226 protein-coding genes, 1 tRNA gene, 1 other RNA gene and 1 pseudogene (1 of these 229 cut by a window edge) are annotated in these 222,265 nt (G+C 63.7%); 111 read left to right on the forward strand and 118 right to left on the reverse strand.

The window, feature by feature from the left end:
* The first annotated feature begins 362 nt into the window (after window positions 1-362).
* On the forward strand, window positions 363-554 hold the full coding sequence (locus EV669_RS08515; protein ID WP_055434161.1) for a hypothetical protein: 192 nt from the start codon (window positions 363-365) through the stop codon (window positions 552-554).
* A gap of 282 nt (window positions 555-836) precedes the next feature.
* On the forward strand, window positions 837-1,751 hold the full coding sequence (locus tag EV669_RS08520) for a DUF808 domain-containing protein (protein ID WP_132098416.1): 915 nt from the start codon (window positions 837-839) through the stop codon (window positions 1,749-1,751).
* An 80-nt stretch (window positions 1,752-1,831) separates the two neighbouring features.
* Here the strand turns inward: EV669_RS08520 and EV669_RS08525 are convergent, their stop codons facing one another.
* Complete coding sequence (locus EV669_RS08525; protein WP_054285847.1) at window positions 1,832-2,047, reverse strand: hypothetical protein; 216 nt, start codon at window positions 2,045-2,047, stop codon at window positions 1,832-1,834.
* A gap of 208 nt (window positions 2,048-2,255) precedes the next feature.
* On the opposite strand from EV669_RS08525, the gene EV669_RS08530 reads away from it, so the two are divergent.
* On the forward strand, window positions 2,256-4,172 hold the full coding sequence (locus tag EV669_RS08530; RefSeq protein ID WP_132098417.1) for a B12-binding domain-containing radical SAM protein: 1,917 nt from the start codon (window positions 2,256-2,258) through the stop codon (window positions 4,170-4,172).
* A gap of 886 nt (window positions 4,173-5,058) precedes the next feature.
* Here EV669_RS08530 and EV669_RS08540 read toward each other — a convergent pair.
* A tRNA-Thr gene (locus EV669_RS08540) sits at window positions 5,059-5,134 on the reverse strand.
* Window positions 5,135-5,155: 21 nt separating this feature from the next.
* Entirely contained in the window at window positions 5,156-5,731 is a 576-nt protein-coding gene (locus tag EV669_RS08545) for a hypothetical protein (protein ID WP_054285846.1), read from the reverse strand.
* Between the two features lie 97 nt (window positions 5,732-5,828).
* On the opposite strand from EV669_RS08545, the gene EV669_RS08550 reads away from it, so the two are divergent.
* The 14 genes from EV669_RS08550 (at window position 5,829) to EV669_RS08615 (ending at window position 19,436) form a co-directional block, all read left to right on the forward strand.
* Complete coding sequence (locus EV669_RS08550; protein WP_054285845.1) at window positions 5,829-6,650, forward strand: basic amino acid ABC transporter substrate-binding protein; 822 nt, start codon at window positions 5,829-5,831, stop codon at window positions 6,648-6,650.
* A 71-nt stretch (window positions 6,651-6,721) separates the two neighbouring features.
* On the forward strand, window positions 6,722-7,465 hold the full coding sequence (locus EV669_RS08555) for an amino acid ABC transporter permease (protein WP_054285844.1): 744 nt from the start codon (window positions 6,722-6,724) through the stop codon (window positions 7,463-7,465).
* A gap of 131 nt (window positions 7,466-7,596) precedes the next feature.
* Window positions 7,597-10,203, forward strand: a complete 2,607-nt coding sequence (gene gyrA / locus EV669_RS08560; RefSeq protein ID WP_132098419.1) for a DNA gyrase subunit A — start codon at window positions 7,597-7,599, stop codon at window positions 10,201-10,203.
* Window positions 10,200-10,667 carry a PaaI family thioesterase gene (locus EV669_RS08565; RefSeq protein WP_055434157.1) on the forward strand — a complete coding sequence of 156 codons (468 nt, stop codon included), beginning with the start codon at window positions 10,200-10,202 and terminating at the stop codon, window positions 10,665-10,667. The genes gyrA and EV669_RS08565 overlap by 4 nt, the downstream gene beginning before the upstream one ends.
* The gene (locus EV669_RS08570) at window positions 10,664-11,107 is read left to right on the forward strand and encodes a PaaI family thioesterase (RefSeq protein ID WP_055434156.1); all 444 of its coding nucleotides are present in this window, start codon (window positions 10,664-10,666) and stop codon (window positions 11,105-11,107) included. Before EV669_RS08565 ends, EV669_RS08570 begins: the two co-directional genes overlap by 4 nt.
* A 17-nt stretch (window positions 11,108-11,124) precedes the next feature.
* A complete protein-coding gene (serC, locus tag EV669_RS08575; RefSeq protein WP_055434155.1) occupies window positions 11,125-12,213 on the forward strand; it encodes a 3-phosphoserine/phosphohydroxythreonine transaminase in 1,089 nt (362 codons plus the stop codon).
* Window positions 12,214-12,332: 119 nt separating this feature from the next.
* Window positions 12,333-13,544 (forward strand): MFS transporter, encoded by a 1,212-nt coding sequence (locus EV669_RS08580; protein ID WP_132098420.1) that lies wholly within the window; start codon window positions 12,333-12,335, stop codon window positions 13,542-13,544.
* Window positions 13,545-13,668: 124 nt separating this feature from the next.
* Window positions 13,669-14,259 (forward strand): O-methyltransferase, encoded by a 591-nt coding sequence (locus tag EV669_RS08585; RefSeq protein ID WP_132098421.1) that lies wholly within the window; start codon window positions 13,669-13,671, stop codon window positions 14,257-14,259.
* 3 nt (window positions 14,260-14,262) lie between these two features.
* Window positions 14,263-15,336: a prephenate dehydratase gene (gene pheA, locus EV669_RS08590; protein ID WP_132098422.1), complete on the forward strand. Its 1,074-nt coding sequence runs from the start codon at window positions 14,263-14,265 to the stop codon at window positions 15,334-15,336.
* A 54-nt stretch (window positions 15,337-15,390) separates the two neighbouring features.
* Window positions 15,391-15,975, forward strand: coding sequence for an LOG family protein (locus EV669_RS08595; RefSeq protein ID WP_083460539.1), 585 nt, complete (start codon window positions 15,391-15,393; stop codon window positions 15,973-15,975).
* Window positions 15,976-16,000: 25 nt separating this feature from the next.
* Entirely contained in the window at window positions 16,001-17,098 is a 1,098-nt protein-coding gene (gene hisC, locus EV669_RS08600; RefSeq protein ID WP_054285837.1) for a histidinol-phosphate transaminase, read from the forward strand.
* A 114-nt stretch (window positions 17,099-17,212) separates the two neighbouring features.
* The gene (gene elbB, locus EV669_RS08605; RefSeq protein WP_132098423.1) at window positions 17,213-17,917 is read left to right on the forward strand and encodes an isoprenoid biosynthesis glyoxalase ElbB; all 705 of its coding nucleotides are present in this window, start codon (window positions 17,213-17,215) and stop codon (window positions 17,915-17,917) included.
* Between the two features lie 39 nt (window positions 17,918-17,956).
* The gene (gene aroF, locus EV669_RS08610) at window positions 17,957-18,973 is read left to right on the forward strand and encodes a 3-deoxy-7-phosphoheptulonate synthase (RefSeq protein WP_054285835.1); all 1,017 of its coding nucleotides are present in this window, start codon (window positions 17,957-17,959) and stop codon (window positions 18,971-18,973) included.
* A gap of 19 nt (window positions 18,974-18,992) precedes the next feature.
* Window positions 18,993-19,436 carry an OsmC family protein gene (locus EV669_RS08615; RefSeq protein WP_055434149.1) on the forward strand — a complete coding sequence of 148 codons (444 nt, stop codon included), beginning with the start codon at window positions 18,993-18,995 and terminating at the stop codon, window positions 19,434-19,436.
* A 40-nt stretch (window positions 19,437-19,476) separates the two neighbouring features.
* Here the strand turns inward: EV669_RS08615 and EV669_RS08620 are convergent, their stop codons facing one another.
* Genes EV669_RS08620 through dapF form a run of 3 tightly spaced genes read right to left on the reverse strand, consistent with a single transcriptional unit; the run spans window position 19,477 to window position 21,549 of the window.
* Window positions 19,477-20,040, reverse strand: coding sequence for a hypothetical protein (locus EV669_RS08620; RefSeq protein WP_054285833.1), 564 nt, complete (start codon window positions 20,038-20,040; stop codon window positions 19,477-19,479).
* Window positions 20,037-20,693 carry a DUF484 family protein gene (locus tag EV669_RS08625; RefSeq protein ID WP_132098424.1) on the reverse strand — a complete coding sequence of 219 codons (657 nt, stop codon included), beginning with the start codon at window positions 20,691-20,693 and terminating at the stop codon, window positions 20,037-20,039. The genes EV669_RS08620 and EV669_RS08625 overlap by 4 nt, the downstream gene beginning before the upstream one ends.
* A gap of 25 nt (window positions 20,694-20,718) precedes the next feature.
* Window positions 20,719-21,549, reverse strand: coding sequence for a diaminopimelate epimerase (dapF, locus tag EV669_RS08630; RefSeq protein WP_054285831.1), 831 nt, complete (start codon window positions 21,547-21,549; stop codon window positions 20,719-20,721).
* A gap of 128 nt (window positions 21,550-21,677) precedes the next feature.
* Here dapF and EV669_RS08635 point away from each other — a divergent pair, with 128 nt between their 5' ends.
* From EV669_RS08635 to EV669_RS08645, 3 genes are read left to right on the forward strand one after another with little or no spacing between them, the layout of a single operon-like run.
* The gene (locus EV669_RS08635) at window positions 21,678-22,259 is read left to right on the forward strand and encodes a TetR/AcrR family transcriptional regulator (RefSeq protein WP_132098425.1); all 582 of its coding nucleotides are present in this window, start codon (window positions 21,678-21,680) and stop codon (window positions 22,257-22,259) included.
* Window positions 22,260-22,287: 28 nt separating this feature from the next.
* Window positions 22,288-22,785, forward strand: a complete 498-nt coding sequence (locus EV669_RS08640; protein ID WP_054285829.1) for a DUF4442 domain-containing protein — start codon at window positions 22,288-22,290, stop codon at window positions 22,783-22,785.
* An 11-nt stretch (window positions 22,786-22,796) separates the two neighbouring features.
* The gene (locus EV669_RS08645; protein WP_132098426.1) at window positions 22,797-23,609 is read left to right on the forward strand and encodes a crotonase/enoyl-CoA hydratase family protein; all 813 of its coding nucleotides are present in this window, start codon (window positions 22,797-22,799) and stop codon (window positions 23,607-23,609) included.
* 62 nt (window positions 23,610-23,671) lie between these two features.
* Here the strand turns inward: EV669_RS08645 and EV669_RS08650 are convergent, their stop codons facing one another.
* The 6 genes from EV669_RS08650 to EV669_RS08675 form a co-directional block, all read right to left on the reverse strand.
* Window positions 23,672-24,880, reverse strand: a complete 1,209-nt coding sequence (locus tag EV669_RS08650) for a branched-chain amino acid ABC transporter substrate-binding protein (protein ID WP_054285827.1) — start codon at window positions 24,878-24,880, stop codon at window positions 23,672-23,674.
* A 354-nt stretch (window positions 24,881-25,234) separates the two neighbouring features.
* A complete protein-coding gene (locus tag EV669_RS08655) occupies window positions 25,235-26,467 on the reverse strand; it encodes a branched-chain amino acid ABC transporter substrate-binding protein (protein WP_054285826.1) in 1,233 nt (410 codons plus the stop codon).
* Between the two features lie 157 nt (window positions 26,468-26,624).
* Window positions 26,625-27,713 (reverse strand): ferrochelatase, encoded by a 1,089-nt coding sequence (gene hemH / locus EV669_RS08660; protein WP_055434144.1) that lies wholly within the window; start codon window positions 27,711-27,713, stop codon window positions 26,625-26,627.
* 63 nt (window positions 27,714-27,776) lie between these two features.
* Window positions 27,777-30,089: a DNA translocase FtsK gene (locus EV669_RS08665; protein ID WP_054285824.1), complete on the reverse strand. Its 2,313-nt coding sequence runs from the start codon at window positions 30,087-30,089 to the stop codon at window positions 27,777-27,779.
* A gap of 129 nt (window positions 30,090-30,218) precedes the next feature.
* Window positions 30,219-31,334, reverse strand: coding sequence for an anhydro-N-acetylmuramic acid kinase (locus tag EV669_RS08670; RefSeq protein ID WP_132098427.1), 1,116 nt, complete (start codon window positions 31,332-31,334; stop codon window positions 30,219-30,221).
* Complete coding sequence (locus tag EV669_RS08675; protein WP_132098428.1) at window positions 31,334-32,665, reverse strand: M23 family metallopeptidase; 1,332 nt, start codon at window positions 32,663-32,665, stop codon at window positions 31,334-31,336. Before EV669_RS08675 ends, EV669_RS08670 begins: the two co-directional genes overlap by 1 nt.
* Window positions 32,666-32,894: 229 nt before the next feature.
* Between EV669_RS08675 and tyrS the strand changes: the two genes are divergently transcribed.
* The 4 genes from tyrS (at window position 32,895) to rmuC (ending at window position 38,519) form a co-directional block, all read left to right on the forward strand.
* Window positions 32,895-34,121: a tyrosine--tRNA ligase gene (tyrS, locus tag EV669_RS08680; protein ID WP_132098429.1), complete on the forward strand. Its 1,227-nt coding sequence runs from the start codon at window positions 32,895-32,897 to the stop codon at window positions 34,119-34,121.
* Window positions 34,122-34,136: 15 nt separating this feature from the next.
* The gene (locus tag EV669_RS08685) at window positions 34,137-35,150 is read left to right on the forward strand and encodes a hypothetical protein (RefSeq protein ID WP_132098430.1); all 1,014 of its coding nucleotides are present in this window, start codon (window positions 34,137-34,139) and stop codon (window positions 35,148-35,150) included.
* An 8-nt stretch (window positions 35,151-35,158) separates the two neighbouring features.
* Entirely contained in the window at window positions 35,159-36,847 is a 1,689-nt protein-coding gene (gene recJ, locus EV669_RS08690; RefSeq protein ID WP_132098431.1) for a single-stranded-DNA-specific exonuclease RecJ, read from the forward strand.
* A gap of 172 nt (window positions 36,848-37,019) precedes the next feature.
* Window positions 37,020-38,519: a DNA recombination protein RmuC gene (rmuC, locus tag EV669_RS08695; RefSeq protein WP_207913821.1), complete on the forward strand. Its 1,500-nt coding sequence runs from the start codon at window positions 37,020-37,022 to the stop codon at window positions 38,517-38,519.
* Between the two features lie 58 nt (window positions 38,520-38,577).
* Here rmuC and EV669_RS08700 read toward each other — a convergent pair whose 3' ends face one another.
* Genes EV669_RS08700 through EV669_RS08710 form a run of 3 tightly spaced genes read right to left on the reverse strand, consistent with a single transcriptional unit; the run spans window position 38,578 to window position 42,663 of the window.
* Entirely contained in the window at window positions 38,578-39,924 is a 1,347-nt protein-coding gene (locus EV669_RS08700; protein WP_132098432.1) for an MFS transporter, read from the reverse strand.
* A 60-nt stretch (window positions 39,925-39,984) separates the two neighbouring features.
* Window positions 39,985-40,194 (reverse strand): cbb3-type cytochrome oxidase assembly protein CcoS, encoded by a 210-nt coding sequence (ccoS, locus tag EV669_RS08705; protein ID WP_132098433.1) that lies wholly within the window; start codon window positions 40,192-40,194, stop codon window positions 39,985-39,987.
* Between the two features lie 12 nt (window positions 40,195-40,206).
* Window positions 40,207-42,663, reverse strand: coding sequence for a heavy metal translocating P-type ATPase (locus tag EV669_RS08710; RefSeq protein ID WP_132098434.1), 2,457 nt, complete (start codon window positions 42,661-42,663; stop codon window positions 40,207-40,209).
* A gap of 52 nt (window positions 42,664-42,715) precedes the next feature.
* On the opposite strand from EV669_RS08710, the gene EV669_RS08715 reads away from it, so the two are divergent.
* Window positions 42,716-43,708: an NAD(P)H-quinone oxidoreductase gene (locus EV669_RS08715; protein WP_054285814.1), complete on the forward strand. Its 993-nt coding sequence runs from the start codon at window positions 42,716-42,718 to the stop codon at window positions 43,706-43,708.
* A gap of 106 nt (window positions 43,709-43,814) precedes the next feature.
* On the opposite strand, the gene EV669_RS08720 is transcribed toward EV669_RS08715, so the two are convergent.
* Complete coding sequence (locus tag EV669_RS08720; RefSeq protein ID WP_054285856.1) at window positions 43,815-44,666, reverse strand: hypothetical protein; 852 nt, start codon at window positions 44,664-44,666, stop codon at window positions 43,815-43,817.
* Between the two features lie 142 nt (window positions 44,667-44,808).
* Here EV669_RS08720 and typA point away from each other — a divergent pair, with 142 nt between their 5' ends.
* Window positions 44,809-46,623 (forward strand): translational GTPase TypA, encoded by a 1,815-nt coding sequence (gene typA, locus EV669_RS08725; protein ID WP_132098435.1) that lies wholly within the window; start codon window positions 44,809-44,811, stop codon window positions 46,621-46,623.
* 125 nt (window positions 46,624-46,748) lie between these two features.
* On the opposite strand, the gene acnA is transcribed toward typA, so the two are convergent.
* Window positions 46,749-49,448 carry an aconitate hydratase AcnA gene (gene acnA / locus EV669_RS08730; RefSeq protein WP_132098436.1) on the reverse strand — a complete coding sequence of 900 codons (2,700 nt, stop codon included), beginning with the start codon at window positions 49,446-49,448 and terminating at the stop codon, window positions 46,749-46,751.
* A gap of 382 nt (window positions 49,449-49,830) precedes the next feature.
* Here acnA and acnB point away from each other — a divergent pair, with 382 nt between their 5' ends.
* Window positions 49,831-52,416, forward strand: a complete 2,586-nt coding sequence (gene acnB / locus EV669_RS08735) for a bifunctional aconitate hydratase 2/2-methylisocitrate dehydratase (protein ID WP_132098437.1) — start codon at window positions 49,831-49,833, stop codon at window positions 52,414-52,416.
* Window positions 52,417-52,812: 396 nt separating this feature from the next.
* Here the strand turns inward: acnB and EV669_RS08740 are convergent, their stop codons facing one another.
* Both EV669_RS08740 and EV669_RS08745 read right to left on the reverse strand, forming a co-directional pair.
* Window positions 52,813-53,772, reverse strand: coding sequence for a cation diffusion facilitator family transporter (locus tag EV669_RS08740; RefSeq protein WP_132098438.1), 960 nt, complete (start codon window positions 53,770-53,772; stop codon window positions 52,813-52,815).
* Window positions 53,772-54,083, reverse strand: a complete 312-nt coding sequence (locus tag EV669_RS08745; protein ID WP_054285809.1) for an ArsR/SmtB family transcription factor — start codon at window positions 54,081-54,083, stop codon at window positions 53,772-53,774. The genes EV669_RS08740 and EV669_RS08745 overlap by 1 nt, the downstream gene beginning before the upstream one ends.
* 115 nt (window positions 54,084-54,198) lie before the next feature.
* Here EV669_RS08745 and EV669_RS08750 point away from each other — a divergent pair, with 115 nt between their 5' ends.
* The 3 genes from EV669_RS08750 to EV669_RS08760 all read left to right on the forward strand — a co-directional run bounded on the left by EV669_RS08750 (window position 54,199) and on the right by EV669_RS08760 (window position 58,292).
* Window positions 54,199-54,939 carry an SOS response-associated peptidase gene (locus tag EV669_RS08750; RefSeq protein WP_318271394.1) on the forward strand — a complete coding sequence of 247 codons (741 nt, stop codon included), beginning with the start codon at window positions 54,199-54,201 and terminating at the stop codon, window positions 54,937-54,939.
* Between the two features lie 184 nt (window positions 54,940-55,123).
* Window positions 55,124-57,961 carry a PAS domain S-box protein gene (locus tag EV669_RS08755; RefSeq protein WP_165922733.1) on the forward strand — a complete coding sequence of 946 codons (2,838 nt, stop codon included), beginning with the start codon at window positions 55,124-55,126 and terminating at the stop codon, window positions 57,959-57,961.
* Window positions 57,954-58,292: a tetratricopeptide repeat protein gene (locus EV669_RS08760; RefSeq protein WP_054285807.1), complete on the forward strand. Its 339-nt coding sequence runs from the start codon at window positions 57,954-57,956 to the stop codon at window positions 58,290-58,292. Before EV669_RS08755 ends, EV669_RS08760 begins: the two co-directional genes overlap by 8 nt.
* Window positions 58,293-58,337: 45 nt before the next feature.
* On the opposite strand, the gene EV669_RS08765 is transcribed toward EV669_RS08760, so the two are convergent.
* A complete protein-coding gene (locus tag EV669_RS08765) occupies window positions 58,338-59,531 on the reverse strand; it encodes a vWA domain-containing protein (RefSeq protein WP_055434131.1) in 1,194 nt (397 codons plus the stop codon).
* Between the two features lie 97 nt (window positions 59,532-59,628).
* Here EV669_RS08765 and EV669_RS08770 point away from each other — a divergent pair, with 97 nt between their 5' ends.
* The 8 genes from EV669_RS08770 to EV669_RS08805 all read left to right on the forward strand — a co-directional run bounded on the left by EV669_RS08770 (window position 59,629) and on the right by EV669_RS08805 (window position 69,855).
* Window positions 59,629-61,065, forward strand: a complete 1,437-nt coding sequence (locus tag EV669_RS08770) for a coniferyl aldehyde dehydrogenase (RefSeq protein ID WP_132098440.1) — start codon at window positions 59,629-59,631, stop codon at window positions 61,063-61,065.
* Entirely contained in the window at window positions 61,062-61,574 is a 513-nt protein-coding gene (locus EV669_RS08775) for a hypothetical protein (protein ID WP_132098441.1), read from the forward strand. Before EV669_RS08770 ends, EV669_RS08775 begins: the two co-directional genes overlap by 4 nt.
* Window positions 61,571-63,178, forward strand: coding sequence for a GMC family oxidoreductase (locus tag EV669_RS08780; protein ID WP_054285803.1), 1,608 nt, complete (start codon window positions 61,571-61,573; stop codon window positions 63,176-63,178). The genes EV669_RS08775 and EV669_RS08780 overlap by 4 nt, the downstream gene beginning before the upstream one ends.
* Before the next feature lie 91 nt (window positions 63,179-63,269).
* Entirely contained in the window at window positions 63,270-64,586 is a 1,317-nt protein-coding gene (locus EV669_RS08785; RefSeq protein ID WP_165922734.1) for a TolC family protein, read from the forward strand.
* Window positions 64,587-64,609: 23 nt separating this feature from the next.
* Window positions 64,610-65,524 carry an HlyD family secretion protein gene (locus EV669_RS08790; protein WP_054285801.1) on the forward strand — a complete coding sequence of 305 codons (915 nt, stop codon included), beginning with the start codon at window positions 64,610-64,612 and terminating at the stop codon, window positions 65,522-65,524.
* Window positions 65,525-65,528: 4 nt separating this feature from the next.
* Complete coding sequence (locus tag EV669_RS08795) at window positions 65,529-67,547, forward strand: ATP-binding cassette domain-containing protein (RefSeq protein WP_132098443.1); 2,019 nt, start codon at window positions 65,529-65,531, stop codon at window positions 67,545-67,547.
* Entirely contained in the window at window positions 67,544-68,698 is a 1,155-nt protein-coding gene (locus tag EV669_RS08800) for an ABC transporter permease (protein ID WP_132098444.1), read from the forward strand. The genes EV669_RS08795 and EV669_RS08800 overlap by 4 nt, the downstream gene beginning before the upstream one ends.
* Complete coding sequence (locus EV669_RS08805; protein WP_132098445.1) at window positions 68,695-69,855, forward strand: ABC transporter permease; 1,161 nt, start codon at window positions 68,695-68,697, stop codon at window positions 69,853-69,855. The genes EV669_RS08800 and EV669_RS08805 overlap by 4 nt, the downstream gene beginning before the upstream one ends.
* A 174-nt stretch (window positions 69,856-70,029) precedes the next feature.
* Here the strand turns inward: EV669_RS08805 and EV669_RS08810 are convergent, their stop codons facing one another.
* The 3 genes from EV669_RS08810 to EV669_RS08820 form a co-directional block, all read right to left on the reverse strand.
* The gene (locus EV669_RS08810; protein WP_054285797.1) at window positions 70,030-70,680 is read right to left on the reverse strand and encodes a TetR/AcrR family transcriptional regulator; all 651 of its coding nucleotides are present in this window, start codon (window positions 70,678-70,680) and stop codon (window positions 70,030-70,032) included.
* 95 nt (window positions 70,681-70,775) lie between these two features.
* A complete protein-coding gene (locus EV669_RS08815; RefSeq protein ID WP_132098446.1) occupies window positions 70,776-71,651 on the reverse strand; it encodes a mechanosensitive ion channel family protein in 876 nt (291 codons plus the stop codon).
* A gap of 8 nt (window positions 71,652-71,659) precedes the next feature.
* The gene (locus tag EV669_RS08820; RefSeq protein ID WP_054285795.1) at window positions 71,660-73,270 is read right to left on the reverse strand and encodes a peptide chain release factor 3; all 1,611 of its coding nucleotides are present in this window, start codon (window positions 73,268-73,270) and stop codon (window positions 71,660-71,662) included.
* Between the two features lie 167 nt (window positions 73,271-73,437).
* Here EV669_RS08820 and EV669_RS08825 point away from each other — a divergent pair, with 167 nt between their 5' ends.
* The 7 genes from EV669_RS08825 (at window position 73,438) to EV669_RS08855 (ending at window position 78,182) form a co-directional block, all read left to right on the forward strand.
* Window positions 73,438-74,058, forward strand: coding sequence for a riboflavin synthase (locus EV669_RS08825; RefSeq protein ID WP_055434170.1), 621 nt, complete (start codon window positions 73,438-73,440; stop codon window positions 74,056-74,058).
* Between the two features lie 58 nt (window positions 74,059-74,116).
* Entirely contained in the window at window positions 74,117-75,229 is a 1,113-nt protein-coding gene (ribBA, locus tag EV669_RS08830) for a bifunctional 3,4-dihydroxy-2-butanone-4-phosphate synthase/GTP cyclohydrolase II (protein WP_055434169.1), read from the forward strand.
* A 42-nt stretch (window positions 75,230-75,271) separates the two neighbouring features.
* On the forward strand, window positions 75,272-75,739 hold the full coding sequence (gene ribH / locus EV669_RS08835) for a 6,7-dimethyl-8-ribityllumazine synthase (protein ID WP_054285794.1): 468 nt from the start codon (window positions 75,272-75,274) through the stop codon (window positions 75,737-75,739).
* Between the two features lie 62 nt (window positions 75,740-75,801).
* Window positions 75,802-76,248 carry a transcription antitermination factor NusB gene (gene nusB / locus EV669_RS08840; RefSeq protein ID WP_054285793.1) on the forward strand — a complete coding sequence of 149 codons (447 nt, stop codon included), beginning with the start codon at window positions 75,802-75,804 and terminating at the stop codon, window positions 76,246-76,248.
* Between the two features lie 55 nt (window positions 76,249-76,303).
* The gene (thiL, locus tag EV669_RS08845; protein ID WP_132098447.1) at window positions 76,304-77,263 is read left to right on the forward strand and encodes a thiamine-phosphate kinase; all 960 of its coding nucleotides are present in this window, start codon (window positions 76,304-76,306) and stop codon (window positions 77,261-77,263) included.
* Window positions 77,241-77,744 carry a phosphatidylglycerophosphatase A family protein gene (locus EV669_RS08850; RefSeq protein WP_055434122.1) on the forward strand — a complete coding sequence of 168 codons (504 nt, stop codon included), beginning with the start codon at window positions 77,241-77,243 and terminating at the stop codon, window positions 77,742-77,744. The genes thiL and EV669_RS08850 overlap by 23 nt, the downstream gene beginning before the upstream one ends.
* A 186-nt stretch (window positions 77,745-77,930) precedes the next feature.
* Complete coding sequence (locus EV669_RS08855; protein WP_235445506.1) at window positions 77,931-78,182, forward strand: hypothetical protein; 252 nt, start codon at window positions 77,931-77,933, stop codon at window positions 78,180-78,182.
* Window positions 78,183-78,197: 15 nt separating this feature from the next.
* Here the strand turns inward: EV669_RS08855 and EV669_RS08860 are convergent, their stop codons facing one another.
* Window positions 78,198-79,358 carry a tyrosine-type recombinase/integrase gene (locus EV669_RS08860; RefSeq protein WP_132098448.1) on the reverse strand — a complete coding sequence of 387 codons (1,161 nt, stop codon included), beginning with the start codon at window positions 79,356-79,358 and terminating at the stop codon, window positions 78,198-78,200.
* Between the two features lie 176 nt (window positions 79,359-79,534).
* On the opposite strand from EV669_RS08860, the gene EV669_RS08865 reads away from it, so the two are divergent.
* A complete protein-coding gene (locus tag EV669_RS08865) occupies window positions 79,535-80,599 on the forward strand; it encodes a DNA-binding protein (protein WP_055434121.1) in 1,065 nt (354 codons plus the stop codon).
* Window positions 80,600-80,660: 61 nt separating this feature from the next.
* Here EV669_RS08865 and EV669_RS08870 read toward each other — a convergent pair whose 3' ends face one another.
* From EV669_RS08870 to EV669_RS08890, 5 genes are all read right to left on the reverse strand, one after another.
* Window positions 80,661-81,149 (reverse strand): GAF domain-containing protein, encoded by a 489-nt coding sequence (locus EV669_RS08870; RefSeq protein ID WP_054285788.1) that lies wholly within the window; start codon window positions 81,147-81,149, stop codon window positions 80,661-80,663.
* Between the two features lie 101 nt (window positions 81,150-81,250).
* Window positions 81,251-81,991, reverse strand: a complete 741-nt coding sequence (gene phbB, locus EV669_RS08875) for a beta-ketoacyl-ACP reductase (RefSeq protein ID WP_132098449.1) — start codon at window positions 81,989-81,991, stop codon at window positions 81,251-81,253.
* A 117-nt stretch (window positions 81,992-82,108) separates the two neighbouring features.
* Complete coding sequence (gene rsgA / locus EV669_RS08880; protein WP_054285786.1) at window positions 82,109-82,981, reverse strand: ribosome small subunit-dependent GTPase A; 873 nt, start codon at window positions 82,979-82,981, stop codon at window positions 82,109-82,111.
* The gene (locus tag EV669_RS08885; protein WP_054285785.1) at window positions 82,978-83,301 is read right to left on the reverse strand and encodes a 4a-hydroxytetrahydrobiopterin dehydratase; all 324 of its coding nucleotides are present in this window, start codon (window positions 83,299-83,301) and stop codon (window positions 82,978-82,980) included. The genes rsgA and EV669_RS08885 overlap by 4 nt, the downstream gene beginning before the upstream one ends.
* Window positions 83,298-84,542 (reverse strand): M48 family metallopeptidase, encoded by a 1,245-nt coding sequence (locus tag EV669_RS08890; RefSeq protein WP_055434118.1) that lies wholly within the window; start codon window positions 84,540-84,542, stop codon window positions 83,298-83,300. Before EV669_RS08890 ends, EV669_RS08885 begins: the two co-directional genes overlap by 4 nt.
* Before the next feature lie 89 nt (window positions 84,543-84,631).
* Between EV669_RS08890 and orn the strand changes: the two genes are divergently transcribed.
* Genes orn through EV669_RS08905 form a run of 3 tightly spaced genes read left to right on the forward strand, consistent with a single transcriptional unit; the run spans window position 84,632 to window position 87,390 of the window.
* Entirely contained in the window at window positions 84,632-85,183 is a 552-nt protein-coding gene (orn, locus tag EV669_RS08895; RefSeq protein WP_054285783.1) for an oligoribonuclease, read from the forward strand.
* 58 nt (window positions 85,184-85,241) lie between these two features.
* A complete protein-coding gene (gene pgi / locus EV669_RS08900; protein ID WP_132098450.1) occupies window positions 85,242-86,897 on the forward strand; it encodes a glucose-6-phosphate isomerase in 1,656 nt (551 codons plus the stop codon).
* Window positions 86,887-87,390: a CinA family protein gene (locus EV669_RS08905; protein ID WP_132098451.1), complete on the forward strand. Its 504-nt coding sequence runs from the start codon at window positions 86,887-86,889 to the stop codon at window positions 87,388-87,390. The genes pgi and EV669_RS08905 overlap by 11 nt, the downstream gene beginning before the upstream one ends.
* Here EV669_RS08905 and EV669_RS08910 read toward each other — a convergent pair.
* Genes EV669_RS08910 through EV669_RS08925 form a run of 4 tightly spaced genes read right to left on the reverse strand, consistent with a single transcriptional unit; the run spans window position 87,387 to window position 90,098 of the window.
* A complete protein-coding gene (locus EV669_RS08910) occupies window positions 87,387-88,316 on the reverse strand; it encodes a tyrosine recombinase XerC (RefSeq protein WP_318271397.1) in 930 nt (309 codons plus the stop codon). The genes EV669_RS08905 and EV669_RS08910 overlap by 4 nt on opposite strands.
* The gene (locus EV669_RS08915) at window positions 88,309-89,163 is read right to left on the reverse strand and encodes an AAA family ATPase (protein WP_054285780.1); all 855 of its coding nucleotides are present in this window, start codon (window positions 89,161-89,163) and stop codon (window positions 88,309-88,311) included. The genes EV669_RS08910 and EV669_RS08915 overlap by 8 nt, the downstream gene beginning before the upstream one ends.
* A 60-nt stretch (window positions 89,164-89,223) precedes the next feature.
* Window positions 89,224-89,640, reverse strand: coding sequence for a TerB family tellurite resistance protein (locus EV669_RS08920; RefSeq protein ID WP_207913825.1), 417 nt, complete (start codon window positions 89,638-89,640; stop codon window positions 89,224-89,226).
* Entirely contained in the window at window positions 89,637-90,098 is a 462-nt protein-coding gene (locus EV669_RS08925; RefSeq protein ID WP_054285779.1) for an acyl-CoA thioesterase, read from the reverse strand. The genes EV669_RS08920 and EV669_RS08925 overlap by 4 nt, the downstream gene beginning before the upstream one ends.
* 119 nt (window positions 90,099-90,217) lie before the next feature.
* Between EV669_RS08925 and EV669_RS08930 the strand changes: the two genes are divergently transcribed.
* Window positions 90,218-90,670, forward strand: coding sequence for a universal stress protein (locus EV669_RS08930; protein ID WP_055434116.1), 453 nt, complete (start codon window positions 90,218-90,220; stop codon window positions 90,668-90,670).
* Window positions 90,671-90,672: 2 nt separating this feature from the next.
* Window positions 90,673-91,506, forward strand: a complete 834-nt coding sequence (locus tag EV669_RS08935) for a radical SAM protein (RefSeq protein ID WP_132098452.1) — start codon at window positions 90,673-90,675, stop codon at window positions 91,504-91,506.
* Between the two features lie 75 nt (window positions 91,507-91,581).
* Here EV669_RS08935 and EV669_RS08940 read toward each other — a convergent pair whose 3' ends face one another.
* Both EV669_RS08940 and ffs read right to left on the reverse strand, forming a co-directional pair.
* On the reverse strand, window positions 91,582-91,911 hold the full coding sequence (locus EV669_RS08940) for a helix-turn-helix domain-containing protein (protein WP_054285776.1): 330 nt from the start codon (window positions 91,909-91,911) through the stop codon (window positions 91,582-91,584).
* A 239-nt stretch (window positions 91,912-92,150) separates the two neighbouring features.
* An RNA gene (ffs, locus tag EV669_RS08945) (signal recognition particle sRNA small type) lies at window positions 92,151-92,249 on the reverse strand.
* Between the two features lie 280 nt (window positions 92,250-92,529).
* On the opposite strand from ffs, the gene argE reads away from it, so the two are divergent.
* Both argE and EV669_RS08955 read left to right on the forward strand, forming a co-directional pair.
* A complete protein-coding gene (gene argE, locus EV669_RS08950; protein WP_132098453.1) occupies window positions 92,530-93,714 on the forward strand; it encodes an acetylornithine deacetylase in 1,185 nt (394 codons plus the stop codon).
* Between the two features lie 122 nt (window positions 93,715-93,836).
* Complete coding sequence (locus tag EV669_RS08955; protein WP_054285774.1) at window positions 93,837-95,222, forward strand: sodium-dependent transporter; 1,386 nt, start codon at window positions 93,837-93,839, stop codon at window positions 95,220-95,222.
* 102 nt (window positions 95,223-95,324) lie between these two features.
* Here EV669_RS08955 and alaS read toward each other — a convergent pair whose 3' ends face one another.
* From alaS to recA, 3 genes are all read right to left on the reverse strand, one after another.
* Window positions 95,325-97,958 carry an alanine--tRNA ligase gene (gene alaS / locus EV669_RS08960; RefSeq protein ID WP_132098454.1) on the reverse strand — a complete coding sequence of 878 codons (2,634 nt, stop codon included), beginning with the start codon at window positions 97,956-97,958 and terminating at the stop codon, window positions 95,325-95,327.
* A gap of 196 nt (window positions 97,959-98,154) precedes the next feature.
* Window positions 98,155-98,610 carry a recombination regulator RecX gene (gene recX, locus EV669_RS08965; protein ID WP_054285772.1) on the reverse strand — a complete coding sequence of 152 codons (456 nt, stop codon included), beginning with the start codon at window positions 98,608-98,610 and terminating at the stop codon, window positions 98,155-98,157.
* A 15-nt stretch (window positions 98,611-98,625) separates the two neighbouring features.
* Window positions 98,626-99,681 (reverse strand): recombinase RecA, encoded by a 1,056-nt coding sequence (recA, locus tag EV669_RS08970; RefSeq protein WP_054285771.1) that lies wholly within the window; start codon window positions 99,679-99,681, stop codon window positions 98,626-98,628.
* A gap of 180 nt (window positions 99,682-99,861) precedes the next feature.
* Here recA and hrcA point away from each other — a divergent pair, with 180 nt between their 5' ends.
* Together hrcA and EV669_RS08980 are read left to right on the forward strand one after the other, a co-directional pair.
* Window positions 99,862-100,884: a heat-inducible transcriptional repressor HrcA gene (hrcA, locus tag EV669_RS08975; protein WP_055434111.1), complete on the forward strand. Its 1,023-nt coding sequence runs from the start codon at window positions 99,862-99,864 to the stop codon at window positions 100,882-100,884.
* Between the two features lie 35 nt (window positions 100,885-100,919).
* Window positions 100,920-101,549: a lytic murein transglycosylase gene (locus EV669_RS08980; RefSeq protein ID WP_132098455.1), complete on the forward strand. Its 630-nt coding sequence runs from the start codon at window positions 100,920-100,922 to the stop codon at window positions 101,547-101,549.
* Here the strand turns inward: EV669_RS08980 and EV669_RS08985 are convergent.
* From EV669_RS08985 to EV669_RS09055, 15 genes are all read right to left on the reverse strand, one after another.
* Window positions 101,542-102,612, reverse strand: coding sequence for a reverse transcriptase/maturase family protein (locus EV669_RS08985; protein ID WP_132098456.1), 1,071 nt, complete (start codon window positions 102,610-102,612; stop codon window positions 101,542-101,544). The genes EV669_RS08980 and EV669_RS08985 overlap by 8 nt on opposite strands.
* Window positions 102,613-102,909: 297 nt before the next feature.
* Window positions 102,910-103,257: a diversity-generating retroelement protein Avd gene (gene avd / locus EV669_RS08990; RefSeq protein WP_207913826.1), complete on the reverse strand. Its 348-nt coding sequence runs from the start codon at window positions 103,255-103,257 to the stop codon at window positions 102,910-102,912.
* Window positions 103,254-103,571 carry a hypothetical protein gene (locus EV669_RS14140; RefSeq protein WP_207913829.1) on the reverse strand — a complete coding sequence of 106 codons (318 nt, stop codon included), beginning with the start codon at window positions 103,569-103,571 and terminating at the stop codon, window positions 103,254-103,256. The genes avd and EV669_RS14140 overlap by 4 nt, the downstream gene beginning before the upstream one ends.
* A gap of 11 nt (window positions 103,572-103,582) precedes the next feature.
* The gene (locus EV669_RS09000; RefSeq protein WP_132098458.1) at window positions 103,583-104,164 is read right to left on the reverse strand and encodes a hypothetical protein; all 582 of its coding nucleotides are present in this window, start codon (window positions 104,162-104,164) and stop codon (window positions 103,583-103,585) included.
* 80 nt (window positions 104,165-104,244) lie between these two features.
* A complete protein-coding gene (locus tag EV669_RS09005; protein WP_132098459.1) occupies window positions 104,245-106,812 on the reverse strand; it encodes a phage tail protein in 2,568 nt (855 codons plus the stop codon).
* 12 nt (window positions 106,813-106,824) lie between these two features.
* Window positions 106,825-107,223 carry a phage tail-collar fiber domain-containing protein gene (locus EV669_RS09010; protein WP_132098460.1) on the reverse strand — a complete coding sequence of 133 codons (399 nt, stop codon included), beginning with the start codon at window positions 107,221-107,223 and terminating at the stop codon, window positions 106,825-106,827.
* Window positions 107,220-108,386 carry a phage tail protein gene (locus tag EV669_RS09015; RefSeq protein ID WP_132098461.1) on the reverse strand — a complete coding sequence of 389 codons (1,167 nt, stop codon included), beginning with the start codon at window positions 108,384-108,386 and terminating at the stop codon, window positions 107,220-107,222. The genes EV669_RS09010 and EV669_RS09015 overlap by 4 nt, the downstream gene beginning before the upstream one ends.
* Window positions 108,379-109,485, reverse strand: coding sequence for a baseplate assembly protein (locus tag EV669_RS09020; RefSeq protein WP_132098462.1), 1,107 nt, complete (start codon window positions 109,483-109,485; stop codon window positions 108,379-108,381). The genes EV669_RS09015 and EV669_RS09020 overlap by 8 nt, the downstream gene beginning before the upstream one ends.
* The gene (locus tag EV669_RS09025; protein WP_132098463.1) at window positions 109,478-109,828 is read right to left on the reverse strand and encodes a GPW/gp25 family protein; all 351 of its coding nucleotides are present in this window, start codon (window positions 109,826-109,828) and stop codon (window positions 109,478-109,480) included. Before EV669_RS09025 ends, EV669_RS09020 begins: the two co-directional genes overlap by 8 nt.
* Before the next feature lie 45 nt (window positions 109,829-109,873).
* A complete protein-coding gene (locus EV669_RS14300; RefSeq protein ID WP_132098464.1) occupies window positions 109,874-110,167 on the reverse strand; it encodes a PAAR domain-containing protein in 294 nt (97 codons plus the stop codon).
* A 1-nt stretch (window position 110,168) separates the two neighbouring features.
* Complete coding sequence (locus EV669_RS09035; protein WP_132098465.1) at window positions 110,169-110,594, reverse strand: phage baseplate assembly protein V; 426 nt, start codon at window positions 110,592-110,594, stop codon at window positions 110,169-110,171.
* Window positions 110,591-111,625 (reverse strand): phage late control D family protein, encoded by a 1,035-nt coding sequence (locus EV669_RS09040; protein WP_132098466.1) that lies wholly within the window; start codon window positions 111,623-111,625, stop codon window positions 110,591-110,593. Before EV669_RS09040 ends, EV669_RS09035 begins: the two co-directional genes overlap by 4 nt.
* Window positions 111,613-111,825 (reverse strand): tail protein X, encoded by a 213-nt coding sequence (locus tag EV669_RS09045; protein ID WP_132098467.1) that lies wholly within the window; start codon window positions 111,823-111,825, stop codon window positions 111,613-111,615. The genes EV669_RS09040 and EV669_RS09045 overlap by 13 nt, the downstream gene beginning before the upstream one ends.
* Entirely contained in the window at window positions 111,822-112,754 is a 933-nt protein-coding gene (locus EV669_RS09050; RefSeq protein ID WP_132098468.1) for a phage tail protein, read from the reverse strand. Before EV669_RS09050 ends, EV669_RS09045 begins: the two co-directional genes overlap by 4 nt.
* A complete protein-coding gene (locus tag EV669_RS09055) occupies window positions 112,751-115,309 on the reverse strand; it encodes a phage tail tape measure protein (protein ID WP_132098469.1) in 2,559 nt (852 codons plus the stop codon). The genes EV669_RS09050 and EV669_RS09055 overlap by 4 nt, the downstream gene beginning before the upstream one ends.
* Before the next feature lie 14 nt (window positions 115,310-115,323).
* Between EV669_RS09055 and EV669_RS09060 the strand changes: the two genes are divergently transcribed.
* Window positions 115,324-115,554: a hypothetical protein gene (locus tag EV669_RS09060; RefSeq protein ID WP_132098470.1), complete on the forward strand. Its 231-nt coding sequence runs from the start codon at window positions 115,324-115,326 to the stop codon at window positions 115,552-115,554.
* On the opposite strand, the gene EV669_RS09065 is transcribed toward EV669_RS09060, so the two are convergent.
* The 12 genes from EV669_RS09065 to EV669_RS09120 all read right to left on the reverse strand — a co-directional run bounded on the left by EV669_RS09065 (window position 115,526) and on the right by EV669_RS09120 (window position 121,862).
* The gene (locus EV669_RS09065) at window positions 115,526-115,702 is read right to left on the reverse strand and encodes a GpE family phage tail protein (RefSeq protein WP_132098471.1); all 177 of its coding nucleotides are present in this window, start codon (window positions 115,700-115,702) and stop codon (window positions 115,526-115,528) included. The genes EV669_RS09060 and EV669_RS09065 overlap by 29 nt on opposite strands.
* Complete coding sequence (locus tag EV669_RS09070) at window positions 115,677-115,922, reverse strand: phage tail assembly protein (protein WP_132098472.1); 246 nt, start codon at window positions 115,920-115,922, stop codon at window positions 115,677-115,679. The genes EV669_RS09065 and EV669_RS09070 overlap by 26 nt, the downstream gene beginning before the upstream one ends.
* Before the next feature lie 3 nt (window positions 115,923-115,925).
* A complete protein-coding gene (locus EV669_RS09075; protein WP_132098473.1) occupies window positions 115,926-116,447 on the reverse strand; it encodes a phage major tail tube protein in 522 nt (173 codons plus the stop codon).
* Window positions 116,448-116,457: 10 nt separating this feature from the next.
* Window positions 116,458-117,894 (reverse strand): phage tail sheath subtilisin-like domain-containing protein, encoded by a 1,437-nt coding sequence (locus tag EV669_RS09080; protein ID WP_132098474.1) that lies wholly within the window; start codon window positions 117,892-117,894, stop codon window positions 116,458-116,460.
* Window positions 117,895-117,897: 3 nt separating this feature from the next.
* A complete protein-coding gene (locus EV669_RS09085) occupies window positions 117,898-118,083 on the reverse strand; it encodes a hypothetical protein (protein ID WP_132098475.1) in 186 nt (61 codons plus the stop codon).
* Window positions 118,080-118,562, reverse strand: coding sequence for a Gp37 family protein (locus EV669_RS09090; protein ID WP_132098476.1), 483 nt, complete (start codon window positions 118,560-118,562; stop codon window positions 118,080-118,082). The genes EV669_RS09085 and EV669_RS09090 overlap by 4 nt, the downstream gene beginning before the upstream one ends.
* Complete coding sequence (locus tag EV669_RS09095; RefSeq protein ID WP_132098477.1) at window positions 118,562-118,972, reverse strand: phage protein Gp36 family protein; 411 nt, start codon at window positions 118,970-118,972, stop codon at window positions 118,562-118,564. The genes EV669_RS09090 and EV669_RS09095 overlap by 1 nt, the downstream gene beginning before the upstream one ends.
* Window positions 118,969-119,175 (reverse strand): hypothetical protein, encoded by a 207-nt coding sequence (locus EV669_RS09100; protein WP_132098478.1) that lies wholly within the window; start codon window positions 119,173-119,175, stop codon window positions 118,969-118,971. The genes EV669_RS09095 and EV669_RS09100 overlap by 4 nt, the downstream gene beginning before the upstream one ends.
* Window positions 119,176-119,187: 12 nt before the next feature.
* Complete coding sequence (locus EV669_RS09105; RefSeq protein WP_132098479.1) at window positions 119,188-120,018, reverse strand: N4-gp56 family major capsid protein; 831 nt, start codon at window positions 120,016-120,018, stop codon at window positions 119,188-119,190.
* An 11-nt stretch (window positions 120,019-120,029) separates the two neighbouring features.
* Window positions 120,030-120,890, reverse strand: a complete 861-nt coding sequence (locus tag EV669_RS09110) for a hypothetical protein (RefSeq protein ID WP_132098480.1) — start codon at window positions 120,888-120,890, stop codon at window positions 120,030-120,032.
* Between the two features lie 210 nt (window positions 120,891-121,100).
* Complete coding sequence (locus tag EV669_RS09115; RefSeq protein ID WP_132098481.1) at window positions 121,101-121,583, reverse strand: phage virion morphogenesis protein; 483 nt, start codon at window positions 121,581-121,583, stop codon at window positions 121,101-121,103.
* Between the two features lie 36 nt (window positions 121,584-121,619).
* On the reverse strand, window positions 121,620-121,862 hold the full coding sequence (locus tag EV669_RS09120) for a hypothetical protein (RefSeq protein ID WP_132098482.1): 243 nt from the start codon (window positions 121,860-121,862) through the stop codon (window positions 121,620-121,622).
* Between EV669_RS09120 and EV669_RS09125 the strand changes: the two genes are divergently transcribed.
* Entirely contained in the window at window positions 121,861-122,277 is a 417-nt protein-coding gene (locus tag EV669_RS09125) for a hypothetical protein (protein WP_132098483.1), read from the forward strand. The two genes, EV669_RS09120 and EV669_RS09125, sit on opposite strands and share 2 nt — an antisense overlap.
* A gap of 91 nt (window positions 122,278-122,368) precedes the next feature.
* Here EV669_RS09125 and EV669_RS09130 read toward each other — a convergent pair whose 3' ends face one another.
* From EV669_RS09130 to EV669_RS09215, 19 genes are all read right to left on the reverse strand, one after another.
* A complete protein-coding gene (locus EV669_RS09130) occupies window positions 122,369-124,558 on the reverse strand; it encodes a phage minor head protein (RefSeq protein ID WP_132098484.1) in 2,190 nt (729 codons plus the stop codon).
* Window positions 124,542-124,748, reverse strand: a complete 207-nt coding sequence (locus tag EV669_RS09135) for a hypothetical protein (RefSeq protein WP_132098485.1) — start codon at window positions 124,746-124,748, stop codon at window positions 124,542-124,544. Before EV669_RS09135 ends, EV669_RS09130 begins: the two co-directional genes overlap by 17 nt.
* Window positions 124,738-126,315: a DUF935 domain-containing protein gene (locus tag EV669_RS09140; RefSeq protein ID WP_132098486.1), complete on the reverse strand. Its 1,578-nt coding sequence runs from the start codon at window positions 126,313-126,315 to the stop codon at window positions 124,738-124,740. Before EV669_RS09140 ends, EV669_RS09135 begins: the two co-directional genes overlap by 11 nt.
* Window positions 126,308-127,624, reverse strand: a complete 1,317-nt coding sequence (locus EV669_RS09145; protein WP_132098487.1) for a phage terminase large subunit family protein — start codon at window positions 127,622-127,624, stop codon at window positions 126,308-126,310. Before EV669_RS09145 ends, EV669_RS09140 begins: the two co-directional genes overlap by 8 nt.
* The gene (locus EV669_RS09150) at window positions 127,621-128,391 is read right to left on the reverse strand and encodes a DNA adenine methylase (RefSeq protein WP_132098488.1); all 771 of its coding nucleotides are present in this window, start codon (window positions 128,389-128,391) and stop codon (window positions 127,621-127,623) included. Before EV669_RS09150 ends, EV669_RS09145 begins: the two co-directional genes overlap by 4 nt.
* Window positions 128,381-128,908: a phage protein Gp27 family protein gene (locus EV669_RS09155; RefSeq protein WP_132098489.1), complete on the reverse strand. Its 528-nt coding sequence runs from the start codon at window positions 128,906-128,908 to the stop codon at window positions 128,381-128,383. Before EV669_RS09155 ends, EV669_RS09150 begins: the two co-directional genes overlap by 11 nt.
* Complete coding sequence (locus tag EV669_RS09160; RefSeq protein WP_132098490.1) at window positions 128,908-129,243, reverse strand: DUF2513 domain-containing protein; 336 nt, start codon at window positions 129,241-129,243, stop codon at window positions 128,908-128,910. The genes EV669_RS09155 and EV669_RS09160 overlap by 1 nt, the downstream gene beginning before the upstream one ends.
* 1 nt (window position 129,244) lies before the next feature.
* Window positions 129,245-129,565: a cytoplasmic protein gene (locus tag EV669_RS09165; RefSeq protein ID WP_132098491.1), complete on the reverse strand. Its 321-nt coding sequence runs from the start codon at window positions 129,563-129,565 to the stop codon at window positions 129,245-129,247.
* On the reverse strand, window positions 129,549-129,857 hold the full coding sequence (locus EV669_RS09170; RefSeq protein ID WP_132098492.1) for a hypothetical protein: 309 nt from the start codon (window positions 129,855-129,857) through the stop codon (window positions 129,549-129,551). Before EV669_RS09170 ends, EV669_RS09165 begins: the two co-directional genes overlap by 17 nt.
* Window positions 129,854-130,342, reverse strand: a complete 489-nt coding sequence (locus tag EV669_RS14060; protein ID WP_165922735.1) for a hypothetical protein — start codon at window positions 130,340-130,342, stop codon at window positions 129,854-129,856. The genes EV669_RS09170 and EV669_RS14060 overlap by 4 nt, the downstream gene beginning before the upstream one ends.
* Window positions 130,339-130,821, reverse strand: a complete 483-nt coding sequence (locus EV669_RS09180; RefSeq protein WP_132098494.1) for a lysozyme — start codon at window positions 130,819-130,821, stop codon at window positions 130,339-130,341. Before EV669_RS09180 ends, EV669_RS14060 begins: the two co-directional genes overlap by 4 nt.
* Window positions 130,822-130,904: 83 nt before the next feature.
* Complete coding sequence (locus tag EV669_RS09185) at window positions 130,905-131,249, reverse strand: Mor transcription activator family protein (RefSeq protein WP_132098495.1); 345 nt, start codon at window positions 131,247-131,249, stop codon at window positions 130,905-130,907.
* A complete protein-coding gene (locus EV669_RS09190; protein WP_207913832.1) occupies window positions 131,236-131,415 on the reverse strand; it encodes a hypothetical protein in 180 nt (59 codons plus the stop codon). Before EV669_RS09190 ends, EV669_RS09185 begins: the two co-directional genes overlap by 14 nt.
* Window positions 131,408-131,830 (reverse strand): hypothetical protein, encoded by a 423-nt coding sequence (locus EV669_RS09195; RefSeq protein WP_132098497.1) that lies wholly within the window; start codon window positions 131,828-131,830, stop codon window positions 131,408-131,410. The genes EV669_RS09190 and EV669_RS09195 overlap by 8 nt, the downstream gene beginning before the upstream one ends.
* Entirely contained in the window at window positions 131,827-132,327 is a 501-nt protein-coding gene (locus tag EV669_RS09200) for a hypothetical protein (RefSeq protein WP_132098498.1), read from the reverse strand. The genes EV669_RS09195 and EV669_RS09200 overlap by 4 nt, the downstream gene beginning before the upstream one ends.
* Window positions 132,324-132,767 carry a regulatory protein GemA gene (locus EV669_RS09205; RefSeq protein WP_165922736.1) on the reverse strand — a complete coding sequence of 148 codons (444 nt, stop codon included), beginning with the start codon at window positions 132,765-132,767 and terminating at the stop codon, window positions 132,324-132,326. The genes EV669_RS09200 and EV669_RS09205 overlap by 4 nt, the downstream gene beginning before the upstream one ends.
* Window positions 132,748-132,972 (reverse strand): hypothetical protein, encoded by a 225-nt coding sequence (locus EV669_RS14065; RefSeq protein WP_165922737.1) that lies wholly within the window; start codon window positions 132,970-132,972, stop codon window positions 132,748-132,750. The genes EV669_RS09205 and EV669_RS14065 overlap by 20 nt, the downstream gene beginning before the upstream one ends.
* Window positions 132,973-133,051: 79 nt before the next feature.
* Complete coding sequence (locus tag EV669_RS09210; RefSeq protein WP_132098500.1) at window positions 133,052-133,501, reverse strand: hypothetical protein; 450 nt, start codon at window positions 133,499-133,501, stop codon at window positions 133,052-133,054.
* Window positions 133,502-133,603: 102 nt separating this feature from the next.
* The gene (locus EV669_RS09215) at window positions 133,604-134,581 is read right to left on the reverse strand and encodes a hypothetical protein (protein WP_132098501.1); all 978 of its coding nucleotides are present in this window, start codon (window positions 134,579-134,581) and stop codon (window positions 133,604-133,606) included.
* Here EV669_RS09215 and EV669_RS09220 point away from each other — a divergent pair.
* Window positions 134,580-135,002: a hypothetical protein gene (locus tag EV669_RS09220; protein ID WP_165922738.1), complete on the forward strand. Its 423-nt coding sequence runs from the start codon at window positions 134,580-134,582 to the stop codon at window positions 135,000-135,002. The genes EV669_RS09215 and EV669_RS09220 overlap by 2 nt on opposite strands.
* Here the strand turns inward: EV669_RS09220 and EV669_RS09225 are convergent.
* The 6 genes from EV669_RS09225 to EV669_RS09250 all read right to left on the reverse strand — a co-directional run bounded on the left by EV669_RS09225 (window position 134,999) and on the right by EV669_RS09250 (window position 139,332).
* Window positions 134,999-135,238 (reverse strand): hypothetical protein, encoded by a 240-nt coding sequence (locus EV669_RS09225; RefSeq protein ID WP_207913835.1) that lies wholly within the window; start codon window positions 135,236-135,238, stop codon window positions 134,999-135,001. The genes EV669_RS09220 and EV669_RS09225 overlap by 4 nt on opposite strands.
* 106 nt (window positions 135,239-135,344) lie before the next feature.
* On the reverse strand, window positions 135,345-135,767 hold the full coding sequence (locus EV669_RS09230; RefSeq protein ID WP_132098503.1) for a hypothetical protein: 423 nt from the start codon (window positions 135,765-135,767) through the stop codon (window positions 135,345-135,347).
* Window position 135,768: 1 nt separating this feature from the next.
* Window positions 135,769-136,488 carry an AAA family ATPase gene (locus EV669_RS09235; protein ID WP_132098504.1) on the reverse strand — a complete coding sequence of 240 codons (720 nt, stop codon included), beginning with the start codon at window positions 136,486-136,488 and terminating at the stop codon, window positions 135,769-135,771.
* A gap of 35 nt (window positions 136,489-136,523) precedes the next feature.
* The gene (locus EV669_RS09240) at window positions 136,524-138,785 is read right to left on the reverse strand and encodes a Mu transposase C-terminal domain-containing protein (RefSeq protein ID WP_132098505.1); all 2,262 of its coding nucleotides are present in this window, start codon (window positions 138,783-138,785) and stop codon (window positions 136,524-136,526) included.
* Window positions 138,782-139,102, reverse strand: coding sequence for a hypothetical protein (locus EV669_RS09245; RefSeq protein ID WP_132098506.1), 321 nt, complete (start codon window positions 139,100-139,102; stop codon window positions 138,782-138,784). Before EV669_RS09245 ends, EV669_RS09240 begins: the two co-directional genes overlap by 4 nt.
* Window positions 139,099-139,332, reverse strand: coding sequence for a hypothetical protein (locus EV669_RS09250; RefSeq protein WP_132098507.1), 234 nt, complete (start codon window positions 139,330-139,332; stop codon window positions 139,099-139,101). Before EV669_RS09250 ends, EV669_RS09245 begins: the two co-directional genes overlap by 4 nt.
* 142 nt (window positions 139,333-139,474) lie before the next feature.
* Between EV669_RS09250 and EV669_RS09255 the strand changes: the two genes are divergently transcribed.
* The 5 genes from EV669_RS09255 (at window position 139,475) to recR (ending at window position 143,778) form a co-directional block, all read left to right on the forward strand.
* Window positions 139,475-140,020, forward strand: coding sequence for a helix-turn-helix domain-containing protein (locus tag EV669_RS09255; RefSeq protein WP_207913838.1), 546 nt, complete (start codon window positions 139,475-139,477; stop codon window positions 140,018-140,020).
* A gap of 216 nt (window positions 140,021-140,236) precedes the next feature.
* Window positions 140,237-140,698 (forward strand): lytic murein transglycosylase, encoded by a 462-nt coding sequence (locus EV669_RS09260; protein WP_318271401.1) that lies wholly within the window; start codon window positions 140,237-140,239, stop codon window positions 140,696-140,698.
* Between the two features lie 102 nt (window positions 140,699-140,800).
* The gene (gene dnaX / locus EV669_RS09265) at window positions 140,801-142,735 is read left to right on the forward strand and encodes a DNA polymerase III subunit gamma/tau (protein WP_132098509.1); all 1,935 of its coding nucleotides are present in this window, start codon (window positions 140,801-140,803) and stop codon (window positions 142,733-142,735) included.
* Between the two features lie 3 nt (window positions 142,736-142,738).
* Entirely contained in the window at window positions 142,739-143,077 is a 339-nt protein-coding gene (locus EV669_RS09270; protein ID WP_054285767.1) for a YbaB/EbfC family nucleoid-associated protein, read from the forward strand.
* Window positions 143,078-143,175: 98 nt separating this feature from the next.
* Entirely contained in the window at window positions 143,176-143,778 is a 603-nt protein-coding gene (gene recR, locus EV669_RS09275; RefSeq protein ID WP_132098510.1) for a recombination mediator RecR, read from the forward strand.
* 30 nt (window positions 143,779-143,808) lie between these two features.
* Here the strand turns inward: recR and EV669_RS09280 are convergent, their stop codons facing one another.
* From EV669_RS09280 to dinG, 5 genes are all read right to left on the reverse strand, one after another.
* Window positions 143,809-145,629, reverse strand: coding sequence for an EAL domain-containing protein (locus EV669_RS09280; RefSeq protein WP_132098511.1), 1,821 nt, complete (start codon window positions 145,627-145,629; stop codon window positions 143,809-143,811).
* Between the two features lie 80 nt (window positions 145,630-145,709).
* Window positions 145,710-146,354 carry a hypothetical protein gene (locus tag EV669_RS09285; protein WP_132098512.1) on the reverse strand — a complete coding sequence of 215 codons (645 nt, stop codon included), beginning with the start codon at window positions 146,352-146,354 and terminating at the stop codon, window positions 145,710-145,712.
* A 148-nt stretch (window positions 146,355-146,502) separates the two neighbouring features.
* Complete coding sequence (locus tag EV669_RS09290) at window positions 146,503-146,706, reverse strand: cold-shock protein (RefSeq protein WP_054286453.1); 204 nt, start codon at window positions 146,704-146,706, stop codon at window positions 146,503-146,505.
* Between the two features lie 286 nt (window positions 146,707-146,992).
* A complete protein-coding gene (locus tag EV669_RS09295; protein ID WP_054286454.1) occupies window positions 146,993-147,307 on the reverse strand; it encodes a DUF3579 domain-containing protein in 315 nt (104 codons plus the stop codon).
* A 113-nt stretch (window positions 147,308-147,420) separates the two neighbouring features.
* Window positions 147,421-149,544 (reverse strand): ATP-dependent DNA helicase DinG, encoded by a 2,124-nt coding sequence (gene dinG, locus EV669_RS09300; protein ID WP_055434165.1) that lies wholly within the window; start codon window positions 149,542-149,544, stop codon window positions 147,421-147,423.
* 142 nt (window positions 149,545-149,686) lie between these two features.
* Here dinG and EV669_RS09305 point away from each other — a divergent pair, with 142 nt between their 5' ends.
* The 4 genes from EV669_RS09305 (at window position 149,687) to EV669_RS09320 (ending at window position 154,339) form a co-directional block, all read left to right on the forward strand.
* Window positions 149,687-151,651 (forward strand): aminotransferase class I/II-fold pyridoxal phosphate-dependent enzyme, encoded by a 1,965-nt coding sequence (locus EV669_RS09305; RefSeq protein ID WP_318271403.1) that lies wholly within the window; start codon window positions 149,687-149,689, stop codon window positions 151,649-151,651.
* Window positions 151,652-151,837: 186 nt separating this feature from the next.
* A complete protein-coding gene (gene argF / locus EV669_RS09310) occupies window positions 151,838-152,761 on the forward strand; it encodes an ornithine carbamoyltransferase (RefSeq protein ID WP_132098513.1) in 924 nt (307 codons plus the stop codon).
* Between the two features lie 42 nt (window positions 152,762-152,803).
* Window positions 152,804-154,033 (forward strand): argininosuccinate synthase, encoded by a 1,230-nt coding sequence (locus tag EV669_RS09315; protein WP_054286456.1) that lies wholly within the window; start codon window positions 152,804-152,806, stop codon window positions 154,031-154,033.
* Window positions 154,034-154,132: 99 nt separating this feature from the next.
* Window positions 154,133-154,339 carry a DUF2788 domain-containing protein gene (locus tag EV669_RS09320; protein ID WP_054286457.1) on the forward strand — a complete coding sequence of 69 codons (207 nt, stop codon included), beginning with the start codon at window positions 154,133-154,135 and terminating at the stop codon, window positions 154,337-154,339.
* Window positions 154,340-154,401: 62 nt separating this feature from the next.
* On the opposite strand, the gene EV669_RS09325 is transcribed toward EV669_RS09320, so the two are convergent.
* The gene (locus EV669_RS09325) at window positions 154,402-155,037 is read right to left on the reverse strand and encodes a LysE family translocator (protein ID WP_132098514.1); all 636 of its coding nucleotides are present in this window, start codon (window positions 155,035-155,037) and stop codon (window positions 154,402-154,404) included.
* Window positions 155,038-155,159: 122 nt separating this feature from the next.
* Here EV669_RS09325 and EV669_RS09330 point away from each other — a divergent pair, with 122 nt between their 5' ends.
* Together EV669_RS09330 and EV669_RS09335 are read left to right on the forward strand one after the other, a co-directional pair.
* Window positions 155,160-155,645, forward strand: coding sequence for a YajQ family cyclic di-GMP-binding protein (locus EV669_RS09330; RefSeq protein WP_132098515.1), 486 nt, complete (start codon window positions 155,160-155,162; stop codon window positions 155,643-155,645).
* Window positions 155,646-155,761: 116 nt separating this feature from the next.
* The gene (locus tag EV669_RS09335; protein ID WP_054286460.1) at window positions 155,762-156,724 is read left to right on the forward strand and encodes a DMT family transporter; all 963 of its coding nucleotides are present in this window, start codon (window positions 155,762-155,764) and stop codon (window positions 156,722-156,724) included.
* A 67-nt stretch (window positions 156,725-156,791) separates the two neighbouring features.
* On the opposite strand, the gene EV669_RS09340 is transcribed toward EV669_RS09335, so the two are convergent.
* Window positions 156,792-158,282, reverse strand: coding sequence for an aldehyde dehydrogenase (locus EV669_RS09340; protein WP_054286461.1), 1,491 nt, complete (start codon window positions 158,280-158,282; stop codon window positions 156,792-156,794).
* A 49-nt stretch (window positions 158,283-158,331) separates the two neighbouring features.
* Window positions 158,332-158,877 (reverse strand): cupin domain-containing protein, encoded by a 546-nt coding sequence (locus EV669_RS09345; protein ID WP_054286462.1) that lies wholly within the window; start codon window positions 158,875-158,877, stop codon window positions 158,332-158,334.
* A 212-nt stretch (window positions 158,878-159,089) separates the two neighbouring features.
* Here EV669_RS09345 and ald point away from each other — a divergent pair, with 212 nt between their 5' ends.
* The 9 genes from ald (at window position 159,090) to EV669_RS09390 (ending at window position 168,618) form a co-directional block, all read left to right on the forward strand.
* Complete coding sequence (gene ald, locus EV669_RS09350) at window positions 159,090-160,214, forward strand: alanine dehydrogenase (RefSeq protein ID WP_054286463.1); 1,125 nt, start codon at window positions 159,090-159,092, stop codon at window positions 160,212-160,214.
* 20 nt (window positions 160,215-160,234) lie between these two features.
* Window positions 160,235-160,990 (forward strand): gamma-glutamyl-gamma-aminobutyrate hydrolase family protein, encoded by a 756-nt coding sequence (locus tag EV669_RS09355; protein WP_054286464.1) that lies wholly within the window; start codon window positions 160,235-160,237, stop codon window positions 160,988-160,990.
* A 56-nt stretch (window positions 160,991-161,046) separates the two neighbouring features.
* A complete protein-coding gene (locus EV669_RS09360; protein WP_054286465.1) occupies window positions 161,047-162,381 on the forward strand; it encodes a glutamine synthetase family protein in 1,335 nt (444 codons plus the stop codon).
* A gap of 84 nt (window positions 162,382-162,465) precedes the next feature.
* Window positions 162,466-163,848 carry an aspartate aminotransferase family protein gene (locus EV669_RS09365; RefSeq protein ID WP_054286466.1) on the forward strand — a complete coding sequence of 461 codons (1,383 nt, stop codon included), beginning with the start codon at window positions 162,466-162,468 and terminating at the stop codon, window positions 163,846-163,848.
* Between the two features lie 133 nt (window positions 163,849-163,981).
* Entirely contained in the window at window positions 163,982-164,842 is an 861-nt protein-coding gene (gene motA, locus EV669_RS09370; RefSeq protein WP_132098516.1) for a flagellar motor stator protein MotA, read from the forward strand.
* A 21-nt stretch (window positions 164,843-164,863) separates the two neighbouring features.
* The gene (motB, locus tag EV669_RS09375; RefSeq protein WP_132098517.1) at window positions 164,864-165,754 is read left to right on the forward strand and encodes a flagellar motor protein MotB; all 891 of its coding nucleotides are present in this window, start codon (window positions 164,864-164,866) and stop codon (window positions 165,752-165,754) included.
* Window positions 165,755-166,498 carry an SAM-dependent methyltransferase gene (locus tag EV669_RS09380; protein ID WP_132098518.1) on the forward strand — a complete coding sequence of 248 codons (744 nt, stop codon included), beginning with the start codon at window positions 165,755-165,757 and terminating at the stop codon, window positions 166,496-166,498.
* Window positions 166,485-167,810 carry an HDOD domain-containing protein gene (locus EV669_RS09385; RefSeq protein WP_132098519.1) on the forward strand — a complete coding sequence of 442 codons (1,326 nt, stop codon included), beginning with the start codon at window positions 166,485-166,487 and terminating at the stop codon, window positions 167,808-167,810. Before EV669_RS09380 ends, EV669_RS09385 begins: the two co-directional genes overlap by 14 nt.
* A 13-nt stretch (window positions 167,811-167,823) precedes the next feature.
* The gene (locus EV669_RS09390; protein ID WP_165922739.1) at window positions 167,824-168,618 is read left to right on the forward strand and encodes a TrmH family RNA methyltransferase; all 795 of its coding nucleotides are present in this window, start codon (window positions 167,824-167,826) and stop codon (window positions 168,616-168,618) included.
* 99 nt (window positions 168,619-168,717) lie between these two features.
* On the opposite strand, the gene EV669_RS09395 is transcribed toward EV669_RS09390, so the two are convergent.
* The 4 genes from EV669_RS09395 to EV669_RS09410 all read right to left on the reverse strand — a co-directional run bounded on the left by EV669_RS09395 (window position 168,718) and on the right by EV669_RS09410 (window position 174,011).
* Window positions 168,718-169,944 carry a multifunctional CCA addition/repair protein gene (locus EV669_RS09395; protein WP_055434100.1) on the reverse strand — a complete coding sequence of 409 codons (1,227 nt, stop codon included), beginning with the start codon at window positions 169,942-169,944 and terminating at the stop codon, window positions 168,718-168,720.
* 1 nt (window position 169,945) lies between these two features.
* Window positions 169,946-170,899 (reverse strand): complex I NDUFA9 subunit family protein, encoded by a 954-nt coding sequence (locus EV669_RS09400; protein WP_054286473.1) that lies wholly within the window; start codon window positions 170,897-170,899, stop codon window positions 169,946-169,948.
* A 97-nt stretch (window positions 170,900-170,996) separates the two neighbouring features.
* Entirely contained in the window at window positions 170,997-172,877 is a 1,881-nt protein-coding gene (locus tag EV669_RS09405; protein ID WP_132098521.1) for a lytic transglycosylase domain-containing protein, read from the reverse strand.
* Window positions 172,878-173,006: 129 nt separating this feature from the next.
* A complete protein-coding gene (locus EV669_RS09410; protein ID WP_054286474.1) occupies window positions 173,007-174,011 on the reverse strand; it encodes a class 1 fructose-bisphosphatase in 1,005 nt (334 codons plus the stop codon).
* Window positions 174,012-174,295: 284 nt separating this feature from the next.
* Here EV669_RS09410 and EV669_RS09415 point away from each other — a divergent pair, with 284 nt between their 5' ends.
* Window positions 174,296-174,532, forward strand: coding sequence for a hypothetical protein (locus EV669_RS09415; protein WP_165922740.1), 237 nt, complete (start codon window positions 174,296-174,298; stop codon window positions 174,530-174,532).
* Window positions 174,533-174,642: 110 nt separating this feature from the next.
* Here the strand turns inward: EV669_RS09415 and EV669_RS09420 are convergent.
* From EV669_RS09420 to EV669_RS09430, 3 genes and pseudogenes are all read right to left on the reverse strand, one after another.
* Window positions 174,643-174,909: pseudogene (locus EV669_RS09420) on the reverse strand (DUF2726 domain-containing protein); the annotation flags it as partial.
* Window positions 174,910-175,607: 698 nt separating this feature from the next.
* Entirely contained in the window at window positions 175,608-177,020 is a 1,413-nt protein-coding gene (locus tag EV669_RS09425) for a dihydrolipoyl dehydrogenase (RefSeq protein ID WP_132098524.1), read from the reverse strand.
* Between the two features lie 190 nt (window positions 177,021-177,210).
* Window positions 177,211-177,939, reverse strand: a complete 729-nt coding sequence (locus EV669_RS09430; RefSeq protein ID WP_132098525.1) for a glutathione peroxidase — start codon at window positions 177,937-177,939, stop codon at window positions 177,211-177,213.
* 261 nt (window positions 177,940-178,200) lie between these two features.
* On the opposite strand from EV669_RS09430, the gene EV669_RS09435 reads away from it, so the two are divergent.
* The 9 genes from EV669_RS09435 (at window position 178,201) to EV669_RS09475 (ending at window position 185,037) form a co-directional block, all read left to right on the forward strand.
* Window positions 178,201-179,076 carry an NAD(P)-dependent oxidoreductase gene (locus tag EV669_RS09435; protein ID WP_132098526.1) on the forward strand — a complete coding sequence of 292 codons (876 nt, stop codon included), beginning with the start codon at window positions 178,201-178,203 and terminating at the stop codon, window positions 179,074-179,076.
* Complete coding sequence (locus EV669_RS09440) at window positions 179,076-179,852, forward strand: hydroxypyruvate isomerase family protein (RefSeq protein WP_207913841.1); 777 nt, start codon at window positions 179,076-179,078, stop codon at window positions 179,850-179,852. The genes EV669_RS09435 and EV669_RS09440 overlap by 1 nt, the downstream gene beginning before the upstream one ends.
* Before the next feature lie 123 nt (window positions 179,853-179,975).
* Window positions 179,976-180,179, forward strand: a complete 204-nt coding sequence (locus tag EV669_RS09445) for a glycine zipper 2TM domain-containing protein (RefSeq protein ID WP_132098527.1) — start codon at window positions 179,976-179,978, stop codon at window positions 180,177-180,179.
* A gap of 87 nt (window positions 180,180-180,266) precedes the next feature.
* Window positions 180,267-180,473 carry a glycine zipper 2TM domain-containing protein gene (locus EV669_RS09450; RefSeq protein ID WP_054286479.1) on the forward strand — a complete coding sequence of 69 codons (207 nt, stop codon included), beginning with the start codon at window positions 180,267-180,269 and terminating at the stop codon, window positions 180,471-180,473.
* A gap of 117 nt (window positions 180,474-180,590) precedes the next feature.
* Window positions 180,591-181,958, forward strand: a complete 1,368-nt coding sequence (locus EV669_RS09455) for a deoxyguanosinetriphosphate triphosphohydrolase (protein WP_200906494.1) — start codon at window positions 180,591-180,593, stop codon at window positions 181,956-181,958.
* Window positions 181,959-182,000: 42 nt separating this feature from the next.
* The gene (locus EV669_RS09460; protein ID WP_054286480.1) at window positions 182,001-182,879 is read left to right on the forward strand and encodes an AEC family transporter; all 879 of its coding nucleotides are present in this window, start codon (window positions 182,001-182,003) and stop codon (window positions 182,877-182,879) included.
* An 11-nt stretch (window positions 182,880-182,890) separates the two neighbouring features.
* Complete coding sequence (locus EV669_RS09465; protein ID WP_132098528.1) at window positions 182,891-183,538, forward strand: histidine phosphatase family protein; 648 nt, start codon at window positions 182,891-182,893, stop codon at window positions 183,536-183,538.
* A 44-nt stretch (window positions 183,539-183,582) separates the two neighbouring features.
* A complete protein-coding gene (gene msrB, locus EV669_RS09470; protein WP_054286515.1) occupies window positions 183,583-183,990 on the forward strand; it encodes a peptide-methionine (R)-S-oxide reductase MsrB in 408 nt (135 codons plus the stop codon).
* Between the two features lie 33 nt (window positions 183,991-184,023).
* Window positions 184,024-185,037, forward strand: coding sequence for an LLM class flavin-dependent oxidoreductase (locus EV669_RS09475; RefSeq protein ID WP_132098529.1), 1,014 nt, complete (start codon window positions 184,024-184,026; stop codon window positions 185,035-185,037).
* Window positions 185,038-185,202: 165 nt separating this feature from the next.
* Here EV669_RS09475 and tldD read toward each other — a convergent pair whose 3' ends face one another.
* The 3 genes from tldD to EV669_RS09490 are packed head-to-tail and all read right to left on the reverse strand — an operon-like array spanning window position 185,203 to window position 191,304.
* Window positions 185,203-186,642, reverse strand: coding sequence for a metalloprotease TldD (tldD, locus tag EV669_RS09480; RefSeq protein ID WP_054286482.1), 1,440 nt, complete (start codon window positions 186,640-186,642; stop codon window positions 185,203-185,205).
* A gap of 10 nt (window positions 186,643-186,652) precedes the next feature.
* Window positions 186,653-187,471, reverse strand: a complete 819-nt coding sequence (locus EV669_RS09485) for a carbon-nitrogen hydrolase family protein (RefSeq protein ID WP_054286483.1) — start codon at window positions 187,469-187,471, stop codon at window positions 186,653-186,655.
* Window positions 187,472-187,485: 14 nt separating this feature from the next.
* Window positions 187,486-191,304: a YhdP family protein gene (locus EV669_RS09490; protein ID WP_165922741.1), complete on the reverse strand. Its 3,819-nt coding sequence runs from the start codon at window positions 191,302-191,304 to the stop codon at window positions 187,486-187,488.
* 18 nt (window positions 191,305-191,322) lie between these two features.
* Here EV669_RS09490 and glnE point away from each other — a divergent pair, with 18 nt between their 5' ends.
* From glnE to EV669_RS09525, 7 genes are all read left to right on the forward strand, one after another.
* Window positions 191,323-194,043 carry a bifunctional [glutamate--ammonia ligase]-adenylyl-L-tyrosine phosphorylase/[glutamate--ammonia-ligase] adenylyltransferase gene (gene glnE, locus EV669_RS09495; protein WP_132098531.1) on the forward strand — a complete coding sequence of 907 codons (2,721 nt, stop codon included), beginning with the start codon at window positions 191,323-191,325 and terminating at the stop codon, window positions 194,041-194,043.
* Between the two features lie 69 nt (window positions 194,044-194,112).
* Entirely contained in the window at window positions 194,113-195,036 is a 924-nt protein-coding gene (locus EV669_RS09500) for a branched-chain amino acid transaminase (RefSeq protein WP_132098532.1), read from the forward strand.
* 43 nt (window positions 195,037-195,079) lie between these two features.
* Window positions 195,080-195,286, forward strand: coding sequence for a zinc-finger domain-containing protein (locus tag EV669_RS09505; protein WP_132098533.1), 207 nt, complete (start codon window positions 195,080-195,082; stop codon window positions 195,284-195,286).
* A gap of 60 nt (window positions 195,287-195,346) precedes the next feature.
* A complete protein-coding gene (gene waaF, locus EV669_RS09510) occupies window positions 195,347-196,393 on the forward strand; it encodes a lipopolysaccharide heptosyltransferase II (RefSeq protein WP_054286488.1) in 1,047 nt (348 codons plus the stop codon).
* A 7-nt stretch (window positions 196,394-196,400) separates the two neighbouring features.
* Window positions 196,401-196,997, forward strand: a complete 597-nt coding sequence (locus EV669_RS09515; RefSeq protein ID WP_132098534.1) for a TetR/AcrR family transcriptional regulator — start codon at window positions 196,401-196,403, stop codon at window positions 196,995-196,997.
* Between the two features lie 79 nt (window positions 196,998-197,076).
* The gene (locus EV669_RS09520; RefSeq protein WP_165922742.1) at window positions 197,077-197,508 is read left to right on the forward strand and encodes a YbaN family protein; all 432 of its coding nucleotides are present in this window, start codon (window positions 197,077-197,079) and stop codon (window positions 197,506-197,508) included.
* Window positions 197,509-197,554: 46 nt separating this feature from the next.
* Entirely contained in the window at window positions 197,555-198,982 is a 1,428-nt protein-coding gene (locus EV669_RS09525) for a hypothetical protein (protein WP_132098535.1), read from the forward strand.
* A gap of 70 nt (window positions 198,983-199,052) precedes the next feature.
* Here EV669_RS09525 and EV669_RS09530 read toward each other — a convergent pair whose 3' ends face one another.
* Entirely contained in the window at window positions 199,053-199,244 is a 192-nt protein-coding gene (locus EV669_RS09530; protein ID WP_054286492.1) for a YjfB family protein, read from the reverse strand.
* A gap of 123 nt (window positions 199,245-199,367) precedes the next feature.
* Between EV669_RS09530 and trxB the strand changes: the two genes are divergently transcribed.
* From trxB to EV669_RS09555, 5 genes are all read left to right on the forward strand, one after another.
* On the forward strand, window positions 199,368-200,324 hold the full coding sequence (gene trxB / locus EV669_RS09535) for a thioredoxin-disulfide reductase (protein WP_055434087.1): 957 nt from the start codon (window positions 199,368-199,370) through the stop codon (window positions 200,322-200,324).
* Between the two features lie 18 nt (window positions 200,325-200,342).
* Window positions 200,343-200,981, forward strand: a complete 639-nt coding sequence (locus EV669_RS09540; RefSeq protein ID WP_072242876.1) for a Smr/MutS family protein — start codon at window positions 200,343-200,345, stop codon at window positions 200,979-200,981.
* A gap of 90 nt (window positions 200,982-201,071) precedes the next feature.
* Entirely contained in the window at window positions 201,072-201,524 is a 453-nt protein-coding gene (locus EV669_RS09545; protein WP_055434085.1) for a peroxiredoxin, read from the forward strand.
* Window positions 201,525-201,563: 39 nt separating this feature from the next.
* On the forward strand, window positions 201,564-202,967 hold the full coding sequence (locus EV669_RS09550; protein WP_055434084.1) for a PhoH family protein: 1,404 nt from the start codon (window positions 201,564-201,566) through the stop codon (window positions 202,965-202,967).
* Window positions 202,967-203,803 (forward strand): alpha/beta hydrolase, encoded by an 837-nt coding sequence (locus EV669_RS09555; RefSeq protein WP_132098536.1) that lies wholly within the window; start codon window positions 202,967-202,969, stop codon window positions 203,801-203,803. Before EV669_RS09550 ends, EV669_RS09555 begins: the two co-directional genes overlap by 1 nt.
* 106 nt (window positions 203,804-203,909) lie before the next feature.
* On the opposite strand, the gene EV669_RS09560 is transcribed toward EV669_RS09555, so the two are convergent.
* The 5 genes from EV669_RS09560 to EV669_RS09580 are packed head-to-tail and all read right to left on the reverse strand — an operon-like array spanning window position 203,910 to window position 208,990.
* Window positions 203,910-204,461, reverse strand: coding sequence for a thermonuclease family protein (locus EV669_RS09560; RefSeq protein ID WP_083460579.1), 552 nt, complete (start codon window positions 204,459-204,461; stop codon window positions 203,910-203,912).
* The gene (locus EV669_RS09565; RefSeq protein WP_132098537.1) at window positions 204,458-205,024 is read right to left on the reverse strand and encodes a cob(I)yrinic acid a,c-diamide adenosyltransferase; all 567 of its coding nucleotides are present in this window, start codon (window positions 205,022-205,024) and stop codon (window positions 204,458-204,460) included. The genes EV669_RS09560 and EV669_RS09565 overlap by 4 nt, the downstream gene beginning before the upstream one ends.
* Window positions 205,025-205,031: 7 nt before the next feature.
* Window positions 205,032-206,999, reverse strand: coding sequence for a hypothetical protein (locus EV669_RS09570; protein ID WP_132098538.1), 1,968 nt, complete (start codon window positions 206,997-206,999; stop codon window positions 205,032-205,034).
* Between the two features lie 4 nt (window positions 207,000-207,003).
* Complete coding sequence (locus tag EV669_RS09575; RefSeq protein WP_132098539.1) at window positions 207,004-207,441, reverse strand: DNA polymerase III subunit chi; 438 nt, start codon at window positions 207,439-207,441, stop codon at window positions 207,004-207,006.
* The gene (locus EV669_RS09580) at window positions 207,428-208,990 is read right to left on the reverse strand and encodes a leucyl aminopeptidase (protein WP_132098540.1); all 1,563 of its coding nucleotides are present in this window, start codon (window positions 208,988-208,990) and stop codon (window positions 207,428-207,430) included. Before EV669_RS09580 ends, EV669_RS09575 begins: the two co-directional genes overlap by 14 nt.
* Before the next feature lie 210 nt (window positions 208,991-209,200).
* Here EV669_RS09580 and lptF point away from each other — a divergent pair, with 210 nt between their 5' ends.
* Genes lptF through EV669_RS09600 form a run of 4 tightly spaced genes read left to right on the forward strand, consistent with a single transcriptional unit; the run spans window position 209,201 to window position 214,431 of the window.
* Window positions 209,201-210,304: an LPS export ABC transporter permease LptF gene (gene lptF / locus EV669_RS09585; RefSeq protein ID WP_132098541.1), complete on the forward strand. Its 1,104-nt coding sequence runs from the start codon at window positions 209,201-209,203 to the stop codon at window positions 210,302-210,304.
* Entirely contained in the window at window positions 210,301-211,377 is a 1,077-nt protein-coding gene (gene lptG, locus EV669_RS09590; RefSeq protein ID WP_054286503.1) for an LPS export ABC transporter permease LptG, read from the forward strand. The genes lptF and lptG overlap by 4 nt, the downstream gene beginning before the upstream one ends.
* Before the next feature lies 1 nt (window position 211,378).
* Window positions 211,379-213,952 (forward strand): [protein-PII] uridylyltransferase, encoded by a 2,574-nt coding sequence (locus EV669_RS09595; RefSeq protein WP_132098542.1) that lies wholly within the window; start codon window positions 211,379-211,381, stop codon window positions 213,950-213,952.
* Between the two features lie 17 nt (window positions 213,953-213,969).
* Window positions 213,970-214,431: a MaoC family dehydratase gene (locus EV669_RS09600; RefSeq protein ID WP_054286505.1), complete on the forward strand. Its 462-nt coding sequence runs from the start codon at window positions 213,970-213,972 to the stop codon at window positions 214,429-214,431.
* A gap of 85 nt (window positions 214,432-214,516) precedes the next feature.
* Here the strand turns inward: EV669_RS09600 and EV669_RS09605 are convergent, their stop codons facing one another.
* Both EV669_RS09605 and EV669_RS09610 read right to left on the reverse strand, forming a co-directional pair.
* Window positions 214,517-215,467 (reverse strand): GMP reductase, encoded by a 951-nt coding sequence (locus EV669_RS09605; RefSeq protein ID WP_054286506.1) that lies wholly within the window; start codon window positions 215,465-215,467, stop codon window positions 214,517-214,519.
* Between the two features lie 177 nt (window positions 215,468-215,644).
* Window positions 215,645-216,289, reverse strand: coding sequence for a ParA family protein (locus tag EV669_RS09610; RefSeq protein WP_054286507.1), 645 nt, complete (start codon window positions 216,287-216,289; stop codon window positions 215,645-215,647).
* An 86-nt stretch (window positions 216,290-216,375) separates the two neighbouring features.
* Here EV669_RS09610 and EV669_RS09615 point away from each other — a divergent pair, with 86 nt between their 5' ends.
* The 6 genes from EV669_RS09615 to EV669_RS09640 all read left to right on the forward strand — a co-directional run bounded on the left by EV669_RS09615 (window position 216,376) and on the right by EV669_RS09640 (window position 219,851).
* Window positions 216,376-217,035 (forward strand): HAD family hydrolase, encoded by a 660-nt coding sequence (locus EV669_RS09615; RefSeq protein ID WP_132098543.1) that lies wholly within the window; start codon window positions 216,376-216,378, stop codon window positions 217,033-217,035.
* A 114-nt stretch (window positions 217,036-217,149) separates the two neighbouring features.
* The gene (locus EV669_RS09620) at window positions 217,150-217,683 is read left to right on the forward strand and encodes a septation protein A (protein WP_054286312.1); all 534 of its coding nucleotides are present in this window, start codon (window positions 217,150-217,152) and stop codon (window positions 217,681-217,683) included.
* Complete coding sequence (locus EV669_RS09625; RefSeq protein ID WP_132098544.1) at window positions 217,683-217,985, forward strand: YciI family protein; 303 nt, start codon at window positions 217,683-217,685, stop codon at window positions 217,983-217,985. Before EV669_RS09620 ends, EV669_RS09625 begins: the two co-directional genes overlap by 1 nt.
* On the forward strand, window positions 217,982-218,251 hold the full coding sequence (locus EV669_RS09630) for a BolA family protein (RefSeq protein ID WP_054286314.1): 270 nt from the start codon (window positions 217,982-217,984) through the stop codon (window positions 218,249-218,251). Before EV669_RS09625 ends, EV669_RS09630 begins: the two co-directional genes overlap by 4 nt.
* 22 nt (window positions 218,252-218,273) lie before the next feature.
* Window positions 218,274-219,068 carry a peptidylprolyl isomerase gene (locus EV669_RS09635; protein ID WP_054286386.1) on the forward strand — a complete coding sequence of 265 codons (795 nt, stop codon included), beginning with the start codon at window positions 218,274-218,276 and terminating at the stop codon, window positions 219,066-219,068.
* Between the two features lie 24 nt (window positions 219,069-219,092).
* The gene (locus EV669_RS09640; RefSeq protein ID WP_054286315.1) at window positions 219,093-219,851 is read left to right on the forward strand and encodes a peptidylprolyl isomerase; all 759 of its coding nucleotides are present in this window, start codon (window positions 219,093-219,095) and stop codon (window positions 219,849-219,851) included.
* Window positions 219,852-219,911: 60 nt separating this feature from the next.
* Here EV669_RS09640 and EV669_RS09645 read toward each other — a convergent pair whose 3' ends face one another.
* On the reverse strand, window positions 219,912-220,697 hold the full coding sequence (locus EV669_RS09645) for an enoyl-CoA hydratase (protein WP_055434076.1): 786 nt from the start codon (window positions 220,695-220,697) through the stop codon (window positions 219,912-219,914).
* Window positions 220,698-220,901: 204 nt separating this feature from the next.
* Between EV669_RS09645 and EV669_RS09650 the strand changes: the two genes are divergently transcribed.
* On the forward strand, window positions 220,902-221,570 hold the full coding sequence (locus EV669_RS09650; RefSeq protein ID WP_054286317.1) for a sulfite exporter TauE/SafE family protein: 669 nt from the start codon (window positions 220,902-220,904) through the stop codon (window positions 221,568-221,570).
* On the opposite strand, the gene EV669_RS09655 is transcribed toward EV669_RS09650, so the two are convergent.
* On the reverse strand, window positions 221,557-222,265 hold the 3' portion of the coding sequence (locus EV669_RS09655; protein ID WP_132098545.1) for a metal ABC transporter substrate-binding protein. It continues 200 nt past the right edge of the window; only the last 709 of its 909 coding nucleotides appear in the window; its start codon lies beyond the right edge, outside the window; its stop codon occupies window positions 221,557-221,559. The genes EV669_RS09650 and EV669_RS09655 overlap by 14 nt on opposite strands.

Genomic DNA, 222,265 nt, shown 5'->3' on the forward strand with positions numbered 1-222,265 from the left:
CTCCCTTGGGAGTGTGAAAGTAGGACACCGCCAGACCCCCATTACAGCGCCCTGACTTCCGTCAGGGCGCTTTGCTTTGTTCACACAAAATCCAACCCCCCACCCCCTTCGGACAACCTCATCCAATCAGATCGGATCCTCGCCAGCCTCTGCTTCCAGGCGGCGGCGTTCAGCACTGAAAAAGCGCTGGAACCCGCACCCCCCATTCTGCACGGGCATTTTAGTGTCTTGGCCTATCTCCTTTAGCCAACCCTCCCATCTAATTGTTTTCTTTTATTTTTAGTGGGATGTCAGAGTGGCTGGATGGTGACGGAAGTGGAGAGATGAGTGGTGTTGCGTGGGCGGAGGGGTTCGTGTAGGGCATGACGCTGCTGAATGAGGACTGGGCATTGCTGTTCGGGGCGGAGGTGGGGCAGGAACTGCTGTATCCGATCCTACTGCTGGGCCTGGAGAAGGAAGCGATGACAGAAGGTCTGCAAGGCGCCAAGGCCACACCGGTACCCCGCCAAGAACTGCTGGGGGCGCTGGAACCGTCGGTGGAGGGGGAGGGGTAGCGGCGACGAGCAGGTCACAGGAGGGACACTCGTGCTTGGCTAGAGGGCCTGCCAGGTAAGCTCATGAAAAGTATTTTCTGCGCAGCGCAGAACCTGGGCTTTCCGTGTGCAGCCGCCTTAAGACAGCTTTGCTTGCCCTTGAGGTAGTGTCTTTCCTTGCCTGCTTGGCCTACCCTGCCATTTCGCATAGCATGACGCCTCCGCGCGTCTGTCCCGATATGATTGGCTGAGCCCACTTCGGTGGCTGTTGACGGCTCATTCCATTGATAAGGAAGGTTTTCTATGGCAGGTAGCAGTCTGTTGGCGCTAATCGACGACATCGCCACGCTTCTTGACGACATAGCCGCTATGAGCAAGGTAGCCGCCAAGAAAACTGCAGGGGTGCTCGGCGATGACTTGGCGCTCAATGCGCAACAGGTGTCCGGGGTCAACGCGGACCGCGAGCTTCCGGTAGTGTGGGCGGTAGCGAAGGGTTCATTGCGCAACAAGCTGATTCTGGTGCCGGCGGCGCTGGCGATCAGTGCGCTACTGCCGCAGGCGGTGACGCCGCTGCTGATGGTGGGGGGCGTCTTTCTCTGTTTCGAAGGCTTCGAAAAGCTGGCGCACAAGTACCTGCATTCCCCCGCTGAGGACGCGGCGCGACATGCTGTAGAGCGGGAGGCTTTGGCGAACCCCGCTATTGATGTTGTCGCGCTGGAAAAAGAAAAGATCGAAGGGGCGATCCGGACGGACTTCATCCTCTCGGCAGAAATCATCGTTATTACGCTGGGGACGGTGAGCGATCAGCCTTTCCTGCAGCAGCTGACTGTGTTGGCGGTGATTGCACTGGTGATGACCATCGGGGTGTATGGTCTGGTGGCAGGGATCGTCAAGCTGGACGATGGCGGTCTGCTGCTGAGCCGCCAGCCGAGCCCTTTGGCCCAGAAGATGGGTCGCGCCATCCTCCGGGCCGCTCCGTGGCTGATGAAGACGCTATCGGTGGCGGGTACGGCTGCCATGTTCTTGGTGGGGGGCGGCATCCTCGTGCATGGGCTGCATCCTTTGGCTGAGACCTTGCATCATATTAGTGTAGCAAGCGGCCTGCAGGGGGTGGCTGAGGGGCTGCTCGATGCAGTGCTCAATGGGGTGACAGGTATCGTGGCAGGGGCCTTGGTGCTGGGGGTGGTAACGCTTTTCAACCGACTGCGCGGTAAGTAGATGCAGGGGCTTCGGCCAACCCTGCAAAAAGAGAAACGCCCGTCAGACGGGCGTTTCCTGCATGAGGAGCAGTCACCGGCTCAATGGCGGCTGATGCGTACCTTGGTAAAGGACAGCGCAGCCAGGCCTGCCTGTTTTAGGTGACGCATCACCTTTTCGGAAAGCTCATCCAGAGCCGGCATGTGATCGAAGCTGAGCGAGAGAAAGCCGGGGGTGCCATCCTTTTCCGAGAACACCTCGATCTGAGCAATGTAGCGGGCGGCGGAAGCGGTACGGAGTGTAGACTGGAGTTGCATGGCTTTATCCTTTTGGGATGACTGCGTGTTGGTAAAGGGTTGGGGCTGTTTTAACCAACCGTTTGCAGTAATTAGAGCAACCGGCGTGCCTGCATGAGCGATAGGCGTGAGAAAAAGCGCAGTCATGGCTTTCTTGAGCGGCTTGGTACTTCGGCGCCGGCGTGGGACAATGCCCGCCTTTGCCCCGGCCCTGCCTGACCAAGACGCCATGTCCGCTCTTACCGCACTGCGTGTGCTGTCGATCATCCCTCCGATGACGCAGTTGAACACACCTTATCCTTCCACCGCTTACCTTACCGGCTTCCTGCGTGCGCAGGGCGTGGCAGCCATGCAGGAAGACCTGGCGCTCGCTCTGGTGCTGGAACTCTTCTCCACCCAGGGCCTGCCTGCCATCCATGTGCGGGCCGAGGCGATGCCGGCCCCCATGCGCAGTCCACAGCTGCAGCATTTCCTCGCATGCTATCCCCAATATCTGGCCACGGTGGACCGGGTGATCGCCTTCTTGCAGGGAAGGGACACCACCTTGGCACATCGCATCGCCAGCCGCGGCTTTCTGCCAGAGGGAGCGCGGTTTGCCGCGCTGGACAATTATGTCGATCCGGACGATCCCTATGGCGGCGACCCTCTAGCGTGGGCCTTCGGCGCGCTGGGAACCTACGACCGGGCCCGCCATCTGGCCACGCTGTATCTCAATGATCTGGCTGATGTGCTGCGCGAGGCTGTGGACCCTCGCTTCGAATTTGTGCGCTATGCCGAGTCGCTGGCCATGGCCCAACCCACATTCGAGCCCTTGGCACAGGCCTTGACTGCCGTGCCCAGCCTGGTTGACGAAACGCTGGCCCGGTTGGTGGAGGCCAGTGTGACTCGCCATCGGCCGGACGTGTTGCTGCTCTCGGTGCCGTTTCCGGGTTCGGTCTATGCCGCCTTCCGGATCGCTCAGACCGTACGCCAGCGTTGGCCGAAGATACGCATCGTGCTCGGAGGCGGTTTCGTCAACACAGAGCTGCGCGAACTCAGGGAACCCAGGGTATTCGACTATTTCGACTTCATCACCCTGGACGACGGCGAGCGGCCGCTGCTCGCCCTGCTGGATCATCTGGACGGCCGGCGAGCCGCCGGCTGCCTGGTCCGTACTTATGTGCGCGAGGAAGGGCAGGTACGCTATTACAACTGGCCCGAACCGGATGTGCCGTTTGCCGAGGTGGGTACTCCCACTTGGGACGGTCTGCCGATTGACCGTTACTTGTCATTACTGGACATGCTCAACCCAATGCACCGGCTATGGAGCGATGGCCGCTGGAACAAGCTTACGGTGGCCCACGGCTGTTACTGGAAGAAGTGCAGCTTCTGTGATGTTTCGCTTGATTACATCTCGCGTTACGAAACGGCATCTGCCGAACTCTTGGTCGACCGTATCGAGGCGGTCATCGCTGAGACTGGCCAGACAGGGTTCCATTTCGTGGACGAGGCCGCGCCGCCCAAGATGCTGAAGGCGTTGGCCGAAGAACTGCTGCGCCGCCGTGTCACCATTTCTTGGTGGGGTAACGTACGTTTCGAGAAATCCTTTACCCCCGAGCTGTGCCGATTGCTGGCTGAATCCGGTTGCATTGCCATCTCCGGCGGGCTGGAGGTGGCTTCAGACCGGCTGCTCAAGCTGATGAAAAAAGGGGTCTCCGTCGATCAGGTGGCCCGCGTCACACACGCCTTCACCGAGGCCGGCATCCTGGTGCATGCCTACCTCATGTACGGTTTTCCGACACAGACGGTGCAGGACACGGTCGATGCCTTGGAGTATGTGCGACAGTTGTTCGAAAACGGCTGTATCCAAAGCGGTTTCTTTCACCGTTTCGTCTGCACCGTACACTCGCCCGTAGGACAGGACCCGGCCGCTTACGGCGTGCAGCTTCGCCCCCTGCCGGACATTACTTTTGCCAAGAATGACGTGGGCTTCATCGACCCCACTGGCACCGACCACGAAGCCATGGGCCGAGCCCTCAACAAAGCGCTCTACAACTACATGCATGGCATCGGTCTGGATCTGGATGTGCGACAGTGGTTCGACGTACGCGTCCCCAAACCACGGGTGGCACGTCAGTTCATTGTTCGTGCTTTACAGGCGCAGTAAGCAGGGGGCAATGGGCGTTGCAGACGCCGCATGGTAAAGCCCCGCCCTCAAGCAAATCAGCTTTCGGAGCGTTACCCGTCACTCTTGCCTCAGGTGGGCCTGTGGGAGTTGTTCCAGCAGATTTTCATCTTCTTTAAGTGTTTAAGCGACGGCTCAGGTAGGCAGGGGCGCCTTTTATCGCCACAGCGCATGGGCCTTGGGCGGCGAGAGTCGGATGTGCATCCACCACGAGCCCTTTCCGTGTTCCGGTAGCATCATTGGTGCGGCCCCCCCCTTGAGTCGACAGCGCTCATCAGCGAGCTACGGTGTTGATGGCCTTCAGCAGTTTCTGCAAGAGCCCGCTGGGAGGCCGATACAGTCTTGTGTACCTAGCCGAAAGAGCGTTTCCGTCGAACACGGTTGGTCTATTGGCAATTAGCCGTCAACGAACTGCGTCCCCATCTTGCCGTGATGCTCTTGGAAACACGGTTATTGTCCAACGTGCTGTCCGAAAAGCAGGTCAGGGCCCATGCGTCTGCGAGCTTCCCGGATTCGATCGCTGCTTGGTTTCATGAAGCGACTGCAGCTTCACGCCGGGTTGGAGAAGCTGGATGGGTAAGTAAGGCGCGGAGCTTTCAGATGGGCAGCGTCAGCGTGTGGCAATTGCCCGTGTTCCCTTCAAGCGGTAAGCGGCCGAAAACGCCAATCTTAGAAGAAGCGCTCCACAATCGGGATCAGCAATCCGCCAAATGTTTGGCCCTGTATACCACCCGGCTTGAGGTGAAGAGGAAAAGAGTCGTGATGCACGCTGACGTGGATGGCATGCTTTTTTTCCGCTTTTCCGCGTAAAGCGGCGGAGGGTGGGATAACAAAACGGGCCTTGCATCACTGCAAGGCCCGTGGATATTGGTGCCGGCGAAAGGAGTTGAACCCTCGACCTTCTGATTACAAGTCAGCTGCTCTACCAACTGAGCTACGCCGGCGAAGAGAAGGCGATTATGCCCTCACTTGGCGGGCCGTGCAAGTTTGCGGGGCGTGGTGCCTTTCCCGGTCGGACGGGATTTCTTCGACATTCTGGGCGCTACGGCAGTCTTGCGGGCGGTAGCGGTACGCGCCTTGCTGTGCACGCTGGCAGGCTTCTTGCGAGCCAGCGGGGTGCGGGCCTTTGCACGGGTGGCCACGAGGCGTGCTCTCTGCTTGGCCGAAGGCTTGCGGGAGAGCGCTTTGCGCGACTTGAGCGAGCCCTGCTGACGTTTGTTGACCGACTGCGCTACCACGCTGCGCTTGCTGCTGCGCTGTTTGACTAGGGTGCGCCGCTTCTGGTGGCGACTGGCCGTGCTCTTGCGTGAAGACTTGTGCACCCGGGCGTGGCGCGGTGCGGCAGTAGCAGGGGTCACCATGGCAGGCCGTGCGGCAGGTCGGGCAGAAGGCCGCGCCTTGGGCGCCGGGGCAGCCTGGAAATCGCCCGGTAGGGGGGCATCTTCGGTTTCGGCACGGCTGGGCAGGGCGGTGAAGGCCATGCTGAGGGAAACAAGCATGGCAGTGAAGTATTTCGGCATCATCGTGAGTGAATTCAGCATGGGGGAACGCTGAATTGTTGCTTGATAAAGGGGTTGGTATATTAGCACGCAGGTGGTCCTGCCACCTTACATCTAACAATTGCTCAAGGAGTAGGGGATGAAAGCTTCCAGAAGAACGCTGCTGGCCGGCATGCTGGTCTCGGTATTTGCCCTGTACGGCTGCGGCAAGCAGCAGTCCGAAACCCCGGCCGCTTCGGCTGAAGCCAGCGGTGCCGCACCGGCCGCGGCAGAAGCCCGCACCTATGTGGTGGGGACCGATGCAAGCTACGCCCCGTTCGAGTTCCAGAACGATAAGCAGGAAATCGTCGGCTTCGACGTGGAGGTGCTGACCGCTGCCGCGGCCAAGGGAGGCTTCAAGGTCCGCTTTGAGAACACCCCTTGGGAAGGGATTTTTGCCACCCTGGCCCAAGGCGACCGCGACCTGCTGGCGTCCGCGATCACGATCACCGACGAGCGCAAGCAGAGCATGGACTTCTCCGAGCCCTACTTTGAAGCCCGTCAGCTGATCGCCGTGGGCAAAGGCGTCACCGATGTGAAGACTTTCCAGGACCTCAAGAACAAGAAGGTAGCCGTTCAGACCGGTACCACTGGTGACGAGGTGGTGCAGAAGCTGCTGGGCAAGACCAACCCCAACATCAAGCGCTTCGAGAGCATGCCGCTGGCGCTCAAGGAACTGGAGAGCGGCGGCGTGGAAGCGGCCGTGGGTGATAACGGCGTGGTGAGCAACTATGTCCGCAACAACCCGCAGAACGGCATTGCCACGGTGGAGGACACCCAGAGCTTTGCGCCCGAGTACTACGGTTTCGCGGTGAAAAAGGGCAACAAGGAGATGCTGGACAAGATCAACGCTGGGCTGAAAGCTATCAAGGAAGACGGCACGTACGACGCCATCTACGGCAAGTACTTCGGCGCCAAGTAACACCGAAAAAACAATAACATAGCCCGTACCCGGCCGCTTGGCGGCCGGGTGGGAGACCGGGGAGCTGGTTCATGGATTTTCGCTGGGGAATGATTGCCGAGTATGCGCCGCTGTTCATCGACGGCGTGCAGATGACCCTGCTCATCACCGTGTTCGCGGTGGTGATGGGGACGCTGATCGGCCTGTTCATGGGCATGGCCCGTCTGGCGCAGGGGCGGTACGGCCTGTCGCGCTTCTTCCTGAGGTACTTCGTACGCCTGCCGGCGACGGCCTATGTCACCTTCTTTCGCGGTACGCCGCTATTCGTGCAGATACTTCTGGTGCATTTCGCGCTGATGCCCACACTGATCCATCCGACGGACGGGCTGGTCATCAGCGGGGACATGGCGCGCGAAATCCGGCAGAACTATGGTGCCTTCATTTCGGGTCTGCTGGCCCTGACACTCAACGCCGGGGCTTACATTACCGAGATTTTCCGCGCTGGTATCCAGTCCATCGACAAAGGGCAGATGGAGGCCGCTCGCTCGCTGGGTCTGACTTATGGCCAAGCCATGAAGCATGTAGTGGTGCCGCAGGCCTTTCGGCGCATGTTGCCCCCTCTGGGCAACGAGGCCATCATGCTCCTGAAGGACAGTTCGCTGGTGTCGGCCATCGGCTTGGCCGAACTGGCCTTTGCCGCACGGACGGTAGCGGGGGTGTACTCGCGTTACTGGGAGCCGTATCTCACCATTTCCTTCCTGTACCTGGCCTTGACCATGCTGATGGCCTGGGGGGTGGCGTGGCTGGAAAAGCGCTACCAGATTGCCACGCGCTGAAGCGGGTTCAACACGCAGAAGCCGGTCCTTCGGGGCCGGCTTTTTTCATGCCAGCTGCCCGCCGGGAAGGGGTGCCAAGGGGTGAAATATGATAAAATCTCGCGATTCATCCGGAGAAAAATACGTTACCCATGACTGATCAGCTTTTTGCCAAGGAAACGATCCCGGTCAGCCTCGAAGAGGAAATGCGCCGTTCCTACCTTGACTATGCCATGAGCGTGATCGTCGGGCGTGCGCTGCCCGACGTGCGCGACGGTCTGAAACCGGTGCACCGGCGCGTGCTGTATGCGATGCACGAATTGTCGAACGACTGGAACCGTCCGTACAAGAAGTCGGCGCGTATCGTGGGTGACGTGATCGGTAAATACCATCCCCACGGCGACACAGCGGTCTACGACACCATCGTGCGACTGGCACAGGATTTCTCGCTGCGCTATCCGTTGGTGGATGGGCAGGGCAACTTCGGCTCGGTGGACGGCGACAACGCTGCCGCGATGCGTTACACCGAAATCCGCATGTCGCGCATTGCGCACGAGCTGCTGGCGGACATCGAGAAGGAAACTGTCGATTTCGGCCCCAACTACGACGGTTCCGAGCAGGAACCGCTGATCATGCCGGCCAAGATTCCCAATCTGCTGATCAATGGCAGCTCGGGCATTGCCGTGGGCATGGCCACCAACATCCCTCCGCATAACCTCAATGAAGTGGTGGAAGGCTGCCTGGCGCTGCTGGAGAACAGCGAGATCACCATTGACGAGCTGATCGACTTGATCCCGGCGCCGGACTTCCCGACTGCAGGCATTATCTACGGCACGGCGGGCGTCAAGGAAGGCTACCGTACCGGACGCGGCCGCGTGATCATTCGGGCGCGTACTCATTTCGAAGATATCGGCAAGGGTGATCGCCAGGCGATCATTGTGGACGAGCTGCCCTATCAGGTGAACAAGGCCCGTCTTCTGGAGCGCATCGGCGAGTTGGTGCGCGACAAGCAGATCGAGGGTATTTCCGACCTGCGCGACGAGTCGGACAAGTCCGGCATGCGGGTGGTGATCGAGCTCAAGCGGGGCGAGATGCCTGAGGTAGTGCTCAACCATCTCTACAAGCTGACCCAGCTTCAGGACAGCTTCGGCATCAACATGGTGGCCCTGGTAGACGGACAGCCGCGCCTTCTGAACCTCAAGCAGGTGCTGGACGAATTCCTGCGCCACCGGCGCGAGGTGATCACCCGCCGCACCATCTTCGAGCTGCGCAAAGCTCGCGAGCGCGGGCACATCCTCGAAGGCCTGGCCGTAGCCCTGTCCAACGTGGACGAGATCATTGCCCTCATCAAGGCCTCCGAAACCCCGGCCGTGGCCAAGGCAGCCTTGTTGGCGCGCCCTTGGCGGTCGGAGCTGGTTGAGGGCATGCTCGAGCGTGTGGATGCCAGCCAGGCACGCCCGGAAGGGTTGGCCGAAGGCTATGGCCGGCAGCCCGATGGTTATCACCTGTCCGAAGCCCAAGCCCAGGCCATCCTGGACCTGCGCCTGCAGCGCCTCACCGGCCTGGAGCAGGACAAGATCGTGGCTGAATACCGCGAGATCATGGACCTCATCATCGATCTGCTGGACATCCTGGCACGGCCGGAGCGCATCAACCAGATCATCCGTGACGAACTCGTCGCCGTACGAGACCAGTTCGGCGACAAGCGCCGCTCCGAAATCGAACCCTTCGGCGGCGACATCAACATCGAGGATCTGATCACTCCGCAGGACATGGTGGTCACGATTTCCCACACCGGCTACATCAAGGCCCAACCGATGGACGACTACCGCGCGCAGCGCCGTGGCGGCCGCGGCAAGCAGGCCACCGCCACCAAGGACGATGATTTCATCGACACGCTGTTCGTGGCGAACACCCACGACTACGTGCTGTGCTTCTCCTCGTTCGGCCGCTGCTACTGGATCAAGGTGTACGACCTGCCGCAGGGCGGGCGTGCCAGCCGTGGCAAGCCGATGGTCAACGTGCTGGCGCTGGCCGAGGGCGAGCGAATCAATGCCCTCCTGCCGGTGAAGGAGTTCAGAGAAGATCAGTACATCTTCATGGCCACCGCAAACGGCACCGTGAAGAAGACCCCGCTGGTGGATTTCTCGCGCCCGCGTACTGCCGGCATCATCGCCGTCAACCTGGATGAAGGCGATAACCTGATCGGCGTAGCCCTGACGCACGGCAACGACCAGATCATGCTCTTCTCCGATACCGGCAAGGCGGTGCGTTTCAACGAGACCGACGTACGTGCCATGGGGCGCAATGCCACTGGCGTGCGCGGCATGGCATTGGCCGAAGGGCAGAAAGTGATCTCGCTGCTCGTCACCAATTCCGAAGAGCAGATGGTGCTGACCGCCAGTGATGGCGGCTACGGCAAGCGCACCCGCATCGGCGAGTTCCGCCACACCAGCCGCGGCACGCAGGGTGTGATCGCGATGGACCTGACCGAACGCACCGGCCTGAAGCTGGTGGCCGCCAGTCTGGTGGAGGAAACCGACGACGTAATGCTGATTACCACGGGGGGTGTGCTGATCCGCACCAAGGTGGCCGAAGTACGCGAAACCGGACGGGCCGCACAGGGCGTGCGCCTGATCAATCTCGACGAAGGTGAGAAATTGATCGGCCTGGAGAAGGTGGCCGAGACCGAGGAGGATGCCGAGCTGGATGGCGAGGAGATCGAGGGCGGGCAGCCAGAGGATGGGGAGGGCGCATGACGCCGGCCCCGGTCAATCCGGCGGTGCTGGAGGCGATGAGCGCGCTGTTTGTCTCACTGCCGCACTGCGAGACACTCGGTTTCCAGTATCTGGGCACCGACGGGCGCAAGCCCGTGCTGAAGGTGGAGTGGCGCGAGGCCCTGGTGGGCAATCCCGGAAATGGTGTGGTGCACGGAGGCATCATCACCTCGCTGGTGGACACTACCAGTGCAATCGCCGTCACCGCCCAGTTGCCCGATTTCGAGACGATCGCCACGCTCGACCTGCGCATCGACTATCTCAAGGCCGCCACGCCAGGGCGAGCCATCTTCTGCCGTGCCGAATGCTACCGCCTGGCCACCCAGATCGCTTTCACCCGCGCCGTCTGCTATCACGACCGGCCGGAAGAGCCGATCGCCCATGGGGTGGCCACCTTTATGCGCGAGTCCAGCCCGATCCCGATGCTGGAAGGGGGTGCGGCATGAGCGACTTCATCGGACGCTTTGCCCGCCTGCGCGAGGCGGGCGACTGTGCGGCCATCATCGAGGCGATTCCCTATGCGCGGCTGATGGGTGTGGAGTTCTGCGAGGACGAGGACGGTCATCTCCTGTTTCGCCTGCCCTTCAACCCGCGCAATGTGGGTAACACCCGTCTGCCCGCCCTGCATGGCGGACTGATCGGTGGCTTTCTGGAAAATGCCGCACTGATCCATCTAATGTGGAACCGCGAGTCGCAGGAAGCGCCCAAGATCGTGGACTTTTCACTCGACTACCTGCGCCCCGGCAAGCCGCAGACCCTGTTTGCCCGTTGCGAAATCACCAAGCAGGGCAAGCGCGTGGCCCATGTGCTGATCGAAGCCTGGCAGGACGACCCCGCCCGACCGGTGGCCGTGGCCCGTGCGCATTTCCTGCTCTCCACCGACTGAAACGCGAAGGACGATCCATGAGCAAGGTGTACAACTTTTCCGCAGGTCCCGCCGTTCTCCCTCACGAAGTGCTGCTGGAAGCCCAGGGCGAGATGCTCGACTGGCATGGCTCCGGTATGTCTGTGATGGAAATGAGCCACCGCGGCAAGGAGTTCATGGAAATCATCCATCAGGCTGAGCAGGATCTGCGCAGCCTGATGAACATTCCGTCCAACTACCGCGTGCTCTTCCTGCAGGGCGGTGCCTCGATGCAGTTCTCGATGGTGCCGCTCAACCTGCTGGGCGACCGCGCTTCGGTCGACGTGGTTAACACTGGTCACTGGTCCAAGCTGGCTATCAAGGAAGCTCGCCGCTATGCCGGCGTGAATGTGGTGGCCTCCAGCGAGGACCGCAACTTTACCTATGTGCCGGCCTCCGAAACCTGGCAGCGTGACCCACAGGCGGCCTACCTGCATTTCACCTCCAACGAGACCATCGGCGGGGTGCAGTTCTCCACCTTCCCAGAGCCGGAAGGCGAGATCCCGCTGGTGTGCGACATGTCGTCTGACTTTCTTTCTCGAGAGATCGACGTTTCGCGCTTCGGGCTGATCTATGCCGGCGCGCAGAAGAACATCGGACCGTCCGGCCTGACGTTGGTCATCGTGCGCGAGGACCTCTTGGATCGCGCGCAGCCGCAAATCCCCACAATGATGAGTTACCGCGTGCATGCGGATGCCGACTCGATGTACAACACGCCGGCCACCTATCCGATCTATATCGCCGGGCTGGTATTCAAGTGGCTGAAGGCGCAGGGTGGCGTGCGGGCGATGGAGGCGCGTAACGAGGAAAAGGCAGGCCTGCTGTATCACGCCATCGAGCAGAGCGGCGGGTTCTACCACTGTCCGGTGGAGGTCGCCTTCCGTTCGCGGATGAACGTGGTCTTCCGTCTGCGCGACGAGTCGCTGGAGGAAGCCTTCGTGGCCGGCGCGCGCGCTGCGGGCCTCGTGCAGCTCAAGGGACATCGTGCGGTCGGAGGCATGCGGGCGTCGATCTACAATGCGATGCCGCTGGAAGGGGTAAAGGCGCTGGTGTCCTACATGCTGGAGTTTGCCCGCCAGCACGGTTGATGCCGCGCGATTGTTCTGTCTAGCGTACACTCTGTCCACCAACCCGTGCCTTCGCGCGGGTTTTTTCATGGCCGCTTTCCCTTATGATGGAGGGCCCCACCCCCTCGGACCTCCACGACATGGACATTTCTCTGCGCCGGCTGCTGCTCGCGTGCGGCCTGATTGTTTCGCTGAGCATGGGTATCCGCCACGGCTTCGGCTTCTTCCTGCCACCGCTGACGCAGGCCTTTGGCTGGAGCCGGGAGGCCTTTGCCTTTGCTCTGGGCATGCAGAATCTGGTCTGGGGGGCTTCCCAGCCCTTTGCCGGGGCCCTGGCCGACCGGTACGGGCCGGGCAGGGTGCTGGCTGCCGGTGCAGGACTGTACGCCCTAGGGCTGGCATTGATGACGGTTTCGGCCAACCCGGCTGCCTTCACCCTATCAGCCGGCGTACTGCTGGGGCTGGCGCTGTCCGGCACCACCTACAGCGTGGTCTTCGGTGTGATCGGCCGGGCAGTTCCGACGGCGTACCGTTCCCGTGCGATGGGGCTGACGGCGGCGGCCGGCTCCTTCGGGCAGTTCGCCATGGTGCCCTTGGAACGGAGCCTGATCGACGGGCTGGGCTGGCTGCCTGCACTTCTGATTCTGGCAGCCTGTGCACTGGCCATGCTGCCGCTGGCGCGCGAGCCGGCTCGGGTGGATGTCCGGCCTGCACGTCCCGCTACGGAGCGCAGCCTGCTGGGTGCGATGACTCATACCTTCGCGGCGGCCTGGCAGGAAAAGGGCTTTCGGCTGCTGATGGCCGGCTATTTCGTCTGTGGTTTTCAGGTGGTCTTCATCGGCGTGCACCTGCCGGCCTACCTGCGCGATCACGGCCTGGGCGGGGAGACCGCCAGTTTGGCACTGGCCCTGATCGGCCTGTTCAACATCGCCGGCACCTTTTTGGCTGGCGAACTGGGCGCCCGTCTGCCCAAAAACTACCTGCTCTCGGGGATCTATCTTGCGCGCAGTATCGTGATCGTCCTGTTCCTGCTAGCACCGCTCACGCCCCTGAGCGTGGCCCTGTTTGCCGCAGCCATCGGCTTTCTGTGGCTGTCCACCGTGCCCCTCACCAACGGCATCATCGCCACCCAGTTCGGCGTGCAGCATCTGGGGCTGCTCTCGGGAGCGGTGTTTTTTTCGCACCAGGTTGGCAGCTTTCTGGGGGTGTGGCTTGGCGGACTACTGTATGACCTGACCGGCAAGTATGACATCGTGTGGGGGCTCGTCATCGCTCTGGGCCTGATGGCGTTCGTGGCCAACCTGCCGGTGCGCGAAGTGCCGTCACGTGCCTTTGCCAGCGAGCCGGCCTGATGAAACGCCTCGTGCTGGGGGTGGCGGTGACAGCCCTGTTGGGCTTTCTGCTGCTGCAGTATCTGCGGCCTGGTTTCGTGGTGTCGTTTGCCGACCTGATCACGCAGTGCTTCTAGGAGGCGCCATGCAGGAACCACAATGGCTGGAGGCACTGCAGAGGCTGTGGGAAGAGGGCGAACGCCACGATGCCGTGGCCTTGGAGCGGGCCCACAAGAACCTATTCATTACCCCCGACACCGGGCGCTTCCTGTATCAGCTGGTGCGTAGCCTGCGTCCGGCACGGGTGCTGGAAGTGGGCACGAGCGTCGGTTACTCCACCCTCTGGCTGGCGCTGGCATTGCGGGATCGGTCCGCTAGCCACCTCAAGAGCCTGGATATCGATCCGGCCAGGCAGGCGCAGGCTTCGGCCAACCTTGTGCGCTTCGGTCTGGCCGGACGGGTCTCCCTGCTGGGGACGGACGCTGGCCCCTGGCTGGCCGCCGCGCAGACGAACAGCCTCGACTTCATCTTTCTTGATGCCGACCGCCGCCGGTATGCCGGCTACTGGCCGCACCTGCAGCGCCTGCTCGTACCCGGCGGGCTCCTGGTAATGGATAATGCCCTGTCGCATGCGACCGAATGTGCGGAATTTGTCGACGCGGTGATTGCGACAAAAGGCTATCTCGCGGAAACTTATCCCATTGGGAAAGGCCAGTTTGTCATTGTGAAAGACTGATTCGTGTCGGAAGAACTGCTCAAGCAACACCGCGACGCCATCGACGCTATCGATGTGCAAGTTCTCAAACTGCTCAACGAGCGTGCCAGCCACGCGCGCGAGATCGGCGAGATCAAGGGGGGCGGCATCATCTACCGTCCCGAACGTGAAGCACAGGTCCTGCGCCGCATTGAGGCATTGAATCCGGGCCCCTTGCCCGATGAATCCGTGGCCCGGCTGTTCCGCGAGATCATGTCCGAATGCCTGGCACTGGAAAAGCCGCTGTCGATCGCCTACCTGGGACCGGAGGGCACCTTCACCCAGCTTGCGGCTACCAAGCACTTCGGGCATGCGGCCCGGACGGTGGCCTGTGCCTCGATCGACGAAGCCTTCCGGCTGGTGGAGTCGCGAGCGCTCGACTATCTGGTGGCGCCGGTGGAGAACTCCACTGAGGGTGCGGTAGGCCGCACCCTCGACCTGATGGTCAGCTCGCCGCTGAAGATCTGTGGCGAGGTAGTGCTGCGCGTCCATCACCACCTCTTGCGCGCCCGACCCGATGCGGACGGCGTCCGGCGGGTCTATGCCCACGCCCAGGCGCTGGCCCAGTGTCACGAATGGCTGAACAAGAACCTGCCGGATACCGTGGAGCGGGTTTCGGTGGCCAGCAATGCCGAGGCGGCCCGTCTGGCCAGTGAGGATGCCTCTGCCGCTGCCATTGCCGGTCAGGCAGCCGCCGAGCGCTACAGCCTGCACAAAGTGGCCGAAAACATTGAGGACGAACCCAACAACACTACCCGCTTTCTGGTGTTGGGCCATCAGGACGTCGGGCCCACCGGGCAGGACAAGACCTCGATCATCGTCTCCGCACCCAACCGGCCGGGCGCGGTACATTCGCTCCTTGCGCCCGTGGCGGACAATGGTGTCTCGATGACCAAGTTCGAGTCCCGCCCCTCGCGGGCGGGGCTCTGGGACTACGTGTTCTTCATCGACATGGAAGGCCATCGCAACGACCCCAACATCGAACAGGCGCTGGCAGGGCTGGCAGAGCGCACTTCCTTTGTGAAGGTGCTCGGCTCGTATCCCCAGGCTGTGCTCTGATTCTTATGTTTTCCTGTTCGGTCCGGCCCTGCCGCCGGACCCACGACCGAGACCATGCTGAAATCCATCTGTCTTTTCTGCGGTTCCAACCGCGGCGTTTCCCCTCTTTATGAAGCAGCGGCCCGTGACTTTGGGCGTACCTTGGCCGAAGCCGGCATCACACTGGTTTACGGCGCTGGCAATGTGGGCCTGATGGGCGTGGCAGCCGATGCTGCTCTGGCCGCTGGAGGCCGTGTGGTGGGGGTCATTCCGGAGTTCCTCAAGGCCAAGGAGGTGGCGCACACCGGCCTGAGCGAGATCCACGTCACCCGGACCATGCACGAGCGCAAGGCGCTGATGGCCGAACTATCGGACGGCTTCGTGGCGCTGCCAGGCGGTCTGGGCACTTTCGACGAGCTGTTCGAGATCCTGACCTGGGCCCAGCTGTCGGTACACCGCAAGCCGGTGGGGCTGCTCAACGTCAACGGTTTCTTCGACCCCCTGAGCGCGCTGGTGGACCACGCCATCGCTGAAGGCTTTGCCCGGGAGGAGAACCGCACCCTGTTCACGCTGGCGGCTGAAACCCCCGCGCTTCTGGACGCACTGCAACGCTATCGTCCCCTGCAGGTCGACAAGTGGCTCGACCTGTCAAAAACCTGACCTGTTCACTTCTTACAGAGGCACCATGGATCTGACCGCCCTTGCGCCCGACTACGTTCGTGCCATCGCCCCTTACCAGCCTGGCAAGCCGATCGGCGAACTGGCCCGTGAGATGGGGCTGGCCGAAGCCTCCATCGTCAAGCTGGCTTCCAACGAAAACCCGCTCGGCCTGCCGCCTAAAGCGCGCGCTGCGCTGGAGGCGGCCGTAGCTGATCTGGCCCGCTATCCCGACGGCAACGGCTTTGCCCTCAAGGATCGCATCGCGGAACGCTTTGCCGTGGGGCACGACACCATCGTGCTGGGCAACGGCTCCAATGACATCCTGGAGTTGGTGGCGCGCACCTTCCTCCAGGCCGGTGATTCGGCGGTATATTCTGAATATGCATTTGCGGTGTACCCGCTGGCCATCCAGTCTGTGGGGGCCGAGCGCATCGAGGTGAAGGCGCGTGAGTACGGCCACGATCTCGATGCCATGCTGGCAGCCATCCGTCCCGACACCAAGCTGGTGTTCGTCGCCAACCCCAACAACCCCACCGGCACGCTGCTCAAGCCTGGCGCACTTTTGGAGTTCCTCGAGCAGGTGCCTGAGCGGGTGCTGGTAGTGCTGGACGAGGCCTACACCGAATACCTGCCGTCCGAAGTGGCTTCCGACAGCATCGGCTGGCTCACCCGCTTCCCCAATCTGATCGTCTCGCGCACCTTCTCCAAGGCCTACGGGCTGGCAGGCCTGCGTGTGGGCTTTGCCTTGGCACATCGCGAGGTGGCCGGGCTGGTTAACCGTCTGCGCCAGCCATTCAACGTCAACAGCCTTGCTCAGGCTGCAGCGGCCGCCGCACTGGACGATACGGACTTCCTGGCCCGCTCGGTAGCGCTCAACCGGCAGGGCATGGCGCAGCTGACCGGAGCCTTCCAGCGCCTGGGGCTGCCCTACATCCCTTCGTGGGGCAACTTCGTCACCTTCCACGTGGCCGATGCGAAGGCACTCAATGCCCACCTGCTGCGCAACGGCGTGATCGTGCGGCCGCTGGCCCCGTACAACATGCCCAACAGTCTGCGGGTGAGCATCGGCCTGCCGGAAGAGAACGCCCGTTTCATCGAGGTACTGGAAGCCGCGCTCGGTTGAGCCACGGCGGCTTTACAGCGCGCCAGCGCCAGCGCAGCATGGCTTCCCGCAGGCGCTGAAGGGTTGGCCGAAGCCTTCGGCCAACCCTGATCTTGCAAGATCGAGGAGAAAAGCATGGAGAACACCTTGCCCGTCGCACTGGTCCTGTCCGGCTGTGGCGTATACGACGGCAGCGAAGTTTCCGAGGCAGTAGGCGTGATCGTGGCTTTGTCGCAGGCCGGTATTCCATACACCTGTTATGCGCCCGATCGGCCGCAGCTGCATGTAATCAATCATGCCAAGGCCAGTGAGACCGACGAAACCCGCAATATCCTCGACGAGGCGGCGCGCATCGCACGCGGCAACATCCTGCCGTTGGCCGAACTGGATGTCTCCCGCCACAGCGCTATCGTCTTCCCGGGCGGGTTCGGCGCAGCCAAGAATCTGACCAACTTTGCCCGGGCCGGCAGCCAGGCCGAGCTTGCTGATGACGTGCGCGCAGCCGTCTTGCCATTCATCCAGGCGCACAAGCCGGTGGTGGCGCTGTGCGCGGCCCCCCTGGTGCTGGGACTGGCCGCCCGTGAGGCCGGCATCACCGGCGCACGCATCACCTTTGGCAATCCCTCCGAAGGCAAAGCCATGGCCGAGGCCCTCGTCTCGTGGGGGCAGCAGCATGTAGAGACGGCAGTGGATGCTGCCTGCGTGGACGAGCACCACCGCTTCATCACTGCGCCCGCCTATATGTATGGCCAGGCCACGCCTGCAGAGGTGTTCGCCTCCTGCCAGGCGGCCATCCGTGCACTGGGCACGATGCTGGGCCACACCGCCACCGCTGCCTGAGGGCGGCATAGTCCGTATCCATCTGAAAGTCATCGCAGCATGATTATTGTCATGGCCCCCGGGGCTTCCGAGCAGCAGCTAGCTGGTGTGGTGGACAAGATCCGCACGGCCGGCCTTACTGAACACGTTTCCCGCGGCACCGAGCGCACCATCGTCGGGGCCGTAGGCGACGAGCGGGCCCTGACTTCCGATATGTTCGAGCTGATGCCTGGTGTGGAGCGCGCCATGCGGGTAGTGAAGGAATACCGCATCGTGTCGCGCGAGAGCCATCCACAGAACAGTGTGGTATCGGTACGTGGCGTGCCCTTCGGGGGGCGGGCGCTGCAGCTGATTGCCGGGCCGTGCTCGGTGGAAACACCGCAGCAGATGGCAGAAGCCGCGGCAGCGGTTGCGGCGGCCGGCTGTCGCCTGATGCGCGGGGGAGCCTTCAAGCCGCGCAGCAGCCCCTACAGCTTCCAGGGACTGGGCGTGGAAGGGCTGGAATATCTTCAGTCCGCCGCACGCGAGCATGGGTTGCCTGTGGTCACCGAACTGATGGACGTGCGCATGCTGGATACCTTCCTGGAATACGACGTCGACGTGATCCAGATTGGCGCGCGTAACATGCAGAACTTCGACCTGCTCAAAGAAGTGGGTCGGGTCAATAAACCGGTGGTTCTCAAGCGCGGGCTTTCTGCCACCGTTAACGAATGGCTGATGGCTGCGGAATACATCGCAGCGGGTGGCAACCACAACATCATCTTCTGCGAACGCGGTGTGCGGGGCTTTGAGCCGGCCTACCGCAACATGCTGGACGTGACCGCCATCCCCGTCCTGAAAAAGGAAACCCACCTGCCCGTGATCGTGGACCCGAGTCATGCGGGCGGCAAGGCCTGGCTGGTACCGGCGCTTGCGCGGGCTGCCATTGCCGCCGGAGCCGACGGACTGATGATCGAGATGCACCCCCATCCTTGCGAGGCTTGGTGTGACGCCGACCAGGCACTCACCCCCGAAGAGCTCACTACTCTCACCGCTGAGCTGCGTATCTTGGCCGAAGCCTTGGGCCGCACGCTCTGAACCCTGTAAAGGAGCACGCATGAGCGATCAGGTACGGGTCAGTCTGAAAGAAGTCGAAGGCTATCGGTTCGAGAATATGTTTGCCGGCGGTGGGGCGCCGCTCGTTACCGACGAGCCGCCACCGCTCGGGGAGGGGGCTGGACCCTCGCCGTCCCAGCTGCTCACCGCTGCCGTGGCCAACTGCCTGTGCGCCAGCCTGCGGTTTGCGCTGCAAAAGTTCCATCAGGATGCGTCGCCGCTCACGGCCGAGGCGACCGCCACCATCGAACGCAACGCGCACCAGCGCTTGCGCGTGGGCCGGATTGAGGTCGTGTTGCAGCTGGGCAGACCGGCCTCAGAGATTGCCCACCTGGACCGCATCCTTGCTTCCTTCGAGGACTACTGCACCGTCTCGCAGAGTGTGGCGCAAGGGCTGCCCGTGCTGACCAGCGTCGTGGATGTCCACGGGGTGCGCTGCAAATAAAAACGGCCCGTTCGGGCCGTTGTTCGCACTGGGCCGTAGCTCAGCCGTAGCGTAGCGCCACTGGCACCAGCCATTGTCCCAAACCCCCGGCGATCAGCGGGCTGGCGATCGCTACGGCCGCAAACAGCCACCAGCCGAAGCGCGCGGTGTCTTCCCGTGCGCGCAGGGTCAACATCAGGCGATAACTGGCATAGCCGACCAGTGCCATCAGCGGCGGCAATAGGGCATAGGCTGCTAGGGGGCGCCATGCCAGCCACTGACCGAGAGCAGCAAACCCCACATGCATGGCCAGCTGGCTCAGAAGGTAGGCCGACAGCAGTGGGGAGGCGCCGGGAAAGCTTAGTCCGCGGCGGTCCACCCGTACTCGTGCCAGCACCCACAGCAGGGCGGTGGCACCGGCCCAGCTGTAGGGATAGATGAAGGGCAGCCAGATCGGCACCATGGGCTGTTCGGGCAGACTGGTCTTGAACACCACCGCCAGCAGAAAGAAAGCTGCCACGAAGGCACCCTGTGCAATGCCATCGCCGCTGGCGATCAGGCGCCACAGTGCATGCAGCCAGTAGAGGCCGATGGACGCCACGAGCAGAAGGGCCACGCCGGTCATGCCGTCTCCAGCCAGCCAAGCAGGGCCGTAGAGACCAGCTCGCCCATCAGCGAAAGATAGTGTGTTTGCATGTCCAGCGTGAAGCGGTGGGCATCGTCGCTGGCCAGCACCAACAGTCCAAAGGGCTGGGCATTGCCGGGCGCACTCAGCGGCACCTGAGCAAAAGACTGCAGCACCGGCGTGGGCGGGAACCAGCCCATGATGGTGTCGTTGACATAGGGGCCGCAATACGGTCGTGCCAGTTTCTCTGCCTGGGCGCGCACTATCTCATTGTCAGTGCTGAAAGCCGGCGCACGCAGTGCAGCTGCCGGGTGCCAGAGCCGCAGCGCAGCATGGGTCAGTCCGAAAGTCTGTTCAAAGCAGAGCACGGCTGCTTCCACAGTGGCCGCCGCACTGCGTGCCCGCAGCAGTGCCAGGGCTAGCGCATGCATCCGTTCCACGGTCTGATCGTTGGTCTCGCCGTGCTGGATCAGCTGCTGCAGCCGGTTTTCCAGCTGGCGGTTGTGGTCCTTCAGGTCCAGCATCAGCCGCTCGGACAGGGAAAAAACGCCGCGTTCATGCGCATGGGCCGGCTTCAGTCCCAGCGCATGGGCCTGCTGCAACAGAAACTCAGGGTTGTCGCGCAAGAAGGCAATCACGTCTTCAGTCTGCATGCTTCTCTCCTGTGTCTGCCAGGCTTCAGGCTTCGATTTCACCGTTGAACACGGTGACGGCCGGCCCAGTCATCTTCACTGGCTGGCCTTCGCCGGCCCATTCAATGGTGAGGTCGCCGCCATGGGTGTGAACGCGCACCCGGCTGTCGAGCAGCCCGCGCAAGATGCCTGCCACTACCGCGGCACAGGCGCCGGTACCGCAGGCCAGGGTCTCGCCCGCTCCGCGCTCGAAGACACGCAGACGGATCTCGCTGCGCGACACAATCTGCATGAAACCGGCGTTCACACGGGCGGGAAAGCGTGGATGGGACTCGATCAGCGCGCCGATTCGGCCCACTTCGGCGGCTTCCGCATCCTCCACCACCTGCACGGCGTGCGGATTGCCCATGGAGACCACGGTGATCTCCAGCGTGCGTCCGTCCAATTCCAGTGGGTGAACGACCGCGTCGCCCTCAGCCGTGAAGGGGATGTCCGCGGCCTTGAGCCGGGGTACCCCCATGTCCACGATCACTTCGCCGCCGCCATGGAACTCGGGCACGATGACCCCACGGGCAGTTTCCACGCGGATGGCCTGCTTGTTGGTCAGACGCTGGTCGGACACGAACTTGGCGAAGCAGCGTGCGCCGTTACCGCACTGCTCCACTTCGTGGCCGTCATTGTTGAAGATGCGATAGCGGAAGTCGTTGTCCTGCGATTGCGGTGCCTCGACCAGAAGTAACTGGTCAAAGCCGATGCCGAAATGGCGGTCCCCCCACTGGCGGATGCGTTCCGGCGTCAGTGACACCGTCTGGCGCACGCCGTCGATGACCATGAAGTCATTGCCAAGGCCGTGCATCTTGCAGAATTTGAGTTTCATCGAAATGGGTTACCGGTCGGGTTGGCCGAAACGGCTTCATCATACCCGAAGTTGTGCAGCGCGCGGCGCAGAGAATGCCCCGGGCATGCGCATTGACACCTTACTGACCGGTAAGTAGAGTGGGGCGGATGAAAGCCGAAACCGAAGCCCGCACCGATACTCGCAAGCGCATTCTCGACATCGCGGAGGAGCTGCTCCTTACGCGCGGGTTCAATGCCTTCAGCTACCAGCACATCAGCCGGGAGCTGGGCGTACGCAATGCGGCCATTCACTATCATTTCCCGCACAAGACCGACCTCGGGACGGCACTGGTTGAACGTTACATCCGCCGACTGGAGCGCTTCATCGAGCAGCATGGGGAGGCGTCTGCCACCGCGCAGCTGGAGCGTTTCTTCGAGCTGGCAGACGCCTATTTCCGGAACGATCGCCAAGTATGCCCGAGCGGCATCCTGACGGTTGAGCTCCATACCTTGCCTGTCGAGATGCAGGTCGCGGCGCGCCGCTTCATCGAGGTGATGCGCCAGTGGGCCGAGCGCATCGCCACGCTGGGGCAGGTGGAAGGCAGCATGCGCTTTGCCGGCACGCCCGCCGCTATGGGCCTGACCATGCTGGCCACACTGCAGGGCGGGCTGCAGCTTGCCCGTATCGAGGCTGCATGGCTCAACAGCATCAAGCAACAGATCCGTTGTCTGCTCGGCCTGGCCGACTGACGTTTAGCCACCAACACGAGGGGAATCCATGGCTTACAAAAAAAACAGCATGAGCCGTATGGCCGACAAGGCCGCCAACCTGCCGTCCGGGCTGCGCAGCTTTGTGCTTTCGCGGCTTTTCGGCCGAATCGTGCCGTTTCTGGGTACCGCCGGCCTGCGTTTCGAGGAGGTTGGCCACGAGCGGCTGGTGGTCTCCATCCGTAACCAACGCAAGGTGCAGAACCATATCAAGGGCGTGCATGCAGCAGCGATGGCCCTGTTGGCCGAAACGGCCACTGGCTTCGTCGTGGGCATGAACGTGCCCGACGACAAGTTGATGCTGCTTAAATCGATGAAGGTGGATTACCTCAAGCGTGCACAGGGCAACATGCGGGCAGTGGCCACGCTCTTGCCGGAACAGATCGAGGCGATGCATACCACCGAAAAGGGCAATGTGACCGTGCCGGTGGTGGTCACCGACGACTCGGGCGAAGCGCCGATCCAGTGTGAAATGATCTGGGCCTGGGTGCCCAAGAAGCGCAACTGAGGGAGATGACCATGGATTACACCACGCTCACCGTCAAGGTGGAGGAGGGGGTTGCGCAAGTTACGCTCAACCGCCCCGATAAATCCAACGCACTCAACGAAGCCATGTGGCAGGACATCAAGGCTGCCTTCGACTGGTGTGATGCGGAGCCAACGGTACGGGTCGTCGTGCTCTCGGGCAGCGGCCGCCACTTCTGCGCAGGCATCGACCTTTCGATGCTGATGGGCATGAATGCCCTGATCGAAGAGCGTTGCGATGCGCGTAAACGCGAGAAGCTGCGCCGCATCATTATTGGCCTGCAGGACAGCGTCAGCAGCCTGGAGCGTTGTCGCAAGCCGGTGGTGGCGGCTATCCAGGGGGCCTGTGTCGGGGGCGGACTGGACGTGGTGCTGGCCGCGGACTTCCGCTACGCCAGCGAGGATGCCGTGTTCGGAGTACGCGAGGTGGACGTGGCGCTGGTGGCAGACGTCGGTTCGCTGCAGCGTCTGCCGCGTGTGGTGGGCGAGGGCGTGGCCCGTGAAATGGCACTTACCGGACGGGATGTGACGGCACAGGAAGCGCTGTCCGTCCGCTTGGTCAACCGCCTGCTCCCTTCGGCAGAAGCTACTCTGGAGGCCGCGTTGGAAGCCGCGCGCCTGATCGCTTCCAAGTCGCCCGTCGCGGTGCGGGGCACCAAGGAAGTGCTCAACTACAGTCGTGACCACTCAGTGGATGATGGGTTGCGCTACGTGGCAACCTGGAACGCTGGCATGTTGATCTCCGAGGACATCCAGCAAGCCGCGATGGCGGCCATGACGCGCCAGAGCGCCCGCTTCCGCGACTGAACCTGGACGCAGCAAAAAGAAAAACGGCACCCCCTTTGGGTGCCGTTTCGCATGGTGGCCGCTTATTGGGCCGCGCTGGCGGCGGCTGGAGCCGGGGCCCCCACCTCGGCCCACTGGCCGTTCTTCAGCTGGTACAGCGTCACGCTACCGTTTTTGATGTCACCCTTTTCGTCAAAGGCAATCGGACCCGTCACGCCTTCGAACTGGGTCTTGGCAAGCTCCGGCAAGTACTTGGCGGGCGTGGCCGAGCCGGCACGCTTCATGGCATCGATCAGCACGCGGGTCGCATCGTAAGTGTAGGGCGCATAAGCCTGAATGTCGGCGTTGAAGGCTTTCTTGAATTTGTCGTTGAACGAGGCAAACCCCGGCATGGCTGCCTTGGATGCGCCTGCGCTGGAGGCATAGGTACCTTCAGCATCTTTGCCGCCCAGTTTGACGAACTCAGCCGTATTGACACCATCTGCCCCCATGAAAGGCACGGTCAGGCCGATTTTCTTCATCTGCTTGACCATCGGGCCGGCCTGGGCGTCCATACCGCCGTAGAAGATCAGTTCCGGCTTCTCTCCCTTGATCGAGGTGAGGATGGCCATGAAGTCGGTTGCGCTGTTGCTGGTGTATTCGCGCTTCACCACGGTACCGCCCGCCGTTTCCACCGCCTTGGCAAAGTCGTCTGCCAGCCCTTGGCCGTAGGTGGTGCGGTCATCGATGATCGCGATCCGCTTGACCTTGAGGTTGCCTACGGCAAACTTCGCCAGCGCCTGCCCCTGCTGCAGGTCGTTGGCGATGATACGGAAGGTATTCTTATAGCCCTGCTGGGTAAATTTGGGGCTGGTCACTGAGGCTGCCACCATCGGAATGCCGGCTTCGGAGTAGATGCGCGAGGCAGGAATGGATGCGCCCGACGTCAGATGACCGATTACACCGGCCACTTGGCCATCCACGAAGCGCTGGGCCACCTGGGTGGCCACTTTCGGATCGGCCTGGTCATCTTCCGATACGACTTCGAAGCGCGCCGTCTTGCCGTCGAGCTGGATCTTCTCGGCGTTGGCCTCTTCGGCCGCCAGCTTCACGCCATTGTCGCTGTCACGCCCCCAGTGTGCAAACGGACCGGTCAGGGGGTTGGCCGAACCGATCTTGACGACAAGTTCGCCGCCCGACGCAGCCGCTGCAGTGGGTTCCGAAGCCGCCGCTTCCTGTTTGTCGGATTGTTGGGAGCAGGCGGCCAGAGCGGCCACGGCGGCAGCGATAAGAGTAGTGCGATAGATAAACATGGAAATGCCCGTTGTTTTTAGTTAGGAAAACGCGTGGGTCATTCACCATGACTGCTTTTGGCAGGACGGTCAGGACAGGCGGGAGTGGGGCCTATCCGGTATGCTGTCGACTGGATACAATCAACCTCATTGACCGCTCCATTCTTGATCGTTTCACCTGAAGCGTCAAGCCAATTCCCGCTGGGTCTGCTTGCTCGTTTCATCGCGGGCTTAAAATCCGGGCAGGGTTAAAACTATCGAATAGCTTCTGCTAAAAGCAGAGGCTATTCGTTCTAATGCATTAGCGCGGAATCTTGGCCATAACCTGTAAACAAAAACGGCGCCCGAAGGCGCCGTATTAGGATTGATGCGGGCTTACTGGGCTGCACTTGCAGCCGGTGCTGCTGCATCGGCCCCACCACCCACAGTGGAAACCACTTCCCATTTGCCGTTCTTCACCTGGTATACCGTAACGGCACCGTTCTTGATGTCGCCCTTGTCGTCGAACTCGATCTTGCCAGTTACGCCGGTGTAGCTGGTCTTGGACACTTCCGGCAGATAAACCTTCGGGTCGGTCGAGTTGGCGCGCTTCATCGCATCGACCAGTACGCGGACGGCGTCGTACTCGTACGGGGCGTAGATCTGAACTTCGGTGTTGAACTTCTTCTTGAACTTGTCGTTGAAGGAAGCGAAGCCCGGCATCTTGTCGCGCGGCACGCCGCAGCTCGAGGCGTACTGGCCTTCGGAGGCGTCACCGGCCAGCTTGACGAATTCCGGAGTCTGCCAGCCATCGCCGCCCATCAGCTTGGCATTGAGGCCCAGACGCTTCATCTGTTTGGCCAGCGGGCCAGCCTGTGCATCCATGCCGCCATAGAAAATCACTTCCGGCTTGGCACCTTTGATGGACGTGAGAATGGCATTGAAGTCGGTGGCCGTGTTGGTGGTGAACTCGCGCTTCACCACTTCGCCGCCCTTGGCCTTCACGGCCTTCTCAAATTCGTCCGCCAGACCTTGGCCGTAGGCGGTGCGGTCGTCGATGATTGCCACACGCTTGGCCTTCAGGCCGTCGATGGCGAACTCGCCCAGCGCCTTGCCCTGCTGGATGTCGTTGGCAATGACTCGGAAGGTGGTTTTGAAGCCCTGCTTGGTGTAGTCGGGGTTGGTGGCCGACGGGGAGATCTGGGGCAGGCCGGCATCCGAGTAGATCTTGGAGGCCGGGATGGTGGTGCCAGAGTTCAGGTGGCCGACCACGCCCACGACGCCTGCGTCAACCAGACGCTGGGCCACCTGGGTGCCGATCTTCGGATCAGCCTGGTCGTCTTCGGAAACCAGCTCGAACTTGACCTTCTTGCCTCCGATTTCCACGCCTTCGGCGTTCAGGTCCTCGATGGCCAGCTGGGCGCCGAACTCGTTGTCCTTGCCCAGATGCGCGATCGGGCCGGTCATGGGAGAGACCTGGCCGATTTTGACGACTGCGTCACCCCCGGTGGCTTCGGTCGAGGCACCGGAAGCGGCGGTATTGCCCGCACCTTCGTTATTTTTTTCACCGCAGGCAACCAGCGTGACGGCAGCGGCGGCAATGAGGCTCAGACGAGCGTATTTATTCATGTTCTATTTCCCCTGATCTTATCGATGTAGACTTGGTGATCTCTGTATAGTCGCTGGCAGGCATTCTTGTGAAATACCGCCAGGTGCAATCGATTATGCTGAGGCCCCTATACAGTGTCAACGATGTTTTCAAGGGGTCTGAAAGACAGGTTCGCGCCTACTGTTTCGCTCCAAGTTTTTGTGCTCTTTCACAGCGCAGTGCGGGGTTTTCCCGTGTTTGCGGCAGCCATCCCTGCAGTTGTGAAACCACCATTTCCGCAAGACCCGAAATCCATGCCGGAGAGCTGTTGAGACAGGGGATGTAGTGGTATTCCCCACCGCCTGCAGCGTGGAAGGTTTCCTTCCCTTCCTCCGCGATTTCCTCCAGCGTTTCCAGACAGTCAGCCACGAAGCCCGGACAGATCACGTCAATGCGGCGTGTACCGGCCTGTCCCAGTTGCGTCAGGACATCGGTGGTGTAGGGTTGCAGCCATTCGGCGCGTCCGAACCGGCTCTGGAAGCACACTTCATAGGCGTCGCGGGGCAGTTCCAGCGCTTCGGCCAGTAGCCGGCCCGTCTTGTGACATTCGCAGTGGTACGGATCCCCCTTGTCCAGGGTAAAGCGCGGCACGCCATGAAAGCTCATCACCAGCTTGTCGGGGCGTCCGTGCCGCGCCCAGTGGCTGCGTACGTTCTCGGCCAGCGCGGCGATGTAGGCCGGACTGTCGTGAAAATGGCGCACGGTGCGTACCTCCGGCATGTTGCGCATCTTCATCAGGGTGCGGAACGCTGCGTCCAGGGCCGTTGCACTTGAAGAGCCAGCATACTGCGGATACATCGGAAACAGCAGGATGCGCTCCACACCCTGGCCGCGCAGCTTCTGCATTACGCTTTCCACCGAGGGGTTGCCGTAGCGCATGGCAAAGTCGACCACGAGATCACTCAGGCCGCGTGCCTGTAGGGCTTCGGCCAACGCAGTCGCCTGGTGCCGGGTGTGTACCAGCAGCGGACCTCCCTCCGGCATCCAGACGGTAGCGTATTTGGCCGCTGACTTGCGCGGGCGGGTGTTAAGGATGATGCCGTTGAGGATGAACCACCACACTGCGCGGGGGATTTCCACCACACGCGTATCCGAAAGAAACTCCTTGAGATAGGGCCGCAGTGCCGCGGCCGTGGGCGCGTCCGGTGTGCCGAGATTGATCAGCAGTACCGCTGTGCGTGGCGTGTAGTCGTGACGGAAGGCGGGCTCGTCGAGATAGCGGGCCATGAGAGATCCATTCAAGTAAGGGTCACGTGACAGACAGCCCCGGCAGCTTGGCCGGGGCGCTCATCATTCTTCCCGGGCGGGCACGAGGACGGTGCGGTTGCCGTTGGTTTCCATGGCGGATACCACGCCAGCGGCCTCCATTTGCTCGATCAGACGGGCTGCCCGGTTGTAGCCGATGCGCAGATGACGCTGTACCGAGGAGATGGATGCCTTGCGCGTCTTCAGCACCACGGCAACCGCTTCATCGTAGAGCGCATCACTCTCCGGGTCGCCCCCGCTCACCCCGCCGGCCAAGCCGAATTCTCCCCCTTCGGCGGCACCACCCTCGGTGCCACCGGTGAGGATGCCTTCAATGTAGTCGGGTTCGCCAGTGCTCTTGAGGAATTCCACCACATGATGGACTTCCTCGTCGGCCACGAAAGCGCCATGCACGCGCAGCGGGTAGCCGGTACCCGGCGGCAGGTAGAGCATGTCGCCCTGTCCGAGCAACGTTTCGGCACCCATCTGGTCCAGGATGGTGCGGCTGTCGATCTTGCTCGATACCTGGAAGGCGATGCGGGTCGGGATGTTGGCCTTGATGAGGCCGGTAATCACATCTACCGACGGGCGTTGAGTAGCCAGGATCAGATGGATGCCCGCGGCGCGGGCCTTCTGGGCCAGACGAGCGATCAGTTCCTCGATCTTCTTGCCGGCTACCATCATCAGGTCGGCCAGCTCGTCGATCACCACCACGATCAGTGGTAGCGGATCGAGCGGCTCCGGGGTTTCCGGGGTCAGGCTGAAAGGGTTGGTGAGCTTCGCTCCGCTTTTCTCGGCCTCACGGATCTTGGCATTGAAGCCGGCAAGGTTGCGCACGCCGAGCTTGGACATCAGCCGGTAGCGCCGCTCCATCTCGCCCACGCACCAGTTGAGCGCATTGGCGGCCTGCTTCATGTCGGTGACCACGGGAGCTAGGAGATGCGGGATACCCTCGTAGATGGACAGTTCCAGCATCTTGGGGTCTACCATGATCAGACGCACTTCCTGCGGGGTGGCCTTGTACAGCAAGGACAGGATCATGGCATTGATGGCCACGGACTTGCCCGAACCGGTGGTGCCTGCCACCAAGAGGTGGGGCATCTTGGCAAGGTCGGCCGAAACCGGCTGGCCGGCAATGTCCTTGCCTAGCGCCATGGTCAGGCGGGAGGCCATACCCTGATAGCCTTCCGAGCCGATGATTTCCGACAGGCGCACGATCTGCCGCTTGGGGTTGGGCAGTTCGAGGCCCATGTAGGTCTTGCCGGGGATGGTTTCCACCACGCGGATGGAGACGAGGCTCAGAGCGCGCGCAAGATCCTTCATCAGGTTGACGATCTGGGCCCCCTTCACGCCCACGGCCGGCTCGATCTCGTACCGGGTGATCACCGGTCCGGGATAGGCTGCCACCACCTTGACCTCTACGCCGAAGTCGGCCAGCTTGCGCTCGATCAGGCGGGAGGTGTACTCCACAGTGTCGGGCGAAACAGGCTCGGCCTGTTCCTTGGGGGGCTCCAGTAGCGCCAGTCCCGGCAGCTCACCGTGGTTGGGGTCGGCGAACAGCGAGGGTTGCACCGGTTTTTGCAGCTTGGGCGCCACGGGGACATCCAGCACCGGGGGCTCGATGCGCACTGGCGGTTTCTCTTCGGTCTTCTTCTTTTCCGTGCTGACCCGGGCCTCCCGCTTCTGCGCCACCTCGCGACCGATCTCGCGGTCCTGACGCGCCTGCCAGGCCTGATAAGCGCGCAGCACGGTTTCTTCGGTCCAGCCACCCACCCTTTCCATCAGGTCCAGCCAGGAAATGCCGGTAAATAGGGAGAATCCGATGGCTGCCAGCACCGAAAGGAGCAGGGTGGCGCCACTGAGGCCCAAGGCATGCATCAGCCCCTCACCGAAGAATCGACCGAACATTCCTCCCGCCGTCAGGGGCAGCGGAAGCAACTTCTTCCCTAGGAACACCGCTTCAAGGCTGGCGCTGGCGAGCAGCAGCAGCAGAAAACCGCAGACAGCCGCCACCGTCATCGGATTGAGCTTGACCCCCAGCGTCTCGATACGCCGGTAGCCCCATGCGATCGCAACCAGGCAGAACACCACCAGCCACCAGGCAGACAGTCCGAAGACATACAGCAGCATGTCGGACATCCATGCGCCGAAAGCCCCGCCGTAGTTGCGGATGCTGGGGTCGGAGGAGCTGTGGGACCAGGAAGGATCCTGCGGAGAATAGCTGGCCAGGATCAGCACCAGATAGACCGCAGCCACGGCCATCATCATCCACCACGCTTCCCGCAGCAGGCCGGACAGACGGGGCGGCAGCGGGGAGGCAGTGTTGCGGACGACAGCCTTTTTCTTGAAAAGACGCATAAAAACCGGGTTCGTGGGGGTCGTGTTCAGCCGCACATTATAGCGGCCCAAACCCGGTGCGGGGGGAGTGGCTGCAAGGGGCCGGGCACGGGGCCGCTATCGCGCGGCGGGGGCCGTCCGTCGGGGCGATCAGGCGGGGTAGAGGGCGCCCAGCAGGCGAGTGCCGGTGGCACCGGTAACGGCCGGCAGATTGCCTGCCTGACGCTTGACGAACTGGCGGGCCAGCCAGGCGAATGCGGTGGCTTCCACCTGATGCACCGGCAGGCCAAGCGCTTGGGTGGTAGCGAGCTGTACTCCCGGCAGTGCTTCGGCCAACCCCTGCATCAGCCAGTCATTGCGTGCACCGCCACCGCAGACATATACCGCCTTGACTGCCGCGGCATGATGGCGAATGGCTTGGGAAACGGACTGCACGGTCAACTGCATCAGCGTGGCCTGTACGTCGGTGGGAGAGGGGTCCATGGCATGGCGTGCCCTGAAAAGCTGCAGTTGACGCTCCAGCCAGCGCAGGTCGAAAAGGTCGCGCCCGGTGCTTTTGGGCGGTTTCATCCGGAAGTAGGGCTCTTCCAGCAGCTGTTCCAGCAGGGCCGGGAGGCAGTGCCCCTGCCGTGCCCAGCGGCCGGAGGCATCGTATGGAGTCCCCAGATGGCGTAGTGTCCAGGCATCCATCAGCATATTGCCGGGGCCGGTGTCGAAGCCGGTAACAGCTTCGCCTGGCAGCAGGCAGGTGAGATTGGCGATGCCCCCGATGTTGAGAATGACACGGCCTTCGGTGGCGCTGGCAAAGGTTGCATGGTGAAAGGCGGGCACCAACGGGGCTCCCTGGCCCCCTGCGGCGATGTCGCGGCTGCGGAAGTCGCCGGTCACATCAATGCCGCAGCCTTCGGCCAGGCGTGCGAGATTAACCAGTTGCAGCGTATAGCCGGCTTGCGGCGCATGGCGCACGGTCTGACCGTGACAGCCGACCGCGACCACTGCCGAGGCGGGAAGCCCGCTATGGTCCAGGACCTGCCGCACAGCCTGCGTGTACAGGTCGGACAAGGTGTTGGCCAGCCGGGCTGCCCGGTCCAGTTCGTCGTAGCCAGAGGGCTGCAGCGCCAGCACTTCCGCGCGCAGCACATCACTGAAGGGGACGAATGCCTCGCCCTGCACCGCCAGCTTGCCGCCCTCGTCGAAGGCGACCAACACGGCATCCACGCCGTCAAGACTGGTGCCCGACATCAGGCCGATGTAGTACTCGGTCATCAGTCGAGCTGCGCCACGTTGACGGGGATGTCACGCAGCAAGCGGAGACTGCCTGCCAGCTTGAGGCTGTCGTTACGGAAGGCGATGCGTTCAGAGGCCGTCAGCCCCGGCGTGGGCAGGGCGGTGGTGGCCGGGTCGACAGGCTGGCCGGCCACCTTGACCTCGAAGTGCAGGTGCGGACCGGTGGAGCGGCCAGTATTGCCCACATAGCCGATCACCTCGCCGGCCTTGACCGCCTTGCCGGGGCGTAGGCCGGGAGCGAAGGCGCTGAGGTGGCCGTACAGGGTGGAAAGCTTGCTGCCGTGCCGCAGTTCGATGACGTTGCCGTAGCCGTTCTGCGTTTCGGCCAACTCCACGGTGCCGTCGGAAGGGGCCACCACGGGGGCGCCTATCTTGGCGGCATAGTCGATGCCCTCGTGCATGCGCAGGGCGTGCAGTACCGGGTGGTAGCGTAAGCCAAAGCCCGAGCTGATCGGGGCATCGGACACCGGCTGTTGGCTGAAGCCCTTCTTCATCGGGCGGCCCAGTGCGTCATAGTAGGCACCGGCCTCGCTGCCATGCGCAAAGTAGTAAGCCTGGTAAACCTGTCCGGCTTTTTCCACCTCGGCCGCGAGGATGTTGCCGGTGGCGATCGGCGTACCCTGGTAGTTGAGCGTTTCGTAGACCAGTGACACCCGGTCGCCACGGCCCAGAGTGTTCAGGTCAATCTGATCGGAAAAGATTTCCGCCAGTTGGGCCCGGATTTCCACCGGCACGTCGTTGCGTGCCAGCGCGCCGGTCAGGCTGGAAGTAACGTCCACTGCGCGGACGGTCTGGGTGGCTTCGGTTTCCGGGGCCTGGGCGCTGGCCTGCCAGCGTTCGCCTGCCTTCTCCAGCGCCACCAACACCTTTTCGCCGTTCTCGTCGTCGTTGAGGAAGCGGACGGCGAAAAGCTCGCCCTGGTCATTGGTCTGCACCGACAGTGTGGCGCCTGCCTTGAGACGAAGCAGGTTACGCGAAAGGCTGGGGGTGGAAAGCACGCTTGCCACGTCCCTGTCGCGGATGCCGAGGCGATGCAGCAGCTGCGACAGCGTCTCGCCGCGTGCCACCGGCTCCTCCCGCCAATAGCGGGTGGGGCTGCTGTTCAGCTTGAAGTCGGGCAGGGCCAGACGCTGGGTGATTTCCTGGACGGCCGGGGCCGGTTCCGGCATCTGGCTGCCCGGGGCTACGGCAAAGGCGGTCAGCATGCCGAAGGCAGGCAGGCTGGCCGCTACAGCAAACCAGCCCAGCTGATGATTGACCAGCGAACCGAGGCCGTTTTGCGGTATTTTCAGCAGTTTGCGATAATCCATTGTTCCCGATGGCGCAGACGGAATGCTGCGCGGTTAAACGGTTTCTCTACCCGCCCCTGGGCACTCGAATGGGATGGATGGCGCCCTCAAGGGTGTGTCGTTGCAACACGCACAAAAGCGCATGCTATCAGATCCGGCTGCAGGGCGGAAATCTTTCCCGTTAAGAAACATGAACATAGCCCCGTGCTGCAACAGTACGGCAACAAAACGATCGTTGACAGGAAGCCTCATGACCTCTGGTGTTCGCCCCGAAAATCCCTCCATCGACGAAGCGCTGCGGATCATCAAGCGCGGTGCGGAGGAAGTGCTGATCGAAGCCGAACTCATCGCCAAACTCAAGGAAAACCGGCCACTGCGGGTGAAGGCAGGCTTCGACCCGACCGCGCCCGACCTGCACCTGGGGCATACCGTGGTGCTGACCAAGATGCGCCAGCTGCAGGACCTGGGCCACAAGATCATGTTCCTCATTGGCGACTTTACCGGCATGATCGGCGACCCCTCCGGCAAGAACAGCACGCGCCCGCCCCTGACGCGTGAGCAGGTGGAGGCCAACGCCCGTACTTACCAGGAGCAGGTGTACAAGATCCTTGACCCGGCGCGTACCGAGATCTGTTTCAACTCCACCTGGAACACCGAGCTGGGTGCCGCCGGCATGCTGCGGCTGGCGGCTAGCACCACCGTGGCGCGCATGCTGGAGCGCGATGACTTCAAGAAACGCTTTGCGGGCAACCAGCCGATTGCAATCCATGAATTCATGTATCCGTTGCTGCAGGGGTACGACTCGGTGGCGATGCAGGCCGATATCGAGCTGGGGGGCACGGACCAGAAGTTCAACCTGCTGATGGGGCGCATGCTTCAGGAACAGCACGGTCAGAAGCCGCAGTGCGTGATCATGATGCCCTTGCTTGAAGGGCTGGACGGCGTGAACAAGATGTCCAAGAGCCTGGGCAACTACATCGGCATCGCCGAGCCGGCCGGGGAAATCTTTGGCAAGGTGATGTCGGTGTCCGACACCCTGATGTGGCGCTACTACGAACTCGTGTCCTCGCGTTCGCTGGAAGACATTGCCGTGCTCAAGGCCCAAGTGGAGGCCGGTCGCAACCCGCGCGACGTGAAGATCGAACTGGCGATGGAGCTGGTGACGCGTTTCCACAGCACCGAGGCGGCGCAGGGTGCGCTGGCCGACTTCCAGGCACGCTTCCAGAAAAATGCCATTCCCGATGCCCTGCCCGAGGTGAGCGTCAGCACCGGCGCAGAAGGCCGTATGGCCATCGGTCAGGTGTTGAAGGAAGCCGGGCTGGTGGCCTCCACCTCGGAGGCCTTTCGCATGATCCAGCAGGGCGGGGTGAAGGCGGACGGCGAAAAGGTGGAGGACAAGGGGCTGATGCTTGATGCCGGCACGACCGTGGTGCTGCAGGTGGGCAAGCGCAAGTTCGCCCGCGTAACCCTTGCCTAAGCGGCCAAAACGACGATGAAACTCAAACTGGTGGTGCCGGGGCTTGCCTGGCTGGATGCCGAGGATGGCGCCGAGGTGGCGGCAAAGGTGCCGGTGCCCGCACTCTCCACCCTGTTGGGCCGGGGCCGGCTGGTGTCCGCGCCTCGCCCCCTGTCGGTGATGGCTGCCGGCCTCTTCGGCCAACCTGGTCTTTCGCTGGCGGTGCATGAAGCCCGCCGGGATGGCCTGCTTCCCGACCCTGACAGCCACTGGCTGGTGGCCGATCCGGTTACGCTGCGAGTCGACCGGGACCGGGCGCTCCTGGCGGATGTGGGGGTGATGGCGCTGTCGCAAGAGGAGGCCGATGCCCTCGTGGCCAGCCTCAACCGGCATTTCGCGGAGGACGGCCTGCGCTTTCATGCACCCGGCCCGGGCCGTTGGTATGTGGAACTGCCCGGCCCGACGAAGGCACTTTTCGTGCCGCTGCCGGATGCCGTGGGCGAAGACGTCAACCGCCATCTGCCGGGCGGGTCAGAGGGACTGGTCTGGAGCCGCTTCCTCAATGAACTGCAGATGCTGCTCTATACCCATCCGGTCAACGACGCACGCGAGGCCCGGGGCGAGGTGCCGGTGAACAGTGTCTGGCTGTGGGGCGAAGGGCAGCTTCCGGAAGTGCCGGCGCTCTCCGATGCCGTGCTCGCCGACGACCGGCTGTGGCAGTCGCTGGCCGAGATCGGTGGCACCTTCCATGCTGCCGCGCCTTATGCTTTCGAGGGGTTGGCCGAAGCCGCCACGGCTGCCGAGCGTCCGCTGGTGGTGGTGGATACCCTGCAGGGGCCGGCGCAGTATCGCGACGCCTGGGGCTGGCGTGAGGCGTTGGCCGATGTGGAGCGGCGCTGGTTTGTCCCGGTGCTTGCCGCCATGAAGGATGGTATCGTCAAGCAGCTCGAACTCTCTGCCCATGGGCCGAGCGGCTTCACCCTTGAGGTGAAGGCGTCCGACCTGCTGAAATTCTGGAAGCGTCCGCGTCCGTTGTCCGTCCTTTACTGAAGCCTTCCATGTCACGCATCCTCACCCGCTCCGTTCCGGACGCCGCACACCGCGCGCTGGTGGACGAAGGGCTCTCCCCTCTGATGGCCCGTCTGTATGCCGCGCGCGGCATCGGCACGGCGTGCGAGCTGGACTACACCTTGCGGGCGCTTATTCCTTTCGGGTACCTCAAGAACATCGGCCCGATGGCCTGTCGCCTTGCGGATGCGGTAGAGAAGGGCGAGCGCATCCTGGTGGTGGCCGATTACGATGCCGACGGCGCCACCGCCTGCGCGGTGGCGGTGAAAGGGCTGGGGATGCTGGGCGCGCGTGTCGACTTCATCGTTCCCAACCGCTTTGAATACGGTTATGGCCTGACCCCGGAGATCGTGGAACTGGCAGCGCAAACCCATCCAGACCTGATTCTTACCGTGGACAACGGCATTGCCAGCGTGGCCGGCGTGGAGGCCGCGCGCGCGCGCGGCATCGAAGTGCTGATCACTGACCATCACCTGCCCGGCGACCTCCTGCCTGATGCACTGATCGTCAACCCCAACCAGCCAGGCTGCGACTTTCCCTCGAAGTGCCTGGCGGGTGTCGGGGTGATGTTCTATGTGCTGATGGCCTTGCGCGCCGAGCAGCGCAGCCGTGGCACCTACCGCGAGCGGCCCGAGCCCAATCTGGGCGAGCTGCTGGACTACGTGGCGCTGGGCACGGTGGCGGACGTGGTGCGCCTGGATCAGAACAACCGCATTCTGGTGGAGAACGGCCTCAAGCGTATGCGCGCCGGCCGCATGGCACCGGGTATCGCCGCCCTGTTCCGGGTGGCCGGGCGGGCGCCGCACAAGGCCAATACCTTCGATCTCGGGTTCACGCTGGGCCCACGGCTGAATGCGGCGGGCCGGCTGGACGACATGAGCCTCGGGATCGCCTGCCTGCTCGCCTCCAGCGACACTCAGGCCGAAGCGCTGGCACAGGAGCTCGACCGGCTTAATCGGGAGCGGCGCAGCATCGAGCACAGCATGCAGGACGAAGCCTTGGCAGTGCTTTCCACCTTCGACCCGGCCGATCGCTACACGCTCTCGCTCTACCGTGACGACTGGCACCAGGGCGTGGTAGGCATCGTGGCCTCGCGCCTCAAGGAGCGCTTCCACCGGCCTGCCATCGTGTTCGCCCCAGGTGACTGCGGCGAGATCAAGGGCTCCGGTCGCTCCATTCCGGGCTTTCACCTGCGCGATGCGCTGGATCTGGTCAGCAAGCGCCACCCCGGGCTGATTCAGAAGTTTGGCGGGCATGCCATGGCAGCAGGCCTGACCTTGGCCGAAGTAGCGTTCCAGGACTTCCAGCAGGCCTTCGAGCGCGTTGCACGCGAACTGCTGGATGCCGGGGCTCTCACCCGCACTATCGAGACCGACGGCAGCCTGCCAGGGCGGGAGTTGCATCTGGCCTTGGCCGAAACGCTGGCAGGTGAAGTGTGGGGGCAGGGCTTCCCTCCACCGTGCTTCCACGATGTGTTCGACGTGATCAGCCAGCGGGTGGTGGGTGGAAAGCACCTCAAGCTGCGGCTGGCGCGCGAGGGGGCAGAGTTCGATGCCATGCTGTTCAACCAGAGCGACTGGCTGCCCGACCGCATCGATGCGGTGTACCAGGTGGTGGCCAACGAGTGGCAGGGGCGCAAGGAACTGCAGCTTTATCTCCAGCACTGGACAGCCTGCTAGCTTGCGCGGGCAGGGACTCCTTCCTCCTTTGAGCAAACTGTTTTTGCCGCTTGCCCAACTGGCACTCACGCGCACTGAAGCAAGTACCTGCCCGGCTGATCGTCTTGAATTTGTACATTTTCATCAGATCGCTTAGGCTTGCCGCTGACCCCTTCCCCGAGGATGCACGTTCATGATCGAGATGGTTCTATCTGCTGGTCTGGTGCTAGCCGGTGCACTCGGCTGGTTCGCCGGCCGCGCCCGGCTGTCTGCGCGCCATGCGGAAGAGAGCCGCCTGTGCTTGCAGGAGCAGGCAGCCCTTTCAGCACAGCTGGCCGTCTCTGTGGAACAGCAGCAGCAATGGATGCAGCGCCTGAACGAGGCGGAAGCCACGCTGAGCGCTCTGCGACAGCAACTGGGTGAGGCCCAGCAGCAGGCGGCTGCGCACTGGGCCACGCGTCAGGAGCAGCAGCGGCAGCTGGAGGCGGTGCGCCAAGCGCAGCAACAGCAGGCAGAGCAGGCCCGCGCCCAGGCAGCAGAGCTTGCCCGGCTGGCTGCGCGTGAGCAGGAACTGGCCACACTTCTTGGGGAGGAGCGCCGACAGGCCGCCGAAAAGCTCACTCTGCTGACAGAGGCGCGCGAAGCGCTCTCCAACCAGTTCAAGGCACTGGCGGCCGATATCCTTGAGGAAAAGTCACGCCGCTTCACCGAGCAGAACCGCGAGAACCTGGGCCAGTTGCTCGGCCCGCTGCATGAGCGGATTCAGTCGTTCGGCAAGCTGGTGCAGGACACCTATGACAAGGACTCCAAGGAGCGGTTGACGCTCGAACAGGAACTGCGGCGCCTGCAGGCGCTCAACACCCGGCTCAACCAGGATGCGGTGGCGCTTACCAATGCGCTGACCGGCGCCAGCAGTAAGGCGCAGGGTACCTGGGGTGAAATGGTCCTGGAGAAAGTGCTGGAAACCTCGGGGCTGACCCGCGACCGCGAGTACCGGGTACAGGTGTCGGATGTGGTAGAGACCGAGGAAGGCGGGACGCGTCGCTACCAGCCGGACGTGGTGATCGACCTGCCGGAAGGCAAGCAACTGGTGGTGGACTCCAAAGTATCGCTCAATGCCTACGTGCGCTACACCGCAGCCACCGACGAGACCGTGCGGGACGCCGAACTGAAGGCACACATCACTGCCTTGCGCACGCACATTCGCACGCTCTCCGAAAAGCGTTATCAGGACCTCTACCGACTGCGGACGCTCGATTTCGTATTCATGTTCGTTCCGGTGGAGCCGGCCTATCTTCTGGCGGTGCAGCACGACATGGCCCTGTTCAACGAGGCCTTCGAGCGGCGCATCATGATCGTGGGCCCCAGCACGCTGCTGGCCACCTTGCGCACCGTCGCCAGCATCTGGCGCTACGAGTACCAGAACCAGAATGCGGTGGAGATTGCCCGTCAGAGCGGTGCCATGTACGACAAGTTCGTGGGGTTTGCCGAGACGCTGGAAAAGCTCGGCAAGCAGCTGGGGACGGTGCAGGATACCTACGGAAATGCCATGAGGCAGCTTTGCAGTGGAAGTGGCAATCTTGTGGGGCGGGCAGAAAAGCTGCGCCGCCTCGGCATCAAGAGCAACAAGCAGCTTGCCCCGCATCTCCTGGCGGATGCCGGGGAGGAGCCGGTCCAACTGGCCGATGAGTGAGAAGGCCGCTTCGGCCAACCCTAGACGGCAGCAGGGTTGGCCGAAGCCGGCGCGCTGCTCAGTGCTCCGCGCGATGTAGCCAGCCGGTGCGTGCGGCCCAGATGGCGGGGCCAGCCCGGACAAGGCCCCAGGTCGCCAGCAGGTTGACCACCGAAGCAATCAGGAACAGCAGGGCCACATTGTTCTTCAGGGCCAGCACTAGCCCGCTCGCGCCCACCCCGGCCACCATGTAGAAGCCGTTCACGATGTTGTTGGCAGCCACCGCCTGTGAGCGGAACACCGCCGGGCTGGCGGTCTGCAGCCAGGTGTAGAGCGGTACGGTGAAGAACCCGCCGGAAAACCCCAACAGCGCCACATCCGCCATTACATGCCAGGCGGCGGCACGCCCGAGGAAGGCCTGCCAGCCCAGAAGCCGGCCTGCCTCGTCCACCAGAGGCTGAGCGCCTTCCAGCGGGGGCAGGTACAAGAGATAGTTGTTGAAGGCCAGGTCCAGGCCGAATAGCGACAGACCCAGCGCCCCCACCAGTACCAACCCCAACTCCAGACGGCCACGCGAGAGCTTGGCGCACACCACCGAACCGATACCGATCCCTACCGAGAAGCAGGCGAGCAGCACCGTGTATACCGAACCATCCCCGCCCAGGTGCAGGCGGGTGAAGATCGGCAGCTGTGTTGTGTAGAGCGTGCCCATCAGCCAGAACCAGGAGATGCCCAGGATCGCTGCGCGCACATCCGGGAGCCGCCAGGCTTCTTGCAGCAGGTCGCGCGAGTCGGCCCAGATGTTCCACGACAACCGAAGCTCCGGCGCGGCCGGCGGCGCCGGTGGCATGGCATGGCTGAAGCCGTAGCCCGCCACGGCAGCGGCCACAGTCAGACCGATGATCAGCCCGATGTGATGGTCGGCTGCGATGCTGCCGCCGATCTGGCCGGCGAGAATGGCAATGAAGGTCCCCATCTCGATCAGCCCGTTGCCGCCCACTAGCTCCTCTCCATGGAGGTACTGCGGCAGCACCGAGTATTTCAGCGGGCCGAAGAAGGTCGAATGCACGCCCATCAGGAAGAGCGCGGCCAGCAGCATGGCGGCTGACATCAGTACAAAGCCGCCCGCCGCCAGCAGCATGATGCCGACCTCCACCTGCTTGATCCGCCGTGCCACCAGGGCTTTGTCGTAGCGTTCGGCTACCTTGCCGGCGGTGGCGGAGAAGAGGAAGAAAGGCAACAGGAATACGGCGGTGGCGACATTGACGAGCTGGGCCGGGGGTAGGCCGGCCAGCGTCAGACCATGGAAGCTGATCAGTACGATCACCGCCGTCTTCAGCAGGTTGTCGTTGAGCGCGCCAAGAAACTGCGTGCCAAAAAGAGGCAGAAAGCGCCGCCGGGCAAAAAAGGAAAAGTCGGTCTTCACGATGCCATCGGAGTGGGCTGCGGGACCGCCATGCTAGCCCACCGCCTTTACCCTGTCATGTCAGGGCGTGCGGGGCGGGCGTCCGGCGCCATCGGCCGGCGGTGGGGAAGGCGGACTGTCCTGCGGTGGCGTGTCGTCGTCCATCAGGATGCGGTGGGCCGGCCCTTCCAAGTCATCGAACTGCCCCGAGCGGGTAGCCCACCAGAAGCAGGCGCCGATGACGAAGGCCAGCACGATGCTCAGCGGAATCAGGAGATACAGGCTTTCCATGAGTGTGTCCTGTCAGCGCCCCGAGGACGCGTTGGGGCCGGTGCGTCGCACGAGGCGCAACGCATTGCCGACCACGATCAGTGAACTGAGGGCCATACCCAAACTGGCCAGCCAGGGCGTGACGTGCCCGGCGATGGCCAAGGGCAGCGCCACCAGGTTGTAGCTGGCCGCCCACCACAGGTTCTGGCGTATCACCCCCAGCGTGCGGTGGCCCAGGGTGACCGCTTGGGGCAGCGTACCCAGACGATCGTTCACGAGGATCATGTCACCGCTGGCACGGGCCACATCGGTGCCGCTGCCCATAGCCACGGACACGTCCGCCCGGGCCAGGACCGGGGCATCATTGATGCCGTCGCCCATCATCAGCACCCGCCGTCCCTCGGCCTGCAGCGCCGCGACATACGCGAGCTTGTCTTCCGGGCTGGCTTGGGCCTGCCAGGTATCCAGCTCCAACATGCGCCCCAAACGCTCCACCACGCCCGGGTTGTCCCCCGAGAGCAGGTGTAGCCGAAGGCCGCGCCGCTTCAGCGTCGCGACAGTGGCTGCCGCGTCCTCCCGGACCGCATCGCCAATGGCGAAGGCGGCAATCCATCCGGCCTCGCTGCCTAGCACCACTACGGTCTCGCCTTGTCGCCAGTCTTCCAGCGCGGCAGGTGGCGTGCCTGCCAGCGACATCACGAAGGCCGGGCGACCCAGCCGCCAGCGGCAGCCCCCGATGCGGCCTTCCACGCCCGCTCCGGGCATGTTCTCCGTTTCCACCAGGGTGGGCAGTTCCAGTCCACGCGCGGCGTCGTTAAAGGCGCGGGCAATCGGGTGTTCAGAGCCCGCTTCAAGTGCGGCGGCGATCGCCAGTGCCTGCTCGGGAAGCGATCCGTCGAGCACGAGAGTGTCGATCAGCTGCATCCGGCCATGCGTCAGTGTGCCTGTCTTGTCGAACACCACGTCGGTGACGTGTGGCAAGGTTTCCAGCGCATGGCCGCGCGTGGTCAGCATCCCCAGGCTGGCCAGATGGCCGGTTGCCGCCGTCAGGGCGGCCGGGGTTGCCAGCGAGAGCGCGCAGGGACAGGAGATCACTAGCACCGCGACCATGATCCACAAGGCACGGTCCGGATCGACAAAGTGCCACCCGATGTAGCTGACGGCAGCCACCAGCAGCAGCACGGTCACGAACCAGCTGGCAAAGCGATCTGCCAGCACAGCCAGCCGCGGCTTGTCGGCCAGCGCCTGGTCCAGGAGCCGCACGATGCCGGCCAGCCGAGTGTGCTGACCGGTTTCGGTGACCTCCACCACCAAGGGACTGGCGGTGTTGACGCTGCCAGCGACCACGGCATCGCCCTGGGCTTTCGGGATGGGGCGGCTTTCGCCGGTCAGCAGTGACTCGTCGGCGGCACTGCGTCCTTCCAGGACCAGGCCGTCGGTGGGCAGGGTCTCGCCCGGCTTCACCAGCAGCACGTCGCCCTTGGCCAGGTCGGCCACAGGCGCTTCGCTCGCCTCCCGGCTCTTCGGCCAACCTTGCAGCCGGTGTGCAAAGGCCGGCAGCAGCTTCACAAGATTTTCCGAGGCTTCGCCCGCCTTGCGCCGCGCCACGCCTTCCAGGTAGCGCCCCCCTAGCAGCAGGAACACGAACATGGACACCGAATCGAAATAAATGCCGTGTTCCACATGATGGATCAGTGCCCAGAAGCTGGCGAAGAAGCCGGTCAGGATGCCGATAGTGACAGGGGTGTCCATGCCCAGCCGGCGGGTCTTCAGGTCGCGCCAGGTGCCACGGTAGAAGGGCAGGGCGGAGTACAGGAGCACCGGCAGCGTCAGCGCAAAGCTCGCCCAGTGCAGGATCCACAGGAACTCGGGGTCGATCTCTCCGTCCCCCGCAATGTAGATGGGCACCGCATACATCATTACCTGCATCATCGACAGGCCCGCCACCCACAGTCGGTTGATCGACTGCTTGCGCTCCTTCTGCTGCATCGCCTCCTGACGTGCTGCATCGTAGGGGTGAGCACGATAGCCGATGGCGCTGATGGCCTCGAGGATCTGCGACAGGCGTAGCCGGGTGTTGTCCCAGCGTACGCGGGCGCGGTGACTGCTGTAGTTGATGTCCACCGACAGCACGCCGGGCAGGCGCTTCACATGCTGCTCGTTCAGCCACACGCAGGCGGCGCAGGTGATGCCTTCCAGCATCAGCGCGGCTTCGCGGATGTCGCCATCCTCCACCCGAACGAAGCTCTGCTGCAGTGCATCGCTGTCATAAAGCCGGATCTGGTCCAGCAGCTCTTTGGGCAAGGGTTCTGCCTGGCGGGCACCTTCGGTACGGTGGGCGTAGTAGTCGCCCAGCCCGCTGTCGATGATGGTCTGCGCCACAGCCTGACAGCCGGCGCAGCAGGTCGCTTCGCTTTTCTCGCGATGGCGGACGGGAAAGTCGGCGGACTCTGGTATGGGGAGTCCGCAGTGGAAACAGGGTTCATCCATAGCGTGCTATTGTAATCAATCCATCAGCCCTCGGGCGCGAAAGGAGAATGACATGTCGATGCAGGCAGTGGTGCAGCACCGGCCGGGTGGCATTGAAACGTTGTCGCTGGAGGTGGTGGAACGGCCCATGCCCGGGCCGGGCCAGCTTCTGGTAAGGGTTCTGGCTGCCGGTGTGAACCGCGCGGACGTGGTGCAGCGCGAAGGGCATTATCCGCCCCCCGCCGGGGTGACGCCCCTCCTGGGGCTGGAAGTGGCCGGCATCGTGGAAGCTGTGGGCAGTGCCGGACGCTTTCAACCGGGCGACGCTGTCTTCGGTTTGGTGCCCGGCGGAGGCTACGCAGAATACGCCGTGCTCGAGGCCGACCTGGCCATTCCCAAGCCCGACTGGCTGGGGTGGGCCGAGGCTGCCAGCCTGCCCGAAGTGTGGATGACGGCCTGGCTCAACATGGTGGAGGTGGCCCGGCTGGCCGAGGGCGAGAGCCTGCTGGTGCATGCCGGCGCCAGCGGTGTGGGTGCGGCCACGATCCAGTTGGGCCGTCTTCTTGGGGCACGGGTGTTTGCCAGTGCCAGCAGCGCGCCCAAGCAGACCTTCTGCCGGGAGCTGGGGGCCGAAAGGGTCTTCAAGGCGCGTGGTGGTGGCTTTGCGCCGCTGATGAAGGAAGCCGGCGGGGTGGACGTGATACTGGATCCGGTTGGCGGGGCCTACCTTGCAGACAATATCGCCAGCCTGCGCCAGGACGGACGCCTGATCTTGATCGGCGTGATGGGCGGCAGTCATGCGGACCTCAATCTCGGGCCGGTGCTGGTCAAGCGCCTGTCGGTGCGCGGCTCCACCCTGCGCAGCCAGCCGGTCGAGGTGAAGGCCAGACTGGCGCGCGCTCTGGAGCGCACCATCCTCCCCGCGCTGCACGACGGGGCGGTGCGCCTCACCGTGGATACCACCTTCCCGTTTGCGCAGGTGGGCGCGGCACACACCCATATGGAAGCGGATCGCAACCTCGGGAAGATCGTGCTGACCATGCCTGCTGTCACCACCTTGTCATGAAGGGTGGTTACGATGGCGGCGCTGGAAGTCTTCTCCTTGATGCAACCCTTGTAACGGATGGGCTTGGGCGGTGCCTGCGGGCGCCGCCCTCTTTTTTTGTCCTCTCTCAGGCGCTATGCGGGCTGAGGGCCTCAATCAGTGCCACCTCCTGGGCATAGCTGAGATCCTTGAGTCGCTGCAGCAGTCGCGCTGCGTCCACCCCCAGCGCGCGATCGATCTCGTCGTCGACCAGCCGGGCCTCGACAGCCAGCCACAGGCCGCGGCAGGAGGCGGCACTGTCGAAAGTGAGCGGGCGGATCACCTCAGCCACCAGGCGCAGCTCATCATCGCTGAACAGTCTGGAGAGCACGGCCTGCTCGCGGCGCACGATCTCTGCATAGCGATCGCAGATCTGGTCCAGGCGGCCCCCTTCAAAGCCATCGGCGCCGGAGGGGGCCGCTTCGGCCAACCTCGAGAGTTCGCCGGAGAAATGGCTTTCGATCAACGGTGCCAGCTGAGGCAGATCGTCCTGCCACAGGCGGTAGAGGGCGTCGCGAAAAGATGCATTGTCGGTGAACGACAGATCATCGAAGGGCATGGGCGGCAGCACCCCTTCTCCCAGAAGACGGCTTCCCACCCACAGCCGACCCTCGTCGTCGCGGCGGACCGGGCTGCGCCACGCATCGCTCTCCCCGGTGGCGAGGTTGTCGACGAGAATGTTCACCTCGGGTTCGCCGCTTTCATTCTCGGGGACGAAGCGCAGCGTCAGTTCGAACAACTCGCGCTTGGGCAGGGTGAGCAGGGCAGGCGGCGCCTGACGCGCCAGCAGAAAAGCCTCATCGGTTTCATAGACCGTCAACGGGATCTCGCCATCGGTTGTAGCCACGGCGCGCGCCGCGTCCGGTGGACCGGAGAGCGGGGCCTCCAGCGTCTTGATACGGTCGGTGTTGTCTTCCCACAGGGCATTCCAGTCGTACATCGCCATCTCCTGACTTCGGGCTCGAGAGTGTAAACAAAGCGGCGCAAACTGTCGTGCAGGCGCGTTGCGGTTAGGAAGGTTGCCGCGAACGTGCTAGAATCGCGCGATTTTCCGTTACCAGACAAAGCTTTCCACCCTAGACATGACCCGACAGATCCGCAACATCGCCATTATCGCCCACGTCGACCACGGCAAGACCACCCTGGTCGACCAGCTCCTGCGCCAGTCCGGCACATTCCGCGACAACCAGCAGGTTGATGAGCGCGTGATGGACAGCAACGACCTCGAAAAAGAGCGTGGCATCACCATTCTCGCCAAGAACACCGCCATCGAATACGAAGGCGTGCACATCAACATCGTGGACACCCCGGGGCACGCCGATTTTGGCGGTGAGGTGGAGCGCGTGCTGGGCATGGTCGATGGCGTGCTGCTGCTGGTCGACGCGGTGGAAGGCCCGATGCCGCAGACCCGTTTCGTGACCAAGAAGGCGCTTGCCCTCGGTCTGCGTCCGATCGTGGTCATCAACAAGATCGACCGTCCGGGTGCCCGTCCGGACTGGGTCGTGGACCAGACCTTCGATCTCTTCGACAAGCTTGGCGCCACCGATGAGCAGTTGGACTTCCCGATCGTTTACGCCTCTGGCCTGAACGGCTTTGCCAAGATGGAGCTGGATGAAGAGTCCGGCGACATGCGCCCGTTGTTCGACACCGTGCTCCAGCATGTTCCCACCCCCCCGGGCAGTGTGGATGCCCCGCTGCAGCTGCAGATTGCCGCGCTGGATTACTCCACCTATACCGGCCGCCTGGGCGTGGGCCGCATCCTCAACGGCCGCATCAAGCCGGGCCAGCAGGTCGTGGTGATGAACCACGAGGACCAGGTCGCCTCCGGCCGCATTAACCAGGTGCTGGGCTACAAGGGCCTCGAGCGCGTGCCGGTAGAGGAGGCCGAGGCCGGTGACATCATCATCATCTCCGGCATCGAGGATATCGGCATCGGTGTGACCATCTGCGACAAGGAGCAGCCGATCGGCCTGCCGATGCTGTCGGTGGACGAGCCGACGCTGACCATGGACTTCATGGTGAACACCAGCCCGCTGGCCGGTACCGAAGGCAAGTTCGTGACCAGCCGCCAGATTCGCGACCGCCTGACCAAGGAGCTGCTGACCAACGTGGCACTGCGTGTCGAAGACACTGAGGATTCGGACATCTTCCGTGTCTCGGGCCGTGGCGAGCTGCACCTGACCATCCTGTTGGAGAACATGCGCCGCGAGGGTTTCGAACTGGCAGTAGGCAAGCCGCGTGTAGTGTTCAAGGAAATCAACGGCGAGAAGTGCGAGCCGTACGAAAACCTGACCATCGACCTGGAAGACGACCACCAGGGTGCGGTGATGGAAGAGATCGGCCGCCGTCGTGGCGAGCTGACCAACATGGAGTCCGACGGCAATGGCCGCACCCGCCTGGAGTACCACATCCCGGCGCGTGGCCTGATCGGCTTCCAATCGGACTTCCTGACCATGACCCGCGGCACCGGCCTGATGAGCCACGTGTTCGATGACTACGGTCCGGTCAAGGCCGACCTGCCGGGCCGCCACAACGGCGTGCTGATCTCGCAGGACAACGGTGAAGCCGTGGCCTACGCGCTGTGGAACCTGGAAGACCGCGGCCGCATGTTCGTGAGCCCGGGCGAGAAGGTATACGAAGGCATGATCATCGGCATCCACAGCCGTGACAACGACCTGGTGGTGAACCCGCTGAAGGGCAAGAAGCTGACCAACGTGCGCGCTTCCGGTACCGACGAAGCCGTGCGCCTGACCACCCCGATCAAGCTGACGCTGGAATCGGCGGTGGAGTTTATCGACGATGACGAGCTGGTGGAAATCACCCCTAAATCGATCCGTATCCGCAAGCGTCACCTGCAGGAGCATGATCGTCGCCGTGCGGCGAAGGGCAGCAACTAAGTCCGCACTGGACGCGTGGCTGAGGCAGAACGGAAACGGCATCCCCAGGGATGCCGTTTTTCATTGGGGTGACGGTTCAGTCCAAGGTTGGCCGAAGGCTTCGGCCAACCTTGGCGGGGGCGCGCTCAGACTGCCAAGAGCTCCCGCAGTACGAAGGGCAGGATGCCGCCGTGCCGGTAGTAGTCCACCTCGATCGGGGTGTCGATGCGCGACAGTACCGTCACGTCGCGTACCTGTCCGTCCGTCGAGTGGATGCGCAGCGTCAGATCCTGCTGCGGCTTCAAGCCCTCTTCGATGCCCAGGATGTCAAAACGCTCGGTGCCGGTGATGCCCAGGCTTTCCCAGCTGTCAGTGCCCTTGAACTGTAGGGGCAGTACGCCCATGCCGACGAGGTTGGAGCGGTGGATACGCTCGAAGCTGCGCGCCACCACAGCCCGGATGCCGAGAAGCTGGGTGCCCTTGGCCGCCCAGTCGCGGCTGGAGCCAGTGCCATACTCCTCGCCCGCGAACACGATGGTCGGCACGCCCCGCTGGATGTACTCGGTCGCTGCGTCGTATATCGTGGTCTGAACCCCGTCCAGCAGGGTGAAGCCACCTTCGATCCGGCTGCCGTCAGGGTTGGGCGGAAGCATCAGGTTCTTCACGCGCACGTTGGCGAAGGTGCCGCGGATCATCACTTCATGATTGCCGCGCCGGCTGCCATAACTGTTGAACTCGGGGCGCTGCACTCCCTCGCTCAGCAGGTACTTGCCTGCCGGGGTCGATTCGCGGAAGGAGCCAGCCGGAGAAATGTGGTCGGTGGTCACCGAGTCACCCAAGAGCAGGAGGGCTTGCGCATCGCGGATGGGGTTGACCGCTGCCGGCTGCATCGAGAATTGCTCGAAGAACGGCGGACGCGCAATGTAGGTGCTCTTGGGCCAGCTGTACACCTGGCCTTCAGGTGCGGGAATGGCGTTCCAGAGGTCGTGATCGCGCGTGAAATCGCCGTACAGCTCACGGAAGGTGGCCGGATCCATGGCGTGGTGCATCAGTTGGGCCACCTCGTCGGAGGTGGGCCAGATGTCGCGCAGGTATACCGGGTCGCCATGCGTGCCGTGACCCAGGGGCTCTTGGCTCAGATCGATGTTGGCGCGTCCGGCCAGCGCAAAGGCCACTACCAGCGGCGGGGAGGCGAGGAAGTTGGCGCGGATGTTCGGATGGATGCGAGCCTCGAAGTTGCGGTTGCCCGAGAGCACGGCCGCGCAGACAAGGTCATTCTTGGTAATGGTATCGTTGAATTCCGGTGCCAGATCGCCCGAGTTGCCGATACAGGTAGTGCAGCCATAGGCGACCACGCTGAACCCCAACTGGGCCAGTGGCTCGAGCAGGCCGGCCTTCTCGAGATACGCGGTTACCACACGCGAGCCTGGGGCCAGGCTGGTCTTGACGCGTGGATGGACCATCAGCCCCTTTTCCACCGCCTTCTTGGCCAGCAGACCGGCGGCCAGCAGCACTCCGGGGTTGGAGGTGTTGGTGCAGCTGGTGATGGCGGCGATCAGCACGTCGCCATGGCCCAGATCGATGCCGGGCAGGCCGGTGGGGTAGCGATTGTCCAGTTCGTCAGGCTTCTTGTTGAAGCCGTTCTCGACCGGAGGCTTGCTGAACAGGCTGTTGAAGGTGGCGGCCATTTCCGGCAAGGGAATGCGGTCCTGCGGCCGCTTGGGGCCAGCCAGGCTGGGTACGATGGTCGACAGGTCCAGGCTCAGGGTCTTGGTGTACTGGATGTCACCCGCGCGCGGCATGCCGAACAGTCCTTGGGCGCGGAAGTAGGCTTCGAACAGCTCTACTTCCTCGTCGCTGCGGCCGGTCTTACGCATGTATTCCACGGTCTGTTCGTCCACGGGGAAGAACCCCATGGTGGCGCCGTACTCGGGGGCCATGTTGGCGATGGTGGCACGGTCGGTCACCGTCAGACTGGCAGTGCCCTCGCCGAAGAACTCGACGAACTTGCCCACCACTTTCTCGCGCCGCAGCATCTCGGTGATGGTGAGAACCAGGTCGGTAGCGGTAATACCTTCGTTGAGGCGCCCCGTCAGCTCTACGCCAATGACATCGGGCGTCAGAAAGTAAACCGGCTGGCCCAGCATGCCCGCTTCCGCCTCAATGCCGCCGACCCCCCAGCCCACCACGCCCACACCGTTGATCATTGTAGTGTGGCTGTCGGTGCCCACCAGCGTATCCGGAAACGCCATGTCTCCCCGTACTTGCACGCCACGGAAGAGATATTCCAAGTTGACCTGATGCACGATGCCGAATCCGGGCGGCACCACCTTGAAGGTGTCGAATGCCTGCATGCCCCATTTCATGAACTGATAGCGCTCCTGGTTGCGCTTGAATTCCAGTTCCATGTTCCGGCGCAGTGCATCCGGCTGGCCGTAGTAGTCCACCATCACCGAATGGTCCACCACGAGGTCCACCGGCACCAAGGGCTCGATCGTCTTGGGGTTCTTGCCCATCTCCGCCGCCACGTTGCGCATTGCAGCCAAGTCCGCCAGGAGTGGCACCCCAGTGAAGTCCTGCAATACCACGCGCGCCACTACAAAGGGGATCTCGTCGGTTCGCGCGGCTGTCGGGTTCCAGTTGGCGAGCTGTCGGACATGGTCGGCGTTTACCTTCTTGCCGTCACAGTTTCGCAGTACCGACTCCAGCACGATGCGGATCGATACCGGCAAGCGCGACACCGGCCCCACGCCTGCCGATTCGAGGGCCGCCAGGCTGTGGTATTGAAAGGTGCTGCCCGAAGGGGTCTTCAGTTGGGCAAGGGTATTGAAGGGGTTGGCGTGCATGATTCCTCCGTAGGGTGAGACGTTGGCCGGACGCTAAGCACTTGTTGGCTTTGTCCCGAATGGCATCCCGCATCTGGGTACGACCTTAAGCCTAGCACGCAAGTTCTGCGGTGCCATAGCAGCGCGGCCATCTGTAGTCAGAAAGGGTTTTTGAATATTGTCAGACAGCTGAGTGACGCTATGCAGACACAGGCGTCGCACATGGTGCAATGCACAGGATTTGCCTTCACAGCAGGGGGCTGTACAAGTAAAATGGGTCAGGCAAAGAGACCCATCATGAATGTCCTGCGCCGCTTCCCGCCCTCTCGGGAAGCGTGGCCGCCAAGAAGGCCGGCCGCAACCAACGACCCATCGCTTATCAGATACCAAGAGAGGATGAACCGTGCTCGAAGCCTATCGCCAGCATGTCGCAGACCGCGCTGCACTCGGTGTTCCCCCGCTGCCCCTGAATGCTAAACAGACCGAAGATCTGGTCGAACTCCTGAAAAACCCGCCGCAAGGTGAAGAGGGTTTCCTCGTCGACCTGATCACCCATCGCGTTCCGCCGGGCGTGGACGATGCGGCCAAGGTCAAGGCCTCGTTCCTGGCAGCTGTAGCTGAAGGCACCGTCGTGTCGCCACTGATCTCGCGCGAGAAAGCGACCGAGCTGCTGGGCACGATGCTGGGCGGCTACAACATCAAGCCGCTGATCGACCTGCTGGACGACGAAGCGGTGGCGCAGATCGCTGCCGACGGCCTCAAGAAAACCCTGCTGATGTTCGATTCCTTCCACGATGTGAAGGCAAAGATGGACGCAGGCAATCGTTATGCCCGTGAAGTGGTGGAATCGTGGGCCAATGCCGAATGGTTTACCTCCCGCCCGGCCGTTGCTGAAAAGATCACCGTCACCGTGTTCAAGGTGCCCGGTGAAACCAACACCGACGACCTCTCCCCCGCCCCCGACGCCTGGAGCCGTCCGGACATCCCGCTGCACGCACTGGCGATGCTCAAGAACCCCCGTCCCGGCATCGAGCCGGACGAACCTGGCAAGGTGGGCCCGCTCAAACTCATCGACGAGCTCAAGAAGAAGGGCCATCTCGTGGCCTATGTCGGCGACGTCGTGGGTACCGGCTCGTCGCGCAAGTCCGCCACCAACAGCGTGATCTGGCACACCGGCGAGGACATCCCCTTCGTGCCCAACAAGCGCTTCGGTGGTGTCTGCCTGGGCGGCAAGATCGCCCCGATTTTCTTCAATACGCAGGAAGACTCCGGTGCGCTGCCGATCGAGGTCGATGTGTCGAAGATGGAAATGGGCGATGTCATCGACATCTACCCCTACGACGGCAAGATCGAGAAGAACGGCGAGGTCATCGCCACCTTCCAACTCAAGAGCGAGGTGCTGCTCGACGAGGTACGCGCTGGCGGCCGCATCAACCTGATTATTGGCCGTGGTCTGACTGCCAAGGCGCGCGAGGCGCTGGGCCTGCCCGCGTCCACCGCCTTCCGCCTGCCCAAGGCCCCGGTCGACACGGGCAAGGGCTACACGCTCGCGCAAAAGATGGTCGGCCGTGCCTGCGGCCTGCCGGAGGGCCAGGGCGTGCGCCCGGGCACCTACTGCGAGCCCAAGATGACCACCGTCGGCAGCCAGGACACCACCGGCCCGATGACGCGCGACGAGCTGAAGGACCTGGCCTGCCTGGGCTTTTCGGCCGACCTCGTCATGCAGTCGTTCTGTCACACCGCCGCCTATCCGAAGCCGGTGGACGTGAAAATGCACAAGGAGCTGCCGGCCTTCATTGCCACCCGGGGCGGGGTCGCGCTGCGTCCGGGCGATGGCGTGATCCACAGCTGGCTTAACCGCCTGCTGCTGCCGGATACTGTGGGTACCGGTGGTGACTCGCACACCCGCTTCCCGATCGGCATCTCTTTCCCGGCCGGTTCCGGCCTGGTGGCTTTTGCCGCCGCGACCGGCGTAATGCCGCTGGACATGCCCGAATCGGTTCTGGTGCGCTTCAAGGGGCAGATGCAGCCGGGGATTACCCTGCGCGACCTGGTGAACGCAATTCCCCTTTACGCCATCAAGCAGGGCCTCCTTACCGTGGCCAAGCAGGGCAAGAAGAACATCTTCTCCGGTCGTATCCTGGAGATCGAAGGCCTGCCGGAGCTGAAGGTCGAGCAGGCGTTCGAGCTGACCGATGCGTCGGCCGAACGCTCCGCCGCCGGCTGCACCGTGCAGCTGAACAAGGAGCCGGTGGTCGAATACCTGAAGTCCAACATCACCCTGATGAAGTGGATGATCGCTAACGGCTATCAGGACGCCCGCACGCTGGAGCGACGCATCCGCAAGATGGAAGAGTGGATCGCCAACGGTGAGCTGCTGAAGGCCGATAGCGACGCAGAGTATGCTGCCGTGATCGAGATCGACCTGGCCGACATCAAGGAGCCGATCGTGGCTTGCCCGAACGACCCGGACGATGTGAAGTTCATGTCCGAAGTGGCCGGCACCCAGATTGACGAAGTGTTCATCGGCTCGTGCATGACTAACATCGGCCACTTCCGTGCCGCTGGCAAGCTGCTCGAAGGCAAGGCCGACATCCCGGTACGCCTGTGGGTGGCGCCGCCGACCAAGATGGACGCCCAGCAACTGACCGAGGAAGGCTACTACGGCATCCTCGGCCGTGCCGGTGCCCGCATGGAGATGCCGGGCTGCTCGCTGTGCATGGGCAACCAGGCTCAGGTGCGTGAAGGCGCGACCGTGATGTCCACCTCCACCCGCAACTTCCCCAACCGTCTGGGCAAGAGCACCAATGTGTTCCTTGGGTCTGCGGAACTGGCCGCGATCTGCTCGAAGCTGGGCAAGATCCCGACCGTGGAGGAGTATCAGGCCAACATCGGCATCATCAACGAGAAGAGCGCCGAGGTTTACCGTTACATGAACTTTGACCAGATCCAGGACTACCAGGATGTGGCCGAAACGGTGAAGATTTGAGTTATCTCCTGAAAGCAAGTGCTTAGGCTGCTTCGGCCAACCTTGCAGCAAACGCCCTGTACGACTTGTACAGGGCGTTTTTGTTGTAGCGCATGGGTAGGGGAGGGCAGGCTTCGGGAGTGGATGCTGGTCTCGGGGCTAGCTGCGTCCCGTAGCCGTGCATGGCTGCGGTGAGGCCGCGATGGCTTCCCGGGAGGGCGGTCGTCGCTTGCTTCACCAGGGCAGTGTGCGGCGTGCAGACAGAAGGCCGGGATGCAACCGGGCAAAGGGCGTACGCACAGGCGGCGGCGGGCAGAGAATGGGTGGAAAGCGGCAGTACGACGGCGGGCGTACGCACACCCGGGGGCGGGGGCGCATCCGTCCCGGGCACGAGGACCGCCGGGGACGGAGCTGTTGCTAGTGTCCGGTGCGCGCTACGTGCAGGGCGCACTGCTGGTGCAGGACGCTCATTTCTACCTGGAAAGTGGCGTGATGAATGCCGAACTCCTCTTCCAGCGTATGGGTCAGCCGGTCGAGGAAGGCGTCTCCGGGGTGCCCCTCCGGCATCACCAGATGAGCGGTGAGGGCGTTCTCGGTCGTGCTCATGCCCCAGATGTGCAGGTCGTGAATACTGTGCACGCCAGGCTGCTCGGCAAGATAGCGGGCCACGGCAGTGTGATCGAGCTGTGGCGGCACGCCCGACAGGGCCAGCTGCAGCGATTCACGCAGCAGCCCCCAGGTGCCCGCCACGATGACTGCCACGATCGCCAGACTGATGGCCGGATCCAGCCAAAACCAGTGGGTGAACGAGATCAGGGCTCCGGTGACCACCACGCCCAGTGATACCGCCGCATCGGCCGCCATGTGCAGGTAGGCACCCCGGATGTTGAGGTCGCCTTTGCTTCCCTTGAAGAACAGCCAGGCAGAAAAGCCGTTGATGATGATGCCGACGGCGGCCACGGCCATGACGGTCCCTGCAGCCACTGCGGGCGGGGCGGTGAAGCGCATCACCGCCTCCCAGGCGATGCCGCCGCACGCCACCAGTAGGAAGATGGCATTGGCGAGAGCGGCCAGGATGGAGCTGCTGCGCAGGCCGTAGGTGTAGCGGCTGGTGGAGGTTCGCCGTGCCAGCCATGCTGCGCCCCAAGCCAGCAGCAGGCCAAGCACGTCCGAGAGGTTGTGCCCGGCATCGGCGATCAGTGCGGTGGAATTGGCTGCCAAGCCGAAGGCAAACTCTGTGGCGACAAAGCCGGTGTTGAGCAGGATAGCCAGCACGAACGCCCGGCCGAAGTCGGTAGGGGCGGGGTGATGGTGGCCGCCATGGCCATGGTCATGATCAGGGGTGTGGCCGTGTGGATGCGTGTGGGCGTGTCCCATCAGTCGTTCTCCGGGTGGGGTTCGGCGATATGCTCCAGCATGTCGCCCAGCATGTCCGAGATATGGCGGTCGGCCGCTACGTAAAAGACCTGTTTGCCATGGCGATCGGCCTTCACCACCCGAGCTGCGCGCAGCAGGCGCAGGTGGTGGCTAACCAGCGAAGGGCTAAGGCCGAGTCGCTGGGCGATGTCCCCCACGGCGATTGGTCCGGCCAGGCAGGCCAGCACGACGCGCAGGCGGCTGGTGTCGCCCAGAAGGCGGAAAAGATCGGCCAGTTCGGTGATGTGGCTGTCGTGTTCGGGAGTGTGCATTTCACTTAACAATTGAACAATTGTTCATATGTTATGCAGGTTGGCCGAAAGAAGCAAGCATGGCACCGTCCCTGGATTCGACTGGAGGGGTAGGGCGGGTGAGGATGATGCAGAGATGAGGAGACGACTGCCAGCCGCCATGCTGTTGCCCGCCCTCGACGCCGCGCAGCGGGACCGGCACACTGGGCCTATGTGCGTGAATTATCTGACACCCGGACGCCGGGAACTGGCCGATCACTTTGGCATACAGCCTCCCGAGGAAGACTGGAAGGAAGAGGTGTGGCAAAACTATGCCGCACCGATCATCGTCGACCGTGGCCAAGGGCCGGAAGCGCTCTTGGCCAACTATGGCTTTGTGCCCAAGTCGCACCTGCCCCCAGGCGTGCGTCTGACAACAATGAACGCCCGCGCCGAAACCGCTGGCCAATTGCGCACCTACCGGCATGCCTGGCATGCGGGGCAGTTCTGTCTGGTGCCGATGCAAGCCTTCTTCGAGCCTTGCTATGCTACCGGCCGGGCCGAGCGCTGGAAGATCGGGCTGGCCAGTGGCGGGCCGTTTGCCGTGGCCGGCCTATGGCGGAGCTGGGAAGAGGCAGACGGACGCACGACGCATGCCTTTACCCAACTGACCGTCAATGCGGACTACCATCCACTGATGCGGCAGATGCACAAGCCCGGAGACGAGAAGCGCTCGCTGGTCATCATCGAGCCAGAGCAATGCGCAGCCTGGCTGGAAAACCGCGATCCAGAACTGGCGCGCAGCTGGCTGACGCTTCTGCCCGCCGCGAGCCTGCATGCAGAGCCTGCTCCACGCACGGCGCCCTCCCGCCGCCAGACGCCAGGCCTCTTCGAGTGATCCCTGCGTCCCCTGCGGCGGCAGTATCCGGGGGCGCCTGGCAGTAAACTGTCGCGTTTGCTTAAGGCTGGATTCATTTTTCCAATAAAAACTTGTCCTTGATGGCGGAAAACGCGAGGATGAGAGCAAGGCCCGGTCCGTCATGGCATGGGAATACAGGGCCTGCACCAAGGGAAGACACCAATTGAATCAGCCTGACGCCACGTCCTCGCCACCGTGGCTGGACGCCATCCTTCACCACGCCTCCTCCCTGGCCGTGATCGCCATCGGCGCAGACGCACACATTGAGTTTTTCAGTCCGGGTGCCCAGAGACTGACGGGGTACGATGCGACGGAGATGCGCGGCTGTTCCCCGGAGCGGCTGTTTGCGCCGGAGGCGTTCTCCACGTGGCAGGAGGAAGCTGCGTCAGCGGTGGTAGTGTTCCGCACCTTGGCCGAAACGGCCGCCACGAAGTGTGTGCCCCTGATGTGCAAGGACGGCAGCCGGCGCAGCGTGCAACTGTCTGTTTCGGTCTGGCGCAGTGCAGACAGCTCTACGGGTTACCTGATCGTGCTCAGCGATGTCACTGCGGCAACCGAAGCGTGCCGCACCTTGGCGCGCCACTACGCACTTTTCGAGGACGGGCCGGCTGTCGCATTCGCCTGTGCCTCCGGCGAGCCGGACCGCATCGAGGAGGTCAGCCCCAATGTCTGGCGCTTGCTTGGTTACGCTCCCGAAACCGTTTGCAGCCCAGGCTGGTGGCCGGCGCATGTGCACCCGGTGGATCGGCCCCTGCTGGCTGCGCCAGCCGCCGAGGTGCCGCCTGGCAGTGCCTTGCCGGTACGGCGCTATCGGATGCTGCATGCAGATGGTCGTTGGCTGTGGGTGGCCGAAATGCGCCAGCAGGGGGGCGATGGCCGTCTGCATGGCTACTGGCGCGATGCCAGCGTGCAGGTGGACGAGCAGGCGCGGCTGTCCAAGATCGCCTCGCAGATATCGGGGGTGCTCTATCAGCTGCGCCTCTATCCGGACAACCGGGCCCGCTTCGTGTATGCCAGCGACGGCTTCGAGCGTCTTTATGGCATGGACAGCCGGAGGCTGGCCGAAGATGCGTGGGTGCTGTTCGAGGTCATCGTCCCGGAGGATCTGCCACGCGTGCAGGCTTCCCTGCGCCGGGCAGCAGACACCCTTACTCCTTGGCGTTGCGAGTACCGCATCCACTGGGCTGGTGGTGTCCGCTGGTTCGAAGGCTTCAGCATGCCCGAGCCCATGGGCGACGGCAGTGTGGTGTTCCACGGTCACAACCTGGACATCACCGACCGCAAGCTGACCGAAGAGGCCTTGGAGCAGAGCCGGCAACGGCTGGAGCTGGCCTTGGAGAGCGCCGAGATCGGCCTGTGGGACTGGGCTGCGGCAAACGATCGACTGAGTTACGACAACCGCCTGGCACGCATTCTGGAGATGCCAGGCGGCAGCGATGCCCAGGGCCCAGGCGAGGCCGGCATCGACGCCTGGAAGCGGCTGCTGCATCCGGACGATGCGCCTGCCGTGGAGCAGGCGTGGCGCAACCATCTGGCGGGCCGCACCCCACTTTATGAAGCGGAATACCGCTTGCGGCATCCGCGCGGCGGCTGGAAATGGCTGGCGGTGCGGGGTCGAGTGGTGGAGCGCGATGGCGCAGGGCAGCCCCTGCGGTTGATCGGTGTGGCGCAGGACATCGGCGTGCGCAAGCGCGCCGATCTCGCCCTCAAGGATAGCGAAGCCCACTTCCGCGCGCTGTTTCAGTCGCATCATGCGGTGATGGTGCTGGTCGACCCGCAGACGGGCTGCATCGTGGATGCCAACGAAGCAGCGGTTGCCTTCTATGGCTATCCGCGAGCCCGGCTGGTAGGCATGTCGATGAGCCAGATCAACGCTCTCCCGCAGGAAGAGCTGGCGCGCCGACTTCGCGATGCCACCGCACAGAAGCACAACCATTTCGTTTTCGGGCACCGCCTGGCTTCCGGTGAGCACCGGATCGTTGAGGTGCATTCCTCTCCGGTGGAGAGCGGCGGGCGCACGGTACTGTTTTCGATCGCGCACGACATCACCGCCCGCCATCGGGCCGAGGAGGCGCTGCACACACTGCAGCGCCTCCTGCAGGCGGTGATCGACAACATACAGGCCGGGGTGCTGATGGAAAACGACCTCGGCGAAGTGGTGATCGTCAATCAGCTTTTCTGTCGCCTGTTCGGGCTGGACGTTGCTGCGGAAAGCCTGCTGGGTAGTACCTGCGCCGACATACTGGACCCTGCCAGTCGGCTCTTCGACCAGCCCGAGCGTTTCGTGCAGCGGGTAAAGGAAGTGCTGGCGGCGCGCGCCCTGTGCGCCCAAGAGGAGTGGGCCTTGCGTGACGGGCGGACCTTCGAGCGGGACCATATCCCAGTGGAAATCAACGGCCACTACCGGGGGGCGCTATGGGTTTACCGGGACATCACCCAGCGTAAGGCACAGGAAATGGAGCTGCGACGGCTGGCCACGACCGATGCCCTCACCGGCTTGCCCAACCGGCGCAGCTTCATGGAGCGGCTGGCGCAGGAGTTCGCCCGCTTCCAGCGCTTCGGCCAGCCGTGCAGCGTGCTGATGCTGGACATCGACCACTTCAAGCACATCAACGATACCTATGGGCACGCGGTGGGTGACCTGGTGCTGCAGGGCCTGAGCACGCTCTGCCTGCGCAATCTGCGGCTGACCGACACGATGGGGCGGCTGGGGGGCGAGGAGTTTGCCGTGTTGCTGCCCGGTTGCGATGAACTCGACGCGGTGGAGATGGCCGAACGCTTGCGTACCAGCGTCATGGAAGCCGGCTTTCCCTACCAGGACCTCCAGCTGCGGATTACGGTGAGCGTGGGGGTGGCCAGTTTTGAGGCGGGGCAGGACGACATGGACGCGGTGCTGGTCCTGGCCGACAAGGCGCTCTATGCTGCCAAGCGTGCCGGCCGTAACTGCAGCCGGGTCAGCCGGGGCGACCGTAACCGCGAACGGGAGGACTCCCATGCTTGAAAAACTGTTGGAAATGGTGGGCACGGCCCGTGACAGTGCCATGCTGCGTTTGGGCATCGCCACCGAAATGTTGCGTGCCGGCCGGGTGGACGAAGCGGAGACCCACCTTCGGGCGGCACTGGCGATGCAGCCGGGCTATTCGGCTGCCTGGAAACTGCTGGGCAAGGGGTTGGCCGAAGCCGGACGCACCGAGGAGGCTCTGGCGGCCTATCGTCAGGGCATTCAGGTGGCTCAGGAGCGCGGCGACCTGCAGGCTGCCAAGGAAATGACGGTGTTTGCCCGACGCCTGGAGCGCACGCTGGATCCGGACAAGCCGGCTGGAGAAGCATGATGGGCCGGCCGCCGCATGAAGGGCTCCGGCGGGTTGGCCGAAGCCTCAGGCCGGTAGCGGTGCCTTGCGCTGCAAGGTGCGGATGGCGTCTTCCAGCCCATGCAGCGTCAGCGGATACATCCGGCCCTGCATCAGGTCACGCATCATCGTCAGCGACTGAGTGTACGACCAGAAGCGCTCTGGCTGTGGGTTGAGCCACACTGCGCGGTGAAAGTGGCCCAGTAGCCTGCGCATCCACACCTCGCCCGCTTCTTCGTTCATATGCTCCACACTTCCACCGGGATACACGATCTCGTACGGGCTCATGGTGGCGTCGCCCACGAAGATCAGACGGTAGTCGCTGCCAAAGGTGTGGATCAGGTCCCAGGTGGACACCCCTTCGCCATGTCGGCGGGCATTGTCCTTCCACACCCGTTCGTACACGCAGTTGTGGAAATAGTAGTACTCCAGATGCTTGAACTCGGACTTCACCGCCGAGAACAGCTCCTCGCAGGCGCGGACGTGGTCATCCATCGAGCCCCCCACGTCGAACAGCACCAGCAGTTTCGCTGTATTGTGCAGGGCGGGCACCATTTGCAGATCCAGAAAACCTGCACGGCGCGCGGTTGCAGCGATCGTGCCTTCCAGGTCCAGCACGTCCGGCGCGCCTTCGCGCGCAAAGGCACGCAGGCGGCGCAGGGCAAGCTTGATGTTGCGCGTGCCCAGCTCCACGGTGTCGTCAAAATTACGGAACTCCCTTCGGTCCCACACTTTCACCGCACGACGGTGGCGCGAGACGTCCTGCCCGATGCGGATGCCTGCCGGGTTGTAACCCCAAGCCCCGAAGGGACTGGTGCCCCCGGTGCCGATCCACTTGTTGCCCCCCTGATGACGTGCATGCTGCGTTTCCAGACGCTTGCGCAGCGTATCCATCAGGTCGTGCCAGCCACGAGCTTGCAGCGCGGCCTTTTCTTCGTCCGTGAGGTATTTCTCCACTTGCCTGCGCAGCCAGTCTTCGGGAATGGCCGTTTTCAGGTCTTCCAGGCTCGCCGTCAGCCCCGCGAAGCACTGCCCGAAAACCTGATCGAAGCGGTCGTAGTATTTCTCATCCTTGACCAGCACGGCCCGCGACACCACGTAGAAGTCGTCCACGCTGCCAAAAACCACCCGCTGCTGCAGCGCAGACAGCAGGGTCAGGAATTCCTTCAGCGAAACCGGTAATCCGGCCGCTCTCAGTGCGGTGAAAAAATCGATCAGCATGGGGGCGACGATGACAAACGGACGAGACGGTGATAGGTTAGAGCCTCGGCTCTAAACGAGCGTTGGCATCTGGCAGAACACGTCACGAGGATAGCACATGGAGACAGCGCAGGCCCCGCAAGAGGGGGCAGCCGCCCTGGACGGCATCCTGCAGGCCCTGAAGGCCGCCTGGCAGCGCGAGCCGTATCCTACACTTGCCACACGGCTAGGCTGGCTGGAGCGGCTGGAGCGGCTCATCACCACACACGCCGATGACTTGGCGCAGGCGGTCAGCCAGGACTTCGGCCACCGCAGCCCGGTGGAAACCGAACTGGCAGAGTTCTTTCCCTCGCTGCAGGCTAGCCGCCATGCTCGGCGCCATCTGGCACGCTGGATGCGGCCTCAGCGGCGTGGGGTGTCGTTGTGGTTCCAGCCGGCCCGGGCCGAAGTGCGGCCGCAGCCGGTAGGCGTAGTCGGGATCATCGTACCTTGGAATTACCCCATCTTTCTGGCGCTGGGCCCGCTGGTGGCGGCGCTGGCCGCTGGCAACCGGGTGATGATCAAGATGTCGGAATACACGCCGCACACCGGCGCACTGCTGGCCCGCCTTGTGGCCGCCCATTTCGGTGACGACGTGATCCGTGTGGTCAATGGCGATGTGACCGTGGCCGAAGCCTTCAGTCGCCTGCCGTTCGATCATCTGCTTTTTACCGGCTCCACGGCGGTGGGACGGCACGTGATGCAGGCCGCTTCGGCCAACCTCACGCCGGTAACCCTAGAGCTGGGGGGCAAGTCTCCGGTAATCGTCACGCCTGGCTTCGATGCCGGGCGTGCGGCACGACGTATTGTGGCCGGCAAGATGCTCAACGCCGGGCAGACCTGTGTCGCGCCCGACTACGTGCTGGTGCACGAGAGCGACCGCACTGCCTTGATGACGGCCCTCGTCGAGGCTGCGCGCCAGTATTATCCCACCCTGGCCGAAAACCCCGATTACTCTGCCATCATCCACCCGCGGCAGTATCAGCGCCTGCAAGACTGGCTGGAAGAGGCCCGCTCCGGTGGCGCGACCATCGTGCCGGTCAATCCCGCCAACGAAGACCTGACACCGGTGCGCAAGTTGCCGCTGACGCTGGTGTGGGGTGCGCCCGCTCAGTGCCGGCTGATGCGGGAGGAGATCTTCGGGCCGCTCCTGCCGGTGGTGGGCTACCGGGATGTGGACGAGGCGCTGGCGTATGTCGCAGAACGTCCGCGGCCGCTTGCGCTTTATCTGTTCGATGATGACCGGCGTCGGGTGCGGCAGGTGCTGGAACGCACCATCGCCGGTGGCGTGACAGTAAACGACACCGTACTGCATGTGGCGCAGGACGACCTGCCTTTCGGCGGAGTGGGGCCCTCCGGCATGGGGCATTACCATGCCCATGAGGGCTTCCTGACGCTCTCCAAGCTCAAGCCGGTGTTCTACCAGAGCCGCTTCAACGGCATGGCACTGACGACCCCGCCGTACGGCCGACGGATCCGCTGGCTGCTGCGCTGGATGCTGGGGCGGAGGCCATGAGGCTCAGCCGGCGTCAGCTGCTTCAGGCCGGCGTGGCCGGCAGCCTCGTCCTTGCGGGGGGCGGCTGGCTGGCTGCGTCCCGCAAGACGCTGCCCCGGCCTGGGGGCCTGCGTTTCCTCACGGCCGACGATGCAGTGGTGGTATCGGTGCTGGCCCCGGTCCTCCTGGGCATCCCCGAGGTGCCGCGCGCAGCCGTCGTAGCGGGTGTGGATGCAGCGGTCCTCAGTCTGCCCCGTCCGGTGCAGGCGGAGGTACGCGAACTCTTCGATGTACTGGCGCACCCTCTGGGACGCCGCTGGCTGGCTGGGCTGCGGGACGACTGGAGAGAGGCCACGCCCCAGGCGCTGTCCGGATTTCTCGGCCGCTGGCAGACCAGCCGCCTTGCCTTGCTACGCAGTGGCTTCCAGGCACTGCACAGCCTGATCGGGGCGGCCTGGTATGGCCAGCCGGCAAGCTGGGAGGCCATCGGCTACCGCCAGCCCCAACATGTAATGGAGCGACTGCCATGAGCGCCGACCGCATTCCTGATCCGATTGCCGAAGGATTGGCCCGCGGCTGGAAAGTCCGCGATGGTGCAACCTTGGCCGAAGACCTCCAGCTGACGGCTGACGTGGTCATCGTCGGTACCGGCGCGGGGGGCGGCATGGCGGCGGAAACGCTGGCGCAGGCGGGGCTGGACGTCATCCTGCTCGAAGAAGGGGGGCTGCACAGCTCGCGCGACTTCCGGCTGGATGAAGCCCGGGCCTACCCGGCGCTTTATCAGGAGTCGGCCAACCGCAAGACGGCGGACAAGGGCATCACCATCCTGCAGGGCCGCACGGTTGGCGGCAGCACCGTCGTCAACTGGACCACATCCTTCCGGACGCCCGCCGATACCCTGGCATGGTGGCGTACCCATCATGGACTGACCGACCTGACCGAGGCCGCGCTTGCGCCCTGGTTCGATGCGGCCGAGGCACGTGTCGGCGTGGCCGACTGGCAGGCCGACCCCAACCCCAACAACGCTGTCATCGAGCGCGGCTGTCAGGCGCTGGGATACGGGTTCGGGCGCATCCGACGCAACGTGCGCGGCTGCTGGAACCTAGGGTATTGTGGCATGGGCTGTCCCACCAACGCCAAGCAGTCGATGTTGGTGACCACCCTGCCGGCAGCGCTCGACCGAGGCGCCCGGCTGCTCACCCGTGTTCGGGCCGAACGGCTGCTGATGTCGCCGGACCGCCAGCGGGTGGAGGCGGTACTCGGCCAGGCGCTGGCTGCGGACGGGATGACCCCCACCGGGCGCAGCGTGCGCATCCGGGCGCGCGAGGTGATCCTGGCCGGCGGCGCCATCGGCACCCCGGCGCTGCTTCTGCGCAGCGGTGCCCCAGACCCGTGGTTGCGCACCGGCGCCCGCACCTTCCTGCATCCGGTGGCGCTCTCCGGTGCGGTATTCGGCACGCGCATCGAGCCCTACAGCGGTGCGCCCCAGACCGTGTATTCGGACCACTTCCTGCATACCCAGCCGGTGGATGGCCCGCTTGGCTACAAGCTGGAGGCGCCGCCCGTGCATCCACTGATCCTGGCCGCCACGCTCAGCGGTTTCGGCGAGGATTACCGCAGGCTGATGACCTCCATGCCGCATCTCAACGTTCTGCTTGCCCTGCTGCGCGACGGATTTCATCCGCACAGTCCGGGCGGACAGGTAAGGCTGCGCGCCGATGGGACGCCGCTGCTGGACTATCCGCTCACCGACGCTGTCTGGGACGGGGTGCGGCGCAGTTGGCTGACGATGGCCGAGGTACAGTTCGCCGCCGGCGCGCGGCAGGTGCTGCCAGTGCACGAGCAGGCACATCCGGTTTCCACGCTCGCCGAAGCCCGGCGCATGATTGCCGAACTGCCGCTGGTGTCCGGCCTGGCCCGCATCGTCAGCGCCCATGTCATGGGTGGCGCCGCGATGAGCGTCCGGCCGGAAGAGGGTGTGGTGGATAGCCTAGGGCGCCACTGGCAGCTGGACAATCTCACCATTGTCGACGGCTCTGTCTTTCCCACCAGCATCGGGGCAAACCCCCAAGTATCCGTCTACGCCTTCGCACTGCGCGCGGCCTCTGCCGTGCGCCATCGAATGAAAGCCTGATTTGGTTTATGCTTCCGGTCTGACGCGGCGCAAAGACGACCGCGTCCTTCCTGCGTCATTCTGCAAGCATTTCTGAATGGAAATTCATTTAATGAAGCGTACCGTTTTTTCCCTGGCCTGGCTGGCTCTGGCTGGCGCGCTGTCAGCCACGGCCTACGCCGAAAGTCTGGAAGATGCCTGGCAGGCCGCGCTATCGGCCAGCCACCCTCTGCGTGCCGACCACTACCGCATCGAAGCGGCCCGCGAGGATGTGCGCGCGGCGGAGGCGGCCGGCCGTCCCAAGCTGGACCTGCAGGGCAGCTGGACCGCGCTCGACGACGAGCCCCGGGCGCGGGTGGACCTCTCTCCCTTCCGGCGTGGCCCGCTGGCCGCCGTGGTGCCCGGCTCGCTAGAGGTGCCGCTTGCCGACAACAGCCTGGCCCTGGCGCAGGCCAAGGTGTCGCTGCCGGTGTACACCAGTGGCCGGCTGGACGCGCTACGAGACGCGGCAAGGTTGGCCGAAGCGGCTACCGCCCACGGCACCGACCGCACCCGGCTGGATGTGAAACTGCAGGTGGCCGAAACCTACTTCGCTGTCTTGCGCGCCCAGGAAGCCCGTCAGGTCGCCGCCCAGTATCTGGACAGCCTCACCGCCTACCGTCGGGACGTGGGCAACTTCCATTCGCAGGGGCTGGTTCCCCGCGGGGACGTGCTCGGTGCCGACGTCGCGCTGGCGGATGCTCGCCAGAAGGTGATTGCCGCCGACGAGGCCTTCCGGGTGGCCTCAGCTGCCTACAACCGCCTGCTCGGGCGCCCCTTCGACCAGCCGGTGCGGCTGGATGACCGGAGCCTGCCGCGCGAGACGCGTCGCTACGAAGATCTGGTGCAGCTGGCCGGAGAGCGGCGTCCTGAGCTTGCGGCCCTCTCTGCCCGCAGTCAGGCCCTCCAGGCGCGCTCACGTTCGGTGCGGGCGGAGGGCGGTCCGCAGGTGGGTGTATTTGCCTCGTACCAGTATCTGGATCATCCCGCCTTGGTCAAAAAGGGCATTGCCGCAGCCGGGATCGGCGTGGAGTGGGCGGTGTTCGATAGCGGACTGACCCGCGCACGGGCGGCCAGTGTGGCCCGTGAGGCCGAGGCCGCCCAGGAGGAGCGCGACGACGCCGAAAGCCTCATTCGGCTGGACGTGCGTCAGGCGCTCAGCCAAGAGAATGATGCAGCCGAACGGCTGAAGGTGGCCGAGGCCGCGCTGGCTTCGGCCGACGAATATCTGCTGATCCAGCGCGACCGTTATGCCAACGGGCTGGCCAGCCAGACCGAAGTGCTGACCGCTGAGGCCCGCCGGGCAGAGAGCCGGCGCAATCTTTTCAACGCGCGTTACGACCATGCGCTGGCGGTATACCGCATCCGCCGCGCCACCGGCGAGCTGTAACGCCCACCCCGCAAGGAACAGACATGCAGAAGAAAAACCTGCTGACGGCGGCCATCGTGGTTGCCGTGGTGGCCGCGCTCGGCTACGGCTGGTGGCAGGCCACGCGTGATAAGGGCCTGCCCGAAGGGCTGGTACAGGCTAATGGCAGACTGGAGGGCGACGCCATCCGCGTGGCCACCAAGTACGGGGGGCGCCTCGTGGAGGTGAACGTGCATGAAGGCGACCGGGTTCAGCCCAAACAGGTGATCGCCACCCTCTCTGCCGACGAGATCAATGCCCGCCTTGCCGCCTCCCGCGCAGGGGTGGAGGCTGCCCGGGCCCAGGTTGAGCGTGCCACGGCCGCCTACGCACAAGCCAAACGGGATGCGGGCCGCTATGCCGAACTGCTGTCGCGCGGCTCGGTCGCGCGCATCCAGGCTGAGCAGGCCACCCTGGCCGCCCTGAGTGCGCAGACTCAGCTGGCGCAGGCAGTGGAACAGATGCACCAGGCCGAAGCGGCGCAGACCGAGGCGGCCACCGTGCAGCGAGAGCAGACCCTGCGCGCTCCCGCCGGCGGCGTGATCACCCAGCGCTTGCGTGAGCCGGGCGACGTGGTGGCGGCTGGGGCGGCCGTGGCCGAGATCGTCGACTTCGATCGTCTGTACCTCAAGGTGTACATCCCAGAAAACCAGATCGGGCGCGTGCGCCTGGGTTTGCCGGCACGTATCTACACCGATGCCTTCCCAGAGAGCAGCTTCGAAGCCACCGTTACCAGCATCGCCAGCCGTGCCGAATTCACCCCCAAGGAGGTGCAGACGCCCGACGAGCGGGTGAAACTGGTGTATGCGGTCAAGCTCTCGCTCAAGGTCAACCCAGACCTCAAGCTGACACCAGGGTTGCCGGCTGATGCGGTCATACGCTGGAAGAACGACGTGGCGTGGCAAAAACCGAGGTGGTGAGTGCATGAGCGAGATCGCGATTGCCGCCGAAGGCTTCGTCAAGCGTTACACCCGGCATGAAGCGGTGCGCGGCTTGGACCTGCAGGTGCGCCGGGGCGAGCTGTACGGCCTGATCGGCCCTGACGGCGCCGGCAAGTCCAGCTTCATGAAGGCCGTTGCGGGCGTACTGGCGTATGAGGCCGGGCGCCTGACGGTGTTCGGTCACAGCATCGACAGCGAGCGTAGTGCCGAGGCGATCAAGGGTCGGCTGGGCCTGATGCCCCAAGGCTTGGGGCAGAACCTGTACGGCGACCTCTCCATTGAGGAGAACATTGATTTCTTCGCCCGACTGCGCCTTGTGCCACGCGACGAGGCGGCTGAGCGCAAGGAAAGACTGTTGCGGATGACGCGGCTGGATGCCTTCCGCGACCGGCCGATGAAGAAGCTCTCCGGGGGCATGAAACAGAAGCTGGGTCTGGTATGCACCCTGATCCACGCTCCGGAGTTGATCGTACTGGATGAACCCACCACCGGCGTGGACCCGGTCTCGCGCCGGGATTTCTGGTCCATCCTGGCGGAGCTGATTGCCGAACAGGGCCTGACGGCGCTGGTGTCCACTGCTTACATGGACGAAGCCAGCCGCTTCTCGCGCATGAGCCTGATGCATGAGGGCCGGGTGCTGGCAGAAGGCACACCGGACGACATCCTCGGACGGGCACCCGGCACCATCGTCGAGTGCGAGGCCAGCCCGCAGGTTGAAGCGATGAAACGGCTGGGTGCGCGCTTCGAGCAGGTAGAAGCCATGGGCACCACGCTGCGGCTGTTCGTCCCGGAGTCCGACGAGGCGTCCGCAAGGAGCGAGGTGAAAGCGGCGCTTGAGGGCTGCGAGATCGGCAGTCTGGAGACGCACGAGCCGGAACTTGAGGATGTTTTTGTGGCGCTTCTGGGGAAAGAGACAGGAGAAGCTTCCGCAGACACGCCGCGGCCGCAGGCCCTGGATGCCGAATCGGCGAGCAGTGAGCCGGCGCACTCCACCGGCGAAGGCGTCGACCCGCAACAGAGGTTGGCCGAAGACGGCTCCGTCGCGACGGAGCGCGATCAGCCGGCCTACGCCATCGAAGCGCAAGGGCTCACCAAGCGTTTCGGCGATTTTGTCGCGGTGGGCGATGTCAGCTTCAGGGTGCGGCCCGGCGAAATCTTCGGGTTATTGGGCGCCAATGGGGCCGGCAAGACCACCGCCATCAAGATGCTCACCGGTATCCTCCCTCCCTCCGGGGGCGAAGGACGCGTGGCTGGTGCGGACATGCGCCGGGCCGGCTCGCTGATCAAGACCCGCATCGGCTACATGTCCCAGGCATTCTCGTTGTATCTAGACCTAACGGTGGTGGAGAACATCCGCCTTTATGCCGGACTCTACGGCCTGTCACGCAGCGAACGCGACCAGCGCTTGGCCTGGATTATCGATATGGCCGGGTTGCATGGTCACGAAACCGATCTGGCAGCCACCCTGCCGATGGGGCTGCGCCAGCGCCTGGCTCTGGGGTGTGCACTGGTGCACCGACCCCGCGTGCTCTTTCTGGACGAACCCACCTCGGGAGTGGATCCGCTTGGCCGTCGAGCCTTCTGGGAGATTCTGTTCCGCCTTTCCCGAGTGGATGGGGTGGCCATGCTGGTGACGACGCACTACATGAGCGAAGCGGAGCACTGTGACCATTTGGCGCTGATGTTCGCCGGCAAGGTGGTGGCTGATGCCTCGCCTGCCGAGATGAAGCGTCAGGTGACCGAGGAAGCGGGCGCCCTCTACGAGGTGGCAGCCGATCAGGCTGCCTCCCTGGTGAGACCGCTGCGGGAGGCGGGCTTTGCCAGCGTATCGCCCTACGGCCGCAAGCTGCATGTTCTGACCCGTGAGCCCGAGAAGTTGTCCGAAGTACTGAAGAATGCCGGGGCCGCTGCACGTGTCACGCCCCGGGCCATGGCCATGGAGGATGTCTTCGTGCATAAGGTCAGCCAGCTCGAGGCCGAAAACAGGAAAGAGTCCGCATGAACTTCAAGCGTGTAGCCGCCATCGCCTACAAGGAATGGCGCGAAATCGTGCGCGACCGGCTGTTCTTTTCGCTCGCCTTCGTGGTGCCGGCACTGCTGATGGTGCTGTTCGGCTACGGCCTGTCGCTCGACGTCGAGAATATCCCCTTCGCGGTGGTGGATCACGACAAGTCGGCGCAGAGCCGGGAATACGCGTACCGCTTCATCGGTTCGCGCTATTTCCGCTTCGAAGGCTACGCCATCAACGAAACCCAAGCTGCGCGCCTGATCGAGGACGGGCGGGTACGGGTGGTGCTGGTACTGCCGCCGCGCTTCGGGCGGGACCTGGCCGCTGGCCAGCCGGTGACGATGCAGACGCTGGTGGACGGCACCTTTCCCAGCCGGGCGATGACCACCAAGGGCTATGTCACGGCCATCAATGCCGCCTTCTCGTTGGGGTCGATCGCCCAGGCGGTGTCGCAGGTCACCGGCCTCGGGCGCGATGCGGTACTGGCACAGCTGACTCCGGTGCGGCTGGAAACGCGCTATCTCTACAACCAGAGCGTGGCCAGCATCTGGTCGCTGGCACCCAAGCTGATCATGGTCATCCTGATGCTCTCGCCGCCATTTCTCACCGCACTGGGCGTGGTGCGGGAGAAGGAGAACGGCTCCATCTTCAACATCTATGCGTCCAGCGTCAGCCGCGGCGAATTCCTGCTGGGTAAGCTTGCGCCCTATGTGGCCATCTCCACCGCCAACATCCTGGTGTTGTGGACACTGGCCACCATGCTGTACCGGGTACCCTTCAAGGGGGACTTCGGCTTCTTTCTGGGCGCCACGCTGGTGTATGTGCTGTGCACCACCGGCATCGGGCTGCTGGTATCGGTGCTGGTGCGCACCCAAGTGGCCGCGATGATCGTTACCATGATCGTCACCATGATTCCGGCGGTGCTGTACTCCGGGCTGATTATCCCCATCGTTTCGCTCGGTTCGGGCGCACGCGCCATGGCCCACCTGATGCCGGCTATGTATTACACCGACATCGTCGTCGGCTGCTTTCTCAAGGGAGTGGGCTGGGCGGCCCTGTGGCGGCCGGTAGCTATTCTCGCGGCCTACGCCACGGTACTCTACACCGCCGGTTACCTGCTTTTCAGCAAAAGGCCCCGCACATGAACGATACCCGTCTGTGGTGGATGCTGGCGCTGCGGCGTTTTTCAGTCATGCTGAGCAAGGAGCTCAAGCAATTGAGCCGCGACCGTGTGCTGCTGCTGTTCATCCTGTACGCCTTCACGGTGGACATCTTCCTGGCTGCCTCCGGAGTCACGCTGTCGCTCAACAATGCAGCCACGCTGGTGCAGGACGCCGACCGCACTGCTGCGTCACGCGAGCTGCTGGGCCGTTTCCGTGAGCCGTACTTTCGCATCACCGGCGAGGCCTTGCATGACCGCGCGGCGCTGGCAGCCCTGGACCGCGGCGACGCCATGGTGGTGCTGAGCGTGCCCGATGGCCTGGGGCGCAAGCTGGAAACCGGTGAGCCGGTGCAGGTGGCGATGCAGGTAGACACTACCAACTCGGTGCTGGGCTTTCTGGCCACCAGCCATGCGCAGGAAATCATTACCCGCTTCGGCCTGGAGTCGGCGCTGGCCCGGATGGGTCTGGGCGGGGGCGCTTCGGCCAACCTGCCGGCGGTGGAAAACGAGGTGCGCGTCTGGTTCAACCCCAACCAGGAAGACAGCTGGTTCATGGGCATTTCCGAAATGCTGAACATCGCCACCGTGTTCGCGGTGCTGCTGCCGGCTGCGGCCATGGTGCGCGAGAAGGAGCGCGGCACGGTGGAGCAGCTGGTGGTTTCGCCGCTGACGCCGTTTGGCATCCTCTTTCCGAAGGTGGTGTCGATGACGGGCGTCATCCTCGTTGGGGTGGCGATCAGCCTGTTTGTGGTGCTGATCCCGCTGTTTTCCATCCCGGTGAAGGGCAGTCTGGGGCTGTTCTTCCTCGTCAGTGCGCTGTATGTGTTCACCACCGCCGGGCTTGGGCTGTTTGCGGCCACCATCGCGCACAACCTCGCGCAGGCCGGTATGCTTTCCATCCTCATCATCGCACCGATGCTGTTTCTCTCGGGGGCTTGGACGCCCCCCGAAGCCATGCCGGAGTGGCTGCGTGGCTTGATGCTGGTGTCGCCCCTGCATTACTACCTGGACATCGCTTTTGGCGTGCTGCTCAAGGGCCAAGGCTTCGCCGAGCTCCTGCCCTCGATCGCCGGCATGACGTCTATCGGGCTGCTGGTATTTGGAGGCGGTCTCGTCCTCTTCCGACGGCAGTTTGACTGAGCGTGGCAAGACGGGAGTTCCGTTCCTGACCGGCGAGCCGACAGGGGCCGGGCCTTTGTTGACAGGCATTCTTGCAGGCAAGGTTTCGGCCAACCTTCTAGCCGGGATAGCCCAAGGTCCAAAGCAAAGCGCGCCCCTCGGGGCGCGCGCTTGATGGGACAGATTGGCAGAGGCTCAGGCCGTGGCCGGATAACGCTGCTGCAACTGCCGGAAGGCGGGCAGAAACTCCGGGGTCACGTAAGGCTTGAGCAGCGCCAGCACCTGCTGCACGCCGCGATGGCCGGAGGCTTCGGTGATCGGCGCCTTGGGCCGGGCCGTCTGTTCGAAAGCAAACCAAAACTTCACCACCAGCCAGATATTGATGCTGACGGCTTCGATGTCTTCGTCCTCCATTTTCAGCAGCCCCAGCCGGATGAATTCGCGGAAATGCCGACCCAGGATGTCGCGCAGTTCGGTATTCACGAACTGGTGGTATTCGGTCTGCATCTGCGGATTGCGTGCCAACAGACCCGGCAGATCGTAGAACATAAAGCGGAACTTCCACATCGCCAGAAAGGCAGTGTCCAGATAGTTCACTAGATCGGCCACAGTCATCGCGTGGTCCTCGGGCACCGACAGCCGCTCGTTGATGAAATCACGATACATCAGGAAGATCTGGTAGACGATCTCTTCCTTGTTGCGGAAGTGGTAGTACAGGTTGCCTGGACTGATGCCGAGGTGGGCAGCAATGTGGTTGGTGGTGATGGTGCGTTCGCCCTGCTCATTGAAGAGCTTGAGGCTTTCCAGAATGATGCGGTCGTAAGTCTTGATGCGGGGTTTGGTCATGATGGCGTCTCGGCCTGATGCAATGGCAACTTCAACCATTATGCCACGATTCGAGTTATTGCTCTAATATTTTATTAGTCGGAAGCAGTCTGCTGTCATGCGGGCTGGGTCGGGCCAACCGACGGTGGTGCCTGGCGCAGCGGATGCACCCGATCAAGAAACTCCTTCAGGATGGCTTGCTCCACGCGCTGGCGCTCGCGGGCTGGAATGGCCACCCGAAGCAGCATGCGGTAGATCTTGTCATCGATGGGCTGCACCGACAGGATCGGGTCTACCGACGGGGTGTCCACCAGATGCCGGGCCTCGATCCGCTCCATGTGGCGCCGTGCGGCCTCCACATGCGGCAGGCACACCTTCTCGGCCACGTCCTTGAGCAGGGCCAGACCCACCGTGGGCGAGATCGCCCAGCCCATCGGCACCGTGATCATGTGCACCACATACTCACCCATGTAGTTCTCGCGGATGACCGGGTTGGTCAGCAGCAGACTATTCGGAAAGCTGATGGCGCGCCCGCTGAGGAGATGGGCCTCATGGGCCGGGCCGATTTCCATGATCGTGGTAGAGAAAAGGTTGATGTCCACCACCCGTCCTCTGTACTGCGCCACCTCGATATGGCTGCCCAGGCCGTAGCTGTTGCCCATCGCCCGCAGGAACGAGCCGGCAAAGCACATGATCAGCTCCTTGGTGGCCAGCACCAAGGCAGCAGCCACCGCTACCAGTGATACCGCCAGGGCCTCCAACTCCTTGGCCCAGATCGTCACCAGTCCCACCAGCCCCAAGCCGATCAGGCCGTTGCGGATATTCACCGACCAGCGCCGGCGCGACTCAACGGGCAGGTTGGGGTTGGAGCCCAATGCCCGTTGCAGCCCCATCCGTGACAGCACCAGCAGCAGCACCAGCAGGATCGACCGCATGATGTCGATCACCAGGCCGCGCTCCAGATGGCTGGCCCAATCCAGCAGGCTTTGCATGAATCTCCTTAGTCGTTCAGCTTCACTGCGTGTTCACGCGTTTCGTGGAAGACGATGTCCGGCCAGCGCTCCTGGGTCAGCGTCAGGTTTACCCGGCTGGGCGCCAGGTAGGCCAGGTTGCCGCCCGCGTCGGTGGCAATGTTGTTCACCAGCGCCTTGACGAATTCGTCCAGCTTCTTGCGGTCGGGGCAGGTGAACCAGCGCGCGCTCCAAGTACTGGTGGATTCGAAGACCGCATCCACTCCGTACTCGGTCATCAGGCGGTGGGCGACCACTTCGAACTGCAACACACCCACCGCGCCCAGGATCAGGTCGCCGCCGTTGTGCGGCTTGAACACCTGTACTGCGCCTTCCTCCCCCAACTGTTGCAGACCCTTCTGGAGCTGCTTGAGTTTCAGCGGGTTCTTGATGCGTACGGTCCGGAAAAGTTCGGGTGCAAAGAATGGGATTCCGGTGAACGCCAGATCCTCTCCTTCGGAAAAGCTGTCGCCGATCTGGATGTTGCCGTGGTTCGGGATACCGATGATGTCGCCGGCAAAGGCCTCCTCGATGATCTCCCGATCGTGGGCCATGAAGGTCACCACGCTGGATGCCGCGATCTCACGGTTCAGGCGCAGGTGCTTCATCTTCATGCCGCGCTCGAACTGGCCGGAGCACACGCGCAGGAAGGCGATGCGGTCGCGGTGCTTAGGGTCCATGTTGGCCTGGATCTTGAACACGAAGCCGGAGAACTTTCCCTCCTCGGGCGCCACCATGCGCACGGTGGCGTCTCGCGGAGCAGGGGCCGGGGCCCAGTCGATCAGCGCATCAAGGATCTCGCGCACGCCGAAGTTGTTGATCGCCGAGCCGAAGAACACTGGCGTGAGCGTACCGGCCAGGAAGGCCTCCAGGTCGAACTCGTTGGAGGCACCCTTGACCAGTTCGATCTCCATGCGCAGCTGTTCCATCTCCAGCGGGAAAAGGTCGTCCAGGCGCGGGTTGTCGATGCCTTGAATCACTTCCACGTCCAGCGACAGTTTCTCTGTGCCGGCCTCGAACAGCAGCACCTGATCGTTCAGTAGGTGGTAGACCCCGCGGAAGGTCTTGCCCATGCCGATCGGCCAGGTAATGGGGGCGCAGCGGATCTTGAGGACGTTTTCCACCTCGTCCAGCAGCTCCAGGCTGTCACGCACCTCGCGGTCGTACTTGTTCATGAAGGTGACGATCGGCGTGTTGCGCAGACGGCAGACATTCAGCAGCTTGATAGTCTGCTCCTCCACGCCCTTGGCCGCGTCAATCACCATCAGCGCGCTGTCCACCGCGGTCAGCACTCGGTAAGTGTCTTCCGAGAAATCCTGATGGCCCGGGGTGTCCAGCAGGTTGACCGTATGGTCGCGGTAGCCGAACTGCATCACGGATGAGGCGACGGAAATGCCGCGCTGCTTCTCGATCTCCATCCAGTCGGAGGTGGCGAATTTGCCCGTTTTCTTGCCCTTCACGGTACCGGCCAGCTGGATGGCGCCCGAGAACAGCAACAGTTTCTCGGTAAGCGTGGTCTTACCGGCGTCCGGGTGGGAGATGATGGCGAAGGTGCGGCGGTGGGCCACTTCCTCGGCGATGCGGGTCAGTTCGGCAGACATGGTGGTTGGGCAAAAGGAAAAACGCTGGATTTTACTGTATTTACAGCGCCTTCACACGCCGCCGCACGACGGCCAGTGCGGATGGCATCGTCAGCCCTGCCGGCTTTGGCTATCATGTGGGCTTGAGCGGCACGCAAGCAGCGTGCCGGGCACTACCGGAATCCGACATGTTTACAGGAATCGTTCAGGGTATGGCCGAAGTCGTGGCCATCGAAGAGAAGGAAAACTTCCGCACCCATCGCGTTCGGCTGCCGCAGGGGTTGGCCGAAGGGCTGGCCGCCGGTGCCTCGGTGGCGCACAACGGATGTTGCCTGACGGTGACCCGGGTCGATGGCGATCTGGTTGACTTCGATCTGATGCAGGAAACCCTTCGCCTGACCAATCTTGGCCTGCTGGGCGTAGGGGACCGTGTCAACGTCGAGCGCGCAGCGCGTTTTGGTGACGAGATCGGTGGGCATGCGATGTCCGGACACATCCTGGGCACCGCTCCGGTGGTGGACGTGCTCACCACGCCCAACAACTGCCAGGTCTGGTTCGAGGTTCCAGTGGGCTGGGCCCGTTACATCTTCACCAAGGGTTACATCGGCATCGACGGCATCAGCCTGACGGTGGGCGCGGTTGAAGGCCGACGTTTTTGCGTGAACCTGATCCCCGAGACGCTCTCCCGCACCACGCTGGGCAGCCGTCGTCCGGGCGACCGCGTCAACATTGAGGTAGATCCGCAGACTCAGGCCATCGTCGACACCGTCGAACGCGTACTGGCGGCCCGCGACGCAGACTCCCGCTAACCCTCTTCACCCATATGCTCCGCTCCGCGCGGGGCCTAGCTACCGGATGGACAGCGCCATGAGCATTTCTCCGATCCAAGACATCATCGCCGATATCAAGGCCGGCCGCATGGTTGTCCTCGTCGACGCCGAAGACCGTGAAAACGAGGGCGATATTGTCATTGCCGCCGAACACGTTACCCCCGAAGCCATCAACTTCATGGCCAAACACGCGCGTGGACTGATCTGCCTTACCCTCAGCGAAGAGCGGTGCCGCCAGCTGAGCCTGCCCCTTATGGTCAGCCAGAATGGCACGCCGCATGGTACCAACTTCACTGTGTCCATCGAGGCGGCCGAAGGCGTTACCACCGGCATCTCCGCCGCAGACCGGGCCCGTACCGTGCAGGCCGCTGTGGCACGCCACGCCCGGCCGTCGGACCTGGTGCAGCCCGGGCACATTTTCCCGCTCAAGGCTCAGAAGGGCGGTGTACTGGTGCGGGCTGGCCATACTGAGGCGGGCTGCGATCTGGCCCAGTTGGCCGGGCTGGAGCCGGCGGCCGTCATCTGCGAGGTGATGAACGATGACGGCTCCATGGCCCGCTTGCCGGAACTGATGACCTTTGCTGCCGAGCACGGACTGAAGGTGGGTACGATTGCTGACCTGATCCATTACCGCAGCCAGACTGAATGCCTGGTGGAGCGTGTGGGCCAGCGGCCGGTGGAGACCCCGTTCGGTGCCTTCGAACTGCACGTCTTCCGCGATACCACCACAGGGGCCACGCATCTGGCGCTGGCGAAGGGACGCATCGACCGCAGCCATCCCACGCTGGTGCGCGTGCATGAGCCGTTCTCGGCCATGGATCTGCTCGATCCTTTGGCCACTCCTCATACCTGGACGGTGCCCAATGCACTCGAAGCCATCGAGGAAGAAGGATGCGGAGTGGTCGTGCTGCTGCATCGTACCGAAACCGGTGACACCCTGCTGGCACGGGCACTGCCCGGTGCGGGGCAGCCTGAAAAACCGCGCTGGGATAGCCGCAGCTTCGGCATCGGTGCGCAGATGCTCAAGGCGCTGGGGGTGGGTCGCATGCGTCTGATGTCCAGCCCGGTCAGCCTGCCCAGCATGCCGGGCTTCGGTCTGGAGGTGGTGGAGTTTTGCCAGCCTGAACATCTCTCGATCGAAATCGAGTAAAATGCCCGGCTTTCCTAACGTTTCGATTGTCAGGGGTGTGCCATGCTCGACGCGCTGAACCGCATTGTTCCGAATCTCGATGGCCGCGGGCTACGTATCGGGGTGGTGATGAGCCGCTTCAACGAGCCGGTCTGTGAGGGGCTGCGCGATGCGTGTCTGGCCGAGCTGGCCGTGCTGGGCGTTGGGGCACAGGATGTGACGCTGGCCACCGTTCCCGGGGCGCTGGAGATTCCTCTCGTGCTGCAGACGATGGCGGCAAGCGGGCGTTTTGACGCGCTGGTAGCGCTAGGTGCGGTGATCCGTGGCGAGACTTACCACTTCGAGCTGGTCTCGAATGAGTCGGGCGCTGCCATCACCCGGGTGGGTCTGGACGCACGTTTGCCCATCGCCAATGCCGTGCTGACCACCGAAACCGACGAGCAGGCCGAAGTGCGCATGCTCGAAAAAGGCCGTGATGCTGCCCGCGTGGCAGTAGAGATGGCCAATCTACAGAAGGCGCTGCGCGGCTGAACCGGCCGGCGTCTTACCCGGCGGCCCCCGTGGCCGCCTGTTCTTTTGCAAGGACCCTCCGTATGAAAACCGCCCGTCGCCGTGCGCGTGAATTTGCCGTGCAAGGCATCTACGAATGGCAGCTGAATCCGGACCGTCCGGCTTCGCTGATCGAAAAGCATCTCAAGGAAAACGATTACTTCGTGAAGGCCGACGAGGCCCTGTTCCGCACCCTGCTGTTCGGGGTGCTGCAGCAGGCCGAAGAGCTGAACGGTCGTGTGGCTCGCTATTTCGAGCGTGCGCCCGAGGATGTCAATCCGGTGGAGAAGGCCATCCTGCTGATGAGCGCCCTGGAGCTGACGCAGCACCCCGAAACGCCCTATCCGGTCATCATCAACGAAGCGATCGAGATCGCCAAGACCTTTGGCGGCACCGATGGGCACAAGTTCGTCAATGGTGTACTGGACAAGCTGGCAGCCGAGGTGCGTGCCGACGAGGTGGCAGCACAGAAGGCGCGGCGCCGCGACTGAGCGGGCGCCCGGTCAACAGACACCCGCCCAGGCGGGTGTTTTTGCATGAGCGTGCATGAACGAATTCGAACTGATCCGCCAGTACTTCGCCCGACCCGCCACCGACGCGGTGCTGGGTGTGGGGGACGACGCAGCCCTCCTTCGGCCAACCCCTGGCTGTGAACTGCATGTGGCGGTAGACATGCTGGTGGAAGGGCGCCACTTCTTCGCCGACGTGGACCCTGCCGACCTGGGTCACAAGACGCTGGCGGTCAACCTGTCGGACATGGCAGCCATGGGGGCGGTGCCACGCTGGGCACTGCTGTCGCTCGCTTTACCCCGGGCGGATACAGGCTGGGTGAGCCGGCTGGCCTCCGGGCTCTTCGCCTTGGCGGGGCGTCATGGCGTCACCCTCGTGGGTGGCGACACCACGCGCGGCCCCCTTACGCTCTCCCTGACCATCCTCGGCGAGGCACCGGCCGGCACCGCGCTGCGCCGTGATGGGTCCCGTGAGGGGGACGACATCTGGGTGAGCGGCGAACTGGGGCTGGCGGCGCTGGCGCTTGCTCACCGGCTGGGGACGTTGGATGAAGAGCTGCCGGATGAGGTGAGGGGGTTGGCCGAAGCCCGCATGGACCGCCCTGAGCCCCGGGTGGCACTTGGCGTGGCCCTTCGCGGCCTGGCCCACAGCGCCATCGATGTTTCCGACGGGTTGCTCGCGGACCTGAGTCATATCGCCGCCGCCTCTGGTGTGGCCGGCGAGGTGTGGCTGGACGCACTGCCAAGCCATCCGTGGATAGAGGCGCGCCGTGCCTGGTGCGCCGCGCTGCTCGCTGCAGGCGGTGACGATTACGAGCTGTGCTTCACCGCGCCGCGTTCGGCACGTGAAGCCGTCCTGCAGGCGGGAGCGCGCGCAGGCTGCCGGGTCAGCCGCATTGGCATGATCCATGCAGGGCAGGGGGTGGAACTACTGGATGCGCACGGTACGCCCTGTTATCTCGGAAGGAGCGGTTTTGACCACTTTGATACACCCTGACCGGCGCTTCCTGTTTGCCCACCCCGCCCATTTCCTGGCTTTGGGCTTTGGCAGCGGGCTGATGCGCCCGGCACCGGGTACATGGGGGACACTGGTGGCATTGCCGCTGGCCTGGCTCTGGTTCCGCTTCGGGGGCTCGCCTTTCCTGCTGGTACTGCTGTGCCTGCCGTTCTTCGGTCTGGGGGCTTGGGCGGCACGTGTCACCAGCCGCTCGCTGGGCGTGCACGATCATGGTTGTATCGTCTGGGACGAAGTAGTGGGCATGCTGCTGGTGCTGGCCCTGATCCCCGGTGACTGGCTCAGCTGGTGCATGGGTTTCGTGCTCTTCCGGCTCTTCGATATCTTCAAACCATGGCCGATCCGCTGGTTCGACGACCACGTGCATGGTGGAGCCGGCATCATGATCGACGATGTGGTGGCTGCCTTTCTCACCGTACTGGTGTTTCTGGCGGTGCATCGCTGGCTGCCCTACCTCTTCTAGTATGCCACGTGGGTTTTTTGGGGCTCGTCCAGGCTGTTGGCCCCGCAGTTGCTGGTGTTCGTGCTATCCTTCCGCCCCTTTTTGACGTCCTCACTCCGCATGAAAGACGCCTGCGATCACTATACGCTGGACCTCCTGGGCAATGTCCGCAGCAAACCGGGCAGAAAACCTCTGGGGGAAAAGGCGATGACCGTTGCTGAACGCAAGCGGCGCAGCAGGGCCCTGCGCCGCTACCGACTGCAGGAGCTGTCGGTGACGGTGGAGTTGTCGCGCGATGCGCAGAAGGCGCTGGATAAAATGATCGAATGGTGGGGGGTCAGCAAGAAAGAGGCGATCAACCGCGCCTTGGTGATCGCCCTACAGTCGCAGACCGGCCGCACCGGCTCGCTCTTCGACGACCCGCCCCCAAGCGAGGCCAAGAAAAAGCGCCGCCCCTAATTCAGAAAACCCGGCTCAATCGCCGGGTTTTTCCTTGTCGGTGTCGGAGGCGCGTGAACGCAAGCTGTGCACGCCGCTGGCCGCATGGCGTGCCTCATCTTCGGTATGAAGATAACGCCGCGTGGTCTGCAGGTTGCTGTGGCGCAGGTTCTGGCTGACCACGATCAGGGGGACGCCGGCTTCCAGCTGGTGGGTGGCGGCAGTGTGGCGCAGCCAGTGGGTGGTGGCTTGCTTCAGCTGCTGGCAGATTCCTGGGTCGTCTGTACGCTGCGCTGCACGGCGGAACAGCTCCCGCACAACAAGGTAGATACCCTTGTCGCCCAGCGGCAACAGGGGCCCGGCTTTGCGCAGCGGGATCTGCGCGAGTAAGGGGGTATCTTCACCCGGCGCCGGTTGGGCGGGCAAGCCCAAACTTTGCCGGTAGCGCTGGCAAGCGGCCATCAGCTCTTCGCTACAGGGAATGCGTGCGATTTTGCCGCCTTTTCCCTGCACTGCCCACCACCACAAGCCTTTGCGTTCGAAAAGATCTCCCATGCGCGCGCCGGCCACCTCGCTGCGCCGCGCGCCTGTCAAATACAGCAGACTGATCAGCCACAGCGCCCGCTCTGCGTGCGCCTGCTCCCGGGCCGTTTCCCTGGGGAGGGTTGCCACGCATTCCAGCACCGCCTGCCAAGCGGTCTCGCTGAGAAATCGCTCCTGCGTGCGCTGCGTGGGTGGGGCTTTCTGTCGCAGCAGCCGGAACGGGTTGCCGCTGACGAACCCGGCATGGTTTAGATAGCTATACAGCCCGGCCAGAATGGTCTGTGCCTGATGCTGGCTTGCGGCAGAGAGCGGGCCGGTCAGGGGCCGCCAGTCAGGGTGGATGCGTGGGCGGCTAGGGCCGGTCCAGTGTGCTGGCGGCGCTGCCAGAAAAGCCCGGTAGGCAAGCACATCCTCACGTTTCACCGTCCCCAGTTTCAAACCCAGCTCCCTCAGCCACAGCAAAAAGCGCTCGGCTTCCTTGCGGTAAGCCGCCCAAGTGCGGGGGCGGTCTGCGTATTCTGCCAGCCAGATCGCTACTGCCTGCTCGTCGCTGCGGGCGGCAAGCAGGGGCGTTGCCGCTGCGTTCGAAGCCGACTCGACAGATGCGGTAGCCCAGGCAGGCGGAGCCAAGAGGGGAGTAGGGAAGGGGGGCATAGCGTTAAGATTAGTGGGTGATTTTCGTAGTGGAATGCGGCGTACTTTAACGCAAATTGTTCCGATAAGTTAAATTATCGGAAATAAAAACAGAAGATATGTAAAAAATTAATGTATTACATAATCTAATATCCAAACTTCTCTGTATAATGGCGAACGCCCTTTAAGGAGAACCCATGGCGTCCGATATCTATGCCCGTATCCGAGCGGCCGCTGCCGAACTGGCCGCGGCCGGAATTTGGCCAACCGTCACCGAGGTGCGCAGCAGGCTCGGCAGCGGCTCGAATACCACCATCAATGCCACCCTCAAGGAGTGGCGACAGGAGTTCCTGGCTCGGATGGCCCTGACGGCCAAACGGCCCGACTGGCCCCAGGGGCTTGCTGCGGCATTCGACACGGTATGGCAGCAGGCCTGTCATGAAGCCGAATCCAACTTGGAACAGGCCCGTGCCGAAGCCCGGGCAGAGGCAGAGACCTTGGGGGTTGCATTAAAAGACGCGCAGGCGCGAGAGATCGAACTCGTGCACCGCAACGATGCGCTGGCTTCCAGTCTTGCGGAAAGTGAGGCCCAGCGGGCCCAGATGGCCGCTACCCTGGCCGAGCGCGAGGAGCTGCTCGCTCGCCAAGGGCGCGATCTTGAAGAGGCGCGGCGCACCCTGGCAGAGCTGGCCGCCCGAGAGGCTGCGCAGCGCCAAGAGCATCAGGAAAGGTTGGCCGAAGCCGAGGCCCGAGCCGAAATGCAGCTTGCCGCCGAGCGTGAGGCAGGGCGCAAACGGGAGGAGCTGGCTTACGAACGTCTGGAAGGCGTACGCGTCCGTCTCTACGAGCAGGTGGAAGAGGAACGCAAGCTGATGAAGCAGTCGCTGACCTCGATGGAACGTCAGATGGCGCGCACGAAAGCAGAAGCGGAAACGCTCGAGGCTTCGCTAAGGAGCGCGCTTTCCGACAAGGATCGGGCCTTGGGTGCAGCCAATGCCGAAGCCGATGGTTTGCGGCGGCAGCTAGAGGAAGGTCGTACCCACCAGGATGCGCTTGAGCAGACGCATCGGCAGATGCAGACTCAGCTGCTGGCTTTGCAGTCAGAGCTGGCCTTGTTGGCAGCTCGTCATCAGGCTGCTCTGGAACTGAAGGCAGAGCGGTTGCGGGACAGTCTGGCAGGGTTGGCCGAAAAAGAAGGCGGACTGGATGCGCGGCTTCGGGCAGTGCTGCTAGGCCTGGTGGACGACATCATGAAGCCCTGACAGAGGGAGGGGCTGGGCAAGACAGTGCGCTGGTGCCGCGGCCGACACCAGCATTTTCACATCAGGCCGTGAACAGGTGGGTCAGCGAGGCTACGATGGCTTCCAAGTAACGGGCATCGGTTTCGTCGAACTGGCCGGGCGCGGTGGCGTCCACGTCCAGCACGCCCACCACGTCGCCTGCCGCATTCCTTAGCGGCACCACAACCTCTGAGCGCGACAGCGACGAGCAGGCGATATGGCCCGGGAAAGCGTCCACGTCCGGCACCACCAGAGTACGGTTTTGCTGCCAGGCGGCGCCACACACACCCTTGCCGAAGCCGATGCGCGTGCAGGCGATCGGCCCTTGGAAGGGCCCGAGGACCAATTCCCCGTTCTTTACCAGGTAGAACCCGGTCCACAGCCAATCGAAGGTGTGGTGCAGGGCTGCCGCCAGATTGGCCAGCGCAGCCACCAGATCGGTCTCGTGCACGACCAGTGCCTCGGTCTGCGGCAGCAGGGTACGGTATTTTTCTTCCTTGGTTTCGCCCGAAACCAGCAGGCTCTCAGCCATGGGGGGTCTCCATTATCATGTTTTCCTTCACTGCCAAGCTTACCAGACTGGAACACGAAAAGACCCGGGTCTGTGCCGAACGCAAAAGGAGTCCGGCGCGGTTACATCATGTGCTGGCCACCATTGATGGAAAGGTTGGCGCCGGTCATGAACGAGGCCAGGTCGGAGACGAGATAGGCCACCAGCGCCGCGACTTCCTCGGGCTTGCCCAGCCGGCCCACAGGGATCTGGGCGATGATCTTGTTGCGCACGTCCTCCGGCACGGCCATGACCATGTCGGTACCAATGTAGCCGGGCGAGATGGTGTTCACTGTCACGCCCTTGCGTGCCACTTCCTGCGCCAGCGCCTTGGTGAAGCCGTGCATGCCTGCCTTGGCCGCAGAGTAGTTGGCTTGGCCGAACTGACCTTTCTGACCGTTGATCGAGGAGATGTTGACGATGCGGCCCCAGCCGCGCTCGGTCATGCTGTCGAGCACCGGCTTGGTCATGTTGAACAGCGAGTCGAGGTTGGTGCTGATGACCGCACGCCAGTCCTCCAGCGTCATCTTGCGGAAAGTACCGTCCCGTGTGATGCCGGCATTGTTGACGAGGATGTCGATCGGGCCGACCTCGCGGCTTACCGTCTGTGCCAAGGCCTCGCAGGCGGCTGCATCCGTCACGTCGCAAGCATAACCGTGGACCTGATAGCCAGCGGCTTCCATCTCGGCTACCCAGGCTGCTTCCTTGCCGGGCTTGCTGCAGGTGCCCACCACCGTGTGGCCGGCTTCGGCCAATGCGCGGCAGATGGCCGTTCCGATACCGCCCATGCCTCCGGTTACCAGTGCAATGCGGGGTGTAGTCATAAGTGTCGGCTCCATTTCTGTTCTAGTGGAAAGCGGCTACGGTACTGCTATGCCGTTATTCTTTTTTTACAGAATAGAAGCCAGCCTGAAGGAAGTAAATCCCCGAAGACAAAAGGGTTATGGCTGACTGCGGTTGCGGTTGGTCAGGCGTTGCAGGAGTTCCAGCCGCGATGGACGGATCGTACCCGCTTCCACTGCCGCCTTGATGGCGCACCCGGGCTCGGCACGGTGGGTGCAGTTGTGAAAGCGGCAGTGCCCAAGCAGGGGACGCATTTCCGGAAAATAGCTGGCCAGCGCGGTGGCTTCCAGGTGCGATAGCCCAAACTCCTGCAGCCCGGGCGAATCGATCAGGTCGCTGTTTCCGTCCAGATGGTAGAGCGTGGCGTGGGTAGTGGTGTGACGGCCGGTATCCAGGGCGGTGGAGATCTCGCCAGTGCGTGCACCCGCGTCGGGCAGCAAGGCATTGGTAAGCGTGGATTTACCCATACCCGACTGGCCCACCAGCACGCTGGTGTGTCCCTTCAGCAGCGGACGCAGCGGCTCTATGCTGTCGCGGGCCGAAAGCACCACCAGCTGGTAGCCCAGCGCCTGATAGGGCGAGAGCCTGTCCAGCAGTTGGGATGTCTCGGGCAGGTCGGCCTTGTTGACGACGATGATCGGCTCGATATCACCGGCCTCGGCCGCCAGCAGGCAGCGGTTGATGAATTCTTCGCTGGGTGAGGGCACGGCAGCGGTCACCAGCAAGAGGCGCGTCACGTTGGCCGCGATCAGTTTGGTGCGCCAGTCGTCCTGGCGGTAGAGCAGGCTGCGGCGTGGCTGCGCGCCTTCGATGACGGCCTGTTCGCTATTTTGCACCGTCAGGTCTACGCGGTCGCCACAGGCATAGTCCACACGCTTGCCGCGCGTGGTGCAATCGTAGACGGTGCCGTCCGTTGCTTCGACGATGAAGCGGCGCCCGTGGCTGCGGATGATCTGGCCGGCGGTCTTCATCGTGGCAGCAGAGCCTCGGCCTTGGCGGCACAGATGAAGTCGTTGAGCGTCAGGCCGCCTGCATCATGGGTAGAAAAGCATACCCTCACCCGGTTGTAGTGCACCGAAAGATCGGGATGATGGTCCTCGGTATGGGCCACCCAGGCCAGGGCATTCACGAAGGCCATTGTGCGGTAGTAGTCGTCAAACGCAAAGGTTTTCACCAGCTCGATGCCTTGGCGTTCCCAGCCCGGCAGGGTGTCGAGCAGGCGCGCCACTTCGTCGTCACCTAAGGGCAAGGTGCCATGCTGGGGCGTGCAGTGCTGGGCGGTCAGATTCATGCGTTCAGTCCTTTCAGGTGTCCGATGCGCAGGGCAGCGGGCGGGTGGGAGTCGTAAAAGGCAGAGTGCATCGGGTCCGGCGTGAGGGTCGAGGCATTGTCACGATAGAGCTTGACCAGCGCGCTGACGAGCGCATCGGCGCGTGCTTCGGTTGCGGCAAACGCGTCGGCCTCGTATTCGTGCCGACGCGAAAGCAGGCTGGAGAGCGGCGTGAACACAAAGGTGAACACCGGCATCACCAATGTGAAGAGCACCAAGGCCACAGCCGTGCCCGGCTGGCTCACGCCAAGGCCGGCGTAAAACCATGCCTGATCCAGCAACTGGCCCAGCAGGTACAGGAAGCCCAGCGTCAGTGCAAAGCTGAATATCATGCGCTGTGTGATGTGGCGCCGTCGGAAGTGTCCCAGCTCGTGGGCCAGCACAGCCTCGATCTCCTCATCGTCCAGCTCCTTGAGCAGCGTATCGAAAAAGACGATGCGCTTGGCGCGGCCCATGCCGGTGAAGTAGGCATTGCCATGGCTGGAGCGGCGCGAGCCATCCATGACAAAGATTCCGTTGCTGGCAAAACCGGTACGGGCCAGTAGTGCTTCGATGCGCGCACGCAGCGCCCCCTGCGCCAGCGGGGTGAAGCGGTTGAAAAGCGGGGCGATGAAAGTGGGGTACAGAACCAGCATCAACAGGCTGAAACCGCTCCATACCAGCCACGCATACAGCCACCACAGCGAGCCGGAGGCCTGCATCAGAAAGAGGATCACCCCGGCAAGCGGCAGGCCGATCAGCGCCCCTAGCAGCAACCCTTTGATCGCATCGGCCAGCCACAGGCGGAATGTCATGCGGTTGAATCCGAAGCGCCGCTCGATGCCGAAGGTGGTGTAAAGCCCGAAAGGCAGCGAGACCAGCATCGATACACCCGCTACCAGGGCGATCAGCAGGATGCCGCGGGACAGCTCACCGCCTGCAAGGTTGGCCGAAAGCCATTGCAGCGCGTCCAGCCCGCCGCCGAGCGTCAGTACGGCCACGAGCACGGTGTCGGCCAGAGCCTGGAACAGGCCCAGCCTGGTCTTGGCAGTGGTGTAGTCGGCTGCCTTCTGGTGGGCAGCCAGGCTGATAGTGCCGGCGAACGCCTCGGGTACCGCATCACGATGGCGCGCCACATGGCGCAGATGACGCACGGACAGCATCCAGCGCAGGGCAAGGGTGAAGATCAGTGCGCCGATAAAGGCGTAGGTGAACGGGTTCATGGCTGTGGCAGGAACGGATGGACGCTGCGTCGTTGCCCCGTAGGCAACCTTCGCAGACAATAGAAGGATTCATCGAAAGAAGACGAAGTATGGCACAAGATCAGAACAACCTCATCTGGCTGGACATGGAAATGACCGGTCTCAACCCCGATTCTGACCGCATCATCGAAGTGGCGGTCGTTGTGACTGACAGCCACCTCAACGTTGTGGCCGAATCGCCGGTGTATGTAGTGCACCAGAGCGATGACATCCTCAACGGCATGGATGCCTGGAACACCTCCACCCATGCCCGCACCGGGCTGACCGAGCGCGTCCGGGCCTCCACCTTCAGCGAGGCCGATGTCCAGCAGAAGCTGCTGGATTTCCTGGGCGAGCACGTACCCCGGCGCGCGTCGCCGATGTGCGGCAATTCCATCTGCCAAGATCGACGCTTCATGGCGCGCTGGATGCCTGAGCTGGAGGACTACTTTCACTACCGCAATCTTGATGTCTCCACTCTTAAGGAACTGTGCAAGCGCTGGAAGCCCGAGATCGCCAAGGGCGTGGTGAAAAAAGGTCGCCACGAAGCGCTGGCCGACATCCTCGAGTCGATCGAGGAGCTGCGCTACTACCGCGAGCACTTTCTGCGCATCGAAGCCTGACCTCCTGCAACCGGACGGGCGGCCTTCTGCCGCCCGTCGCTCTGTTCGTGTCCGACCGATGACCATTCCCCGCCATAACGACATCAATGCCAGCCCGGTCTGGGCCAAGCTGCACCAGCACCAGCGTGCCACCCGGCACATGCACATGCGCGAACTGTTCGATACCGACCCGCGGCGCTTCGACAAGTTCTCGCTGGAATTCGACGGCCTGCTGCTGGACTACTCCAAGAATCGCCTGACCGAACGGACGCTGTCGCTGCTGTTCGAACTGGCCGAGGCTGCTGACCTGACCGGGTGGATGGATCGGATGCGCAGTGGCGAGCGGATCAACATCAGTGAGAACAGGTCGGTGCTGCACACCGCGCTGCGCCTGCCCGAAAGCGCCAGCCTGATGGTGGACGGTCGCAATGTGGTGCCCGAAGTGCATGCCGTGCTGCGGGCGATGAAGCAGTTTACTGATACCGTGCGCGCCGGTGCCTGGCACGGCATCGACGGGCGACCGGTAACCGATGTGGTCAACCTCGGCATCGGTGGCTCGGACCTGGGGCCGCAAGTGGTGACCGAGGCGCTGGCGCCCTATGCCACGCCCGATCTTCGGATCCACTTTGTCTCCAACGTGGACGGGCAGGACATTGCACGCACGCTGGCCCGCCTGCAGCCGGAAACCACGCTCTTCATCGTGGCCTCCAAGTCGTTTACCACGCCAGAGACGCTGCTCAACGCCGAAGCCGCCAAGAAGTGGTTCGTAAAGCGCACGGGGCAGGGCGACATCCGCCGTCACTTCGTGGCTGTTTCGGCCAACCCCGAGGCGGTGGAGGCCTTCGGCATCGACCCGGCGAACCGCTTCACTTTCTGGGATTGGGTGGGGGGCCGCTATTCTGTCTGGTCTGCGATCGGCCTGCCGGTGATGATGGCGGTAGGGTACGAGCGCTTCTGCCAGCTTCTGGATGGCGCCCATACCATGGACAACCATTTCTTCGGTGCGTCGTTCACCCGCAACATGCCGGTGATCCTGGCGCTGATCGGGGTGTGGTACAACACCTTCTACGGTGCGCACACCCACGCCATCATGCCCTACGACCATGGCCTGCGCCGGCTGCCGGCCCACATCCAGCAGCTGGATATGGAGTCCAACGGCAAGCGCGTGGGGCGCCACGGTGAGCGGCTGGATTTCGATACCGGGCCGGTCATCTGGGGGGAGGAGGGCGTCAACAGCCAGCATGCCTTCTTCCAGCTGCTGCATCAGGGCACGCGACTGGTGCCGTGCGACTTCATCGTACCGATGAACACCCATTACCCCGTCGACCACCAGCACGCGGTGCTGGTGGCCAACTGCTTTGCGCAGTCCGAGGCACTGATGCGCGGCAAGGGAGAGGCAGAGGTACTGGCGGAGCTGGCCCATTTAACAGGTGACGAGCTGGACATGCTGCTGCCGCAGAAGCTGTTCCCGGGCAACCAGCCGTCCAACACGCTGGCCCTCGATCGCGTCACGCCCCGCACCCTGGGCATGCTGCTCGCTCTTTATGAACACAGGGTGTTCGTGCAGGGCGTGATCTGGGGCATCAATTCCTTCGATCAGTGGGGTGTGGAATACGGCAAGCAGCTGGCGCGCCGCATCCTGCCCGAGCTTAAGGCGCCGGATCAGGCGCTGGCGCACGACAGTTCCACCAACGGCCTGATCCGCCATTTCCGGCGTCAATACCATGCAGACTGAAAACGAACTTGCCGCTCGCCTGGGCGATTTGCTTTCCGAACACAAGCAGCGGGTGGCCACGGCCGAGTCCTGTACCGGCGGTCGGATTGCCGCATCCCTGACTTCGGTGTCTGGCTGCTCGGCCTGGTTCGGCTTTGGCTGGGTCACCTACAGCTATCCGGCCAAGATGTCCGAACTGGGCGTGCAGGCCGAAACGCTGGAGCGCGACGGGGCCGTCAGCGAACAGACGGTACGGGAAATGGCCTCCGGCGCGCTGGAGCGCTCCGGCGCCGACTGGGCGGTCGCTGTGTCCGGTATTGCCGGACCGGGCGGTGGCGGCGAGAAGAAGCCTGTGGGCACGGTATGGTTCGGCCTGGCCGGTCGCAAGGGGTTGCTGGAGTGCGTGCAGAAGCAGTTCGAGGGCGACCGGGATGCGGTGCGCCGGCAGGCGACCGAGGCCGCGCTGCAGTTGCTAATCGAGCGCGTCGAACAGCAGGTGAAGGATCCGGGCTAGTCCTCGGCCTTGTCTGCCGGCACGGCCGGGTCAGGGTGGTCTTCCAAGCGTGCCCGCGGATGGGTGGCATCGTACACCCGCGCCAGGTGCTGGAAGTCCAGCCGGGTATAGATTTGGGTGGTGGAAAGGTCGGCGTGGCCCAAGAGCTCCTGGACTGCGCGCAAGTCGCCGGAAGACTGCAGCACATGCGAGGCAAAGGCATGCCTCAGCATGTGTGGATGCACCGGTTCGCTGCCGCCGGCCAGCAGGTTCCAGCGATCCAGCCTTTTCTGCACCTGCCGGTTGCCCAGCCGCCCGCCCCGGATGGTAAGGAACAGCGCCTCGCTGCCGGACGGCCGGCAGGCCAGCCAGACCGTCAGGGCTTCCGCTGCCTGCCGGCCTACCGGAATCAGCCGGTCCTTGTTGCCCTTGCCTGCAACATGCACAAGCCGCCCCGCCAGATCGAGATCGTTCACGTTCAGCGCCGTCAGCTCGGACAGGCGCAATCCCGACGAATACAGCAGTTCGAACATCGCCCGATCGCGCACTGCCAAGAGGTCGTTGCCGACGTCCGCTTCCAGCAGCCCCGCCATCCGGTCCGCGCCCGGGGCCTTCGGTAGCAGGCGGGCATCCCGGGGGGCCTTCAGTCCGGCGCAAGGGTTGGCCGAACCACCGTTCGCCCCACCCAGCCAGGCAAAGAACCGCCGCCAGGCCGAAAGCATGCGTGCAATGGTTCGGCCAACCTTGCCCTCATCGGTCAGCCGGGCAATCGCCTTCTGCAGATCACGCCGGCCTACCTCTGACGGTGAGCGTGCAGGGAGCAGGCGGGCCAGGGCTTCCAGGTCCCGGCGATAGGCTTCGCGCGTGCGCGGGCTTTTGCCCTCGCTATGCAGCATGTCGTCGAAGCCGTCGATCGCCGCCGACCAGCCGTGAACGGTTTCAGCCACGGCGCAGCCGTCCCATCTGCAGCAGACGCTCGATTAGCCCCAGGTCTTGCTCGGTCTTGAGCAGGGCACCCGAAAGCGGTGGCAGGGCTTGGCCGGTGCGGGCGGGTGCCAAGTCTTCCGCCTCCAGCCGTTCGGCTGTCAGTAGCTTCAACCAGTCCAGCAGTTCGGACGTGCTCGGCTTCTTCTTCAGCCCCGGCGTCTCGCGCAGGTTCAGGAATACCTCCAGCGCCTCCTGAACCAGCGCTGCCTGCAGGCCCGGGAAGTGCACGTTCACAATCGCTGCCAGCGTTTCAGCGTCTGGGAAACGGATGTAGTGGAAGAAACAGCGGCGCAGGAAAGCGTCGGGCAGCTCCTTCTCGTTGTTGGAGGTGATAAGGATGATCGGACGCTGGCGCGCGCGCACGAACTCTTGCGTCTCGTGCACGAAGAATTCCATCTGGTCCAGCTCGCGCAACAGGTCGTTGGGAAATTCGATATCCGCCTTGTCGATTTCGTCGATCAGCAGTACGGGGGCCACGTCGGCCTCGAAGGCCTGCCACAGTTTGCCCTTGACGATGTAATGGCGGATGTCGTGCACCCGCGGGTCGCCCAACTGGGAGTCGCGCAGGCGCGAGACGGCATCGTACTCATACAGGCCGTGGTGAGCCTTGGTGGTGGACTTGATCGGCCATACGATCAGCTCGCGCCCCAAGGCACGGGCCACCTCTTCGGCCAACATTGTCTTGCCGGTACCCGGTTCGCCCTTGATGAGTAGCGGGCGTTCCAGCGTGACGGCTGCGTTCACGGCCAGCATCAGGTCCTCGGTGGCTACATAGCGGTCGGTACCGGTGAATCGGGTGTCAGTCATGGTCGGTCAGACAAAACGAAGCCGCCCGCCACAGGCGGACGGCTCGGGGTGAAGGTGCAGTCAATTGCGGATGAATTCGTTTTCGAGGTCATCCAGCGTGATGTTCCAGTGCGCCATCATGTAGCGCAACAGGGTCATTTCCGATTCGCTGATGGTACCGTCGGCCTTGGAGAGGTCCAGCGCCAGTGCGCACACCAGAATGCGGCGGTTACGGTCGGTCACGTCCTCCAGCAGGCGGTCCACACGCGGCAGGTCGATCAGGTGGATGGTGCCGTCCTGCTCGGCCTCGTCGGAGATGTCGTTGCAGTAATCCACCAGCACCTGCATGAAGTCCTTGCGCGACAGGCCGAGCACTTCATACACATGCAGGGCGTCCAGCGCCTCGATCTCGTGCTGGTCCAGGTTGCCGTCGGTCACGATCAGCATGGCCAGCAGGCGCGACATGGCCTCTGGGCTGTTGGGGCTATACGGTCTCATGATGCCGTTCCTTGTTCTGTTGCCGCGGTTGTCGGGGGGGCAAAGCGCCGGGCAAACGCCTCGGGCATGCGGGCCACCTTGCGCGCCCCATAGTCGAAGAACACGATGCCCGTCTTGATTCGTGCCACTTCCTGGCCCGTATCGGCTCGCGTTGCCAGGTAGACGATATCGCATCCGTATTTGTTGAAATCTGCAAACCCCACTTCAAAGCGCAGGGCATCGCCGTGAAACGCTTCCGCCTTGTAGACCACGGCGGCATCGGCCATGATGAGGCCGCAGCCTTCAATGTCCAGCTCGCTGTAGCCGTAATGCTTCAGGCACTGCAGCCGGGCTTCGTGGGCCAGCCGCAGCACGGCGTCGTTGCCCATGTGGCCGCCGTAGTTGATGTCGCCGATCCGCACCGGCAGTGTCGTCTCGAACACCCAGTCGGTCGGCAGCGCGATCTGTATTCTTGGCATCGGGTTGAGCTGTCAGGGTAAACGGGTCCAGTCTAAACGCACCCTTAACCTGCATCAACCTTGTGCATCACCGCTTTGCTAGACTGAAAGCATCGCTTCAACGAATAAAGGAGCCCACCATGTATCAACGCATTTTCGTACCCGTCGACGACAGCGAGACTTCCAACCTGGCGCTGGCCGAAGCCTGCAAGCTGGCACGCGAGGTAGGGGCCACCGTCCGTCTGGTCCACGTGGTGGATCTGGCCCAGTTCGGCTGGGGGGGCACCGAGTTCCTGGATGCCTCCGAGCTGCAGAAATCGATCAAGGAAGCTGGGGAAAAGGTGCTTTCTCAGGCGCAGGCCCGCGCTTCGGACGCAGGCGTCAAAACCGAGGGCGTCATCCGCGAGAGCTGGGGAGACAAGATCGCTTCGGTCCTGATCGAGGATGCGAAGGAATGGGGCGCCGATCTGGTGGTGATGGGCACGCACGGCTGGAGCGGTCTCATGCATCTGCTGATGGGGAGCGTGGCCGAGGGGTTGCTCAAGCAGGCGGATATCCCGGTGCTGCTGGTGCGCACGCCCGAAGAAGACTGAGCATGTCGCTGACCCACGACAACCACGCGCGCATGCTGGACGGCTACACACTGGTGTATGCCGTCCTGTCGCGCCGTGCAGGTGGCGTGTCGGTGGGGATCAACCTCTGTCCGGACCGGCGCTGCAACTGGCAGTGTGCTTATTGCCAGGTGGAAGGCCTGCAGCGTGGCCGCCCGCAGCCGGTGGACCTGTGCCTGCTCGAGCAGGAACTAGAGCACCTGCTACACGCGCTTGTACGAGGGGAGGGTCTGGCAGCGTTGGGAGCGCCCGACGGTGCGCGTCTGGTGGACGTGGCCTTTTCTGGAGATGGAGAGCCCACGCTTTCGCCCGTATTCCCTCAGGCGGTAGATGTGCTGGCGCGGGTTCTTGGCCGCCTCGGCTTGCATGGTCTGCTGCGCCCGGTACTGATCACCAATGGCAGCCAGCTTCACAGGCCCGAGGTGGTGGCGGCTCTGAGCCGGTTCGCCGACCTGGAGGGAGAGGTCTGGTTCAAGCTGGACCGTGCCACGCAGGAAGGCTTCGCTTCGGCCAACCGCGTTCGCTTATCCCCGCAGGGGCACCTTCAGCGTGCCCGGCGTTGCGCCCTGCTGTGCCCCACCTGGATCCAGACCTGCATGTTTTACGAAGCCGGGCAGCCCCCTTCGGAAAGTGAAGTGCTTGCCTATCTGGACGCCGTAGGTTCACTTTCCTCCATCCGCGGAGTGCGGCTCTATGGCATGGCTCGCCCCACCAGTAATGCCGGCAGCCAACAGGTCACCGCACTGCCCGCCGTATGGCTGGAACAGCTGGCGACGCGTCTGCGCGCGCGAAACATCCCCGTTCAGGTCGCTCCCTGAGCCTTATGTGCGTATGGCGGCGCGCAAAAAAACAGGCTGCCTGGGCAGCCTGTCGATGTGTGTGAGTGGGTGCGGTCAGCTGGCAACGGCTTCGCCGGTGCTGCCTTCCTGCTGCGCGTCCAGTTTGGCGCGCACGGCCTTTTTCAGGCTCTTGTAAAGGTCCGGGTGGGTGGCCTTTAGGTATTCGACAATTTCAAAGTCTTCGCGGCGGACCTTTTCCAGATCGATCTGCTCGACATGAACCAGGCGCAGCAGTTCGCGTACCGGTTTGGGCATGTTGCGGCCGCTCTCATAGCGGGAGCCCCCCGATTGGGTGACGCCGATGCGGCTCCAGAATTCCTGCTGGTTCAGGCCGAGCTTGCGTCGGATTTCGCGCGGGTTGGCGATCTTTTCAAAAAGTTTCATGATGAGTCCTCTTGATGGCAATCGATGCGGATGAATTATTTTTAGGTCTTGCACACTGAACAATAGAAAAAAATAATTCATTGGGAATAATTGATTGTACTGTCAGCCAATAGTTCCGCTGCTGGTTGAATATTAAGTTTTGCTAATGTTATACGCTTGCCGCATGCATGAACAGTGCATTCCACAGTCATGTCACCATGATGGAATCATGTGTCGCAAAGAAATAAAAAGAGGGGAGGGGTGGCGAGCCTGACCCCCGGCACTTGTGCGAAATAACTGTGGCTGCTTCCTTCCGGACCTGACCAGGTTCGCTATTGCACAATGCGGGGAGACCCGCCATAGAAGGACTTCATATTACCTGCAAACAGCGGTCTTGCCAAGCTATCGGTGCCGGAGAGCGCCTTGGCCTGCGAGCAGAGGGAGCATCTGGGGTCTTCTCTTTTTCATCAAAGGCCTGGCTGTGCTGCAAGCCCTATGGGCAGCAACCGGCGGTAGCCATTAAGGGGCGTTGGCACGACTGGCACGGGCGCCAAAGGCACGGTTGAACGTCCCGCAGCCGACAGCGGCTTGCCGCCTTGTTACACTCAGGGTTCAACTTTCTTTTGCCGCGGAGCGACCGTGCTTTCCACTGTTCTGGAACATCTTGCGCGGCTGGTGGCCTTCGATACCACCAGCCGCCTTTCGAATCTGGCGTTAATCGACTGGGCCGAACGGCAATTGCAGGCTACCGGTGCGCGGATGCGGCTGACTTTCAACGAAGAGCGCACCAAGGCCAACCTGTTTGCGCTGATCGGCCCGGAAGGCGTGCCCGCCATCGTGCTCTCCGGGCATACGGACGTAGTTCCGGTGGACGGTCAGGTTTGGCAGTCACCTCCGTTCGAGATGGTTCAGCGTGAAGGGCGGCTCTACGGGCGGGGCACTGCGGACATGAAGGGTTTCATCGCCTGCGTGTTGGCCTTGGCGCCGCACTTTGCACGGTTGGCCGAAAGCGGCTGTTTGGTGCGCCCCATCGGCATCGCGCTTTCTTACGACGAGGAGGTGGGGTGCTTGGGGGTCCGTGGCCTGATCGACGATCTGAAAAGGCAGGGCATTCCCGTAGCAGGCTGCATCATCGGAGAGCCGACCGAGATGCAGCCTGTGATTGCCCACAAGGGCATCGCCCATTACCGTTGCCGCATCACCGGGCGGGCAGCACATTCCTCGCTGACCCCGCAAGGCGTGAACGCCATCGAATATGCGGCGCGGCTCATCGTGCACATCCGGCAACTGGCGGAGGCCGAAGCTGCCTCGGGGGCGCGGCATGCACTGTACGACGTGCCGTTCACCACCCTGCAGACCGGTACGGTAAGCGGCGGGACAGCCCCCAATATCGTGCCTAAGGACTGCGAATTCGTCTTCGAATGCCGCTGGCTGCCTGGCAGCGATCCCGACCGTTTTCTGGCCTCGGCAAGTGCCTACGCTGCCGAACTGGAGCGCGAGATGCAGGCCGTGGCGCCGGAGGCGGGGATCCGTTTCGAGCCTCTGGTGCATTGTCCAGCCTTTGAAGCCGAGGAAGGGAGTGCGGTCTTGAAGTACCTAGAGGCACTTGGGGGTGCCACCTCGGGACAGGCGGTGGCGTATGCGACTGAGGCTGGCCTTTTCCAGGAGGCCGGCATGCCGGCGGTGGTGCTGGGGCCGGGCTCCATCCGGCAGGCGCACCGGCCGGACGAGTACATCGAGATCGCACAGTTGGAGGCCTGCGTGGATTGGCTCGGCAGGTTGGCCGAAAGGTTGTGTCAGCAGGGCGAGTTCGGCAAAGTTTGACCAAAAAGCTTGTCCTGTCCCGGTGCTAGCGGTCAGAATCGCGTCACCGGAGAACCCGGACCAGGGAGCCCGCCCCGGCCACAAGCCCGGCGGGCCGTTTTTTGGACAAGGAAAATTCGAACATGGGCAGAACCTCCCCCACCCCCACCGAACGCCCGGTCGCCACGCGCGACGGGTTTACATCAAGCTTCGGCGTACTGGCCGCCACCCTAGGCTCGGCGGTCGGCCTGGGCAATATCTGGAAATTCCCCTACCTGACGGGCACCAACGGCGGTGCCGGTTTTCTGGTGGTGTACCTGCTGGCCACCTTGCTCGTAGGGCTGCCGGTAATGATTGCCGAAATCATGCTAGGCCGGAAGGCCAAAGCCGATCCGGTGACCGCCATGCGCGAGCTGGCGCCCAAAGGGCAGCCCTGGTGGCTGGTGAGTGCAGCCGGTGTTCTGGCGGCCTTCCTCATCATGGCCTTCTATTCGGAGGTGGCCGCGTGGGTGTTCGCCTACGTCTTCAAGGCGATCGACGGCGCCATCCTCTCCAGTGATCCGAAGGTGACTACCGCGGCATTCAAGGCGCTTGTGGGCGACCCGGTGCAGTCGCTGCTGTGGCAGTGGCTGGTGCTGCTGCTGATCGGCGGCATCCTGTTGATGGGGGTGGCCAAGGGCATCGAGGCGGTAACCAAGAAGCTGATGCCGCTACTCTTCGTGCTGCTGCTGGTGATCTGTGTGCGAAGCCTGATGCTACCGGGCGCTTCGCAAGGGCTGGCGTTTCTGTTTGCGCCCGACTTTTCCAAGATCAATGCCAGCGTCCTGCTCGTGGCCATGGGGCTGGCCTTTTTCAAGCTGTCGATCGGCATGGGCACGATGATGACCTACGGCAGCTATTTTCGGGATGACCAGAACATTCCGGCCACCACCCTGCGTGTGATGGGAGCCGATCTGTTCGTATCCATGCTGGCGGGCATCGCCATCTTCCCCGCCGTATTCGCGTTCGGCTTCGAGCCGGCGGCTGGCCCCTCGCTGGTATTCATCACCATCCCCGCAGTCTTTGCCAGCATGCCCTTCGGCCATCTGTTCATGATCGTGTTCTTCGTGCTGACCTCGATTGCCGCCATCGGCGCCATGCTGTCGATTCTCGAAGTGCCGGTGGCCGTGGTCAGCGGACGCTTCGGGCTCAGCCGCAAGCTGGCAACATTGCTGAACCTGGTGGTGCTCGCCGCGGTTGGCGCCACCTGCGCACTCTCCAGCAGCCTGCTGGCAAACGTGAAGGTGCTGGGACGCACCTTCTTCGACCTGTTCGACTTCCTCTCCTCTTCGCTCTTGATGCCCGTAGGCGGCATCGTACTGTGCATTTTCGTCGGCTGGGTGTGGGGCTATGATCGCCTGCGCGATACGCTGAGCAACGGAGGCGTACTGCACAACGAGGGCGTGCTGCGGGTGCTGTTTTTCGTGATCCGCTTCATTTCGCCCGTGCTTATCCTGGTGGTGATGCTCAACGGGCTGGGCGTCTTCTGAGCAGGGTTGGCCGAAGCGACCTTCGGCCAACCCGTGCTTCTGGCCCTTCCTGCAAAAAAAGCGCCTCGCAGTTGCGAGGCGCTTTTCGTAGGGGCGGCTGGCTTACAGCTTGCCGCTTGCCCACTCGCGTACTGCAGCCAGCGCAGCCGGCAGGTTTTCGGGCTGGGTGCCGCCGGCCTGGGCCATGTCAGGACGACCGCCCCCTTTGCCGCCCACCTGCTGGGCCACGAAGTTGACGAGTTCCCCGGCCTTGATACGGCCGGTCAGGTCGGGGGTCACCCCCGCCACGAGGCTGACTTTGCCTTCGGCACGGGCGCCCAGGACGATCACGGCCGACTTGAGCCGATCCTTCAGTTTGTCCAGCGTCTCGCGCAGTGCGGTGCTGTCCGCCCCTTCCAGCTCCGCAGCCAGAAGCTTCACGCCCCCGAGGTCGATGGCGCTGTCAGCCAGACTTTCGCCTGCGCTGGTGGCCAGCTTGGCCTTCATGCGCGCCATTTCCTTTTCCAGTGCCCTGAGCTGTTCCTGCAGCGCGCTGATCTTGGTGACGACTTCGTCGCTGCTCTGTGCCTTCAGCATGGCGCTCGCCTCGCGGATCAGGCTGTCCTGCGCCTGTGCATAGGCTACAGCATTCTCGCCGGTCACGGCCTCAATGCGGCGTACGCCGGCAGCCACACCGGACTCGGAGACGATCTTGAAGAAGCCGATGTCACCGGTACGCACTACATGCGTCCCGCCGCACAGTTCGGTGGAGAAGTCCCCCATCTTCAGGACGCGTACTTCGTCACCATACTTTTCACCAAACAGCGCGATGGCTCCGGAGCGGATGGCGTCGTCGTAGGTCATGTGGCTGGCGGCCACTTCATGGTTGTGCAGGATGGCGCGGTTGACCATACGCTCGATCTCGGCGAGCTCTGTGGCGCTGACGGGTGCGCCGTGAGCAAAGTCAAAGCGTGTGCGCTCGGCCGTCACCAGCGAACCCTTCTGGGCCACGTGGGTGCCCAGCACGTGACGCAGCGCACTGTGCAGCAGGTGGGTGGCCGAATGGTTGCGTGCGGTGGCCAAGCGCTTGTGCAGATCGATGGTGGCCTGAACGCTGTCACCCACCGAAAGCGCACCACGGGCCATGCGTCCCTTGTGGCCGAACACCGCCGCCTGGATCTTCTGCGTGTCTACGACATCGAACAGCGCGTCCACGCCGCCGTTGGCCGAAATCTCGCCGCTGTCACCGATCTGGCCGCCGCCTTCGGCGTAGAAGGGGGTGTTGTCCAGAATAACGAGGCCTTCTTCGCCCTGCTGCAGCGTGGTGACCGGTTCATTGTTGCGGTACAAGGCCAGCACGTGTGCGTCCCGGCTGACTGCGTCGTAGCCGTGGAAGGCGGTGTCCTCACCGCTGTAATCCACGTTACCGGTCATCTTGAAGCTGGAAGCGGCCCGCGCACGCTCGCGCTGGGCTTCCATCTCGCGCTCGAAGCCCTCAAGGTCCACCTCGATCTCCCGCTCGCGGCAGATATCCGCTGTCAGGTCCACCGGGAAGCCGAAGGTGTCGTACAGCTTGAACAGCGTGGCACCATCCAGTTGCTTCTGGCCGCCAGCCAAGGCACCGTCCAGGAGGGCCATCCCCTTGTCCAGCGTCTCCGCAAAGCGGATTTCTTCCTGGCGCAGGGCATCCTCCACCACCGCCTGACGCTCGCGCAGTTCAGGATAGGCAGCGCCCATTTCCGCCACCAGGTCGGCCACCAGCTTGTGGAAGAACAGACCTTTCTGGCCCAGCTTGTAGCCGTGCCGAATGGCGCGTCGGATGATCCGGCGCAGCACGTAGCCGCGACCGTCGTTGGAAGGCTGTACGCCGTCAGCGATCAGAAAGGCACAGGCCCGGATGTGGTCCGCGATCACCTTGAGAGAGGGTACATCCATGCTGAACGGTACGCCGGTTTCCCGGGCCGCGGCACGAATCAGATTCTGGAACAGGTCGATCTCGTAGTTGGCATGCACGCCTTGCAGGACGGCGGAGATGCGCTCCAGGCCCATGCCGGTATCCACCGAAGGCTTGGGCAGCGGATGCATCACGCCGCTTTCGTCCCGGTTGAACTGCATGAATACGTTGTTCCAGATTTCGATGAAGCGGTCGCCGTCTTCTTCCGGGCTGCCCGGAGGCCCGCCCCAGATATGCTCGCCATGATCGTAGAAGATCTCAGTACATGGACCGCAAGGGCCGGTGTCGCCCATCTGCCAGAAGTTGTCGGACGCGTAAGGGGCGCCCTTGTTGTCCCCGATGCGGACAATCTTATCCGCCGGTACGCCGATTTCCTTATTCCAGATGTCGTAGGCTTCGTCGTCGGTGGCATACACCGTCACCATGAGCTTCTCGCGCGGCAGACCCAGCCATTTGGGGTCGGTCAGGAACTCCCAGGCGTAATGGATGGCATCACGCTTGAAGTAGTCGCCGAAACTGAAGTTGCCCAGCATCTCGAAGAAGGTATGGTGGCGAGCGGTGTAGCCGACGTTTTCAAGGTCATTGTGCTTGCCTCCGGCGCGCACGCACTTCTGTGCGGTGGTGGCGCGGGAGTAGGAACGCTTGTCGAAGCCGAGGAACACGTCCTTGAACTGGTTCATGCCGGCATTGGTGAACAGTAGCGTCGGATCATCCCAAGGCACGAGGGAGCTCGACGGCACCACCTGGTGGCCTTTCGAAGCGAAGAAGTCCAGGAATTTCTGGCGGATTTCGGATGTTTTCATGTTCTATTCGTTCTGGTATGGACTGACAGCAAGCGAGCGGGCCCTCTGCGAAGCGCATCGCCCCCCGGCGGGGTACACGGCTGCGCAAGCAGAGCAATGCCTAGGGCTGTCCGGATGCAATCTTGTGCACGGATTGTGGCAAGCCAGGCCTGTGCTGGCAAGGGTTTTGCGGCGTTGCCGCAAACGGTGAAGGCCTTCAGAGGGAAGGATCATCCGGCAGGTCGTCGGCTGCATGGCGCAGGATGCGCCGGATCACGTCCATGCCAAAGCCACGGGTAGCCAGAAAGCGGATATGACGAGCCTTTTCCTCCGGAGACTGCGGCAGTTGGCCGAACTTCTTCTGCCATTGTGCCAACGCAGCCGGAAAATCATCATGGCCCGAGAGGGCTTCGTCGATCAGCCCGGCATCCACACCACGTTCACGCATCTCCAGGCGGACACGCCGCGTGCCGTACTTGCGCGCGCGCGCCTCGGCAAACTGCTCGGCAAAGCGCGCATCCGACTGCCAGTTTCGCTCCGCCAGTTCGTCCAGTACCGCAGCCAGCGCCTCGGCGCTTTCCGCATGCGGAGCGAGCCGCCGCTCCAGTTCGCGCCGGGAGTACTCCCGGCGCGACAGAAGATCGACGGCCCGCGCTTTCAGGCTTTTTTCCATGCCCGGTCAGCCAGGTCAGCCCAGCAGATCGTCCGGCAGCGCCTCGTCCGGCTGGCCTTCGGTGATCTGGACGTTGATGCCCACCGCGTCGCGGATCTTGCGTTCGATTTCTTGCGCAACTTCCGGGTTGGAACGCAGCCACTCACGGGTGTTGTCCTTGCCTTGGCCGATCTTCTGGCCGTTATAGCTGTACCAGGCGCCGGATTTCTCGATGAAGCCATGCTCCACGCCCATCTCGATGATCTCGCCTTCGCGACTGGTGCCCTCACCATACAGGACGTCGAAATCGGCCTGCCGGAAGGGTGGGGAGACCTTGTTCTTCACCACCTTGACGCGGGTTTCGTTGCCGATGACCTCGTCACCCTTCTTGATCGAGCCGATACGGCGAATGTCCATACGCACCGAGGCGTAGAACTTCAGCGCGTTACCACCCGTGGTGGTTTCCGGGCTGCCGAACATCACGCCGATTTTCATGCGGATCTGGTTGATGAAAATCACCAGAGTATTGGTGCGCTTGATGTTGGCGGTCAGCTTGCGCAGTGCCTGGCTCATCAGACGCGCCTGAAGGCCGACGTGGCTGTCGCCCATCTCGCCTTCAATTTCCGCCTTCGGCACCAGGGCGGCGACCGAGTCGATCACGATCACGTCCACGCCGCTGGATCGCACCAGCATGTCACAGATTTCCAGTGCCTGTTCGCCGGTGTCCGGCTGGGAGATCAGCAACTCGTCCACCTTCACGCCCAGCTTCTGGGCATACTGCGGGTCCAGGGCGTTTTCCGCGTCGATGTAGGCGCAGGTGCCGCCCAGCTTCTGGGCTTCGGCCACAACCTGCAAACATAGGGTGGTCTTGCCGGACGACTCCGGACCGTAGATTTCAACCACGCGGCCGCGCGGCAGGCCGCCCACCCCCAACGCCAGATCCAGCCCGAGCGAACCGGTCGACACGACCTGGAGGTTTTCATTGATCTGGTTGTCGCTCATGCGCATGATCGAGCCCTTGCCGAACTGCTTTTCGATCTGGGCTAGGGCCGCGGCCAGCGCCTTGCTTTTGTCTTCCGTACGCTCCGCCATGCTGTCTCCACATTACGGGTTGATTGAGAGGTTGATTATCGCATATGGGGCTTTCGCCGGCACTTGCAAGAGGGTGGTCGGTACCTGGTTTTCGGCCTCTCTGGCCTCATATAACAAGAGAAGAAAAAGCGGCGTCCCTGCCGGCTTTTCATGCAGATCGGGAGGTGTAAAATGGCTTGCATGATCAGTGAACGCGCAGAACGCCTTCTCAAGACGCTGGTGGAACTCTACATCGCCGATGGCCAGCCCGTCGGCTCTCGCACGCTGTCGCGGATGTCGGGTCTGGACCTGTCCTCGGCCTCCATCCGCAACGTGCTGGCGGACCTGGAGGACATGGGTCTCGTGGCTTCTCCACACACCTCGGCCGGACGCATTCCCACTGCCCGGGGTTACCGGCACTTCGTCGATCGGCTGATGACCATCCCTTCGCTGGGTGAAGAGGAGGTGCGCGAACTGGAACGCTCGATTCGCCCGGGCAGCCCGAAGCGCCTGGCGCAGGCAGCCTCCACGCTGCTGTCCGAGCTGACCCACTACGCCGGGGTCGTGATGACCCCGCAGCGCCCGGACACGGCTTTCAGACAGGTGGAGTTTCTGCGCCTTTCCGAGCGTCGTATTCTGCTGATCCTGGTGACCACTGATGGCGACGTACAGAACCACCTTTTCATGCCCGAACGCGACTACTCTCCTTCGGAGCTGGTCGAGGCCGGCAATTTCATCAGTCAGCACTATGCGGGAAGCGGGCTGGGGGCCGTGGCCGACCGCATGGAAGGCGAGTTGCGTCAGCTCCAGCACGACATCTCCGAGCTGATGGCTGTCGCGATGCAGGTGGGGCGGCGCCATCTGGAAAGCCGATCCGAGGCGGTGGTGATCGCTGGCGGAAACAACCTCCTGCACGTACGTGACCTTTCGGCCGACCTCAACCGGCTGCGTGAACTCTTCGACACCTTCGAGCGCAAGACCGAGCTGCTGCGGCTGCTGACCGAAACCCGTGCCGCTCAGGAACTCAACCTTTTCATTGGCGAGGAGTCCGGTGTCACCACCCTCGACGAGTGCTCGGTGGTAACCGCCCCTTATTTCATCAATGGTATGCGCGTAGGTACGCTTGGGGTTGTCGGCCCCACGCGGATGGCGTACGAACGCGTGATTCCGCTGGTGGATCTGACGGCACGACTCGTCAGCGACGCCCTGTCCTATTCCGAATGACCCCGGTCGCCTCGCGGCCGCGCAGGAAGCCTTCCATGAAAAGACTGATCTTCAGCGCGCTGGCCGCGTTGCTTGTTCCCCCCATGACCCTGGCCGATACGCAGTGGCTGCTGCGTCCCGATGTGCAGCGTTACATTGATGAACAGGTGACCGAAGGCGCCCTTACACGGGCGGAGCTGGAAACGGTGTTTGCCAATGCCGAGCCCAAACCCTCCATCATCGGCATCATGGACCGGCCGTCCACCTCGCGCCCCTGGTACCAGTTCCGTCCCAATTTCTTCAACGAAAAGCTGCTGGCCAACGGTGTGGCCTTCTGGAAGGACAATGCCGCTACGCTGAACCGTGCCGAGGCACAGTACGGGGTGGCCCCGGAGATGATCGTGACCATCCTGGGTATCGAAACCCAGTACGGACGTACCACCGGCAGCTTCCGCGCGGTGGATGCGCTGGCTACCCTGGCCTTCGACTACCCCCGTCGCGCCGATTTCTTCCGTGCCGAACTGACCGAACTGCTGAGGCTGGCCCGCGAGGAAAACCGCAATGCCTTGGCGCTCAAGGGCTCGTATGCGGGCGCAATGGGTTATCCGCAGTTCATGCCTTCCAGTTTCCGCAAGTGGGCGGTAAGCACGCGAAAATTATTTGAGACAAGCGCTCGAATTATTTGAGACAAGACGGATTATTTGAGACATCAGATTCGGGGCATTTTCTCACCAAAACCAGGTCACCAAGAACGCCCTCCACGGTGCGCCTTGCACTGCAATGCTTTGAGTAGGCAAGAAACGACATAACCCTTTGCCGAACAAATTCCAGGCCAATCTCTCCCGCATGGTACTGGGCTGCCATTTCCCGGAAGGCCAGGCGCGCCCGCTTGATGTTCCGCTTGCGTGGCAGGATGTGCGTCGGCCAGATGCGGTAGCCGCAGAAGTCGATGCCGCGCTGCCACGGGTGGATCGCGGTCTTCGGGTTAAGTGAAAGCGCCAGGCCATTCACGGCCTCGCCGAGTTCCTGCATCACCTTCTGGGCTGAAGCCTTGTCCGGCATGATGGCGACGAAATCATCCATGTAGCGGACGTAGAAGCGGATGCCCATGTCGTCCTTGGCGATGTGATCGAGGCGGTTAAGCATGACGTTCGCACCCAGTTGGCTGGTCATGGCGCCGACCGGCAGTCCGACGCCGGCGTCATGGCCGTAGCCGCTGATGATCTTGCGCCACAGCCAAAGCACGTCCTTGTCAGAAATCGTGCGCTCCACCTCGGTCATGAGCATGTCGTGCCGGATGCTGGCGAAGTATTTGCTGATGTCGGCCTTCAGGACATAAGCCTTGTCGCCCCAGTTGCGCCGAGCGACGCGCAGGAAGTGCTGGGCACGGAAGACGGCGCGCTGGGTGCCCTTGCCCTCGCGGCAGGCGAACGAGTCCGGGATGAATTTCGCCTCGAAGAGCGGATCGACAAGGCGTACCAGGGCATGATGGATGACGCGATCCTCGAACGGAGGCGCCTGGATCATGCGCATCTTCGGCTCGAAGACGGTGAATTCGCGCTGCTTGCCGGGCGCCCAGGTCTTCCAGATCAGGTGATTTTGCAGGTTGATCAGGTTCTCTTCGAGATTGCTGGCGAAGCGCATCACCTCAAGGCGATACCGCTTTCCGTGGCGCGCTTCCTGGAAGGCTTGGTACAGATTGTCGAAGTCGATCAGCTTGGCCCATAGGCCGTTGGTTGTTTTCGGCATGATGTTCTTGTGGGTGGCCGGGCGCCGCCACGTTCGCCGGTTTCCCGGCTACTGGCCGCAGCGCCCTGTTCATCTTCGACAGCATGGTCAGGACAATGGCCCCAAAGGAAATGCGCTGGACGGCGGCCACTTGTGCCGCTCGTCTTCTGGCGTTAGTCGTTTGCGAGGCGGCCGCCGATGTTCGTATTCGAGTTCGATGCGGCGTTGTTGACGTTCAGATAGAACAGGCCGGCGTTCGCGCCGTTGCTCCAATTGCCGCCGTTACTAAGCCATTGCCCCTCAAAAAATCAGTGATGGTTACATGGCACTCCCTTCGTGCTTGATCCACGCGCCGACCATCTTGCCTATTTCGTTCGTGTGTCGCATCCAGACTTCCAGTCGGTTGGTGTTGATGTAGCCCATGCGGTGCGCCTTGCGGATGAAGCCCCGGAAAACTTCGATTTCGACATCAAGATCAAACAGCGCGCCGGACTTCTGCCGCCGCTTCCATGCGACCACTGTCTGGCGCAGCATCTTGTTCATGGCGGTGCGCATTTCGGCGCACAGCAGATGCCGCTCAATCCGTGGAAACTGGTGCAGAACGGTGTGGGTGTAGGCGTCCAGCTCTTCGAGCTTGGTCAGCAGAGCAAGGTGCGCTTCGTTCAATCCACAGGCTCCCCTTCGTCGCGCTCGATATTCCGGGCGCAATGACCGGGGTCGATCTTGTCGAGAAGCCGGCAGAGCAGGCACCCCCATGCCTTGCCCTGGCGGGCGGCCTTGCCGGCCCGGCTGCTGACCGTCTCGTCCTCGCTGCCAGTGCGCCCGACCAGGGCCGCGTTCAGCGCCTGGTCGTTCGCCACTGCCACAGGCCACGCCCGATTGCTCCCCACGATGGCGGCACCCAGGGCAATCAGGTTGCCGGCCAGCGCCATGAGCATGGAGCCGATCAGCAGGCCGATGCGGGCGCAGTAGCGTTTCATGGCCTCGCCCTTTACCAGACGATGGATGCCACGTCTTCCGCCGTGGCCGCCAGGTCGATCAGGTCTTCGGCGGCCTGCCGACGGCCGATCAGGGAGCCGGAGGCAGCGGCGTAGGCGTTCATTTTGTTCAGCACGCGCGAGGCCAGTTCCGCCACGGGCAAGCCGCGCGCATCGGCGATGGCCGTCAGCAGCGGCGCCGGGGCTTGCGGGTCGGCGGCCAGGGCTTCGGCTTCATTGACTTGCTGGGGCCAGGACTGGATTTCGCGCTCCGGGTAGGAGGCGGCCAGCGATGCGACGGCGGCATTGCAGGCGTCGTTGATTTCGGCGCGCTTGGCGGCCTTGGCGGCTTCCAGCTTGGCCTCAATGCCGGCATCAAGCTCAAGCTCGCCCAGGAGTTCGCAGGCCGCAAGATCGCAGGCCGGGATTTCCTCGGATTCGCCCTTGATGGTGACGGCGACAAACAAGCCGTCCGCCCGGTAGTCGGCGGGCACTGCCCAGGCTTTCACCTTGGCATCGGCGGCGACGGTCGGCAGCGGGACGGTCTTTTCGACGCCTTGCACCGTGACAACCAGAGAACCATTTTCGATCTTCATTCTTCGATACTCCTTCAGGAAGGAATGGGCGGCCCGCTTGGCGGGCCCGCCCGATTACATGACGCGGGTCACATGACCCATTACACCTTTGCGAGGCGGCCGCCGACGTACGTATACGAGTCCGACGCGGCGTTGTAGACGTGCAGAGCGAACAGGCCGGCGTACGCGCCGTAGCCCCAATTGCCGCCGTGGTATGCGACGCAACTGGGGTTCTGGTAGAAGTAGTCGCCATAGGTGCCGTTGCCGGCGGTCGCATTGGTGGTTTCGGCGGCAAAGACGGTCGACAGGTCGTAATCCGTGCCGCTGGCGGTCGCCATCGTGACGGGGTAGTTGCTGCCCGGCGCCGTCAGGCTGGTGGTCTGGTAGGTCTTGTTGCCGTTCTTGTCCCAAATCTTGTACTTGGAACTGGCGTCGGTTTGCAGGCCATCGACCATCTGCCACACGTTGCCCCACAAGCCCACGATGCCGCGCCATGTGGCCTGGGCGACGGTGGCGTTATCGACTGCCAGTGCGGACGAGCCGGAGACGTGGCCTTGACCGACCAGGGCCTGGCTGTCGGAACCGCCCATTTCGATCAGCGCCAGCGTCTGGATGGCTGAAAGCTGGTAGATGTTCCACAGGCCAAAGCCGGTCACGCCGCCAGTGTTGCGTGCGGCCGCACGGGCCTGCATGGTCGGGAAGTCGATGGAGACCAGCGGCGCGACGCCTGCCACAGAGCCCAGCTTGGTGCCGCCGTCGTTGGTGCCTTGGTACTTGCCCACCCAGAACTGGTCGATCTGTGCACCGGCATTCATGAAGGCCGGATGCACGCTGAAGCCGGCGACGGGCTGGTCGGAAACCATCCAGTAGCGTTTGCCGGCATAGGGGCCACTCGGGACGGTGCCGGTCTTCAGGTAGAACTTGGGCACCTTCACCATCGCCTGGCCGTCAATCGTCTGCGGCACGATGCCGGCGTAGGTCGGGTGGTTGTTGAAGGTCGCGGCTGTGGTCGTGATGGCGTTGAAATTCTCATCGACGCGCTGCCATGCGCCCGCGCCGCCGCCGGTGGCCGTGCAGACGATGCCGATGATCTGGGCGAACTGCTGCTTGGTCATGAAGGCGATGTCGGAAGACCACTCGGACGCGCCCAGGCTGGCGCCGATGTGGCGAACGCGCATCACGTACTGGGTCTGCCCGGCAACCAGGACGCCGGCGGGAACCGTGTAGCTGGTCTTGGCCGTGGTGCTGGCGCCGGAATCGTGCAGCGGCGCGGCCCAGGTGCCGGAGGCGAGGCGAATCTGCCACTGGCTGGCGGCGTGCGTGTCAGCGCCGCCGGTCGTGGCGAAGGCGGAGGATTGCAGCGTCGGCTGTTCCGGGATTTCGGCCTGGCCGCTGGTCGGCGTGATGACGGTCGGGGTATTGACGTAGGCATAGCTCGCCTTGGTCGTGAAGCTGGTGACGGCAGACCAGTCCGACACCAGGCCGGCAACGTCCTTCACGCGGGCGCGGACGTAGAAGGTGGTATTGACGGCGAGCACGCCGGCCGGAACAGAATAGGTCATGGCCGACTTTTCGCCGGAGTCGTGCAGGACGCTGGCAAACGTGCTGCTGGTGCTGATCTGGAACTGCGCCGTCGAGAAGGCGTTGCCCGCCGGGCTGACGTAGTTGGAAGCGGTCAGGGTCGGCGTCTCGATGACGTTGGTGGCGCCGGTGGCCGGGCTGCTAATCTTGGGCGCATTCGGGCGCATGAGCGGATTGACGTAACCGCCCTGCCCGGTGCCGCTGCCCAGCGCGACGACGTGCTTGATCACCATCGGCTCGCCATCGACCACCAGGCGCAGATAGCCATCGCCGCGCATCGGCACGACGTACTCATAGTCAGCGAAGCCTTCAGGTACGCCGCTGGTGCCGCCGCCGGAGCGACGAACCGACCAGGCGCGCTCAGTCCATGCCGTTGTGTAGGCGTCGCGGAAATACAGGCGGGCCTCGCCGGCATTCAGGCTGCGACGGATGACGACGGCGCGGGACGTGTTGTCGTCGCCCAGGTTGATGGCACGGGAAACCCACTGGCCGCCAATGGCGCCATCAACGCCGCCTTCGGGCCGCGCGACGAGCGTGGAACCGGTCAGCTTGGCGCCAGCGCCCCAGTTACGGGACAGGTTGGCCGCCAGGCGCAGGCGAGTACCCGAGTGGATGGCGGTGACGCGCACCAGGGCGGTATCGGTCGCATCGGACAGCAGGTAGTCTTCGCCGACCTTGACGCCGCTGGTATCGGCAACGTCCAGGGAGTCGTCGCCCATGATGCCGGAGGTGACGGAAACGCCCAGGTGGTTTTGCAGGTTGTAGCCGGCCGCAAAAAGCTCGAAGGCGATGCGGCGATTGCGATACAGCCAGTCCAGGCTCACGGCGTTCTGCACCGACGTGGGCGATGCCAGGCCGGAGAGCGTGCCGGAAATGCCGCCGATCTGGGCGACGATGGCATTGATCGTCTCAGAGAGGGTCGGCTTACCGACGCGGGCCGCGCGGATTTCGTTTTCGGTTGATGTCTGGCGCTGGTCGAGACTGGCAAAATTCTCGTCGATCTCTTCGTAGCGGGTGTTCCACAAGGCCGGAATCGCTTCCGGCTCGTTGTTGGGAATCGGGGTAATACTCGGGTTAGGCAGCGTCATGGCCCCTCCTGATTAAAAACGGGGTTTGATACGGACTTCGTACACTTCGCCGGCATCGACCACCTTGGGCGCCATGGTGCGATACGCCACCAGCCCGCCCTCAGCATCAATCAGCCCGGCCTCGGAAAACGCCATGCCCGCCGGTGCATCAGCCGCCACCAGCTCGGCAATCGCCAGCGCCTCGGTGGGCACCGGCAGCGTCAGACTGGCAATCGGCACCCGCAGGCGCTCGCTGTACAGCGCCGTGCGATTGGCCGGCGCCGGCCTGGCGGCAGCGCCAGCGTGCCCGCCATCGCCGAACGCCATGTGGGTGATACGCGGCAGCGCCCGGCCGCCCGCGCAATGCTCGGCCAGCCGGCCGCGCCAGTAGTCCGTCACCACCGCCTCGGCCTGATACAAGAAATCAGTCATTGAACCTTCCTCACGCTAAATTCCGGGCAGCGCATGCCACCCAGGCGCCACAAGCCAGAAACGCGCAAGCGGGCCGGCTCAGGCAGCAGCACCCGCGCCCCCAGCGCCCACGCGCCGTCCAGCCGCCGGCAATCGAAAAACCGCTGCCCCCACAGGCGAAACCCGGTCTCGCCCACGCGCCGCCCGCCATCGAGCCGCGCCGCCGACAAACGCCAGCCGCCATCGAGCCGCCGCCGGCGCCAGAACAGCCGTTCCGGCGGCAGCACCCGGACTCCGGGATCAACCGGCAACACCTCGGGCCGGGACACCGGCGCCACCGCCACCGCCAGCCGCGCCGACACCTCGCCGCGCACCCTGCCATGGCGCAGGCGATAGCCCGGCACCGCGCCATGCACGCGCCCCAGCACAAAACCGAAGGCCCGGCCATCCAGCCGCACCCCCTCGCCATCCTTGCCCAGCCGCCAGAGCGCATCGGCATAGCCGGACAAGCTGCGGTTTTCCCAGGGGTAGAGCCGGGTCGACGGCAAAAAAGCCCGCAGGCCCGCCGTCGCCGTCACCTTGTGCCGCGCCACCAGGGCCAGCCACAGCTGCCAGATCGCATGACGCGACACCGGCTTCCATTCCTCGACCAGCGCCTTGATCAGCGGCAGCGCACCAGCCTCGCTCACCTCGGCCAGATTCATCCGCACCAGAAACTGCGCCCAGTGCTGCACCTGCGGGATGTAGGTCATCCGATCCAGCGGGCGCAGCGCCACCGCACCATCCAGCGCCCACGAGCCGTCGAGCAGATGCGGATTCAGCGCCGCATAGGCCGCCCGTTGGTCCGCCTGCTCAATGATCTCCACATTGACGCCCACCGGCTTGAGCGCCTCGCGCACCGCCCACGGCGTGCCCTTCTTGCGATGCAGCGCAATCGAGCGCTTGATCAGCCGCCGCCGCGCCTCATCTGTGTTCGCCAGGCGCCAGCCTTCCAGCCCGGTCAAATGAAGCTGCCGCCCCAGCTCGGGCAGCAGTTGCGCATCCACCGCATCCACCAGATAGACCAGCAGCTTCTCCACCGGCAGATCAGACAAGCGCGTCACCAGCGCCGACAGCGGCCCGAAGCGCGCATCCAGCGCAATCACATCCGGGGCAACAGGATCGTGCAGCAAAGGCTCAGTCATCACCCACCCCGGCAAGCGTCACCGACTGGCTCACGGCATGCGCCCATGCCTCTGCCGGCACCACCGTGTCCGCATTCGGTGCGACAAGATTCACCCGATACACCCCCGGCACCGACAGCGCAGCAATCAGTTGCGAGCGCACCACATCGCGCCCCAGGCTGCCCGCCACCTCAGCGCAGAAGGCTGCCAGCGCGGCTTCCGCCCGCGCCAGCGTGGCCGCTGCATCGGCATCGGAAACCAGCGCCAATTGCGCGTCGACCGCAAAAGGCACATCCAGCGGGTCCGCCACCTCCACGCCATCGCACAGGGGCCGCACATCCTCGGCAGAGGCTGCCGCCAGCACCAGGGCTTTCACCTCAGGCGAGGGCAGGCCGGTCGTCGTCAGCGGGTAGAGGCGCACCAGGCCCGGCGCGGGCGAAGTCACCGCCACGTCAACAATCAAAGGGGAGGCACTCATGGCCGCAAAGCGATACGCCAGACGCGGCCCAGCGGTAGAAAACATCTCGGGCGCCAGGCGGATACGCTCGCGCAAACGGTCGTCGCCCTCCGGGTCGGCGCCGCCGGAAGTCGTCGTCAGATTCGCCACCGTCACCGCATCGGGCAGGATCGACAGCGGCTCCCTGATCTGCCCCGGCAGGTAGCCGTTGCCCATCGGCCCATCGGTATCGCACACCGCCGGCAGGTCGATGAACTGCCCGCCCGCGCCGGCTGCAATCAGCCCATCAGCCGTGGTGGAAAAATACAAACCCGGCGCCGCCTGGATCAGCGTGCCGGACGGGATCAGGGTCGCCGCCGCCGCAGCCCCCGGCCGGGTAAAGCGCAAGGTCGTGCGCGCCGGCTGGGCAGCAAGGCGGGACACCCCCACCAGCTCCCCCAGAAAATCCAGCATCGGCGCCCGCGCAAAAGCCACCAGATTCTGCCGCGCCACATCGTTGATCAGGCCGCGCACCAGGGTTTCCCGGTAGGCAATCAGGTCGATGAACAGGCGCTCGATCTGCGCCGGGTACAGCGTCTTGCCGGTCGCAGCCTCATAGGCGCGCACCAGCTCGTCGGTAATCGCCAGCGGATCATCCGCCACCAGTTTGATTGGCTCACTCACCGGGCATCACCTCCGCCGTCGCCTCCAGCCCATCGGCCAGACGGAACACCACGGACACCTTGATGCCGGCATCGCCTTCCTGCGTCACCGTCACCTTTGTGACGGTCACGCGCGGCTCCCAGCGCCGGATCGCCGCCACCGTCTCGCGCACCACATGCGGCCGGGCGCGATTGATCGGGTAGTCGATATAACGGGCGAGATTGGAACCGAAGTCCGGGCGCAGCGGGTCAGACCCCAGCGGGGTCTTCAGGATGATGGCAATCGACTGGCGCAGATCATCCAGGCCAATCGCCTCGCCATCGCCGCCCAGGGCGGGCTGCCAGTGGTGTTCTCTCGGAATCATGCCGCCATGATGGCGACAGGCTGCGCCGGGCTGAATTAAACGGATTTACCCGTCGACAAAGACGTTCGGACTTCCGGTTGCGCAAACGGAACCGCACGCCACCGCATCGCCGATGCGCGCCAGCGCCCGGCCATTGGCGAATACCGTCGGCGAACCCGTCGCCTGCACCGATCCATGGCATTCAGGGATAGCCGGGCAGCAATGCACCTCCCAGGCATCGCCCACCCGGTGCGCCCCCAGCCGATTGATGAACACATCCGGGCTGGCCTCGGCATTTGGCCGCGACGGCCAGCAGCCGTGCCCGGTGCAAATATCGCGGTGACGGTGCGCGGCCGGCATATCAGTTCAAGTCGATGCGCGGCGCGCGCATGATGATATGCGTATCCGACACGATCTCGATGTCGCCCACGCAATGAATGAACAGCTTGTGCGACGCCCGGTCGTAATCAATCAGCGTGCCATCGTCGAACACCACATGATGCTTATCCACGCTCGCCACCGGCGCCGGGTCGCGCTCGCTGTAAATCGCCCCCAGCACCACACCTTCCTCGCCCGCACCATCCAGCAGGCAGGCCACCTGCTCGCCCACGTCCGGCAGGCAATAGTGCTTGTCGCGGTGCGTCTTCGGGTGCGGCACATGCAACCAGTAGCTCTCCAGCCCGTCCAGATCAGGGAACTGCACCCGCACCCGGCAGCCAGCCTCATCCAGCGCCGTCACAAACCCAAAGCGCAGCGTCGGCGTCGACTCTTCGCGTGTCTCGCTCATGCCCCAGCCTCCCGCAATCGCTTCATCGAAAGGGACGTGGCATAGCCGCCACCCACATCAATATCGTGCCGCGCTTCCAGAATCACATAGCGCCCGTTCAATTTCGCCAGGCCGCGAATGTCGACCGCAGCCCCGGCAATCAGCGCCGGGTCGCCCATCAGCGTACACTCGAAACTCGTCTTGTCTGCCTCATGCCGCTCCTGCATCGCCTGCGCCTTGGCCTTCGCCTGCTCCGGCGTTTTCGCGCGCACCACCTTCTTGTCGGCATCCTTGGCCGCCACCGTATTGGCCGCCACCAGCTGCCCGCCCTCGACCTTGTACGTCACCAGCTTGCCGGTTTTCGGGTTATGGTGCGCCACCTCGCTCCTGGCCGGCACGTCGGTAATCCGGTCGCGGTAGCTCCAGCTCGACAAATCCTCCGGCCACAGCTCACGCACCACACCCTCAGCCAGATCGGCCAGCCGCGCCACCGCCAGCGTCTTGTTGTTGTCCGTCAGCTTGGCGGCATAGCCATATTCGCGCAGCAGGCGCACCAGAAACTGCCAGTCGCTTTCCTGGTACTGCGTCACCCGATCCAGCTTCACCGCCTCGATCTTGCCACGGCGCACAGCCCCCAGGCGCTTCGCCACCTGGTCGGCAATCGCAGAGAGCGTCGTATTCTCATAGGCGCGGCCCTGGCGGGTGCGCACGCTCTTGGTGATGCCGGTCGCCAGCGCCCGGATACGCACCGTCATCGGCGGACTCTCCACCGCCACCTCATCCACCTCGAAGCGCCCGGCAAGCTGAAGCGGCGCATGGGTGTAGCCAAAATGCGCCACCACCTCCATCGCCTTGTCCGGATACCAGCCATCCAGCCACTTGGAAATGCTGTGATGCGTTTCCGCCAGCTCGATGTCCAGGCTATCCGCCTCGCCGTTCAGCCGGTCGACAAAAGAAAACCGCACCAGGTACGGCGACAGGTCGGCAGTGATGTCCCGCCCGTTGTACTCAATCACCACCTCGGGCGAAATCGCTCGATTCACCGACGCCACGGCGGCACCCCGTTCGTATTATTTGCAACGTCCCGCGCCAGCATCGGCACCGTCAGGCGCAGCCCGGAAGGCAGCACGGCAGTGGCCGGCGCCTGCGGGTTGGCCTCCATCAGCCGCGCCACCTGGCGCACGTCCCGGTAATACCGCCAGGCAATCAAGTCCCAGCGCTCGCCCGCCTGGGTGATGTGCGTGAGATTCATACCGCCACCCCGCCCAGATCATTGCCGCGCACCGCCACCCGCGCCGCCAGTTTCGCAAGCGACGCCCCGGCCTGGTCGGCAAACCACACCGCCTGCCCGGCCCGATCCGCGGCAGAAGACAACACCGCCAGCGGGTCGCCCGATTGCAGCCAGCCCGCCGATTCTTCCAGCGCCGCCCGCGCCCCGTTGAAGGCCGTCGCCACCTGCGCCGCCTCGGTCGCCACCGCCGTCACGCCGGACAGGGTTTCAAACGCCGCCGCCGGCAAGGCCGCCGCCGCATCCAGCAGCCCGCCCGCCTTACCCGCCACCAACGACACCGCCGCCGGCGGATTGCTGGCCGCCAGGCTCACCAGCGAGCGCACCTCCGACGCCGCCGCCGCCACCTGGCCCACCGCCGAAACCGCCTGCGACACGGCAGACGCCGTCCCGGAAAACGGCCCGGCCAGCGCGTCGACCGCAACCGCACCAGCCACACCCTGCCCCGCCCCCACCGGAATCCGGTAGCCCTGGGCAATCACACCCGGCGGCTCGGGCAGCGCCGGGTCGCCGATGTATTCCTTCAACTGCACCTCGGCCTCAAAGGCAATCGCCACCCCCGCGCCGTCCGTCTGCGTCGACATCACATCCAGATCGGTCAGCACGAAAACGCCGCGATACTCGCCGGACCCCAGCACAAACGCCACCGGCTCCGCGTCATCCATGATCCGCTTCAGCCGCGCCAGCTCCTCGGCCGGCTGGCACCACTGCGCATGCAAGAGCACCCGCATCTTCACCTCATCCGGCGCAAAACCCGTGTGCTGCAACAAGCCCTTGCGGCCGATCAGCGCCTGCTCGGCGTAGTGCGCCGAAAAGCGCATGTCCAGGCCATCCAGCCAGGCGATGATCTCAAGCTCCGTCTCACCCAGCACCGCATAGATATTGCCGCTCATTTCACACCTCTGCGCTGCTTGTCCGCCTCATAGCGGCGCATCATCTTTTCAAACTCCACCAGGCTCATGGACAGCGCCTTTTCTGCCTCCTGGCGCACCGCGCCCGCCTCTGAATTTGTCGCATGGATTGTGAGCACGGGCGCGTAATGCACCACCATGCCCGCGCTGCCGCCCGCCGCCACGCCAGGGCGCGGCATCGCCGCATCCGGCACGCCCGGAACCGCCGCCCCAGCCACCGACACCGAAGCCGCCGCCGCCATGCCCGCCGCCGCCTTGGTCACTGCCCCCAGCTTGGCCGTCATGCCCAGCGACAGCCCCTCGGACAGATTGCCGCCCATCTCGGCAAAGACGCGGGAAGGCGAGCGAATGCCCAGCATGCCCTTGAAGGTATCGCGCACCGAAGCGCCCACCGACTTGATCGCCTCGCCGGCTGCCGCCAGCTTCTGCTTGATGCCGTTGATCAGCCCGGCCACAATCTCGCCGCCCAGGCGCAGCATTTCCCCCGGCAGCGCCAGCAGCTTGCCCGGCAACGACAGGAACAGGCGCACCGCGCCCGCAACCGCCTGGCCGACACGCACGCCAAAGCGCTCGGCTGCGCCGCCCGTATCCTCCACCGGCTTCAGCAGACCACTGAACCAGCCGCCCACCTTGGCGAGCAGATCGCCAATCGGTTTCAGTACCGGCGCCACGGGCGCAAACGCCGCCTGGATCGACGCCCCAATCGGCGCCAGCCCAGCCTTCAGACCGGACCACAAGCCCTTGAAGAAGCCAGCAATCGGCCCCCAGAATTTGTAGACGAGCAGCGCCGCCGCCGTCAGCGCCAGGCCAATCGGGTTCATCAGCACCGCCCGGCCCAGCCACATCACCGCCTGGCCCGCCAGGCGCAAGCCCATCACCAGACGCCCGGCCAGCAGCCTGGCGACCTGGCCGATCCGCGCCCCAAAACCCACAAACGCCCCAGACTGCCACAAGCCCTTAAACCACAGCACCCGCCCGCCCACAGTCAGCAGCGCCCTGCGCAGCCTGTTCAACGGCGACAGCACCAGAAAATTCACCGCCCAGCCCATGCCCAGCACCGCCAGCTTGCCCGCCGTCAGCGCCAGCCCGATGCCGACAATGGTTTTCACCAGGCCGGGGTTCGCCTGCGCCCACTCGCCAATGCCTTTGATCACCGGCGCCAGGCCTTCCATGATCGACACCAAGGGCGGCAGCAGGGCATTGCCAATCGACAGCCCGATGTCCTGCGCCAGAATGCCAAAACGCTTCATCTGCTCCTGGCTGCCCGCCATGCGCTTGGCAAAATCATCGCCCAGCATGTCCTTGCCGCCGGCCGCCATCGCCCCTTCTTTAATGCGCTTGAACGCCTCCATGTCGGCAATCGCCGGCCGGATGAAGCTCATGGCCTGCATATCCTGGAAGAGGGCACCCAGGCCGTAGGATTCCGACAGCGCCTTGACGCCATCCATGTCGCCCGACTTGGCCGCAGCGTCGAACCGCTTCACCGCCCCCTCGCCGCCGACCTTCTTCATATAGTCGCGGATGATCTCCAGCATCGCCATCATCGGCGTCATGCCCTGGGCGCGAAGCTGGATCAGGCTGCCTTTCAGATCAATCCCGGCCTTCTCAAAATCCTTCAGCGTATCGGGCGCCGTCACCTTGGACAGGAAGTTGCGCAGATTATTGGCCGCCTCATCCGAAGACCCCGCCCCCTTCCTTGCCACCTGCAAGGCCGCGCCCAATTCGGCCACCGCCTCCTTGCCCGTCACCCCCATAGCCTGCATCATCGGCGCCAGATTCGGCATCCACTTGGCCATCTCTTTCAGCTCGAACTGGCCCTGCTTGCCGGCATAGGCCAGCATGTTCAACGCCGCCTCGGTATCCTGCGCCCCGACATTCAGGTTGTTCTTCAGCGCCACGAACACATTGCCCAGATCCTCCACGCTGGCCCGCGTCGCCGTCGCCGCCTTGGCCAGAATCGGCGCATAGCGCTGCAACTCTGCCGACGAGGTAATGCCGGAAGCCGCCAGCGCCTGAAGCCCGGCGCCCACCTCCGTCGCGTGCTGGTTGTACTGCCGCGCCGTATCGCGCAACACCTGCCCCAGCTTCTGCTCTTCCGCCCGCGTCATCTCGCCGGTAATGGCAATGTCTTTCACCAGGTCTTCCAGCGCGGCCGCCATCTTCACCGACGCCACCACCGGCGCCCCCACGGCCAGCGCCGCCCCGGCGGTTTCCCGCATGGCAGAGAGCTTCTCGTCGCGCCCGGCCTTAAGCGCCGCGCCGCGCTCCATCGCACGGTTCAGCGCCTCGGTCTTCTGCCTGATCTGATCCAGCGTGCGCCCCAGCGCCTCGTAGCGCCGATGCAGCTCACCCAGCGGCCGCCCCGGCGACGCCATCGCCCGCGCCATCACGCCGCCAAGGCGCTCATGCCGGGACTGCAACCGCTCGGCCACCGCCCCCAGGTCGGCCACCGTCTTTTTGGCGCCACCCAGCACCGCCTGGAAGGACCCGGCCAGCGCCGCCCCCACCACCAGCTTGAGTCCGATTTCAGATGCCATGCTATGCTTTCCCGATGGATAAAGAAGACCGCGCCGAAGCCATTGCCACCGCCCTGATCTGGCTGATCGGGCTGGCCCTGTTCGCCTGGAGCTGGCAGGTGAGCGGCTCCTTCATCGCCGCCCTGATCGTCACCGCCGTCGGCGGCTTCTTTCTGGTGCTGCTGGCCGGCCCGCTGGTTGCGGTCGCGGCCTTCCTGCTCAGTCTGGCCGCCGACCTCATCTGGCCGCCTCGTTCTCGGCCTTGATCTGCTCCGCCGCCAGACGGCACCAGCTCAAAAAATCATCCACTTCCAACCCGTCGATCTCCGAAGGCGGGAAGCGGAACCAGCGGGCCAGCAAGCCGGCCCCCTTCCAGAGGTCTGCCGGGTTAATCCAGCATGCCGCGAAAGGCATCTTGCAGCGCCTTGTAATCGGCCAGGTCCAGCTCCAGCACATCCTCGGGCAGCAGGCCGGCAAGACGCGCCAGCAAGGCCACCTCCTGATCCTCCTGACTGGCGCCGCCCTTGGACGCCTCGCGCAGATCGGCCACCTTGGCCCGGCGCAGGGCCAGCTTGTCCAGCACCTTGCCGGAGGCCAGTTGCACGGGATATTTGAGACAAATTTCCTGCGTCATGGCTTAACCCCCGATGTTGGCGCGGTAGCTCGCCAGCACATCCCGGCCGCCCGCCTTGTAGATATTGGCCAGCACGTCAATCTCGGTGATGTCCTCGCCGCCCACCGTCAGCTTCATATAGGTGGCGATAAACTCGGACTCCACTTCCACGTTGTCGTGCTGCTTGAAGTTGCCGCCCGGAATGCTCTTGAAGATCACGGTCAGCAGCGCCACCACCGGCTTTTCCTCGGTGCGGCCCTGGCTCGAATACACCTCCACCGAACCGCGCACCTGGAGCTGCACGCTCTTGAACGGGTTGGCCGTCTTCTTCAGCGCATCCGCATAAAGAGAGGACCACTTGATCTTGCCCTCCAGCTTCTCGAAGCCGGCAAAGGCTTCAATGGTGCCCACCATGCCCAGCGCCTTGTGCTCGGCCATCTTGGCCTTGAGCACCGGCAGATTCACCTCGTCGGCGCGGCCCAGCATCGAGCCGCCGTCCAGATAGACGTTGGCATTGGTCAGGCGATTAATGGAAATCTTGCTCATGGCCTACTCCTTATTGGCCGCTGCCCAGACCGCGCAGCAGCTCGATGTCGATGAACGACTCAAACGTGATGCGCTCGGCAGGCGTGGGCGGCATGAAGGTGATGTCGAAAGTCAGATGCCCCAGGGCAATCTCGGTGGGCGGATTCTTCGCCGGGTCGTAGGTGCAACTGCCGTCGATCAGCGCGCCCCGGCTCACCAGGGTGCGAATGAAGGCATCCACGCTGCCCTTGATGGCGTCGATCAGCGCATCGTTGATCGGGTAGTCGATGAATTGCAGCATCGAATACTCCACCGACTCGTGCAGCACGTCCGCCGTGCGGCGCACATTGATGAAGTTCTTCGGGTGGGTCATGGACGGCCAGGCAGCCGAACGGTTGCCCCAGGTGCGCAGCCCGGTGCCGAAGCTATTGAACAGCGTTACGATGCCGTTTTCGTTCAGCAGGTTGGCCTCCGACTGCGGATCATTCACCCGTGCCGTAATCGCCCGCTCCACACCCGTGATGCCCATGATCTCGGTGTTCGACGGGCTCCACCAGTAGCCGTTTTCCGTGTCCTTGCGGCAGATGACGCCCGCCAGGCGCTGGCTGAAGGGCTCCAGCCGCTCGCTGTCGGTGGCCTGGTCGTAGACCTTGAGGTGCGGATAGCACAGGATGGCGCGCTCGGAGCTGGTGTTGAAGTTGATCGTGCCCGCCGGGCCACGGCCTTCCACCGCCTGCTGCACCGTCACCCCGATGGGGGCGTCCAGAATCGCCATGGCCCGCAACTTGTGCGCCATCGCAATCATCTCGGTCGAAATCGACAGCAGGGTGCAATACACCGGCGCCAGCACCAGCTTGGCGTCGAAGCCGAAGCGGTTATAGGTATCGTCCAGCGCCTGGATGCCGGTCCGCTGGCCGCCTGCCGTCACCGTGCCGATCACCTCGGCAGGCGTCACCTTGGCCGGGTCGACATACTCATAAGCCACCTTCAGGCTGGCGCCCGCCGCGATGTCGCCGGTCTTGACGCGCACAATCTCGCCCTTTTCGGCGTCGACCGTGTAATCGTCATTCAGATCGTACGTCGTCAGGCCGTCCGCCGACTTCACCACGACAGCGCTGACATAGGGGTGCGCCAGCGCCGCGCGGCTGGTGATGGTCGAGAGCGCCACCACCTCTTCCGGCACCGCCGTGCGATGAATCGCCGGGTCGCACACGTTGATCACGATCACCGTACCGGCGCCCTGGTCGAAGATGGCGTCCAGCGCCTGCGGAATGGTAAAGCCTGCGGCCACGGCGGCATCACCAAACTGCACCGCATCGCGCGTCGACAGCACGATCACCGGCTCATTCACCGCGCCGGTCGGCGCCGTGCCGATCAGACCCACCACCGCCGTCTTCACCTGGCGGATGGGGCGCGGCCCCTTCATGATTTCGATGGTCTCAACACCATGCAGAAAATTCGCGGCCACGGCTCAAGCCTCCTTCTTCTTGGTGGCCGGCTTTGCCGCCTCGGCCACCCGTTGCAGATACCCCTGCGCCTCCAGGGTTTGAGTCAATGCCGACTCGGGCAGATCAACCTCACGCCCAGGCCACAGCAGCACCTCGGTGCCGTCGGCCAGCGTCACGCCCGATGCCGGGCCGTTGTACTTGAACTTCATTCCACGATCTCCTGTTCAAAACCGTAATCGGCCACCACCCGGGTGAGCGCCGGCCCGCTATCGCCCTCGGCATCCTCAACGGCCAGACTCTCCGCAGAAAACACCAGCTCATAAATCCAGTTGCCCGCCTCCTGCGACACAAAGCGCTCGGAGGCAAGCCGCAGCTTGCGGCAGTCCGGCAGGCGCTGCCCCAGGAGCGCCAGGCGCACCGCGTCGGTAATCGCCAGCGCCCCGTAGGCGTCATGCAGCGTGCGCGCCACCACGGAAATGCCAATCGACAACTCCCGCGCCTGCGCCACGATGCCGGTATCCACCACCTCGCCATAGCGGCTGCCCCGGTAATCCACCAGGAGCGCCGCACGCGGATGATTCATGCGCCAGGCAGCAGGGTTGTCCGGGTACAGCTCCACCGCCACGCCGGGCACCTGGGCCTTCAGACGCTCGGCCGCCGCCAGCAAAATGGCCTTGGTCGTCGCCATTAAAATTCACCCCCCACGAACACCCGCCCCGGCGTCGCCGCCTTCGGGCTGCCCGCAGGCGCCGTCGTGCCCAGGCGCAGGTCGCCGGCTGCAATCGCCGCCAGCGTCTTCCGGGCCGCATCGCACTCGCGCCGCACCGCCTCGGGAAAATCCATTCCCTCCGGCCGCCGGGCGTACAGCCGGCAGCGCGCCAGGCTCACGCACAGATGCTTGATGATGGCCGGCGCAGGCACCGGCAACACCAGCCCGCCATCGGCCAGCGCCGCATCAATCTCGGCGGATGCCGCCGCCAGCATCTCGCCAATCACCGTCGCATCCGGCACCGTCGCCATCGGATCATCCGCACTCAAACGCAAGAGCGTTTCGGGCGGAATCGCCAAGGCGAGGTCGGATTGCAGGGCGTAGGTCACTCAGAACCCCCGTTGCCAGCGGTTGCCCCGGCCTTGTGCCGCGTTTTTTTGCCTTGGGTAATACCAACACCCACCCCGGCATCGTTTAACGCCTTGGCGGGGCTGTTTTGCGTTTCTGCCGTTTTTTCACCATCGACCGCGGAAACCGCCCCCTCGGGGGCAGCCTCCGGGTTATGGTGGCGGCGCAAAGTTCCGATGCCCATGACCACCCCCTCTTACTGAGTCACCAGCTTGACCACCGGCAGCGGGCTGTCCTGGAACATCGCCGTGGCAAAGATGGAATCCGCCGTGATGACCGTGGTGCGCTTGATGGTGTCGCGCTCGGTCTCCACGTTCATATTGCGCTGATACCACAGCCCCAGGGCGCCCTTCTTCAGCAGCAGGTTGCGGTAAGTGTTGGGCGAACCGGCCACCGTGGTGATGGCATCCGACACGCGGATCGGCACGCCGTAAACCTGGCCCACCACGCCCTTCTCGATCACCTGGTCGGCCTTCTGGGTCAGGGTCTTGAACTCCGGGAGCTTGATCAGGTCGCGGTAGACCTTGGAATGCACCACCAGGCCGGAGATATTCACCGAGGCGTCATTCCACTTGCCGATGGCGTCCACGATGTCGTTCAGGGTGATGGTGCCGGCGGCCGTATGTTGCAGGCTGCTGGTTTCCGCTGCCACGATCAATTCGCGGTCGGCGGCGCGGGCGGCATAGCGGGCGAACTGGCGGGCCACTTCCTTCAGCGGGTCGTCGTAGCTGGCCAAGAGCGCCTCGTCGGTCACCTCCACGCCACGGGCAAACTTCTTCACCGTGGCCGTCGCAGCGGTGGCCGCGATGTTGGCCACCGGCATGGCACTCCCCTCGGCCACCTCGGTAAAGTCGCCAATGGTGCCCCAGCGCGGAATCTTGATCGTATTGCCGGGGCCGCCCTTCAGGTTATCCAGCACAGTGACGGCATCCGAACCCGCCAGCGCAAGCTGGCCGGGGATTTCGGCGGCAATCATCGCCGCCAGCACTTCCGGGATGATCACATTCGAGGTCGTGGTTACAGGCATGGTCGTGCTCCTTATTCAGTAAGGCCGGCAGCGCGGCGGAAGGCTTGCGGGTCGCGCTGGAACAGCGCGGCGGCTTCGTGGCCGCTCATCTGTCCAATCGGCTTGATCTCGGCTTCCGAATGGTCAGCAGCCGCCTCGCCCATCGGGATCACGGCAGGCAGGGCAGAGAGCGCCTCGCGGAAGACTTTCACCAGCGGCTCCTGTTGGCCACCCTCGGCAAAGTCGGCAGAGGATTCGGCCAAGTAGTCCAGCGTCGCCACCATGGCCGGCGCCACGCCGGGGGTCAGCTTGCCGGCCTTAACCAGGGCTTCGGCAAAGGCCGCGTGCTCGGCGTGCGTCGCCGCGCGCTTCTGTTCATTGAGCGCAGCCGTGGCCGCCTCGGCGGCCGCCTTGAGGCTGGCGTTCTCCGCCTCGATGGCGGCAAGCTTGGCCTTGAGTTCAGCCAGCTCGGGGGTTTGGTCAGACATTACGGGGTCTCCTTGCTCGGATTGCTTGCGACAAACTTCTTCAAATTCCGCCACCCCGTCACCCTCCGACAGCGTCACCGGCGCCAGTCCCTTAACGGCAGGCGCAGCACCGCCCAAGAGCCCGACATGGCGCAGATACAGCACGCCAGGCACGGGGTTGGCCGGGGATTCGGGGAGATACAGTGAAGCGGAAATCTTGCGGTACATGCCCACGCGGATCGCGTCGGCCAGCAGAGGGTCGATGGTGTCCACCTCGGCAAACAGGTCGTCGCCTTCGGCCACCAGACGCGCCACCCAGCCATAGGCCGGTGTGTTGTCCTGCGGGTGGCCGATCACCAGCGGCGCAGCAAAGCGGGCCGGGTCGTAGGCGGCCGCCATCGCCGCCAGCTCGTCCGCTGTATACAAGCGGGTGATGCCGTTGCCCGACGTGTGCAGGCCAGCCTTAAAAATATGCAGCCGGGCCACGGGTTGCCCCGGTGCATCCGGCTGCCAAGGGCCCGCACTCGCGTCGAAAGAGGAAATCAGGGAGGGGTGCGTATACATGCCGCCATGTTGCCGGCGGCGGGCATCTTGCTGAATTAAAGGGATTTACCCCTTATCCACAGCCCGGAGAAATCAGGCCAGATCGGCCAGCACATCCTTGATGTAGTCGGTCAGTGTTGCCAGGGCAGCCCCCTGGGCGGCCTTGTCGTCGGGGAAGAACGGGCGGGCCGGAATGTCGCCCCACGGAATGGGCGCGCCGCGCCGGGTCTGGCCGAACTGCCCGCGCTTGGCGCCGTACTGCAACACCGCCGCCTGAACGCCGCCCGCCGACACCAGCACCGACTGGCGGCCCTGAACGTGGTGTGCCAGGCGCGCATCCTTGAAATTGCCCGAGTCGATCAGCGGCTTGTCACCGCGTTTCCTGAGCAGCGTGGTCGGGCTGTTGGGCGCAAACGGACGCCCCGCCCAATCCTTGCCCGCCTCGATGCCGGTGCGCGTACCTTCCACCAGGCGCTGCCCGATGCGGTCCAGCGCCGGGCTCATGTCGCCCAGCCGCGCCGCCAGCTTGTCGAGCGCCTGCTTCAGCGCCCGGTCGTCGAGTTCGAGACGGATCATGCAATTCGACGGGGGCGCTGCCCCCCGTTTTTCATTTCAGCCGCCATGCTGCTTCAGCCCCTTCACCACCAACGCCACGCCGCGCTGTTCGCCTTGCTTGAAAGCCTCGGCCAAAGAAAAGCTCAAGCCCAAGGCCAGCGCCGCCGGGTCCGTTTCCTGAATAATCCTCAACCACCCTTCCCGCGACCGCCACTCATCAACCTCGCCTTTTGCGCAGCGCAAGGCATACTCACGAACCTCGCACGCTGCATCAGTCACTTCTCTCGACAATCTAATCATGACCACTCCCTCAAACATTGAACGTTTCAACGAACTGACGGCAAGGATTCTTGCCGACCTTTACCAGGCATTCCCCATGCCGAGCGAAGTGTTCTCCGCTCACTACGCAACAGCACCCGAATACGGCACGGAAGGCCAGCCCGATGAGGCGACCGAATTCTTTGCCGCCACCATTCGCTGGCTGGAGGCGTCCGGCTACATCCGTATCGGCACGGACCGGGGCTTTGTGTTTATGGATACCGTCCTCACCCCCAAGGGCCTCGAAGCCCTGTGCGTCACGCCCCGTTCGCTCCAGGGCGAAGCGCCGCTGGGCGAGCGCCTGTCTGAAGCGCTCAAGTCGGGCAGCAAATCCCTGCTGGCCGAAACCATCAAGGCCGTGCTGGCCGCTGGCGCTTCCCGCTGGTTTGGCGGGTGAGCTATACTGATCCTGGCTGAGGCATGGTGTACGCCGACGGGTAAGGGCAGTCCGCATAGGATGATGATGCTGGTTCGAGTCCAGCCCCATGTCACAGCCACCCTTCCAGCAGCGTGTAGCCCTTGCCGATACTGCTGGCAATGCCTTCCACATCCACCGTCTGGCCGGTTTCAACGATGTTCATCTCGCCGGCCTTCTTGCCCCGGTAATTCACACGCACCACCAGCTTCTTGGCGTCGCCTGGCGCGTCGTAGATCAGTAGCAGCGCCGGGCCTTCCCTATGGGTTTCGTCCAGAATCACCGCCTGCGGGTTGCGCAGATGGCGAGGCAGATCGCGGAACCACGTTGCCGGCAGCTTGTGCCCCTTGGCATCCCGGAAGGCGTGCGCAATGTCCCGGTCGCGGATGGCGATTTCTGCGGTCGACGGCATCACCCCGGCGGTTTTCATGCGGGCCACCCACTCGGGCTTCATGGCCCCCACCACCATCCATTTGCCTTCAGGCCGGGCGCGGCTCGCCAGCGCCCGGTCAAAGAAGCCGCCAAACTCGTCGGCCAGTTTATCCAGGGGCAAATCCTTGCCCAGGTAAGCGCCCACCTCGGCAGGCAGCTTGGGCACCTTGCCGGCAAGCTGGCTGATGGAATCCGCCACCGTCCCGCCCGGCATATACCCCCAGCCCTTATCAATCCCCACCGGCTCGCCGGTCTTGGGGTTGATCTCATCCCAGCCCTCCGGCAGCGGCTTGTTCATGTCGCCGCCCAGGCGCTTGGCCGATGCCGGGCCATCCACGCCAAGAACACGGCAACGGCAATTGCTAACCACTAGCCCGCCCGCTAGAATCAATCCTGTTTTCGTGGAGAAATCATAGACATGTCCAGCCCAATCGTATTGCCTGACGTCGACCACTTCATCCGTCGCTACCAGTCCGGCGTTAGCCTCAAGCAGCTTGCCGAAGAGACCGGATATTCCCGCTGCGCCCTCTCCAGAATCCTGCGCCAGCACAACATCCCCGTCCGGAACAGAAGCGACGGAATGCGCGCCAGGTGGGAAACCGAAAAGACCACGGGCGACTGGCAGGCCCGCCTGATGTCCGCCGCCTGGGCCATTGCCGATGCGCGAAACGACGACATCGAGCGCAAGGTCGTTTCGATGTACCGAGCTGGCAATGTCAGCCAGGCCGCCATTGCCCGCCGTCTTGGCCTGGCAAAGCCCACCGTCGGCGGCATTCTGAGAAAGAACGGCATCGCCAATGATCGCCGCCTGGTTCGCCGTGCCGCCGGCAATGTTGGTGGATTCAACACTGCCAGCCAGTGCGCCATAGAAACCGGGTTTGCCGCCGCCATGTCCCAGCGCGGCATGGACTACATCCACCAGCATGCCGTCGGCACCCGCAATGTGGACTTCGCCTTCCCCGCTGCCGGCGTCGCCGTGGAAATCGTCCGCCGCCATTGGAATGACGCGAAATCCCTGCGCCGCGAGCGCCTGGAACAGATTGTCGGCACGGGCTGGCGGCTGTGGATTGTGTACGATCCCAACCAGCGCGGCATTGATGTCGACGCCTGCCTGAATCATCTGGTCGCCTGCCTGGACTTCGCCCGCAGCAACCCATCCGCGCCCGGTCAATACTGGATGATTGACGGTCAGGGCAATCCGCTTGCTGCTCGCCGTCCGCAACTCCACCATCTGGCCGCGATAGAAGAACCGCTGGCCTAAACGGGCATCGGCCCGCACCAAGGTGTCACCAGGGAAGCAATTCCAGCCATTGGGCGGGTAGTGCGTCTGCCAGAAAGCATCGTCCGCCGGGCGCACCACGCCGTTCAGCGCCTGGTGATGCGGGCGGGGGTGGCGCACCGAGTCCGAATGCTTGTACATCCAGTAGCGGTAGCCGCCGGCCTTCAACTGCGCCAGGCGCCCGGCGCTGTAGCTGGTCAAGAGGTTGGTTTCGTAAATCACCCGCGTGCGCCAGGCTTCGCCCGCCTTGCTGCCTTCGCCGGTCCAGCCGTACCAACCCCGGTCGCTCACGATCTGCTTGAAGCGATTCCTGAACTGCGCCAGCGTCTCGCCCTGGGCAATCGCCGCATCCACGGCGCCGGCCAGATCAGCCAGCAGGTCGGCCTTGGCCGCCCCCGCCACCATGAAGGCGCGGTCGTGCTGGCTTTTCCATAGATCGCGCCAGGTGGCCGTCGGCACCTGGTTGCCCAGCTTGCCGCGAAAGAAGGCCACCTGCTCGGCAAAGGGTCGGCGCAGGGCAAAAGCCAGCTTCGGATCAGAGGCCACGGGCATTGGCCCACTCCCAGTCATCCCGGCATTCGGCATCGCACCAGCGGGCGTTGTCTGTCACCACATGGCCGCACCACAGGCAAAAGCCCGTCGGCTGCGCATCCTGCTTGCCGGCAGCGCGGCAGATTTCCGCCACGGCGGCACTCGCCATCATCGCCACCAGGTCGTTGGCGCGGTCGATTTCATCGGCCATCGCCGGACTCCTCTTTCACATCCAGCCGCCCAGCCAGATCGGCGGCGGCAAAGCCCATCGCCATGATCTCGGCCAGCTCATCCGTGGGCAGGTCGCCGTAGGCGGACAGCAGGCGCTCACGCAGGGCCTCCAGGCTTTCCGCCTCATCGGCCAGGGCCTGCACCCGCTCCAGAATCTCCTCCCAGGCAATGCGGGCCTCGGCCTGCATCTGGGCCACCTGCGCCGTCACCGGCGTGGGGTCGGCGTCTTTCGGCTCGGCGTGGATGGGCGAACCCGAAGTTTCCGCATGGTTCGCCAATGGCTTCGCCGCCGGTTCGCCAGTCGGATTGTTGCGGCCAACGGGCTCGGGCTTGGGCTTTTCTTCCCACTCGCCGCCATAGGTCTCGGTCAGGTATTTCAGACTGGGCACAAAGCCCATGTCGAAGATGGCCTTGTCGCGCACGATGCGCCGGTCCAGGTCTTCGTCGTCAAAGACGCGCCACACCTGCGGCACGGCGGCGCCGGGGAAATTCCACTCGGTGAGCCAGGTCGACACGCTGTCGCAGAAGCTGGCCGAAAGCACGTCGGCATCGGCCTGTAGAATCGCGTCCTTCACCCGCTCGCGCTCGCTGTCGTTGCCCAGCTTGCCGGCGGTGCCTTCCACGGTGGCGGTCTGCCCCAGGGAAACCTTCAGGATGGCGCGGTCCATGGCGGCAATGAAGCCGGCGTGGTCCGCCGTGCCGGCGCGGGTCGCCTCCAGCAGCTCGGCCGCCATGCCCTCGGGCAGGATCACCGTGGAATCGCGCACCACCGCTTGCAGGGCTGCCAGCAGCTTGTTCTGCTCTTCCTCGCTGGTGCCGCCGGGATAGCGCCCAAGCACCGTCGGGGTGCCGAACTTTTCCAGATAGACGGCCCAGAAGCGCAAGGCGTTGCGCTTCATCCACACCGGCCAGTAGAGGTAGTGCGCCAGGCCCAGCCCATAAGGCGCATCGAAATGATCAGCGCCGAAACGCGCCACCCAGAACTTGCGCTCCGGCAGCAGCTCGCCCGGCCAGGGGTTTTCCAGGGTCTTCAGGCGCAGGCGGGATTCGCCGTCGAAGCCGAAGCGGCGGCGGTTCCTCACGCGAATGTCCGCAATGCCCACCTTGCCACCGTCGGCCCGCCAGATGACCTCCGCCACGGAGAAGCCGTAGAACACGCCCGATAGCATCTGCGCCGTGACGTTATCCCATTGCAGCGCATCCAGCTCGCCCTGGAGGAAGTCGGCGGCGGCCTTGTCGATGGCCCGCTTGCCGCCCGGCCGCACCTGCCAGGGGCGGGCAATCACGCCATGCACGCGCTGATTGACGGCAGCGCGCACGGTGTCGTCGCGGATCACTTCATCATAGGTGCGGTAATCGCCGCCGCCGCGTTCGAGCAGCACCGTGTCATCCACGGGGGCCAGTTGCAGCGGGTAGAGCCAGCCACGGGTAATGTCGCGCCCGTCCCGGCTGGCGGCAATCTCCTGCTTGTCGGCCTTCGTGGCCGCAAAGTCGGCCACGGCGCCCGGCGCTGGCCGTCTGGAGCGGGTTTTCGTTGGTTTAGCCATAAAAGCCTTCCCAGTTGCTGTTGTAGGGCAGGCCGGCGGCTACTCGCTGGCCGGCGCTCTTGAATTCGATCGGCACGCGCGGCTGGTGCGCCGCTGCGGTCGCCAGGGCAATCGCCCAGAAGCGGTCGGCGTGGCCGTTCTCGCTGCGTTCCGCCACCAGGCGCGGCGCGCCCGTGGGGCCGGCCACCCGCTGCACGCTGTGCAGGTCTTGCCGCAAGGTGGTATTGCCCACCGGCAGGCGCAGGCGCTTGTCTTCCATGCGCTCCTTCAGGGCCGTCGCCATGTCGAGCTTGCGCGCCACGGAGAACAGCACGCCTTCCACCCGGTAGCTGCCATGCCGGCGCTGCGCTTCCTGTACCGGCATTTCGCCCAGGCCGGTCTGGTCCAGCGCGGCGCGGGTGACGCGGTAATCCCGCATCACGCGGTCGAGCGTCGCCAGTTGTTCCGCAAAACTTGTCGCGCGCAATTCGATCAATTCCCGCAGCCACAGCACGTCGCCGACCTGCTCCAGCACGGCAATCACCGTGAGGTCGCCACGGGCGGCAAAGTCCATGCCCACATACACCGGCCCGCCCTGGTACACGCCGGGGGCGTCGGCATCCTCGCAGCCGTCGATGAGGTCATAGGGCAGCCAGGCGGTAGCCTCGTCCACGAACTGGCACTCGAACTCCTGCGCCCAGGCGATGGGGTCGGCCATCGCGCGCTTGAGTTCGTCCACGTTGCGCGGCAGGCCGTCCGCCACGGCGTCGTGGATGGTGACCACGTGCCGGGAAAACAGGCTGTCCGGCGCGGTCATGATTTCGTAGAACTTGTCGCCCCGCCCGTTGGGGGTGGAAATCACCCGCAGCTTGAGGTCAGGGCGCGAGACCACCGGCAAGAGCGCCGTCCAGATGGCGCGGTTGTCCTGGTGGTGGGCAAATTCGTCGAGGATCAGGTTGTCGCTCATGCCGCGCGCGGTGGAAGGCTTGGCCGCCACGGCGCGGATATAGCTGCCACGTTGCCCGATGCGCACCACGTGGGCGAGCTCGTCCACATCCAGCGGCTCATCCAGCGCCTGGAACGCCTGCCCGATGGCGCGCAGGTGCAGCTTCACGCCATTGTCCATCGCATCCAGCGCCCGGTCGCGCGAGACGGAGAGGATCGTCCAGCGCGACACCCGCCCGGCGGTTTCCGCCTCCAGCACGTCCAGCACCGCCTCCAGGGTGGTGGTGAAGGTCTTGCCCGTCTGGCGGCTCCACATGCCCGCCTTGAAGCGGGCATCGTCGGCCAGATAGCGGCGCTGGTAGGGGTAGAGGATGGGGGGGCTCATGGCGCGATCACGAGCTCCACGTAGTCACGCTTGGCGGCCTGATTCAGCGCGCGCACACGTCGCACCTCCTCGATGTGGCAGTCGCGATAGAGGTCGCGGATGAGGGGATGATCGCCGTAGGTCAGTATCCAGCGTCCGCGCACGGATCGCAGCCGCTCGCGCAGCGCGGCGTGGTCGTCAGCGCTGAAGGCGTGGTCATAGATCTGCTGGTCGCCGTCCGCATAGGGTGGGTCCAGGAAAAACACCGTTCCCTCCCCGTCGTAGAGGTCGATCATGCGCTGCCATGGCAACTGCTCGATCATGACGCTTTGCAGACGCTGCGATACGGCGCGCATCTGGTCGACAAGCTTCGGGATCGGCTTGGCTGGGGCTGTCTTGCTGACACAGAAGCCGCGCCCGGCTCCACCCTGAAACCCTGAGTGCCGAACCATGATCCAGCGTGCCGCGCGCTGGATGTCAGTCTCGCCTGGATGCGTCGCCCGCCACCGTAGCCGCTCGCCGCGGTGCATGAGCATGAAGGACAGCTCGCGCTCCAGTTCGTCCGGGTGGTATTTGGCGCAGCGCATCACGTTGGCGAGTCCGCCATCGATGTCGTTCCAGGCCTCGACCTTGCTGCGTGGCTTGGCCAGAAGCACCGCGCCCATGCCGCCGAACGGCTCGACGTAGCAGGTGTGCTCGGGCAGCATGGCGATGATGCGGCGCGCCAGCCAGCGCTTGCCGCCCACGTACCTCAGAAATGGTGTTACCGGCTTGTGCTCACCCGCCATACAACCCCTCCCTTACCGCTCTAAGCGTCTCGGCATCGAGCGTGCGGCCGGCGCGTCCGGCCTCGCGCTCGATGGCGTCCAGTTTCGTTTTCACTTCATCGGCCCACTTCTTTTGTCCGATGCTGGCCCGGCTGGCCTCGGCAATCGCCCGCGCCGCCTGGCTTAAAATCTTCACCTGGTCGGCGGGGTCGGCATCCTGCGCTTCGGTCACTCGGGTCATGGCCTCAAAGAGGCTCGATTGCACCATCCGCAGCACGGCCGCGCTGTGCTCGTCGGCTTCATCGGGGGCGGATTGCGCAATCAGCCGCGCCGCCTCGGTGCTGGCCTTGATGCGCGACATGACGTTTTGCAGGCGCTGGTCGTAGCGATGCACGGCGGCATGGCTGATTTCAAAGCCTTGCTCCTTCAGCCAGGCCGACAGCGCCATGTAGCCGCCGTGGGTCTTGTCCAGCAGCAGGCGCTCTAGCTGGGTTTTCAGATCGGCAGGCAGGCTGTCGATTTTGGGTCGGCGGGCCATTACGCGCCCCCCAGAATGATTCTGGCAAGCTGCCCGATGGCATCCATCGTCAGGGCCACGCCACGCCGCTTGGCCTCATCCTTGATCTGCTGAAAAAATCCTTCTTTGCGCAGGATTTCCGCCAGGTCGTGCCCGGCCCACGTCAAGCCCATCAGCCGATCAGGCCACACCTTCGGATCGCCCTTGACCAGTCCGGCCTCTGCAAGCATCCAGAAATACTCAACCGCTTCGTCAGCCTCAAGGCCAGGGATGTCATCCCGGCCAACGGAGCGCCCCTTGGGCGCATCCTCAACCGCCCGGAGCACGGCGCGAATCTTGTCCCAGTCGCGGCGCATGTCACCACCTCGGCGGGCGGGCGATGTCGGGCGGGCAGTCGGCGCGGTATTCCACCAGGCTCTCGCCCTCCGCCGTCAGTTCCGCCCACCACACGGGGCCGCTCTTGCCAATCGCCACCAGGCCGCGCTTTTCCAGGCTGCACAATTCAGCGCGCACCTGGTCGGCCGTGGAGCGCAGCAGCACGTCACGCGCCGTCATCAAGAGCACATGCTCATTCACGCCATAAGGCCGCCCGTGCCACAGCGCCGACAGCAGGATCCAGCGCAGCGCCTCGCGCTCGGCCCGCGCCATGTCGATGGCGGCATCAATTCTGTTTTGCATTCATCACCCCCCGGATGTCGATCAGCACTTCGGTCAGGCGGTCGATCTTGGCGTTGATCGTGGTGTATTCGCGGATCGCATCCTCGCGCCGCTGGTAATGCAAGGGCAGTTCCGCCATCAGCCGTTCAAAGCGGCCTTCCAGGTCGTCGATACGCTTCAAACGGGTTTCGATCTCGTCGATCATGCGCCCGGCAAACCACTTCAACAGGCCGAACACGCCCCCCAGCACGATGCCGGAAACGCTCAATAGCCAGGTAATGGGGATGCCGTCGGCAATCTGATATTCAGTCATTGCGGCCACCCGTCGAGGAGGAGCCGGACATCGGCGGCATGGCCGTCAGCCTGCTGCGCCAGATCAAGATATGTTGCCGCGCACTCGCCGAGTAGCTCTCGGGCGGGATCGGGGTTGAGACCGTCGGCGCCGCCGGCAGCGAGGGACAGGCCGTAGGGCTGGGCAAGGGTGTCGCGCAGCCGCTCAAGCTCAGTGCGAGCAGCGCGATGATCGGCGCGCACCCGCGCCAGGGTTTGTTGATGCGCATGGGTTGCCTCATGGATTCGCGTTTGAAAAATCCGCTCCTGCGCCCGCGCCGCTTCCTGCGCCGCCGCACGCGCGGCCTCCAGTTCGCTGCGCAGTTCGGCCTCGTGCCGGGCGCTCTCCAGCCGCACGTTATCCAGGCGCACGGCCTGAACAAACCAGACGGCGCACCCCGTGACCGCCGCCGCCAGGAGCGGGGTCGCCCACGGGCGCCAGCTTGCGACAATGGATACTGGCGTCATGGCCGCCCCTCCGTGCACAGTTTGAATTCATCCTGCCGGCGCCTGACCAGCCCGGCCATGACCCGGCCGCCCGCCCGGTTCCACTTGAGGATTTCGGCGCAGGCCGCGTCGTAGTTCGGCGGGGTTTCTTTCAGGCGCTTGACCAGCGTCGACCGGCAAAAGGCGCCTGTGCCGATGTTGTAGGTCAGCGAAACGTAGGCGTCCCACTCATGCGGGTAGAGCGGCACCGGCCCCAGGCAGGCTTTCATCTCGCGCTGCATGCGGTCCACGTCTTGCCCCAGGCGCACCAGGGCACGCTCCACCGACATCTTGTCGCCGCGCGCTACCTTGCGCCCATCGGCATGGGTGGTGCTGCCAAAGCCCACGGTCTGCACGCCCACGCCGTCGTCGTAGGCGGTTTCCCGGTAGCCTTCGTGCACGGCGATGCCGATCAGGCCGGCAGCCGACAGGACAAGAAAGGAGGGGAGGAGTCGTCTCATGCCGTCCATTCTGGCGGCATGGACTGAGCGGGCTGAATTAAAGGCGTTTAGCCCGTTTCGCCAGGGCAAGGCAGGGTGGCGGATTACAGGCCCAGCTCGGCCTGGCGCTCTTTTTTGTCTTTTTCCCGCTGGCGGGCAATGATCTGATAGACGTACTGCACGGTGATGCCGAACTCGCGGGCCAGTTGCCGCTGGTTGTGCCCGGTGAATTTGCGCCACACCTCGATGTCGCGGCCATGCGCCGCCAGGCGGATGTCTTTGGGCACGTAGAAGTATTCGCCGCCGCAGGTTTCCAGCACCCGGCGCAGCACGTCATAAGCCGCCTGGTCGGCAGCCTCGGGGGCAAGCCCCAGCACTTCGGACAGTCCGGCGGCGATGGATTCATGCAGGATCACCGCGCCTTCGGGCAGGGTCTCAGGCAGCGGCATGGGTCGCCTCCATGCGATAAAACCAGGTGTTGCCCTCGCGGCGGCAGGTAATCGCCAGCCCGTTGTCACGCAATTCGGCAATGCAGGAATTCACGGCGCACACACCGGCGCCGATGATGATGTCGAGGGTGGAGTATTCTCGCCCGTCGGCGAGCAGATCAGCCACGCGCCTTAGGCGTGCGGAGTTTTTCAGGCGAGCCGCTTTCATGGCTGTGGGGCATCCTCAGCTTTTTGGTGATGCTGGCCAACATCACCCGCGCCCTCTCGCGGTCTGCCTCCGTTGCCGGAGGCGCATGGAGTTTAAGCGGTTCCGGACGCGCCGGCAATGCCTCCAGCAAGTGCTTGGGGGCAGGCCAGCTTTCACGCACTCGCGCCAGGGTCATGAACGCCGTATGAAACCTTCCGGCATCCAGCGCTTCATCGTAGTCGCCACTCGCAGCAAGTGTTTCCGCCCAGATGCGCGTCACTTCGCCCATTGCCACGCCAGCCGGCGAGCCGTCGAGATTCAGAAGGCGCAGCCGCTCCATGTGATACTTGACGATCTCACCCAGCCAACGAGGAACTTTGACGTGGACCTTCACTCGTCATCTCCGAACGATACATTCCTGATAGCCATAGCCGCTTGCTCGGCGGCAGTGATGCGCCGGCCAGCAGCGGGAGCTGATCGCCTTACCGCCTCTTCGTGCATGCGCACCGCCAGTGCATCAACAAGCTGCCCGCCAGCCTGGACTGGCATGGCAGCAGGCATCCCTTCCAGCACCCGCCGCAGGTAGTTGTGATTCTTCATCGGCACCGCGCCGGACTTGGCGCGAATTGCCTCCACCGTCTCGGCCATGGCCGCAGAAAGTCGCAAAGAATCCGCGCAAAGCGCCAGCGCCTCACGCGCCAGGCGCAGCGCCCTGTCGTTCGACAGGTCGCGCTTTTCGGGGCGGAACAGGCCCAGATACTGCACCAGTGCGCGGGAAGCTTCGCCCGGCAGGTTCGCCAGAATACCCAGCAGCTCGCGCCCGGCCTCGTCCTGGCACACCGCCTCCAGGCTGATCTGGCTGTGGCACACGGGGCAGCGTCCCAGCATCATGATTCACCCCGCTTTGAAAGGCTCTTCTGCCAGCGCTTCAGCCCGGAAATCACGCGGGTCGCGCCATCGCGGGACAAAAACCGCACCGCATCCACCCCCGCCGTTCGGCCAACGAAGCTCGCCAGCCGGCCATCGTCCAGGCCATCCGCCCAGCCAAACGACAGGGCCAGGCGCTCGATCTCCGCCCACTGGCTGGGCGTGGGCCGCTCCCAGCCGGCACCGCCGCGCGGCTTCGGCCCCGGCACGCCAATCTGCACGCCCTTGCCCTTGTAATGCCAGAGTAGCCGTCGCAGCTCGGTATCCGTCATGTCGGCACAGCTTTCCTTGCCCACCACGGCCCGCTGCACGGCCTTGCGCTCGTCGTCAGACAGGCCGGCCAGCACGGCGGCCTTGTGGGCCAGCCCGATCAGGGCGCGGCGCTCAGGCGTTGCGGCAGGCATCGTAAGCCTCGGCAGCGGGTTCGTAGGCAAATTCCGGGTCGCACAGCACCCGCGTGGCCAGCATGGCGGCATCGCCCGCGCCATGCACGGCAATCCGGCGCAGGGCTATTTCGTAGGCGGCCGCCCGGTGCAGCACGCGATCAACCAGCCGGGCGTCCTGCTCGGTGGTCATGCCTTTGTTGATACGATCAACCAGGGTACTCATCATCTTCTCCAGTTCTCCAGCCAGTCTGGCGAATGCCCCGCCCGCAGCACAGGCGGCAGGGCATTGACCCGGCGGGCTGTTACTTTTCGGCCAGGAATTTCACGCTGGTGGACTTGCCCACCTTCAGGCAGGCGCGGATCGACGGCTGCAAGGGGTCGTCGGCATCGCACGCCATCTCCACCAGGCGCGGCTCCGGCTTATAGACGGCCTCGCATTTCACCAGGTCGCCAAAGCGCTCGCCCAGCACCGCCGCCAGCTTGTCCGCATCGCCAATCGACACCCGCTCGGACTCGGAAACCACCACCCGGCAAACCCCCTTGATCACCAGGCTGTTGCCCACCAGCGCCTCGGCAAGCTGCGCCTTGATCGGCTTCAGTTCTTCTTCCAGCGCAGCAATCTGCTTCTGGATGTCCCAGCCCTTCATCCCCAGCCGGATCAGGGAAGGATCGGCCGCGCTCACCTCGCCGGTTTCGCGCTCAACGATTTCTGCTGCCACCACGACCTCATCTTTCAGTTTGGCTTTTGCCATTTCGATTTCTCCAAAGCCCACCCCGGCCAGGGTGGTGATGCCCTCAGATACCGGCCCGCTTGGTGGGCCTGGCTGGAAACATGACTCGGGTCACATGCCCCATTACACCTTTGCGAGGCGGCCGCCGATGGTCGTGTAAGAGTTCGATGCGGCGTAGAAGACGAGCAGAGAGAACAGGCCGGCGTACGCGCCGTTGCCCCAAGTGCCGCCGTGGTAGGCCACGGTGTTGGGGAAGCTCCAGAAGTAGTCGCCGAAGGCCGATTCGTCGCGGTCGTCGCGCGTCGTGGCGGGCAGGAAAACCGCGCCCAGGTCGAAACCGGCGTCGCGGTCGGTGGCGCGGCGGCGGAACCAGCCATCGCCCGGCGCCCCGACATCAGTCTCCACGTAGGTCTGGCTGCCGTCGGTGGCCCAGATGCGGTATTCGCTGTCGGCATTGGTCTGCAAGCCATCGACCATCTGCCAGACGTTGCCCCACAAGCCGACGATGCCGCGCCAGGTGGCCTGGGTGACCACTTCATCATCAACCGGACGCACGCCGCCGCCATTCACGTTGCCATCGCCCAGGATGGATCTGGCGTCCGGCGTGCCCAGCTCGATCAGCAGCAGCGCCTGGATGGCCGCGAGCTGGTAGATGCTCCAGAGCATCCAGCCCTCGCCGCGCGCGGCGGCGCGCGCCTGCATGGTCGGGAAGTTGATGGAGGCCAACGGCTTCAGGCCGGGCTGGCTGCCCAGCTTGTCGTCGCCGTCCGGCGTGCCCTGGAACTTCCCGACGTGGAACTGGGCCAGTTCGGCGCCGTGGTGACGGAACGCGGGGTGCAGCTCGAAGCCGGGCGCGGGTTCGGGGCTGACCCACAGCGCCTTTTTGCCCGCGTGCTCGCCGGCGGGCACGGCGCCGGCGCGGTAGTAGAAGGCCGGCACACGAACCATCTGCTGTCCGTCGATCACCTCGTCGGCGATGCCGGCGTAGGTCGGGTGGGCGTCGAAGTCGCCGGCGGCCGGCGCGATGCTGTTGCCCTCGGCGTCGATGCGCTGCCAGTTGCCCAGCGCCTTGCCGATGATGATGCCGATGATTTTTTCCATGTCTTTGCTCCTTAATGTCCTGTATGAGTCAGCCGCGCAGCGTTGGCATAAGATGTCCGTTTCGCTCGAACTGCCGGAGCCACCGATGCACCGCGTTTTTCCCGACCTTGAAACCGACCTCTCCATCATTGCCAACGTCCGCGCCAGCTTGATCGGCCTTCCGGCGACGCCGGAGAACCGGAGGAGCATTTCGCCCTTCACCTGCGCGCCGCGCTGCTACCTCATTGACGGCACCGGTGTCGTGGCCGTCTTGACCTTCGATGTTCACGACGAGCTTGACGCCGTGCTGCTTGCTCTCTTGCCGCATTGCAAACCTCCGCTTGAATACTGGTTCCTGGAAGACGATCAGGTCGTGCAGCATGGCGAAACCGACGAGGCCGATATTGCCGATGCTGCCGCCTGGCACGCCGCCAGGGCTTAAACCGTCAATTCCGCCACCCGGCAGCCGCCGCAATCCTGCCGGGGGCACGCGAAACACAAATCGTTCAGGCTGGCTTTTTCCTTGCCCGCCGCCGCCTTCTTCACCACTTCTTCCAGCGCCTGATACCGCTGGATCAACTCGCTGCCGGGCCGCTCGTACTTGCCGGAGCGCAACCGGCTGGCCACCGCCTTGGAACATCCCAGCACGGCGCCGATGTCTGCCAACGTCAGCTCCATCAGTCCTCCGGCTCAAATGCCACCGTATCCGTCACCAGCAGCCGGCGCTGCATCGTTGCCAGGGTGCGCTGCTGGTTGCTCGCCATCTGTCTCGGGGTCTGCGCCATCACTCACCCTCCCGTGCTACGCTTTCGGTATGAAACCGACGATTAAAGACCTTGCCGCTGAAGTCGCCATCCTTCGGGAACATCACCTGCTCCGCGAATTCGAGGCCAGCCAGCTCCGCGTCGAGCTTTCTTCGATGCGCCAGCATGTCAGCAGCCTGCGGGCTGAGAAGGATCGGCTTCATGACCAGCTTTTCTCCACCATGAACCAGCTCGACGTGCTGGTGCTGGCGATCAAGCAAGCGGATTTCCGTATGCGCGGCTTCAATCCGCTCATGGATGCGGTCGATCTGCTCTACCGAGACCTCTTCATGCAAAACGAGTCCGCTAGATCGCAGGAGGATCAGCGCCTCATTGAGGAGACACAGTGCCTGCTCGATGCCTGTGAGCGCTTGCGTGACCGGCTTTTCGACTAGCTTTTCCATCTCACACCTCCACCGCATGCCGGTTCGCCGTCCAGGCCAGCGCCGCATCCAGCACCGCCGCATTCAAGGCTGGCAACTCATGCACCGCCATCAGCCGGCGGCACTCCTGCGCCAGCTCCATGCCGTCGCCCCAGTTGCCCTTGCGGCAGCCGTGCCAGAACTTGGTCACGATCTCCTTGTCGGCGCAGTCGCCGCACACCGGCTTCAGGATGTGGCTGTACGTCTCGGCCCGGTCCAGATGCCCCATGCGGCTGCGCTTGGCGCCGATGCGCCGGCCCAGTTGCAGCAGTAGCTCGCGGGTGCGCGCCCCGGTGAATTGCCGCTCGTAGAACTCCGTCCCCACCAGCACCACCGCCACGTTGCATTCGTCGGCCAGGTAGCGCAGCGCTTCCAGCGCCCGCCAGTTCAGCTTGTTGGCCTCATCCACCACCAGCATCCGCCGGGCGGCGCCTTCTTCCACTGCATCCATCAAGAGCCGATCCACCGCCCCCGTGCCCTCGATGCCCAGCGCCTCAGCGGCCTTCTTCAGCAACTGGTGGCGGCTGATGCCGTCCCAGCACGCAATCCGCTTCGCCCCCAGCACCTCCACGATGCGCTTGGCCGCCGTGCTCTTGCCGCTCCCGGTGCCGCCGGTAATCTCGGCAATCGGGTTGTCCGCTTCCAGCGCCAGCCGGGCCACCGCCAGCGCCTCCTTCACGAACCTGGTATCTCTGACTTCCATTGGTTTTTCTCCTTTTTTACGCGAGTTGAAACAAATCAAAATCCCATCGCCCGTGCCGCTTCCACGTCCGGGTCGGCGGAATGGTCAAAGCGCCGGTCGAGAATCTGGGTTTTCTGCTGCGCGGCGGCATCCACCAGGGCCAGCACCGCCGCCTGCCTGGCGTCCAGCATCGCCTGCGCATCGGCAGACAGCGCAATGCGCCGCTCCCCGTGGCTGGCGGCGTCGATCACGCGGTCGACGCGGGCAAGCCGGGCGAATTCGCCCATCAGGTCGCGCGGGTCCAGCCAGGCCACTTGCCCCTTCATCACGCTCACCGCCTGGCGGGCTTCCGTTGCCAGCTTGCCGGCATGCTTGGCGCCAGCCGGGTCGGCAAAGGCAAACACCGGGGCGGGCAGGGCCACGCACAAGAGCTGCCCCTTCCTGAACACATAGGCCGCATCCGGCGAATGGCGCGGCCAGCGCACGCTCACCGTTTCGCCGTCGTACTCATGCAGCCTGGGGTGGTAGTAGTGCCAGCCCCCGGCCTCCACCTGCCCGGCGCGCACCTTGCGCTCGCTGCGCTCAGAAAATGCCAGCGCCAGCGCCTCGCTATTGACCACCGTGCGCTTGAAGCCCAGGTTCTGGAACTCCGCCATCTTCTCGGCCGGGCTCATGCCTTCCAGATGCCCACCCTGCGGCACCCCGTGGTAGAACGCCAGCGACTGGCCGATGAATGCCTTCAGGTCATCCAGGCTGGTGGCCGAAACCCCCTTGCCCAGCGTCGCCACCTTCTTGCGCATCCGGTCGCTGCCGCTAAAGCTCTTGTGCCAGCTAAAGAAGCGCAGCAGGTTGGAGAACTGGCCTTCCAGGCTCTTGGCGCGGGGTTTGAACGGGATCGAGCGGAACACCCGGCCCTCTTCGCCCAGGGCGTCGTCGCCCCACGCGCCGCCAAACGCCCCGGCGGAGAACACCGCCAGATCGCGCCAGGCATCCAGCATCTCCATCCACGAATACTCAGAGCCGTTGTCCAGGTACAGCCGGCGCGGCATGCCCCAGGGCGCGTCCTCGCACATCTTGGCAAAGGCCAGCGCCACATGCTCCCGGCGCACGCTGCCGCCGGGATTGGAAAGGAACCCGGTGATATGCAGCATGTTGGTCGCCGCGTCCTGCCAGGCAATCAACCGCGCCCAGCCAAGCGTTCCATCCGGGCGGGTAACGGGAATGTCAGACGGCGACACGTCGCCAAACACAATATCCCCCGGCTTCAGCATCGCCCGGCTGCGGGTAATGCTCGTCTGGTGCCGGTCGTAATGCCCCTTGCCATCCCGGCTGGCCGTCGCCACCACCGCAAAGCGCCGCTCCCCCTCGATGAAGCGCCGGGCCTTCAGCAACTTGCACGCTTTATCTGCGACAAACTCCGGCATTCCGGCGGCGACCGACAGCTTGTGCAGCACCGGGTAAGCCAAGAGCGCCACCTGCTTGGCCGAACGCTGCCCCTGCTGCGCCCACAGCCCGCGCACCACCAGCGTCAGCTCATGCGCAATCTCAAGCTGCTTCTCCAGCGAAATGCCGCAACCCCGCGCCGCCACTTCCCAGTCGGAATAGATCACCACGCGGGCCTGATGCCTGTCGCTGCGCGGCTTGTCCATCAAGGCCGGGAACCCGCCTTGCTGGTAACGCTTGATCCAGCGGTACAGCGTGGCCTTGCTCTCGCCGTGGGCCTGCGCCTGCGCCACCACAAAATCCGCCTTGCCGCGCTTGCCATCCGGCCAATCCAGAATGGGCTTGATGATGCGCAGGCGGCGCTCCGCCTCCTTCACCCGCTTCATCGTCTCGGCCCTGTTTTCATCCACGGCCAGACCGGCAGCCAGGCCAGCGGCGAAGAAATCCGCCGCTGCATCCGCCCCGCCCCCAGGGGTGAGCCCACCCGCCACGGTGGCCGCCGGGCTGGAATTAGCAGGGGAGGGCAATCCCGCCTGGATGGGCTCGCCGCTGGGGGCGGGAAGGGAAGGCGCTACATCCGGCGTAGCAACAGCGACATTTGGCGTAGCCGGCAAAGCCGGCGCCGGCGGGACGGCGCCCGCCTCGCTGCCGGTGTGCTCCTTGGCCTTTTCAATCGCCAGATGCACGTTGATGGCGGCTTGGACTTTCGGCGGCAGGGACGAAACGTGGATTTCGATGCCTTTGCCTCGCTCTTTAGTGCGAGTTGCAGCCAAATTTTTTTGCACCTGCTTGCGCCATCCGCGATCAGTTGAGGGCATACCAGGCAGCCGCATGTCAGCCAGCTCCTGCGGCGAGAACCATTCGCGCTGGCTCATGGCATCACCTCATACAGGGTGGCGATCAGCTTGGCGCGGCCCCGTTTGGTGAAGTTCTGCGCCATCCCATCCACCAGTTCCATGCAGCGCTCCAGCCGCTCGGCATTCGGGCGTCCCGCCACCCGGCGGGCGCGGGAATGGTCGGCATGACGCATCAGGGAAATCGACTTGTCTTCCGGGATGAACACATAGTGCGCCCAGCCGCCGCGCACGGGCCGGGACTCGATTTGCAGCCCCATCCGCTCCGCCCAGGTCTTGGCGGTTTTCTTGCAGCAACCCAGCATGTCAGCCAGGTCTTTGGTCCGCATCCACATCATTCCACCTCCAGCATCACCGGCTCGTCGGCCAGCGTCTTGCGCAGGTCGGCCATGATCTGGCGGGTGATGCCGCCGTGCGGCTCGCGGTCTTCCCGCTGGCCCCAGTCATAAATCGCCCGCCGCACAGAAGCCGAAATATGCCCCCGGCTTTGCGCCCATTCCTCCACGCTCCGGTAGCCGCGCAACATCAGTTGCGTCCGAACCTGCTGCATGTTTCCGATTGCTTTCATGGGTGCTATCCTCGTTCAACAAGTTGAGTAACTAGCTCGCACTATAAGGCGTTCAATATGCGCTAGTCAAGCACTTTGGTGCGAGTTTTTTAGTTCCGATTCCAAACCGGAACTGGTTGGCGGGCAAGAAAGGCGGTTTATTGTGAAAAATCATACAGATGGAGACGAATCGGAACGCCTTCCCGGTTCCGATTCTCAAGTTCCGATTCTCAGCACTGAATCGGAACTGAAAGACCGCATCCGAGAAATCATTGACGGCGAGGCTGTCGCTGCCTTTGCGCGCCGCTGCGGCATCACGGAGAGCCTTGTCAGAAAGTACCTGTCCGGCTCGCAGCCATCTGTGGAAAACCTTGTTTTGCTGGCGTCGACCGCAGGAGTGTCTGTTGAATGGCTTGCTACGGGCCGTGGCATCCGCCGTGCCGTAGATATGCGCAAAGCCGAGAAAGCCTTGCAGGACGGGGCTTTCCGCGTCATTGAGGGCGAATCCCGCCCCCTCACCGCCGCCGAACAAGACGCCAGCACCGCCCGCCGCCTCGAAGCCATCGCCCACCTCGTCGCCAGCCTGGATTCCCCCAGGGAGCAGGCCGCCCTCCTCGACGAGCTTCTCTCTCGCGCTCAAAACGCGGCAGAAATGCACGCGCTGAAGCGGGCGGTCGCTGAACTGCGCGCCGCCCAAAAATCCGCCTGAGCCTTGCACCCAGGCCGTTTCACAGGAATCCCGATGACCCCACTACAACAACTGGTCAGCCTCCAGGCCCACACCATCGCCGCCGCCTTCGCGGTCTAGTTTTTCTCAAATAATCCGCGCAAATCCCCGCCCCCGCGCCGCGCCCCCGAAAGCCTTATCCCACAAGCCTTTCACGCCATTTCGCGCCATTTCACGCCGCTTCATGTCTCATCTAGGTTGTCTCACCTAGTCTTTTCCCTCTTAGCGGTGGACTTCGACGGCGATGGCCAGCGCGACATCTGGAACAGCCCGGTGGATGCCATCGGCAGCATTGCCAACTACTTCCGTCAGCATGGCTGGGTGCATGGTGACGATGTGGTTGTGCCTGCCACGCTCGCGCCGGGAGCCGATGTGGCCGCGCTGGTGGCCGACAAGTTCAACCTCCATTACACCGTGGCCGACCTCAAGGCGCGTGGCGTGATGCCGCTGGGTCCGGTGGCCGACAACGTGCCGGCCGTACTGGTACCGCTGGAAACCTCGCCTGGCGTGACCGAATACTGGCTCGGCTTGAATAACTTCTATGTCATTACGCGCTACAACAAGAGCACCCTCTACGCCAAAGTAGCGCAGGAGATTGCGCTGGAAATGAAAGCGCGCTACCTGGCTGAAACCGCCGCACCGCAGGCCGAAAGCCGTTGAGGCTGGCCGAAGCCGTCCGGCGCCTGTGCGCTCCCGTGTGTCGACCGGGCCCGAGCTACAAACCAGTCGCCTCCTTGGGCGAATGTCTTTAGAATCCGCCGCATGAGCTATCAAGTGCTGGCGCGCAAGTGGCGCCCCAAACGTTTTGCCGATCTGGTCGGGCAGGAGCATGTGGTCCGCGCGCTGGCCAATGCGCTCAAGAGCGAGCGGTTGCACCATGCCTATCTTTTGACCGGAACGCGTGGGGTGGGCAAGACCACCATCGCCCGCATCTTGGCCAAGAGCCTCAACTGCGAGGCCGGCATCGGCGCCGAGCCTTGCGGTGTCTGTCAGGCCTGCCAGCAGATCGACGCGGGGCGTTTCGTTGACCTGCTTGAGATTGACGCCGCCTCGAATACCGGCATCGACAACATCCGCGAAGTACTGGAAAACGCCCAGTACGCACCAAGCCTCGGCCGCTACAAGGTCTACATCATCGATGAAGTGCATATGCTCTCCAAGAGCGCCTTCAACGCGATGCTCAAGACCTTGGAAGAGCCGCCGGCCCATGTGAAGTTCATCCTCGCCACCACCGACCCGCAAAAAGTGCCGGTGACCGTACTCAGCCGTTGTCTGCAGTTCTCGCTGCGCAACATGACGCCACAGCAGGTGGCTACGCATCTGGCGCATGTCCTGGAGGCAGAGGGGGTGTGCTACGAGCCGGCTGCACTGACGCTGCTGGGGCGTGCCGCCAGCGGATCGATGCGTGACGCGCTGTCGCTGCTGGACCAAGCTATCGCCTACGGGGTGGGCGAGGTGGCCGAAGACGGTGTGCGTGCGATGCTTGGCGCGGTGGACCGCCGTTATCTTTTCAGCCTGCTTGCCGCGTTGGCCGAAGGCGATGGGGCCCGGCTGATGGCCGAGGCCGATGCCTTGGCGGAGCGTGGGGTAGGTTTCGAGAGCGCACTTTCCGAGCTTTCGCTGCTGCTGCATCAGGTGGCCTTGGCGCAGACCGTGCCCGCCGCCATCGCGCCCGACGACCCGGAGCGGGACGCGCTGTTCGCCCTTGCGGCTGGGATGGCCCCCGAAGATGTGCAGCTTTATTACCAGATCGCCATCCACGGCAAGGCCGATATCGGCTTGGCGCCGGACGAGCATGCCGGTTTCAGCATGACTCTGCTGCGCATGCTGGCCTTCCATCCGGTGGAAGGGGGGTACAGTGCCCCGCCCGCCGGGGGGGGGCGCCCGGCAGCGCCTTCCATTCCTGCGGCCGGTGGTCATGAGCCTGCCCGTGCCATGCATGACGGTGAAGGCCATGCCGGAGCCAAGGCGCTGATCGCGCGCATTTCCGGTCGTCCGGCAGCGGGCGAATCCGCAGCCACCCCTCCGGAGGCCGCTTCCGAAAACAGTGAGCCAGAGCCTGCATCCGCCTCGGCAGAGGGGGCGCCAGGCGCCGTGGACATGGCTTCCCAACCCCTCCGGGCAGCGAGCGTCACGCTTTCCGCCTCGCCGGCCTCGGACGTGGTGCCGCCGTGGGTAGAAGAACCGAGCTTGGCCGAAGAGGCTGTCTCTCATGGCGAAGGCCGCAAAGTGGCGGCCGGCGCGCCCACCCCGTTGAGCACGGCCGAGCCAGACAGCGAGGCTGTTGTAGCAAACGTAGACGAGGCGGTCTTCGACGGTGACTGGAACGGCTGGGTGGCCCGGCTCAGCGGGCGCATGGGAACAGCCCGAATGTTGGCGCAGAATGCCGCACTGCGCAGCTGGGATGGTCAGCGGCTGGAGCTTTCCGTCAGCGAGGCCTTCCGGCATCTGGCGTCGCGGGACTATCAGGAAAAGCTGCGCGCGGTCATCCGCGAATGTTTTGGGCCCGGGCTGGAACTGAGCGTGCGCGTGGAAAACTCTGCCGAGGAGACACCTGCCATGCGTGACGCGCGGGTGCGCCAGAAGCATCTGGCCCAAGCCAAGGAATCCTTGGAAAACGACCCTGTCGTACAGCTGATGGTGCGTGAGTTCAACGCCACCTTGCTGCCCGACACGATTCAACCCGTTCAGGAGTAAACGATGTTTGGTAAAGCCGGAATTGCCGGGCTGATGAAGCAAGCCCAGCAGATGCAGGAAAACATGAAGAAAGCCCAGGAAGAGCTGGCCCGTATCGAGGTGGAGGGCCAGTCCGGCGCAGGCCTCGTCAAGGTGGTGATGACCTGCGGCCATGACGTAAAGCGGGTATCGATCGACGAGAGCCTGCTGGCCGATGCCAAGGACGACAAGGAAATGCTGGAAGACCTGGTTGCGGCTGCAGTCAACGATGCGGTCCGCAAGGTGGAAAGCACCTCGCAGGAGAAGATGTCCGGTTTTACGCAGGGTCTCAACCTGCCGCCGGGCATGAAACTGCCGTTCTGAGCCGTCTGGGGCCGGTGCCTGCCGGCCTTTCCTCCGGCCCCGGGATGATGATGCGTGCCGGGTCCGGTTCTTCCTCGTCCCGTTCCTCCCTTCCAAGCATGAAAAATCCTCCTTCGCTCGATCAACTGATCGCGGCCCTGAAGGTGCTGCCGGGTGTGGGCCCGAAGTCGGCCCAGCGGATGGCCTTTCATCTCCTCCAGCGCGACCAGGCCGGTGCGCTCAAGCTGGCGCGCGCCATCGGACAGGCGCTGGAAAATCTCCAGCATTGCGAGCGGTGCAATACCTTCAGCGAGACGGCCCTTTGCAACCTGTGTGCCGATGCCTCACGGCGTCAGGACCAACTGTGCGTGGTGGAAATGCCCGCCGACCTGATGACGATGGAGCAAGCGCAGTGCTTTGAAGGGTTGTACTTCGTACTCATGGGGCGGGTGTCGCCCATGGACGGGATCGGGCCGCGAGACGTGCATCTGGACCGGCTGCTCAACCGTGCGCTGGATGGGCAGGTGGAAGAAGTGATTCTGGCGACGAACTTCACCGCCGAAGGCGAACTGACTGCCAACATGATTACCGAGCTGTTGCGCAGCCGCGGCCTGCGGGTCAGTCGGATCGCGCGCGGCATGCCGGTCGGCGGCGAAGTGGAGTATGTTGACCTGGGCACGCTGGCCCAGTCGCTGTACGAGCGGCGTACACTGAGCGAGTAGGCGGGCAGGGACTGAGGCTTCGGCCAACCTTCACAAGGTTTGAAGTGCGGTTGTGCGCGGTTCTGGAGGGTGGGGGGCTGGTGGCGGTTCGGCGGTGGCGGGCAGCCCTTTGAAGAAGACTCCGGCCTCAACGGGCCGTCCAAAGAGGTAGCCTTGACCCAGTTCTGCACCCATCGCGCAGGCCTGGGCATGCTGGTACTCGGTTTCGATGCCTTCCACCACCACGCGTAGCCCCAGATCCTGTCCCAAGTGCACCATTGCCGCAACCAGCAGCGCGCTCTTACGGCTCTGATCTAGATTCTGAACTAGGCGCTGGTCGATCTTCAGGCTGTCGAAGGGCAGGGCCTCGAGCATGTTGATCGAGGCATAGCCCGAGCCGAAGTCGTCCATTGCCAGTTCATAGCCTAACTGGTGAATCGTATCGAAAAATTGCCGTGCCTTTTCCATGTTGGGGAACAGCGCGGTCTCGGTCAGTTCCAGACGCAGTGCCACCGACTCCGGCAGCAGGGCGGCAACCTCGGCCAGTACCGGCAGCAGTGCCTCGTCCAATAGCTGCCGTCCAGATACGTTGATCGACAGAAAGAAACCGGCAGGGAGACGTGCGGCCGAGGTGTGCAGCAGCCGCGCTGCCTCCGTCACCACCCAGCGGCCGATCGGCTGGATCAGGTCGGTTTCTTCGCAGGCGGGGATGAATTCGCCTGGAGGGACCAGACCACGTACGGGATGTCGCCAGCGGATCAGTGCTTCTGCCCCCACGATGTGCCGGTCCTTCAGGCGTACCACGGGCTGCAGGAACAGCTCGAACTCGCCTTCGGTGAGCGCGCGCTTCAGCTCATGCTTGAGGCGCAGCTGGGCATGTCGCCGCGACAACAGCCCCGGTGAAAATTCGCGATACCGTTCTGCACCCTCGGGCAGACCCTGTACAGCCAGCTTCGCTTCGCGAATCACCCCTTCGGCATCACGATGGCGACTGTCCAGTCGGGTTGCCCCCAGCACCGGCTGCACCGGCAGGCCCAGGTGGCACTCTCCCATCAGTGCAGCCATTTCCTGATCGCACAACTCCAGCAGTTGTGGTACTGGAAATTCCAGCGGCAATACCAGCCCGAGGCGGTTCTCACGCACGAGGAAAAGGCGCGTATCGAGGTCGGGGTGCCGGAAGGCTTCCAGCCTTAGCGCCAGGCAACGGGCAAAGTCGGCAAAGACAGCGCCCCCGAGCGCATCCCCATGCAGTGCCCGCAGATCGGTCAGCCCGGCCAGCCGGATGAGGATGAAGCGCCGGCTCTCCTGTTGCGTAGGAAGCGTGCGCAGCAGGTGCTCAAGGTGAGTTTGCAAAGCCGACGGGGAAGAAAGCAGGGCCGAGAGGTCTGGGCTCGGGAGTTCCACTGCCGGCGCAAGCGCGCCGTAAAGATGGCGGGGGCGCCCTTGTGCATCGCGTTCCAGAGAGGCGCGGAGGCGCGTCCATTCGTATTGATGTCCCCCGCGCATCAGGCGGCACTCGGCTTGAAAATGCAGGTGACGGCCGGCCAGAAAGGCATGGTACTGCTGTGCCAGTAGCGAACGGTCCTGTGGGTGTACCAGCGCCAGCCAGTTGTGCAGCTTCTGTCGCAGTTCCGCTTCCACCTGGGGCTGGAAGTGCAAGGCTTGGTTGAGGAAGAACTGCAAGTGCCGCGTGGTGTGATCGTAATGCCAGGCGGCACCGTTCTCGGCGGCCACCAGTTCGAGCAGGGCGGGATGAGCGGCCGATGGTGTCAGCCCGCAGCCGTGGGACGGGTTGCGGGCGTAAAAGATGTCGACCTTGGCCGGTAGATCGATCTCCGGCGGAAGGGGAACGGCGGTTCGGGAGGCGAGCACGTTGTTCTTTTATTGTTAACGGCCGGAGACAGCATCATATCAGCCCCTCTGTCGGAGGGCACCCCTCTCCTTGGGCCCGCTCAGCCCTGGCCCCCCGGTGCCAGGTTCTGCAGGTGGATGCGTACCTCCTGCGGTTGGTGCAGGGGCTCTCCGGCGGTGCGGTAGATTTTGAGCTGGCCGTTGGTGATGATGCCGGTCTCCAGGCGTTGCGAAGCGGGGTCGACGATCAGGTAGGCACTGCAATCGCCAGCGGCATGGGGCTTGTTGCCAGTGACGTACAGCACGGTCTCCTTGGACAGCGGCCCGCTGGTGGCGATGCACGTCTTGAACCGGTTAAAGTCTGCTCCTAGCACCGCGTGCAGCGGCTCTGCCAGGGGAGGGCTATCGTAAAGCCTGAGGTCGGCCGGGTATTTGCCCACTCGTGTTTCCAGCAGGGCCCACTGGCCCGCGTTCTTGACGATCTGGGCCGAGGACTTCCACTGGGCCAATTTCTTTTCGACCTCCGGGCGTGCTTCGCTGGCCATGACCTTGGCTTCGGCCAAGGCCTCGCTGGCTTCCCGCTTGATCGCGGCCACCGGCACGCTGGCCTGGCGCGCAATATCATGTGCCTGTACTGCGGCTGCTGAGGCGGCTTGTCGGATTTCGGGTGTGGGTGCGTCGTCGCAGCCGCTCACTAGGGCGGTGACCAGCATCCCGGACAGGGAAAGAGCGAGCGGGTGGTGCATGACGACTCCATCTGGATATGGTGATAGAGTAGAGAACGCCCTTTGCGCATGAAAGTTCCGGGCAGGCCGGGGCAGGGCGCAGGAGGGGGCGCAGGCAACAAAAAACCCGGCCGGGGCCGGGTTCTTGATCGCGTCGGTTACCGACGAATCAGATGGCTTCGATGTTGGAAGCCTGCTTGCCTTTCGGGCCTTCGGTTACATCGAAGGAGACACGCATGTTTTCGGCCAGGCTGCGGAAGCCCTTGCCTTTGATCTGGGTGAAGTGCGCGAACAGGTCGTCGCCGCCTTCATCCGGAGTAATGAAACCAAAGCCTTTAGCGTCGTTGAACCATTTAACGGTACCGGTTGCCATTATTGCTGCTTCCCTTAAGTAATGAAAATAAATCGACTTCTATGATGCAACGAAAATCAAGGGAACGACGAGTCAAGATACGGACAAACCAGACTTGGCCAACGGATTCACTGCTTGAAAATCTTGCATCGCTGATTGTGTAGCAAAATGCTCGCCAAGCAAAGCCTTTTTTGCATCCAGCAGCTTTTTTTTGAAAAAATACCTGCACAGTCCGGTGCTAATGCCTTGGCGTACGCACCGAGTGCGCATGGCAGCGAACCCGGCTGGGCCAGGTTCGGGCAGGGGGTCAAGCGAGGAATTTGCTGGGATAGATCTCGTCGATCAGCGTTCGGCAGTCGACGATGCGCAGATCGTTGTCTTTAGCGAAATCCATCAGGAAACGGAAGACCGGGGGGTGGGCCTTTTCCAGCTTCTTGTCGACCGCGACGCAGCGCACTCCCTCAAGCAGCATGGGGCGGACGTACTCGTGGTAGGCCAGTTTCTGGTCCTCGCCGAAGGAGGCCAGGATGCCCGAAAGGCGTTCTGCCCAATCGCTGGGCCGGAACGTGCGCCCTTCGCTGGTGAGGCCTTGGATGACGATTTCGTACGGGTTGCAGATCATGATGGGCCGGATGCGTTCTGTCGGTGATGTCTCTTTGCCGGTGCGGTTATTGTTGTGGTCCGTCTTCCTGCCTGTGAGGTCCGCCCGGAATTTTGAACAATTTTACCTGAAAACTAGATGCGCTTGAATGGCGGCAACGAGGCGAGCAGTTTTTTGCCATAGCGCTGTCGTGTCAGGCGGTTGTCGAGGATGGTGACGCGGCCATAATCGTGCTCGGTTCGGATCAGCCGTCCCACTGCCTGCACCAGCTTGACGGAAGCCTCGGGAATCGTCAGTTCGATGAAGGGGTTGCCACCCCGCTTCTCTATCCAGCGAGCAAGCGTCTTGCCGACCGGGTCGTCGGGCATGGCGAACGGCAGCTTGGCAATGATGACGTGCACGCAGGCCTCGCCGGGCAGGTCCAGCCCTTCGGCAAACGAGTCCAGCCCGAAGATGATGCTGGGCTGCCCTGCGGCCAGGCGCTGGTGATGCGCCTCCAAAAGGCGCGCCTTGGGTAGCATGCCTTGCACCTGTAAGGCTTCTTGGTAGGGCTCGGGCAGACTTTCGGCCACTTCCATCATCTGCCGTCGGGAGGAAAACAGCACCAGTGAGCCGACAGCATGACTCAGGTCCACGAGCCGGGGCAGCCATTCGACGATTTCCCGCGTGTGGGCGCCAGGATCCTTGGGGCTGGCATTGAGCGGCGGCAGGTAGAGCTCGCCCTGGCTCTGGAAGTCGAAGGGGGAGTCCAGGGCCTGGCAGCTGACTTCCGGCAGCCACTTGAGGCCGGTCTGCGACAGCAGGAGGTCGAATTCACCCAGGGATCGCAGTGTGGCCGAGGTGAGCAAGGCCCCGGCGGCACGGCGCCAGAGAGTGCTCGCCAGACTGGCTGCGGCACTGACCGGCGAGGCGCAGAAGAGGTAGTCGCCCTTGCCCTCGCTGCGACGGATGATCCACTTGGCGATCGGCGGTGCGTTCTCGTCGGGTTCTTTTTCGAAGAGATCCCATACCGCCATCATTTGTTCGGCACGACCAAGGAGGAAGCCCAGGTCGCTGGCAAGCTTGTCCGACTGCGCGGCATCCGGCCCCTTGCGCTTTTCCGCCAAGGCGTCGGACAGTCCTGAGAGATGCTTGAATACCATCCGGGCCGAGAGCGCAAGGTTGGCCGAAGGCAGCTTCAGATGCTCGGGCAGCCTGCCGTCCTCGATCAGCCAGGTAGGCTCCAGATTATCGCTGCTGGCGGCCAGAGCGGGCTCTGCGCCCAGAAGCCACATCCATTCGGTGAGCGTTTCCATGGCGGCCCCGGCCGCCTCGATTGCCTGATCGGCCAGTTCGTGTTTTGCGGTGAGGGCCTCGACCTTTGCGGCCGTAGTGGCCACTTTTTCGAGCCAGAACATTGCCTGAGACAGCGAGTGTTCGGCAGCAAACTGGCTGATGGCCTTCTTGGCCAGGTGATGGGCCTCGTCGATGCAGTAGAAGCTGCTGTCGGGCGCCGGAAGGATGACGCCGCCCCCCATGGCAATGTCCGCAAGCAACAGGTCGTGATTGGTAACGATGACGTCCACCGTCTCCAGCACCTCGCGGGCCAGGTAAAAAGGGCACTCCGGGCGGTTCGGGCAGGCACTCTTGAGACAGCCGTGCCGGTCGTTGGTGACGCGCATCCACAGGGCGTCCTCCACATTGGCCGGCAGGGTGTCGCGGTCGCCGTTCCACTGGCGATGCTGAAAGCTGTCTGCCATCTCCCGCAGCTGAAGGATCTCCGCTTCCTCCGGCTTCTTGTCCCACACCGCCAAGCCTGGGTCGAAGCCCAGCATGTCGGCCTGGGCATTCTCACTGGTGAGCTGGTAAAGGCGGTAGGGGCAGAGGTAGCGGCTGCGGCCCTTGGCCAGCGCGAAGGTAAGCGGCAGGCCGCTTTTTTCCACTACGAAGGGCAGGTCCCGGTTGACCAGCTGCTCCTGCAGGGCGACGGTGGCGCTCGACACCGTCAGCTTCTTGTTGCGGGCGCGGGCCATGATGCCCCCGGCCAGCAGGTAGGCGAGGCTCTTGCCGACACCCGTGGGACCCTCCACCACCACGATGCTTTCGCCTGCCCGTTCCGGCAGGTCGCCTTCCTCCACCGCTTCCTTGCTGCGCGAGAAGGCGTTGGCAATCGCGGCCAGCATCTGCCGCTGGGCGGGGCGGGAACGGAAGCCAGGAAGGTTGTCGGCGATGGCGCGATAGTGATCGCGGATGGCAGCTTTTTCGGCGTCGGTGAGCATGGCCGGCATTTTACCCGATGCCGCAGGTGTGCACCCGCAAAATGACGGAAGGGCTGCTGCCCGCTAGGATAGTCCGACAACAAGCAAGAACGAGCGTACACGGACAGATCAAAACAAGTACGCATCCATACACGCAAAGGAGATGACTGTGACCCCCATCAGTCGAGTACTGGTTGTCAGTGATGATGCGGCCTGGCTGGCAGACCGCCTGGCCGGGCTGGGAGCCGCCGCGGTGCGGCTGGAGAACCCCTACGGGCTGACCTTTGTCGGCTCCGCCGATGCCCAAGCGGCGCTGGAGGCGATCGCTGCCGATGGCGAGATCCAGATCGTGCTCGTCGACAAGCGGTTGGCCGAACGCCGCAGCCGGCAAGCGGCCAGCGAACTGGCCAACCGCATCAATGCCTTCCGTCCGGAAATCTCGCTCTATGTTTTCCTGGAAGATGATGATCAGAAGGCAGGCGTGGAAGAACTGGCCAGCCATGCGGTGGATGGCTATTTCTACCGCGACGAGACCGATTTCCACGGCTGGTTCCGCATCCTTTCGGCTGAGATTGCCGAGAAATCTGCCACGCCCTTCTACGACCGGCTCAAACAGTATGTACGGATGGCCAAGGATTCCTGGCACACCCCGGGCCATTCGGGTGGGGATTCCCTCAAGGGCAGTGCCTGGGTGGGGGAGTTCTACGATTTCGTGGGGGAGAATCTGCTGCGCGCCGACCTCTCGGTCTCGGTGCCCATGCTGGACTCGCTGCTGCATCCCACCGGGGTGATCGCCGAGGCGCAAATGCTGGCCGCCAAGGCCTTCGGCGCGCGCAAGACCTACTTTGCCACCAACGGCACATCCACCTCCAACAAGGTGATCTTCCAGACGCTGCTGGCCCCCGGCAACAAGCTGCTTCTGGATCGCAACTGCCACAAGTCCGTCCATCACGGAGTCATCCTTTCCGGGGCCCGGCCCGTCTATCTGGATTCGTCCGTCAATCGCCGTTACGGGATCTTCGGGCCGGTGCCCAAGGCCACGGTGCTGGAGGCGATCGAGGCCAATCCCGACGCGCGCGTGCTGATCCTGACGTCGTGCACCTATGACGGGCTGCGCTACGATCTGGCGCCTATCGTGGAAGCGGCGCATGCGCGCGGCATCAAGGTGATCGTGGATGAGGCCTGGTACGGGCACGCCCGCTTTCATCCCGCTTTCCGGCCTACGGCGCTGGAGTCGGGGGCGGACTATGTCACGCAAAGCACGCACAAGGTGCTGTCGGCCTTTTCCCAGGCCAGCATGATCCACGTCAACGACCCAGGCTTTGACGAGCACCTGTTCCGGGAAAACTTCAACATGCATGCCTCCACCAGCCCGCAGTACAGCCTGATCGCCAGCCTGGATGTGGCACGCAAGCAGGCGGTGATGGAGGGTTACCGCATCCTGGAGCGCACCTTGCGTCTGGCGCAGGAACTGCGGCAGAAGATCAACTCCACCGGCGTGTTCCGGGTGCTGGAGCTGGAAGACCTGCTGTCGGAAGAGGTGCGAGAGGACGGCATCACCTTGGACCCGACCAAGCTGACGGTGGACATCTCCGAGTCTGGCTACACGGCCGACGAACTGCAGCAGCTGTTGTTCGAACGCTTCAACATCCAGGTGGAGAAGACCACTTTCAACACGCTAACGCTGCTACTGACGATGGGCACCACGCGCAGCAAGGTGTCCCGCCTGCACGACGCCATGCTGCGCGTGGCCAAAGACCGGCGGCCGCCGCGTGTGTTCTCCCGCCTCCCGGAGATTCCGCGCTTCACCCGCCTGGCCTGCCTGCCACGCGATGCCTTCTACGAGGGCGGGGAGCGCCTTCCCCTGCTGGACGACGACGGACGCCCCAATCCGGCCCTGGTGGGGCGGGTATGCTGCGACCAGGTGGTGCCATATCCGCCGGGTATCCCGGTGCTGGTGCCAGGCCAGGTCATCGAAGAAACGATCACGTCCTATCTTGCCCGTCTGCAAAAGACACAAAAGACCATCGAAATGCACGGGTTGGCCGAAGATGGCGGGGAATTCATGGTGCGCGTGCTCAAGCCGGAAGAGCTGGAGCGGCTCCCTGGCAGATTGTTGTTTTCGTAAGCCTTGTCACCCGCGCTGATTTCCGATAAATATAACTCTTGTCGCAATTATGTAAATCATGCATTTGTCGTGCATGAGGGGCGACACCTGTGAATCGACTTGAAACCAGCGTGTAGTAGTGTGCCGTCGCGCATGACACACCTTCCGTGTTTTGTGTGCGATGGCTTCTTTTTTTGGACAAACACCATGACCCAACCCCGGCATTACCTGCAGTTTTCCGATCTGGACAAGAACGCCTATCGCCACCTCTTCCAGCGAAGCGCGGTCCTGAAGCGACGACAAAGCGCCGGAGAACTGTACCGACCCCTGGTCGGCAAGGTGATGTCGATGGTGTTCGAAAAGAACTCCACCCGGACGCGGGTATCGTTCGAGGCCGGCATGGCCCAGCTTGGCGGGCATGCGATGTTCCTCGATACCAAGACCTCGCAGATGGGGCGGGGCGAGCCGGTGGAGGACACCGCGCGCGTGCTGTCGCGCATGAGCGACATCATCATGATCCGCACCTTCGAGCAGACACTGGTGGAACGGCTTGCGGCCCATTCGCGTGTGCCGGTGATCAACGGTCTGACCAATGAGTATCACCCCTGCCAGATCCTGGCCGATATCTTCACCTTCATCGAGCACCGTGGGCCGATCGAGGGCAAGACGGTGGCGTGGGTGGGCGATGGCAACAATGTCTGCCGGACCTGGCTGCAGGCGGCGCGTGTACTGGGCTTCAGGCTCAAGGTGGCCACGCCAGTGGGCTATGCACTGACGGTGCTTGACGGTCACGAGTACGGCCCGGACGTGTTCGAGGCCGGCCACGACCCCGAGGCTGCCGTGGCCGACGCGGATCTCGTCACCACCGACGTCTTCACCAGCATGGGTTTCGAGGGCGAGTTCGCTGCGCGGCTGAAGGCCTTCGAAGGCTTCCAGGTGAATGCTGCGCTGATGGCCAAGGCTCGTCCCGATGCCCTGTTCATGCACTGCCTGCCCGCCCACCGCGGCGAGGAAGTTGCCGCGGAGGTGATCGATGGCCCGCAAAGCGTGGTCTGGGACGAGGCCGAAAACCGTATGCACGTGCAGAAGGCGCTGATAGAGTATTTGCTCCTGGGCTCGGTCAACCACTGAACCGCCCAGGCGCGCAACCCCCATTATTGAAAGAAGTCGAGAATGTCTGAAATCAAGAAAGTCGTACTGGCCTATTCGGGTGGTCTGGATACTTCCGTGATCCTCAAGTGGCTGCAGGACACCTACCAGTGTGAAGTAGTGACCTTCACAGCCGACATCGGCCAGGGCGAGGAAGTGGAACCTGCCCGCAAGAAAGCGATTTCCCTCGGTATCAAGCCCGAAAACATCTACATCGATGACCTGCGCGAAGAATTCGTCCGTGATTTCGTGTTCCCCATGTTCCGTGCCAACGCCATCTACGAAGGCGAATACCTGCTCGGCACGTCGATCGCACGTCCGCTGATCGCCAAGCGCCAGATCGAGATCGCCCGCCAGGTAGGAGCGGATGCGGTATCGCACGGTGCAACCGGCAAAGGCAACGACCAGGTGCGCTTCGAACTGGGCTACTACGCGCTCAAGCCGGACATCCACGTGATCGCTCCGTGGCGCGAGTGGGACCTGCTCAGCCGTGAGAAGCTGCTGGCGTACGCCGAAACGCACGGCATCGACATCAGCAAGAAGAAGAATGGTGGCAGCCCGTACTCCATGGATGCCAACCTGCTGCACATCTCCTATGAAGGCACCGTGCTGGAAGATCCGGCGGCCGAGCCGGAAGAGGACATGTGGCTATGGACGGTCAGCCCCGAGGCGGCGCCTGACACGCCGGAATATGTGGAGCTGGAGTTCCAGCGCGGTGACATCGTGGCCATCAATGGCCAGACGATGAGCCCAGCGCAGGTACTGACGGAGCTCAACCGCTTGGGCGGCAAGCATGGCATTGGCCGCCTCGATATCGTGGAGAACCGCTATGTGGGCATGAAGTCGCGCGGTTGCTATGAAACCCCCGGGGGCAGCATCATGCTCAAGGCGCACCGTGCGATCGAGTCGATCACGCTGGACCGTGAGGTGGCGCATCTGAAGGATGAGCTGATGCCGCGCTATGCCAAGCTGATCTACACCGGCTACTGGTGGGCACCAGAGCGCCGCATGCTTCAGGCCATGATCGACGCCAGCCAGGAAACGGTGAACGGCTGGGTCCGGCTCAAGCTCTACAAGGGCAACGTGATGGTGGTGGGCCGCGATTCGAAGACCGATTCGCTGTTCGACCCCAACATTGCCACCTTTGACGAAGACGGTGGCGCCTACAACCACGCCGATGCTGCGGGCTTTATCCGCCTCAATGCGCTGCGCATGCGCATCGAAGGCAATCTGCGCAAGAAACGCGGCGGCTGACAGGGTTGGCCGAAAGGCCCCTACCGCAAACCGCACCCTTGGGTGCGGTTTTTGCTTTATGTCCCTTATACTTTCCTTTTTTGATTACGCCTGCCACTCATGTCCGAAGAACAGTTCACCAATATTTCCATGGCCGTATGCCTCACCGGCCTGATCGTTTTCATGGGCTTCATCATCTGGGACCTCGGCAAGAAGTCCGGGGCCGGCAAAACCGGTACCGCCATCCTGTTTATGGTGTTGGGCGTGGGCGTGCTCGGCTTCGTATTCAAGAACCTGCTGGTGGAACTCTTCCTGCTCAAGCGCTGAGCTGACAAGTCCTTCCGAAAGCCAAGAGGGTTGGCCGAAGCCAACCCTTTTCTCTTTCGGGCTCAGCGCTCCGGCCATATCAGCCGCAGGCCCAGCGCCACGAAGATACTGCCTGCGATCCGATCGAGCCACAGGCCTGCCTTTGGACTTCGTGCCAGTTGACGACCGATCGCGCCGGCGCCGTATCCCAGCATGCCGAACAGCACGGCGGCCTGCAGGGTGAACACCAGGCCCAGCAGTAGGGTCTGCAGACCGGGCTGGCCCTGTTGTGGCTGGACGAACTGGGGCAGGAAGGCAAGAAAGAACATCACTACCTTGGGATTGATGGCGTTGGCGAACAGGCCTTTCAAAAACAGGTGCAGCAGCGACGGGCTGTGCCCTGCCGGAGCGGCGGGTTGCTCGAAGGCCTGGCCACGGCTGCGCAGGGCCTGCCATCCCAGATGGATCAGGTAGCCGCCCCCAGCCAGCTTCAGCAACAGGAAGGCTGTAGGCGAGGCGGCGATGAGTGCGCTCACTCCCAGGGCGGCCAGCAGGGTGTGTGTGATACAGCCGGAAGCGCACCCCAGCCCGAAGACCATGCCCTGCCTGCGTCCTTGTGACATGCCTAGACCCAGCACCATCAGGTTATCCGGCCCCGGCGTGAGCGTGATCAGGATGGCGGCGGGAAGGAAGGTGAGAAACTGTGTGGCAGTGAGCATAAAGGCCCTCCAAGTGGCAAGCCAGCCATTATTGGCTGCCGGCCATCATGCTTCAAGCATGGGGCGGTGACATTTGGCGGAAGGGCTTCTAGAATCGCCCGATTCAACGAAAGGAACCCGACATGCCCTCATTCGATATCGTTTCCGAAGTGAACAAGGTGGAAGTGAAGAACGCGGTGGAACAGGCCAATCGCGAGGTCTCGACGCGCTACGATTTCAAGGGCAGCGATGCCCGGCTGGAGCATGCGGACAAGACGGTTACGCTGTTTGCCGATGCGGAATTCCAGATCGAGCAGATCAAGGACATCCTGATCAGCAAGCTCTCCAAGCGCGGTATCGATGTGCGCTGTCTGGAATACGGCAAGCTGGAAAAGGTCAGCGGCAACAAGGTGAAGCAGGCGGTGACCGTGCGCGAGGGGGTGGAGACCGAACTGGCCAAGAAGATCGTGCGCATCATCAAGGACTCCAAGCTCAAGGTGCAGGCCAGCATCCAGGGTGAAGCGGTGCGGGTGACCGGGGCCAAGCGCGACGTGCTGCAGGAATGCATTGCTCTGATGCGCAAGGAGATTGAAGATTTTCCCTTGCAGTTCAATAACTTCCGGGAATGATGGCGAAGTACTCTCGCTGAGCCTGGTTGTTGAAGATTGTATACAGTTTGCGTTTGCTCAATAAGTAAAGCCTGATGTGCTTCTAGACTGCGCCTAGCTTTTTGCAGGAGAAGGCGATGCGTAGCGCGCAAACATCGGGCCGGGCCACGGGCATGCTGCTTCTGGCCATCGCCCTGTGGGCAGGCAATGTGGTGGTGACGCGGGCCATCCGCTCGGAAATGGCACCGCTGTGGATGGCTTACTGGCGCTGGCAACTGGCCGGTCTGGTGGTCCTGCCTTGGCTCGGCCCGGCGCTCTGGCGGGCACGCCAGCAGCTGTGGTCACAGCGCGGGCTGCTGCTGCTTTTGGCCTTCGTGGGTATTACCGGCAACAACGGCTGCATCTACCTTGGGATCGTACAGACCAGCGCCAGTAGCGCGGCAGCACTGCAGACCTTCACCCCGGTGTGGATCGCACTGATGGGGCATCTTTTCTTCGGCCAACGTTTGTGTGGCTGGGGCTGGGGCGGAGTGACGCTCTCGATTATCGGCGGACTCGTCATTGCCGGCCAAGGAGCCCTGCCGTTCGCCTCGGGGGCGGGTTTTGGAGTCGGGGAAGCCTGGATTCTACTGGGTAGCCTGCTCTGGGCCCTCTATACGCTCCTGATGGCACGGCTGTCGCCCACGCTGGACCGCAAGCTCGGTCTGGCGGTACAGATGCTGGCAGGCGCCACCCTGCTGCTGCCGCTTGCGTGGTACGCCGCGCCCCCGGTGGGTAGTCCGGTGTTTTCCTGGACCGTCGTGGCGGCACTCGCCTTCATGGGCATTTTTGCCTCGGCGCTTGCCTACGATTGTTACGGCCGCGCGGTAGATGTGCTCGGCAGCACCGTTGCCGGCAACTACATGAACCTCTTGCCCGCCTTCTCCAGCTTTTTCTCCTTTCTCTTTCTGGGTGAAACCCTGGCGCCGTTCCATCTGGCCGGTTTTGCCCTGATTGCCGCCGGACTGCTTCTGGTGTCCGGACAAGGCCCGAGGTTGGCCGAAGGGATGCGTATCTGGCTCGCGCTGCTCACGCCACAAGCCCACATCCGGTTTCGCTGAACATAAAAAAGGCCGCCTGAGAAGCGGCCTTTGGCTTATACGGGCAGGGGAGATGGATGCCCCGGCTTTAGAGCTTGATCACAGTGCTCTTGAGCTCGGTGTACTTCTCGAGCGCATGCAGCGACTTGTCCCGGCCGTTGCCCGACTGCTTGAAACCGCCGAACGGGAAATTCATATCGCCACCCTCGTCGTAGCAATTTACCCAGACGGTGCCGGCGCGCAGCCGCCGTGCCACTTGGTGCGCAGTGCTGACATTGGAAGTCCATACCGCGGCGGCAAGCCCATACTCGGTGTCGTTGGCGATACGGACCGCTTCGTCCACCGTGTCGAAGGTAATGACTGACAACACAGGTCCGAAGATCTCCTCTCGGCAGATGGTAAGGTCCGGCTTCGGGCAGTCGAAGGCGGTGGGCTCGATGAAGAGGCCCTCGGTCTCGGACAGGGCTGCGCTTCCGCCACACACCAGTTGGGCGCCTTCGCTGCGGCCCTTGGCGATGTAGGACAGCACCTTGTCGTACTGGATGCGGTCCACGATTGCCCCCATGCGGGTGGCCGGGTTGAGCGGGTCGCCCGGATAGTAGCCCTCGGCCGCCTTGCGCAACGCTGCAAGGAAGGGCTCCTTCACCGAACGGTGGACCAGCGCGCGCGAGCCCGCTGTGCACATCTCGCCCATGTTGAAGAAGATGCCACCAGCCGCGGCGCGTGCCGCCCGCTCGATGTCGGGGCAGTCTTCCAGGATGATGTTGGGGGATTTGCCCCCCAGTTCCAGCCAGGTACGCTTGAGGTTGGACTCTGCTGCGTACCCTGCGATCAGCTTGCCCACGCCGGTGGAACCGGTGAAGGCGATGCAGTCCACCTCCATGTGCAGAGCCAAGAGACGGCCGACATCCCCCGCACCCGGCAGCACTTGGAAGATCCCTTCCGGAATGCCGGCCTCCCGCGCCAGTCCGGCAAGGCGGATCGCGGTGAGGGGCGATTTTTCCGAAGGTTTGACGATCACCGCGTTGCCGGCGGCCAAGGCCGGGCCGAACTTCCAGCTGGCCATCAGGATGGGAAAGTTCCAAGGCACCACTGCGGCCACCACGCCCACCGGTTCACGCGTCACCAGCCCCACCAGGCGCGGATCGACCGGCGCCACCTCGCCGCCCACCTTGTCGATGGCTTCGGCAAACCATTCCACGCAATATGCAGCCCCCGGGACATCCACGCTGGTGGAGTCACCGATCGGCTTGCCCATGTCCAGCGTCTCCAGCAGCGCCAACTCGTCGGAATGAGCACGGATCAGGGCGGCAAAGCGTTTCAGGATGCGCGCGCGTGCCAAGGGAGCCAGGCCCGACCAGCGTCCGTCATCGAAGGCGGCACGCGCCTGGCTGACGGCCCTGTTCACCTCCCCCTCGCCACACCAGGCCACCTTGGCCAGCAACCGGCCGTTGGCGGGGTTGACGCAGTCGAAGGTGCGCGCGTCGGCCGCTTCGCAGTAGCCATCGCCGATGAAGGCGCGATGCTCGATCTGCAGGCTATCGGCAAGCTGGGTCCATTCTTGGTGAGTGCGGGCCATCGGATTCTCCTCTTTTATGGTGGGCCAGGCAGCCTAAGCTGCCCGGGCGTCAAAACGTGGGGGGCGAACTGGCGCTGACGATCTCGCAGTGCTCCGGGCCCGGGTTGCGGAATCGGTGCGGCAGCTTGCTCTCGAAGTAATACGCATCGCCGGGGGCAAGCAGACGGGTCTCACCGTTGACGGTCAGCTCCATGCGTCCCTTGATCACCACGCCGCCTTCTTGTCCCTCATGCACCAGCATGTCCGGGCCGGTGTCGGCGCCCGGCTCGTACACCTCGCGCAGGATGGCAATGTCGCGCCGCTCGTGGCCGGTGCCTACCAGCATGAGCTTGATCTGCTCGTTGCCAAGGTTGGGCAGTTCGTCAGCGGTATAGAACACGCGCGGCTGCTGGGGCTCGGCGTCAAAGGTGAAGAATTCGGCCAGCGTGATCGGCAGCCCCTCGAGTACTTTCTTCAGCGAGCTGATCGACGGGCTCACGCGGTTCTGTTCGATCAGCGAAATGGTGCCGTTGGTGACGCCTGCACGTTTGGCCAGCTCGCGTTGCGAGTAACCAAACCGCTCACGCACCATCCTGAGTCGGGCTCCAACATCCATTGTGGCGGGTTCCATCCTGTTTGTTAATAATTTTAGACGTCCGCTGATGAGTATATCGACCATTTGCCCCGGAATCTGTTGCGTCGCAAAAACGCTTTTCTTTGCAACTTGCGGAGTTTATAGTCAAAATCAGTGGAAGGTAGCAAGCGTAATGTGAATTTTTTTAAACGACCGGCGCTTGATAGACCCCTACACCGGCAGAGGAGACAGCTATGTTAATCGGCGTTCCCAAGGAGATCAAAAACCATGAGTACCGGGTGGGGTTGACCCCCTCGGGTGTGCGCGAACTGGTTGCAAGCGGCCACCGCGTCATGGTGCAGACGCAGGCAGGTCTGGCGATCGGTTATGCAGACGAACAATACCTCCAGGCAGGCGCCTCCATCGCTTCCAGCGCGGCAGAGGTGTTTGCCCAGGCCGACATGGTCGTGAAGGTGAAGGAACCCCAGCCTACCGAGTGCCGCATGCTGCGACCAGGCCAAGTACTGTTCACCTACCTGCACCTGGCACCCGATCCGGAACAGACCAAGCTGCTGATGGAATCCGGTGCGGTGGCCATCGCCTATGAAACCGTCACCGACGACCGTGGCGGTCTGCCCTTGCTGGCGCCGATGTCTGAAGTGGCAGGCCGTATGGCGATCCAGGCCGGTGCGCATGCGCTGGAAAAGGCACAGGGCGGCCGCGGCGTGCTGCTGGGTGGAGTGCCCGGTGTGGCACCCGCCAAGGTGATCGTGCTCGGTGGCGGTGTGGTAGGGCTCAACGCTGCCCGGATGGCGCTGGGTCTCGGTGCCGATGTCACCCTGCTGGACAAATCGCTGCCGCGACTGAAGGAAATCGACATGACCTTCGGCGGCCACATCAAGACGCTGATGTCCAATGCTGCCAACATTGAGGACATGATTCGCGAGGCCGACCTCGTGATTGGTGCGGTGCTGGTGCCGGGCGCTGCCGCCCCCAAGCTGGTGACCCGTGCCATGCTCAAGACAATGAAGCCGGGAGCGGTGCTGGTGGATGTCGCCATCGACCAGGGCGGCTGCTTCGAGACCAGCCGGCCCACTACCCATCAGGATCCGATCTATATGGTGGACGGCATCGTCCACTATTGCGTGGCCAACATGCCCGGCGGTGTGGCCCGCACCTCGACGCAGGCGCTCAACAATGCCACCTTGCCTTATACGCTGGAACTGGCGAAGAAGGGCTGGAAGCAGGCGCTTCTGGACAATGCCCATCTGCGTAACGGTCTGAATATCTGCCACGGCAAGGTCACCTATGCCGCCGTAGCGCATGATCTGGGGCTGACCTACACCGACCCGGTGGAAGCCATCAAGGCCGCCGGCTGAACCCGACAAGCGAGGACTACATGCGCAAACCTGTCATCGGTATTCCCTGTGACATCAAGGCGATCGGCCACCTGCCGTTCCATGCGGTGGGGGAAAAATACGTGGCTGCCGCTGCGGGCGGTACGGGCGGCATGCCGCTCCTGATTCCGGCACTGGGCGAGCAGACGGACATCGACACGCTACTGGACCTGGTGGACGGAGTGCTGCTGCCGGGCTCGCTGTCCAATATCGAGCCGCACCATTATGCTGGGCCTGCCAGCCGTGAAGGCACACTGCACGATCCGCAGCGTGACGCCACCACCCTGCCGCTGATCCGCCGGCTTCTGGAGCAGGAAATTCCGCTCTTTGGCATCTGCCGAGGCTTTCAGGAGATCAACGTAGCGCTCGGAGGGGAGCTCTACCAGCACGTGCAGGAAGAGGAGGGCTTCAACGATCATCGCGAGCCTCAGACCGAGGACCTGGAAGCGATGTACGGCCCCGCCCATGCCCTGCACCTCGAGCCCGACAGCCTGCTGCGCCAGTGGCTTGGCACCGATACCGTCAAGGTCAACTCCCTGCATCAGCAGGGCATCCGCCGCCTGGCCGAAGGGCTGGTGGCGGAGGCGCTGGCGGATGACGGGCTGATCGAAGCCTACCGTGTCCGTGACGCACGCAGCTTTGCCTACGCCGTACAGTGGCATCCGGAGTGGAAGTACGCCTCCAATCCGGTATCGCGCGCCCTGTTCGATGCGTTTGGCAAGGCCTGCCGCCAGCGCTGCGAGCGTCGTAACCGTTAGACCACCCGGTCTTGCAGAGCCGGATCACCGGCCGGATAAATAGAGGAAACTCGAAGATGAACAATCAGATCGTTGAATGGCTGCGAGAACATCGCATTACGGAGATGGAATGTATCCTGCCGGACATGACGGGCGTGGCCCGCGGCAAGATCGTTCCGAAGGACAAGTTCATTTCCGACCCGGAAATGCGCCTGCCCGAAGCGGTCCTTATCCAGACCGTAACCGGCGACTATCCCGATGACAGCATGCTGGACCTGACCGACCCGGACATGGTCCTACAGCCGGACCCCAATTCCCTGCGCCTGGTGCCTTGGGCCACCGACCCGACCGCCCAGCTGATCTACGACTGCTACCGTTCGGACGGCGCCCCCGTGGACGTGGCGCCGCGCAACGTACTCAAGCGCGTGATCGGCCTTTTCGATGAGCTGGGCTGGGCCCCGGTGCTGGCGCCGGAAATGGAGTTCTACCTGCTGTCGCCCAATCCGGATCCGGATATCCCCCTGTCGCCGCCCGTGGGGCGCACGGGGCGTGCGGAATTCGGGCGCCGTTCGTATGCGATCGATGCCGTCAACGAGTTCGACCCGCTCTTCGAGGACATCTACGACTATTGCCATGCGCAGAACCTGGAGGTGGATACGCTGATTCACGAGATTGGTACCGCGCAGATGGAGATCAACTTCCTGCACGGCAATCCGCTGGATCTGGCAGACCAGGTGTTCCTGTTCAAGCGCACCGTGCGCGAGGCGGCCTTCCGGCACAACATGTACGCCACCTTCATGGCCAAGCCGATGGAAAACGAGCCGGGTAGCGCGATGCACATCCACCAGAGCGTGGTGGACAAGAATACCGGGCGCAACATCTTCACCAATGAGGACGGCTCGCCTTCGGACCACTTCTTCCACTTCATCGGCGGGCTGCAGAAATACCTGCCGCAGTCCATGCCGCTTTTCGCGCCATACGTGAACTCCTTCCGGCGTCTGAGCCGTTATACCGCCGCTCCCACCAACGTTGAGTGGGGGTACGACAACCGTACCGTCGGCTTCCGCGTGCCGCATTCCTCGCCGGCGGCCCGGCGTATCGAGAACCGGGTACCCGGGGTCGACGTGAACCCTTATATCGCCATGGCGGCCACGCTGGCCTGCGGCTATCTGGGGATCACGCAGAAGATCAAGCCCACCGAGCCGCGCCAGAGCGATGCGTACGAGTTGCCGTTCCAGTTCCCGCACAGCGCCGAGGATGCGCTGGTGAAGATGCGCGACTGCCACGAGCTGGCCGAGGTGCTGGGGCCACGCTTCGTGAAGATGTACGTGGGGATGAAGGAAAGGGAGTATTCCGAATACTTCCGCGTGATCAGCCCGTGGGAGCGCAAGTTCCTGCTACTGCACGTTTAATAAGAACCCGCGACAACGCCCGCAGGTTGGCCGAAGCGCTTCGGCCAACCTGGATAACCAGAGAGAAAACAAAGGAGTCTTCCGATGCAAACTGCACGCACGACCGAACAATGGCGCGAGCTGGACGCCGCCCACCATTTGCATCCCTTCACCGACCCCCACTCGCTCAACCAGCAGGGCGCCCGCGTCATCACGCGCGGCGAAGGCATCCATCTGTGGGATTCCGAAGGCCACAAGATCATCGACGGCATGGCGGGCCTGTGGTGCGTGAACATCGGCTACGGCCGCAAGGACCTGCCCGAGGTGGCGCGACGCCAGATGGAAGACCTGGCGTACTACAACACCTTCTTCAAGACCACCCATCCTGCGGTGGTGGAGCTCTCCCACCTGCTCTCGGAAGTGGCGCCGGAGGGCTTCCGCCATATCTTCTACACCAACTCCGGCTCGGAATCGGTGGACACCATGATGCGCATGGTGCGCCACTTCTGGGCGGTGCAGGGCAAGCCCGAGAAAAAGGTGCTCATCGGCCGCTGGAACGGCTATCACGGCTCCACCATCGGCGGTGCCAGCCTCGGCGGTATGACCTATATGCACGAGCAGGGCGACCTGCCAATTCCTGGCATCGAGCATGTGGAGCAGCCGTGGTGGTACAAGTACGGCAAGGACATGACACCGGAGGAATTCGGCCTGGCCGCCGCGCGCTGGGTGGAAGACAAAATCCTCGAGGTGGGGCCAGAACGGGTGGCTGCCTTCGTCGGCGAGCCGATTCAGGGCGCTGGGGGCGTGATCATCCCGCCGTCCACTTACTGGCCTGAGGTGGAGCGCATCTGCCGCAAGTACGACGTGCTCTTGGTGGCGGACGAGGTCATCTGCGGTTTCGGACGCACCGGTGAATGGTTCGGCCAGCAGACGATGGGCTTCCGTCCCGACATCTTCACCACTGCCAAGGGCCTGTCCTCCGGCTATCTGCCGATTGGGGCAGTGTTCGTCGGTGATCGGGTAGCGAACGTGCTCGTCGCCGGGGGCGACTTCAACCACGGGTTCACCTACTCGGGCCACCCGGTGGCAGCGGCCGTAGCCCACGCCAACGTCAAGGCCCTGCGCGATGAAGGCATCGTGGACCGCGTGAAGAATGAGACCGGCCCCTACATGCAGGAGCGCTGGCGTGCCACCTTCGGCAACTTCGACCATGTGGACGACGTGCGTGGAGTGGGCCTGATCCAAGGTTTCACGTTGGTGCGCAACAAGGCCACCCACGAGCTCTTCCCGGAGTGGGGTACCGCCGGGACGATGTGCCGGGACATCTTCTTCGAGAACAACCTGATCATGCGTGCGTGCGGCGACCACATCGTGGCTGCGCCACCCCTGGTGATCACCAAGGCCGAGATCGACGAAATGTTGGGCGTGGCCGGGCGTTGCCTGGAGCGTTTCGAGAAGGTGGTGCGCGAAAAAGGCATGGCCGGCTGATTCCGGACACGGTTTTTTTGGTTGCGGCAAAGCGGGTTTGATACAATCAGCCCGCTTTTTTATTGCGTGAAGCCCCGGCTGTTTCGTATAGACTAGGTGCTTCATTCCGCATCCTCCCACAGGACTTTCGCGCATGTTCGTTGCAATCGGTTACATCATCGTTCTGGCTTCGGTGTTCGGTGGCTTTGCCATGGCCGGCGGCCACCTGGCAGCGCTGTTCCAGCCGCTGGAGCTGGTGATGATCGGGGGGGCGGCCTTGGGTGCGTTCGTGACCGCCAATGGCGGGGCACCGCTCAAGGCCACGCTCAAGGCATTGCCCACCGTGTTCAAGGGGGCGCAGTACAGCAAGGCCGTCTACATGGAGCTGTTCGCCCTGCTGTTCGAGCTGCTCTCTAAAGTGCGCAAGGAAGGTCTGATGTCGATCGAAGGCGACGTGGAGAATCCCGAAGCCAGCCCGATCTTTTCCAAATATCCGAAGATCCTGGCCGACCATCACCTGGTGGAGTTCATCACCGACTACCTGCGCCTGATGGTGGGGGGCAGCCTGAATGCCTTCGAGATCGAAAACTTGATGGACGTGGAAATCGAAACCCATCATCACGAGGGAGCCATCGTCCCTTCCGCGGTTAACTCGATGGCCGATGGCATGCCAGCCTTCGGTATCGTGGCCTGTGTGATGGGCGTGGTGCACACCATGGAGTCGGTGGGGGCGCCACCGGCCGAACTGGGCCTGCTGATTGCCAAAGCGCTGGTGGGTACTTTCCTCGGTATTCTCTTGGGTTACGGCTTCATCGCCCCGCTGGCCAAGATTCTGGAATACCGCCTCGAGGACCAGACACGCATCCTGCAGACCGTCAAGGTGACGCTCCTGGCCAGTCTCAACGGCTATGCGCCGCAGGTAGCCGTCGAGTTCGGACGCAAGGTTCTCGCCTCGCACGATCGTCCGAGCTTCAAGGAGCTGGAAGACCACGTCAAACAGGCCAAGGCCAAGTAAGCCTTAGGCGCGGAGCTTTACATGGCCGATGAATCCCAACGTCCCATCATCGTAAAACGCATCAAGAAGGGCGGCCACGGCCACCACGGCGGCGCATGGAAGATCGCCTACGCCGACTTCGTGACGGCGATGATGGCTTTCTTCCTTCTGATGTGGCTGCTGGGCTCGGTTTCGCAGGGCACGCTGGCCGGTATTGCCGAATTCTTCCGTACCCCCTTGAAGGTGGCGCTGTCGGGCGGCGAGGGGGCCGGCGACGCTCAGTCCGTGATCAAGGGCGGGGGCACTGACCTTACCCGTCAGGCCGGTCAGGTGAAGCGCGGCGCGCGCGAACAGGAGGTGGAGGCTGAGAAGAGCCGCCTCAGCCAGCTGCAGCGCAAAATCCAGTCCGCCATCGATCAGAGCAATCTGCTCAAGGAATACCGCAACCAGGTCAAGCTGGAGTTGACCCCGGAAGGGCTCAAGATCCAGCTGATCGATGAGCAGAACCGGCCTATGTTTTCTTCGGGCAGTTCGCAGTTGATGCCGCATACCCGTGCCATCTTGCAGGAGCTGTCGCGCGACCTGAACCAGTTGCCCAACCGCATCAGCATTTCGGGGCATACCGACGCCACACCGTATTCGGGCGGGCAGGGCGGCTACAGCAACTGGGAGCTTTCTGCCGACCGTGCCAACGCCGCACGTCGCGAGCTGATCGCCGGCGGGCTGATGCAGGACAAGGTGTTGCGTGTGGTCGGTCTGGCTGCGGCCGATCCGCTCAATCCGGGCAATGTCTTCAGTCCGGAGAATCGCCGGATTGCGATCGTCGTGCTCAACAAGGAAACCGAGCGCACCATTCTGAACGACGGCGTCAAGGACAGTGCGGCAGGAGCCGCAGGTGAAGCATCCGCGCCCGCAGTGGCCGGGGGCGGCTGATTGGGGCAGGCGCTGCGTCATGCCGGTCTCCAGCTTCTTGCTGGGCTGCTGGCGTGGTTCTTGGTGGCCCCGCTGGCTGCTCCCATGGGGTGGGCGGGTCTGCAGGGGCTGGCAGCGTTCGTGCTGGCTGCCGCCTGGCACGCTCCGGGCTGGGTGCGGCTCTTGCATCTCTTCTTCATGCCGGTCGTGGTGGCCGCCCTGTCCCTGGGCCTGTCGCCCTGGCTTTACCTGCTGGCGCTGGTGCTTACCTTTGCTCTGAGTCGCAACGCCCTGCTGGAACAGGTGCCCTTTTACCGCTCGTCCGAGGAAGCTGCCCACCGCCTGGCAGCGCTGCTGCCTGAGAGTGCCAGGCTGCTGGAGGCCGGTTCGGCCGATGCGCGGCTGGCTTTGCTTCTGCACGGCCTTCGCCCCGATGTCACGGTAGAGGCCTGTGAAAATGCCTGGGCTGCACGTCTGCTGGCGCAGTGGCGCTGGTGGCGCGCCGGCTCGCCAGCAGGAGTGCGACTTTCCTCACAGAACTTCTGGGCCATGTCCTGGCAGCCCTACAATGCGGTATATGTATTCCTGTCCCCTGCACCGATGGCGCGGGTGTGGCAGAAGTTCTGCAGCGAGGCAGGCCCCGGCAGCCTGCTGGTCAGCAACAGTTTTGAAGTACCGGCGGTGGAGCCTGATGCGCGTATTGCGCTCAGCGGTCCGCTTCAGAAAGAACTCTTGATCTGGCACCGTCCCCATGGAGCTCGCTAACTGGTTGCAGTCGATTGCCGAAAGGCGCTGGCCCATCCTGCCGGACACCCTGTCCGACCTGCGGCAAGCCTGCGCGCGTCATAGCGATCTCATCCGTTTCACCGACATGGCCAACCTGTGCCTGTCGGACCCGCTGCTGCTGTTCGACCTGATGCGCATGGTGGGTGGTTCGCGTTCGCTGCAGCAGCACGACGTGCTGCCTTCGGTCGAGAAGATCCTGATGCTGATCGGGCTGGAGGGTGCGCTCGGCCGCTTCGGTCGCCTGACTCCTCTCGAATCCGTGCCGGGCCGGCTGTCGCCAGAAGTGATCGAGGCGGTGGGCGACTGGCTTGCACGTGGCCGGGTAGCGGCCATCCTTGCCAAGACATGGCTGTCACAGGCGGGCGAACTGAAAGTTGAAGACTGCTACATGGCAGCCTTGCTGTACAACCTGCCGGCCTGCTTCTATCTCATTTATCGCAACGACATCCCCGACAAGCCACTGCTGCAGGCAGTATCGGAAACTTTCGGAGTGGCCTATCCGCAACTCCTGGAAGCGTTTGTACGGACCATGCCTCTGCCAGTTGGACTGCTGGCCCTGCTGGGCAAACAGGGGGGCGCTTCACGCCGCAAGCAGATCCTGAGGCTGGCGGTGGCCACTGCCAACGGGCTGGAGCAAGGGTGGTGGCGTGCGACCTGGACGGTTGGGATCGAGGCCGCGGCCCGCCTGACGGGCCTGACCTTTGAAGAGGCATACGGTGGGGTCGTGAACGCTGTGCGCCAAGTGGCCCTGCATCCTCGGGCGCCGGGTTATGCGCACCCGGCGAAGGCCCTGCTGCTTCTGGAGGGAGAGTACCACCGGCCGCGTCAGCATGCCGTCAGCACGCTGACCGATGCGGAGCAGCTGGACCTCTCCATCCGCGAAGCCATGCGTCACCTCGCCAACGACCTGCACTTCGAACGGGTGCTGTTTTTTCAGTACGTCCGAGACAACCATCATCTGCGGCTGCGCTATCAGCTGGGGGTGGCAGAGGATCAGCCCCTCCGGCGCGCGCGCATTGAGCTGGAGCCAGGCAGCTTCTTCGCCCTGCTGACCAGCAAGCCGCAGAGTTTCCATGCGCCGGCCGCAGTGCGGGCACAGCTGCGGCAGAAATACGGTGATCCTTTCTTCACACTCAGCGGCGAGAGTGATTTTGCGCTGCTGACGCTGTTCTCGGGACAGACGTTGGCAGGCGTGTTCTATGTCGATCACGGCAACAGCGGCCGTGCCATCGACGAGGATAGCTATCACGGCTTCAAGTCGCTGATCACCCGGCTTACACATCGCTTCTGAAGGTTTCCAGCTCTTGAAAGAAATCAGCTCTCCCCATAACGACGCGGTCAAGCGTCTGGCCCGATACATGGAACACACAAGGGACCGCCGCCGCGACGGGTTGCTGGTGCTGGAAGGCCTGCACCTGCTTCAGGCGGCCTTGGCGGCTGGCTGGGGGGTGGAGGGGGTGTTCTTCAACCGGCAGGCACTAGAGCACACTGAAGTGCAGGCTCTGCTGGCGAGCCTGCCCGAGGGGTGCCAGCCGGCCGTGCTCAGTGAGGGGGCCTTGGGCCGGATCAGCGCGCTTTCCTCCGCACCGGAACTGGTGGCCCTGTGTCGGCGGCCACCCGCCCGTGCTGCGCAGGCGGGCCGGGACTGGCTGCTGCTGGAAGATATCCAGGACCCGGGTAATCTGGGCACCATCCTGCGCTCGGCCGCCGCAGCCGGGGTGCGCGACGTTCTGCTGTCGCGAGGTTGTGCCGAAGTCTACTCACCCAAGGTATTACGGGCCGGCATGGGGGCGCACTTCGCGCTCAACCTGCAGGAAAACGCTGATCTGGTGGCGGCACTACAGACTTACCGTGGACGCAAGCTGGTGACGCATCTGGAAGGCAGCAGCTCGCTCTACGGTGTAGACCTGACCGGGCCGGTGGCGTTCGTCATGGGCAATGAAGGTGCGGGGGTGTCGGCGGGCCTGTTGGCCGAAGCGGACTGTAGAGTGCGCATCCCGATGCCGGGCACGGCGGAATCCCTCAATGTGGCCATGGCCGCTACACTGTGCCTGTTCGAGCAGGTGCGCCAGCGCGAAGGCCTCCGGCAACACGCCTGAATCCGTCCCCCGCCGAGAAGGCGGCGGGCTGGGGGTTGGCATGGAACCTATCAGGACCGAGGCAGAAGCTTCGGTTTTTTACTTTGACAGCCTTCAGGCTCAGTCCGCAATCGCAAGCCCTGCCTTGCAGGCGGCAATGGCCGCTACCCGGGCCTTGTCCACTGCCTCGGGGATGGCCCGCTTATCCTGGCACTGACGCGCAATCTCGCCGGCATCCACCGCGCGCGCGGCCTCAAGCATTGCCTGCAGCCAATCGGCCTGAGGGTAGGGGGCCGATTCGAAGTGCAGCCGGCCGCGTGCATCCGCAATGCATGCCTGCAGCAGTTGGCCGAAGCGTTCCGGCCGTCGCAGTGCGTCAGTGTCGCGGAAGAGCCGCAGCACGGTATCCGGACGCAGCTGCCCGGCAGTGTGCACCTTGGTGTGGTACAGCGTGACCAGGCGCGCCAGGTCCCGGCAGTCGGCGGGCACCCGCAGCCGCTCGCACAGCGCCAGCAAGGGCTTCTCCCCCCGGGGTTCGTGGCCGATGTGACGGGGCAGGACCTCCGGTGGTGTCAGCGCCTTACCCAGATCGTGCATCAGCGCGGCAAAGCGGGCCGGCAGCGGCAGGTTGGCCGAAGCGGCATAATCCACCACCCGCATCACATGGTCGCCCGTGTCCACCTCCGGATGGTAGTCCGCGCGCTGCGGTATCCCGAACAAGGCATCCACCTCTGGCAGCAGGCGGGCCAGCGCGCCGCACTCGCGCAGTACGAGGAACATGCGCGAAGGCACGTCTTCCATCAGGCCCCGCGCGATCTCCTGCCACACACGCTCGGGCACCAGAGCGTCCACTTCGCCACTGGCCACCATGCTACGCATCAGCGCCAGCGTCTCCGGCGCGACCCCAAAGCCGAAGCGTGCCGCGAACCGGGCCAGCCGCAGGATGCGCACCGGGTCTTCCACGAAAGCCGGCCCCACATGGCGCAGGAGCCGCAGTTCGAGATCGCGCCGACCGTCGAACGGGTCCACCAGCGTGCCATCATCCGACTCGGCCATGGCGTTGATGGTCAGGTCCCTCCGGCCCAGGTCCTCTTCCAGCGTAACGTCGGGGGCAGCGTGGAAGGTGAAGCCATGGTAACCCGGCGCTGTCTTGCGCTCGGTACGCGCCAAGGCGTATTCCTCGTGCGTCTCCGGGTGCAGGAAGACGGGAAAGTCCTTGCCCACGGGCCGGAAACCCTGGGCGCGCATTTGCTCCGGCGTGGCGCCCACCACCACCCAGTCACGGTCCTTGACTGGCAGGCCCAGGAGACGGTCGCGCACGGCCCCCCCAACGATGTAGACCTTCACGTCAGCGCCTTACCGTGGAGCGGTACAGATTCAAGCGATGGTTGTATTCGTCGTCAGCCAGATAGTGGGGCGCGACCGCTTCGAGCGGAGTGGGGGAGAAGCCCAGCACCTCGGTAGGGAAGGGCGCCTCGCTGACGTTGTCTACACTCAGCGAGCGCACATTGTCGCGGCTCATCAGAGTGGGACCTGGCATCACTTCCATCAGCCCGGCCTGCAGCATGGCCACCGAGGGTGGGACGGCAATGATCGAGCGCTCGTGTCCGGTCAGGCGGCCTACGTACTCCACCAGTTCGCGCAGGGTGTATACGCGCGGCCCGGCAAGATCCAGCTTCATTCCGAAGGTGGCCGGGTCCGGCAGGACGTTGGCCACCGCCTGCGCCACGTCGTTGGCCCAGACCGGCTGCATGCGGGTGTCCGCTCCGGCCAGCGGCATGAAGGGGGCCGCCTTCAGCAGGCGGGCGAACATGTTGAGGAAGTTGTCGCCGGCGCCGAAGACGACCGAAGGACGCAGGATAGTCCAGTCCAGCCCGCTCTCTGCGATCCGCTGTTCAGCGATGCCCTTGGTCTGCTGATAATCGCTGGGTGCGTCCGGTGCGGCGCCCAGGGCGCTGATATGCACCAAGCGGCGTACCCCGGTTTTCTTGCAGGCGGCGATGATGCGTTCCACCAGCCGCACGTGCACGGTTTCGAATGCCGAGCGCGAACCGTGCAGGATGCCCGCCATGCTGATCACCGCGTTGTGCGTGCCCACCAGGCTTTCGAGCGAGGCGTCGTCATGTACATCCGCCGTGGCCAGCAGCACCTTGGGCAGAACCAGCAGCGGCTCGCGGCGCGTGTGCTCCGGGTTGCGAGTAGCGATGGTGGTTTCGAAACTGGCCTCGGACAACTTTTCGGCCACATAGCTGCCAACAAAACCGCTGCCGCCGATGACGGCAACGCGCAGGATCGGGTACATGTGTTTTCCTCCATCAGAAACTGCGTGGCCCGGTCATGCCGGGCCACGCCATCCGCCAGGTTGCGGCGGTCGGAAAGGGCGGGCGGCCTATCCCGCGCTAGCGGGCGGGTACGACGCCCATCCGCCCGGAAAGCGCCAAGGGCGAACGGTTGAGGCCGCCGGCATAGTATGCCGCGTTTGCCATCACTTTTTGCACATAGTCGCGTGTTTCATCAAACGGGATGGTCTCCGCGTAGATCGGGCCCTCCAGCGGCCGGCTGTCCTGCCAGCCGCGTGCACGACCGGGGCCTGCGTTGTAGGCGGCCGTGGCCAGCACCGGGCTGCCGGACAGCGTGTCGAGCACGTGGCGCAGATACCAGGTGCCCAACTGGATGTTGGTGTCCACATCATTAACGACGTAGCGGCCCAGCCCGATCTTGCCGGCCACCCACTTGGCGGTCGCCGGCATCAACTGCATCAGACCCGAAGCGCCCACACCGGAGCGGGCCACATTCACGAAGCGGCTTTCCTGGCGGATGAGCCCGTACACCCAGGCTTCGTCGATGCCCAGCTCGCCGGCGTAGCGGCGGGTGATGTCACGATAGGGTGTCAGGTAGCGCAGCGAGAAGTCATGCTCTTCCCGGGTGCGCTCGGCACTGTAGATCGCCATGTCGTAAAAGCCGGCGCGTCGCGCTGCCTCCGCCGCAGCCAACAGCATGGTGTCAGTGCGGTTGCGCATCGCCCATCGCCATTCTCGCTGCGCATCGGTGCGCAGCTCGGGCCGGCTGTAGCGGCCGGCGATTTCGTGAAGCTCCAGCGCCCGCCGGATGGCCGGCTCTGACGAAACCTGCCGGACCTGTGCCTCACTGGGCGAACCGCCCGCCGGGGGCTCGCTCAGAGAGGTCCCCAGCGATTCCTGGGCCAGCAGCGCATAGTAGTGGTGGCCACGGCTCGCACGGGCGAGCAGGACCTGTCCTTCGGTCGTGCGTCCCAGCGCCTTCAGCGCCCGGCCTCGCCAGTAAAGCCAAGCAGGGGTTTCGGCCAACCTTGAGGGCATGGCCCGCACGATCACATCCAGACCCGTCCAGTTTTCCAGTCGCAGCGCAGAGCGGGCGCGCCAGGACCAGTCATCGTCGGTCAGCTGCGCCGGGTCGGCACGCTCGTACCACACAAGTGCCTGGGCAGGCTGGAGCTTGCGTGCGGCCTGAGTGGCCAGCTGGCCCCATGCAAATCCTGCCTGTTCGCGGGTGAGCTGCGGTTCCAGTGTCTGGAGTAGGGTGCTGGCGCCCGGAAGATCGCTGCGCGCCTTGCGGACGATCTCGAACACTCGCGCCTCCTGTCCGGCCACGGTGCCGAGGTCGGCCAGCGCCGGCTGGACCAGAGGGGCGGTATCGGCAAGCAGGCCGGTCGAGGCGGCGAGCTGCCGTGCCTGGCTCTGGTAATTGCCGGCCAGGAGCAGGCGTACCCGCTTCCACAGCCAGGCCGGCCCCACCATCTGGCGCTGCGCTGCCGCCTCGATCAGCCGATTGCAGCCCTCCGGCAGTGGACGGCTCTCCTCAAAGGCGGTGGGGAGGTTTGCGGGCCGTCCCTGCTGCAGGTCCACCAGCGTGGCATAACAGCGGCTTTCCTCGTCGCGCCCGTCTTCTGGCAGACGGGCCAGCTCGCGGGCGGTGCGGGCCCAGTCCTGGCGCTGGCCCAGCCTCTTCACCCACTCGTTGCGCAAGCGTTCGGTTAGCAGGTTCTCGCCCTGACGCGAGAGAAACCGCTCAACGGTGGCATCGTCATCGGTCTCCGCCGCCTTCCATGCCAGCCAGAAGGCAGGGTAGGGGGCCAGCACATGGTCCGAGGGGAAGGTTTCGGCCAACCGGGCCAGGGTGTTCATGTCGTTGCGTTTGAAGGCATCGCGTGCGGCAATCAGGTCGTCTGCGGGCGCAGCGGCGGCGGGCAGGGCCAGCGCCAGCACGGCCACGCCAGCGGCCAGGCGGTGTAATCGGGACATGGAGCTCATCGTCTGTTCGGTTGCGGCTGCCCTGCAGGCAGGCGCCACCCCCTGGCGGCGCAGGAGGTTGGAAGGCGCGGGGTAAGAATAGTTCGACACCAGACGTGCCAGCTCGCCTGGTAGGGCGGGTCAATCCGCCGCGTGATAGGCGGTTACCCGCTCCACTTCCTCGCGGGAGCCGAGGAAGATGGCTACCCGCTCGTGCAACTTGGAAGGCTGGATATCAAGGATAGGCATCCGGCCGTTGGTGGCGGCGCCGCCAGCCTGTTCCACGATGAAGGCCATCGGGTTGCCTTCGTACATCAGACGCAGCTTGCCCGGCTTGGAAGGATCGCGAGCATCTTTGGGGTACATGAACACGCCGCCACGTACCAGGATGCGGTGCACTTCGGCCACCATCGAGGCGACCCAGCGCATGTTGTAGTCCTTGCCCAGCGGGCCGGTGGTGCCCGCCAAGAGCTCGCCGACGTAGCGCTGCACCGGGGCCTCCCAGTGGCGCTGGTTGGACATGTTGATCGCAAACTCCTTAGTGCTGGCCGGAATGCGCATGTCTGGATGCGTCAACACGAACGAGCCCTGTTCCCGATCCAGGGTGAAGCCGTGCACGCCGTGGCCGAAGGTCAGCACCAGCATTGTCTGAGGACCGTAGACGGTATAACCCGCCGCCACCTGACGGCGGCCGGATTGCAGGAAGTCCGCTTCGGACGGGGCCACATCGCCCGGTGGGCACTCCAGCACCGAAAAGATGGTGCCGACCGAAATGTTCACGTCGATGTTGGACGAGCCGTCCAGCGGATCGAACAGCAGCAGGTAGCGGCCGCGCGGGTAATTCTCGGGGATCGAGTACGGCAGTTCCATCTCTTCGGACGCCATGGCAGCTAGGCTGCCGCCCCATTCGTTGGCTTCCAGCAGGATGTCGTTGGCGATTACATCCAGCTTCTTCTGAGCTTCGCCCTGAACGTTGCCCGAGCCGGCTTCGCCCAGTACCCCGGCCAGCGCGCCCTTGTTGACCGAATGGCTGATCGCCTTGCATGCCCGGGCCACGGTTTCGATCAGCAGCCGCAGTTCGGGCGGAAGGTTGCCTTCTGTTCGCTGGGCTTCGATGAGAAAACGGGAAAGACTGATGCGGCTCATGGGCTACCTCGTGGCACAAAGGGTTACGGGCGATACGATAAAGGCCGGATTATACGTCAAGCCGACATCACACGCGGCCGTAGGGCGTAAATGGGGACTGATCCCGACAGGCAGATCGAAGAGACCAGAGAAGAATATGCTTTAGTTCGCATAATACATATTATGTCAAATTAAGAGGATGGTACGTAGAACTACGTATGTTCGTTTATGCGAGGTTTGATCCGGCCAAAAGCCGGGCTTTTGCTTCGATGGCAAGACTACCTCGCGTGCCCAACGACCTGGACATGACCATAGAACGCGCAGCATCACTACTCTGGAAATCCAACGCCAAAGAACTCGGCGTATCACACACCACGTACAAGGCGTACTGCTCCGGCAAGACGACGGTTCCGGTGCTGGTCTTGAAGTACCTTGACCTCAAAGAGCGAGCCGGCTGGCTCGACAAAGGACCATTTGCAGGCGCACACATCGACGGCGATGATTCTTGCACCCCGAAGACCTGGCGATCTTGGCAGACATAAAGATGGCTCACCGCCTGGCCGAACGGCAGGCAGACTTGATCGAGCAGTTGAAAACCGAACGGGATTTCTACAGGCAGAACTGCCACCGACAGGCACGCTTCGGTCTTATGTTAAATCGACTGTTCCGCTAACTTCTGCTTGTCCAAGCGCCTGAGCACCTCCGCCATGCGCTGGACAGGCTCATTATCGGGTGTGGCCGGCAGACGGAAGACCAGAAGCCCCGCTTGCTTGCACACCTCATCCCTTGCCTTGTCCTGCTCGTGCTTGTTCCGATGACTGCGGTCATCTAGTTCTACGACCGCAGCAATGGTGAAGTCACGCCGGCAGACGAGGAAGTCAGCAACCTTCTGGCGCATCTTTCCGAATTCTCGGAAACGCGCAGACCTGCTCCCGCTCCGTCAGAGGACGACGGGCGACGAATCGAACATTTGAAGAAGGTGAAGATTGCGTAGAAACCTGCTTCTTCCTCAAATGGGGAGCAAAAAAAGCAATAAGCAGGAGAACAACTACGGCGAGCACAAGAAAAACCAGCATTATCCGTCCTTAGAGAGGATAAAAGGCTAGACCAGCTCGCCGCTGGGTAGTGCCGCCTGGAGTCTGTTCCAGGGGGCGCGTCCTCGCCTTAAGGAGCTGCGGGCAGTACTACCCACTTTCGCTAGCGTCGCCTACCCGTACCTCATGATGGCGGCAATCAAGCGCGGAAATCGATACTGGGTGGTTATGTCAAATATGATGGGGTCGCTCTTTTCCCACACGCGGGGTGTCTTGTACCAGGTCGCCGGAGGAAGCTTTCACCAAAACGGAAGAGCCGCCGGAGCCTAGTAGGCTGCGTGTGCCCGCGTCGGGGTTTGCGTGGCTAGAAAAACAGCACGATGGTGACGATCAGCGTCAGCAATGCAGCAAATACTGCAATGACAGCTGTCAGAGGTTCTTCTCTACTTGTAGATACATTCTCGCAGCGCCGTCCTGCGTGTCTGCATCGTGCGCGGTGTGCCGCCCTCCTCCATCTGCACGGTACAAAAGAAAACCCCCGGCACGCCGGGGGCAAGAGGAGAGACAGCGATGAAACCGGATGTCAGGCAAGGTTGGCCGAAGGAAGCTGGGCAGCTGCATCGCGCAGTGCGGTGCGCAATCCTTCTTCCACCACGGGATGGTAGAACGGCATTTCCAGCATCTGCGGCACCGTCAGGCCCAGTTGGTATGCCCAGGCCAGGGTGTGGGCGATGTTTTCGGCACACGGACCGATCCATTCCGCGCCCAGGAAGCGGCCGGTGGCTTTGTCGGCGTATACATGCATCAGGCCACGGTTCTTCAGCATGACGCGGCTGCGACCCTGATCCTCGAAGCTGACCACCCCCACCACGACCTGCCCGGCCTCAATGTCGGCGGCCAGGCTGGCCTGGCGCTCGCCCACCATGGCAATCTGCGGGTCGGTGAATACCACGCCGATCGGGGCACGGCGGTGTCCGGCCGCGACATGCGGATAGCGGGCTGCGTTTTCGCCAGCGGTCTTCCCCTCATCGGCGGCTTCGTGCAGCAGCGGCAGGATGTTGTTGGCGTCGCCGGCAATGAAGACCGGGCTGGTGCCGCACTGCAGTGTGGCTTTGTCGAAGATCGGCACGCCACGGCTGTCCAGCTGCAGCGTGGTGTTCTCCAGACCCAGCCCGCGCACGTTGGGGGTGCGGCCGGTGGCTGCCAGCACGTAGTCGAAGCGTTCGGTCTGGCGCTGGCCTTCACGGTCGATGAAAGTCAGTACGGCCTGGTTGCCTTCCTTCTCCATCTTTTCCACGCGGGCATCGGGGTCCAGATAGAACTCGCGGCTGAAGGTTTCACGGGCATATTCGCGGATGGCAGGGTCTGACAGCGGCCCTACCCCGCCGCCCACACCGAAGACACGAATGCGCACGCCCAACCGGGCCAGCGCCTGGCCAAGCTCCAGCCCGATGACACCGGGACCGAACACCGCCACGCTTTCGGGCAGGGCCTCCCAGGAGAACACGTCGTCGTTGATGATCAGGCGGTCTTCCAGCGCCCTGAAGGGGGCTGGAATGGCCGGGGACGAGCCGGTGGCGATCACCACGCGCTGGGCCTGTACTGTCACCTCGCCCACTTCGAGCGTGGTGTTGTCAATGAAGCGGGCATAGCCCTGAAGCCGGTCTTCGGCGGGAATGTTTTCCACGCTGGCCACCACGAAGCCGACGAAACGGTCGCGCTCGCTGCGTACCCGGGCCATTACCTCCCGGCCATCCACGCGGACTTCCCCGTCCACATGCACGCCAAACGGGGCGGTGTGGCGTGCTTCGTGGGCGGCCTCCGCCGCGGCGATCAGCAACTTGGACGGCATGCAGCCGACGCGAGCGCAAGTGGTACCGTACGGGCCGCCCTCGATCAGAACAGTGCTCTTCCCGTGTGCCTTCGCGGCACGGTAGGCAGCCAGGCCGGCGGTGCCGGCGCCAATGACAGCGATATCGATATTGAGGGTGCGCATGTGCAACAGTCCTTTCTGAATACGGGCTTGCGGCTTTTCGGATTCGGGGGGCAATGCGTCACGCGGCCCAAGCAGCGTCACGCATTGCGACACGGGGTAAAAGAAGCCGGCACGGGGCCGGCCCGGAAGGCCCCGGCGGCGTCAGGGCAGAAACCGCCGGGAGAAACGTTGCGCCAGGTTGGCCGAAGCCTCAGGCGAGATGGGCGGCCAGATCGTCAGCAGAGCCGATCAGCTTGCCGTTGATGAATACCTGCGGGGCGGTCATCTTGCCGGATACGGCCCCGAGCACCTTGCCGCGTACCTTGTTGTCCAGCGGCACTTCAACGAACTCGTAGCCCTTCTCTTCCAGCAGCGCCTTGGCACGTGCGCAGTGGGGGCAGCCTACTTTGCTGAACACCACGACCTGGTCCGGTTTCTTGGCGTTGGGGTTGATGTAGTTGAGCATGGTGTCGGCGTCGGATACCTTGAACGGATCGCCCGGCTCTTCCGGCTCAATGAACATCTTTTCGACCACGCCGTCCTTCACCAGCATGCTGTAGCGCCAGCTACGCTTGCCGAAGCCCAGGTCGTTCTTGTCCACCAGCATGCCCATGCCTTCGGTGAAGTCGCCGTTGCCATCCGGCACCATGATGATGTTGCCGGCTTCCTGATCCTTAGCCCATTCGTTCATCACAAAGGTGTCGTTGACCGACACGCAAAGGATGCTGTCCACGCCGTTGGCCTTGAAGGCCGGGGCCAGTTCGTTGTAGCGCGGCAGGTGACTGGACGAGCAGGTAGGGGTAAACGCGCCCGGCAGGGAGAACACCACGACGGTTTTGCCTTCGAAGAGGTCGGCGGTGGTGACATCCTTCCACTCGTTGTTTTCACGGACACGGAACGTTACGTTGGGAACGCGTTGGCCTTCACGGTTTTGCAGCATGTCGTACTCCTTGCGGTTGATTGGATGAGTTACGTTTAATCAATCAGTGACGGTATTGTGATAGCTAAACACATTTTGTTCCAATTGATTGTTTCAAGAAAATGCATTGTGTTTCTTTATCGAAGCACAAGTGCCCTCTCCTCCCTCGCGCGAGCACATGCCAGGCCTGCCCTTCAATGCGTGAGTCGTCCGAACCCGGCTGTCGATATGGTCGCTGCCTGCGTTATGCTGATGGCAATCGCGATGCAAGGGAGAATACACATGCCGACACTTGGGTTTGCAGGGCTGGGCTTGATGGGGACGCCGCTGGCACGCCGGCTTCTGGCGGCAGGGCACGCCGTATGGGTGTGGAATCGCAGCCTGGACAAGGCCGAAGCCCTGAGGGCGGACGGTGCGCAGCCTGCCACCCTTATGGAGATGGCAGCCACGTGCGAGATCATTTTCCTGTGTCTGGCCGATACCGCAGCCGTGCAGGAGGTGGTGTCGGGCGCACAGGGTCTGAGGGCCAGCCTGCGTCCAGGCCAAGTAGTGGTGGATCTTTCTTCCATTGACCCGGCGGCTACCCGGACGCTTGCGGAAACGGTAGCGACCTGTGGGGCCCGCTGGGTGGATGCCCCGGTCTCGGGCGGAGTGCGCGGCGCGCAGGAAGGCCGCCTGGTGGTGATGGCGGGGGGCGAGGCCGCTGCGCTTGAACGGGTGCGCCCTTACTTGGCGGCGTTTGCCCAGCGGGTAACGCACATGGGCGGCAGCGGCGCCGGGCAGCTGACCAAGGTGTGCAATCAACTGATCGTAGCGACACAGTCGCTGCTGATCGCCGAGGCGGTATCGCTGGCAGAAAGGTCCGGCGTGGATGCGAGCCTGCTGGCACCGGCATTGGCAGGCGGCTTTGCCGACTCCCTGCCCTTCCAGATCCTGGCGCCGCGCATGGCCCACCGCAGCCATGCACCCGTACAGTGGAAGGTATCCACCCTGTTGAAAGACCTTGAGAACGCCCTGCAAGTGGCGCGCAGCTGCGAGGCGGCCGTGCCGTTGGCGGCGCTGGCCACACAGCTGATGCGCATGGTGGCGGCTGGCGGCCGGAGCGAGGCCGATCTGAGTGAGGTGATCGCCCTCTACGCCACCGCGGAGGGCGCCTGATGCTGAAACTTTCGGCCAACCTGAGCCTGCTCTACACCCACCTGCCTTGGCGGGCCCGCTTCTACGCTGCCCGCGCGGCGGGGTTTGAAGCGGTGGAGATCCAGTTTCCCTACCAGACACCGCTGGCGGAGTTGGTGGCTGCCAGTCAGACAAGCGGCCTGCCGGTCGTACTGATCAATCTACCGGCAGCCGACCTGATGGAAGGCGGCGCTGGGCTCGCCTGCCATCCGGCCCGCCAGGGCGCATTCCGGCAAGCCTTCACCACCCTGCTGCCGTACGCCGAAGCGCTCGGGGTGGAGGCGGTCAACATCCTGCCGGGGCGGTTGCCTGCCGGAGTGGCGCGTGAAACCGCACTGGAAGTGCTTTCGGCCAACCTGCACCACGCTGCCGCCTTGCTGGCAGGACATGGCATCCGCGCGACCTTCGAGGCCATCAACCGCCACGACATGCCCGGCTTTCTGGTGAGCTCTGGCGATGACATGCTTGCACTGCTGGAAGATGTGGCCCACGCCAATCTATACATGCAGGCCGATCTCTACCATCTGGCACGCAGCGGGGACAACATTACGGCATTTCTTGCAAAGCACTGGGCCCGCATCGGGCATATCCAGTTCGCCGATGTGCCCGGTCGGGGTGCGCCCGGCAGCGGCACCCTGCCCTTTGACGATCTTTTTGCCCAGATTGCTGCCCTGCCCTACCGCTACTGGACGGGCGCGGAGTACCGGCCGGGCGCGCCCGCCGAGGCGTGGCTGGAGCGATGGCGCCGCCGGTCCTGAGGGGCGGGGGCCGACGCGGGAACTGTTCTTGCTTGGAAGTGGACAACGCAAATGTCCCCTTCCTTTCCTATGCTGAAGGAAGGGCCTTCGAGCAGTACCTGACCTCTTTAGGAGACTCCAGCCATGAAAACCCTGAAAGTCCTCGCTTCGGGCGCGCTCGCCCTGGCTCTGCTGTCCGGTTGTTCCAACATGACCCGCACCGAACGCAACACCGCGCTGGGTGCCGCAACCGGCGCCGCCGTAGGTGGCGTGCTCTCCGGTGGCGATGCATTGGGTACCGTGGGCGGTGCTGCCGTCGGCGGCCTGATCGGCAACCAGATCAAGTAACACCGCTGCGGCGGGCCCTGCGGGGCCTGCCGGTGCGCTTCAACCAGACAAAACAATATTCCGTCCCCGCTCAAGGAGTAAATGACAATGAAAACCCTGAAAGTACTCGCTACCGGCATCCTGGCCCTGTCCCTGCTGTCGGGCTGCTCCAACATGACCAAGCGTGAAAAGAACACCGCCATTGGTGCCGGTGCCGGTGCTGCGGCAGGTGCCGTCCTTTCCGGCGGCAGCGCCTGGGGCACGGCCGGTGGCGCTGCGATCGGTGGCCTGATCGGCAACCAAGTCACCAAGTAAGCCCCGCTTACCCTGCAAAAGGCCGGCCCCGCCGGCCTTTTGTCTTGTCCGCCCGTGCCCGCTGGCACGGAAGGCTTGCGGTATGATGGCAAGGTATCCACCTTCGTTGCGACATCCATGACCGCACCCGACCGCATGCAGTGGCAGCGCCTGCTTTCCCCTCAGCGTTTCAAGCTTGCAGACGGCTCCGTTTGCCGCACCCGTACCCCCGCCACCGAAGAAGGCAGCCCGGGCCTGCGCACCGACTTTCATATCGATCACGACCGGGTAGTGTTCTCCAGCGCCTTCCGGCGCCTGGGACGTAAGACCCAGGTACACCCGCTGGCGACCAACGACCACACACACAATCGCTTGACGCACAGTGTGGAGGTGGCCAGCGTTGGCCGAAGCCTCGGCAACCGCGTGGGGGTAATGCTGGAGCACGCAGGACAACTGCCGCGAGGCTTTACGCCTTACGACATCGGCGCGGTGGTACAGGTAGCCTGCCTAGCGCACGACATCGGCAACCCTCCCTTCGGCCACACCGGCGAGGATGCCCTGCGGCACTGGTTCCGGCGCCCTGAGCATGTGCACCTGCTGGCACCGCTGACCGATGCCCAGCGGCGAGACGTGCAAACCTACGAAGGCAATGCCCACGGCCTGCGCATGGTTACCTCGCTGGAGATGTATGCCGGCGAAGGCGGCATGCGCCTGACGGCCGCGGCACTGGGGGCGCTGATCAAGTATCCTTGGACCTCCGATGACGAAGCGGCTCAAGCCCGGGACAAGTTCAACATTTACCGCACCGAATTGCCCTACTTCGAGGCGGTGGCTGAGGAACTGGGTCTGGTGCGGCTGGATGCCACCCGCTGGGTGCGTCATCCGCTCTCCTACCTGATGGAAGCGGCCGACGACATCTGCTATGCCATCCTGGACCTTGAGGATGCAGTGGAGATTGGCATTCTGGACTTTCACGAGTTTGAGCGCCTGTTCGCGGGCTTTACAGAGTACGAGCGGGTATGGGAAATCCAGGACATCCGCCAGAAGTGCGCCATGCTGCGCGGCATCGCCATCGGACGCTGCGTGGCCGAGATCGCACAAAAATTCATGCTGCACCACGACTCGCTGTTGGCGGGCACCTTCCCCGCCAAGGATCTCATCAATGTCAGTGACCCGTTGGTGCAGGAGACGCTGCTGGAAGCCAAGGAGCTGGGCAGTCACAAGGTTTACCGACATCGGACCAAGGTGGTGACGGAGCTGGCCGCCTACCCCTGTCTGGGTGCGGTGCTGGACGTGGTGGTGCCGGCGGTGCATACCCGGATGATGCAGGGCGAAGAGGCGCTGTGCCCGCGCGATCGGCTGGCGCTGGACCTTTTCGAGCTGCATATCGAACAGGCCCCGACGCTCTACGAAGCCTACATGCGTGTGCTGGATGCGGTCGGTGGCATGACCGACAACTACGCCGCCACCTTGGCGCGCGAGATCTCCGGCATCGGTTTGCACTAGCCTTCGGCCAACCTTCCGGCCCAGGCTCTTCCGAAGGCACGCATGCACGAGCGCATTCTCACCATCATCTTACCGGTACTCGTTATCGTGCTGGCCGGCTGGGTCTATGGCCGGCGCACCCGGCCGGACATGCGCGTGACCAACCGCATCAATATGGATGTATGCGTGCCGCTCCTGGTGTTCTCCGCCCTGGCCGCACGCGACTTCCATCTTTTGGCCTACTGGAAGCTGATTCCGGCCGCCGTGGTCGTGGTGCTGTTTTCCGGCATGCTGGCCTGGCCCCTGATCCGGCTTTCCGGTCTCAGCCAGCGCACGCTGCAGCCACCCACAATGTTCAACAATTGCGGGAATATGGGCCTGCCGCTGGCACTCTTGGCGTTTGGCCGTGAAGGGTTCAACGCCTTCGTGGTGTTGTTTGTGGTGTCCAACCTGCTGCATTTCACCCTCGGCGCCTTCATCTTCAGCAGCAGTACCCGCTTTGCCGGGCTGGCGCGCAACCCGATCGTGCTGGCCACCGCGGCCGGGCTGCTGTTCGGCCTGGCGGGCTGGCATCTGCCTGAAGGGCTGATGATCGGGCTCAAGATGCTGGGCGATGTCACCATTCCACTGATGCTGTTCGCCCTGGGCGTGCGCATGGTGGACACCCAGCTGGCCGGCTGGAAGGTAGGCGTGCTGGGTGCTGTCCTCTGCCCACTGACCGGGCTGGCGGCCGCCGCGCTCGCGGTGCCGCTCCTTGGGCTGACCGGTCGCGAGGCCGGGCTGGTCTATCTGTTTGGCGCCTTGCCCCCGGCCGTGCTCAACTTCCTGATGGCCGAACTGTACCGCCAAGAGCCCGACCGCATGGCGTCGATCGTCCTGATCGGCAACCTGGCCAGCGTGGTCTTCGTTCCTGTTGGGCTGTGGCTGGCCCTGACTGTCTGATTGCCTTCTCCATGAACACCCTCCCCACCATTCTCGTCCTTGTCCGCCATGGCGAAACCGACTGGAACGCCTGCGGCCGTCTGCAGGGTCATACCGATATCCCGCTCAACGCACACGGGCACGCCCAGGCCGAAAGGTTGGCCGAAGGGCTGGCCCGGCGTGGCGAGCGTTTCGATGTGCTCTATAGCAGCGACCTCTCCCGCGCCCGGGCGACCGCCGCCCCCTTGGGGCAGGCACTCGGGTTGCCGGTCATTGAGGAGCCTGCGCTGCGCGAGCGCCACTTCGGCGTACTGCAGGGGCTGACCTTGGCCGAGGCCGCCGAGCATCACCCTGCGGCATATGCCGGATACCGCCAGCGCCGTGTGGAGGCGGTGCCGGAAGGCGGCGAAAGCCTGGAGCGCTTTTGTGCACGGGTCTCCGAAGTGTTGACCCGTCTGGCGGTGCGGCATGTGGGCGGCCGCATTCTGGTCGTGGCGCATGGGGGCGTGCTGGAGATGGCCTACCGTCTCGCCGCCGGCATCCCTCTGTCGGCCCCGAGGGATTTCGCGCTGCCCAATGCCGCGCTCAACCGCTTCTGCTTCAGCAACGGGACTTGGAAAGTGGAGAATTGGGCCGACATTTCCCATCTGGAGGGCGACGCCTTCGACGAGCTGGCTTGAAGTTAGCTGGCGTAACCCTGCCCACCCATGACGATGAGGACACCATGAGCGACAAGATCGTGAAAACCGAACAGCAGTGGCGTGCAGAATTGACGCCGGAAGCCTATCGCGTCACGCGGCAGGCCGGCACCGAGCGCCCCTTCTCGGGCGAGCTTTACTATCGGAACGACGTCGGCGAGTACCACTGCGTGTGTTGCGATGCTCTGCTCTTCCGCTCGCAGACCAAGTTCGACGCCGGCTGCGGCTGGCCCAGCTTCTGGGAGGAAGCCGTGCCGGGTAGCATCACGCGAGTGCGTGATACCTCACATGGCATGATCCGGACCGAAGTGCGTTGCGCCCGCTGCGATGCGCATCTGGGCCATGTGTTCGACGATGGCCCGGCTCCCACCGGCGAGCGCTACTGCATCAATTCGGTGGCAATGCGTTTCGAACCGCAAGACGACGAGCGCTAGCCTGATCTTTTCACCGACTTCGCAGGATCGCCCATGATTCCCTTTTCTGTCTTGGACCTCTCTCCCATCCTGAAGGGGAGCGATGCCGCTCAGGCCTTTGCCAATACCCGCGACCTGGCACGTCACGCCGAACGCTGGGGCTATACGCGCTACTGGTTGGCCGAACACCACAACATGACCGGCATTGCCTCGGCCGCCACGGCGGTGGTTATCGCCGATGTGGCGGGCGCCACCTCCACCATCCGGGTGGGTGCCGGCGGCATCATGCTGCCCAACCATGCGCCGCTGGTAGTGGCCGAGCAGTTCGGCACCCTGGCCTCGCTGTACCCGGGGCGCATCGACCTCGGGCTTGGACGGGCGCCGGGCACGGACCCGCAGACCGCCCGCGCGCTGCGGCGCAACCTGGCTGCCGACAGTGCAGACACCTTCCCGCAGGATGTGGCCGAACTGCAGGGGTACTTCCGTCCGGCCAGTGCCGGCCAGGCGGTACGCGCTGTGCCGGGCGCCGGCCTGGAAGTGCCGATCTGGCTGCTTGGGTCCAGTCTCTTCAGTGCCCAGCTCGCTGCGCAGATGGGGCTGCCCTTTGCATTTGCCTCACACTTCGCTCCCACTTACCTGCAGGCCGCGCTGGAAATCTACCGGGAGCGCTTCCAGCCCTCGGCGTTCTTGGAAAAGCCCTATGCCATGGTGGCTGCCAACCTGTTCGCCGCCGACACCGACGAGGCGGCACGCGCGCTGTTCTCGTCGCTGCAACAGCAGTTCCTCAATCTGATCCGAGGCCGTCCCGGCCCGCTCAATCCGCCGGCCGAGAATGGGATGGACGCGCTGTGGACACCAAGCGAGAAGCTGCACGTCGAACGCGCCCTGGCGTGTTCGCTGGTGGGAAGCCCCAATACAGTGCGCGCCGGTCTGGAGCGCCTGATTGCGGAAACACGCGCGGACGAACTCATTCTCACCGGGCAGATCTACGATCATGCCGCCCGGTTGCGCTCGTTCGAGATCGCCGCCGAGCTGCGCCAGTCGCTTCGACCGCAGCTGGCGCTCTGAACACGCCGCTCTATGGCCCCAAGCGAAACGTCCCGCTGTGCTGTGTGATTTGCATGGCCCGTGGGGCCCCTGCTTTGCGGCAGCCTTACCCAGGGGCCATGCTCTTCTAATCCACCCGATAAAAAACCCGGCCAAGGCCGGGTTTTCCTGAGGCATCTGGAGCACTTACTGGGTTCCCCCCACCGTCAAGCCACCGTCGATGCGCAGGGTTGGCTGACCCACACCCACCGGAACGCTCTGCCCCTCCTTGCCGCATACGCCCACGCCCAAGTCCAGCGACAGGTCGTTGCCCACCATGGTCACATAATTGAGCACGTCCGGCCCGTTGCCGATCAGCGTGGCGCCTTTCACCGGGTAGGCCAGCTTGCCGTCCTCAATCTTCCAGGCCTCGCTGGCCGAGAATACGAACTTGCCGCTGGTGATGTCCACCTGCCCGCCGCCGAAGTTGACGGCATAGAGCCCGTCTTTCACCGAGGCAATGATCTCCTGCGGGTCGCGTTCGCCGGCAAGCATGTAGGTGTTGGTCATGCGCGGCATCGGCAGATGGGCGTACGACTCGCGCCGGCCGTTGCCGGTGGGGGCCACGCCCATCAGGCGGGCGTTCATCGCGTCCTGAATATAGCCCTTCAGGATGCCATCCTCGATCAGTGTGGTGCACTGCGTGGGTGTGCCTTCGTCGTCCACCGACAGCGAGCCCCGCCGGCCGTCCAGCGTGCCATCATCGACGATGGTGACCCCCGGGGCGGCCACGCGCTCACCGATGCGTCCGGAAAACGCCGAAGTGCCCTTGCGGTTGAAGTCACCTTCCAGTCCGTGCCCGATGGCCTCATGCAGCAACACGCCCGGCCAGCCGGGGCCCAGTACCACTGTCATTTGCCCGGCCGGTGCCGGGCGAGCGTCCAGGTTGATCATGGCCTGATCCACCGCCTGGCGCACATAGCGTTCGATCACCTCGTCGGTGAAGTGCGACAGGTCGTGCCGGCCGCCCCCGCCGCTGGCGCCCTGCTCGCGCCGGCCGTTCTGCTCGGCGATCACATACACCGACAGCCTGACCAGTGGCCGTACATCGGCGGCGCGCACCCCGTCGTGCCGGGCAAGGTAGACCACGTCGTACTCGGCCGCCAGACCTGCCATCACCTGGGTGATGCGCGGATCCATTGTCCGCGCCAGACGCTCCACTTTTTCCAGCAGGGCTACCTTGGCCGCGGCCTCCAGGCTCTGGCATGGGTCGATAGCCGGGTAGAGCCCGCGTGAGTGGGTGGGGTGTGCCACGCCGATCCGGCCGTCCCCTCCGGCGCGGCCGATGGCGCGTGCGGCGTCGGCTGCGCGCAGGAGCGGCTCCAGCCCGATCACGTCGGAATAGGCAAAGGCCGTCTTGTCGCCCGAAACAGCACGCACCCCCACGCCCTGATCGATGTTGTAGCTGCCGGACTTGACGATGCCTTCCTCCAGGCTCCACCCCTCGTTGCGGGTGTACTGGAAGTAAAGGTCGGCGTAATCGAGTTCGTGGTGCGTCAGGCGCTCCAGTGTGCGGCTGATGATGCCTTCATCCAGGCCATACGGCGTCAGGAGCAGGTCTTCGGCGGTTTTGAAGGCTTCTTGCATGGGTAATCTTTCAGGTGGTTTGGCCCAGCACGCGGTGCGTGAGGGCCGGCAATCGGGTGCGTACGGACTGGATGACAGTGGGGTCGATCTTGCCGAATACGACCCCTTCGCCCTTCATCTGCTGGGCGACGATGCGGCCCCAGGGGTCGATGATCATCGACTGTCCGTGCGTTCTGCGGCCATTCTCGTGCTCGCCGCCTTGGGCCGAGGCGATCACATAGCACTGGTTCTCGATGGCGCGAGCGCGCAACAGTACCTCCCAGTGCGCCTCGCCGGTGGTGGCAGTGAAGGCCGCAGGCAGGACCAGCAGGTCAAAAGGCAGCAGGGCGCGGAACAGCTCGGGGAAGCGCAGGTCATAGCAGATGCCGAAGGCGATGTCCGCCAGTGGCGTTTCCACCTTCAGCGGTTCGTGCCCGGGCAAGATGGTGGCCGATTCGCAATAGCTCTCGCCAAGGCCGGAGAAGCCGAACAGGTGAATCTTGTCGTAGCGCTTGACCGCCTCGCCCTCGGGTGAGAACACGATAGTGGTGTTGTAAACCTTATCGTCCTCGGGGCATTCCAACGGAATGGTGCCGGCGATCAGCCAGATACCGTGCCGGCGGGCCAAGTCGGCCAGGAAGGACTGGATCGGCCCCTGCCCCCAGCTCTCGCGGCGGGCGATCTTGTCGCTGTCGCTGCGTCCCATCATTACCCAGTATTCAGGCAGGACCACCAGCCTGGCACCGCCGGCAGCCGCTTGGGCGACCAGCCGGGTAGCCGTCTCCATGTTGGCCGAAGGGTCGGTGGCCGACACCATCTGAACGGACGCTGCTACAAAGGCTTCTTTCATCGGGGGTTACCTCGCTATCGGGGCTTGGCGCCGCTGCCGGCGCGTTTGATCTGCGGGTCGGTGATCGGGCCGGTGATCGCATACTGGACCGATAGCATCTTGCCGACCGGATCCTTGAGTACCTTCTGCGCTGCCAAGGCCGCCACGCCTGCGAGCGGGTTGACGAGCGCCGCACCCGCTGCGATGGCCAGGCTGTCTGCCACATGCGGTTGTACCGTCACCATAAGATCCTGCGTTTCGCTGCGCATGTCCACGCGACCTTGTACGGCCACGTCGGCTGCCGGCCCGCGCATGCGGATGCTGTCGGAGGTGAATACCCCTTCCGTGATGCCGGCGTGGCCGGTGAGTGTATCGAAGGCGAAGCCCTCGCTGAAGACATCGGTGAAATCCAGACGGATGCGGCGCGGCAGCGACTGCAGGCTGAGCACGCCCAAGAGGCGCGCTACGCCCGGGTCCGCCTTGGCAAACTGACCGTTGACGAGGTTGACCCGGGCGCTGCCGCTCAGGTGGGCCACCGCGAAGTCTTCCACCGAGCCAGGCCAGCGCAGCTGGCCGGACAGGGTACCGCTGCCGCGCCGGAAGGTGTCACGTTGGCCGAAGCGTGCAAGCAGCCTGCCCAAGTCCTGGGTTTCCACGCTGTAGCGCACGTCCACGTGGCTGCCAGGCGTTACGGTCAGGTCCCCGGCAAAGCGTCCTTCGTCGTTGACGAGCAAAAGCTGCTCCAGCTGCCACGCCGGACCATCGCGCCGGGCGTTGACGGTCAGCCGGCCCAGCGGCTCGCCACGGTAGAGGAAGCTGTCCACCTGCGCGCGGATGGCCGGCCAGCGGGCCGACTGACCGGTGTCCGGTGTGTCGCCTGCCACGCCTTCGCCCGAGGGCAGCGGCAGGGCCAGCCGTTCCAGATGCAGGTCCAACTGCCCGCCATCGGTCGGAACGAACCCGGCCTGTCCACGTACTTCCTTGCTGTCCAGCGCGATCTGCCAGCGGCTGTTGTTGGCAGGGCGCTCCACCCGGCCGTGGACGGCCGCCAGCTGGTAGCGGCCATAGCGGAGACGGTCGACATTGAGGCTGACGACCAGCCCCTGCCCCCGACCGCCAGAGGCTGGCGTCTCACCGGGCAGCCCGCCTGCCAGCCGGCTCCATGCACCCAAGTCCAGCTGCGCGGCGCGAATACCGACGCCAATCTGGCCATCGACTGCGGGCGCGGCAGGCTGCCCGATGCCGATCTGTGCTGCGAGGAGGTGACCGTCGTCGTCCAGGCGCAAGCGTCCGTCCGCCCGCTTGTCGATGCTGAAGTCGGTGTTCCAGCCATGATTGCGGCCCGGCGTCAGCTTTACCTGTAGTGGCCAGACCTCTGCCGCAGCCTTGCTGGCTGGCGGGGGAGCAAGGCTGCGCGTGCCCGTCAGCGGTGAGCTGACGGTCAGGCTTTCCAGGCCGTGCAGAACCGAGAACGCCACCCGATAGTCGGCGCGACCTTCCACATGCGGCGCCAGCGCGGGAACCCAGTTCTGCATTACTTGGCGTGAATCAGCGTTGCCACCCACCGTAAAGTGCATGCGCCGCTGGGCATCGGTGTGTGCATCCAGCCGCAGCACGCCCCCTAGCGCGCTGACGCGCAGGCCGGCGATCTCCACGCCACTGTCGGTGAAGGTGAGCCGGCCACGTGTGTCCTGCAGGGTCGGGATGGGCCAGCCACGGAACGTAACCGGGTTGCCGGCAAAGTCCAGATCGCCGCGTACGGCAGTGCGACCGTCGCCGTGCAGCGGTATGCCCAATTGCAGCTTCAGACTGGCTGGGCCACTACTCTCGATGCGGCCGGTCAGCCCGTCCAGCCAACGGTCCACCGGGCTTAGCGTGGTGTAGCGCAGCATGGCCGGCAGCGGACCGCGGGCTTCGCCGGCGATGTTGAGCATCGGAATGTCGGCTCCCAGGTCCGGGATGGTTACGCGCACGCCATGCAGGGGCACATCGGCGGTGCTGGCACGGCGGCTGAGGATCTCCATTTTCTCGTTGTGAAAGCGCAGGGCTGCGTCGATGCCATCGATCGTCGGCCAGTCCTGCCCGAAGGCCAGCGTGACGTTGTCGGTGTCGGCCTCCACGCTGAACTCGCCCCCTTGGCCACCCCGGAATGGAAAGCGCCCCAAGTCTCCGCGCAGGATGAAGCGGGCGTTGCGGGCAGTACCGCGCTTAAGTGCCTGGGCCAGCCAGGCCGCAGTATGGCGCCCGGCCGCATACGGCAGGTAGTCCGGCACACGGGCGGCCGGCACGGCATCGATGCCGCCTGTCAGGTTGATTTGCCCGGCGCCCTGGCCGGGGTTGAAGTACTCGCCCTGCACGCTGCCGGTAAGGTCGGCATTGCCGAAGCGCACTGACGGCAGGCGCACCCGCACGCCCTGTCCTTCGAAAGCCCAGCGGGCTTCGGCCTGCAGCCGGTCGAAGGCCAGGGTATTGGCGAACACCAGCGGCATGGTGACCGAGGCCCGCCCGGTGTCGAGCACCAGCTCGCCGCCCCGGTTATCGAAGCGCACACGCCCGTCCACGCCCGCCACGCCCGGCATCGGACCGAAGGGCTGCCAGGCCAAGGCGGCAAAGCGGCTGCTCAGATGGTAAGTGGCGGGGGCGTCAACCGGACCGGTCCAGCCCGCCTTGAAGTCGCGCACCTTGCCCGCCGGCGAGAAGCGGGCAAACAGTGGGTTGCGGTCGGCACCCAGCGCGTGGATGAAGGGCGACAGGGGCGCGAGGTCGGCGTTGTCGAGGGCGAATTCACCACTGCCCTGGGCACCCTCCTCGAAGCGGCCGGTGATGTTGGCATTGTCGAAGGCAAGGCCGGTTTCGCTGGCCAGCGTGAGCCGGCTGGCCTCGATGCGATAGGCGCGCCCCTCGCGCTCGATCAGCAGCCGGCCGCCAAAGCGGGGCAGGCTCAGCTCGCCGGCGCGCGGTGGCTGGTAACGTGCATTGCTGACCTGTAACTCGGCCGAGAGCCGGTCCAGCCGGCCTTGCGAAAAGGTCAGCTCCCCGACGCCGTCTCCTTCCCCGGCGCGCAGCACCCCCAGCCTTTCCACATACTTGGCCCACGGCTTTACACGTGCGCCCTGCAGGCTGACCTCGATGGTGCCCTTCCATTCCCGCCAGCGGCTGACCGTGTCGCCGCGCCAGCGGGCCTGTAGCGCGGCGCTGCGCCCCACTTGTGAGGAAGGTTGGCCGAAGACCTTCAGGCTATGGCCGAACAGGCCGTTTTCCAGCAGCAGATTGCCGCGGCTCAGTCCGACGCGGGGCAGTCCGAGAAATTCATCCTGCCAAGTGATGCGGGCATCCCGGATTTCCAGTTCGCCTTGCTGCAGCAGCCAGTCGAACAGGGAGCGGTCAGAGGCATTGCCACCGGTGGGTGTGCCCAGACCGTTGATGTACAGCCGGCCGTCCCGGCCGCGTACCACTTCTACCTGCGGCGCTTCTACCGTCAGCCGCGCCAGGCGCAGGTCGAAAGCCGCCAGGCTACGCCACGAAGGCACCAGCGCCACCGAGGCCAGACGCAGGGCCTCGCCGCTACGCGGATTGGCCAGCTGGACCCCTTCGAGCTTCAGCTCGGGGGCGATCCCGGCCCAGCGTCCACTCAGGCGCTCCACCCGCACGGTACGGCCGGTGGCGTCAGACAGGGCGATCTCCAGCCTGGGGCGGTAGTCGTCGAGGGACGGCAGCACGGCCAGAGAGAAATAGGCAAAGACGGCACCGATGAACCCGGCGCACAGCACGGCGAGGACCAGCACGGTCTTGAGCGCCTGTCGGGCCGCGTGGATGACCCGCAGGGATTTCAGGGATGACAGGCGCTTTTCCAAGAGAGGCAAACCATTACAATGGAGAGGTTGACAGGCAGGCACGGCAAGGACCCAATTATGCCAGCAAAACCCTCCACGGCCATCGAAGATGGCGTGCGTTTCTCGCTTTATCTGCAGCGTCTGCTCGAAGCCCGACCCGAGGAGGCTGCCAGGTTGGCCGAACGGCTGGACCAGCCCTTCGACGAGGCAGAGATGCACGCCTTTGCCGACTGGCCCGCACTGGTGGCCGACAGCGATGCGCTGGGTAGCGCGCTGCGCCGGCTGCGTCAGGCCGTGATGGCCCGCCTGATCGTACGCGACCTCTCGGGACGTGCCGATCTTGACGAAGTCGTCACCACCATCAGCCTGCTGGCGGATTTCGCCATTGGCCGCGCCCTGCCAGCGGCAGAGGCCGCATGTATGCAGCATGGCCGCCCCATGGGTGAGGACAGTGGAACAGAGCAGTCACTGATCGTGATCGCGATGGGCAAGCTGGGCGGCTACGAACTGAACGTCTCCTCGGACATCGACCTCATCTTCATCTACCCCGAGAGCGGCGAAACCGACGGCCCGCGCCCGCTCAGCAACCACGAATACTTCACCCGGGTGGGCAAGAAGCTGATCGCGCTGCTGAACGATGTCACCGTCGATGGTCAGGTGTTCCGCGTGGACATGCGGTTGCGACCCTATGGCGACTCCGGCCCGCTGGTGATGAGTTTTGCCGCGCTGGAGAACTATCTGCTTACGCAAGGCCGCGAGTGGGAGCGCTACGCTTGGATCAAGGCGCGCGCGGTTACGGGCGATGCGGAAGGGCTGAACGAACTGGTGCGACCCTTCGTGTACCGCAAGTATCTGGACTACAACGCCTACGGTGCGATGCGCGACCTGCATGCACAGATCCGGCGCGAAGTGGCCCGGCGTGACATGTCCGACAACATCAAGCTGGGGCCAGGCGGTATCCGTGAGGTGGAGTTCATTGCCCAGGTGTTTCAGCTTATTCGAGGTGGTCGCGAGAAGAGTTTGCAGCTGCGCAGCACACGCCAGACGCTGGAACGCTTGTCCGAGATGCGGCTGCTGGAGCCGGATGCGGTGGCCGAGCTGTCGGAGGCGTATGCCTTCCTGCGCAATCTGGAGCACCGGCTGCAGTATGTGGACGACCAGCAGACCCAGGTCTTGCCGGCCACGCCTGAGGGCCGCGCCCGGATCGCCGGCAGCATGGGGCATGCCGACTGGGGCGACTTCATGGAGGCGCTGGACCGGCATCGCCGTCGGGTGCGCCGCCATTTCGAGCAGGTATTCTTCCTGCCCACCGAAAACGCACCGGCTCACCCGCTGACGGCGCTGTGGCAGGACATCGCGGAGCAGGACTGCTGCGGACAGCTGGGCACGCTCGGCTTCGGCCAACCTGCCGAGGTGGAGCGGCAGCTCAAGGCACTGGCCGGCAGCCAACGTTACCTGCAGATGCCGTTGGGCGCGCGCAAGAAACTCGATGCACTGATCCCACCGCTGATCGAGGTGTCGGCCACCTTCCCCAATGCCGACGAAACGCTGTCACGCATTCTCTCGCTGCTGGAGGCCATTGGGCGGCGCGCTTCCTATCTTGCCTTGCTGAGCGAATACCCGCAGACGCTGCAGCGTCTGGCTTCGCTGTGCTCTGCCAGTGCCTGGGTGGCGGGTTACCTGTCCCGCCATCCGATCCTGCTCGACGAGCTGCTGGATGCCCGCGTGCTGTACGCCCCGCCGGACTGGGCGGCCCTGACCCTGCAGCTGGAAAGCCAGTTGCAGGAGGCAGATGGCGATGTTGAGGGCAAGATGGATGTACTACGGCACTTCCAGCATGCGCAGGCCTTCCGGCTGGTGGCGCAGGATCTGGCTGGCATGTGGACGGTGGAAGCGCTCTCCGACCAATTGTCGCTGCTGGCCGACATCGTGCTGGCCGCGGCTCTGCGGCATGCCTGGCTGGACATTCCCGCCCGCCACCGCGAAGACCCATGCTTCGCCATCGTTGGCTACGGCAAGCTGGGCGGCAAGGAGCTGGGCTACGCTTCGGACCTGGACATCATTTTCCTCTTCGATGACGAGCACCCGGACGCGCCAGACCTCTACTCGCGTCTGGCGCGCAAGCTTTCCACCTGGCTGACCAGTGCCACCCCGGCAGGCGTGCTCTACGACATCGACCTGCGGCTGCGGCCCAACGGCTCCAGTGGCCTGCTCGTGAGCACCGTGGAGGCGTTTGCCACCTATCAGACCCGCCAGGCGTGGATATGGGAGCATCAAGCTCTCACCCGCGCCCGCTACGTCGCCGGACACGCCGGCATCGGTGAGCGCTTTGAGGCTATCCGCCACGGCGTGCTGACCCAGCCGCGCGATGCAGTAGCGCTGGCAAGTGAAGTGCTGGCGATGCGGCGCAAGATGCTCGACACGCATCCGGCGCGCGAGGACGACGTCAAGCATGCGCGCGGTGGCATCGTCGACATCGAGTTCATCGTTCAGTACCTCATTCTGGCGCATGCGCATGCGGTACCGGCCCTGACCGCCAACGCAGGCAACATCGCGCTGCTTGCGGTCGCCGCCGAGTCGGGCTTCGTCGATGCAGGGTTGGCCGAAGGCGCACGCCGGGCCTACCGCCACTACCGGCGGCTGCAGCACGCGGCCCGGCTCAACGAGCAGTCGCGCGTCACCGTGGACGACACCCTGCGGGCACACTATGCCGCCGGGCGCGCGCTGTGGGCCGGGGTGTTCGGAGAAGACGCTGCGTGAGGCTGCGGTTCACAAGCGGTATTGCGGCGGTATAATCGCCCCACACAGACCAGAACGGAGAGACTCAAGATGTCGATGGCAGATCGTGACGGCTACATCTGGTACGACGGCGAACTCGTGGACTGGCGCAATGCCACCACGCATGTCCTCACCCACACCCTGCACTACGGCATGGGCGTCTTCGAGGGCGTGCGTGCGTACGAAACCCCGCGCGGTCCTGCCATCTTCCGTCTGCAGGACCACACCGACCGCCTCTTCCGTTCGGCGCACATTCTCGGCATGACCCTGCCCTTCACCAAGGACGAGATCAATGCCGCGCACACCGCGGTGGTAAAGGCCAACGGCCTGAAGAGCTGCTACTTCCGCCCGATGGCCTTTTATGGTTCCGGCAAGCTGGGCGTGGCTCCGCCAGCGGGCGACGTGCACGTCATCGTGGCGGCCTGGCCTTGGGGCGCGTATCTGGGCGAAGAAGGTCTGGAGCGCGGTATTCGCGTCAAGACCAGTTCGTTCACCCGCCACCACGTCAACATCACGATGTGCAAGGCCAAGGCCAACGGCAACTACATGAACTCCATCCTCGCCAACACCGAAGCCACCCGCGACGGCTACGACGAGGCACTGCTTCTGGACGTGGAAGGCTACGTGGCCGAAGGCTCGGGCGAGAACATCTTCCTCGTGCGTCGCGGCAAGCTCTACACGCCCGACCTGACCTCTGCGCTGGAAGGTATCACGCGTGACACCGTCGTCCAGATTGCTGGCGAAATGGGCCTGGAGGTCATCGAGAAGCGCATCACCCGCGACGAGGTGTACAGCGCCGACGAGGCCTTCTTCACCGGCACCGCTGCCGAGGTCACCCCGATCCGCGAGCTGGACAACCGCCAGATTGGCGAAGGCCGACGTGGCCCGGTCACCGCCGAAATCCAGCAGCGCTACTTCGATTGCGTGAAGGGCCTGGATCCGGCGCACGAAGACTGGCTCACCTACATTCAGTAAACTCTCGGCCCGCTAAGCGCGGGCCCTGCAAGGAAAGACAAGCATGGCCGAACTGAAGCAACTTGATCAGCGCGTGATCGAAATCACCGAAAAAGACCTGCCGCTGCAATGCCCGATGCCCGACATGGTGAAGTGGAACGCCCATCCGCGCGTGTTTCTGCCCATCGTCAAACAGGGCGGCGAGGCCCGCTGCCCCTACTGTGGCACGCAGTACAAGCTGGTTGGCCCGGTCACCGGCCATCATCACTGAGCCGAACTCTCCTCTGAACCACCGAGGTGCGGCCCAGCCGCACCTTTTTGCTTGATCCGCATGAAGAAAATCCTGGTAATTGCGCCTTCGTGGGTGGGCGACAGCGTCATGGCGCAGCCACTTTACCGTCGGCTGCATGAACGGCATCCCGGTCTGGAACTGCATGTTTTCGCACCGGGGTGGACGCTGCCCCTCCTGGCCCGCATGCCGGAGGTGGCGAAGGCACATCTCAACCCCTTCGGCCACGGCCAACTGCGCCTCATCGAGCGCTGGAAAGCCGGGCGTGCGCTGGCACGCGAAGGTTACGACCAGGTCATCGTTCTGCCCAATTCGCTCAAAGCGGCGCTGATTCCTTTCTTTGCACGCATTCCGTTGCGTACCGGCTTTGTCGGCGAGTCGCGCTACGGCCTGCTCAACGACACCCGCGAGCTGGACGAAAAGCTCCTGCCGATGATGGTGGAACGCTTCTGTGCGCTGGCAGAGGACAAGGGGGTTTCGGTGCAACGGCCGATTCCCTATCCGCGACTCGCCGTGGACCGCGTCCGCCAGGAAGGGGTGCTAACCCGGTTGGGTCTGCCGTTCGACCGGCCGGTCGTGGCCTTCTGTCCGGGCGCGGAGTATGGGCCCGCCAAGCGCTGGCCTACCCGGCATTTCGCGGCTCTGGCCCAGCAGTTCCAGATGGCTGGATACGCCGTGTGGCTGTTCGGTTCGGCCAAGGACCGGGCGATCGGTGACGAGATCGCCACCTTGGCCGAAGGGGCCGCGGTAAACCTCTGTGGCGCCACCGGACTTGAGGAGGCAATTGACCTGTTGGGTCTGACCCGGCTTGCCGTGTGCAACGATTCCGGCCTCATGCATGTTGCGGCCGCGCTCGACAAGCCACTGGTGGCCCTTTACGGATCTTCCAGTCCGGACTTCACCCCGCCGCTATCGGGGCAGGCCAGCGTGGTGTCGCTCGGCGTCGAGTGCAGTCCCTGTTTCGAACGTACTTGTCCGTTCGGCCATACCCGTTGCCTGGAAGACATGACCCCCGATCACGTATGGAATGCAGCCCAACGCTGGCTGGATGGGGCCGCACAGGTCACGCCCATCGTTCTGCACCGCTGACAACTCTATGAACAATAACGATAAAAAATCCTTCCCGCCCGAAGAGAACAGCCGCCGCATGGAGTTGGTGCGCGTTGCTGCTCGGCTGTTCCGCGACCAAGGGTATGAGCGTACCACCGTACGTGACCTAGGCCAGGCCGTGGGCCTGCAATCCGGCAGCCTGTTCTACCATTTCCGCACCAAAGAGGAGATATTGGTGGCGGTCATGGCGCTGGGTATCACCAGCACCACCGACCAGCTCCAGCAGGCCCTGGCACTGGCGCGTTCTCCCCGGGAGAAGCTGGCTGCGCTATTTCACGTTCATCTGACTTCGCTCCTTGGGGACAACCAGGCCGCACTGGAAGTGATGCTCTACGAATGGCGTAGCGTGTCCGAAGAAGCACGCCCCGGCCTTATCGTCCTGCGCGACCGGTACGAGGCTCTCTGGCAGGAGGTGCTGGACGAGGCGGCTGCGGCCGGGCTGGTCAAGCCAGACACGCGTCTGTTGCGGCGAACTCTCCTGGGCAGCCTGCACTGGTCGGTGCAATGGTACCGCCGCGACGGAGCGCTGACGGTGGACCAACTGGCCGACCGCATGCTGGAACTGATCTTGCTAACACCCTGAGGTGTTCCCGAAGCCGGGCACCTCTGCCGCTTGCCGGCGAGGGATCGTCGGGCTAGAAAGAAGCTGGAGGTCGTTCCGTATGCCGTCTGTTTCCCGTTGTCTGCCCGCCCGCTGGCTGTGGCTGTGCGCAGGGCTCGTCTCACTCTCCGCTGGCGTGGTCGGGCTGTTCGTGCCGCTCCTCCCCACGACCGTGTTCATCCTGATGGCGGCCGCCTGTTTCGCGCGCTCCTCACCCAGACTGCACGGCTGGCTGCTGCGTCATCCGCGCTTGGGCCCTGCCATTGTCCACTGGCAGCGCCACCGGGCGATTGCGCCGCGCGCCAAGCGACTGGCGCTGGTCAGCATGGCAGCCAGCTTCTCACTATCGCTGGCACTGCTGCCTTCGGTAGCGTGGGTGTATGTTATTGTAGTAACGATCTGGGCGTTGCTCAGTCTGTGGATGTGGCGATTGCCGGAAATGCCCGAACCGGTCGGCATAAAAGTGGAACCTGCTTCCTCCTCCGGCGTCTAATACCTGTCACCGCCTGGCGCGTCCGAAACACGAAAGCGAGGCCACCATGATTTCGCCCTTGGCAGCCATCAGTACTTCTCCGGTCTATCTGCCCCGGGCAGAGAACGTGAACGCTCTGCAGCCGTCCACCCGTACCGAGCGACCGGCGGCCACCGAAAGCGTGGTTGCCCCCCCGCCTGCTTCCTCACCCAGCGACCTGCCCGCACTGGCCACCGTCCCGACCGTCAACCCGGCCGTTCAGGCGGTGGAGGACGAGCTGAACCGCCAACGCATCGACGCTACCATCACGGCTGCTGTGGCCGACACTGCACCCGAGCTTGATCTGGGCAGTGCCCCCGATGCCGTCACTACGCAGGCCGCCCTGGCCGCTGCCGCACGTCCCGATCCGGCAGCCAGAGGCGATGTGATCTTGGCACAGCCTGTGGTTGCGCAAACCGGCGCCCCGCTGGCGCGGGAGCCTGTCGAGGTAGTGGAGGCGCCACCCGCCTCACCCCAAACGCCGGATGCCGCCCCGCCCATTGAAGACCCGCTGACTACCACCACCTTGCCAGACGCGCAGACTACGCTGGCAGGTCTTGCACAGACCGTTTCCGAAGACGGGGACCCGCTGCTAAGTCTAGGTGGCGCGACCGACTCGGCCGCCACGGTGTTTGCCAATGCGGCGGCCGGCCGGCTGGAGGCCGCTGAGCTTGCCGATTCCACCGTGGGCGAAGAGGCCCGCATTGCCGAAAACCTGCGGGCAACCCTGATTGATGACCAGGCTGAGGCGCTGCGTGCCCAGAATGCCGCAGACATTGATGAAACGCAGGCAGAACGGGCCGATGTGGCTCGCCAGCTGGACCGGCAGACGCGTTTGAACGATACCGCCAATGCCGTGCCTGCCGAAGAAACGGTCGCCTACAACACCCGCACCACCCTGCCTTTTGAGGCGCGTGGGTTGCCGCCGCTTTCGGCCAACCTCGGTGTCGAGATTGACGGGACAGCCGCCGGTTCAAGGCCTGCCGGCCGGCTCGCTGACCCGCTTCGGCCGCAGCCGGTGAGCACGGATGTAGCCGCCTCCCCTGCTCCGGGTGCCACGACGCCTTCGCCCTTGACACCGGCCGCGGCCATGCCGGTACAGACGCCGGCCGAGGTGGCGTTGGACAACGCTTTTGACCGGCGCCTGACCGACATGCAGCTGTCAGTGGGGGCTTCTTCCCCGATGTGGGTCCCGTATGCCGACCGCGGCCGTGACAATACCGTTACCGGTATCGCCCGGCCGGTGGCGGACGGTGCCGTGGCCTCCATGGCGGCTGCTCCTGCCGTGGAGGGTAATCTCGACCGCGACGTCAGGACGGATACATCGGTGGACACCACCCGGGAAGTCACGCTTTCCCCCGCGGAAACGCTCTCCGGCCAGGTGGCGGTTGAGCAGTATCAGGCGAGCCAGAGCCTGCTGCAGGCCGCGCCCCCCATTATCGAGGAGCGGGTTTGATCGCCCAGCCACGCTGGCAGCACTAACAAAAAAGGACGCCAGAAGGCGTCCTTTCAACAGGATAAGGTAGTTAGGCCGTAATGTCGATGTTCTGACCCAGATGGGCCGGATTGTTGCGGGCCTCGGGCGCTGCGATGCCCTGTATCAGCGCCAGCGTGCCTTGGGCAGCCACTTCGCTGGCACGTTTGAGCGCGAAGATCTGCACGCTCTGCGCAACCTTGGCCTGGGCCATGGCCGTGGAAAGACTGGCAATGCCGTCCATGCGTTCTCCCTATCGGCCTCATTGAAACAATCAAACGCCATGAGGGGGCCGAGTGCCCTGACGGCATCAATTTAACTGGTAAAATCGTCGCTTACAAACGAAACCCATGAACAGGAAAGAATCATGAGTGCTACCCGTCACGCCCCCCTGCTGATTCTTGGCTCCGGCCCGGCCGGCTACACCGCTGCCGTGTACGCAGCCCGCGCCAACCTCAAGCCGGTGCTGATCACCGGTCTGGCCCAGGGTGGGCAGCTGATGACTACCACCGAAGTGGACAACTGGCCGGCCGATGCCAACGGTGTGATGGGTCCGGAACTGATGCAGCGCTTCCAGCAGCATGCCGAGCGCTTCGGCACCGAGATGATTTTTGACCACATCCACACCGCACAGTTGCAGGAAAAGCCGATCCGCCTGATCGGCGATGCCGGTGAGTACACCTGCGATGCGCTGATCATTGCCACCGGCGCTTCGGCCAAGTACCTGGGTCTGCCTTCCGAGGAAGCCTATAAGGGCCGTGGCGTTTCGGCTTGTGCCACCTGCGACGGCTTCTTCTACCGCAACCAGGACGTAGCCGTGATTGGCGGGGGCAACACCGCTGTCGAAGAGGCTCTGTACCTGGCCAACATTGCTCGCCACGTCACCCTCATCCATCGCCGTGACAGCTTCCGTGCGGAAAAGATCATGGTGGACAAGCTGCACGAGCGTGTAAACGAAGGCAAAATCACCCTCAAGCTCAACGCTACCCTCGACGAAGTGCTAGGGGATGCCTCGGGTGTGACGGGCGTGCGCCTGAAGTCGGTAGCCGACGGCAGTACTGAGGACGTGCCGGTTATGGGCCTGTTTGTGGCTATTGGCCACCATCCCAACACCGACCTTTTCAAAGGCCAGCTGGAGATGGACGGTACCGGCTATATCGTGACCCGCGGCGGGCGCGAGGGTAATGCCACTGCCACCAGCATTCCCGGGGTATTTGCCGCCGGAGACGTGCAAGACCATATTTACCGCCAAGCCGTGACGAGTGCTGCCTCGGGCTGCCAGGCCGCACTGGACGCCGAGCGCTATCTCGACACCCTGAAGTAAGCCCCAGAGGGCCGTGACTTGAAGCGCCCGCTCAAGGAACAGCTGCGCCATGCCCGGCAGCAGGTTCGCGCCCTGCGCGAATCTGCTGCCGATGCTTCGGCCAACCCGGGTGCCGCACCGCCCTCCATCCCTCTTCAGTCCGAACCCGACTTTCCCAGCCTTTTTCCGGACATCGTCCCGCTTAAGCCAAGTGGACGTCATCTGCCGGTCGTCAAAAAGCCCAGTCCACACCCCAAGCGGCAGTCCCTACATGCCCCGACGCGGGGCGACATCGAACGCGCACTGCTGTTTGAGGCTTCACACTGGTTCGAGCCGGTCGACCAACCCCATCAGCACGCTCGCCCCGGCCAGCCGCACGGCACGCTTCGCAAGCTGCGCAATGGCCACTGGCCGGTGGCTGCAGAGCTGGATCTGCATGGACTCGACCGCCACCAGGCGCACGATGTGCTTGCTGTCTTCCTGCATCGCGCCCGTCAGCGCGGGGTGTGCGTGCGCATCATCCACGGCAAAGGCTTCGGCTCTGATGGGCAGCCGGTGCTCAAGCGCATGGTGCGTACCTGGCTTGGCCAGCACCCGGATGTGCTGGCCTTCTGCGAGACGCGGCCGGAGGATGGTGGAGGCGGGGCGGTCATGGTCCTGTTGCGCCGGCATCCATAAGAATGAACATGCGCCTGTCACCTTCGGCTGTTAATGTCGGGCTGGCTTGGTTTAAGCTTTGGATCATTCAAAACAAAAAAGGACCCATCCATGCAAGGCATGCCCTGCCCCGAACTGACGTTGCAGGCCACCTCGGGCCGCACCTTCTGCACTGCCGAGGTCGAGAAGCCCTTCGTGCTGTATTTCTACCCCAAGGACAACACCCCCGGCTGCAGCAACGAAAGTGCGGACTTCGCCGCGCTGCATGCCGAGTTTGCCTCACTGGGTGTGACGGTATGGGGATGCTCACGTGACAGCCTGCGTTCGCACGAAAACTTCAAGGCCAAGCTCGGCCTGCCGTTCGAACTGGTGAGTGACCCCGAGGAGACCGCCTGCGAGGCGTTTGGCGTGATGAAGATGAAGAACATGTACGGCAAGCAGGTGCGGGGCATCGAGCGCAGCACCTTCGTCGTCGGGCGTGACGGCACCGTGCTCAACGCATGGCGCGGAGTGAAAGTGCCAGGTCATGCAGCGGAAGTGCTGGCGTACGTGAAGACTGTGTAACCACTGCCGCTGTCCGGGCAGCTTTCAAGGGGGTTGATCATGGCTGGCCGCAAAAAGAGCAAGACCACGAAACTGTTCGTACTGGACACCAATGTCCTGCTGCACGACCCCACCTGCCTGTTCCGTTTTCAGGAGCACGATCTCTTCATCCCCATCGTGACCTTGGAAGAGCTGGACATGCACAAGAAGGGCATGTCCGAAGTGGCGCGCAATGCGCGGCAGGCAAGCCGCTTCCTGGACGAGATCATCAGCGGGGCTGAGCAGGCCATCGAAAACGGCATCGACCTTTCCGGCCCCAGTCGTGAGGCCGCCACCGGGCGGCTGGTGCTGCAGACCCAGGCGATTCACGGCGAGCTGCCCGCGTCGCTGCCGGTGGGCAAGGCGGACAACCAGATTCTGGGCATCGTGATGGCGCTCAAGGGCCGCGATGCCCACCGCCCCGTGATCCTGGTGTCCAAGGACATCAACATGCGCATCAAGGCCCGTGCGCTGGGCCTGGAGGCGGAGGACTACTTCAACGACAAGGTGCTGGAGGATACCGACCTTCTCTACACCGGCATGCGGGAAATCGACAGCAGCTTCTGGGAGCGCAACGGAGGCGATCTCAAGTCCTGGCAGGAAAACGGCCGCAGCTATTACCGGCTCCGAGGGCCGGACGTGCCAGGCCTCTTTCTCAACCAGATGTTGTGGCAGGAAGGCGAACAGCCGTTTCAGGCCCGGGTGCTTTCGGTGGAGGGCAAGGAAGCCACGCTGCAGACCCTCAAGGACTATTCGCACGGCAAGAACAACGTCTGGGGCATCACCGCACGCAACCGCGAACAGAACTTTGCGCTCAACCTGCTGATGGACCCGGAGATCGACTTCGTCTCCCTGCTGGGCCAGGCCGGCACGGGCAAGACCCTGCTGACGCTGGCCGCCGGCCTGACGATGACCCTGGAGCAAAAGCTGTACAGCGAAATCATCATGACACGGGTGACCGTGCCGGTGGGCGAGGACATCGGTTTCCTGCCCGGGACGGAGGAGGAGAAAATGACACCGTGGATGGGTGCGCTGGAAGACAACCTGGATGTGCTCAACAAGAGCGACGACGACGGCGGTGACTGGGGACGGGCTGCCACGCGCGACCTGATCCGCAGCCGCATCAAGGTGAAGTCGCTTAACTTCATGCGCGGCCGCACCTTCCTCAACAAGTACCTCATCATCGACGAGGCACAGAACCTGACGCCCAAGCAGATGAAGACTCTGATCACCCGGGCTGGCCCCGGCACCAAGGTAGTCTGCCTGGGCAACATCGCCCAGATCGACACCCCGTACCTGACCGAAGGCAGCTCCGGTCTGACGTATGTGGTAGACCGCTTCAAGGGCTGGGGGCATTCCGGCCATATCACCTTGCAGCGCGGCGAGCGCTCCCGCTTGGCCGACCATGCTGCGGAGGTGCTGTGATGCGCGATATCCGTCTTGAGTGGGCACACTGGCCCGCCAAAGGACAGACTGCTGGAGCGCCCCCCTTGCTGTTCGTTCACGGCGCCTTCAGCGGACTGTGGTGCTGGGAGGCCAACTTCCTTCCCTGGTTTGCCGAACGGGGCTTTGATGTGTGGGCGGTGAGCCTGGAAGGGCACGCTGGCAGCTCCGGGCACGAGCGACTGGCACGGATTGGCATTTCCGACTACGTGGACAATCTCCAGCAGGCGATCGACCGCATCGGCCAGCCACCCATCATCGTAGGTCATTCGATGGGCGGCTACGTCACGCAGGCGCTGCTGTCACGAGGTGTGGAACTGCCGGGTGTGATCATGCTTGCGGCCGTGCCGCCCTATGGGCTGACGCCCTCGGTGCTGCGTCTGCTCGGCCTGGCGCCGGGCAAGCTGATGAAGGTGCTCCTGTTCCAGCAGGGGGTATACCAGCCCTCTTCCTTCGAGCTGCGGCACCTGCTCTTCTCGCCTGCGGCGCCGGAATCTGCCACCGCGCTGATGGCCAGCCGCGAGCAACGGGAAAGTTACCGGGCGATGGTGGACATGATGCTCTGGCCGGTGTTGCCGCCCTTGCGCGCCCTGCCCCCTGCCCTAGTGCTGGGCAGCACATTGGACCAGATCGTCATGGCCCCCGACGTTTATGCTACCGCGATGCGTTTCGGCGTGGCACCGGTGTTCTTCCCTGGCATGGGGCACATGATGATGCTGGATCAGGGGTGGCAGGATGTGGCCGAAACGATGGCCAACTGGCTCCAGACGCAATGGCCCGCCCCTGCGCCCGCGCCTGCCGGTACCGTGGAAGCCTGAGCACGCCTCAGTCCAGAGAGTGCAGTCACGAAAAGGGTTGGCCGAAGGCTTCGGCCAACCTTTTTCTTATCCGGACTAGTGTACAGCGCACAGAGAGGACACAGCGTCACTCTTCTTGCAGGGCGCGCTGCGCCTGGCTGCGCTCACGTTTTTTACGACGGTAGTCCCAAGGCGCGACCGGTCGTTTGTCCTGCCACAGGCCGATGCCCTGCGAGCGGGCGGCCAGCTCAGCCGCTGCGTAGCGCGCATAGTCCACCGGGGGCTGGTTCTTGGCATAGGCACGGTAATGCCAGGCCAAACCCTGCTCGATCTGGCGCAGGTTGACGTCGGTTTCACCCAACCAGATACGGCCGACCACACGTCCATAGCGGTCCTGCTCGAAGGTTTCCACGCGTACAGCCTGCCGGTATACCAAGTCCGAGAGGGCCTGCTTGGCTTTCTGCCCATACGGCTGGGCCTTCTCCGGAGCATCGATGAAGGCAAAGCGGATGCGGTGCTGCTGCTGAGCCAGGTCCAGCACCGTGATAGTGTCGCCATCCGCCACACCCACCACGATGCCGCGCAGGGCGTTGTCTGCGGCACAGCTGCCCAGCCCGGTAAGTAGCCCCAGCAGGATCAGTCGTCCCAACAGACGGCCCAAGGGCCAATCCAGCCTCATCGGTCAGCCTCGTCATCGGTGCGACGAGGCTGCCATAGCACATCGGGCTTTCCTTGCGCTCGGTTCAGGGCACGAGCCAGCACGAACAGCAGATCCGACAGCCGATTCAGGTATTGACGGGCAGCCTCCAGCCCCGGCTGCTCCCGCGTCAGGCGCACGACTGCCCGCTCTGCCCGACGGCAGACCGAACGGGCTTGATGGGCCAGCGCGGCAGATCGGCTGCCGCCCGGGAGGATGAACTCCTTCAAAGGGGGAAGCTCAGCGTTCAGTTCGGCCAACCAAGTCTCAAGCGCGGCAATCCGGTCTTCGCCCAACGCCCGATAGCCGGGTACTGCAAGCTCGGATCCGAGATCGAAGAGGTCGTGTTGCACTCCGTTCAGGCGATCGGAGGTGGGCATGGGCAGCGGTTCGGCCAGCAGTACGCCCACCACCGAGTTGAGTTCGTCCACTTCGCCCAGTGCATCCACGCGCGGAGCATCCTTAGGCAGCCGGGTGCCATCACCCAGTCCGGTCGTGCCATCGTCACCCGTGCGGGTGACGATGCGGGAAAGGCGGTGTCCCATCGTTCGTTCAATTCCTTTTTTCGCGCTCCAGGTCCGACAGGGCCTGGCGCAGGCTGTCACGCAGCGTTTCGCTGAACAGCATTTCATAATCGGTCTTCAACTGCTGCATCACCCCCGACAGCATGGCCTTGGCCTGCATTTCCAAGGCGTCCTGCAGCCACAGCGACAGCTCCACTTTCATGCGCGGCATGATGCGCCGATACAGCGACTCCACCAACGCGGCCTCGTCCACGACAGTGGCCGACGGCCCCTCGGCTGGTTCTACGATGCTGACTTCGGGTACAGCCCCGGGTACTGCTTTGGCCTCGGCAATTTCTTCGGGGGCCGGGGCGGCCTCCTGATCGGGTAGTGTTGCCTCTGGTCCTGGCCCGATCGCGGGTACGGTCGGCAGTTCCGGCGCGGCCACTTCCACCGGGAGTTCAACTTCCTCGATCACCAGTGGATAGCCCTCGGTAGCCGGTTGCGGTGGCAGCGCAGCTGTTGTCTGGGCAGCCGTCTCTTCGGGCACTTCCTGGCCTTCCCCAGAATGTATGGGCGCGGCAGTGTCCGTCACCAGCGGCAAGCGGTCCTTCATGCCGAGCGATCGTGTCTCCTCCGCAGTCAGGAGGCCTGCTTGCCCAGACGCTTCGGCCAAGCTGTCGGAGAGAGGCATGTCACATAGTTCGGATGCGGCCCCCGCCGCTGTTTCAACCGGCGGTTCCGTCGACGAGGACAGCGGGGCAGTCGACGCCGGTTCGATCGGTGGTTCGATTGCGGCGGCCTCTTTGGACGCCAGCATTTCTTCGTCCGCGGGCGTCAAGGGGGCCGTTAAGTCTTCCAGCGCGGCCGAAGCAGTGCTTTCACTTGTTGGGTCGTTTTGCCCGCCGGGCAACGCCGTTAATGGCACCTCTGGCCCTGCTTGGGCGACGATCGGCTTGAGCCAGTCGGGCCAATCAGGCTCGGGCGCTTCCACGGGTCCTTGGCCACCGCCGAGAACGCCCCGCGGCAGACTGTCTATGTCGAAGCTGGCGGCGGGCGAGTTAATGGTGAGCGGTTCGGTGGATGGTGCAGGCTCAGGCTGGTGCGAAGCTTCAGATGCGGCAGTCCCTTCCGGGCGCTGGGGTACTTGCGTCGAAAAGGATTGATTGAAGACGGGTGTCTCCTGCCGAGCTTCCTCAGTCTCTGCTGTGGCCCCCAGGAGAGGGTCATACCCCCCGCTCGCCTGCAGGGCTGCTGCAGCTGGCGACAGATCTGCGGGGGGGGCATCCGGCGCTCGGGTCAGGTCCGGGGCCGCTGGGGCCGTGCTGTAAAAGGCAGCCGGTAGGATATCTTCCTCCGGGGGGGCAAGCGGCGCGGCCTCCATCGGGCGGGAGAATTGCGCAGAGGATTCGGTCGCAGCGTTCTCGTGCGTAGCGGGCTGCACCAAGGCTTCTGTTACGGGAGTGATCGCAACCGCTGCCAGTTCGGGAGAAGCGGACGAGGCCGCGGTGTTTTCGGCTGCCGTCGGCGTACCGAACAGGGCTTGGAGGCCGGCGGCTGGCGAAGGGTTGGCCGAAACCGTGGTCGGGTCAGCCTGTGGCGACAGGTCGAACTCGAAATCGTCCTCTGCCGGCGGTTGGGGCGGCGCAGTCTGCCGCTCGGCAGCCGGAGCCATCGGCAAGGGGGCGAGCACATCGTCGAGTGACAGCTCGTCCGCGATGGGGACATCCAGATCCAGCGAGGGCAGATCCTCGAACGGCAGCGTGACAGGTCGTTCGGCACGTTGCGGTCCGGCATCGACCACGTCTTCGAGCGGAAGGTCGGGCGGAATGTCCAGGCCGGTCTCGTCGGCGCTGTTCGGGTCGAAGGTGTCCAGTTCGGCGCTGAAGTCGAAGTCGGGAATCTCGACTTCGGCATCTTCGGTCAGCACTGGCAGCACCGGCTCCTCGGCCACTTCGGTCAGGACAGGGAGTTCCAGCGCGTCCCAATCGACGGCGGCTTTGGACGGATCGCTCATGGGTCTACCCCTGGCTCATATCGTGATGTTCGATGGAAAAGCCCTGCTCGCGATAGGCACGGTAATGGTCGCGCGCGCGGGCCATGCTGTCCGTGTCACTGCCGACGATTTCCAGGATGCGAAGGAAGCGCGCGGGACGCGCAGGCATGCGCCCGGAAAGGTTCAACAGCACCGGATGGGACAGGTTGTCGGGGAGGCTGTCTGTCATCCAGATGGGCGTGTCGTCAGCCTCGGGGCTGCCCAGCGGCGCATGCGGCACGAATAGCGTGTCTTCCAGACTCCATAGCCGGTGACTGAAGCCTTCAAGCGCAGCGGCATCCGGCAACCACACCAGAAGCCGCTCGCCGCTACGGTACACCCGAGCCGCCAGGCGGCAGGCAAACTGCCGTGGGTCGGCTACCCGGGTGTAGAAGTCGATCCGGTTCGGATCACTCGATGTCATCGTCGCCCGCTTCCGGCACCTCACGGCGCGGCCGGCCACGGCGGACCACGTTGCCCAGCGCGATGTCCGCACGGTCTTGCAGGAACTGCATCAGAAGCGGTACCGGCCGGCCGGTGGCACCCTTGTCCTTGCCGCCTTTCCAGGCCGTGCCCGCGATGTCCAGATGGGCCCAGTCGTAGGCCTTGGCAAAGCGTGACAGGAAGCAGGCGGCTGTGATGCTGCCACCGGGGCGGCCGCCGATGTTGGCCATGTCGGCAAACGGGCTCTTGAGGAGCTCCTGATACTCCTCCCACAGCGGCATGTGCCAGGCGCGGTCACCGACTTCTTCGCCGGCCGCGATCAGCTCGCGCGCCAGACCGTCCTGGTTGCTGTAGAGGCCGGTGGCGACATTGCCCAGCGCGATCACGCAGGCGCCGGTGAGCGTGGCAACGTCGATCACGGTGGTCGGGTTGAAGCGCTCCGCATAGGTAAGCGCATCACACAGGATCAGGCGGCCTTCGGCGTCGGTGTTGAGCACTTCCACCGTCTGGCCGGACATGGTGGTGACGATGTCGCCGGGCTTGAGCGCATTGCCCGACGGCATGTTCTCGCAGGAGGGAACGATGGCGATCAGGTTCAGCGGCAGCTTCATCTCTACGGCTGCGCGGAAGGTGCCAAGCACGGTGGCCGCACCGCACATGTCGTATTTCATCTCGTCCATGCCCTCGCCGGGTTTGAGCGAGATACCGCCCGAGTCGAAGGTAATGCCTTTGCCGACCAGGGCCACGGGGCGCTCGCCCTCGCGTCCGCCGTTGTAGCGCAGCACGATCAGCCGGGCGTCCTCGGTGCTGCCGCGGGCCACGGACAGGAAGGAATGCATGCCTAGCTCGGCAATTGCGGCACCATCGAGGATTTCGGCCTGGGCGCCCAGCGTCTCGGCCATGCGGCGGGCTTCTTCGGCGAGGTAAGTGGGCGTGCAGATATTGCCCGGCAGATTGCCCAGGTCCTTGGCGAATTTCATGCCGTTGGCAATCGCCAGCCCACGCAGCAGGCCCTTCTCCCCATCGGCCAGATCACTACGGCGCGGCACCGCCAGCGTCAGCTTGCGTGGCTCACGGGCAGGTTCATCGGTGCGCGTCTTGAAACGGTCGAAGCGGTATAGCGCGTCCAGCGTGATGACGGCCGCCTGCTCCACCATCCATTCGACGTCGTGCTTCTTGACCGTCAGTTCGGTGAGGTAGCTGACGGCTTCGTTGGCCGAAGTTTGCGTCAGCGCGCGGATGGAGGCACGGATAGCCTCGCGATATTCCTTGGCCCGGAAGTCGCGCTCCTTGCCTAATCCCACCAGAAGGACGCGATCACACAGGGTGTGAGGCACTGCATGCAGCATGAGTGTGCTGCCCAGCTTGCCTTCCATGTCGCCACGGCGCAGCACGTCGCTGATGAAGCCGTTGGAGATGCGGTCAAGCAGATCTGCGGCGAAGGTGAGCTTTCGGGATTCATGAACGCCCACGATCACGCAGGCAACGCGCTGCTTCTCCGGGCTCCCGCTTTTTATGTTAAATTCCATGTGTACTCCCGTTGGTGACGAGTGCCAGCTCTTCTGCCCTGCCGGCGGGTTTTGCCCGGCGCTGGTCGTGTTCTTTCGAGCCAGCCTTCCTTGCGTGTGCGCTGCCGATCTTCGTACGATTACGCGAAAACCTGTCGGAAAAGCCGCTTCAGCAATTTCGAATTAAATTATCACTACGCTAACCGGAAAAAGTCAAAAAGGCCGCCACTCATGGTTTTTCACAAGAGCCTGACCCGCGAACTGACCTTCACGGCAGTCGGGGTTTTCGTCGTGCTCCTGGCAATCCTGCTTTCCACCCAGGCGATCAACCTGCTTGGTCGTGCTGCGGAAGGCCGCGTGGCCAACGAGGCCGTGGCCGCACTCATCGGCTTCTGGGCCCTGGGCCTCTTCCCCCTGCTGCTAATTCTTACGGTGTTCGTCAGCACGCTGGTAGTGCTCACCCGGGTCTGGCGTGATCACGAGATGGCGGTATGGCTGTCCGCCGGCGTGTCACTGCGCAACTGGACGTGGCCGATCCAGCGCTTTGCCCTGCCACTGGCCCTTCTGGTGGCCGTGGTCTCGCTGTATGTCGGCCCTTGGGCCCAGCAACGCAGCAAGCAGTATGCGGAAATCCTCAAGCAACGCGAAGAGCTGTCGGCGATCGCACCGGGCATCTTCAAGGAGTCCAAGGCGGCCAACCGCATCTATTTCGTCGAAAACTATTCCGGTGAGCGAGGAGCGGCGTCCAACATCTTCGTGCAGGACATCACCGAAGGCCGCGTGGCCACGGTACTGGCGCGGGCGGGTAAGGTGGAAACCAAGGAGAACGGCGAGCGGGTACTGGTGCTGGAGAACGGTCGACGCTACGCGGGCGAGCCGGGCAGCAAGGACTACGAAGAGGCGGATTTCGAACGCTTCACCGTCAGCATCGGTGAGCAGCAGCCGCTGATTGGCCCGGCTACCAACAGGCAGGCGCTGCCGACGGCGCTGCTGTGGGCGAGCAACCGGGCTGAAGACAAGGCTGAGCTGGCGTGGCGGCTCTCGATGCCGCTCTCGTGCCTGATTCTGGCTTTCCTTGCAGTCCCGCTATCGTATTTCAACCCGCGCAGCGGCCACACCTACAATCTGGTGTTCGCGCTGCTGGCATACTTCCTTTATCAGAACGGACTGACGCTGACCCGCAACTGGATCAGCCAGGACAGGATTCCGGTCTTGGCCATCCTGCTGCCGCACGTGCTGATGGCTGGCCTGGGCCTGCTGCTGATGGCCTACCGCAGCCGGCCTTCGATGCGCTTCGGGCAGTTCCTGATGCGTGGCCTGAGGAGCAAGGCATGAAGCTGATCACCCGTTACGTGCTGGGCGAACTGGCCCTCTACACATTCTTTACCCTACTGGCGCTGCTCGGGCTGTTCGCCTTCTTCGACATCGTCAAGGAGGTGCCCGATCTGGGACAGGGCAACTACACCCTGTGGGTGATGCTGGCTTATGTGGGCCTGCTGATGCCTGGCCATGCCTACGAGCTGATGCCGCTGGCAGTGCTGATCGGTGCGCTGGTGGCGATGTCACAGCTGGCGATGAGCAGCGAATATACGGTTATCCGTACCAGTGGCGTGTCGCTGCGCCAGGTGGGGGGCATTCTATTTCTCTTCGGGCTGATCTTTGCACTGGTCACGATGCTGCTGGGCGAACTTGTGGCGCCGGCCGCCGAGCAGCAGGCCGAGCGAATGCGGCTGGGAGCGACGCGTTCCATGGTGGCGCAGGAGTTTCAGTCGGGAATCTGGGTGAAGGACAACCGCAACTTCATCAACGTGGGAGAAATGCTGCCGGACAACACGTTGCTGAAAGTGCGCATCTATACCTACGATCAGGACTACCGTCTCGTCACCACGCGCTATGCAGACCGTGGCGTCTACAACGGGGAGCGCAAGCTCTGGCAGCTGGAAAACGTGCGCGAGTCCCGGCTGTTCCGCGATCATGTCGAAAGTCAGGTCTACCCGCGTCTCGACTGGAACTCTGTGGTTGAACCTCGCATTCTCGATGTACTGCTGGTGGTGCCAGAGCAGATGTCCGCAGCCAGCCTGGTGCGTTACATCGAGCATCTTTCGGCCAACAAGCAGAAAACCAGCCGCTACGAGATTGCGCTATGGGGCAAGGTATTCTACCCGCTCGCTTGCGTGTCGATGGCGCTGGTGGCGCTGGCATTCACTCCGCGCCAGCGCCGTCAGGGACAACTCGGGCTGCGGGTATTCGCCGGCATTTGTCTCGGGGTGGGCTTTCACTTCATCAACCGGCTCTTCGGCCACCTGGGTCTGCTCTACGACTGGAATGCCGTGCTGGCAGCCACTGTACCCACCCTACTCTTTCTGGTGGCCGGGGTGGCACTGATCCGGCTTCAGGAGAAGCACTGACATGATCGCGACTTCGGCCGACCTTGCCCGCGAGATTCGCGAGGCCCTGCATCAAGGCCAGCAGGGGTTGGCCGAAGAGTACCACCTGCTGCGGGACCCGGAGCGCTATCTGGCTGGGCACACGGCCCTGGTGGATGTCGCACTTCAAGGCCTGTGGGCGTCACTGGGCGAGTGCGCCTCGCAGGCAGCCTTGGTAGCGGTGGGCGGTTACGGTCGGGCCCAGCTCTTTCCCCATTCGGACATAGACATCCTGCTGCTCTTGCCCGAGACGCCCTCTGCCTCGCTTCAGGCCGGCATCGAACAACTGGTGGGGATGATGTGGGATGTGGGTCTTGTGATCGGACACAGCGTTCGCACTCCCTCGCAGTGCCGCGAGGAGGCTGCAGCTGACCTGACGGTGGAGACCAATCTTTTGGAGCACCGTCTGGTCGCCGGCGATGCCGCGCTCTACCGGGGCCTTTTCGAGACGCTGGACCTGCATCGCGACCCGGTGGCCTTCAGTGAAGGCAAAGTGCTGGAACAGCAGCATCGCCACACGCGGCATTATGGCGTCACCAACAATCTCGAGCCCAACGTCAAGGAAAGTCCGGGCGGACTGCGCGACTTGCACACGTTGCTCTGGATCAGCAAGGCTGCCGGGCTGGGCGGTCACTGGGATGCGCTGGTGCAGCGGGGCATTCTCACCCTGTCCGAAGCGCGACTCATCAAGCACAGCGAACGGCAGCTGCAGAAGCTGCGCATCGACCTGCACCTTCTGGCACGCCGCGGCGAGGACCGGCTGATCTTCGACCTGCAGCAGCAACTGGGGCTGGCCTGGGGGCTGGTGGACACACCGGCCAAGCGTGCCAGCGAGCAGGTGATGCAGCTCTACTACCGTGCAGCCAAGACCGTGGTGCAGCTCAACGGCATCCTGCTGCCCAATCTGCGCGCCCGCCTCTACTCGGCTGTTCCGCGAGTGACCCAGACCCTCAGCGACCGTTTTTATGCGGTTAATGGCATGCTCGGCATTCGTCGTCCGGATGTGTTCGAGAAGTCGCCTTCTGCGATCCTCGAGGCCTTCCTGATGCTGCAGCGTCACCCCGAGCTCACCGGTTTCGCCCCCCGCATGCTGCGGGCCCTATGGCATGCACGCAGCCGCATCAACGAGAAGTTCCGCAACGACCCCATCAACCGTCAGCTTTTCATGGAGATCCTGCGCTCGCCGGGGCTAACGCGTTGCCTGCGGCGGATGAACCTCTACGGAGTGCTGGGCAAGTATCTCCCCAACTTCGGTCGCATCGTCGGCCAGATGCAGCACGACCTCTTTCATGTCTACACCGTAGACGAACACATCCTGATGGTGGTACGCAACCTGCGCCGCTTCGCCATCAGCGCGTTCAACCACGAATACCCCTTCCTGTCGCGCCTGATCAATGATTTCGAGCGACCGGAGGTCCTGTACATCGCCGGCCTCTTCCATGACATTGCCAAGGGACGGGGCGGAGACCATTCACAGCTGGGCATGGCCGACGTCGCTGCCTTCTGCGAGGGCCATGGACTGTCGCAGGAAGACACGGCGCTGGCCACCTGGCTGGTGGGCCAGCACCTGACGATGTCCAGCATCGCGCAGAAGCAGGACATCTACGATCCGGAAACCGTGCAGCGCTTCGCCGAGATCGTCAGGACACCGCGACGGCTAACCGCGCTTTACCTGCTGACGGTAGCCGACATCCGTGGCACCAGCCCCAAGGTGTGGAATGCCTGGAAAGCCAAGCTCCTCGAGGATCTCTACAACGCCACGCTCAAGACGCTGCTGCGCGGCGGAGAGCTGGACGTGGAATCCGAACTGGAGGAGCGCAAGGCGCAGGCGCAGGCGCAGCTGCGCCTGTTTGCAGTGCCAGAGGGCGTCGAGGACAGGCTCTGGAGCCAACTCGACACTGTTTATTTCCTGCGTCACGAAGCACGGGAAATCGCCTGGCATGCGCGACACCTCAACCGCTACGTGCACACTGCAGACCCTATCGTGCGGGCCCGGCTGTCGGACGACCGGGAGGGGATCCAGGTCATGGTTTACACCCCGGATCAGCCCGAACTCTTCGCGCGCATCTGTGCGTTCTTCGGACGGACCCACTACAGCATTGCGGATGCCAAGATCTATACCACTCGCCATGGGTATGCGCTGGACACCTTTTACGTATTCATCCCAGAGCACCATGATGGAGATTATCGCGACCTCATCAACTTCATCGAGTTCGAACTGGCCCAGACGCTGGTGCGGGCCGAGCCGGTGGAGCTTCCGGCCGGCGGGCGCATCAGCCGGCACCTGAAGCATTTTCCCGTCACGCCACAGATCACCCTTCGTCCTGACGACAAGGAGAACTTTTTTGTGCTCTCCATTGTGGCAGGCGATAAGCCGGGCCTGCTGGCTTGCATCGCGAAGGTCCTGGCGGATTACCGGCTTAATGTGCACTCGGCCAAGATCATGACGCTGGGCAGCCGGGTGGAAGATTCCTTCCAGCTGACCGGACCGGGCCTGCACGATGACCGTACCGTGCTGGAACTTGAAACCGACCTGATGGCTGCCCTGCGCATCTGACACCCCTACGAGGAACTATGACTCAGAAGCTTTATTACGAAGACCTGGAGCCAGGCCGCTGTTTTGAGAGCCGGGTGCATGAGCTGACCGAGGAGGAACTGATCGGCTTTGCCCGGCAGTATGATCCCCAGTTCTTTCATACCGATCCGGAGGCCGCACGCGACAGTGTGTTCAATGGCCTGGCTGCCAGTGGCTGGCATACCTGTGCTCTGTCGATGCGCTTGATCACGGACTCTCCTCTTGGACGCGTTGCCAACGGCTTGGTCGGCATGCAAATTGACAGCCTGCGCTGGCCCGTACCGACCCGCGCCGGCGATACGCTGCGGGTGGAAGTGGAGGTGCTGGAGCGGCGAGTGTCGTCCAGTCAGCCGAAGTTCGGCGTGGTTCGGTTGCGCTGGACTACGCGCAACCAGCGCAACGAGATCGCAATGCAGCTGGAGAATGCCATCTGGGCCGCGCGGCGGCCGCAGGTGGGCTGACCGGCTGCCAGATGAGAAAAAGCGCTCCCTAGGGGGCGCTTTTTCGTGGGGTCGGCAGGAGCGGGACGGCCAATCGTCTTCAGGCTCAGCGCGGAACGAAGATCATCTCCACATCACGCAGTGCCCTCAGGTCACGACCGCCGGCATAGCTGATCGACGATTGAAGGTCTTCCTGAAGTTCCACCAGCAGCTTGGCGATGCTGCCCTTGTACTCCACCAGGATCTTCTTCCCTTCCACGTTGACATACGCGCCCTTGTTGAACTGCGAGGCACTGCCGAAGTATTCCTTGTAGTGCTTGCCGTTGATCTCGACGATATTACCGGCAGATTCGTCATAGCCTGCGAACAAGGAGCCGGCCATGATCATTGTTGCGCCGCATGCGAGAGCCTTGGCCATGTCGCCATGCTCGCTGATGCCGCCATCGGCGATGACCGGAACGCTCACTGCGCTCGCACAGTCGCTGACGGTGGAGACCATGGGGCGATGAAAGCCCGTCTTGTTCTTGGTGATGCACACCCGACCGCCAGCGATGCCGGCCTTGATAGCATCACATCCCCAGCTTTCCAGATCCCGTGCGGCTTCGGCGGTGGCGATGTTGCCTCCGATCAGGAAGGTTTCGGGAAAAAGATCCTTGATGGTCTTGATCATCCGCTCCGCCTTCACGCACCAGGCGTTGGCGATGTCGAGGGTGATGTATTCCGGGGTGAGGCCGGCTGCCTTGAGCGCATTGAGCTGCTCCACCGTGTCTTCGTTCACGCCGGCACTGATGGAGGCGAACAGGCCCTTCTGCTGCATGTCCGCGGTGAAGGCCACCGCATCCACGTTGAAGCGGTGCATGGTGTAGAACCAGCCGCGGCGGGCGAAGTATTCGCAGGTCTCAGCATCCACCACGCTCTTCATGTTGGCCGGGTAGATGGGCATCGTGAAGCGACGCGGGCCGAAGGTGACGGAGGTGTCGCATTCCTTACGGCTGTCGACGAGAGTCTTGCGCGGGACGAGGTATACATCGCCGTAGTTGAGTTCGGTCTTGATCATGCCAGTGTGCTCGGTAAAGGTCGGTTGCGTAAAACTGGGGGCCCCAAACAAAACGGGAGCCGTCAGGGGCTCCCGTTTGCGATCCGCCCTGCGTCGCCCCACCGGGGTTCGCACGAATCAACGCTGCTAAGTTAGACCCCGTGCTGCGGGGTGTCAACAACTTTCTTCAAGTAAAGATTATTTGTCGCACCACGAGGGCTGCGGCGTCAGCCAGTCGATGATGGGTTGCCATTCTGCACGGTCGCGTGCGGTGCGTGAGGGGGGCAGATCGAATAGAGTGAGCCCGGCTGTGGCTGTCTGGACATAAAGCTGTGTGTCGCGCAGCCAGGTGAGCACGGGCACATCGTGCCGGGCCAGGAATTGCTCCAGTTCCCGGGCCGAGCGGGTGCGCGGGTCTACCCGCATGCCCACCACTGCAAGGAATGCCTTCTGCTTGCGCAGTGCCTTCTCTTCGAGTACGCCTTCGAGAAACGCTTCGCTGGCCCACATGTCGAAGGGAGAGGGCTGGATGGGCACGAGTATGCGATCCACCCGCCCCAGCAAAGCGGCCAGCTTCTTGCCCTTGAGGCCGGCAGGGGTATCCAGTACCACCAGCTCCGTGCCTTTGGGCGCACGGGCGGGAGCGCCCGGCTCGATTTCCCAACCGGCAATCGCCGGCCTTTCGGGTGGCCGACGCGTCAGCCAGTGCAGCGACGACTGCTGGCGGTCAACATCACCCAGCATCACCTTTTTGCCTTGACAGGCATAATAGCCGGCCAGTTGGGTGGACAACGTGGATTTGCCACTCCCGCCCTTGGGGTTGGCAACCAGTATGCTCAACACGGTGGATCCTGCTTTCTTGTCGGGGTTCGATCACTATAACAGACCGCATGACGATTGATTAGTTGCGTGAGACTGACGGAGGGTGCATGAATCCAGCTTGGCAGGCCACCATCTTCGACCTGGATGGACTGATGGTCGACACCGAGTCCCTCGGCACGGCAAGCCTGAGCGCCGCCGCTCGCTCGCTCGGCGTGACGCTGGCGCCGCAGTGGCTGGACGACCTGGTCGGTCTTTCCACCACGCGCACGCTGGCCTATCTGTGCGAACACCTACCGGAAAGGACGGCCCGGGCGGTGTACGAGACCAGCCGCAGCGGTTATCGGCGCCAGCTGGAGGAAGCTGAAATTCCGCTGCGCCCTGGCATTGTGCCCTTGCTCGACTGGCTAGCGGACAGGACGTTGCCACGTGCCGTGGCCACTTCCACCCAGCGTGTCCTGGCCGACCTCAAGCTGCAACGAACCGGCCTTGACCGCTACTTCCCCGTGTCGGTAGCGGGTGACGAAGTGCCAGCCACCAAGCCAGCCCCTGACCTGTACCTGAAAGCTGCAGCGTGTCTGGGAGTGCCACCTGTCCATTGCATCGCCTTGGAGGATTCGCCGGTGGGCGCCGAAGCGGCCCTGGCAGCAGGCATGCGTGTGATCATCGTGCCAGACATGGTGCAGCCCTCCCCGTCTCTTGCCCGGCAGGCACTGGCAGTTTGCCCCAGTCTGCATGAAGCATGCGAGGTCTTGCGCGGGTTGCGCTGACCCCAGGGTTGGCCGAAGCGCCACAAGCCGTGCGGGCCGCTGACCAGCCTGCCACCGAAGGGCCTCCTTGCCGCCAGCCTTGTCAGCCCCGGTCCCCACCCCCATAATTCCCCCATGAAATTTCTGGCTGACCTCTTTCCAGTGGTGTTGTTCTTCGGCGCCTACTGGCTGACGCGCAACATGTTCGTGGCCACAGCCGTCGCGATCGTTGCTACCTTCGTGCAAGTGCTCTGGGCCTGGATCCGCCACCGTAAGGTGGAAACCATGCAGTGGGTCAGCCTCGGGCTGATCGTGGTTTTGGGCGGGGCCACCCTGCTCTTTGGCGACAAGCATTTCATCATGTGGAAACCCACAGCCCTCTACTGGCTTATGGCTGGTGGCCTGCTGATCGGGGAACTTGCCGGCAAGAACGGTATCAGAGCCCTGCTGGGCCGTGAGGTGACCCTGCCCGAGCCCGTGTGGCGCAAGCTCAACTACGCATGGGTGGCGTTCTTCGCCGTGATGGGCGGGCTCAACCTTTTTGTGGCCTATCACTTCAGCGAGGACGTATGGGTCAACTTCAAGCTGTTCGGCGGCCTGGGGTTAATGATTGCCTTCGTCGTCGCCCAGAGCCTGTTTCTTTCCCGTTATATCGAGGACAAGCAGTGATGCTGTACATGATTCTGGGGCAGGACCGGGAAGGCGCCCTGCCTGACCGGCTGGCCGTACGCCCTGCCCACCTTGAGCGACTGCAGGCGCTGCAGGCTGAAGGGCGGCTGGTACTGGCAGGCCCGTGTCCCGCCATTGATGCCGCCGACCCCGGCCCCGCCGGTTTCAGCGGCAGCCTGATCGTTGCCGAGTTCGAATCCCTCGAGGCCGCCCAAGCCTGGGCCGATGCCGATCCGTATGTGGCAGCAGGCGTGTATGCCCGTGTCGAAGTCAAACCCTTCCGCAAGGTGTTTCCCGCATGACGGGGCCGTCGACCCAGTGGTTGGCCGAAGCGCTGGCGGTGCTGGAGCCCGAGCATCTCTCGATCGAAGACGATAGTGCAGCCCACGCCGGCCACGCCGGTGCCCGTTCCGGGGGAGGGCATTACACCGTGACCGTGGTCAGTGCACGGTTCTCCGGCCTTAACCGGGTAGCACGGCACCGGCTGGTCTATACGGCGCTGGGCGACCTGATGAAGACCCGTATTCATGCGCTGGCGCTGGTTGCGCTGGCGCCCGACGAACTTTGAATTTCCAACCCAAGGTATGACCATGCAGCAGAAACGTCTGGCCGCGCTGGCGGCCGCTCTTGTCATTGGTGTTTCCGGCTCTGCTTTTGCCCAGTCGGTTGCAGTGGTTAACGGTGTGGCCATCGACAAGAAGGAAGTCGACGAGGCCGTGAGCGCCCTGGTCAAGAACAGCGGCGGCAAGATGCAGGACACTCCTGCTCTGCGGGACCAGATCAAGGACAGCCTGGTCACCCGCGAGGTGATCAAGCAGGAAGCTACCCGCCGGGGTCTGGACAAGCAGCCGGCGTTCGCTGAGGAGCTGGCCCGCGTGCGCGAGGAAATGCTGCGCCAGGCGCTATTCATGGATATCCTCAAGCAAAACCAGGTAACCGAGGCCAAGGTCAAGGCCCGCTACGACCAGATCGCCGGCAAGCTGGCCGGCAGCAAGGAAGTGCATGCCCGCCAGATCGTGGTTGCCAGCGAAGCCGACGCCGCCAAGGTGGTGGAGGACCTCAAGAAGGGCACCAAGTTCGAGGCCGTCGCCAAGTCGCGCTCCAAAGACCCTGCCGTCCAGAAAACCGGGGGCGACATGGGCTGGGGCAATCTGAACGCCATGGAACCCAAGCTGGCCGAAGTGCTGAAAACCATCCCCAAAGGACAGTACAATACCCAGCCGTTCCGCTCCAATCTCGGCTGGCATATCTTCAAAGTAGAAGAAGTGCGCGATGCCAAGTCGCCGGCCTTCAACGACGTGAAAGAGCAGCTGGCCCGCCAGATGCAGGAAGAGGAACTCGCCAAGGCCGTGGGTGAACTGCGCGCCAAGGCGAAAATCCAGTAAGCAAAACAACAAGGATCACTTTTCATGCATAAGAAACTGCTGGCGGCTGCCCTTGTCGCCGCTCTTGCCTCCACCGGCGCCGCAGCCGCGGTTCCGACCGTCAGCCAGGCTCGTATCGATGCTGTCGTCCGCATGATGGAGGCGCAGGGCCAGCCCTCCTCGCCGCAGATGCGAGAGATGGTGCGGGAACAGCTGGTGACAGCCGAGATCCTGCGTCAGGAAGCCATCAAGCAGGGGCTGGACAAGTCGGCCGATTACCGTGCCGAGCTGGAAAACATGCAGACGATGGCGCTGGCCAACCGTCTGGTGCGTGAATACCAGCGGAGCCATCCGGTTTCGCAGGCAGAGCTGGTTGCCGAGTACAACAAGCTGAAAGGTGAGTTCAAGCCCAAGACCACCTACCATGCGCGTCATATCCTGGTGGGTAGCGAGGCCGAAGCCAACGCGGTACTGGAATCTTTGAAGAAGGGCAAGCCGTTCGACCAGCTGGCACGTGAGAAGTCCACCGATACCGGCAGCAAGGGCAATGGTGGCGATCTGGGCTGGAACGAACCGGGCGCCTTCGTGGCCCCCTTCTCCGAGGCGATGACCCGTCTGGCCAAGGGCCAGGTGACCTCCAAGCCGGTGAAGTCCGAGTTCGGCTGGCACATCATCAAGCTGGACGACATCAAGACCGAAGCGGCCCCGCCGATGGAAGCCCTGCGCCCGCAACTGGAGCAGCGTGTGATGGGTGCCAAGGTGGAGGAGTACGTCAAGTCCCTGAAAAAACGGGCTGCCCAGTAAGACCAGCCTGCTCGTGGAACTTGAACGGGGCCTTTCGGCCCCGTTTTTCTTTGTCTGCGCTCAGTCGTCCTCCTCCGGGTTCCAAGCTGGATTGCGTTTGTCGAGGAAGGCCCGGATGCCTTCACGGGCTTCGGCCTGCCCCATCAGGCTTAGCACAGCCTCGCGTTCCGCCGACAGGTGCTTTTCCAGGGAGTGCAGCGGGCTGTCCTCTATCAGACGTCGCGCGGTAGCGACAGCGGCCGGCGCCTGTTGGGCTACCTTGTTGGCTAGGCTGAGGGCAACAATTTTGGAAAATCCGGGCTCTACCAGTTCTTCGATCAGCCCGATCGCCAGCGCACGCTCGGCGCGGACCATTTCTCCGCCGAGGATCATGCGCTTGGCCCAGGCAACCCCTACCCTGCGAGGCAGAAGGTGCGTACCTCCCGCGGCGGGCACCAAGCCTACCCGTCCTTCGGGAAAACCGAGTTGGGCGCCACGCTCAGCCACGATGTAATCGCAAGCAAGCGCCCACTCGAGACCGGCACCTAGGGCGAAACCGTTGACAGCCGCCACCGTCACCCCGCGAAAGCCTCGCAACGCGCGGTGGGCGGCCTGAAAGGCCTCCAGGAAGGCCTCGGCCTCCTGACGGGACGCATTCTCCAGATGCCGCAGGTCGGCACCCGCCGAAAAGAAGCTTTCGCCGGCCCCGGTAAGGACCACCGAACGCACGGCGTCCTCCTCCGTCAGGCTACGCAGGGTTTCTGCAAAGCGCTGCAGTGCCTCTGGTGTCCACAGGTTGGCCGGAGGATTGTTCAGGGCGACGATTGCCGACTTGCCCAGTCGTTCAACCGCAAGTTGTGTAGTCATCTCGTTCCTCTTGCACGGTGTGCGGGCGGGCAAAAACGTGGCGATCGACGATCAGCTGAGGGACGGTGCCTTTTGCTGTAATGATTGCCGGCGTTTTCACCGAAAATGGTCGGAATGCACGTTTTATTCCAACGTCAAACCAGTGTTTAAAGAGGAAGCAAGGCACGCGCCTGCTACAATGCGCCCAGCGGGGGCCCAAAGATCATGCTTGAAACCAGTTATCTCATCCTTTTCCTTACCGGACTGCTTGGCGGTGGCCACTGCCTAGGCATGTGCAGCGGCATCGTCACCGCGCTGAGCCTGAACCTGCCTGCTGGCCGTCGGCGCTGGCCGCTAATGTTGGCCTACAACCTGGGCCGGGTGGGCAGTTATGTTCTGATTGGCGCCCTCTTGGGCGGGTTGGCCGAAGCCGGCCTGAGCCTTCTGGACTTCCGACCCTTGCAGACTGGTCTTTACGTGGTGGCCAGCGTGCTGATGATCGCTTTGGGGCTCTACCTGGCCGGACTGTCGGCGGCTGTGACGCGGATCGAGCATCTGGGGCGCCCGGTATGGCGACACATCCAGCCACGTCTGGGCCGCCTGCTGCCGTTGCGCTCGGCATGGCAGGCACTTCTGGCCGGGGCGGCCTGGGGCTGGATTCCATGTGGCTTGGTGTATACCGCCAGCTTGTCTGCGCTGGCCACCGGCTCGGCCGTGGGCGGCGCGCTGTGCATGCTGGCTTTTGGTGCCGGAACGCTGCCCAACCTCCTGGCAATGGGAGCGCTTGCCGACCGCCTGCGTATGGTGATGCAGAAACGGCCAGTCCGCCTGATGGCGGGACTGGCCGTTATCGCAATGGGGGTGTGGCAGCTGTGGCGGGTCAGCGTTTCGTGAGGGCCTTCAGCAGCGTTTCCACGTTGTAGCGGAACATCGAAAGATAGCTGGCAGCGGGGCCGGCTGGGCCGGAGAGGGCATCCGAATACAGCTTGCCTCCCACCTGTACGCCGGCCTCGCGTGCCAGCTGATCCAGGAGCCGTCGGTCGGCCATATTCTCTATGAACACCGCCGAAACTTTGTCGGTCCTGATCTGGCGTACCAGCCGCGATACCTGCTTGGCCGAAGCCTCGGTGTCCGTACTGACGCCTTGCGGAGCGAGGAAGCTGATAGCGTAGCGTTTGCCCAGATAATGGAAGGCGTCGTGCGAGGTCAGTACCTTGCGCTGGGCAGCGGGAATCGCGGCGAAGGACTTGGCCGCCCACTGGTGGGCCGCCCGGACGCGGGTGGTGTAGTCGGCGGCACGCTGTGCGTAGGTTTTGGCACCTTCCGGATCAGCACGGCTCAGGCCGGAGGCTATGTTGCGGATGTAGGTTTCCACCAGCACCGGGTCGTGCCAGGCGTGCGGGTCCAGCCCGTCGTGTCCATGGTCGTGGTCGGCGCCGCCATGCTCGTGTTCGGCGTCCTCTGCCTTCAGGGGCTGTATACCGTGACTGGCTTCGACGAGGGTCCCCTTGAAGCTGGCAGAGCGCGACAGCCGGCCCAGCCATCCCTCGAATCCCAGACCGTTGACCACGAACACCTTGGCGCCTGCC

It is taken from the genome of Gulbenkiania mobilis (genome assembly GCA_004346645.1).
Lineage (GTDB): Bacteria > Pseudomonadota > Gammaproteobacteria > Burkholderiales > Chromobacteriaceae > Gulbenkiania > Gulbenkiania mobilis.

Bases quoted from the DNA above. Each gene is read 5' to 3' on its own strand.
- EV669_RS08515 (WP_055434161.1), top strand. From the start codon at position 363: ATGACGCTGCTGAATGAGGACTGGGCATTGCTGTTCGGGGCGGAGGTG.
- EV669_RS08520 (WP_132098416.1), top strand. From the start codon at position 837: ATGGCAGGTAGCAGTCTGTTGGCGCTAATCGACGACATCGCCACGCTT.
- EV669_RS08525 (WP_054285847.1), bottom strand. From the start codon at position 2,047: ATGCAACTCCAGTCTACACTCCGTACCGCTTCCGCCGCCCGCTACATT.
- EV669_RS08530 (WP_132098417.1), top strand. From the start codon at position 2,256: ATGTCCGCTCTTACCGCACTGCGTGTGCTGTCGATCATCCCTCCGATG.
- EV669_RS08545 (WP_054285846.1), bottom strand. From the start codon at position 5,731: ATGCTGAATTCACTCACGATGATGCCGAAATACTTCACTGCCATGCTT.
- EV669_RS08550 (WP_054285845.1), top strand. From the start codon at position 5,829: ATGAAAGCTTCCAGAAGAACGCTGCTGGCCGGCATGCTGGTCTCGGTA.
- EV669_RS08555 (WP_054285844.1), top strand. From the start codon at position 6,722: ATGGATTTTCGCTGGGGAATGATTGCCGAGTATGCGCCGCTGTTCATC.
- gyrA (WP_132098419.1), top strand. From the start codon at position 7,597: ATGACTGATCAGCTTTTTGCCAAGGAAACGATCCCGGTCAGCCTCGAA.
- EV669_RS08565 (WP_055434157.1), top strand. From the start codon at position 10,200: ATGACGCCGGCCCCGGTCAATCCGGCGGTGCTGGAGGCGATGAGCGCG.
- EV669_RS08570 (WP_055434156.1), top strand. From the start codon at position 10,664: ATGAGCGACTTCATCGGACGCTTTGCCCGCCTGCGCGAGGCGGGCGAC.
- serC (WP_055434155.1), top strand. From the start codon at position 11,125: ATGAGCAAGGTGTACAACTTTTCCGCAGGTCCCGCCGTTCTCCCTCAC.
- EV669_RS08580 (WP_132098420.1), top strand. From the start codon at position 12,333: ATGGACATTTCTCTGCGCCGGCTGCTGCTCGCGTGCGGCCTGATTGTT.
- EV669_RS08585 (WP_132098421.1), top strand. From the start codon at position 13,669: ATGCAGGAACCACAATGGCTGGAGGCACTGCAGAGGCTGTGGGAAGAG.
- EV669_RS08595 (WP_083460539.1), top strand. From the start codon at position 15,391: ATGCTGAAATCCATCTGTCTTTTCTGCGGTTCCAACCGCGGCGTTTCC.
- hisC (WP_054285837.1), top strand. From the start codon at position 16,001: ATGGATCTGACCGCCCTTGCGCCCGACTACGTTCGTGCCATCGCCCCT.
- elbB (WP_132098423.1), top strand. From the start codon at position 17,213: ATGGAGAACACCTTGCCCGTCGCACTGGTCCTGTCCGGCTGTGGCGTA.
- aroF (WP_054285835.1), top strand. From the start codon at position 17,957: ATGATTATTGTCATGGCCCCCGGGGCTTCCGAGCAGCAGCTAGCTGGT.
- EV669_RS08615 (WP_055434149.1), top strand. From the start codon at position 18,993: ATGAGCGATCAGGTACGGGTCAGTCTGAAAGAAGTCGAAGGCTATCGG.
- EV669_RS08620 (WP_054285833.1), bottom strand. From the start codon at position 20,040: ATGACCGGCGTGGCCCTTCTGCTCGTGGCGTCCATCGGCCTCTACTGG.
- EV669_RS08625 (WP_132098424.1), bottom strand. From the start codon at position 20,693: ATGCAGACTGAAGACGTGATTGCCTTCTTGCGCGACAACCCTGAGTTT.
- dapF (WP_054285831.1), bottom strand. From the start codon at position 21,549: ATGAAACTCAAATTCTGCAAGATGCACGGCCTTGGCAATGACTTCATG.
- EV669_RS08635 (WP_132098425.1), top strand. From the start codon at position 21,678: ATGAAAGCCGAAACCGAAGCCCGCACCGATACTCGCAAGCGCATTCTC.
- EV669_RS08640 (WP_054285829.1), top strand. From the start codon at position 22,288: ATGGCTTACAAAAAAAACAGCATGAGCCGTATGGCCGACAAGGCCGCC.
- EV669_RS08645 (WP_132098426.1), top strand. From the start codon at position 22,797: ATGGATTACACCACGCTCACCGTCAAGGTGGAGGAGGGGGTTGCGCAA.
- EV669_RS08650 (WP_054285827.1), bottom strand. From the start codon at position 24,880: ATGTTTATCTATCGCACTACTCTTATCGCTGCCGCCGTGGCCGCTCTG.
- EV669_RS08655 (WP_054285826.1), bottom strand. From the start codon at position 26,467: ATGAATAAATACGCTCGTCTGAGCCTCATTGCCGCCGCTGCCGTCACG.
- hemH (WP_055434144.1), bottom strand. From the start codon at position 27,713: ATGGCCCGCTATCTCGACGAGCCCGCCTTCCGTCACGACTACACGCCA.
- EV669_RS08665 (WP_054285824.1), bottom strand. From the start codon at position 30,089: ATGCGTCTTTTCAAGAAAAAGGCTGTCGTCCGCAACACTGCCTCCCCG.
- EV669_RS08670 (WP_132098427.1), bottom strand. From the start codon at position 31,334: ATGACCGAGTACTACATCGGCCTGATGTCGGGCACCAGTCTTGACGGC.
- EV669_RS08675 (WP_132098428.1), bottom strand. From the start codon at position 32,665: ATGGATTATCGCAAACTGCTGAAAATACCGCAAAACGGCCTCGGTTCG.
- tyrS (WP_132098429.1), top strand. From the start codon at position 32,895: ATGACCTCTGGTGTTCGCCCCGAAAATCCCTCCATCGACGAAGCGCTG.
- EV669_RS08685 (WP_132098430.1), top strand. From the start codon at position 34,137: ATGAAACTCAAACTGGTGGTGCCGGGGCTTGCCTGGCTGGATGCCGAG.
- recJ (WP_132098431.1), top strand. From the start codon at position 35,159: ATGTCACGCATCCTCACCCGCTCCGTTCCGGACGCCGCACACCGCGCG.
- rmuC (WP_207913821.1), top strand. From the start codon at position 37,020: ATGATCGAGATGGTTCTATCTGCTGGTCTGGTGCTAGCCGGTGCACTC.
- ccoS (WP_132098433.1), bottom strand. From the start codon at position 40,194: ATGGAAAGCCTGTATCTCCTGATTCCGCTGAGCATCGTGCTGGCCTTC.
- EV669_RS08710 (WP_132098434.1), bottom strand. From the start codon at position 42,663: ATGGATGAACCCTGTTTCCACTGCGGACTCCCCATACCAGAGTCCGCC.
- EV669_RS08715 (WP_054285814.1), top strand. From the start codon at position 42,716: ATGTCGATGCAGGCAGTGGTGCAGCACCGGCCGGGTGGCATTGAAACG.
- EV669_RS08720 (WP_054285856.1), bottom strand. From the start codon at position 44,666: ATGTACGACTGGAATGCCCTGTGGGAAGACAACACCGACCGTATCAAG.
- typA (WP_132098435.1), top strand. From the start codon at position 44,809: ATGACCCGACAGATCCGCAACATCGCCATTATCGCCCACGTCGACCAC.
- acnA (WP_132098436.1), bottom strand. From the start codon at position 49,448: ATGCACGCCAACCCCTTCAATACCCTTGCCCAACTGAAGACCCCTTCG.
- EV669_RS08740 (WP_132098438.1), bottom strand. From the start codon at position 53,772: ATGGGACACGCCCACACGCATCCACACGGCCACACCCCTGATCATGAC.
- EV669_RS08745 (WP_054285809.1), bottom strand. From the start codon at position 54,083: ATGCACACTCCCGAACACGACAGCCACATCACCGAACTGGCCGATCTT.
- EV669_RS08750 (WP_318271394.1), top strand. From the start codon at position 54,199: ATGAGGAGACGACTGCCAGCCGCCATGCTGTTGCCCGCCCTCGACGCC.
- EV669_RS08760 (WP_054285807.1), top strand. From the start codon at position 57,954: ATGCTTGAAAAACTGTTGGAAATGGTGGGCACGGCCCGTGACAGTGCC.
- EV669_RS08765 (WP_055434131.1), bottom strand. From the start codon at position 59,531: ATGCTGATCGATTTTTTCACCGCACTGAGAGCGGCCGGATTACCGGTT.
- EV669_RS08770 (WP_132098440.1), top strand. From the start codon at position 59,629: ATGGAGACAGCGCAGGCCCCGCAAGAGGGGGCAGCCGCCCTGGACGGC.
- EV669_RS08775 (WP_132098441.1), top strand. From the start codon at position 61,062: ATGAGGCTCAGCCGGCGTCAGCTGCTTCAGGCCGGCGTGGCCGGCAGC.
- EV669_RS08780 (WP_054285803.1), top strand. From the start codon at position 61,571: ATGAGCGCCGACCGCATTCCTGATCCGATTGCCGAAGGATTGGCCCGC.
- EV669_RS08785 (WP_165922734.1), top strand. From the start codon at position 63,270: ATGAAGCGTACCGTTTTTTCCCTGGCCTGGCTGGCTCTGGCTGGCGCG.
- EV669_RS08790 (WP_054285801.1), top strand. From the start codon at position 64,610: ATGCAGAAGAAAAACCTGCTGACGGCGGCCATCGTGGTTGCCGTGGTG.
- EV669_RS08795 (WP_132098443.1), top strand. From the start codon at position 65,529: ATGAGCGAGATCGCGATTGCCGCCGAAGGCTTCGTCAAGCGTTACACC.
- EV669_RS08800 (WP_132098444.1), top strand. From the start codon at position 67,544: ATGAACTTCAAGCGTGTAGCCGCCATCGCCTACAAGGAATGGCGCGAA.
- EV669_RS08805 (WP_132098445.1), top strand. From the start codon at position 68,695: ATGAACGATACCCGTCTGTGGTGGATGCTGGCGCTGCGGCGTTTTTCA.
- EV669_RS08810 (WP_054285797.1), bottom strand. From the start codon at position 70,680: ATGACCAAACCCCGCATCAAGACTTACGACCGCATCATTCTGGAAAGC.
- EV669_RS08815 (WP_132098446.1), bottom strand. From the start codon at position 71,651: ATGCAAAGCCTGCTGGATTGGGCCAGCCATCTGGAGCGCGGCCTGGTG.
- EV669_RS08820 (WP_054285795.1), bottom strand. From the start codon at position 73,270: ATGTCTGCCGAACTGACCCGCATCGCCGAGGAAGTGGCCCACCGCCGC.
- EV669_RS08825 (WP_055434170.1), top strand. From the start codon at position 73,438: ATGTTTACAGGAATCGTTCAGGGTATGGCCGAAGTCGTGGCCATCGAA.
- ribBA (WP_055434169.1), top strand. From the start codon at position 74,117: ATGAGCATTTCTCCGATCCAAGACATCATCGCCGATATCAAGGCCGGC.
- ribH (WP_054285794.1), top strand. From the start codon at position 75,272: ATGCTCGACGCGCTGAACCGCATTGTTCCGAATCTCGATGGCCGCGGG.
- nusB (WP_054285793.1), top strand. From the start codon at position 75,802: ATGAAAACCGCCCGTCGCCGTGCGCGTGAATTTGCCGTGCAAGGCATC.
- thiL (WP_132098447.1), top strand. From the start codon at position 76,304: ATGAACGAATTCGAACTGATCCGCCAGTACTTCGCCCGACCCGCCACC.
- EV669_RS08855 (WP_235445506.1), top strand. From the start codon at position 77,931: ATGACCGTTGCTGAACGCAAGCGGCGCAGCAGGGCCCTGCGCCGCTAC.
- EV669_RS08860 (WP_132098448.1), bottom strand. From the start codon at position 79,358: ATGCCCCCCTTCCCTACTCCCCTCTTGGCTCCGCCTGCCTGGGCTACC.
- EV669_RS08865 (WP_055434121.1), top strand. From the start codon at position 79,535: ATGGCGTCCGATATCTATGCCCGTATCCGAGCGGCCGCTGCCGAACTG.
- EV669_RS08870 (WP_054285788.1), bottom strand. From the start codon at position 81,149: ATGGCTGAGAGCCTGCTGGTTTCGGGCGAAACCAAGGAAGAAAAATAC.
- phbB (WP_132098449.1), bottom strand. From the start codon at position 81,991: ATGACTACACCCCGCATTGCACTGGTAACCGGAGGCATGGGCGGTATC.
- rsgA (WP_054285786.1), bottom strand. From the start codon at position 82,981: ATGAAGACCGCCGGCCAGATCATCCGCAGCCACGGGCGCCGCTTCATC.
- EV669_RS08885 (WP_054285785.1), bottom strand. From the start codon at position 83,301: ATGAATCTGACCGCCCAGCACTGCACGCCCCAGCATGGCACCTTGCCC.
- EV669_RS08890 (WP_055434118.1), bottom strand. From the start codon at position 84,542: ATGAACCCGTTCACCTACGCCTTTATCGGCGCACTGATCTTCACCCTT.
- orn (WP_054285783.1), top strand. From the start codon at position 84,632: ATGGCACAAGATCAGAACAACCTCATCTGGCTGGACATGGAAATGACC.
- pgi (WP_132098450.1), top strand. From the start codon at position 85,242: ATGACCATTCCCCGCCATAACGACATCAATGCCAGCCCGGTCTGGGCC.
- EV669_RS08905 (WP_132098451.1), top strand. From the start codon at position 86,887: ATGCAGACTGAAAACGAACTTGCCGCTCGCCTGGGCGATTTGCTTTCC.
- EV669_RS08915 (WP_054285780.1), bottom strand. From the start codon at position 89,163: ATGACTGACACCCGATTCACCGGTACCGACCGCTATGTAGCCACCGAG.
- EV669_RS08920 (WP_207913825.1), bottom strand. From the start codon at position 89,640: ATGAGACCGTATAGCCCCAACAGCCCAGAGGCCATGTCGCGCCTGCTG.
- EV669_RS08925 (WP_054285779.1), bottom strand. From the start codon at position 90,098: ATGCCAAGAATACAGATCGCGCTGCCGACCGACTGGGTGTTCGAGACG.
- EV669_RS08930 (WP_055434116.1), top strand. From the start codon at position 90,218: ATGTATCAACGCATTTTCGTACCCGTCGACGACAGCGAGACTTCCAAC.
- EV669_RS08935 (WP_132098452.1), top strand. From the start codon at position 90,673: ATGTCGCTGACCCACGACAACCACGCGCGCATGCTGGACGGCTACACA.
- EV669_RS08940 (WP_054285776.1), bottom strand. From the start codon at position 91,911: ATGAAACTTTTTGAAAAGATCGCCAACCCGCGCGAAATCCGACGCAAG.
- EV669_RS08955 (WP_054285774.1), top strand. From the start codon at position 93,837: ATGGGCAGAACCTCCCCCACCCCCACCGAACGCCCGGTCGCCACGCGC.
- alaS (WP_132098454.1), bottom strand. From the start codon at position 97,958: ATGAAAACATCCGAAATCCGCCAGAAATTCCTGGACTTCTTCGCTTCG.
- recX (WP_054285772.1), bottom strand. From the start codon at position 98,610: ATGGAAAAAAGCCTGAAAGCGCGGGCCGTCGATCTTCTGTCGCGCCGG.
- recA (WP_054285771.1), bottom strand. From the start codon at position 99,681: ATGGCGGAGCGTACGGAAGACAAAAGCAAGGCGCTGGCCGCGGCCCTA.
- hrcA (WP_055434111.1), top strand. From the start codon at position 99,862: ATGATCAGTGAACGCGCAGAACGCCTTCTCAAGACGCTGGTGGAACTC.
- EV669_RS08980 (WP_132098455.1), top strand. From the start codon at position 100,920: ATGAAAAGACTGATCTTCAGCGCGCTGGCCGCGTTGCTTGTTCCCCCC.
- EV669_RS08985 (WP_132098456.1), bottom strand. From the start codon at position 102,612: ATGCCGAAAACAACCAACGGCCTATGGGCCAAGCTGATCGACTTCGAC.
- EV669_RS14140 (WP_207913829.1), bottom strand. From the start codon at position 103,571: ATGAAACGCTACTGCGCCCGCATCGGCCTGCTGATCGGCTCCATGCTC.
- EV669_RS09000 (WP_132098458.1), bottom strand. From the start codon at position 104,164: ATGAAGATCGAAAATGGTTCTCTGGTTGTCACGGTGCAAGGCGTCGAA.
- EV669_RS09005 (WP_132098459.1), bottom strand. From the start codon at position 106,812: ATGACGCTGCCTAACCCGAGTATTACCCCGATTCCCAACAACGAGCCG.
- EV669_RS09010 (WP_132098460.1), bottom strand. From the start codon at position 107,223: ATGACTGATTTCTTGTATCAGGCCGAGGCGGTGGTGACGGACTACTGG.
- EV669_RS09015 (WP_132098461.1), bottom strand. From the start codon at position 108,386: ATGACTGAGCCTTTGCTGCACGATCCTGTTGCCCCGGATGTGATTGCG.
- EV669_RS09025 (WP_132098463.1), bottom strand. From the start codon at position 109,828: ATGATTCCGAGAGAACACCACTGGCAGCCCGCCCTGGGCGGCGATGGC.
- EV669_RS14300 (WP_132098464.1), bottom strand. From the start codon at position 110,167: ATGCCGGCCGCGCACCGTCACCGCGATATTTGCACCGGGCACGGCTGC.
- EV669_RS09035 (WP_132098465.1), bottom strand. From the start codon at position 110,594: ATGAGCGAGACACGCGAAGAGTCGACGCCGACGCTGCGCTTTGGGTTT.
- EV669_RS09045 (WP_132098467.1), bottom strand. From the start codon at position 111,825: ATGAATCTCACGCACATCACCCAGGCGGGCGAGCGCTGGGACTTGATT.
- EV669_RS09050 (WP_132098468.1), bottom strand. From the start codon at position 112,754: ATGAGCGGCAATATCTATGCGGTGCTGGGTGAGACGGAGCTTGAGATC.
- EV669_RS09055 (WP_132098469.1), bottom strand. From the start codon at position 115,309: ATGGCATCTGAAATCGGACTCAAGCTGGTGGTGGGGGCGGCGCTGGCC.
- EV669_RS09060 (WP_132098470.1), top strand. From the start codon at position 115,324: ATGGATAAAGAAGACCGCGCCGAAGCCATTGCCACCGCCCTGATCTGG.
- EV669_RS09065 (WP_132098471.1), bottom strand. From the start codon at position 115,702: ATGCCTTTCGCGGCATGCTGGATTAACCCGGCAGACCTCTGGAAGGGG.
- EV669_RS09070 (WP_132098472.1), bottom strand. From the start codon at position 115,922: ATGACGCAGGAAATTTGTCTCAAATATCCCGTGCAACTGGCCTCCGGC.
- EV669_RS09075 (WP_132098473.1), bottom strand. From the start codon at position 116,447: ATGAGCAAGATTTCCATTAATCGCCTGACCAATGCCAACGTCTATCTG.
- EV669_RS09085 (WP_132098475.1), bottom strand. From the start codon at position 118,083: ATGAAGTTCAAGTACAACGGCCCGGCATCGGGCGTGACGCTGGCCGAC.
- EV669_RS09090 (WP_132098476.1), bottom strand. From the start codon at position 118,562: ATGGCGACGACCAAGGCCATTTTGCTGGCGGCGGCCGAGCGTCTGAAG.
- EV669_RS09100 (WP_132098478.1), bottom strand. From the start codon at position 119,175: ATGGGCATCGGAACTTTGCGCCGCCACCATAACCCGGAGGCTGCCCCC.
- EV669_RS09105 (WP_132098479.1), bottom strand. From the start codon at position 120,018: ATGCCTGTAACCACGACCTCGAATGTGATCATCCCGGAAGTGCTGGCG.
- EV669_RS09115 (WP_132098481.1), bottom strand. From the start codon at position 121,583: ATGATCCGTCTCGAACTCGACGACCGGGCGCTGAAGCAGGCGCTCGAC.
- EV669_RS09125 (WP_132098483.1), top strand. From the start codon at position 121,861: ATGACCACTCCCTCAAACATTGAACGTTTCAACGAACTGACGGCAAGG.
- EV669_RS09120 (WP_132098482.1), bottom strand. From the start codon at position 121,862: ATGATTAGATTGTCGAGAGAAGTGACTGATGCAGCGTGCGAGGTTCGT.
- EV669_RS09130 (WP_132098484.1), bottom strand. From the start codon at position 124,558: ATGCCCGTGGCCTCTGATCCGAAGCTGGCTTTTGCCCTGCGCCGACCC.
- EV669_RS09135 (WP_132098485.1), bottom strand. From the start codon at position 124,748: ATGGCCGATGAAATCGACCGCGCCAACGACCTGGTGGCGATGATGGCG.
- EV669_RS09140 (WP_132098486.1), bottom strand. From the start codon at position 126,315: ATGGCTAAACCAACGAAAACCCGCTCCAGACGGCCAGCGCCGGGCGCC.
- EV669_RS09145 (WP_132098487.1), bottom strand. From the start codon at position 127,624: ATGAGCCCCCCCATCCTCTACCCCTACCAGCGCCGCTATCTGGCCGAC.
- EV669_RS09150 (WP_132098488.1), bottom strand. From the start codon at position 128,391: ATGGCGGGTGAGCACAAGCCGGTAACACCATTTCTGAGGTACGTGGGC.
- EV669_RS09155 (WP_132098489.1), bottom strand. From the start codon at position 128,908: ATGGCCCGCCGACCCAAAATCGACAGCCTGCCTGCCGATCTGAAAACC.
- EV669_RS09160 (WP_132098490.1), bottom strand. From the start codon at position 129,243: ATGCGCCGCGACTGGGACAAGATTCGCGCCGTGCTCCGGGCGGTTGAG.
- EV669_RS09165 (WP_132098491.1), bottom strand. From the start codon at position 129,565: ATGCAAAACAGAATTGATGCCGCCATCGACATGGCGCGGGCCGAGCGC.
- EV669_RS09170 (WP_132098492.1), bottom strand. From the start codon at position 129,857: ATGACTGAATATCAGATTGCCGACGGCATCCCCATTACCTGGCTATTG.
- EV669_RS14060 (WP_165922735.1), bottom strand. From the start codon at position 130,342: ATGACGCCAGTATCCATTGTCGCAAGCTGGCGCCCGTGGGCGACCCCG.
- EV669_RS09180 (WP_132098494.1), bottom strand. From the start codon at position 130,821: ATGAGACGACTCCTCCCCTCCTTTCTTGTCCTGTCGGCTGCCGGCCTG.
- EV669_RS09185 (WP_132098495.1), bottom strand. From the start codon at position 131,249: ATGCCGCTGCCTGAGACCCTGCCCGAAGGCGCGGTGATCCTGCATGAA.
- EV669_RS09200 (WP_132098498.1), bottom strand. From the start codon at position 132,327: ATGATGCTGGGACGCTGCCCCGTGTGCCACAGCCAGATCAGCCTGGAG.
- EV669_RS09205 (WP_165922736.1), bottom strand. From the start codon at position 132,767: ATGCCTGCCGCAACGCCTGAGCGCCGCGCCCTGATCGGGCTGGCCCAC.
- EV669_RS14065 (WP_165922737.1), bottom strand. From the start codon at position 132,972: ATGAGTACCCTGGTTGATCGTATCAACAAAGGCATGACCACCGAGCAG.
- EV669_RS09210 (WP_132098500.1), bottom strand. From the start codon at position 133,501: ATGGCAAAAGCCAAACTGAAAGATGAGGTCGTGGTGGCAGCAGAAATC.
- EV669_RS09220 (WP_165922738.1), top strand. From the start codon at position 134,580: ATGTCTTTGCTCCTTAATGTCCTGTATGAGTCAGCCGCGCAGCGTTGG.
- EV669_RS09215 (WP_132098501.1), bottom strand. From the start codon at position 134,581: ATGGAAAAAATCATCGGCATCATCATCGGCAAGGCGCTGGGCAACTGG.
- EV669_RS09225 (WP_207913835.1), bottom strand. From the start codon at position 135,238: ATGGAGCTGACGTTGGCAGACATCGGCGCCGTGCTGGGATGTTCCAAG.
- EV669_RS09230 (WP_132098503.1), bottom strand. From the start codon at position 135,767: ATGGAAAAGCTAGTCGAAAAGCCGGTCACGCAAGCGCTCACAGGCATC.
- EV669_RS09235 (WP_132098504.1), bottom strand. From the start codon at position 136,488: ATGGAAGTCAGAGATACCAGGTTCGTGAAGGAGGCGCTGGCGGTGGCC.
- EV669_RS09240 (WP_132098505.1), bottom strand. From the start codon at position 138,785: ATGAGCCAGCGCGAATGGTTCTCGCCGCAGGAGCTGGCTGACATGCGG.
- EV669_RS09245 (WP_132098506.1), bottom strand. From the start codon at position 139,102: ATGATGTGGATGCGGACCAAAGACCTGGCTGACATGCTGGGTTGCTGC.
- EV669_RS09250 (WP_132098507.1), bottom strand. From the start codon at position 139,332: ATGAAAGCAATCGGAAACATGCAGCAGGTTCGGACGCAACTGATGTTG.
- dnaX (WP_132098509.1), top strand. From the start codon at position 140,801: ATGAGCTATCAAGTGCTGGCGCGCAAGTGGCGCCCCAAACGTTTTGCC.
- EV669_RS09270 (WP_054285767.1), top strand. From the start codon at position 142,739: ATGTTTGGTAAAGCCGGAATTGCCGGGCTGATGAAGCAAGCCCAGCAG.
- recR (WP_132098510.1), top strand. From the start codon at position 143,176: ATGAAAAATCCTCCTTCGCTCGATCAACTGATCGCGGCCCTGAAGGTG.
- EV669_RS09285 (WP_132098512.1), bottom strand. From the start codon at position 146,354: ATGCACCACCCGCTCGCTCTTTCCCTGTCCGGGATGCTGGTCACCGCC.
- EV669_RS09290 (WP_054286453.1), bottom strand. From the start codon at position 146,706: ATGGCAACCGGTACCGTTAAATGGTTCAACGACGCTAAAGGCTTTGGT.
- EV669_RS09295 (WP_054286454.1), bottom strand. From the start codon at position 147,307: ATGATCTGCAACCCGTACGAAATCGTCATCCAAGGCCTCACCAGCGAA.
- dinG (WP_055434165.1), bottom strand. From the start codon at position 149,544: ATGCTCACCGACGCCGAAAAAGCTGCCATCCGCGATCACTATCGCGCC.
- EV669_RS09305 (WP_318271403.1), top strand. From the start codon at position 149,687: ATGACTGTGACCCCCATCAGTCGAGTACTGGTTGTCAGTGATGATGCG.
- argF (WP_132098513.1), top strand. From the start codon at position 151,838: ATGACCCAACCCCGGCATTACCTGCAGTTTTCCGATCTGGACAAGAAC.
- EV669_RS09315 (WP_054286456.1), top strand. From the start codon at position 152,804: ATGTCTGAAATCAAGAAAGTCGTACTGGCCTATTCGGGTGGTCTGGAT.
- EV669_RS09320 (WP_054286457.1), top strand. From the start codon at position 154,133: ATGTCCGAAGAACAGTTCACCAATATTTCCATGGCCGTATGCCTCACC.
- EV669_RS09325 (WP_132098514.1), bottom strand. From the start codon at position 155,037: ATGCTCACTGCCACACAGTTTCTCACCTTCCTTCCCGCCGCCATCCTG.
- EV669_RS09330 (WP_132098515.1), top strand. From the start codon at position 155,160: ATGCCCTCATTCGATATCGTTTCCGAAGTGAACAAGGTGGAAGTGAAG.
- EV669_RS09335 (WP_054286460.1), top strand. From the start codon at position 155,762: ATGCGTAGCGCGCAAACATCGGGCCGGGCCACGGGCATGCTGCTTCTG.
- EV669_RS09340 (WP_054286461.1), bottom strand. From the start codon at position 158,282: ATGGCCCGCACTCACCAAGAATGGACCCAGCTTGCCGATAGCCTGCAG.
- EV669_RS09345 (WP_054286462.1), bottom strand. From the start codon at position 158,877: ATGGATGTTGGAGCCCGACTCAGGATGGTGCGTGAGCGGTTTGGTTAC.
- ald (WP_054286463.1), top strand. From the start codon at position 159,090: ATGTTAATCGGCGTTCCCAAGGAGATCAAAAACCATGAGTACCGGGTG.
- EV669_RS09355 (WP_054286464.1), top strand. From the start codon at position 160,235: ATGCGCAAACCTGTCATCGGTATTCCCTGTGACATCAAGGCGATCGGC.
- EV669_RS09360 (WP_054286465.1), top strand. From the start codon at position 161,047: ATGAACAATCAGATCGTTGAATGGCTGCGAGAACATCGCATTACGGAG.
- EV669_RS09365 (WP_054286466.1), top strand. From the start codon at position 162,466: ATGCAAACTGCACGCACGACCGAACAATGGCGCGAGCTGGACGCCGCC.
- motA (WP_132098516.1), top strand. From the start codon at position 163,982: ATGTTCGTTGCAATCGGTTACATCATCGTTCTGGCTTCGGTGTTCGGT.
- motB (WP_132098517.1), top strand. From the start codon at position 164,864: ATGGCCGATGAATCCCAACGTCCCATCATCGTAAAACGCATCAAGAAG.
- EV669_RS09385 (WP_132098519.1), top strand. From the start codon at position 166,485: ATGGAGCTCGCTAACTGGTTGCAGTCGATTGCCGAAAGGCGCTGGCCC.
- EV669_RS09400 (WP_054286473.1), bottom strand. From the start codon at position 170,899: ATGTACCCGATCCTGCGCGTTGCCGTCATCGGCGGCAGCGGTTTTGTT.
- EV669_RS09405 (WP_132098521.1), bottom strand. From the start codon at position 172,877: ATGTCCCGATTACACCGCCTGGCCGCTGGCGTGGCCGTGCTGGCGCTG.
- EV669_RS09410 (WP_054286474.1), bottom strand. From the start codon at position 174,011: ATGAGCCGCATCAGTCTTTCCCGTTTTCTCATCGAAGCCCAGCGAACA.
- EV669_RS09415 (WP_165922740.1), top strand. From the start codon at position 174,296: ATGACCATAGAACGCGCAGCATCACTACTCTGGAAATCCAACGCCAAA.
- EV669_RS09425 (WP_132098524.1), bottom strand. From the start codon at position 177,020: ATGCGCACCCTCAATATCGATATCGCTGTCATTGGCGCCGGCACCGCC.
- EV669_RS09430 (WP_132098525.1), bottom strand. From the start codon at position 177,939: ATGCTGCAAAACCGTGAAGGCCAACGCGTTCCCAACGTAACGTTCCGT.
- EV669_RS09435 (WP_132098526.1), top strand. From the start codon at position 178,201: ATGCCGACACTTGGGTTTGCAGGGCTGGGCTTGATGGGGACGCCGCTG.
- EV669_RS09440 (WP_207913841.1), top strand. From the start codon at position 179,076: ATGCTGAAACTTTCGGCCAACCTGAGCCTGCTCTACACCCACCTGCCT.
- EV669_RS09445 (WP_132098527.1), top strand. From the start codon at position 179,976: ATGAAAACCCTGAAAGTCCTCGCTTCGGGCGCGCTCGCCCTGGCTCTG.
- EV669_RS09450 (WP_054286479.1), top strand. From the start codon at position 180,267: ATGAAAACCCTGAAAGTACTCGCTACCGGCATCCTGGCCCTGTCCCTG.
- EV669_RS09455 (WP_200906494.1), top strand. From the start codon at position 180,591: ATGACCGCACCCGACCGCATGCAGTGGCAGCGCCTGCTTTCCCCTCAG.
- EV669_RS09460 (WP_054286480.1), top strand. From the start codon at position 182,001: ATGCACGAGCGCATTCTCACCATCATCTTACCGGTACTCGTTATCGTG.
- EV669_RS09465 (WP_132098528.1), top strand. From the start codon at position 182,891: ATGAACACCCTCCCCACCATTCTCGTCCTTGTCCGCCATGGCGAAACC.
- msrB (WP_054286515.1), top strand. From the start codon at position 183,583: ATGAGCGACAAGATCGTGAAAACCGAACAGCAGTGGCGTGCAGAATTG.
- EV669_RS09475 (WP_132098529.1), top strand. From the start codon at position 184,024: ATGATTCCCTTTTCTGTCTTGGACCTCTCTCCCATCCTGAAGGGGAGC.
- tldD (WP_054286482.1), bottom strand. From the start codon at position 186,642: ATGCAAGAAGCCTTCAAAACCGCCGAAGACCTGCTCCTGACGCCGTAT.
- EV669_RS09485 (WP_054286483.1), bottom strand. From the start codon at position 187,471: ATGAAAGAAGCCTTTGTAGCAGCGTCCGTTCAGATGGTGTCGGCCACC.
- glnE (WP_132098531.1), top strand. From the start codon at position 191,323: ATGGAGAGGTTGACAGGCAGGCACGGCAAGGACCCAATTATGCCAGCA.
- EV669_RS09500 (WP_132098532.1), top strand. From the start codon at position 194,113: ATGTCGATGGCAGATCGTGACGGCTACATCTGGTACGACGGCGAACTC.
- EV669_RS09505 (WP_132098533.1), top strand. From the start codon at position 195,080: ATGGCCGAACTGAAGCAACTTGATCAGCGCGTGATCGAAATCACCGAA.
- waaF (WP_054286488.1), top strand. From the start codon at position 195,347: ATGAAGAAAATCCTGGTAATTGCGCCTTCGTGGGTGGGCGACAGCGTC.
- EV669_RS09515 (WP_132098534.1), top strand. From the start codon at position 196,401: ATGAACAATAACGATAAAAAATCCTTCCCGCCCGAAGAGAACAGCCGC.
- EV669_RS09520 (WP_165922742.1), top strand. From the start codon at position 197,077: ATGCCGTCTGTTTCCCGTTGTCTGCCCGCCCGCTGGCTGTGGCTGTGC.
- EV669_RS09525 (WP_132098535.1), top strand. From the start codon at position 197,555: ATGATTTCGCCCTTGGCAGCCATCAGTACTTCTCCGGTCTATCTGCCC.
- EV669_RS09530 (WP_054286492.1), bottom strand. From the start codon at position 199,244: ATGGACGGCATTGCCAGTCTTTCCACGGCCATGGCCCAGGCCAAGGTT.
- trxB (WP_055434087.1), top strand. From the start codon at position 199,368: ATGAGTGCTACCCGTCACGCCCCCCTGCTGATTCTTGGCTCCGGCCCG.
- EV669_RS09545 (WP_055434085.1), top strand. From the start codon at position 201,072: ATGCAAGGCATGCCCTGCCCCGAACTGACGTTGCAGGCCACCTCGGGC.
- EV669_RS09550 (WP_055434084.1), top strand. From the start codon at position 201,564: ATGGCTGGCCGCAAAAAGAGCAAGACCACGAAACTGTTCGTACTGGAC.
- EV669_RS09555 (WP_132098536.1), top strand. From the start codon at position 202,967: ATGCGCGATATCCGTCTTGAGTGGGCACACTGGCCCGCCAAAGGACAG.
- EV669_RS09560 (WP_083460579.1), bottom strand. From the start codon at position 204,461: ATGAGGCTGGATTGGCCCTTGGGCCGTCTGTTGGGACGACTGATCCTG.
- EV669_RS09565 (WP_132098537.1), bottom strand. From the start codon at position 205,024: ATGGGACACCGCCTTTCCCGCATCGTCACCCGCACGGGTGACGATGGC.
- EV669_RS09570 (WP_132098538.1), bottom strand. From the start codon at position 206,999: ATGAGCGATCCGTCCAAAGCCGCCGTCGATTGGGACGCGCTGGAACTC.
- EV669_RS09575 (WP_132098539.1), bottom strand. From the start codon at position 207,441: ATGACATCGAGTGATCCGAACCGGATCGACTTCTACACCCGGGTAGCC.
- EV669_RS09580 (WP_132098540.1), bottom strand. From the start codon at position 208,990: ATGGAATTTAACATAAAAAGCGGGAGCCCGGAGAAGCAGCGCGTTGCC.
- lptF (WP_132098541.1), top strand. From the start codon at position 209,201: ATGGTTTTTCACAAGAGCCTGACCCGCGAACTGACCTTCACGGCAGTC.
- lptG (WP_054286503.1), top strand. From the start codon at position 210,301: ATGAAGCTGATCACCCGTTACGTGCTGGGCGAACTGGCCCTCTACACA.
- EV669_RS09595 (WP_132098542.1), top strand. From the start codon at position 211,379: ATGATCGCGACTTCGGCCGACCTTGCCCGCGAGATTCGCGAGGCCCTG.
- EV669_RS09600 (WP_054286505.1), top strand. From the start codon at position 213,970: ATGACTCAGAAGCTTTATTACGAAGACCTGGAGCCAGGCCGCTGTTTT.
- EV669_RS09605 (WP_054286506.1), bottom strand. From the start codon at position 215,467: ATGATCAAGACCGAACTCAACTACGGCGATGTATACCTCGTCCCGCGC.
- EV669_RS09615 (WP_132098543.1), top strand. From the start codon at position 216,376: ATGAATCCAGCTTGGCAGGCCACCATCTTCGACCTGGATGGACTGATG.
- EV669_RS09620 (WP_054286312.1), top strand. From the start codon at position 217,150: ATGAAATTTCTGGCTGACCTCTTTCCAGTGGTGTTGTTCTTCGGCGCC.
- EV669_RS09625 (WP_132098544.1), top strand. From the start codon at position 217,683: ATGCTGTACATGATTCTGGGGCAGGACCGGGAAGGCGCCCTGCCTGAC.
- EV669_RS09630 (WP_054286314.1), top strand. From the start codon at position 217,982: ATGACGGGGCCGTCGACCCAGTGGTTGGCCGAAGCGCTGGCGGTGCTG.
- EV669_RS09635 (WP_054286386.1), top strand. From the start codon at position 218,274: ATGCAGCAGAAACGTCTGGCCGCGCTGGCGGCCGCTCTTGTCATTGGT.
- EV669_RS09640 (WP_054286315.1), top strand. From the start codon at position 219,093: ATGCATAAGAAACTGCTGGCGGCTGCCCTTGTCGCCGCTCTTGCCTCC.
- EV669_RS09645 (WP_055434076.1), bottom strand. From the start codon at position 220,697: ATGACTACACAACTTGCGGTTGAACGACTGGGCAAGTCGGCAATCGTC.
- EV669_RS09650 (WP_054286317.1), top strand. From the start codon at position 220,902: ATGCTTGAAACCAGTTATCTCATCCTTTTCCTTACCGGACTGCTTGGC.